The following is a 225,479-nucleotide window of genomic DNA, read 5'->3' on the forward strand; positions in this document are numbered from 1 at the left end:
GGGACGCGACCTCGCTCACGGTCACCGGCCGGCGGGGCCCGGTGCGGGTGGAGGTCGCTGACGTGGTGGTGGCCAAGGTCGTGCCGGCCGTCGGCCCCCGCTGGCGCGTCGCGTCCTTCCTCCGGCGGGCCGGGGTCGCCGTGCTCGACCTGGACGCCCTGGTGCGCGTGCTGGGGTCCGGGGACGACCCGGGGAGCGCGGCTGCGGCGTTCGAGGGGCTCGTCGAGCAGCTGGCGTCCGGTGGCGTCCCCGTCGTCGTCCTCGCGCGAGGGCTTCCCGGCGGGGTGGAGGAGGCCCGGGCGGAGCTCGCCAGGATCGGCCTGGGCGGGCTCGCTCCCTCCCTGCTGCACGCCGACCACCCCGCGGCCCTTGATCGGGTCCACGACGAGATCGAGCGGCGACTGGGGCGCACGGTGGGGCGGGGGACGGTGCACTACACGAGCGACCGGGCGGCCGCCGTGGAGGCGGCACGGGCCTCCGGTTGGCAGGGCCGCATCCTCACGCCGCCGTGAGGGCGCGGACTCACGCCCTGCCTCCCGATACGGAGATCTTCAGATGTATCAGGTTTTCCCTAGATCAGTGGATACATCTGCATCGACCAGGTCAGAGGACGCGCGGCTCCTCGCCGCTCTCGGAGGTCATCGCCTTGCCCGCGGCGGACCAGGCGCGCATGCCGCCCGTGACGTTCGCGACGTCGAAGCCCTGCTGCACCAGCCACTGGACCGTCCGCTCGGACCGGCCACCGCTGCGGCAGATGACGGGCAGGGTCTCGTCGGCGGCCGGCACCTCGTCCAGGCGGGCCGGGATGTCGCCCATGGGGATGTGGATCGCGCCCGGGGCGTGGCCGGCCGCCCACTCGTCGGGCTCACGGACGTCGAGCACGAGGGCGTCGTCGGGCAGGTCGGTCACGGAGGTGGCGGGGAGCTCGTCCATGCCGCTCATCCTGCCACTGTGTCCTGGGCCCGGCGACCGGCCACCGCCGAGAAATGTCTTGCGTCAGGTGACTTGCATACGATGCAAGTAAATGCCTAGGGTGGAGCCATGAGCCGACCGACCCCCGAGCACGCCACCGCCACCCTCCAGCAGCTGCAGGACGACCGCGAGCGCCTGGAGTCCCTGACCCAGACGCCCTGGTGGGCGCCCGTCGCACTGGGCCTGGTCGTCGGGCTCTGGGTCGGGTCCGCCCCGGTCACCGACCGCACGACGGGCTACCTGCTGGCCCTCGTCGCGGCCCTCCTCGTCGCCTCCCTGGTGCGGACGCGGACCGGGATCAGGCTGCGCCGCTCCGGCGCCCGGCAGTGGTCGCTCGCGATCCTGTGGCTGCTCGCGACGCTGGTCCTCTACTCGGTTGCGCTGGCCCTGGGGTCGCTGGGCGAGGCGGCCTGGGCCATGGTGCCGGCGCTGGCGGCGGCCGGGCTCACCTCCCTCACGGTGCGGGTGTCGGACCGGTGGGCGCGAGAGGCCCGAGGGGCGTGAGCTCGCCGGAGCCGCTCTTCGACGAGCTGATCCACTTCCCGGCGCGGCTGCGGATCTGCGGGCTGCTGCGGTCCGCGGACGCGCTCGCTTTCCGGACGCTCGAGGACGCCCTGGAGCTGCCGGCGCCGCAGGTCTCCCGGCACCTCAAGGCGTTGGTGGAGGCGGGCTACGTCACGGTGAGCAAGACACCGTCCGCCGAGCGGACGGACGCCCGACGGGTGGCCTGGGTGCAGATCACCCCGGCCGGGAGGAGGGCGCTGGATCAGCACATGGCCGCCCTCGCCCTCCTCGCCCAGGGGCAGGACGTCTCCCGGCCGGGGTGAGCGAGCGGCCGGACCCGTGCGGGAGGGCGGCTAGAGTGGGCCGAGGACCGAGTTGGTTTGTTCTCCGGCGCTGAGCCGGAGGGGGAGAAGAGACACCACTGATGAGCACCACTCCTGCGCGCCCCGGCGCGCCCGGCAACCGCCTGCCCGCGCGCCCACGGGACAGGCGGCCCGCGCTGGCCCTGCTGGCCCTGCTCCTCGTCCTTCTCGGGGCGCTGGGCAGCGCGCTGCTGGTCTACCGGACCGCCGACCGGACCGAGGTCCTCGTGGCCGGGAGCACCATCCGCCAGGGCCAGTCGGTGACGGCGGACGACTTCGACGTCATCGAGGTCGCCTACGAGGAGGGCACACAGCTGGTGCCCTCCAGCTCGCTGCCCCAGTTCGTCGGCTCCAACTCCGTCACCCACATCCCGGCCGGGTCGATCGTGTCGCCCCAGATGTTCACCCCCACCGTCCTGGCCCCCGAGGGCTCGCAGCTGGTCGGCGTCGTCGTGCCGACGGTGGGCCGGCCCGCGGACGGCTTCGAGGTCAACGACATCGTGCGGGTCTACCGCACGAGCGGGCCGGGCAGCAGCACCGACGACCCCGGGACCGAGGAGGTCGTCGCCGCGGCCAAGATCGTCGCCGCCACCCCCGTCTCGGAGACCCGCGACACCCTGCACGTGACCCTGCTTCTCCCCGAGGCCTCCGCCGCCGACGTCATCACCGCCAGCGCCACCGGCACCGCCGCCCTGGCGATCCTGCCGCCGGACACCGCGCCGGTGGTCGACTGGCGCACGGAGTGAGCCGCCGATGGCCCTGATCACCTTCTTCAGCGCCAAGGGCGCCCCCGGCGTGACCAGCACCTCCATGCTCGTCGCCGCCCTGTGGCCCCGGCAGACCCTGCTCGTCGACGCCGACGGCAGCGGCGGCGACCTGCTCATGCGGCTCCCCGACGAGCAGGGGGTCGCCCTCACCCAGCACCCCGGCCTGCTCACCCTCCTGCCCCTGGCCCGCCACGGGCTCGCGCCCGGCGTGGTGCTCGACCACAGCCAGGTCGTCCACGGCGGCCAGCGCGTCCTCGTCGGCCTGGAGTCCGCGGAGCAGTCCGAGGCCGCGGGCGCCCTCTGGCCCACCCTCGCCCGGGCCTTCCGCGAGCTGCCGGACGCCGACGTCATGGTCGACGCCGGTCAGCTCACCCCCGGGCCGGGCAGTTCGCGCTCGCGCAGCGCAGCGACCTCGTCGTCGGGATCGTCCGCCCCACCCCCGCCAGCGTCATGCACATGCGCGACCGGCTGACGGTGCTCACCCAGACCTTCGCCGCGCTGGGGGAGGACGCCCCGCAGGTCGGCCTGGTGACCCTGGGGGACGTCCAGGAGCAGCAGGAGGCGGCGGCCGCCGTCGAGACCGCCCGCGGGGAGCTCCGCGGCGTGCTCGACCTGGGGCAGGTCGCCCTGGACCCCCGCGCCGAGCGGATGTTCCACGGCGAGCCGGTCCGCCGACCCGAGACGACCATGCTCGTGCGCTCGGGCCGCAGCCTCGTCGAGCGCCTGGTCGCCGCGGTCGGTCCCGTGCGCAGCGCGCCGGCGGACGGCATACCCGGCAGCGCGGAGCGCCCCGCCGCCGACACCCCCGACGCGACAGCCGTCCCCGCCCCCGATGCGACGCCGACCACCACCGCCGACGCGACACCCGGCACCGCCACCGACCCCGCCGCCGACGCGGCACCCGCCGCGGACGTCGCCGGGACGGACGCGCAGGAGACCCGCGCTGAGCGCCGCAGCGCCCGCAGGAAGTGGAGGATCGGCCGATGAGCCTGCCCACGCCGAGCATCATGCGCGCCGGCTCCGCCGAGGAGCTGGCCGCGCTCAACACCCTCGTTCGCACGCTGCGGGCGCAGGTCGCCGACCGGCTCAACCAGCAGCGCCGCCGGGACGAGGTCTCCGGCCGCCCGCCGATGACCAGCGAGGACGAGCGGCACTTCGCCCGCTCCCTCATCGTCCAGGTGCTCGAGGACCACGCCACCCTCCAGATCAGCGAGGGCAAGGTCCCGCCCACGGCGCAGGAGGAGGAGCAGATCGCCGGGGCGATCCACGCGGCCCTCTTCGGCGTCGGGCGGCTCCAGCCGCTGCTGGAGGACCGCGACGTCGAGAACATCGACATCAACGGTCACGACCGTGTCTTCGTCGGGTATGCCGACGGCCGGGAGGAGATGGCGCCGCCGGTCGCCGACAGCGACGAGGAGCTCATCGAGCTCATCCAGATCCTCGCCGCCAACGTCGGGCTGACCTCACGCCCTTTCGACTCCGCCAACCCCCAGCTCGACCTGCGGCTGCCCGACGGCTCCCGCCTGTCGGCCGTCATGGGTGTCTGCCAGCGGCCCAGCCTGTCGATCCGGCGCTCGCGCCTGGGGCAGGTGAGCCTGGAGGACCTGCACGCCACGGGCACCTTCTCCGAGGACGTCATGCACTTCCTCAAGGCCGCCGTCGCGGCCCGCAAGAACATCATGATCGCCGGGGCGACCAACTCCGGGAAGACGACGATGCTGCGGGCCCTCGCCGCCCAGATCCCGCCGCACGAGCGCCTCGTCACCGTCGAGCGCGCGCTGGAGCTGGGGCTGGACAAGTTCGAGGACCAGCACCCCAACGTCGTCGCGTTCGAGGAGCGGCTGCCCAACTCCGAGGGCATGGGCGCGGTGACGATGGCCGAACTCGTGCGCCGCTCGCTGCGCATGAACCCCTCCCGGGTCATCGTCGGCGAGGTGCTGGGTGACGAGATCGTCACGATGCTCAACGCGATGAGCCAGGGCAACGACGGCTCGCTGTCCACGATCCACGCCAACTCCTCGATGGAGGTCTTCAACCGGATCGCGACCTACGCGCTGCAGGCGGCCGAGAACCTCCCGGTCGAGGCGACCCACATGCTCATCTCCGGGTCGATCAACTTCGTCGTCTTCATGCGCAAGCGCAACGACCACGCCACCGGGGGAGGGATGGCCCGCGGGGTCGAGTCCATCCGCGAGGTCACCGGCATCGACGGCCGGGTGCTCTCCTCCGAGGTCTTCGCCGCCGGCCCCGACGGCATCGCCCGGGCCAAGGCGCCGATCGAGTGCATCGACGACCTCGTGCCCTACGGCTACACGCCGACGCCCTTCGCCCGGTGGGACTGATGGGCTCGCTCTACGCGCTGCTCCTGCCCGTGCTCACCGGGGCCGTCGTGGGCCTGGGGATCTTCGTCGCGGTGCTGGCCGTCGTCGGGCTGCCCGAGCGGGACGCCGCCACCCCCCGCCGCTTCGCCGACGTCACCCTCAAGGGCGCCAGCGGCCGGCTGGGGCTCGGGGTCGGGGTGGCGCTGGTCACCATCCTGCTCACCCAGTGGGTGGTCGCGGGGATCGGGCTGGGGCTGCTCGCCGCCTTCTGGGACCAGCTGACCGGCGACGCCCGCGCCGAGACCGTCGGGATCGCGCAGCTGGAGGCGCTGGCGACGTGGACCGAGTCGCTGCGGGACACCATCGCCGGGGCCGTCGGCCTGGAGCAGGCGATCCCGGCGACCGCCGCGAACGCCGGGCCCTCGATCCGCTCCTCCCTCAACCTCCTGGTCGACCGGCTGCGCATCCGCGAGCCGCTCCCCGAGGCGCTGCTGCACTTCGCCGACGACCTGGACGACCCGTCGGCCGACGTCATCTGCTCGGCGCTCGTCCTCAACGCGCGGCTGCGCGGCCCCGGCCTGCGGGACGTGCTCGGTGCGCTGGCGCAGTCGACCCGCGAGGAGCTGGACATGCGCCGCCGGATCGCGGCCAGCCGCCGCTCCATCCGCCGCTCGGTCAAGCTCATCACCATCATCGTCCTCGCCGTCATGGGCGGCCTGGCGGTCTTCAACGACCGCTACGTCGAGCCCTACACCAGCTGGGAGGGCCAGCTGGTCCTCGTCGTCGTGGGGCTGCTCTTCGCCGCCGGTCTGCTGTGGATGCGCAAGCTGTCCCAGCCGCAGAAGCTCAGCCGCTTCCTCGTCGTCGACCGCAGCGCCCGGCGGCGCGACATGGACGCGATGCTCGAGGACGTCCGTGACGCCGGGCCGACCCGGGGGTCGGGCCGGTGAGCCCGCTGCTGTGGCCCATGCTGGCCGGCGGCCTCGTGGGGCTGGGTCTCTACCTGTTCGTCCGGGCGTGGATGCGGCCCCGGCCCGGGGTGGCGACGGTCGTGGCGCGCATCGACGCCGGGTCCCGCTCGATGCAGACCCACACGCTGAGCGAGTTCGACACCTCCTTCGCCGAGATGAGCGCGAGGGGCCGCTCGGTCATGACCGCCCTGGCCGACCGGCTCGAGGTCGTGGCGGCCCGCCGCGGCTGGGAGATGCGGCGGCACCGGGCCGACCTGACGATCCTCAACCGGTCCGTCGGGGCGATGCTCGCCACCAAGATCGCCAGCGGCCTCATCATGCTGCTGGCCGCGCCCCTGGTCTGGGGGGCGCTGCGGCTCGGCGGTCTCGAGGTCGGCCCGAGCGTCCCGCTCGCCCTCGGCCTGCTCCTGGCGCTCGGCGGCTTCTTCCTGCCCGACCTGTCGCTGCGCAGCGAGGCCGACAAGCGACGCCGGGAGTTCCGCCGCACCGTCGGCATCTTCCTCGACCTCGTGGCGATGAACCTCGCCGGCGGCCGCGGCCTGCCCGAGGCGCTCCTCGCCGCGAGCTCGGTGAGCGACCACTGGTCGGTCGTCCGGATCCGGCAGACCCTGGCCAACGCCCGCCTCTTCGGCACCACCCCGTGGGAGGCCCTGGGGCGGCTGGGCAAGGACATCGGCCTGGAGGAGCTGGAGAGTCTGTCCGGGGCGCTGCTGCTCGCCGCCGACGACGGCGCCAAGATCCGCGCCTCGCTCACCGCCCGCGCGACGACGATGCGCCGCAAGGAGCTCTCGGAGGCCGAGGGCGACGAGGGGGAGCGCTCGCAGTCGATGCTCGTGGCCCAGATGCTGCTCGTGGTGAGCTTCCTCGTCTACCTCGCCTACCCCGCGCTCATGGCCCTCATGAGCGAGCAGGCGATGTGAGCGGGGCCGCCGACCGGGCCGCGGATGATTGGCCCGCCGGGCGATCCTGTGGCAGCATCGATCCTCGGTCGGTCACGGGAGGGAATCCGTGCCGGCGTCTGACACCCGAGGGGATGAACTCATGAAGTCGATGAAGTGGTACCTGTTCCGCGTCCAGTCCGAACTGCTGGCCCGTAAGGACCGGGGTGCCTCCGCGCTGGAGTGGGCCCTCATCGCCGCCGTCGTCGTCGCGGCGGCCGCGCTCATCGGCGCCGCCGTGTGGAACGTCATCGACACCCGCGCGGCCGAGGTCACCCGCTGCGGCGGGGTGGGCCCGGGCGGCACCTGCTGATGACCCGCCGCACCCCCCGGGGTGCAGGCGGGCACCGCGCCCGGCGCCGGGTCGTGGGCCGTGGGGTCGTCGGACGCGGGGTGGGACGGGAGCGCGGCAGCGCCGCGCTCGAGCTGGCCATCGTGGCCCCCGCCCTGCTGGCCCTCATCTTCTTCAGCCTGCAGGCGGCCTTCTTCTTCTACGGCCGGACCGCCGCCACCCACGCCGCCCGCGAGGGCGTCTCCCAGCTGCGGCTGGCCGAGGACGCCGGGCAGTATGCCGACCTGCAGGGTCCGGCGCTGCAGCGCACCGAGCGCTTCGCGGCCAGCGTCGGCGGGGCCGGCCTGGTCGAGCCGCAGGCCACCAGCACCTACGAGGAGCAGGGCGACGGCACCGCCCGGGTCAGCGTCACCGTCACCGGCCGGGTCATCACCCTCGTCCCCGGGCTGCGGCTCACCGCCTCGGCCGACGCCTCGGGCACCGTCGAACGGTTCCTGGAGCCCGAGCTCTCGCCCTGACACCCCCCACCGCACCAGACCGCGTCACCCCCGCCCACGTCATACCCCGCCCCGTCCGGAGAGGAGCACCCGGTGATCCGCCCCAGCACCCTGCGCCGTCGGCTGCGCGCGCGCTGCGGCGAGCGCGGGTCGGTCGCGCTGGAGTTCGCGTTCGCGGCGCCGATCGTGCTGCTCATGCTGGCGCTGGCGTGGACCTACGGGCGGGTCGCCTGGGCCAACGGCCACCTCGAGGCCGGGGCACGCGACGCCGCCCGGGTCGCCACCCAGGCGCGCTCCCTGGACGACGCCCGGGTCCGGGCGATGGCCGTGCTGCGGGAGAACACCGACCCGGTCGACGGCTGCGCCGAGAGCGCCGCGCTGACCATCTCCGGCCGGTTCGAGCCGGGGGGCACGCTCACCGTCCGGGCCACCTGCACCTACTCCCTGTCCGACATCGGGCTGCCCGGGGCCGCCGGGTCGCTGAGCCCGAGCTCGACCTTCTCCTCGGTCATCGACCTGCGCCGGGCGGTGACCCCGTGACGGGCGTCGACCGGCTCGTGCGCGCTCTCCGGTCCGGCGGGGACCGCGGCTCGATCATGCCGATGATCCCCGTCATGGCGCTCTCCCTGCTGCTCATCGCCGGGCTGGTCATCGACGCCTCGCGGCAGCTCAACGCCCGCAGCCAGGCGGTCGCCTACGCCGAGGAGGCCGCCCGTGCGGGGGCGCAGGCGGTCGAGCCCGCCCTGCCGGTCGCGCTGGACCGGGCCGAAGCCACCACCCTGGTCGGTGAGTACTGCGACCGCGTCCTCAGCCAGCCCCGCGTGCGCTCCTGCGCGATCACCGGCTTCGAGCCCGCCCCGACCGGCCCGCCCCGCCCCCTCGTGGTCGTGGTGCGGGTCGAGACCCAGATCCCCGCGACCCTGCTGGGGATGGTGGGCGTCCGCACCCTGTCCGCTGCCGGCGAGGGCCGCGCAGAACCCGTCGAAGGAGACCTCCTTGCGCCCGACCCCGTCGCGCCGCCCGAGCAGCCCTGAGCCGGTGGTGAGCAGCCTGTCCGGCGCCGGACCGGTCCGGCACCGCCTGCTGACCCGGGCCGGTGCCCTGCTGGTCCCCACGCTGCTGCTCGCCGCCTGCGGCGGCGGGTCCGCGGCCTCGGACGACCCGGTCTCCGGTCCGGTGGCTCTGCCGTCCCAGACGGCGACCCCCACCCCGAGCGCCCCCGCGGCGAGCGAGGACGCCGCCGAGGAGTCGTCGGCCGACGAGGGGGCCGCGGAGGAGTCGTCCGCCGCCACCGGGGCGTCCGAGGACGAGCCGGAGGTGTGGGCGACCTTCACCGAGGAGCCCGGCCGGCTGCCCCCGCGCGACGCGGAGGAGGCGTTCGCCGACGACCCGCGCGTGGCCGCCGTCCGCACCTTCAACGAGGAGTTCGCCCGGGCCGCGACCGCCGGTGACCCGCAGCGTCCGGAGTTCGTGGCGCTCGTCGCCCCGGAGGGGTATGACGCTCTCCTGGACTACCTCGGGGAGGAGTTCGGCAAGCGTTACCCCGGCCCGCTGCCCTTCACCCTCCTGGACGTCGCCGACGGGCCGGAGGACGGCACCGCCTCGGTGCAGGGCTGCATCGTCTCCTCGGGCTTCGCGCTGGGGACCGAGGGCGTGACGGGGCAGACCGTCACCCCGATCGAGTACGCTCTCGTGACGGACCCGGCCACGGAGGGGTGGCTCGTCGAGGCCATCTGGGCCGGGGCCTACGACTGCTCGACGGTGACCGTGGAGGCACGGGCATGGTGACGCGACCTGGGGAGGACCCGACGATGACCACGACCGCACGCTCCCGCCGCCGGTCGGCCGCGGTGCTGGCCGCCGCCGGGCTGTCGCTGGCGACCGCGCTGCCGGCCCAGGCCGGTCTCAACGACCCGCCCGTGCGGCCCGGGGAGGGCATCACCTGGGGCACCGGGGGCGCGGTCAAGGTGAAGACCATGCAGACCGGCGGCGGGAGCGCGTGCTCCTTCATCGCCTCGCCGAACTCGATCGGGGGCGTGTGCGTGCGGGCCAACGCCTTCAGCGGCGTCACCATCGAGGAGATCCTCGGCGGTGACCCCCTGCCCGAGTGCTGGGACGAGCGCCTCAGCGACGAGGAGCTCAAGGACATCAACCTCGTCCACGGCGAGGGCACGGCGTGGTACTGGCACCGGTGCCTGCGCGGCATCGACCCCGAGACCTTCGAGATCGGCCCCGACGGCCTCCACTTCGAGGTCGGTATCTGGCCCTTCGCCGACGGCGACCCCGAGCTGACCTTCCTCACGCCCAACCAGCAGGCCTTCGTCGAGCGCTTCGTCCACCGCGGCAACGTCCCCGCCCCGGTGCTCGTGGCCTCCCCCTCGCCGGTCCCGTGGGTCAACGACGACGTGGCGTTCTTCAACTACGGCGACGACGAGGTGTCCGTCAGCCTCGCGGCGCCCGGGGTGGAGATGCGGGGCCGGATCACCGAGATCATGGTCTACCCCGAGGGTCCCGACGGGCCCGCGATCACCTGCCCCGGGTCCGGGGTGCAGGTCGACGCCGACGACACCCCCCGGAGCGTGCCCGACGCCTGCTGGCACGCCTACGAGCAGTCGAGCCTGGCGCTGGAGGACGACCACTTCGAGGCGGAGATCTACGCCAAGTGGCAGATCGACGTGCGCATCGGCGGCACCTGGCAGCCGTTCCACGAGTTCTCCAAGGGCGCTCCCGCCATGGTGCAGGTCAACGAGGTCCAGGCGCTGGTCCGGCCCTGAGCCGGGCGGCCGCCGACGAGGGGGAGAGGAACCACCCATGAGCACCGCAGCACCGCAGCGTCCCCGTCCGGGCGGCGGCACCGCATACCGTCCCCGCACGGCGGCCGACCACCTCCCCCGGCCGGCAGGTGAGGAGCGTTCGGTCGGCCAGGGCCTGCTCTGGCTGCTGGGCACGCTCCTGCTCCTCGTGGGGGTGCCCGCCGCCCTCCTCCGCTTCGTCGGCAACCCGCTGCCGAGCTCGGCACCCAGCGCCGATTGGCTGACCGCATCGATCACCTCCGAGGCGCTCATCAACCTGGTGGCGGTCCTGGTGTGGATCGTCTGGGCGCACTTCGTCGTGTGCCTCGTCGCGGAGTGGCGCGCCGCCCGGGCGGGGCGTCTGCCCTCGCTCGTGCCCGGCGGCCTGGGGTCTCAGCTGCTCGCCCGCCGTCTCGTCGCCGGCATCCTGCTGCTCGCCGGCAGCGCCACCCTGACCGGCCAGGCGCCCGGCCAGACGGGCGCGCCCGTCGCCGCCGTGGTGAGCACCGCGACGGCCGGCGACCACGCCGGCACCGGTGTTGCGACCCCCGGCGACAGGGGGGCGGGTCTCGAGCGGGCCGGCCTCGCCACCGGCGGGCTGGTGCAGGACGCCGCCGAGGGAGCCGTGAGCGCCCGGTCCGAGGCCACGGTGACCAAGTTCTACGAGGTCAAGCCGCCCCAGGGCCGCCACTACGACACCCTGTGGGACATCGCGGACCGCGCGCTGGGCGACCCCTTCCGCTACAAGGAGATCTTCGCGCTCAACCAGGACCGGGTGCAGCCCGACGGGCGCCGGCTCGTGGACGCCGACCTGATCCAGCCCGGCTGGCAGCTCGTCATGCCGGCCGACGCCTCCGGCCCGGACATCACGAGCGTCCGGGCCCACGTGCCCGTCGCGGCCACGCCGCAGGACACCGCGGGTCAGGGTATGCAGCAGGCCGCCGAGCGCACCGCCGACGTCGCCACCGAGGCGGGGTCGGCCGGGGGCGCGACCGCGGGGGTGCTCGGTGCGGGTGCCTCCACCGCCACCGGTGCCACCGACGCGACCGTCACCGACGGCGCCGACGCTCCCCAGGTCGAGGCCGGGACCGGCGCGGCGGAGCAGGTCGACCTGGGCGAGCTCACGCTCGGCGGCGGCATGGTGCTCGCCGGTCTGGCGCTGGCGCTGTCCAGCCGCCGTGGGCCCTACGGCGACCCGTCGGTCCAGGAGCACGCGCTGCGCCTCGCGGGGACCCCGGGCCGGGCCGCCCTGCTCGACCTCTCGCTGCGGCTGCTCGCGGAGGGGCGGTCCTCCCAGCACCTGCCGCTGCCCGACCCGTCGGCCATCTACGTCAACGACGAGCAGGTCATCGTCCACCTTGCCGGGGCCGACCACGGCCCGCCGCCCGCGCCGTGGCAGTCCGCCGAGGAGGGACGGGTCTGGGTGCTGCGCGCGGCCGACGTGGCCGGTCTCACCTCGACCGCCTCCGCGCCGTGGCCGGGCCTGGTCAACGTGGCCGTCTCCCACGGCTTCGACCTGCTCGTCGACCTGGAGTTCGCACCCGGCCTCGTGAGCATCGGCGGGGACCTCGACGTCGCACGCGAGGTGGCGCTGTCGACGGTGGTCGACCTGGTCACCCACCCCTGGTCGGACGGGGTGAAGGTCACCCTGGTCGGCTTCGCCGGCCAGGAGGCGCTCGCCGACCTCGCCCCCGGTCGGGTCCGGCACGTGCGTACGATCGAGGAGGCTCTCGACGCGGCCCAGCAGGACGCCGAGGGGCACGCCCAGCTCCTGCGCGGCCTCGGGGTCGACGGCGTGCTGGCGGGACGGGCCCAGGGGTCCGGCCGCGACCTGCAGCCCCACGTCGTCGTCCTCTCCGGCAGCCCCACCCCCGAGCAGGCCCAGCGCCTGACCCGCCTGCTCGCCGGCGGCCGCAACGGGCTCGCCGCGCTGTGCGTCGGGCAGACCCTCGCCGCCCGCTGGCGCTTCGCGGTCGACGGCCACGGCGGGCTCGACCTCGGGGTCCTCGGGCTGTCCGGCACCGCCCGCCGGCTCCGGCACGACGACCTGGCCACGGTCGCGGGCTGGGTGCGGCAGGCGACCGCGGACTCCGTGGCGGCCACCGAGCTCGCCTCCGTCCTCGACCCGGCCGGGGCCGTCGGGACGCTGCCCGCGGAGGGGAGCGAGCACGTGCGCGCCGCCGGGGCCATGCTCGGCCGGGACCGCGCGCTGGTCCACGTCGGGCTCCTGGGCCCCGTCCTCGTCCAGGCCCCCGGGCACCTCAACCCCGCCCGGGAGGAGCTGCTCACCGAGCTGGTCACCGTCGTGGCGCTGCACCCGGAGGGCGTGCACGACTCCGTGCTGCGCGTCTCGCTGTGGCCCCGCGGGGTTGAGGACGACGTGGTCGCCTCGACCCTGGCCGCCGCGGTCCAGTGGCTGGGCACCGCCGAGGACGGCACCCCGCTGCTGGCCCAGGACGGGACGGGTCGCTGGCGGCTGCACCCCGCCGTCCACGTCGACTGGTTGGAGCTGACGGCGCTCGCCCGTCGCGGGGACGACCCCCACGGGGTGAGCGAGCTGCTCGCGCTGGCCCGCGGCGAGGCCTTCTCGGGCCTCCCCGCCCAGCGCTACCGCTGGCTCGCCTTCCACCAGGCCGCCCGCGACGCCCGGGTGGTCATCACCGCGACCGCGCGGCGAGCCGCCGCCGCCCACGCCTCCGCCGGGGACCCCGCGCGGGCCGAGGGCACGCTGCGCTCCGGGCTGACGCTCGTCCCGCGCTCGCAGGCGCTGTGGCGCGACCTGCTCCGGCTCACCGGCGGCCGGGACCCTGGCAGCGTCGGTGCGGTGGTGGCCGAGCTGCAGCAGGCCGTGCGCCCCGACGGGTTCGAGCCCGAGACGCTCGCGCTCGTCCAGCACCTCGCCCCCGACGCCCGCGAGCTCGGATGAGCGGGTGCGGCTGCTGATCACGGCGGTCGCGCGCACCGCCCCGGGAGCCGCGGCCGCACCCCAGGACCTCGTCGTCGACACCGAGGACGACGCGACCGTCGGCGACCTCGCCGCCGCCCTGGGCCGCCGGCTCGACACGACGACACCGTCGAGGGCGCAGCTCCGCCTCGTGGGCAGCGTCCCGGCGGGGCCTGGCGGCAACGGCGCCACGGCGTCCCCCGGCGCACCTGGCGCACCTGGAGCCGCCGCCCCGGCCGACCCCCCCGCCGCGGCCCCCGACCTCTACCTGGGCGACGAGCGGCTGGACCCGGCCCAGCCGCTCGTCGCCAGCCCGGTGCGCCACGGCAGCCTGGTGGGGGTGGGCGGCCCCCTCGCCGACCTGCTCGCCGAGCCCGTCGGTCTGGTCGAGGTCCGCGTGTCCTCCGGCCCCGGCGCCGGCCTCGTCACCCGGCTGGGCGTCGGCGACCACGTGGTCGGGACCGACCCCCAGGCCTCGGTGGCGCTCCCGCCCGTCGGGCTGCCGGGGTCCTGCCTCCTGCTGCGGGTGCGGCCCGACGGCCGGGTCGAGCTGCACCCGGAGGAGGAGCTGCTCGGCGTCCGGCAGCAGCCCGTCTGGCGGCACCGGCCCCTGCCCGGCCCGATCGTCCTGGACGCCGAGGGGGAGCTCCAGCAGCGCCGCGTGGGGGAGAGCACCTACGCCGAGCTGCCGCCCGGCACGCGGACCGCCAGCCCGGAGGAGCCCGCGCCGCTGCTGCACCTGGACCGGGAGGAGCTCGTGCCCGGCTCGGTCTGGGAGCCGGGGCAGGCCCTCGTCGTGGGGCCCTGCCTGCTCGAGCTGACCGTCCCGAGCCCCCCGGACGCGTCCCTGTCGCCCAGCCCCCAGGGGGCCACCCTGGACTACAACCGGCCGCCCCGGCTGCTGCCGGCGGCCCGGGAGACCGACTTCACCCTGCCCCGGGAGCCCCAGCGGTCGACCGGCCAGCAGATCCCCTGGCCGATGATCTTCCTGCCCGCCGTGGCTGGGCTGGCGATGTACGCCATCACCCAGCGGCCGACCGTCCTCATCTTCATCGCCCTCACCCCCCTCATGGCGCTGACGAACTGGATGATGATGCGCTCCAACGAGGGTCGCCGCTACCGGGCGGACTTCGCCGAGTGGACCCGCCGCACCCGGAAGGTGCAGCAGGCGGCCCTGGAGGGGCTGCGGGACGAGCGGGCCGCCCGGCGGCGTGACTTCGCGGACCCCGGCGAGATCCTCATGACCGCCATCGGTCCCCGGTCGCGGCTCTGGGAGCGTCGCCGCCACGACCCCGACTGGCTGATGGCCCGGTTCGGCACCGCGGACCAGGCCTCCGGGGTCACGGTCAAGACCTCCCTCCGGGAGGACCACGAGGGCGACCTGGTGTGGACCGTCCCCGACGTCCCCGTCACCGTCGACCTGGCCGCCGCCGGGGTCACCGGGGTCGCCGGCCCGACCCGCCGCGCCACCGCCCGCTGGGTCGTGGCCCAGCTCGCCGTCCTCCACTCGCCGGTCGACCTGCGGATGACCCTGCTCACCTCCCCCGAGGGGGAGGCCGACTGGCACTGGGCCCGGTGGCTGCCGCACCTGCGCTCGGACGAGGGGGACGCCGAGCTGGCGCAGGTCGGGGTCGACGAGGAGTCCACCGCCGCCCGGATCGCCGAGCTGGTCGGCATCCTCGAGGCCCGCACCCAGGCCCTGGCCAACCGCTCCTTCGCCGGGTCGGGCGACGCCTTCCCGCCGCTGCTCGTCGTGCTCGACGGGTCCCGCCGGCTGCGGCTGCTGCCGGGCATGGTCGCCCTGCTCCAGCAGGGCCCGGGGGTCGGCATCACCTTCCTGTGCCTCGACGACGACGAGCGGCTGCTCCCGGAGGAGTGCCGCGCCGTGGTCCAGGCCTCCGAGCCGCTGATGACGGTCCGCCAGACCCAGCAGAGCGTCATCGAGGGCGTGCGGCCCGACCTGGTCGGCCCGGCGTGGGCCGAGCGGGTCGCCCGGGCCGTCGCCCCGGTCCGGGACGTCTCGGCCCCCGACGCGCAGGCCTCCGTGCCGGGCTCCAGCCGGCTCCTCGACGTCCTTCGCCTCGACCCGCCCACCCCCGCCGCCGTCCAGCAGCGCTGGGAGCAGGTGGGGCGCACCACCCAGGCCGTCATCGGCGAGGGCGCCGACGGACCGTTCGCCGTCGACCTGGTCCGCGACGGCCCTCACGGTCTGGTCGCCGGCACCACCGGCTCCGGCAAGTCCGAGCTGCTCCAGACGATCATCGCCTCCCTCGCGGTGCACAACCGCCCCGACGAGATGACCTTCGTCCTGGTCGACTACAAGGGCGGGGCCGCCTTCAAGGACTGCAACCGGCTGCCCCATACCGTGGGCATGGTGACCGACCTGGACGGCCACCTCACGGGGCGGGCCCTGGAGTCGCTGGGCGCCGAGCTGCGCCGGCGGGAGCACCAGCTGGCGGCCGCCGACGCCAAGGACATCGAGGACTACCTCGCGGCCAGGTCCCCGGACGACGAGCCCATGCCGCGCCTGCTCATCGTCATCGACGAGTTCGCCGCCCTCGTCGCCGAGCTCCCCGACTTCGTCACCGGGCTGGTCGACATCGCCCGACGCGGCCGCTCCCTCGGCGTCCACCTCATCCTGGCCACCCAGCGGCCGGCCGGCGTGGTCAGCGCGGAGATCAAGTCCAACACCAACCTGCGGATCGCCCTGCGGGTCACCGACGGCAACGACTCCCAGGACGTCATCGAGTCCCAGGAGGCCGCCCGGATCGCCAAGTCGGCCCCCGGCCGGGCCTACGCGCGCCTGGGGCACAGCAGCCTGGCCCTCTTCCAGTCCTCCCGGGTCGGCGGGCGTCCCCGCGGGGAGGGACGCACCGCGCAGGTGGGGCTGCGGGGTATGCCGTTCGCCGAGCTGGGGGTCGCCCCCCCGCGCGCCGAGGCCGGCGAGGAGGACGCCACCGTGCCGACGGACCTGGCCAGCCTGGTGCTGGCCTGCCGCGGGGCGAGCGAGGCCACCGGGGTGGTCGCCCCGCCCAGCCCGTGGCTGCCGCCGCTGCCGGAGGTCCTCACCCTGGACCAGCTCCTGGAGCAGTTCCCCGACGCCCGCCCCGACGCCGAGTCGCTGCGGCTGCCGCTGGGCCTGGTCGACGTGCCCGCCCAGCAGCGGCGCGACGTCGCCTCCTTCGACCTGGCCACCGGCTCGCACCTGGCCGTCATCGGCGGTGCCCGTTCCGGGCGCTCGACCGTCCTGCGCGAGCTCGCCGGGGCGGTGGCCAGGGACGTCTCCCCGGCCGACGTGCACGTCTACGGCATCGACTGCGGCAACAACGCCCTGCTGCCGCTGGTGGCGCTGCCGCACGTCGGGGCGGTCGTCTCCCGCGATCAGACGGACCGCATGGACCGGTTGCTCAGCCGGTTGCGCAGCCTGGTCAGCGCCCGCCAGGCCGCCCTGGCCGAGGCCGGCTTCGCCGACGTGACCGAGCAGCGGGCGGCGGTGCCGCCCGAGGACCGGCTGCCCTACGTGCTGGTGCTCCTCGACCGGTGGGAGGGGTTCTTCCAGGTCTACGACGCGCTCGACGGCGGCCGGTTGGTGCAGGCCTTCCACCAGCTGCTCCAGGAGGGCGGCGCCGTGGGGGTCCGGGTCGTCGCGACCGGCGACCGCACGCTCACGGTCGGGCGGCTGGGCACGCTGCTGGACGACAAGCTCATGCTGAGGATGACCGACCCCGACGACTTCACCATCATCGGGATGCACCGCAAGAAGGTGCCGGAGTCGATGGTGGAGGGGCGCGGCTTCCGGGCCGACGGGCTGCGCGAGACCCAGGTCGCGCTCCTGGCCGAGGACCCCGCCGGCACCGCCCAGGTGCGGGCGCTGCAGGAGCTCGCCCGGGCCGCCCAGGAGCGCCATGCCGACCTGCCCCGCACGCAGCGACCCTTCCACGTCGACGTGCTGCCCGTGCGGGTCGACGCCGCGACCGCGGCCGCCATGGCCGAGCGCGAGCGGGCCGAGGGGGTGCTCGTGCCGGAGACCTCGCTGCCGGTGGCGGTCGGGGGCGACACGCTGGGGGTGCGCCACCTCGACGCGCTCCAGCACGGCCCCGGGCTGCTCATCACCGGCGGGCGGCGCACAGGCCGCTCGACGGTGCTGCGCCAGCTCGCCGTCGAGGCCCTCGCCAGGGGCTGGCAGGTCGGTGTGGTCACCCCCCGCACCAGCCCGCTGCGCGACCTCGCCGGCACGGCCGGTGTGCACGGCCCGTGGGACCTCGCCAGCGACCAGGCCGCGACCACGGCCGCGCTCGCCGAGCTGGTCTCCGGGGAGGACCCGCTGCTCGTCGTGGTCGACGACCTCGAGCTGGTCGGCGCCGACGGTTGGCTCGCCGACGCGCTGGTCAAGGCCCTGGACGGGATGCGGGACCGGCCGAAGATGCTCGTCGGTGCGGGCACCCCCGGTGACCTGCAGTCGCACTACCGGGGGCCGGCCTCGGTGCTCAAGAAGTCGGGCAGCGGGGTGCTCCTCAGCCCCCAGAGCAGCCAGGAGTCCGACCTCTTCGGGACCAGGCTGCCGCGCTCCGTCTTCGGCCAGAGCCTGCCCCCGGGGGCCGGCTACCTCGTCTCGGGCGGCCAGCCCGAGCGGGTGCAGGTGATCTGGCCCGACTGACCGGCGCCGGAGAGGCAGCAAGGTGCCAGACGGCACGATGGCCCGATGTTGCCTGCCCACCGGTGGACAGGGGCGCCGGCGCGTGCCTAGGGTGGTCCGCAGATCGCACCGCCGAGGGTGATGTGGGGGGTGCGGTCCACCATCGATCAACCCTCGGAAAGGACACAATCATGGCTGGTGCCGTCGGAGGAGAGCTCAGCACTCTCAACACGCTCTACACGACCCTGGGCAACGCTGCCACAGACATCACCCGCATCGCGGGTGACATCGACAGCTCGCTCGAGAACACCATCTGGACCGGCGCTAACTCGGAGAAGTTCCGCGGCCAGTGGTCGGACTTCAAGCCCACCCTGACCCCGCGTCTGGTCGAGGCCCTGGAGGACGCCAAGCGCGACATCCAGATCCAGCACAACCAGCTCGCCGAGGCGACCGGCGAGCCCGACCGGATCTGATCCACCCCCACCGCCGGGCCGGGTCGCGCACCAGCGCGACCCGGCCTGCGGCATCACCCCTCGAGGCGGGAGCCCCATGACCGTCCGCATCGACCCCGACGGTGTGCTCGCGATGTCCGCGGCCACCCTCGTGGCCTCCGGGACGGCCACCGGGGTCGGAGAGGACCTCCAGGCGGCCCTCGACCGGGTCGACCACCTGGTGCCCGGTGCCCCGTCCGCCCGCCGCCGGGTCGCCGGCGCCGCGGCTGACCTGGCGGCCGCGGCCGGGGCGGCCCGCGAGCACGCGCTGCGCTACGTCGACGACGTCCGTCCGCTGCGCGAGCTCCTCACCGCCGGCTACTGGCTCCCCGACCCCGGCAACCTCGGGTGGTCCGGGGACCGGACCCTGGGGGAGAACGTCGACCGGATCCTGCGCTCCGACGAGTTCGGGGCCGGGGTGCTGGGCACGGGGGAGGCGCTGCTCGAGCGCTACCGCAACTGGCAGGTGCACATGCCCCGCACCGGGCCGGCCGCGACCCGCGCCCTCGGCGAGATCAGCGCCCTCGTGGAGCTGGCGGACCGGGTGGAGGTCCGTGGGGGCGAGGTGGTCGGCGGTCAGCGCTGGGTGACCCGCAACGGGCTGCTCGTCCCCGCCTCCTGGGCCGAGAGCGTCGACCGCCGGGCGGTGGTCGACGCGGTGACGCCCCGGATCCTCCAGCTCTCGGACGACGCGGTCCACCCGGTGGGGCGCCAGCTCGTGCCTGACCCCACCGTCGGCCGACCGCCGGCCTGGGCGCGGCACACCGGTCGGGGCCTGGTCGTCGTCGGGACCGCGCTCTCGCTCTACGACGCCGGCGCCTCGCAGTGGGAGCACGACCAGCGCTACCACCCGGAGTACTCCACCGGCCAGCGGGTGGCCTCCACCGGGTGGAACGTCGCCACGGAGGGCGGGGGAGCGGTCGCCGGCGGGATCGCGGGCGCCAAGGTGGGGGCGGCCTTCGGCGCGACCATCGGGTCCGTCGTCCCGGGCCTGGGCACGGGCGTGGGCGCGGTGGTCGGAGGGGTTCTCGGGGGCGCGATCGGTGGGTTCGTCGGCAGCAAGGCGGGCAAGGCCGTCGGCCGTGGCCTGCGGGAGGGCGCCGAGCGGGTCTGGAGCTCCCTCTTCGGCTGACCGCCGGATGCCAGACTGGGACCCACCATGACCCGTGATGTGACCCTCAGCGACCTCGACCTCACCCTGCCCGTCCCGGACGGGTGGGAGGTCGGCACGGTGCCGGCGGGCGATGGCTCTGTCGTGGTGATCGCGCCGGAGCCGTGGGGCCCCGAGCGCGGCTTCCGTCCCAACCTCACCGTCACCGCCGTGGAGAGCGCGCCGCCGCTGACGCCGCACCGGGCGGGGACCGAGGCGCTGGCCCTGGTCCTCACCGACGCGGACACGCACGTCGCGGCCTACGACGTGTGGCCCTCCGGCCGGCGGCTGACCCGGCTGTCCTGGGTGGGGGGCGAGCAGCTGGTCGTCGTCTCGTGGGTGCTGGCGCGTCGCGCCCGGGTGGTGACGATGACGGCCACGGTCGACGTGGAGCGCTGGAGCAGCACCCGGGAGCTGATGGAGGCGGTGGTCCGCGAGGTGCGCTGGGCCGACGAGCCGGCCGAGGAGCTCCCCTACGAGCGTCGGTGGCGGCGCGCCCGCCTCGGCCCGGGCCCGGCCGAGCCCCGCCGGGACCACGACCTGGTCGAGCTCGGTGAGAACCTCGAGGACCTCTCCGGCGTCCTCGGCGAGCAGCGCTTCCGTCCCGGCGGCGTCACCCTCGACCGGGAGCCCGCGGTGGCCTTCCTCACCGGTGACGGGCAGGGCCTCCCCCTGACCGCCGAGCTGGCCGACGTCGGGCTGGCCACGGCCGAGGGGCCCACCGAGGCGGGGCGGCGGCTGCGGACGATCGTCCGGGAGGCCGACCGGGTCCTGCAGGTGGAGGCCGCCGTCGGCCTGCTGCCCCTGTCGTTCACCCTCTACCGGCGGGGCGGGGACAGCGTGGTCGTGTGCACCGACGGGGTCTCCCAGTGGGTGGGCACCGACCCGCACGGGCGGGTCCTGCAGCAGGTGCCGACCCGCGTCCACGTCATGGACCTGTCCACCGTCGGTGCGCTCGGGACGCTCGCCTCCTGGCTGGGGGCCGGGCCGGCGTGGTCGCTCGCCGTCGACGACCGGGTGCCCCGCGAGCTGCTGACCGGCCGGGTGCAGGACCCGCGCACGCGTGCACCCGGGAGCGCGAGTCCGCAGCTGCAGCAGGTGTGGTCCCGGATCGGGGCGCTGTGGACGCTGCGCGCGCACGACGTGCCCACGGGGGCATCGGCCGGGACGGCCGTGGTGGATGCCGCCGACCGGGGGGTCTACCAGCTGGGCGCGGCCGAGGAGGACGGCACGCTCGCGCTGCACGCCATGCCCGCTGCCGCACTGCTCGACGAGCTGGTGCGGCTGGTCGTCGACCCGGCGCGGACGTGGTCCGGTCCGCCGGAGGAGGAGGCGTCATGAGCACGGAGATGTCGGGTATGGAGCTGGCCGCCGCCGCTGTGACCGCCCTGGTCCTGGTCGGGTTCGTCGTGGGAGGCGTGCTCGCCTACACCGGCACCTGGGCACCGCTGCGCCGGGCCATGACCGGTGACCCGGAGGGCCACCGGATGGCGGGGTCGCTGTGGCTCGGGCTGCTCGGCCTGCCGGCGGCGGCGCTGGTGCTCACCGACCCCGCGGCGGACGGCGGGCTGAGCGGCCTGCACGTGGCCGCCCTGGGGGTCATGGCCCTGCTCCTGCTCGCGCTCGTCGCGCTCGCTCTTAACCGGCCCGCGGCCCTCACGAGGGCCCTGACCCCCCGGTGGCTCCTGCGCGAGCGGGAGCAGCGCTTCGGGTCGCTGCGCAAGGACGGACGCCCGCAACTCGGGTGAGGCCACCGCGGCGGGGAGCCGGGGAGGTCTCGCCGGGGCTCAGCCCGCCGACTGTCCCGTTCCAGCCGATCCGCCGCCTGCTCCCGCCGGGCTCAGCCCGCCGCCTGCTCCCGCTCCAGCCGGTCCGCCTCGTCCTCCAGCTCGGTGGCGCGGGTGTCGCAGCGCGCGGCATACCCCTCCACGTCCCCGGCGAGCTCGCGCAGCGAGGTCCGGACGCCCTGGACGAGCGTGTAGAAATCGTCGGCCGCCTGGCCCCACCACACCCCGTCGCTGGTGTGCGGGTAGTGGGTGAGCACGCCGTGCGTGTCGTCGTCGAGCTGCGGCGCCTTCGTGCGCAGGGTGCGGGCGGCGTCGCGCAGGTCCTCGGCCTGGGCGCGCAGCCGGGCGGGGTCGGTCATGGCCCCAGTCTGGCAGCCCCCACGCGGTCCGCCCACCCGGCTCGCCCTCTCTGCGCGCCTCTCACGATCAGGCTAGAGAGCCGCATACAGTCCCAGCGTGGACCCGATCAGGAACCCCTACGCCCCCGGCGCCGGCCAGCGCCCGCCCGAGCTCGCTGGCCGCGACGAGCAGCTCGACCGCTTCTCGGTGGTGCTCGAGCGCATCCAGCGCGGCCGTCCGGAGCGCTCGATGATCCTCACCGGGCTGCGCGGTGTGGGCAAGACGGTGCTGCTCAACGCCCTTCGCTCGACGGCCGTGCGGTCCCGGTGGGGGACGGGGAAGTACGAGGCGCGACCCGAGCAGGGCATGCGCCGCCCGATGGCCGCCGCCCTGCACGTCGCGGTGCGCGAGCTGGGGCACCCGCAGGGCAGCGAGGTGGACCACGTGCTGGGGGTCATCAAGGCCTTCGCCCAGAAGGACCAGCCGGACGCCAAGCTCCGCGACCGGTGGAACCCCGGCATCGACGCGCCGGCCGTCACCGGCCGGGCCGACTCCGGCGACATCGAGATCGACCTCGTCGAGCTCTTCTCCGACGTCGGGGGGCTGGCGGCCGACGTCGGCAAGGGCGTGGCCGTCTTCGTCGACGAGATGCAGGACCTGCAACCGCAGGACGTCTCCGCCATCTGCGCCGCCTGTCACGAGCTGTCGCAGACCGCGCTGCCGCTCATCGTCGTCGGCGCCGGCCTGCCGCACCTGCCGGCGGTGCTGTCGGCGAGCAAGTCCTACTCCGAGCGCCTCTTCCGCTACAGCCGCATCGACCGTCTCTCCCGGGAGGAGGCCGCCCGCGCCCTCCAGCTGCCGGCCGAGGACGAGGACGCCGAGTGGGCCGACGACGCCCTGGCGGCCATGTATGCCGCGACCGGCGGCTACCCCTACTTCATCCAGGCCTACGGCAAGGAGGTCTGGGACCTGGCGCCCGCCTCCCCGATCACCGCCGAGGACGTCGCGGTGGGGTCACCCGCGGCGGAGAACGAGCTGGCCGTGGGCTTCTTCGGCTCCCGCTACGAGCGGGCCACGCCGGGGGAGCGGGAGTACCTCCGCGCCATGGCCGACCTCGCCGCCCAGCGGCTGGAGGCCGGCGAGGAGCTGGACGAGGTGGAGTCGGTGGCCACCGCCGACATCGCCACCCACCTGGGCCGCAAGCCCCAGTCGCTGTCCCCGGCCCGCGACGCCCTGCTCAAGAAGGGGCTGATCTACTCCGGCGAGCGCGGCCGGATCGCCTTCACCGTGCCGCACTTCGGGAGGTACCTTCGCTCGCAGGCGTGAGCGGTGCCGCGGGCCGGGGGTGATGCTCCCGGCGCGGATCGAGATGGCCATGTCCCGAGGGGTGAAGGCCCATGCGGCCGTCATGACCGCGGTGGAGGCCAGGGCCTGGGCGTGGTCGTCGCAGGTGGCGACCTCAGGTGAGGTCTTGGCGGTCGAGCCGGGTGAGTGAGCGGAGTCGACGTCGTAGATCAGCACTGCATACTGCAAGATTGGGTCTCCTCGGTGCTGCGGGGGATGTGTCGCACGGCGCCCGGCCCGGGGGACATGTCCGCCCAGGCCTCGGGGTCGCCGTGGATGAGCAGCATGAACTTCGCCATCACAAGTCCGCCATGGTCCGTCGTCAGCTCAGCTCAGCTCGGCGATGCGGCGTCGCAGGTAGGCGCGCACGGCCTCGGTGCGGGCCACCTCGTGCGCGGCCCGGTAGGCCTCGTGAGCAGCCGCCCGGTCCCCGGCCCGGCGCAACAGGTCAGCGCGGATCGCAGGCACCTCCGGGACGTCGTGCAGGCCGTGGTGGTCCACCGCCTCCTCGAGGGCGACCAGGCCGGAGTGGGGGACGTCGCGCATGCCGACGGCCACGGCGCGGTTCATGGCCACGACGGGTGAGGCGGTGGCGTCCAGAAGCAGGTCGTACCAGGCGACGATCCCTGCCTGCGGTCGGTAGACGCCGACGAACCCGTCCGTGGAGTCCGGTGCCTCGCGTGCCAGGCGCAGCGACTCCATACCCGCGGCCAGCAACGCTGTGTCCCAGCGGGTACGGTCCTGCTCGTCCAGCGGCACCAGGGTGCCGTCGGGCGTCGTCCTGGTCGGCCGGCGGGCGTGCTGGAGCAGGACCAGGGCCCGCAGGGCGTGCGCCTCCCCGTGCCCTGGGAGTAGCCACGTGACCAGCTGCGCCAAGGTGAGCGCCTCCTCGGCCAGCTCGTCGCGCAGTCCGGTGCCGTCGGTCACGGAGTATCCCTCGGTGAAGAGCAGGTAGATGACGGCGAGCACCGCGGCGACCCGGTCCTGCACCTGGTCCGCCGGGGGGACGGTCATGGCCAGCCCCTGCTGCACGATCTGCTTGCGCACCCGCCGGAGCCGCTGGCTCATGGTGGGCTCGCTGACCAGCATGAGGTGCGCCACGTCCCGGGTGGACAGGCCGCACACGCTCCGCAGCGTCAGCGCCACCCGGTCACGCATGCTCAGATCGGGGTGGCAGCACGTGAACAGCAGTCGCAGCCGGTCGTCGGCGTACCCCCCACCGGCGTCGAACGTGGGAGCAGTGTCCTCGGTCATGGCCGTCCACGCCTGCAGCGCCCTGGACTCGATGCTCCGCCGGCGCAGCAGGTCCAGGGCGCGTCGCCGGGCCACCGACGTCAGCCAGGCGGCGGGGTTGTCCGGGACCCCGTCGCGAGGCCACGTCAGCAGCGCCCGCTCGGTCGCGTCCTGCGCGCAGTCCTCTGCCAGGTCCCAGTCACCGGTCGTGCGCAGCAGGCTGGCGACGATGACCGACCACTGCGCCTGGACCGCCGCCTCGAGCGAGGACTCCGGGCGCGCGCTCACCGCGTGCCCTCTACTCCCCGTCGAAGGGCCACATCGCCCGGATCTCGATGACGCCGGCGTGGGCCATCGCGTGCCCCGAGGCGACGTCGACGGCCTCCTGCATCGAGGCGCACTCCAGGACGTCGAACCCGGCCACCACCTCGCTGGCCTCGGTGAACGGCCCCTGGGTCACCAGCATCTCGCCCCCTCGCACCCGCACCGTCATGGCCTCGGCGGCCGGGCGCAGCCGGTCTCCTATGACGTACTTGCCGGCATCATTCACTTCCTGCCACCACCGGCCCACGTCGGGCGCACCGTCGCGGTCGGCCTGCGTGGGCGGCGCAGGGGAGTCGTCGACGTCTTGGCAGACGAGCATCAAGTACTTCATAGAGAGCACCTTCTCCTGTCGTAGGTCGACCCGCCGGCCGGAATGGGCGGGTCCGACAGGTCGACGAACGGCCCGTCACCGATCCGACAACCTCACCCCGGGCACTCGAGGAGCAGGAGCACGTCGGCGTCCGCGCCGCCGTCGGCGGGATCGAACCACGGAGCTGCGTGGTCGTCGGCGCGCTCCCGGTTGATGTCACGCACCATCTCGTTGAGGCTGGCCACGTGTCGGTCATCCGGTCGGGCTCTCTTCGACGTCACAAGGCTCTGGTTGCGATGTGCCCGGGTAAGGACAGGCATGACTCTAACGACTGGTCGACCGATGGCGTCCCGACCCTACTGGCGGGCAGGACGTCGCGGCGGAAGGGGCTATGTCGATGCGCTGGACTCTCGTCGAGGGCCCGCGCCGAGGGTCGTTAGAGGTCCAGCAGCAGCGCGAGGGTCTCTCGGACCTCGCCGAGTACTACAGGGCCGACATTTCCGATGCGGTGCTGAATACGCGTGGTGGCCACAGATCGCACGTGCTGGCACTGCGCCGAGGAACGCTCTGCAAGACGGTTGCCGTGATCTGGGTCGATGACCACTTCGGTGCTGCTGGCCCGGATGGTGCGGGTCAGCGGCACTACCTGCACGACGTTCGGTCCACCCACCAGCACCCGTGCGGCAGTGACGACGACCGCGAGACGATGTAGCCCCGCCTCGCTACCGGCCGGAGTGCCGAGATCGAGCTCGACGACGTCACCCGGCGTCAGCATCGAGCCAGGCCGTCTCATCCTCTGTGAGCTCTTCGGACAGGTCGTGGCCCATGCCGTCTTGGCGCAGCGCTCGCAGAGCGCTGCTCACCAACTCATCGATCGTCTCGTGGCGCTCGGCCGCCAAGCGGGTGACCCGGGCGTGGGTGTCCCGGCTGATGCGTATCGTCGTCGTCTCGGCCATACGGCGACGTTACGCCGCGTAGATGATTCCGTCTACACGGCGGCTCGCCGGCCAGCGGCGATCACGACGCCATCGAGCAGAAGCGCCCGGATCGCGGCGGTTTGACGCGCCCTCCTGGCCACCCCGCGCCCACGCGTTTCGGGCTCCGGCCTGAGTTTGGACAGGTAGTGCGTCCTCGCAGGGCCTCGGGCTGCTGACCTGCGGTGTTGTGTTTCGGGTGGTGGTGTTTCACGCACTAATCGGATGCGTCTAGCCTCCTGGTGTGGCGTTCATCAGGCGGGTGCCGACCAAGTCGGGGGCGACGGCCGTGCAGATCGCCGAGTACGCCCAGGGGCGGCAGCGGATCGTCAAGCACCTTGGGTCTGCGCACACCGAGGCCGAGCTTGGGGTGCTGCTGGCCCGGGCCCGGGAGCTACTCGAGAACCCTGCGCAGGGCACTCTGGAGCTGGACGTGGAACCAGCGCCGGTGGCGGCGTCGCTGGTGCGACCGGCTCCTGAACCGGCGCTGTTCGACACGCCCGCCCCAGCGTCGCCGAAGGTCCGGGATGCTTCTGGCCGGGTGGTCGGCACGGACAGCCGGGTGCTCTTCGAGGCTCTGACCGCGGTGTACGCCCAGCTGGGGTTCGACGTGGTCGGTGATGAGGTGTTCGCCGATCTGGTGATCGCCCGGGTGGTGGAGCCGACCTCGCTGCTGGATGTCGCGCGGGTGCTGGGCGACCTGGGCCAAGAAGCGGCGAGCTACAAGACGATGGGGCGCACCCTGGCCCGCGCGCAGGAACGCGGGTACCGCGACCTGGTCGCCGGGGCCTGCTTCGAGCACGCGGTCAGCACCGGGGACGTCTCGCTGATCATGTACGACGTCACGACCCTGTACTTCGAGGCCGAGAAGGAGGACGACCTGCGCAAGGTCGGCTACTCCAAGGAACGCAGGGTGGACCCACAGATCGTGGTCGGCCTGCTGGTCGACCGGGGTGGGTTCCCGCTGGAGATCGGCTGCTTCGAGGGAGACAAGGCAGAAACGGCCACGATCGTGCCGATCGTCAAGGCCTTCCAGGCCCGGCACTCCGTGGCCGACATGGTCGTCGTCGCCGACGCCGGGATGCTCTCTGCGGACAACCTCAAAGAACTGGACGCGGCCAACCTGCGGTTCATCGTCGGCTCGAGGATGACCAAGGCACCGATCGACCTGGCCTCCCACTTCCGCTGGCACGGCGATGCGTTCACCGATGGCCAGGTCATCGACACCATCACCCCGCGGGTGTCCACCACGCGCGCTCGGGCCGTTAACGACGTCAAGAAGCGGGCCGAGCCGGTGTGGGACCCCGCCGAGCACGAGGTCTCCTGGCGGGCCGTGTGGGCCTACTCGGCCAAACGGGCTGCCCGGGATACGAAGACCCTGACCCTCCAGGAGAACAAGGCCAAAGCCGTCGTCGCCGGCGAGAAAGCCGCCCGCACCCCGCGGTTCGTGAAGAAGGGCCAGGGCGCCCCCAGGCTGGACGAGGCGGCCCTGGCCAGGGCCCGCCGCCTGGTCGGTCTGAAGGGCTATGTCACCAACATCCCGGCCAGCATCATGCCCGCCCGCGAGGTCATCTCCTCCTACCACGACCTCTGGCAGGTCGAGACCTCCTTCCGGATGTCCAAGACAGACCTTCGCGCCCGCCCACTGTTCGCCAGAAAACGCGACGCGATCGAGGCCCACCTGACCATCGTCTTCACCGCCCTGGCCATCTCACGCGAGATCCAGAACCGAACCGGCCTGGCCATCCGCAACGTGATCCGCCAGCTCCGGCCGCTGCGCTCGGCCACCATCGCGATCAACGCCAGCCGGCAGACCTTCCCGCCCCAGATCCCCGCCGACAAGCAGGCCCTCCTCGACGCCCTCCATCACCGGTGAGGTCACGCACTAACGAAATGACCAAACTCAGGCGGCGGTTTGACGCGCCCTCCTGGCCACCCCGCGCCCACGCGTTTCGGGCTCCGGCGCCCTAGCTGTCTAGCCCACGCCCGAGCATCTGCTCAAAGGCGATCGCGGAGACAAGGGCCGTACCACTCGGCTCATTCGTCTGAGGCGTCAGGAGGGTTTACGCACGGTCTGGCTAAAGGCCGCGACAAACAGCGAGGAGAGGGCCCATCCCAGGGCGATGACTACCCACTGGACAACCAGGACGGCTCCGACTGCCTCGAAGCGACTGGCCTCGCCGAAGTCGATGATGGGCAGGAATACATCCGTGGCGTAGATGAGCGGTTGTGCGTCGCGTGATGTCGGAGGCTTTGGCGTGAGCTCTTGGGATCGCAGCGATACCAGCAGGGTGAATGCCGCCACGACAAGGGCGCCCCATATGAATGATCGTTCCGGGCGGTACCCGTGGCCGATTAGCAGTCGCAGGGACCACCGTCCAAACTTGCGAGGTCCCCGTGGCATGCGCGCCAGTCGGTCATCTTCCTGGGCCATGTTGACTCGTCTGGCCAGCGCGTCCTGTCCGGACGACGCATAGACCCTAGACAGGGTGCGCCAGATCGCAGGATCGTAGGACGCGGTTCCACGCAACCACCTCTCACGCAATGCGACAGAGCTCTCAGGCTCGTCGTTGAGTTGCTGGAAGGTGAATCCACGCAGGTCCAGGGGATGCGCCGAGGACCAGCTCCCCAGCCCGTCCTCACCTCCGCCGAGGTCGTCATCTAGACCAGTGACGTGCGTCTGGAACAGCCGAATTGCCCCCACGTGCGTCCGGTGCAGAGAAAGGACGCCATGCACTGTGGCGCCATCCATGATCAGTGACTCGCCCTGGGCGGACCAAAGGTGGGCATCGCTCACGTGCACTGAGCCAGCGATATCGGCCCCCACAAGGCGGGTAGTGCCAGCGAGCGTGGCACCGGCAAGCAACACGTCTCCACGGACGCGCGAGCCGTCGAGGGTGACAGCGTCGCCCAAGCTGTTGTCGATCTTGGTGCCGGACAGGTCCACCACACGGCCGACTGAAATGTCTGAGAGCAGCATCTCGCCCTGCACTGTGGCGCCACGGATATCCAACTGCCCTCCGACGCTGAGCCCCGTTGCGTCCAACGCGGGGCGTAGAGCACCCTTGAGGGATTCCGGTCCCGAGAGGCGCGCTCGGTCCAGCAGCACGGTCGCTCCCACGGTGGCCTGTGCCAGCCGGAGAAGCCCGCGAAAAGTCACGTCCGAAAGAGACAGGTTGCATCCGATCTTCGCCCCGTAGAGGGAGACGACGGGGTTGTCTTGCCATGTCGTCGCCGTCGCGTCATTCAGGATTAGGTCGTCACCGATCTCGCACCCGATGAGGGAGATCGGCCCCTCGAACACCGAGCGGTCCAGGCACAGGGAGCCCTCGACCTTGAGGGCGTTCGCCCACAGTCCAGGCATGTGGCAATCGACAACATCCAAAGCTGGGATGGTCGTACGTCCAAACCGCGGGACCTGCTCGAAGTCACACTCGCGCAGATCCAACGCAGTCTCGATCCGTCGAAAACTGAGATCGAGAGTTCCTACAACTCGTGCCGCCTTCAGATGAAGAGCCACTATGCGACCCAGCCCGCCGTCAGGGCTAAGTAGGTGGTCGAGAAATTCCGCCGACACGATCCGGTCAGCTAACGGAAGATCCGCCAGATCCACCCAAGAGTGGCCGGCGGCAACCTCCGCCGTTATCTGCTCCTCTGCCGCTGTCATCTCGCCGCCCCTCGGTGGTCCGCCGCTCGCCGGTACACCAATGATGCCCGTACCAGGACGTGGGCGACAGTCCTCCCGACTTTCGCTGGCACAGTACGGCGGCTTCCGGGCGATTCCCAGGGGGGTAACACCAACCTGCCCATCCACCTAGTCGCACCCCATCCACATCGCGTAGACTGAAAGGGGCTCTTCTAACTTCAGCGTGGTGCTGGGTGTTCACGCCGCTGGAGTCGACGTGTAGGCCATGATGCGGCATCGGTAGTTGTCGTGGTTGCGGTACCCCCGTCCGGCTCGCTTGAACGATTTCGCGTTGAGGTTCGCCGCTTCGGTACGGGCGTTCGTGATCCGGGTCCGGCAGAACGTGAGCAGCTCGCGCCGCCAGGCGCACAGCGTCTTGTACAGCCGGACCGGCTCCGGCAGTCGAGTGGCCCGCACGGCCTTGGTCAGCGCGGACCAGTGCCGGTGGAAGGAGTCGGTGTCGGTGGCGGTGAGCAGCTGGCGCACGTGTTCCTTGATGCCCCAGGCGACCGCGAGTTCGACATCGGCCTCGAGCACCTCTCCCAGCCGCTCGCGCTGTCGGGTGGTGAGGCGGTCGCCGGCGGCCAGCAGCAGCAGTCGGTAGCGCCAGGGCTTGTCGATCGCTCGCCCGCGCCGGCCCCAGGCCTCCCAGGCGCGGCGGCGACGCACGGTGGTGACCATCTCGTTCGCCAGGCGGACCACGTGCCAGTGATCCACGCTGATCCGTGCCCACGGCAGGACCGTGCGGATTGCGGCCCGGAACTCGGCCGACATGTCGATCGCGACGTACTCGATGCGGCGGCGCCACCACCGCGGCCGGGCCAGCAGCCAGGCCTTGACCGCCTTGCCGCGGGGACCGTCGACGACGTCGAGGATGGCGCCGGTGTCCAGGTCGGTCAGCATCACCGACCACGGCTCGACCCTGCGGACCGACCCGTCCTCCTCGCGGACGTACCGGACCCGGCGGAACCGGTGTTCATCGACACCGAGGCGGCGCACCAGGCGGCGCGGGTCCGGCCCGGCCAGGTCGACCGTGCCGGTGAGCAGGTTCATCACGGTGGGCCAGGACAGGTCGTGCTCGGTCGCCACCGCCGAGACGGCCCGCGGTTCGGCCCGCAGCTGGGCGATCACCCGTGCAGCCAACCTGGTGGTCAGCCTGGCCCGGGCCGGGAGCTGGTCGGTGACCTCGGTGAACGTGCGCCGGCGACACATCTCCTCGGTGCAGACGTAGCGGCGTTTGCGGACCCGCGCCAGCACTGGTTCTCCGCCGCACTGGACATCCTTGACGGTCTGCACCGGCCGGGCCTGCACCCGGGACGAGACCACCCCGCACTCTGGACAGGCGCCCTCGTCGGCGACCGTCTCGACGAGCACCTCACGACCGTCCGGACCGCGCACCGCTGACAGCACGCGGTAGCCGGGCAGGTTGAACAAGATCGACGCCGCATCAGCGTCATGCGTAGGCTTGAACAAGCTCGTGGTCCTCCCACCTGGATGCCTTGACAACACCCATGCTGGCGCAGGGCCACGAGCCCTCACATCAGAGCCCCACCACGCTCAACCTCGAAGAGCCCTGAAAGGTCCGACCCGCGGCGATCGTTAGCCTCGATCTTTCACCGGGTGCCGCTGGCGGAGGGTGACGGCGTCACGGTCCCAGTCGGGTGTTGCGGCGACCCTGTAGGGCCACTGTCGACGCCCACCGGCAGCGCGACGAGGCACTGACCCCAACGACGCCACGCCGCCCGACTTCGCGTCCGCTCGCGGCTACTAGACACTGGACGCAGGGTCGGTGTCTGGCAAGACTCGATGCAGGTGCTCGGCGGGGCGCTCTCTTTGGGGCTGCCCACACCCTCGCTGCTATGGGGGTGTGGCTCACTTTCGGTCTGCTGCCCGTCGGGCACTGCTGACGAGGCGTGGCTCAAGAAGGGACTGCCCTGCTCGTAGTAGCACTGCCCACCTCGCCGTCCACATCGGTACGAGCGTCAGGTTGGGATGAAGAACATGGGACAGGTCATCATCGGGGTTGACCCCCACAAACTGTCGGCAACCGTCGAGGTTGTCGACCAGAACGAGCAGTTGCTCGGCGCGGGCCGGTTCAGCACCGACCAGACTGGGTACGCGGCGATGCGCCTCTACGCGAGGTCGTGGCCCGAGCGCCTCTGGGCGGTGGAGGGCGCCAACGGTGCTGGCCATCCACTGGCGCAACGGTTGCTCGAGGCCGGCGAGAACGTCGTGGATGTACCGGCCAAGCTCGCCGCACGGGTCCGGCTCTTTGACACCGAGCAAAACCGTAAGACGGACGCCTTGGATGCGCACTCCATCGCGATCGTCGCGGGGGTCCGCACTCAAGGGTTGCGGGTGTTGAAGGTCGACGGCGAACTGGAGGCACTGCGGATGCTGGCCGACCGGCGCGAGGCACTCACCCGCAGGCGCGTTGCCAGCGTCAACCGGCTGCAGGCGCTGCTGGCCGAGCTGCTTCCCGGACAGGCCAAGAAGGACATCACCACAGGCACAGGCTAAACAGCTGCTGGCCTCGGTGCGTCCACGGGACATCGCCGGCAAGACCTGTCGCCGCATCGCGGCCGAGGAGTTGGCCGAGCTGGTAGCTGTTGAGGCCAAGGTCAGGAAGGCCACCGCCGAGCTCAAGACCTTGGTCTTGGCCCGGGACTCTCACCTGATGGACCTGCACGGCGTCGGGCCCGTGGTAGCCGCGCGGATCCTGGCCGATGTCGGGGACATCGCCCGCTTCGCCGACCGGCGTCAGTTCGCGTCCTGGACCGGCACCGCACCCCTAGATGCCTCCTCCGGAGAACAGAACCGCCACCGCCTCTCCCGGGCCGGGAACCGTCGGATGAACCATATGATCCACATCGGCGCGGTCACCCATCTCCGCCTGGACACCGACGGCCGGGCTTACTACCGGCGCAAGCGAGCCGAGGGCAAGAAGCCGATGGAAGCACTGCGCTGCCTCAAGCGCCGCATCTCTGATGCCATCTACCGTCAGTTGGTCGCCGACGCCCAAGGCGTGGGCAACGAACACCTCGAGGCGGGTCCGGGAGGGCACCGCGGGGCGTCTTTGCTATCCAGCGCGGCCGGCTCACACCCGCACACCGGCACTTCGGATCAGCCACTTCCCGGACCCGCACCCACGACGCTACCGCTCATCGCGACCCCTGCCCAGCCCCGTCCGGGACCGGCTCCTCAGCACCCGCGCCGACGTGCCGGAGCCGTCAAGATGCAGCGCCCCACCGGACGAACGACCTTGACGGCGACAAACGTCGACGCACACTCCAAAGAGCCGATCCCGACCCCTTGACAACAGAAGGGAGCCGGAATGACGCGGGCGGGCAGCTCTGGATCGCGCCTATGTCCTTCGGAACGTTGCATCGAACGGAGAGGGGCCGAACGTAGGCGCTCTTAGCGTTCAGTGGGGTAGGCTGCGTCAAGATGATTCCCGACTAAGGTGACCACAATGAGCATGCTTGAACAGCACCAAAAACAATTGGTTAGAGAGCGCGAAAAACGGATCCGCTTGATCAAGGATGCTCAGTCCATTGCTCGCCGACTTAGTGAGCAGCGCCCAAGGGTTAGCCGAGCGAGTAGTGAAGCGGCGCGACGAACACAGGAGCTACAGGTCGCGCGGCTCGAGAAAGACCTGGTTCGGGCCCAGGGGAAAGTCGCCGAACAAGACCGGGTGGTCGCCAACCTGCAGAAGAAGGTTGACCGTGAAGAGGCCTCCGCTGTTCAAGCGAGACGGCGTGCTGAATTGAGGGCCGCCCAGGAGCGAACTCGGCAAGACCGGCGGGTTACGCGCGAGTTGGAGGCGCTCTCTGAATCGACCGACAACTTAGTCTCGCGAGTCAGTGACCTCGAGTCCGTCGCACTCAGATCGCTAGCAACCGCGGTTGCCACCGACCCTGTCCCTCGCGACGTGGACGTCTTCCTCTCATACGCTAGCCCCGACAAGGCTGTCGCTAGTCGACTTCGCGACGAACTTAAGGCGCGCGGTCTAGACGTTTGGATGGCCGACGAAAAAATCACCCTTGGCTCGTCACAGACGATCGCTATCGACGAAGGCATCGGGCGGGCGCGCGTGGGTCTCTGTTTCGTAACACCGGCCTACATTGAGCCTAATCGGTTTTGGACAAAGCACGAACTTGCAGCTCTGATCAACGGTCGCAAACGCGTCATTCCGGTGCTTGCCGGACTTTCATTCTCCGAGATGCAGGACTTTAGCGCTCTACTTGGAGACCGCAGCGGACTGAGCACCGCAGATCATGGCCTCGATGAGATCGCCGATCTTCTGGCTCGGTCCATGCGGGGAGACGATCAGGATGACTGACCGTGAGGTGGATTCAAGGGTCTCAGGAATACAGCTTCCTCTACCCTTACTCGACCCACCGGTGTCAATATCGGGAGTCCCCACGCGGTTGCTAGCGCCGGTCATCGAACCAGTGCCAGGCGGGACCACCGTTTGGCACTACACCGACGCCGCTGGCGCGATTGGGATGATGACCGAGGGCAGGGTGCGTGCAACCTCGGTCCTGTGTCTTAACGACGAGGCCGAGTTCCACTACGGCGAAAGGCTCGTGCATGAATTGATCGAAGGTATCCTAGGGAGCGGGCAGTTGGAGCCCTACCAGGAGGCCCATCTAGTGGAGGTTGAAAGCAGCCTCAAGAGTGTTCTCGACCGATACCCCCTGTTCATCTTCTGCGCATCTGAAGCGGAGGACTCTTTGGGACAATGGCGTGGATACAGCGCAGACCCCGGATACTCGCTTGGCTTCAGCGTCCAAGATCTGGTTGTGCTGGACAGGCACAGCCCGCCTCGGTCCCTCGACCCGCTGCCGCATCTGGCTCCCCGGTGGGGGCGAGTGCTATACGAGAAAAACGCGCAGCATCAGCTGCTGCTTCGCGGCTTGAGTTACTGTGCAGCAGCGGCGTCAAGGGATGATTCTAACGGTTCACCCGCTACCTCGGAACCTCCGGTCCCTCCCACGAATGCTTCAGGAGCGGAGGATGTCTACGGTGGTTATCGTCCTGAGAACGCGGCAGCAACTCTCATGTCACTCTTGGTTTTTTGCAAGCACCCGTCTTTCGCGGATGAGCAGGAAGTCCGGCTTGTGGCAACGTCGCCACCAGATAGTCGCGCCGTAGAATTTCGACAGTCACGATTCGGCGTAACCCCTTTCGTTTCTCTCGGAGTCCCGCCGCCAGAGGCTGAGGGCAGAGTCTGGACTGCGCCGCTATGCGACCCCTACCTTCCAGACCACGTAATGATCGGACCTACCCCACATCGGGAACCAGCTTTTCACGGAGCCAGCCAACTCCTTCGACGCGCGGGATTGGACTTCGACCCTACGCATAGCGCATCTCCCTTCCGGTAGTTGTCGTCAATCCCAGATCGACGCCACGTTGAATGTGAGCAATTCTCGCCACGCTCTTTGACGTCCACCGCCGCGTCATTCTGGGCGAATTGACGCGACCCCCGCGGTGCCGGTGCACTCCAGCGCGGCCAGATTGCGCAGCGGGGCGATCGTGCAGGTCGACCGCGATCGCGAAGACCGCGATCAAGGCGCGACCGGGGCCGAGGTCCCCGACGGGTAGGCGGTATGCCACCGCTGAGGTCCCCCGGCCACCACAGCCCGGAAGTTCTCCTCCCGCACCTCAGTTCTGCGAGTTCGACTCCGCCGGGTCGACCGGGGACTGCCGCTGGCCGCTGTCGCTGACCGAGCCGGGGCCCGTGTCTGCGTGGGAGTCCGACCCGAAGCCCGCGTCGGACCCGGTGCTGTCGGAGACGCTGGGCGACACCGGCCCCTGGGACACCCCGGTGCTGCCGTCGTCGACGCCACCGTCGCTGTCGGTCGCGTCATCGACCGGACTGGCGTTGCCGCCCCTTCTCGCCCCACGTCTTGCGCGGGCCGTAGGGGGCACTCAGCGACACCGTCCCCTCGACGGGGTCGATCTGGATAAGCGCGTTGGCCTCCAGGAGGGACTCGGCACGGTTCTGCGACTCGGCCTTCTCGTTGCGGTCGCTGATCATCATCCGGGCCTTCGCCGTCCCCGGGAGGTCCAATCCGATCCTCGACCGGTGACGAATGCCTGGGGAAGCCCCACCGACGGTGGGGATCGCCCGACCCGGCCGGTGCGCGTGCAGCGTCCCCCCGGGTCCCGACAGAAGGACTACCCGATGCACATCTCCCGCACACTCCTGGCCCTCCCCGCCGCCGGTGCCGCCGTGATGCTCCTGGCCGGTGCGCCCGCGGTCGCCGCGACGGGTTCGGCGATGGCCGACCTGCAGCCCGTCCCGCTCAACGACGCCCCGGGCACCGGGTCGGCCATGTTCGAGGTGGACGGCACCATGGTCGACCTCACCCTGGCCTACCAGGGGCTCCTCGCGGACGCGCCCCACGCGGCGCACGTCCACTTCGGGGCGGATGCACGGCACGCGTGCCCCACCGCCGAGGACGACGCCGACGGCGACGGCTTCCTCAGCACCAGCGACGGTGGGCCTGCCTACGGCGGTATCGCCATCTCGCTGACCACCGAGGGCGACACCAGCGCGGACTCCGGCCTGGCCATCGACCGCTTCGGCGTCGGGGACGACGTGAGCTACGCCCGCGGCGGCATCGAGGTCGACCAGGCCACGGCCGACGCCATCCTGGCGGGTGAGGCCGTCGTCGTCGTGCACGGCGTGGACCACAACGGCAACGGTGAGTATGACGAGGGTGACCGCGGTCCCTCCGACCTGGACCCCTCGCTCCCGGGTGAGGCCACCGACCCCGCCCTGTGCGGTGTGGTCCAGGCCTCGCAGATGAGCGGCGTGCCCAGCGGGGGCGTCGACACCGGTGAGGCGGCCCCGGGCAGCCAGAACCTGCTGCTGGCTGCCGGAGGCGGCGTCGCCCTCGTCGGTGGCGCGCTGGTCCTCGCCCGTCGCCGCACCGCGGCCGGCTGAGCCGGGCCTGCTGATGACCGAGGACGTCGGGCGGACGGCGACGGGGACGGGGACCTCCGGTCCCGCCGCCCGACGTCCCGGTCCGGCCCTCCGCACGGCCGCCGCGCTCGCCCTCCTGCTCGGTGGCGGGACGGCAGTGGCCGTGGGCTGGTCCGCCCAGGGGGGGACACCCACCCCACCCGCCCTCTCCGTCCCCGCGGCGGGGGAGGGCACGACGGCGGAGCCGACACCGGGTCCGGTGACCGGCCCTGCTGCCACCTCCGGCCCGCCACCGCCCACGCCGTCCTCGGCCGAGACCGGTGCCGCCTCGGCTGCGCCCGAGGCGACGTCGGCCGAGCCCACCGAGCAAGCGGTCCCGGTCGCGCTCCCGGTCTCGGTGTCCATCCCCGCCATCGGGGTCACGTCCGACCTGCTCCATCTCGGGCTGAACCCGGACGGCACCCTGCAGGTGCCCGAGGGCCCCGACTTCGACACCGCCGCCTGGTACGACGGCTCACCACGACCCGGTGAGACCGGTCCGGCGGTGATCGAGGGGCACGTCAGCAGCATCGGGCGGGGTCCGTCGATCTTCTTCGACCTGGCGCGTCTGCAGGTCGGCGACACGGTCGAGGTCACCCGCGAGGACGGCTCCGTCGCCACCTTCGAGGTGTACGACCTCCGACAGTTCCCCAAGGACGACTTCCCCACGGTCGAGGTCTACGGCAACACGGCGGGACCCGAGCTGCGGCTCATCACCTGCGGCGGCACGATCGCCGAGAGCACGGGCCGCTTCGCCGACAACGTCATCGTCTTCGCCCGCGAGGTCTGATGCCGACCCCGTCCCAGGGCCCGACCATGCGGGTGCTCGGGGTGGGGCTGCCTGCGGTCCTGCTGCTGGCGGGGATCCTCGTCGTCGCCCTCCTGGCGGGGGGAGGCGCGCCGCAGGCACCCCTCCCGGGGCTGCCGGACGCGGGTGCTGTGACGGGCTGGGGCGGTCCGCTCGTCGACCTGGTCGTCCGCGGCCTGGCCGTGCTGACGATCGGGCAGCTCACCTACGCCGCCCTGCTCTCCCCGACGGGCACGGGCACCGCGACGGCCCGGGCGCTGCGGGGCGCCACCTGGTCCACCTGCGCCTGGCTGGTCGCCGAGCTGACCGCCCTGGTGCTCACCGTCAGCTCCGTCCACGGCGTGCCGGTCACGGGTCTGTCGCCGCAGGCGGTCCTCCTCCTGCCCACCCAGCTCCCCGCCGGCCGGTCCGCGGCCTGGGTCGTCGGGCTGCTGACCCTGGTGGTCGCCGGCAGCGCCCGATCGGTGCGCGCAGGAGCCCGGGAGGGTCGGGGCCGGACCCGCACGGGGGCGGTCGCGCTGCTGCTGGTCGCGCTCGCCGCCGCCGTCCTGCCGGGCGTGCTCGCCGGTCATCCCGCGGCCGCGGACGACCACCTCCCTGCGGTGGTCGCGCTGTCGTCCACGTCGTGACCGCGAGCCTGTGGGTCGGGGGCCTGGTCGGTCTGCTCCTGCACGGCCGGCACCGTCCGGACACCGTGGCGGCCGTCCGCCGGTTCAGCGCCCTGGCGCTGGCCTGCGTCGTCCTGCTGCTGACCTCGGGCATGGTGTCCGCGCTGCTGGTGGCCGGCCCGCCCGCGGCGTCGTGGGCCGGCGAGGGGTGGGTCCGGCTGCTCCTGCTCAAGACGGTCCTGCTCGGGCTCCTGACGGCCGTCGGATGGTGGCACCGTCGACGCACCATGCCGGCCCTGGCCGACGGTGCGCCGCGTGCCTTCGTCCGCCTCGGCGTGGCGGAGGTCGTCCTCATGGGCCTGACGGTCACCCTGTCCGTGGCCCTGGCCGCGTCTCCCGCGCCCACCGCGGGGGCCACCGAGGACATGAGCGGCCACGACCACGGGGAGCTGTCCGTCGCCATCCTCGTCGACGAGGACCGGTTCCACGTGGCCGGCACGGTGCGGCCGGGCCAGGCGGTGACGGTGCACAACCCCAGCACGTCGGCCGCCACCATCAGCGCGGTGGACGGCAGCTTCGACGTCGACGTGCGGCCCCGGACCATCCTCACCTTCGTGGCTCCCGCCGAGCCGGGCGACTACGACTTCGTGAGCCGGGCCGGGGGCTCCGCCGACGGTCGCTCGCCCGACACCCTCCGCGTCCGCGCCGGCCCCTGACCCCGCGGTGCGCAGGTCGGGTCACCTCGTGCCCACCGACTACGCTGAGGTCGTGGCGATGCCAGGGCCACCTCGAGTGAATCCCCCGGGAGGCGATGTGCGGTCCGCCGAGCAGCCGACCGCGCCCGTCCTGGGTCGGCTGCTGGCCCTGGTCGCGACCGGGGACCAGGACGCCCTCGCCGAGGTCTACGACCTCGTGGCCCCGCGCGTCTTCGGGCTGGCCCTCCGCATCGTGCGGGACCGCGCCCTCGCCGAGGAGGTCACCCAGGACGTCTTCGTCCAGGTATGGCGCCAGGCCGGGGAGGTCGACCCGCAGCGGGGGTCCCCGCTCGGCTGGCTGATGACGCTGACCCACCGCCGGGCCGTCGACCGGGTCCGCTCCGAGCAGGCGCAATCCGATCGCCTCCGCCGCTACGAACTCCAGCAGACGACACCGGAGTACGACTCCACGGCGGAGGAGGCGCTGGGACGGGTCGAGGCGGAGCGCCTCCAGCAGGCGCTCGAGCTGATCGGAGAGCCTCACCGGACCACGGTCGAGCTGGCCTACTTCGGCGGGCTCACCCACCGTGAGGTGGCCGGGCGGCTCGGCATACCCCTCGGCACGGCGAAGACCCGGATCAGGGACGGTCTGCACAAGCTGAGGGTCCAGATGGTAGGAGGTGAGCAGGGATGAACGAGCGGGATCTGCACGACCTCGCGGCGGCCTACGCCGTGGACGCCGTCGACGACGAGGAGCGGGAGGCCTTCGCCGCGCACCTGCCCTCGTGCGAGTCGTGCCGGCAGGAGGTGGCCCAGCTCACCGACGCGGCAGCAACCCTGTCCGAGGGTCTCGAGGTGCCGCCGCCGCCGGAGCTGCGGGACCGCGTCCTGGGAGCGGTCGCCGCGGAGGCGGCCGGGCCGCGCCGAGCCTCCGGCGACCCGGATCCCGACGGTGCCCCCCGCGGGGACGTCGTGCCACTGACCCGCGACCGGAGGCACCGGCGGGCCGAGGGCGGGCACCGTCGCGGCTGGTGGGCCGCCGCCGCAGCCGCCGTGGTCGTGGGGGTCGGGGGGTGGGGCGTGTCCCAGACCCTCACGCCCGATCCCCTCGACCAGGTGGTCAGCGCCGACGACGCCCAGGAGTACGAGTCCGAGGAGACCCCGGGCCTGGCGGTCGTCACCTCCAAGGCGGCCGACCGGGCCGTCCTGCGGCTGCCCGAGGACCTGGAGCTGCCGCCCTCGGGCTCGGTCCTGCAGGCCTGGTTCATCGACAACGAGGGACAGGCCCGCTCGGCGGGCGTCCTCGACGCCGAGGCGGCGCAGGAGCGCTCCGTGCTGCTGGACGGCTCCCCTTCCGGCGCGGCCGTGGTGGGCCTCACGGTCGAGCCGGACGGTGGCTCGGCGCAGCCCACCACCGACCCCGTCGGCGTCGTCCCGCTGGGGTAGGAGCCCGGTCCCGCTACCCCGACCTCACCCGGGCGGGCCGCAGGTGAGCCGGAGGTCCATCACGTCGTAGGGGCCGGCCGAGGCGTTCGTCCCCTCCGGCGCCTGCGCCACGGCCTCCTCCGGCACGACGTTGCGCATCACCATCCGCACCGTCCCCCGGCCGAGGGTGAGGTCGACCTGCCAGCCCCAGGTGTCCGCATACGTCGCACCGAGCCGGACGGTGTCCCCCTCCAGGGAGCCCGAGAGGTGCATGGGCCCGGGCTGCTGGTGCCACCCGTCCAGCCAGGTGGCCCGCACCGTGCCGTCCTCCTCCGGCGACCCCACGAGGAGCACGCCCTCCTGCGGGCCGTCCTGCGGGTGGGTCCAGGTGTAGGTCGCGAGGAGGGCGTGGCCGCCGGCGTGGACCTCGACGCGGCCGCTCGCCGGGCCGGCCGCGAAGGCGTCGGTGGGCATCATCCGGAAGCTCCCGTCGCCCCCGAGGGCCTGCGAGCTCGTCGACACGGTCAGGTCGGGCCAGGGTGTGGTCATGGCTCATCATCGCCCGTCCGCCTAGGGTGGGCCGGGTGATCCGGTTCGAGAGCGTCACCAAGCGCTACCCCGACGGCACGGTCGCCGTGGACGCCCTGACCCTCGACATCCCCCGGGGTGGCATCACGGTGCTCGTCGGCCCGTCCGGCTGCGGCAAGACGACCACGCTGCGGATGATCAACCGGATGGTTGAGCCCACGGAGGGCCGGATCACCCTGGACGACGAGGACATCACGGCCCGCCCGGCCGCCCAGCTGCGCCGCTCGATCGGTTACGTCATCCAGCACGCCGGGCTCTTCCCGCACCGGACCGTCCTGGCCAACGTCATGACGGTCCCGCGGCTGCTCGGCTGGGACCGGGCCCGGGCCCGCAGCGCCGCGCTCGAGGCGATCGAGAAGGTCGGCCTCACGGCCGACCAGGCACGCCGCTACCCCGCCCAGCTGTCCGGCGGGCAGCAGCAGCGGGTCGGGGTCGCCCGGGCGCTGGCCAGCGGGCCGGACGTGGTGCTCATGGACGAGCCCTTCAGTGCCGTCGACCCCCTCGTGCGTGCCGACCTGCAGCAGGAGGTGCGCCGCCTCCAGCGCGACCTGGGCATCACGGTGGTCCTGGTCACCCACGACATCGACGAGGCGCTCACCCTGGGCGACACCGTGGCCGTCATGCGCCAGGGCGGGCACCTCGCGCAGTTCGCGAGCCCGGCGGACCTGCTCGCCGAGCCCGCCGACGACTTCGTGGCCAGCTTCGTGGGCAAGGACCGCGGCTACCGCGCCCTCGGCTTCGCGGACGTCGCCGTCGAGCCGCGCCGCGAGGCGACCGTCCGGATCGGGGAGCAGATCCCGGCCGGGTCCGGCTGGGTGCTGGTCGCGGACGACTCCGGTATGCCGCTCGGCTGGGTCGACGCGCACTCCTGGGGCGGCCCCGCCCGCGAGGACCGGCTGCACCGGGTCGGTGCGCTGGCCGCGCCGGGGGAGAGCGCCCGGGCGCTGCTCGACGCTGCCCTGTCCTCGCCCAGCGGTCGCGGGGTGGTCGTCGCGGACGGGAGGGTGGTCGGGACGGTGACCGCCCAGGACGTGCTCGCAGCGCTCGGGGACCGCCCGTGATCCTCGGGGTCGCCTGGTCCACGCTCGGCGAGCTGACCCTGCGCCACCTCTACCTCGCCGGGCTGCCGCTGCTCGTCGGTCTGCTGCTCAGCCTCCCCCTCGGATGGCTGGCCACCCGGGTCCGCTGGCTGGGGCCGCCGATCATCGCCGGCACCGGGCTGATGTACACCATCCCCTCCCTGGCCCTCTTCATCCTCCTGCCCCTCGTGCTGGGCACCCGGGTGCTGTCGGACGTCAACGTGCTCGTGGCCATGACCATCTACACCGTCGCCCTGCTCACCCGCAGCGTGGCCGACGGGCTCGGCTCGGTGCCCGGCCCGGTCCGGCAGGCCGCGACCGCGATGGGCTACGGCGAGCTGCGCCGCGTCGGCGCCGTCGACCTCCCCCTCGCGATCCCCGTCATCGCGGCCGGCCTGCGCGTCGCGGCCGTCAGCAACGTCTCGATCGTCTCGATCGCGGCCCTCATCGGGGTCAGCCAGCTCGGGCAGCTCTTCACCGACGGCTTCAACCGCAACGCGATGGGGCCGATCCTGGTCGGCATCCTCGCCTGCGTGGTGCTGGCCGTGGCCCTCGACGCGGCGATCGCCCTGGTGGCGCGGGTGCTCACCCCCTGGCTGAGCAGGAGGACCCCGGCGTGAACACCCTCGCCCTGACCTGGGAGTGGCTCACCGACCCCGCGAACTGGCAGGGCTCGGGCGGGATCCCGGCCCAGGCGCTGGAGCACCTGCGGCTGTCCTTCGTCGCCCTCCTGGTCGCCGCCGCGATCGCCGTGCCCGCCGGGCTGTGGGTGGGGCACACCGGCCGGTTCCGGTGGCTGGCGATCAACCTGGCGGGCGGCTTCCGCGCGATCCCGAGCCTGGGCGTGCTCTTCGTCGCCTTCCTGCTCCTGCTCCCGCGGCTGCGCGGCGACCTCGCCTTCGAGCTGCCCGCCCTCATCGTGCTCGTGCTCCTGGCCGTGCCGCCGATCCTCTCCGGCACCTACGCGGGCGTGGAGGCCACCGACGCGGCCGCCCGCGACGCCGCCCGGGGCGTGGGTATGACAGGCGGCCAGGTGCTCCGTCAGGTCGAGATCCCCGGGGCGCTCCCGCTCATCATGTCCGGCCTGCGCTCGGCCATGCTGCAGATCATCGGCACCGCCACGATCGCCGCCGTGGCGGGCCTCGGCGGGCTGGGCCGCTTCCTCATCGACGGTCAGGCCAGCCGGCAGTTCGAGCAGATGGCCGGCGGCGCGATCGCCGTCGCGCTCCTGGCGCTGCTCGTGGACCAGGCGCTCGCGCTCGTGCAGCGGCTCGTGGTCTCCCCGGGTCTGGCCCACGCGGCGGCGGCCCGCTGAGGGCCGTCGACGCGCGCCGGGTCGCGCCCGGCGCGCGCACGTGGCACCGTTGACCTGCACCACCACCCACCTGAGGAGACGCATGCGCCATACCCCAGCCCTCGTGCTCGCCCTGACCGCCACGCTCGCCCTCGGCGCCTGCGGTGGCGGCGGCGACCCCCTGGATACCGACGCCGGGTCCCCGACCCAGGACGAGGGCTCGGCCACCGACGGTGGCGGCGAGGGTGGCGAGGTGATCGTGGGCTCGGCCAACTTCCCGGAGAACGTCCTGCTGGCCGAGATCTACGCGGCCGCCCTGTCGGACGCCGGGGTGGACGTGACGACCCGGCTCAACATCGGCAGCCGGGAGGCCTACATGGCCGGCCTGGAGGACGGCTCCATCGACCTCATCCCGGAGTACACCGGCGGCCTGGCCACCTACCTCAACCCCGAGATCACCGTGACCTCCTCGGAGGAGGTGCTCGCGGAGGCCCAGGACAACCTGCCGGAGGGTCTGCAGCTGCTCGAGATCAGCGAGGCTGAGGACAAGGACAGCCTCGTGGTCACCCGCGAGACCGCGGACGAGCTGGGGCTCGCCTCGATCGCCGACCTGGAGCCGCACGCGGGTGAGCTCGTGCTGGGCGGCCCGCCGGAGTTCGAGAGCCGACCGAACGGCGTCGACGGGCTGCAGGAGACCTACGGGCTGGAGTTCAGCTCGTTCCGGTCGCTGGCGGCGGGCTCCAACCTCACGGTGCAGGCGCTCATCAACGGCCAGGTGGACGTGGCGAACATCTTCAGCACCGACCCCGCGATCGGGGAGAACGACTTCGTGGTGCTGGAGGACCCCGAGTCGCTCTTCGCGGCGCAGAACATCGTGCCGCTCATCAGCACCGACGTCGTCAACGGGACGGTGGAGGAGGCGCTGAACGCGGTGTCGGCGGCGCTCACCACCGACAACCTCACGGCGATGATGGTCGAGGTCGTCAGCGAGGGTCAGGACCCGGCGGACGTCGCCCGGGCCTTCGTGGACGAGATGTGAGACGGCGGGGCACCGCATACCTGATGCCCGGGTAGCGGATTCCTCACCCCTGCGCGCGGGGGTCGGCGACGTGGGTCACGAACAGGGGCCACCCCGTCCGGCCGTCGGCGATCCGGACCAGGTAGGGCCGGTCGACCACGAGCTCCACCGGAGGCTCCGAGGGCGCCGAGCCGGCCATGCCCATCTCGGTCACCGCCGCGGCGAGGGTGCCGTCCTCGTCGACGACGAGGACCCCCTGCTGGACGACCTGGCTGATCTTCAGCGGGCTGTCGGTGATCCGGCCGAACCCGCCCTGGAGAGCAGAGGGGGCCCGCTCCGCCAGGAACGGGAGCACGTCCAGGGTCGACCGGGCCTCGACGGTCGGCATCCGGAGCAGGAGGTCGGTGGGCTCCTCGGTGTCCAGGCCGTCGAGGATCTCCCGGAGCACCGGCGCGGCCAGGTCCGTGGGTGCGCCGCCCTCGGGCGGCAGGACCACGTCGGCGGCCAGCCGTCCGCCGGCGTAGGGCAGGCGGACGGCCTGCCAGCCGTCCAGCTCCGCGTAGGCGAGGGACTGCGGCCCCCCGGTGCTCATCATGTCCACCTCCACCTCCTCGCCGGAGCCCAGCGTGAAGGGGTGCGGCTGGGTCAGCTCCGCGGCGAACGGCTGCTCCCAGCGGGCGGCGAGCACGATGGCGTCCTGGAGCACGAGCAGCAGGTCCGGGCCCGGGGTGATGGCCGACCGCGGGACCAGGCCGCCCGTCTGCTCCTCCACCCACAGGTCGAGGACCTGCTGGGCGCCGTCGTCGGCCAGGTCGGTGGTCTGGGCCGGTGCGCCGTAGGACCTCGCGAGGACGTCGACGAAGGGTGGCTCCACGGTGATCGAGTCGTCGAGCAGCAGCCGGCTCGCCCGGTGCACCACCGGGGTGTCGGGCAGCTCGTCCTCCTGCACGACGGCGGGGTCGCCGCCCAGGTCGTCGAGCGCACCGGTCAGCGCGTTCATCCCGTCGGTGCGGGCCTGTCCCGAGGCGCCGACCAGCGCCTCGAGCTCGGCCAGGGTCGGACCCTCGGCCCCCTCCGCGGCCATCGAGAGCGTCACCTGCAGGCTCGCCGGGGAGGTCACGGTCGTCCCGTCGCCGGCCCCGGCCAGCAGGTCGAGTGCCAGGGCGTCGGCGGCGGCGACGAGGTCCGGCAGCGCCTCCGCCTCGGCGGGGTCCACGACCGTCCGTGCCTGCCCCCCGCCCAGCACCGTCACCTGCACGGAGGTCCCGCCGCAGCCGGCCAGCACCAGGGACAGGCCCACCCCGAGGCTCACGCCCCACGTCCGTACGCTCCGTCGCATGGCCGCAGGCTACGCCCGGGCGGGCGCCTCCGCCGTGACGCGCAGCGGGCGGATCCGATGTGCCGGTCGCTAGGGTCGCTCCATGGAGACACCGCGGCCCGACGCCTCGACGACCAAGGGCGCGGGGCGCGGTCCGTCCGTCCTCTGGCTGCGCCGCGACCTGCGCACCGGCGACCACCCCGCGCTGGCGGCCGCCGCCGAGGCCGCGGCGGGGGCGGACGCGGGGGTCGTCGCGCTCTTCGTCCTCGACCCGGCGCTGTGGAGCGGTGCCGGCCCGGTCCGGCGCGCGTGGCTCTCCGCCAGCCTGCAGGCGCTCGACGCCGACCTCGACGGGCGGCTCGTCGTCCGGGTGGGGAGTCCTGAGGAGGTCGTCCCGGCGGTCGTCCGCGAGGTCGGAGCCGGCAGCGTGCACCTCACCCGCGAGACCACCGGGTATGGCGTGCGCCGCGACCGGCGCGTCCGCGCCGCCCTCGAGGGGGATCACTCCACGGCCGGGTCAGGCAGGAGCGACGGGGGGAAGGGCCCGGGCCGGCCCGACGACCCGACGGTGGCCTGGGTGGAGACCGGCACGCCCTACGCCGTCGACCCCGGGACGATCCGCACCCAGGAGGGATCTCCCTACAAGGTCTTCACCCCCTTCTCCCGCGCCTGGCGCGAGCACGGCTGGCCGGCACCCGCCCCGCGGCCCGAGCGGCTCGACCTGGTGGAGCTCGGCCGGGACGAGGACGCCGACCGGCTGCTGTCCGAGGCGCTCGCCGGGCCCAACCTGCCCGCCCTGCCGCGGGCGGGGGAGGACGCCGCGCTGGCGCGCTGGCGGGAGTTCCTCGACGGTGGCATGACGTCCTACCGGCGCGACCGCGACCGGCCGGCGGCCGACGGGACGAGCCGGCTGTCGCCATACCTGAAGATCGGCGCCCTGCACCCGCGGACCCTGCTGGCCGACCTCGCCCGGAGGCGGGGGGAGGGAGCGCAGACCTACGTCACCGAGCTGGCCTGGCGGGAGTTCTACGCCGACGTGCTGCACGCGCAGCCGGCCACCGCCTGGCAGGACCTGCGGCCCGCGCTGTCGGGGATGCGCTACGACGAGCCGGAGGACGCGATCGAGGCGTGGAAGCAGGGGAGGACCGGCTATCCCGTCGTCGACGCGGGGATGCGGCAGCTGCTGGGGATGGGCTGGATGCACAACCGGGTCCGGATGATCACCGCGAGCTTCCTCACCAAGGACCTGCACGTCTGGTGGCCGGTCGGCGCCCGGTGGTTCCTGGACCGGCTCGTCGACGGTGACCTCGCGTCCAACAACCACGGGTGGCAGTGGGTGGCGGGGACGGGCACCGATGCGGCGCCCTACTTCCGCGTCTTCAACCCGGTGAGCCAGGGCGAGAAGTTCGACCCCGACGGCGACTACGTGCGCCGCTGGGTCCCCGAGCTGCGGCACCTCCCGGGTGCGGCGGTCCACCGGCCCTGGGACCACGACGAGGGCTACGCGCACGACTACCCGCGGCGGATCGTCGACCACGCCGAGGAGCGGCGCGAGGCGTTGGCGAGGTATGAGGAGGTCAAGGGATGACCGAGCCGGAGACCCTGGCCGGGCGGACGTTCGTCGACCGCACGCTGCGGGGGTCGCGCTTCGTGGGGTGCGACCTGAGCGGGGTGGTGGTGCGGGGGAGCGAGATCGCCGGGATGGAGCTCGACTCGCCGTGGCTGCTGGAGGGGGGCAGCCGGCTGCTCGTCAACGGCGTCGACGTCGTGCCGCTGGTGGACGCCGAGCTCGACCGACGCTTCCCCGGTCGGGAGCTGCGCCACGCCGGGGACCCGGACGGGCTGCGCGCAGCCTGGAGCGCGCTGCAGCGGACCTGGGGCCGGACGCTGGCCAGGGTCGAGGCGATGCCGGTCGGCACCGTGGACGTCTCGGTCGACGGGGAGTGGTCCTTCGCGCAGACCCTGCGGCACCTGGTGCTGGCCACCGACACCTGGCTGGGCCGGGCGGTGCTGCGGCAGGCGGACCCGTTCCACCCGCTGGGCCTGGCCGACAGCAGCGGCTCGAGCGCGTTCGAGGAGGCCGACCTCTCCCGGTCGGACCCGACCTACGCCGAGGTCCTCGCCGCGCGGGCCGACCGGCAGCGGCTGGTGCGCGACGTCCTCGACGGGGTGACGCCGGAGGTGCTGGCGGAGGGGCGGGCCAACCCGCACGCCCCCGAGCACCCGGAGACGGTCCTGTCCTGCCTGCGGACGATCCTGGAGGAGGAGTGGGAGCACCACCGCTACGCCGTCCGTGACCTGGACGCCCTCGCCGCCGCTGGTGCGGAGCCTGACGGGGACGGGTGACGCGGGCAGGACGACCTCGGCCTGGCCGGGGCGCCATGGCGCCAAGGCCTGGCCGGGGCGCCACGGCGCCACGGGTCAGTCCATCGCCTCGATCCCCAGCTCGGCCAGTTCGGCCATCCGTGCCCGCAGGTGGCGCACCACCTCGGGCGAGGGCGGCGGGGCGTCGAGGACCTCCTCGAGCACGCGCAGCGGCTCGGTCGTGCGGTAGGACCGGGTCGGGTTGCCGGGGAACTTCTTGTCGGTGACGTTGGGGTCGTCCTCGAGAGGCCCGAGCGGCTCCACCCGGTAGACCCGCGGCCGTCCCTCGCCGTGCGCCATCTCCGCCGCCAGCGGCGCCCCGTGCTCGGAGGCGGTGAGGTAGAGATGGTTGGCCCGACGCCGCGAGCCGTAGTTGGAGCGTCGACCGGGCGTCAGCAGGTCTCCGGGGCGCAGGTCCGCCCGCGTCCCGTGGAAGAACGGCCCGGGGTCGTCCACCACCCGGGGCGACGGGGGCGGGTCGCGCAGCAGGCGGTCGAGCCGGGCCAGCAGCTCGTCGACGCGCCCACCGCCACCCGGCGCCCGCGGGTAGCGGCCCAGCACCTCGAGCACCTCCGGCGGCATCCTGCGGGCCGCCCCGTCGAGCAGGTACTCCGCCACCACGGCGTCCTCGCCGGTCGCCAGCTCGGCGGCCCGCGCCGCGTGCGCGGCGGCCCCCAGGATGTGCCCCAGCTGGGTCGCCCGCGGCAGCGGGTGGAGGTATGCGGAGGCGCTGGCGTGGGCGGCCGAGCTCGCGGCATACCGGGCCGCCTCGGTGGGTGCCTCGCGCGCGGCCCGGTGAGCGTGCGTCGCCGCCTCCCGCTGGAGGCGCGAGCGGGGCGCGCCACCGGCGAAGGCTCGCGCCGCGTCGAGGGCAGCCGCCGGGCGGCCGTCCTGCGGGCAGGCGCGGGCGAAGATCCCCTGGACGGGTTCGGCGCAGCTGACGGCATACCCGGTCACCGCGCGCAGCTCCTCGACGGTGAGCGGGATCTCGGAGGACGGCATGCCCATGCTCCCGAGTGTCGCAGCCCGGACCGCTCCCGTCGATGGCGTCGTCTGCGGCTGTCTTGCTCCCTGGTGAGACAGGGGAAGACAGCCGCATCGACGAGACGTCCTGGGGGGATCAGACGTGCTGAGGGTGCCCCGTCCTCCGGCTCGGGCCGCGGGGGACGTCCCCGCCCGGTGCGGGGGTGCGCGGGCCGCCGGGGGCCGCGGACGCCCGCCTGCGCAGCAGCCGCATCGCGTTGGCGATGACGACGAGCACGGACGCCTCGTGCACGAGCATCCCGACCGACATCGTGACCCCGCCGAGGAGGACGCCCAGCATGAGGACGGCCACGGTGGCCAGGGCGATGGCGATGTTCTGCCGCATGGTGGTGACCGTGCGCCTGGCCAGCGAGAGCGCCTCGGGGAGCTTGAGCAGGTCGTCCTTCATCAGGGCGATGTCCGCGGTCTCGATCGCGACGCCCGTGCCGGCCGCGCCCATGGCCACGCCGATGTCCGCGGTGGCCAGGGCCGGGGCGTCGTTCACGCCGTCACCGACCATGGCGACGGTGTACCCCTGCGCCCGGAGCGCCTCGACGGCCTCGAGCTTGTCCTCGGGCAGGAGCCCGGCGCGGACCTCGTCGATGCCGACCGCGTCCCCGACCGCCCGGGCCACCGGCTCGACGTCCCCGGTGAGCATGACGACCTTGCGGACCCCCGCGGCGTGCAGCCGCCGCACCATCTCGGGAGCGTCCGGGCGGATCTCGTCGGCGACCGCGACCACGCCGACGGCGTGCCCGTCGCAGGCCACGACCATGGGGGTGCGGCCCCTCCGGGCGAGGTCGGCGACGACCCGGGCGGCCTGACCGTCCTCCTCGCTGCCGACCACCTGCTCGGCCCGCAGCAGGGCCAGGTTGCCGACGGCGACACGGTGACCGTCGAGATGGGCGACGATGCCCTGCCCGGGCACCGGCTCGGTGCGCGTCGGCAGACCCGGCGTGCCCAGACCCCGCGCGGCGGCGGCCTCCAGGACGGGCCGGGCGAGCGGGTGCTCGGAGCCGGCCTCGGCCCGAGCGGCATACCGGAGCACCTCGTCCTCGTCCACCGACCCCGGTCCACCGGCGGCGTCGAGCACGACGACGTCGGTGACGCGCGGGCGCCCCTGCGTCAGGGTGCCGGTCTTGTCCAGCGCCACGGCGTCGATGCGGGCCGAGGTCTCCAGGAACTCGCCACCCTTGACCAGAATGCCGTCCTTGGCACCGCGGCCGATGCCGGCGACGACCGAGACGGGGATGGAGATCACCAGGGCGCCGGGGCAGGCGATGACCAGCAGCGTCAGGGCCAGGACGACGTCCCGGGTGAGCAGGCCGAGGCCGACCGCGAGCACGATGATCGCGGGGGTGTACCAGGCCGAGAACCGGTCCATGAACTTCTGGGTCCTCGCCCTCGCGTCCTGCGCCTCCTCGACCCGGTGGATGATCCGGGCCAGCGTCGTGTCCGCACCGACCCCCGTGGCCCTCACCTGCAGGAAGCCGCCGGTGGAGACGGTGCCGGCGAAGACCCGGTCGCCGGCCGTCTTCTCGACCGGGATGGACTCCCCGGTGATCGACGCCTCGTCCAGCGCCCCGGTCCCACCCGTCACGACGCCGTCGACCGGCACCTTGGCGCCGTTCTTGACCAGGACGGTCTCCTCCAGGCCCACCCGGGCGGCCGGGACCTCGACCTGCTCCCCGTCGCGCAGGACGACGGCGACGTCCGGGGCCACGGCGACCAGCTCGGCGAGGGCCGAGCGGGTCCGGCTCAGCGTGGCGTCCTCGAGGGCGTGGCCGACGGTGAAGAGGAAGGTCACGGCGGCCGCCTCCCAGTACTCCCCGATGACCACCGCCCCGACGGCCGCGACGGACACGAGCAGGTCGATGCCGATCACGCGGGCGGTGAGGGCGCTGAGGGCCTTGCGCACCACGGGGGCGCCGGCGACGACCGCCGCGGCCACCATGAGCAGGTCGCCCCAGGTCTCGCTCCCGGCGAGACGGCTGCCGGCGAGGGAGGCGAGGATGAGCAGGCCGGAGGCGGCCGGGACGGCCCAGCGGCCGCGCAGCGCGAGCCACGAGGGGGTGGGGTTCACGTGAGTCCTTTCCAGGAGGGGTCGGAGGTTGCAGGCGGAGGCTCGGGGGGCGGGTGAGGGCCGGGTATGCGGCCCGCGGCCTGCCGGTGGCCTCAGAAGGCGGCGGGGTCGCCCGGTAGCCGGCCTTGGCCACGGCGGCGACCAGGTCGTCGGCGGTGACCCGCGCGGGGTCGTGCACGACCTCGACCCGGGCCGAGGCGAAGTGCACCGTCACCGACTCGACCCCTGCGAGGCGGCCGACCTGCTTCTCGATCTTGGCCACGCAGCTGGGGCAGGAGAAGCCCTCGGCCCAGGATCGTGGTGGTGGTGCTGGCGGTGGTGCTCATGGAGATGTCCTTCCGTCGGTCCGAGCCCTGTGTGGGCCGGTGTTCTTCGACCGTACGGATCAGTCGCCCGCCGTTCCTTGACGCAGATCAAGTCCCCCGGGCGCCCCGGCTCCCCGGTGGTGGCTCGACGCACGCCTGTGCCGCCTCGCCTCATACCCCCGCCCCCGTCCCACGGACCTGTGCACCTCAACAGCACGTGTGCACGGGGTATAGCCGGTGCACAGGTCGTTCCGGGTGCACAGGTCTGGGTGACGCGGTCAGCCCTGTGGAAAAACGTCAGGAACGCGCGTCCGGTCACAGGGGCAAGCCGAGCCCCTGTGGAAAAGCGTCAGGAACGCGCGTCCGGTCACAGGGGCAAGCCGAGCCCCTGTGGAAAAACGTCAGGAACGCGCGTCCGGTCGGGGAGGGGTCAGCGGGTGCGCAGGGTGACCAGGTGGCCGACGACGGAGGGGACCCATCCGGTCTCGCGTCGCATCCAGCGCACGGCCACCAGGTTGTGCGGGACGACGACGAAGTCGCCGGCGGCCACGGCGAGGTCGGTCCCGAAGGAGTCGGTGACGACCTCCCAGGCCAGGTCGGTCGTGCGGGCCAGGTGCTCCCCGATCCCGACGCCGTAGCGCTCCACGATGGCGTCGTGACCCGAGCCGCCCTTCTGGGTCCAGCGCGCCAGGGCCCGGTCGAGCCCGCCGCCGATCGAGGCCAGGTCGTCCACGTCGACGTCCTCGGCGGCCAGGGCCTCGAGCGCGGTGTCGATCCGCGCCCGTTCCTCCTCGCCGATGCGCCGCGACTCGGGCGCGAGCGGCATGGCGGGGCTGTTGTCACGGAGGTGCTCGGGCTCGGGCGGCGGCGGACCCGGCGCGTCGTCCCGGTCACGGCGGAAGCGGTCGAGGAGACCCATGGGGGTCAGCGTAGCGATCCTGGCCGCTCAGCGGTCGGGTCGGGACAGGCGGCTCCTGCTGCCCCGCCGCCGCCAGCGCCACTCCTGCAGCTGGCGGAAGACCCAGGCGGTGGCCACGTCACGACCGGTGGCGACGTACTCGACCGCCGAGTCGTGGAAGAGCGTGGACTGCAGGACCGCGAGGTCGTCCTCGCGGCCGAGCAGCAGCAGGGCGTCACCCTCCTGCAGTGGGGTGCGCGGGGGCGGGGTGAAGGTGCGCCGGCCGAGGCGGACCAGGACGGCCGGGTAGACCGCGAGCCGCACCGACCGGTCGTCGGGGTCGCGCAGCAGGTCGCCGACCGTGAGCTTCTCGGTCTGCATGAAGCGCAGGGCTGCGGGCGCGTGGGTGTAGTCCAGGTCCACCTTCGTCGAGACCGGGGTCTCGTCACCGACGGCGGCCACGATCTCGTCCATGATCTGGCTGTCCCACTCGTCGTCCTCGTGCAGCACGTGGTCGATGAAGCTCCAGTAGTTGGGCGAGGTGATCCGGGCCACCGCCTCGCGGGCCAGCAGCTCGGTGGGGACGAAGACCGAGTCGGGGTCGAACGCCCGCAACGGGGCCTCGTTGACCGTCGAGTTCTGCCGCACGGCGATGAAGAGCTCGTCGTTCTCGATCCGGGCGTGGGCGGCGTTGGCCATGTTGACGATGTCCGACTCGGCCCCGGCGATGAAGCCGACCGCCCCGGAGACGTCCGGCCGGCCGTCCGCGGGGTCGACGAGCAGCACGTCCAGCCCGGCACTCTCGAGGTCGCGGACGACCTCGAAGCCGAACGAGCCGTCGGCGCAGACGACCCAGTGGCCGTCGGTGAGGTGCTCGAGCCGGTCCGGCAGCTCCGAGCCGCGAGGGCTCATCAGCCAGGAGGCCAGCCGGAAGCCGGAGGGGCGGCGCAGGGCCATGACGAGGTAGGCGCCGTAGCGGTCGAAGGGGTTGATGACGACGTCGGCGGCGAAGTCGTGCATCTGCTGGGCCTTCTCCCGGTCGCTGCACCGGGCGATGACCATGAGCTCGGGCCGCAGCAGGTTGACCGACATGACCACCGACAGGTTCGTCTCGTCGTCGTCGGTGAGGGCCAGGACCGCCTCGCACATGTCGTGCCCCAGGCCCGCGAGGCCGAGCACGCGCGGGTCGCGCCCGCTGGCGGCATACCCGGGGTGGTCGCTGCTGTAGCCGCCCAGCGCCAGCTGCTGGATCCTGGTCTGGTCGACGTCGAGGACGACGAAGTCCCGGCCCTGGTCCTCCAGCGAGCGGCACACCGCCTCCCCGGCCTGGCCGTAGCCGACCACGAGCACGAACGGGCTCTGCAGCCGGCGCACGCGACGGCTGAAGCGCTGCAGCGCGATCGACTGCCGGAAGGTGTGGTCGCTGGCCAGGCCCAGCAGCGCCGCCAGGCTGTAGGACCAGGCGATGACGGAGGCGTAGATGGTCAGGGTCACCCAGATCCGCTGGGCGTAGCTGAAGGCGTGCGGCACCTCGCCGTAGCCGATGGTGAGACCGGTGTAGGAGATGACGTAGAAGCTGTCGAAGACCGACAGCCGCTCGGGGTTCTCGACGCTCCCGGGCATGAGCGAGAGGCCGAAGGTCATCGCCGCGAAGACGGAGACGACCACCACCAGGGGCGTGCGCATCCGCCGCAGGACGAGGAAGGCGGCGTCGGTGGTCGGGGGCTCGGCGGGCACCTCCACCCGGATCCGGCGCAGGGAGTCGGGCCGGATGCGCGCCGGCTTTCCCCTGCGCAGCAGCTGGAGGAGGTTCGCCATCGGGGTATGCCGTCAGCCGGGTCGGGTCGTCAGCTCACCGGTGTCAGCGGCGCCGGTAGGAGACGGTCTCGACCACGAGCAGGACGATGGAGACGATGTTGGCCAGGAGCGCCCCCGCGGCGATCGAGACGACGCTGGCCATGTGCTCGCCCGTCAGGCCCGCGGGGTCGATGTGCCGGGCCCAGATCCACACCAGGGCGGCGATGATGAGCTGGATCGTCGCCACCAGGCTGGTCGCGAGGTGGACCGCGCCGATCTGGGTGCGGTCGCCGAACTTGAGGATGGTCGCGATGATGTTGACGACGACCGCGGCGTAGAGCTCGTAGACGTTGTGCAGCCGGGGGTTGTCGATGTCGCCGAGCACGTAGCCGAAGTTCAGGGTGGCCGCGAGCAGCACGAAGAAGCCGAAGACGACCTTTTCCAGGTTCACAGGACCGACCATAACGCCGCGGGTCTGTCAGGGCGGCTTTCTACGATGCGCAGCATGGATCTGCGTGAGGCGGCCGGGATGGCCCAGGAGCTGATGGCGGAGCACGGGCTGCGGGGGTGGTCGTTCCGCTTCGACCGCGCGCGGGTGCGCGCGGGGGCCTGCCACCACCACACCCGCACGATCACCCTCAGCCCGTGGATCACGGCCGCGCACGACCGGGGGCAGGTCCGCGAGACGGTGCTGCACGAGATCGCCCACGCCCTGGTGGGGCCCCGCCACGCCCACGACGCGGTCTGGCGGGCGCGGGCGCGGTCCATCGGCGCGAGCGGGGAGCGGTGCTACGCCGGGGGTGAGGCGCCCGTCGTGCCCGGCCGCTGGCAGGGCCGGTGCTCCGGCGGGCACGTGGTGCACCGGCACCGCAGGCCGACCAGGGTGCTGCTGTGCACCCGCTGCCCGGGGCGGGGGACCCTGTCGCGGGTGCTGCGGTGGACCCACGACGGCAGGGCCGTCGCCGAGGCCGAGCTGGGTCAGGGGGTGGTGCGGGTGCTCGCCGGGCTGCGCCGGCAGGAGCGGGCGTCGTGACCAAAGCGTGACCATTCCTCGGGGTGTGGCGCAGGTCACGATGTCCTAGGGTGCTGAACGAGGAGTGTGGCCGATGCGCCGACCCAGGACCTGTGGTCGGTGACGCCCGCTCCGTGACGGAAGGAGCCAATGGTGGCGAACTCACGGTGGCGGCGCCTCGCGCCGCCGGCGATGGCAGCGGCGGCGGCCCTGACCCTGAGCGGGTGCCTGCAGAACCCTGACGCCGGGAGCGGACAGGGCGGTTTCGGAGCGGACGCGCAGCCGGAGGAGGGTGACGGTGTCGTCACGATCCTCGGGGCGTTCGGCGGCGGGGAGGAGGAGCTGTTCCTCGAGTCCCTGGCCGACTTCGAGGCCGAGTCCGGCATCGACATCCAGTACACCTCCGACCAGGACTTCACCACGACCGTCCTGCTGCGCGTGAACTCCGGCGACGCCCCGGACATCGGGCTCTTCCCTCAGCCCGGTGGCGTGATGCAGCTCGCGGCCGAGGGTGACGTCGTGCCGATCGACCAGTACCTCGACTACGACGCCCTCAACTCCAGCCTGGTCCCCGGCTTCCTGGACTCGGCCCGCTACCAGGGCCGGGTCTACGCCGCCCCCATGCGCATGGCCGTGAAGTCGATCGTCTGGTACCCGAAGGCGGCCTATGAGGAGGGCGGCTGGAACACCGAGCCGGCCACCATGGACGAGCTGGCCCAGGTGGCCCAGCAGATCAAGGACGACACCGGAGCCACCCCGTGGTGCATCGGCTGGGAGTCGGCCCAGGCCACCGGCTGGGTCGGCACGGACTGGATCGAGGAGTTCATGCTCCGCCTGCACGGCCCGGACGTCTACGACGACTGGATCTACGGCCGGATGGCCTTCGACGACCCGCGGGTGGTCGAGGCGTTCGAGGCGTACGACGAGTTCGTCGACTCCGACCTGGTGCTGGGTGGCGACACCGGCATCCTGACCACCGGTTTCGACGAGGCCATGGCGCCCGCCTTCGACGAGGACCCCGCCTGCTACCTCATGCGCCAGGGTAACTTCGCCACCTCCTTCTTCCCCGCGGACGTGCAGGAGAACCTCGACGAGGAGATCGGCATCTTCGTCTTCCCGCCGATCGAGGGCGGCTACGAGGGTCAGCCCATCCTCGGTGGTGGCGACCTGGCGGCGGCCTTCTCCTACGACGACGACACGATCGCCGTGATGGAGTTCCTCACCTCCGACCAGTTCGGCGGGCCGTGGGCCGAGGGCGGTGGGTGGCTCTCGCCGCACTCCACCTTCGACACCAGCCTCTACGTGGACGACCTCACCCGGCAGATCGCCGACATGGCCTACAACGCCGACGTCTTCCGCTACGACGGCTCCGACGTCATGCCCAAGGAGGTCGGCTCCGACTCCTTCTGGAAGGGGATGGTCGAGTTCCAGGACGGTGCGAAGACCGCGGAGCAGGTGACGCAGGAGATGTGGGCGAGCTGGCCCGAGGACCTCAAGCAGACGGGTGACGAAGCAGCCGAGACCGAGGGTCGCTGACATGACTGCCTCCCACTCCACCCCACCCGTGGGGCAGGACGTCCCGCAGGACGACGAACGCGTCGAGGGCCAGGGGCCGCAGGCCACCGTCCCCAGCGACCAGGGCCTGCAGCCGGTCAAGCTGCTCGTCGGTGTCCTGGGCGTCGCCGTCACGCTGTGGCTGATGCTCAACCTGTTCCTGGCCTTCGCCTACTACCCGAACTGGTTCTTCGATTCCAAGATCCTCATGGGGGTCCTGGGGCTGGTGGTCGGCGTCGGTGGCGCGGCCATCCTGTTCTGGTTCATCAACCAGGCCGTCGAGGCGCTGCCCCGCAGGCTGGAGCACGGGCTCATCCCCTACGCCTTCCTGATCCCGGGCTTCTCCCTCATCGGGCTGATGCTGCTCTACCCGACCTTCCAGACGATCCACTACAGCTTCGCCAACCGGAGCAGCACCGAGTACCGCGACCCGCCCTGGGCCAACTACACCGAGCTCTTCGGCAGCTCGGCGTTCTGGTCGGCGGTCATCAACAACGTGCTCTGGATCGCGATCGTGCCGGCCATCACGGTGGCCCTCGGTGTGGTCGTGGCCGTCCTGGCGGACAAGCTGTCCGCCCAGAGCGAGAAGTGGGCCAAGAGCTTCATCTTCCTGCCGATGGCGATCAGCTTCGTGGCCGCCTCGGCGATCTGGCTGACCTCGGTCTACGCCTACCAGGCCCCGGGCCGGCCGCAGACGGGTGCGCTCAACGCGATCGTGCAGCAGTTCGGCGGGCAGCCGCAGAACTGGCTGGCGATCGAGACCGGGCGGCTCAACAGCATCCTGCTCATGGTCATCCTCATCTGGCTGCAGACCGGCTTCGCCATGGTGCTGCTGTCCTCGGCCATCAAGGGTGTCCCGGAGGACACCATCGAGGCGGCCCGGATCGACGGGGCGACCGAGATGCAGATCTTCTGGAAAGTGGTCCTGCCCCAGATCCGCGGGACCATCATCACGGTGTTCATCACCGTCCTCATCCTGGTGATGAAGGTCTTCGACATCGTCTACGTCCTCACCAACGGGCGCAACAACACCGATGTCATCGCGAACATGTTCTTCAACGAGCTGTTCGCGCGGGCCGAGGCCGGACGGGCCACCGCCCTGGTGGTCGTGCTCCTGGTCGCGGTCATCCCGATCCTCATCTACCAGGTCAAGCAGTTCCGCGAGCAGGAGGCCATGCGATGAGCGCCACGACGGCGGACGACCGCCCCACCACGGACGTCTCGCGCAAGCCGAGGACTGCCGGCCGGCTCAAGGACGGGCGGCAGCGCAGCCCCTTCTCGATGGTGGTCATGCTCCTGCTGGCCGTGCTCTGGAGCCTGCCCACCCTGGGTCTGCTCATCACCAGCTTCCGGACCCGCGACGCGGCCGCCACCTCCGGGTGGTGGGAGGCGTTCTGGAAGGGCGGCTGGACCACCAGCAACTACCGGCAGGTCTTCGAGCAGGCCGACCTGGGCAACGCCTTCCTCAACGGGATCATGGTCGCGGTGCCGGCCACGATCATCCCCATCATGTTCGCGGCGTTCGCGGCCTACGCCTTCACGTTCATGGACTTCCGGGGCAAGGACGTGCTCTTCATCACCATCGTCGCGGTGATGGTCGTGCCGATCCAGGTGGCCTTCCAGCCGCTGCTCAACCTGCTCGGCCCCAACGGCCTGGGCATCTCCGGGCAGTACCTCGCGGTGTGGTTGCTGCACACGGGCTTCGGTATGCCGCTGTGCATCTACGTCCTGCGTAACTACATGGCCTCGCTGCCCTTCAGCGTGGTCGAGTCGGCGCGCATCGACGGCTGCTCGAACTTCCAGATCTTCTGGAAGCTCATCGCCCCGATGGCCATGCCGGCCATCGCGGCGTTCGCGACCCTGCAGTTCCTGTGGGTGTGGAACGACCTGCTCATCGCCAAGCTGTTCCTGTCCAACGACAACACCACGGTGATCGTCAAGCTGCAGCAGCTGCTGGGCACGCAGGGTCAGGGCGCCGAGCTGCTCACCGCGGGCGCCTTCATCTCGATCATCCTGCCGATGATCGTCTTCTTCGTGCTCCAGAACTTCCTGGTGCGCGGGATGACCAGCGGCGCGGTCAAGGGCTGACCCGACCGCACGCTCGCTCGACCTGGACCGGCCCGGTCCGCACGCTCCCCGTGCGGACCGGGCCGGTCCGGCATACCGGGCGGGGCGCCCCCGTCCTCGGCAGGTGCGCTCCGACCTGCCGGGAGGCCGTGGTCTGTGGTGGGATGGGGTCGTGACCACCCCGTCCCGGCGGCGGCTCCCCTGGCCCGCCGCACTCCCCGACGCGGCACGGGGTCGCATCGAGGCGATCCTGGACGACCTGCCCGAGCACCGGCGCACCACCTTCGCGCTGCGTGTCGACCGGTGGTGGGCCGACCTCGTCGAGGGCCTCGAGCCCTACCCCGACCCGGCCGCCGTGGCGGCCAGGGTCCTGGAGCTGGCCGCGGCCGCATACCGGGACCGCGAGGACGAGCTGCACCTGCTGGACGAGCGGCGCTCGCTGATGCCCGACTGGTTCCAGCGGCCCGAGATGATCGGCTACGCCGCCTACGCGGACCGGCTGGCGCCCGACGGTGCGGGCCTGCAGGGAGTCACCCGGCGGGTGCCGCACCTGCGGGAGCTCGGCGTCGGCTACCTCCACCTCATGCCCCTGCTGCAGCCCCGGCCGGCACCGCACGACGGCGGGTATGCCGTGGCCGACTACCGGTCCGTGCACTCCGACCTCGGCACCATGGACGAGCTGCGCGAGCTCGCCCGGGCCCTGCGGGGGGAGGGGATCAGCCTGTGCCTTGACCTCGTGCTCAACCACGTGGCCCGGGAGCACGCGTGGGCGCAGGCCGCCCGGGCCGGCGACGAGCGCTACCGCCGCTACTTCCACGTCTACCCCGACCGGACCGAGCCCGACCGGTTCGAGCGCACGCTGCCGGAGGTCTTCCCCGACTTCGCGCCGGGCAACTTCACCTGGGACGACGAGCTGGACGGCTGGGTCTGGACGACCTTCAACAGCTACCAGTGGGACCTCGCCTGGGACAACCCCGACGTCTTCTGCGAGCTCGCGGACGTGGTGCTCTTCCTGGCCAACCAGGGCGTGGAGGTGCTGCGCCTGGACGCGATCGCCTTCCTGTGGAAGCGGATGGGCACCAGCTGCCAGAACCAGCCGGAGGTCCACCAGCTCACCCAGGCGCTGCGCGCCGTGTCGAAGATCGCCGCGCCGGCCGTGATCTTCAAGGCCGAGGCGATCGTCGGGCCGAACGAGGTCGTGGACTACCTGGGCCGTGGTCGGCACCGGGGCAAGGTGTCCGACCTCGCGTACCACAACAGCCTCATGGTGCAGGTGTGGTCGATGCTCGCGACCCGGGACAGCCGGCTGGCCACGCAGGCGCTGGGGCGATTCCCGCCGCCGCCGCCATCGTCCGCCTGGGTGACCTACCTGCGCTGCCACGACGACATCGGCTGGGCCATCGACGACGGCGACGCCCGGCGGGTGATGATCGACGGGCCGGCGCACCGGTCCTTCCTGTCGCGCTACTACTCCGGCGAGTTCGAGGGGTCACCCGCGCGCGGGCTGATCTTCCAGCACAACCCGGCGACCGGCGACGCCCGCATCTCCGGCTCCGCGGCCAGCCTGGCCGGTCTCGAGCGGGCGCTGGAGCAGCAGGAGGAGGCGGTGAACCTCGAGGAGCAGGAGGAGGCGGGCCGCGCGGTCGACGACGCGGTGGCCCGCCTGCTGCTGGGGTACGCCGTGGTCTTCGGCTTCGGCGGGGTCCCCGTGATCTGGTCCGGGGACGAGGTGGCCGCGCTCAACGACCGGGGCTGGGACGCCGTGCCGGAGCACGCCGAGGACAACCGCTGGGTGCACCGCCCGCGGCTGGAGGACAGCCGGGTCCGGGAGGCGGAGGAGGACCCGACGTCGCCGGTCGGACGCGTCCTCGCCGGGATGCGGCACCTGGCCCGGGTGCGCGCGTCGCTGCCGCACCTGCACGCGGGGGTCGACGCCGAGCTGGTGGCGGCGCCCGACCCCGGGATCTTCGCGGTGCTGCGGCGGCACGCGCTGGGCCCCATGCTCGGCCTCTACAACATCACCGAGACGCCCCGGGCGGTGCCGGGCTGGTGGATCCGCGAGCAGGGCATGCCTGCGGAGGCCACGGTCGACGCCCTCAACGGCTACCCGCCCAACCGCACCGACGACGGCTCCGTCTGGCTGTCGACCTACCAGCCGGTCTGGCTCGTCCAGCGCTGAGCCCGGTTGCGGTCGGGGCCGCCGTGGCCCACCGTCCTCCTCGCCGGGGTCCACGGTCCTGGACGCGACCGACCGGCGGCCGCGCACTCACGGATGCGCGACCACCGGTCGGGGTGACCGGCGCAGCGCGCCGGTCGGGTGACCGGGTCAGGGGGTCCCGGTCGTCCAGGGGGTGAGGGGCCGGGTCAGCGGCCGAAGAGCTTGGCGAAGAAGCCGCCCTCCGCAGGCTGAGAGCCCACCTCGGCGCTCTCGTGGCCGCTGCACCACTGGCCGGCGGGCACGCCGCGGCGGACCTGGTCGACGTGCTGGCCGCACCCGGCCCAGGTCGTCTTGCCGCAGGTGCGACAGGTGGTGGCTCGGCACATGATGGATCTCCTCCGCGTGGGGAACGTTTCGTCCAATATACCCAGGGGGGTATGCAGGGTGCAAGTTCGCGCGCTCCCGTGCGGCCGTCGCATCCGCTGTCCCCGCCGCGCCACCGCCTCCCCACCGTCCCCTCACGGCTCCCCACCGTCCCCTCACCGTATGGACAAGGAAGACCGACATGGACCAGGTCGAGAGCGTTGTCTATCCGCATCGTCGTGGTCCATGCGGCCGGGCTGCCGGCCCGGCTGGTCAGCCGCTGCGCCGTCGGACGAGGTCCATGGCGCGGACCTGGTCGAGAGCGGCGAGGTGGGGGAGAGGGTCGAGGCGCTGCCGCTCCACCACGTCGGTCAAGGTGGTGCGCACGACGGCCCGCAGCTCCTCGGGGTCCCACGGCTTGGCCAGGTAGTGGTCCAGGCCGCCGAGGTTGACCGCGCGGATCGTGTCCTGGTGGTCGGCCTGGCCGGTGACGAGCACGGTGGCCACGTGTGCCGTCTCCGGCCGGGAGGCCAGCTCGACGAGGAAGTCGACGCCGGACGTCCCCGGGAGCCGGTGATCGGCAAGGACCACGGCCAGCACGTCACCGTCCCTCGCGATCTCCTCCAGCACCTCCCGGGCGTCGGGCACGTCCTGGGCCGGCTCGACGCGGACCGTCGCGGCCAGCGGCTCCAGGTCGCGCTCCAGCGCCTCCCGGACGTCCGGCTCGTCCTCGAGCACCAGCACGGCGAGCTTCATCGGTCCTCCTGCGGGTCGGTGGGTTCCGCGCCGAGGAGAGGCCCGGGGTGGACCGGGAGCTCGACGCTGAAGACGGTGCGTCCGGGAACGGTGTCGAGCGACATCCGCCCGCCGTGACGGGCCACGATGCTGCTGGCGATCCCCAGCCCGAGGCCGAGGCCGTAGCGGACCACGCCGTGCTTGGTCGTGAAGCGCGGGGTGAAGATCTGCCCGCGCAGCTCATCCGGCACCCCCGGGCCGTCGTCCTCGACCCGGACGCGGACCGCCGTGGTCGGTCCGGGCTCCTGCGGTCCGGCTCCCCGCGCCGGCACGCGGGAGCCGCAAACGGTCCGAGCGCCCTCAACCGGCGCCGGAGCGGGCGAGCCGTCAACGGTCCGAGCGCCTTCGACCGGCGCCGGAGCGCGGGAGCCGTCAGGGGTCCGGACGCCCTCGACCCGCACCGTGACGTGGCCCTGCCGATGGTCGCCACCGCCCCCGCTCTCCCGGCGCCCCGGCTCGCTGCCCCCGCTCTCCCGGCTCCCCGGCTCGCCCTCCGCCGCCAGCGCGTCGGCGGCGTTGGAGAGCAGGTTGGTCCACACCTGGGTGAGCAGGCCGGGGCCGCTGGGCACGAGGGGCAGCCCGGGCTCGATCTCCACCTCGACCGTCAGCCCCCGCAGCCGGTGCTCGAGCAGACGGAGCGCGTCCTGCACCGTGGCGCCCACGTCGGTGGGCTCGGTCAGCCGGTCCTCCGGGGTCCCGGGCCGGGCGTGGGTGCGCAGCGTCGACACGAGGGTCGCGATGTGGTGCCCGGCGACCCGGACCCCGCGCAGGGTGCTGCCGATCGCGGCGGCGGCCTCGACGCGCGCCAGGGCCTGCGGGGGTCCCTGCAGCAGCCGCCGGGCCTCCGCGGGGGTGCGGACCCCGGCGGCGACGAGCCGGCGGACGGTGGCCGGGTCGCGGACCACCTCGGCCAGCCCTCGACGGAGCGCCCGCTCCTCGCGCGCCGGGAGGTGGTCCCGCTCCTCGGCGGTGACCAGGGCCTGCAGCTCGGGCGAGCGCTCGCCGTCCGGCCCGAGCAGCCGGCGCAGGTCCGCCGACAGGTGGTCCACCCCCCGGGTCACGGTCGCGGCGGGGTTGTTGAGCTCGTGGGCGATCCCGGCGGTGAGCTCACCCAGCGTGGCCAGCCGCGCCTGCTCCACCAGCCCGGCCCGCGCCGCCCGGAGCTCCTCGTTGGCCTCGCGCAGCTGGCTGCTGAGCAGGGCGTTCTGCAGGTGCAGCTCCTCCGAGCGACGCAGCCGTCGCGTGAGTGCGCGCACCGACAGGGCCATGAGCATCGTCCCGACCCGCGGGTCGAGCGTGAGCGCGCGGTCGAGCTGCTCCAGGGTGAGGGAGACGAGCTCGCAGTCCGTCGTGGTGCGGGCGGTGACGGCGCTGTCCTGCATCTCGGTCAGGGCCATCAGCCCGACGAGCGGCCCGGTCGAGGCGTGGTGCAGGACGACCTCACCCGCTCCGGACCGCACCGTCAGCGCCACCCGCCCCCGCAGGACGAGGAAGACCTGGGTGAGCCGCTCGTCGGGGCCGGCGATCCGGACCCCGGCCCGGACGTAGACGCGCGGCCGGGGTCCCAGGACCGACTCCAGCGCCTCGAGCAGCTCGGCCGCCGCGGTCCGCGGGTCGGTCCCCAGGTGTCGCAGGAGGGCGCTGTCACCGCGCTGCCCCGGGGCCGGCCGACCGAAGAGGTGGGCGGCGCGGTGGACCTGGGCCTCGGCATACCGGGCCAGGTTGCCGGCCGTCCACGGGGCGGCGACCACCCCGTCGACCCGGCCCGCGTCGACGCTCGCGGACATGTCCGAGAGCGAGGAGCGGGTGGTCACCAGGAGGAACCTGGCCCGGGCGAGCGCCGGCACCCGGTCCAACGCCCGCACCACCTCGTCGACGTCGACGGAGTTCGCCCCCGCGTCGTCCACGAGCACGACCAGCGGCACCCACGCGTCAGCAGGAGGCGACCAGGTGGCGAGCTCCGCAGCCGTGGGCACCCGGTGCACCGGGCCGCCGACCCCCGCGAGCTCCTCCGCGGCCAGCGCCGCCAGCTCCCCCCGCCCCACGACGACCGTGACGGTCACCCCGGGGCCCGGACCGTCGGACGACACGGTCACAACCCGACCAGCGCCCAGTAGCGGGGCAGCACGAGCGCGGTGAGGAACAGGCCGGTGAGCCCGACCACCATGCCCGCCACGGCCATCTGCGGGGTCGTGATGGTGCCGGTGGCGTAGGCGATGGCGTTCGGCGGGGTGGAGACGGGCAGGAACATGCCCAGCCCGCACGAGACCGCCACCACGAGGGCCACGACGGCCAGGTCCAGGCCGAGCGTGCCGGCGAGGGCCAGGGCGATGGGCACGAGCAGGTTGGCCGTCGCCGAGTTGGAGATCACCGCGCTCAGGGCCACCCCGACGCCCGCGAGCGCCAGGAGCAGCACCACGCCGGGCAGCTGCGACCAGTCCACCAGCGAGATCAGCCACGCGTCGAGACCGCTGGCCCCCACGCCGTGCCCCAGCGCGATGCCGCCCGCGACCAGCCACAGCACGGGCCACTGCAGCGCGCGCAGGTCGTCCCCGGTCATGACGGTGGTGGCCAGGAGCACGACCACCGGCAGGAAACCCACCGTGGTGGACGGTATGCCGTGCAGCGCCTCGGTCAGCCACAGCAGCACCGTGGCCCCGGCCGTGACGTAGAAGACGACGGCCGCCGGGCTCCGGGAGAAGCGCGCCTCCAGCTGCAGGTCCAGCGGGGTCCGGGCCGGCACGTAGCGCCAGCTGAGGAAGGCCCAGCCGAGCAGCAGCAGGAACAGGACCAGCGGCACCGTCGCCGCCATCCAGCCGACGAAGGAGATGCTCTCGCCCTGCGCGGCCAGGGCCCCCAGTGCGATCGCGTTGGGAGGTGAGCCCACCGGGGTGCCCATCCCGCCGACGTTGGCCGCGATCGGGATGGCGAGGGCGAAACCGGTGCGCGCGGCCACGCTCGGCAGGCCCGCGAGCACCGGCAGGAGGACGGCGAACATCGTCGCGGTCGTCGCCGTGTTGGACATGAACATCGACAGTGCCGCGGTCATGAGGATGAGCGCCAGCATCGCCCGGCGGGCGTCCCCGCGGAACGGGGTGAGGAACAACGCCGCCAGGTTCTTGTCCAGGGCGTACTTCGCGGCCCCGTCGGCGATGAGGAAACCGCCCAGGAAGAGGATGATCACCGGGTCGGCCAGCGCGGCCCAGAACTCCCGGGAGGTCGCCGGCGGCTCGCCCAGCGGCACGAGGGCCTGCTCGGTGAGCATGAGCACCTCGAGGAAGATGATGAGCACCGCGGTCGCCACCAGCGGGATCGCCTCGGTGACGAAGAGCACGATGGCCATGAGGAAGATGGCCAGCATCCGCTCCCCGGGCTCCTCCAGCCCCGGCACGTCCAGCACCAGCGGCAGCAGGAAGGCCAGCACGGCCACGAGCCCCCCGACCAGGCGGGTGCGCGAGCGGGCGGGCATGTGCCCAGGCTATCGCCGCCCCCATCGTGCTCCCGGCGGGCATAGAGTGCGCCTCATCACCTCGGTGGAAGGACGTGCTCGTGCGCAAGATCGGACTGCTCCCCCGCATCGGGATCGCCATCGTCCTGGGCATCGTCCTCGGGCTCGTCCTGCCGGACGCGGTGACGCGGGTCTTCGTCACCTTCAACGGGCTGTTCGGCAACTTCCTGGGGTTCATCATCCCGCTGCTCATCCTGGGCCTCATCACCCCGGCGATCTCCGAGCTGGGACGTGGCGCGGGCAAGTGGCTCGCGATCACGGCCGGGGTCGCCTACACCTCGACGGTGACGGCCGGCCTGCTCGCCTTCGCGGTGTCGATGGCCCTCTTCCCGCTCATGCTGGAGGAGGGGTCCTTCAGCGAGGTCGCCAACCCGGAGGAGGGGCTGCTCACCTCATACTTCACCGTCGAGATGCCCCCGGCCTTCGGCGTGATGACCGCCCTGATCCTGGCCTTCGTCATCGGCATCACGCTGACGATCATCGAGGGGGAGACCCTGGAGCGGGGCTTCGTGGAGTTCCGCGCCATCATCGAGAAGGTCATCGCGGGCGTCATCATCCCCCTGCTGCCGCTCTACATCTTCGGCATCTTCCTCAACATGACCGCCGCCGGGCAGGTGTGGGAGGTCATCACCACCTTCATCGGCGTCATCCTCGTCGTCTTCGCGCTGACGGTCGTGCTGCTGCTCCTGCAGTTCACCCTCGCGGGCCTGGTCGCCGGACGCAATCCCGTCCGGTCCCTGCTCACGATGCTGCCCGCCTACGCCACGGCGCTCGGCACGAGCTCCTCGGCCGCCACGATCCCCGTCACCCTGCGGCAGGCGATCGCGATGGGGGTGCGGCGGCCGGTCGCGTCCTTCGTCATCCCGCTGTGCGCGACCATCCACCTGGCCGGCTCGACCACGAAGATCGTCTCCTTCTCGCTGGCCGTCATGCTGCTCGCCGGGATCGAGATCAACGTCGCGGTCTTCGTCGGCTTCATCTTCATGCTCGGCATCACGATGGTCGCCGCGCCCGGGGTGCCCGGCGGCGCGATCGTCACCGCGGCCGGGCTGCTGTCCTCGATGCTCGGCTTCACCGAGCCGCAGGTGGGCCTGATGATCGCCACCTACATCGCCATCGACTCCTTCGGGACGGCGACCAACGTCACCGGTGACGGTGCGATCGCGCTGCTCATCGACAAGCTCGCCGGCAGCGAGCTCGACGACGCCGAGCTCGTCGAGGACGAGGAGGGTCGCCTGGTCCGGGTCGAGGTCGACGAGGAGGGGCACGTCGTGGAGGAGGAGATCACCGGTATGGCGCACCCGGGCGACCCGGACGGGTGGACGACCCCGAGGCCCTGAGCACGGCATACCCCTGCTGGCTAGGCTGTGCCCATGCAGCTCCTGGACCTCGTCGCCGCGCTCAACGCCGAGCTGGCGGACACCGTCTCGCACCCGAGCGGGCTGAGCGTCACCGGGGTGAGCCACCAGGCCGACTGGATCCGACCCGGCCAGGCGTTCGTCGCGATCCGCGGTGCCCGCTTCGACGGGCACGGCTTCATCGGGGACGCGATCGAGCGGGGCGCCGTCGCCGTCATCGGGGAGGGGCTGCCGGAGCACACGACGTGCAACGTGCCCTACCTGCTGGTCCCTGACGCCCGGGCGGCGCTCGCCGATGCCGCGACCGAGATCCTGGGTCGCCCCAGCGACGGCCTCACCGTGATCGGCGTGACCGGGACCGACGGCAAGACGACGACCTCCTGCCTGGCGCTGCACCTGCTGCGCGAGAGCGGGCACGCGACGGGCCTGCTGTCGACCATCGGCTACGAGCTGCCCGACGGGGTGCTGCGTCAACCCCCGACCCACTTCACCACCCCGGAGGCCCCCCAGGTCCAGCAGATCCTGCGCGACATGGTGGCCCACGAGGCCACGCACGCGGTCGTGGAGTCCTCCAGCCACGCGCTGGCGATGGACCGGGTGCGCGGCGTGGACTACGACGTGGCGGTGTGGACCAATCTCACCGGCGAGCACCTCGACTTCCACGGCACGATGGAGCAGTACTTCGCGGACAAGGCCAAGCTCGTCCGGCGCGCCCGCCACGCCGTGCTCAACGTCGACGACCAGCCGTGGGTCGAGCAGCTCCTGGCGATCGCGCGCGAGACGGGCGCGGCGGTGAGCACCTACTCCGCCGAGGGCTCGGACGCCGACTGGCGGGCCACCGACGTGCAGGAGGGCGCGGAGGCGATCACCTTCACCGTGCACACGCCGGAGGGCACCGCCGAGGCGCGGCTGCCGATGATCGGGCGCTTCAACGTGGCGAACGCCCTCGCGGCGATGGCCGGGGTGGCGGCGACCGGGGTCGCGCTGCCCGACCTCGTGGCGGCGCTCGGGACCTTCCGCGGGGTCGCCGGGCGGATGGAGATGGTGGAACGTCGCGAGGGGGAGCCCCGGGTCATCGTGGACTTCGCCCACACCGCGCCCAGCCTGGAGAAGGCCCTCGACACCGTGCGGGTCACGACGCAGGGTGAGCTGTGGGTCGTGATCGGCTCGGCCGGCGGCCCGCGCGACCCCTCCAAGCGCGCGCCCCTGGGCCGGGTCGCGACGACGAGGGCAGACCACGCCGTCTTCACCGAGGAGGACCACCGCACCACGCCGCTGCAGGACATCCTGGAGGAGATGGAGCGCGGTGCCCGCGAGGCCGGCCGCTCCAACTTCGTCTCCATCGGGGACCGCACCGAGGCCATCCGGTATGCCGTCCGCTCGGCCGCCCCGGCCGACACGGTCGTGCTGGCGGGCAAGGGCCCCGAGGCGACGATGGAGCGCGGCACCCAGCTCCTCCCCTGGGAGGAGATCGAGGAGGCGCGCCGCGCCCTCGCCGCACGTCGCGGGGAGGCCTGAGGGCGGCGCCGACCGTCCCGCTGCATGCTGGGCCCCACCGTTGCGGGGGCCGGCGGCCCACGTCGGTGCATGGACAGGAAACCTGCGCACGGACAAGGTTCTCGACCTGGTCCGTGCGGATCTTCCTTGTCTGTCCGGATGACCTCCGCCGGCACAGGGAAGGGCTGGAAGGGCGTCGGTAGGAGGGTGACGCCGACCTGCCCGGTCGTCGTTCGGCCGGGGCGGGCCTACGCCTCGCCGGCGTCGTCCCGCGCCACGGGGTCCACGGTGCCGGCGCGCGCGCCGTCACCCGGCCCCTCACCGTGAGCGGGACCGGCCTGCGTGATCTCCGGTCGGCGCAGGGCACGCCAGACGAGGAAGACGCCCAGGAGAACGAGCGGGATCGTGAGCCACTGGCCCATGGACAGCCCGGTCGCGTCCACCAGCCACGTCAGCTGGGCGTCCGGCTCGCGGAAGAACTCCACGACGAAGCGGCCGAGCCCCGTCCCGATCGCGAAGACGCCGGCCAGCAGACCGGGGCGCCACCGGGCGCGCGTGCGCCAGAACAGGTAGGTCACGACGACCAGGACCGTCAGGCCCTCGAGCCCGGCCTGGTAGAGCTGGCTCGGGTGCCGCGGCTCCGGTCCCGCGCCGGGGAAGACCATGGCCCACGGCACGTCCCCGGGCCGTCCCCACAGCTCGCCGTTGATGAAGTTGGCCAGCCGACCGAGCGTCATACCGATCGGCACCACGGTCGCGACGTAGTCGGTGACGCGCAGCACGTCGAGCTTCTCCCGCCAGGCCACCCACCCGACGGCGAGGAGGACGCCGATGAGGCCGCCGTGGAAGCTCATCCCGCCCTCCCACACCTTGAGCACGTCCAGCGAGGTCCACAGCTCGGGGTTGTAGAAGGTGGCGTACCCCAGCCGTCCGCCCGCGATGATGCCGATCGTCACCGCGAAGATGAGGGTGTCGACCTGGTCGCGGGTCAGAGGGCTCCCCGGGCGCTGCGACATCCGCGCGAGCAGCCAGTAGCCCAGGAGGATCCCGAACAGGTAGGCCAAGGCGTAGAACCGCAGCGTGAACGGACCGATCGAGATGCCCTCGACGAGCCCCAGGTCCTCCCAGCGCAGCACGTCGTCGCTCGCGCCGGACGCGCGCAGGGCGAGGTCGGTCAGGCCGGTCGCGCGCAGGGCGAGGTCGGTCAGGCCGGTCGCGCCCAGGTCGAGGTCGGTCAGGCCGGTCGCGCCCAGGGCGAGGTCGGTCAGGGGAGTGGTCAGGAGGGGCACGATGGGCACCACTCGAGTATAACCGCCCCGCCCCTACCCGACCGACCGCCTGGTGTGGTTGCCCTTGACCCCACCGGCCGCGCCGTGTGGTTGCCCTGGGTGTGACCGGCCGCGCCGTGTGGTTGCCCTGGGTCCGACCGGCCGCGCCGTGTGGTTGCACATCCACGCCGATCAGGCTCGCCCTGGCGCCGGTAAGGTCCCGAGTCAGTCCGCCGCCCGTGGCGTAGTGAAACCACATCGCGCGGTCGGTGGGCGTGAGGGCAACCAGACGAGGCGGTCGGTGGGGTCGGGGGCGACCAGACAAAGCGGCCGGTGGGGTCGGGAGCAACCAGACGAGGCGGCCGGTGGGGTCGGGGGCAACCAGACGAGGCGGCCGGTGGGGTCAGCCCTCGCCGAACGCGGCCAGCACCTCCGCGCGGGTCACGTCCTCCAGCGAGGCGTGGACCCACCGGGGCTGACGGTCCTTGTCGACGAGCTGGGCGCGAACGCCCTCGGCGAAGTCCGGGTGCACGGCGAGGTGGCTGCCCACCACCAGGTCCTGCTCGAGCACCTGCTCGACGGTGAGGCCCGCCGCCCGGCGCAGCGCCTCGAGCGTCACCGCGACCGAGTGCGGCGACCGGGCCGCGATGGCCTCGGCCGCCTCGGCGGCGGCGGGCTCCGTGCGGGACCGCAGGCGCGCGAGGATCGTGGGGGCGTCGTCCCCGGCGAAGCACGCGTCGATCCAGGCACGTTCATCCAGGAGCTCCGAGGGAGCCGAGAGGTCGTCGGCACCGGGGCTCCTGCTCCCCTCGGCTCTTCCTGCCGCCGCCCCGGCAGTCTCCTCCCACGCAGCCGCGGCCAGCCCCTCGGCCTCCATAGCCGGGTCCTCGCGCAGGGCGCGGAGGACCGCCGCCTTCGCCCCGGAGGGCACGACCGCGTCCGCCAGACCCAGCAGGACGGCGTCGGCGCCCGACAGTGACGCCCCGGTGAGCGCGGCATACGTGCCCAGCTCGCCGGGGGCCCGGGAGAGCAGATAGGTGCCGCCGACGTCGGGGAACAGCCCGATGATGGTCTCGGGCATCGCCAGCCGGGTGCGTTCGGTCACCAGCCGGACCGACCCGTGGGACGACAGCCCGACCCCGCCGCCCATGACGATCCCGTCCATCCAGGCCACGTAGGGCTTGGGGTAGGCCGCGACGAGGGCGTTGACCGCGTACTCCGTGCGCCAGAAGCCCGACGCCTCCTCCGGCCGACCGGCCAGCACCGACTCCCGGACGGCCCGCACGTCGCCCCCGGCGCACAGGCCACGGTCGCCGGCCCCGTCGATGACGACGGCCGCGACCGACACGTCCCCGGCCCAGGCGTGGAGGCGGTCATGCAGGGAGCCGATCATCGGTCCGTCGATCGCGTTGATCGCCCGCGGACGGTTCAGGCGCACGCGACCGAGGGGCCCGTCCACGGCATACAGGACCTCCTCGCCGTGGCCCGGCGCAGGTGCCCAGGACAGCTGATCCACGTCCTCGCTCATGGCACGACACTCTCTCAGGCGCACGTAGACTCTCCGCCCATGGGTAAGGCATCACGCAAGAAGCGGCAGAGCACGGCCGGTCAGCCGCAGACCCGGGCGGCCCGCGCGCCGTTCGTCGCCCGGCCGTTCGAGGGGCTCGCCGACGAGACCGACTGGGTGGCGATGCGGGAGATCCTCCCGGCCGCCACGGCGACGGTGACGGTGACCGTGCCGGAGGGCACCCAGGTCGCCGGGGTCGACGTGCCCGCCGGGGAGCGCGAGGTCACCCTCGTCACCGTGCTGCCGGCCGCGATGCCGGCCGTCCACCGCGACACCGGCGAGGTGCTGGTCGCCCTGCAGTCCCGCACCTCCAGCGGCGACGCCTCCCGCGACGTGGCCCAGTCGATCCTGACCGCCCTGGTCAGCGAGCCCGGCAGCTCCGTCAACTCCGTGCGCCCCGCGACCGCCGACACCCCCCGCCTGCAGGACCTGCTGGCCGAGGGGCAGCGGCTCGAGGTCGCGGTCCACCAGGACTTCGGCTTCTGGATCTCCGGGGACGCGACCCAGGAGCAGCAGGCCGCGCTGGAGCAGATGAACGACACGGCCGTGCCGATGGAGCGGGTCGAGGGCGCGCCGTCGGCGTACTGGTGCCACATGAGCGGCCGGTCCTACGTCCGCTGGATCCTGGGCGAGGACGAGGACACCGCGGTGGACGCGCTGGCCCGCCTCGCGGCGCAGGGCCAGCACACCTTCGGCGAGGGCACCGAGATGCTCGGCGCCTTCCGGGCGTGCGGCCTGGTCGTGCCCGTGATCGAGGTCCCCGTCGACACCGCGGCGGCTGACCACGCGCCTGCGCTGGCCGAGCTGCAGGCGCGCTACGAGAAGGCGCTGGCCTCCCAGGAGGAGCTGACCCCCGAGGAGCGCCGGGCCCGCAACGGTCTGGTCTCCCGCCAGGTCACCCTGCGCTGATCCCCTCCTCGTCGCCCGGCGGGTGTCCCCGGCCGCCCCTGAGGCAACCGGACGCGCGTTCCTGACGGTTTTCCACAGGTATGGCGTGGCCCACCTGTGGACATCTGTCACGAACGCGCGTCCGGTCTGTCAGGAACGCGCGTCCGGTCGGGGGTGGGGGGGGCGTGTCGGGGGGTGGCCCTACGATCGGCCTACGAGTCGGTGCGGACGCGGCGGCCGGTGCCGCCGTGGCGGAGGAGGTCGGGATGAGTGCGGAGCCGGGCCCGGTGGGCGAGCGGGACGGGCTGGACCCGATCGTGGTCGACGACGGCCCGCACGGGCGGGGGGCGCCTCCCGAGGTCGTCGCGGTGATCCCCGCCAAGGACGAGGAGGCCCGGATCGGGGCCACGATCGCCGCGCTGGAGCAGGTGGGGTCGATCGGGTGGGTGGTGGTCGTCGACGACGGGTCCACCGACCAGACCGCCGCCGTGGCGGAGTGGACCGGCGGGGTGGAGGTGGTCCGCCACGCCCGCAACCGGGGCAAGGCCGCCGCGATGACCTCCGGAGCGCGGCGGGCGGCCGAGCTGGCCCCCGGGGCGCCCGTGCTCTTCGTCGACGCCGACCTCGAGGGCTCGGCGGCGAACCTCGGGCCGCTCGTCGGCCCGGTCCTGTCCGGCGTGGCCGACATGACCATCGCGGTGCTGCCCGCGCAGCTGCGGCGCGGCGGCGGGATGGGTCTCGTGGTGCGCACCGCGCGGGAGGGGATCCGCCGGCTCACCGGGTGGCGGCCGACCCAGCCGCTGTCCGGGCAGCGCTGCCTGAGCCGGGCCGTGCTCGACGCCGCCCTGCCGCTGGCCCCGGGCTGGGGGGTCGAGGTCGGGCTCACGGTCGACGTGCTCCGCGCGGGGGGCCGGGTGCTCGAGGTGCCCTGCGAGCTGCACCACCGCGTCACCGGCCGCGACCTGGCCTCCCAGGTGCACCGTGCCCGCCAGCTGGCCGACGTCACCCGCGCGCTGGCGGACCGGTCGACGACGGCGGAACGGGCCCGGGCGACCGCCTCGGGGTATGCCGACCAGCTCAGGAGCCGTTCGCGGAGCTCCCTGGCGAGGGCGAGGGCGAGGGTGACGGCGGGGGTGCGGGCACGGCGCGACCGAGGACGCTCACGCCCGTCATGAGCAGCATCGTCAGGGTGAGCGCGACGGCGGCGATGCCGGAGTCGTTGAGCACCCAGGCGAGCGCCATGGCCACGAGCGATGCCAGGACGACGGCCGACATCCCGGGCACGGACCACAGGGGTGCCGACCACGCCGGGCGACGCAGGGCCACCACCGCGACCCCGACGAGGGCGATCACCGCCAGCCAGCTGAGGGGGTAGTCGACGAGGATCGAGAGACTCTGCGCCAGCTTGCGGGCCACGATGCCGGTCGCCTCCCCGTCGAGGACGGCCTGCACGAAGTCGCCCAGGTGGGTGCGCGCCGAGGGGCCGCGCAGCCAGTCGAGCACCATGGCGACGGCGCCGACGAGCCCGCCGAGAAGGATCACGCCGAGCAGCCGCAGCGCGGTCCAGCCCAGTCCCAGGGCGGTGAGGGTGAGCAGTCCGGTCGCCACCACCAGCGCGGGGACCCCGCCGAAGTCGGCGCCCGCCCCCGGGGCCGCGGTGATGAGCATGGCCCCCAGGCCCAGCGCCGCCACCGCCACGACGGCGGGCCGGCGCGGACTTACCCGGGCGAGCACGGCGGCCACGAGGACCAGGACCGCCCCGAGCAGCGCCCCGAACCCGACGTTCCCCTGCCCGTAGAACCGCCCCGCCGTCAGAGGCTGCAGCCCCAGCACGGACACCAGCCCCAGGCGTGCCGACCAGATCGCGTCCACGCCGAGCACCACCGCCGACAGCGCCGCCACGACGGTCGGGGGCCCGAGCACGTCACGCCGCCACGGACCGGCCCACGCCACGGCGGTCACCAGCGCCGCGCCGAGCAGCGTCACGGCCAGCCCTGCCACCCAGGGCTGACCCGCCCGCCACCACGGGACCAGCCCCGCCAGGAAGGCCGCGACCGGTGCTGCCAGCAGGGCGGTCCCCGCCAGGGCAACGCCCGGTATGCCGTGCCGCACCGCTCGTCGCCGCAGCAGCACGGCGGCGCCGAGCGCGGCGAGGTGGACGAGGACGAGCGTGCCGAGCAGGTAGGGGGCCTGCCACTTGGCCACCGTCACGGCCCGGGCGAGGTCCTGGACCCCCGCGACGTGGTCACCGGCCTCCGGGAGGACGGTGACCTGCTCCCCGGCGAGGGCGTCGGACGGGCCGGCCCCGCCCGGCTCCCGGTAGGCCCCGCCCAGGTCCCGCCCCGCCTCGTCCGGGGTCACGCCGGCCAGCGCCAGGAGGGTGGGGCTGAGGTCGGTCAGCTGGACCAGGCCGCGCTGCCGCGTCGTGCCCGAGCTCAGCCATCCGCCCGCCCCGTCCGGAACCTGCCCCGGGGAGAGGACGAGCACCTGGGCCTCGAGACGGAAGCCGGTCTGCCCCATCCCGGCCACCACGACGGCCGTGCCGTCGGGCACCTCCTCCAGCAGCGCGGTCAGGGCGGCGTCCACGGCCGGGAGCTGGTCCGAACGATCGCCCGGCAGCACCACCGGTCCGCTGACGAGGTGGATCCGGCAGGCCGACGAGCCGTCACCCAGCACCTCCTCGGGGGTGGCGGCCACGCTCCCGTCCGGTCGTGCCGCGCCGAGCGCCGCCTCGGCACCGTGGGCCGCGACGCACGTCCCCGCCGCCTCGGCCACCTCCGCGAGGGTGCCGAGCCGCGAGCCGAGGGCCCCGCCCTCGGCCTGCTCACGCCATACCCGCCAGGCCTCGTCCGCGACCCCCCGGTCGTCGACCAGGTCCGCCAGCGGCGTCTCCCGCCCCCCGGTCGCCGCGCACTCGTCGAGGTCGGTGCCCGCGCGCTCACCGGCACCCAGGGTCAGCCAGGCGTCGGCGGCGCACGTCATCTCCCGCAGCCCCCGCGGCACCAGCGCCGCCGCCCCGCCGTCCCGCGCCATCCGCGCCAGGGTCGGCGTCCGCTCCTCGTCCACGAGGTCCCAGGTGAGTCCGGGGACCCCGACGAGCACGACCTGGCGGTCCCCGTCGGCGACCTCGCCGGCCCCGGGGACCGGCGCCCCCGACATCGTCCCGGCCGACGGGGCGACCCCCGCCCACGCGGCGAGCCCCGCCAGGGCCCACGCGAGCAGGACGGCCAGGACCACCGCCCGGACCCAGCCGCCACCGCCACCGGCGTCGGCACCGGCACCGGGCACGCCACGGGGCGCGGCGCCAGGGCCGCCACCGGGTCGCTCGGCTACCTGCATACCCCACCTCCTGGTCGGCATCGTCGCACGTCACCCCGGGCGGGGACCGGAGCCGACCTCAGTCGTCGCGGCCGGTGCGGGCGGCGTCGAGCGCCTGGCGCTCCTCGGGGGTGAGCACGATCTCGGAGTCCCCGCCGACGACGCCCTTGGCGTAGGTCCGGCTCTCGCCGCGGGCGTGGATCGAGCTGAGCACCATGCCGTCGCCCGTGTCGTCGACGATCGCGGCGGAGAAGCTCATCCGGCCGCCCATGTCGCCGAAGGCGTCGTACCGCACGACCGCCACGTGCCGCAGCGCCTGCGCGAGGTCGGACCGGACGCCGGCCACGTCCGCCTCCAGGGCGTCCAGCCGCGCGCCCTGCGGCGAGGTCGGCGCCCCGGCGGCCACCAGCTGACGCAGGCGACGGTCGACGACCCGCAGCCGCTGCCAGGCGGCGAGCGCCAGCAGCAGCGCGAGGACGGCGACGCCACCGGCGATCCAGGGAAGCAGCTCGGGGTCCACGACCCGAGCGTATGCCGTCCCCCTCCCCCACCCGCCGCGGCGTCCCGCGCGTCCGCGACGCCGGGATAGCGTGGGGGCATGCCGAAACGCGTGGCCGTGATCGTCAACCCGACGAAGTTCGAGGACCTGGACGAGGTCCGTCGTCGGGCCACGAGGGCCTGCACCCGGCACGGCTGGGAGGAGCCGCTGTGGATCGAGACCACGGCGGAGGACACCGGTGCGGGCCAGGCGCGGCAGGCCGCCGCGGCGAGTGTCGACCTCGTGTGCCCCCTCGGCGGTGACGGGACCGTCCGCGCAGTGGCGGCCGAGATGGTGGGGACCGGCATCCCCGTCGGGCTGCTCCCCGGTGGCACCGGCAACCTGCTGGCCCGCAACCTCGAGCTGCCCATCGACTCCCTGGACCGTGCCTTCGAGGTGGCGCTCACCGGGCGCGACGCCGCGATCGACACCTGCGTGGTGGAGTTCGTGCGGCCGACGACCGGCCAGCTCCAGGGGCGTCTGGAGGACGACGAGGACCCCGCGAAGGTGGTCGACTTCTCCGACGCGGTCGACGACCGGGGCTCGGAGGAGGTCCGTGAGCGGCACCGGTTCCTCGTCATGGCGGGGCTGGGCTTCGACGCCGAGGTCATGGCTGCCGCCCCCGAGCGGCTCAAGGCCAGGGTGGGGTGGGTGGCCTACGTCGTGGCGGGCCTGCAGCACCTCAAGGGGCCGCAGTTCACCGTCGACTTCCGCACCGACGGCCACGGTCTGAGGCGGCGGCGGGTCCGCAGCGTGATGATCGGCAACGTCGGCAAGCTGCAGGGGGGTATGGAGCTGCTGCCCGACGCCGAGGCCGACGACGGCGAGCTCGACGCGGTGCTCCTGTCGCCCGACGGGATCGTGGGGTGGATGGCGACCTTCGGCCAGCTGGTGACCCGGCAGCGGGTGGGGCACTCGCGGGTCGAGTACGTCCAGGCCCGGGAGATCCAGGTGCTCTCGGACAAGCCGGTGGAGGTCGAGCTCGACGGCGACCCCCTCGGCACCGTCATCGCGCTCCGGGTGCACGTCGAGCCCGGCAGCCTGCTGGTGCGCCTGCCCCAGCCGCGTCGGGGGCGGGAGCGTCCGCACGTGCTGTCGGCCATCAGCGCCCAGCTCGAGGGTGCCGGTGCCCGCCCCGTCGACTGGCCGCGCATCAACCGCTGACCGTGCCGCAGCCCCGTTAGGCTGACGCCATGCTCGATCTCCGCGACCTCCGTGACGACCCCGACCGCGTCCGCCAGAGCCAGGTGGCTCGCGGGGAAGACCCGTCGGCGGTGGACGCGGTCCTGTCCGCGGACGAGCGCCACCGCAGCGCCCTGTCGGCCTTCGAGTCGGCCCGGGCGGAGCAGAAGACCTTCGGCAAGCGGGTCGCGCAGGCCCAGGGCGAGGAGAAGCAGGCGCTGCTCGCGGAGGTGAAGGACCTCAGCACCCGGGTCAAGCAGCTGGAGGCCGAGGCCGCCGCCGCGGCGCAGGAGCGCGACACCGCCATGCGCCGGATCGGCAACGTGATCGTCGACGGGGTCCCCGTCGGGGGCGAGGACGACTTCGTCGTGCTGGAGGAGGTCGGCACGCCCCGGGACTTCGCCGCCGAGGGCTTCGAGCCCAAGGACCACCTGGAGCTCGGGGAGGCGCTCGGGGCGATCGACATGGCTCGGGGCGCGAAGGTCTCGGGCGCCCGCTTCTACTTCCTCACCGGCGTCGGGGCGCTCCTGGACCACGCGCTCATGGCCCTGGCCCGGGAGATCACCGTCGAGGAGGGCTTCGTCCCCGTCGTGCCGCCGACGCTCGTGCGGCCCGAGACGATGGCCGGCGCCGGCTTCCTGGACGCGCACGCCGACGAGGTCTACCGCCTCGAGGCGGACGACCTCTTCCTCACCGGCACCTCCGAGGTCGCGCTCGCCGGCCTCCACGCCGAGGAGATCCTCGACCTGTCGGGCGGGCCGCTGCGGTATGCCGCGACCTCCACCTGCTACCGCCGCGAGGCCGGGTCCTACGGCAAGGACACCAAGGGCATCTTCCGGGTGCACCAGTTCCAGAAGACCGAGATGTTCGTCTACTGCCGGGTCGAGGACGCCGAGGCCGAGCACGCCAACCTGCTGCGGGTGGAGCGCCGCATCCTGGACGCCCTCGAGCTGCCCTACCGGGTGATCGACGTCGCCGCCGGCGACCTCGGTGGCCCGGCCGCCCGCAAGTACGACTGCGAGGCGTGGGTCCCCACCCAGGGCCGCTACCGCGAGCTGACCTCGACCTCCAACTGCACGACCTTCCAGGCGCGCCGGCTGGGGGTGCGCGAGCGCGACCCGCACGGCTCCGGCACCCGCGTCGTCGCCACCCTCAACGGCACGGCCGTCACGAACACCCGCCCGATCGTCGCGCTGCTGGAGAACCACCAGCAGGCCGACGGGTCGGTCCACGTGCCCGCGGCGCTGCGGCCCTTCCTCGGCGGTCGGGAGCGACTCACCCGCTGAGGGGCGGCTCCGTCGCGGGAGGGACGCGGTGGTCGCGCCCGGCCCGATCTCCGTCCTGCGGCGGAGGGTGCCTGTGGGTGCGCCCGCCTAGGCTGGTGCGTCATGGAGGTGCTGGAGCGCTGGTTCGGCGCGGACGAGGGCTGGGAGCGGGTCGCCACCGCCGACCAGCGTCGTCGTGACGTGCAGTGGGCCGTGGTGGCCTTCGTCATCGCCGCGATCGGCGTGGAGCTGATCCGGGCGGCCGGGGGGATGGAGGAGGAGCAGCTCGGGGTCGGCTGGCAGTATGCCGCGGTCCTCAGCGGGAGCCTGCTCGTCGCCTTCCGCCGGGTCGCCCCGGTCACGGTCATGCTGCTGGCCGCCGCCCACTTCGTCGTGGCGGGGCAGCTGATGCCGGTGACGATGTCCTCCCTCCCGATGCAGCTGCTGGCCTTCTTCCTCTTCTTCTCCGGCATCGCCTGGGCCCAGGACCGGCGCGCGGTGGCCTACGCGACCCTCGCGGTCCTGCTCGTCATGGCGCTGTGGCTGGCCTGGTGGTTCGCCCTCGGCTCGGGCCTGGACACGATCCGCGAGTCGTTGGGGGAGGACGTCCTGGCGCGCACGGGGCCGGTGGGGCCGGTGACCGCCCTGCTGCTCTACGTCGTGCTGAGCAACCTCATCTACTTCGGCTTCGCCATCGGCCTGGGGCTCGTGGCCTGGCGGGGTGCGCTGCAGCGGCACCGGGCCGACGACCTCCTGCTCACCACCCAGGAGCAGGGGGGCCGCCTGCGCGACCAGGCCGTCGTCGCCGAACGGCTCCGGATCGCCCGGGAGCTGCACGACGTCGTCGCCCACCACGTGTCGGTCATGGGCGTCCAGGCGGCAGCCGCGCGCCGCGTGCTCGACCGCGACCCGGACGCGGCGCGGGCCTCGCTCGGGGCGATCGAGCAGTCCTCGCGGGACGCGGTGGGCCAGATGCGGGACCTGCTCGGGACGCTGCGCAGCGAGGACCTGGAGGAGCCGCAGGCGCGGGGGGAGGTCGGCGGCCCGGCAGGATCCGGCGAGCCGGCCGTGCTCCCGGGCCCGGCGGCCGGCGGCGGCCCGACCGACCGGGCGCCCCAGCCGACGCTCGCGGCGCTGACCGGCCTGGTGGAGCAGGCGACGACTCCGATGTGCACGGTGGACCTGGACGTCGTCGAGTCGACGGCCGGGGCCGCGGGGCGCGTGCCGACGCCCGTGCAGCTGTCCGCCTACCGGGTGGTGCAGGAGGCGCTGGCCAACGTGCGGCGGCACTCCACGGCCCGGCACGCCCGGGTCACCGTCCGGATCGACGAGGGAACCGGTCGGATCGAGCTCGAGGTCGTGGACGACGGCCACCCCCGCTGGGGCACGTCCGGCACGGGGCTGGGGCTGCGGGGGATGCGCGAGCGCGCCCAGCACCTCGGCGGCGCCGTCGAGGCGGGACCGCGTGCGGGGGTCGACGGCTACCGCGTGCGCGCCTGGTTCCCGCTCGAGGGTCGTGCCCGCCGGGAGGACCCTGTCACCGGGGTCGCCGTGCCGGACCCGGCGGTGAGCGCGTGATGGTCCGGCTGCTCCTGGTCGACGACCAGCCGCTGCTGCTGCAGGGCTTCTCCATGATCCTGTCGACCGAGCCGGACCTGCAGGTCGTGGGCCAGGTGGGAGATGGTCAGCAGGCGCTGGACGCCATCGAGCCGCTGCGCCCCGACGTGGTGCTCATGGACGTGCAGATGCCCGTGCTCGACGGCATCGAAGCGACCCGCCGCATCGTGGCCGACCACCCCGACGTCAAGGTCGTCATCCTGACGACCTTCGACCACGACGACTACATCTTCGACGCCCTCGAGGCCGGGGCCAGCGGCTTCCTGCTCATGAACGCCGACCCCGACGACCTCGTCGACGCCGTCCGGGCCGCCGCCGACGGCCACGCCCTGCTCTCGCCCGAGGTGACGATCCGGGTCCTGCGCCGGATGGCGCGCGGCGACGGCGCGGGGGACCGGCCGGGGGGCGGGACCACCGGTGAGGAGGACGGCATACCTCTGCCCCAGCTCACCGGGCGCGAGCGGGAGGTGCTGGCGCTGATGGCCCGCGGGCTGTCCAACGCCGAGATCGCCGCCGAGGCGTTCGTCGGCGAGGCGACCGTCAAGACGCACGTCTCGAACGTCCTGGCCAAGCTCGGGGTCCGCGACCGGGTCCAGGCCGTCATCGCCGCCTACGACTCCGGGCTGGTGCTCCCGGAGGGCCGCCACGGCCGCTGAGCCGTGAGGCTCTCCCTCCTGCGGGGGAGGGCGCAATCACCTGGTCGGCCGATGCGGGCCGGCTCGCCCCCCGTCTAGCGTGGCACCCACGACACCGAGGAGGAATCGTGCTCGAGCTGCAGCAGCTGACCCGCAGGTACGGCGACCACGTCGCCGTCGACGCCGCCAGCTTCACCGTCCCGCAGGGACAGATGGTCGGGTTCGTCGGCGGCAACGGCGCCGGCAAGACCACGACCATGCGGATGATCATGGGCGTCCTGGCCCCCACCTCCGGGGAGGTGCTCTGGGACGGCGAGCCCCTGACCCGGGCCGACCGCAGCCGGTTCGGCTACATGCCGGAGGAGCGGGGTCTCTACCCCAAGCAGCAGGTGCTGGACCAGCTGACCTATCTGGGGCAGCTGCACGGGATGTCCCGTGCGGCCGCCCGCGACCGGTCCGCCGACCTGCTGACCCGCTTCGGCCTCGGTGAGCGCTTCAGGAGCAAGCTCGAGGAGCTCTCGCTCGGCAACCAGCAGCGCGCCCAGATCATCGCCTCGGTCCTGGGCGACCCCAAGATGCTCGTGCTCGACGAGCCGTTCAGCGGGCTGGACCCCGCGGCGGTCGACCAGATGAGCGAGCTCCTGCGCGAGCACACCGTCCGCGGGGTGCCCGTCCTCTTCAGCTCCCACCAGCTGGACCTGGTGGACCGGCTCTGCGACGCGATCGTCGTCCTCCACGAGGGCAAGGTCGTGGCGCGCGGCACCTCCGAGCAGCTGCGCGCGAACGCCCCGCTGCGCTACCGCCTCACCATGGGGCAGGACACCGGGTGGGTGCGGAACGTCCCGGGGATCACCGTCGTGGACCTCGACGGCCCCAGCGTGCTGTTCGAGCCCGAGGACGAGCAGCTGGCCGAGCGGCTGCTCACCGACGCCGTCGCCCGAGGAGGGGTCCGGGAGTTCAGCCGGATGCGTCCCACCCTGTCCGAGATCTACCGAGAGGTGGCCGTCGCATGAGCACTCTCACCGACCGTTCCGCAGGCACGTCGACCGGCGGGGCCGAGCGCACCGCCGGACCCGGCCCCTCCCGCCCCGAGCAGCGCACCACCCGTCGCGCCGCCTGGGCACTCGTCGCCGGCCGCGAGATCACCGTCAAGCTGCGCGACCGCAACTTCCTCATCGGCACGGCCCTCACGCTGGTCCTGCTGGTGGGCGCGATGCTGCTCCCGCAGCTGTTCACCGGGGGGAGCTCCAGCTATGAGGTCGCCGTGACCGACGGGGACGGCGCGGCCGTCGTCGAGCAGGCGCAGGGTCTCCTCCAGCTCGAGGAGCCGGAGGGCACCGTGACGGCGACGACCGTCCCGGACCGGGGCGCCGCCGAGGCGCAGGTGCGCGACGGGGACGTCGACGCGGCCCTCGTCCAGGGCGAGGCCGGGTGGGAGATGGTCACCGACGGGGAGCCCTCGTCGGGGCTCACCAGCCTGCTGACCGACACCGTGCGGAGCTCGGCGATGGCCGAGAACGCCGCGGCGGCCGGCACCACCGTCGAGGAGCTCACGGCCGGCACGACCCTCACGCCGGTGGACCTGTCCGAGGCCGAGGGGGGTATGCCGTCGTTCGTCAAGTTCATCCTCGGCTTCGTCTTCGCCTTCCTCTTCTACATGACCTCGATCATGTTCGGCTACCAGATCGCCAACAGCGTCGTGGAGGAGAAGGCCAACCGGATCGTCGAGATCCTGGCCGCGAAGATCCCGGTGCGCCAGCTGCTCCTGGGCAAGGTCCTGGGCAATACCGCGATCGCCTTCGGGCAGATCGCGCTCATCGCCGCCGTCTCGCTCGTCGGGCTGACCTTCATCGACCTCGACGTCGCGCTGCCGGGTCTGGCGCAGGCCATCGGCTGGTACGTCCCCTTCTTCGTCCTGGGCTTCCTGGCCCTCGCCTGCGTCTGGGCCGCCTCGGGCGCCCTGGCCTCGCGCACGGAGGACGTGCAGTCCACGTCCATGCCGCTGACGATGCTGCTTGTCATCCTCTTCATCGCCTCGATCAACGTGGAGGGGCAGGTGCGGGAGATCCTGTCCTTCGTGCCGCTGGCCTCGACCTTCCTCATGCCGATGCGCATCATCGAGGGCGGGACCGAGCTGTGGGAGCCGATCCTGGCGCTCGTGCTGGTGCTGGCCTTCTGCGCGCTGACGATCTGGCTGGGTGCCCGGCTCTACGAGCGGGCGCTGCTGCACACCTCCGGCAGCCTGACCTGGCGCAAGGCCATGACCCTGCGGGCCGACTGACCGGGTGCGGGGCGTCCGGCCGGGCGCCGCGTGGCGGCGCGCCGGGCGCCGCGTGGCGGAACGCTCGCCCTTCCCCGGTGCTATCGGCCCCGGATCTCCCCGATGGACAACGAAGACGCGCATGGACAACGTCGAGAACCTCGTCCGTGCGCGTCCTCACTGTCCATGGCGCGGCGGCGCTGCGTGGACCCGGCGCCGCCGGCCCTCACGCGAGCTCGGCGAGCACCTCGTCCAGGGCCTCGGCCAGGCCGTCCTCGTCGACGGTGCCGGTGACGCGGTCGGCAGCGGCGACGACCTCGGCGGGGGCCTGGCCCATGGCGTAGCCCCGGGCGGCCCAGGTGAGCATCTCGATGTCGTTGCGCTGGTCGCCGACGGCGACGGTCCGGTGGGGCTCGACGCCGAGGTGGCGCCGCACCTGCTCCAGCGCGGAGGCCTTCGAGACGCCCTCGGGGGCCAGGTCGAGCCAGGCGCTGTAGCCGACGGCGTAGGACACGCCGTGCAGACCGATGCGCTCCACCAGCTCGGTGAACTCCTGGGAGGTCGAGCTCGGGTCGCGGAAGGTGACGCGCGTCGCCGGGTGGGCCAGCAGCTCCTCGTCCGGCACGACGATCTCCTCGCCCCACAGCTCCCCGGGCGGGAAGGGCGTGCTCACCTTGAAGCCCACCCCGATCTCCTCGACCGCGACCAGGACGTCCGGCAGCTCCTGGCGGACCAGGGCCACGGCGGGCGCCGGGTCGAACGTGACGACGTCGACCAGGCGGTAGCCCGTCCCGTTGGTCAGGTCGGTCCGCACCGTGACGGCCCCGTTGGAGCAGACCGCGGGGCGACCCTCGCGGGCCAGGCCGAGCTGTTCCACCACGGGGACGGTCGAGAGGACCGAGCGGCCGGTGGCGATGACGACGTGCACGTGCGGCAGCGCGTCGAGGGCGCGGACCCGGTCGAGCACCGCGGGTGCGAGGTGGCCGTCGTGGTGCAGGACCGTGCCGTCGACGTCGAGGGCCACGAGGAGGTCGCAGTCGCGCATCGGGTGGCGGACGGGGGACACGCGCTCGTCGAGGCTCACCCTCGCAGCCTAGTCGGCCCGCCCGGTGCGACAGACTGTCCCCGTGCCGACTCCGCACCTCATCACCTCCCCGGCCAACCCCCGCCTCAAGGCGCTCGCGGCCCTGCGGCGCCGACGCACCCGCGAGCAGGAGCGACGCACCCTGGTGGAGGGGTATGACGAGCTGGGCCTGGCCCTCGAGGCGGGGGTCGTGCCGCAGACGCTCTTCTACTGCCCGGAGCTCATGGGCGGGGCGGCCCGGGCCGACGACCTGGTCGCCCGGGTGGGGGCGCTGGGTGGTGAGCTCGTGCGGCTGTCGCGGCCGGCCTTCGAGAAAGCGGCCTACCGGGAGGGGCCGGACGGCGTCCTCGCGGTGGTGCCCACCGTCGACCGCCGGTGCGAGGACCTGACGGCCGGGCTCCCGGACGCCCCGCTGGTCCTGGTCTGCCAGGCGGTGGAGAAGCCCGGCAACCTCGGCGCGATGCTGCGCACCGCCGACGCGGCCGGGGTGGACGCCGTCGTCGCCGCTGACCCCGTCACCGACTGGGGCAACCCCAACACCGTGCGCGCCTCGAAGGGGACGGTCTTCTCGGTCCCGGTCGCCAGCGACCCCACCGCGGTGACGCTGGCGTGGCTGCGGGAGCGCGGCATACCCCTGGTCGCGGCGACCCCCGACACCGAGGTCACGCACACCGAGGTGGACTACCGCGGACCGGTCGCCATCGTCGTCGGCACGGAGAAGACCGGCCTGACCGCGGAGGTGCTGACGGCTGCGCAGCACCGGGTTCGGATCCCCATGGTGGGGCTGGCTAACTCGCTCAACGTGGCCACCAGCGCCGCCGTGATCGTCTACGAGGCCGTGCGCCAGCGAGCCGCCGATCCACGCCCCTGAGGGGGGTGTCAAGAGCGCCACGCCGGTGTGCCACGATGGCGGCATGCGTATCGACCACGTGAGCTATGCCGCCGGCCCCGAGGGTCTGCAGGCCACGGCCGGGCGCCTGGCCACGATGCTCGGCGTCACCCCCCGCGACGGCGGGGTGCACCCCCGTTTCGGCACGCGCAACGTCATCCTGCCCCTGGCGGACAACCGCTACGTCGAGGTGGTCGAGGCCCTCGACCACCCGGCCTCCGACAAGGCCCCGTTCGGCCAGGCGGTCAGGGCGCGGTCGGCCCGCGGGGGCGGGTGGATGGCCTGGGTGGTCGCGGTCGACGACCTTGGGCCGGTCGAGGAGCGGCTGGGGCGTTCGGCGGCGGACGGGCACCGCACCACCCCGGAGGGGCACGACCTGCAGTGGCGCCAGATCGGCGTCAAGAACGTCATCGACCACGGGCACCTGCCGTTCTTCGTGCAGTGGATCTCCGACGCGCAGGCCCACCCCTCCCGGCTGGAGGAGTCCCCGAGCCGGCTGACCGGTCTGACCGTCGGCGGCGACTTCGAGGCGGTGCGGGAGTGGCTGGGGCTCGCCGACGCGCCCAGGGGGTCCTTCGAGAGCCAGATCGAGTTCGGCTTCGTCGAGGACGACCCGTGCCCGTGCCTCTACGAGGTCTCCTTCGACACCCCGGACGGCCCGGTCACGGTCTGAGCGCCGGCGGGGTCGGGCCCCACGACAGCACGAGGCGACGTCGTCCGACGTCGCCTCGTCCGTGTCGCGGGCCGCTCAGCGCGTGCCGCGGCCGTACCCCTTGAGCCGCAGGCTGTTCAGCACCACGAGCACCGAGGACATCGCCATCGCGCCACCGGCGATGAGGGGGGTGAGCAGGCCGAGGGCGGCCAGGGGGATCGCCAGCGTGTTGTAGCCGAAGGCCCACACGAGGTTCTCCTGGATGACCCGCAGGGTCTTGCGGGACAGCCCGATCGCGTCCGCGACCGTCTGCACGTCGGGGCGCACGAGGACGATGTCGGCGGACTCGGCGGCCACGTCGGTGCCCGACCCCATCGCCATGCCGAGGTCGGCCTGCGCGAGCGCGGCGGCGTCGTTCACGCCGTCCCCGACCATCGCGACGACGCGACCGGCGTCCTGCAGGCGCCGGACCTCGGCGAACTTGTCCTGGGGCAGCACCCCGGCCGTGACGTTCTGCGGGTCGATCCCGACCTGCTGGGCCACGACGGTCGCCGTGTGCTCGTTGTCACCGGTCAGCAGGTATGGCGTCAGCCCGAGCTCCTTGAGACGCGCCACGGCGGCGGCGCTGCTCTCCCGGGGGGTGTCGGACACCGTGACGGCGGCGTGGGCGGTGCCCTGCCAGCCGACGAGGACGGTGGTGCCCGTCGCGGACGCGAGGGCCGCCCGGAGCTCCTCCGGCACCCGGTCGAAGAGGTCCGGCTTGCCCACGCTGACCTCGACGTCCTTGATGCGCGCCCGCACGCCACGGCCGGGAAGGTTGGTGAAGTCGGTGATGCCGGCCGGCTCGACGCCCCGTTCGCGCGCACCGTCGACGATGGCGCGGGCCACCGGGTGCTCGCTGCCGGCCTCGACGCTCGCCGCCGCCTTGAGCGCGGCGTCCGGGGCGAGGGCGCCGACGGTGAGGACGTCGGTGAGGATTGGCTCACCGGTGGTGAGGGTGCCGGTCTTGTCCAGCACGACGGTGTCGACGCGGCGGGTGGACTCCAGGATCTGGGGGCCCTTGATGAGGATCCCCATCTCGGCGCCGCGGCCCGTGCCGGTGAGCAGGGCGGTCGGCGTGGCCAGGCCCAGGGCGCACGGGCAGGCGATGATGAGGACCGCCACGGCCGGCATGAGGGAGCGCGCCACGTCGCCGCCGGTGACGAGCAGCCACACGACGAAGGTCACCAGCGCCAGCACGAGGACCACGGGCACGAAGACCGCGGAGATGCGGTCGGCGAGCCGCTGGATCGGGGCCTTGCCCGTCTGGGCCTGCTCCACGAGCTGGGTGATCCGCGCGAGCGTCGTCTCGGCGCCGACCCGTGTGGCGCGCACGACCAGGCGGCCGTGACCGTTGACGGTGGCGCCCACGACCTCGTCGTCGACCGCGGCCTCGACGGGCATCGACTCGCCCGTGACCATGGAGGCGTCGATGGTGGAGGCGCCGTCGACGACGACGCCGTCGGTGGCGAGCTTCTCCCCGGGGCGCACGACGAAGCGGTCGCCGACCTCGAGCTCCTCGATCGGCACGCGGTGCTCGGTCCAGGCGCCGCTGACGGTCTCGTGCCGGAGCACCGCCACGTCCTTGGCGCCCAGCTCCATCAGCGAGGTCAGCGCCGAGCGCCCCTGGGCCTTGGCCCGGGCCTCGATGTAGCGACCGATGAGGAGGAAGGCGATGACGACGGCCGCGACCTCGAAGTACATGTCGTGGCTGAAGCCGGTGAGCAGGGCCACGACCGACCAGCCCATCGCCGCGGTCGTGCCGACCGAGACGAGGGTGTCCATCGTGGAGGACAGGTGGCGCGCGTTGACCCAGGCCGCCCGGTGGAACGGCCAGGCCGCCCACAGGTAGACCGGGACCGTGAGGGCCAGCTGCAGCCAGTGGCCCGTCATCCCCAGCGCGTCCCGGACCGGCGGGACCATGTGCAGGACGAAGACGGCCAGGGCCAGGACCGCGGCCACGATCATCCGCAGCCGCAGGGAATCGTGCCCGACGACGTCGTGGGTCATGACCGGGCCGCGGGCCCGGTCCTCCTCCAGGGGGGTGGCGCCATACCCCGTCCTCTCCACGGTGGCGACGATGTCGGCGACCGACAGGGCCGAGGGGAAGGTGATGCTCGCCTTCTCGGTCGCGAGGTTCACGCTGGCCTCGACGCCGTCGAGCTTGTTGAGCTTGCGCTCGATCCGGGCCGAGCTGGACGCGCACGTCATGCCGGTGATGGCGAGGTCGACGTGCTGGGTGTCGGTGCTGGTCTGCTGCTGGGTGGTGCTCATCGCTTCTTCCTCGACCCCCCGGCCGGGTGGGGACCCGGCCGGGGCGTCCGGTGGGAGGGGGTCAGACGGAGGCGGTGTAGCCCGCCTCCTCGACCGCGGCGCGCGCGGCGTCGAGGTCGAGCGGGCCGTCGGAGTCGACGAGGACGTCGGTGTCGCCGCCCTTGACGAGGTCCTCGACGCGCACCTCGAGGACGCCGGCGACCTCCTTGAGCTCCTCGGTCACCGAGGCGACGCAGTGGCCGCAGGTCATGCCGGTGACGACGATCTTGGTGGTCTGGACCTGTCCGGTCTCCTCCGCCCGCTCGACGGCGGCCGGGTCGGTGTGCTCGTGCTGGGTCATGCCTGCTCCTTCTGGGTGGGTCTGTCGTGCGACGGTATGTCGTGCGGCGCCGGGTCGGCGCCGGTCAGCTGCGCACCAGGCGCGCGATCGCGTCGGAGGCCTCGCGCACCTTGAGGTCCTTGGCCTCCTCGGACTGGGCCGCAGCCTCGACGACGCAGTGGCTGATGTGGTCCTCCAGCAGGCCGAGGCTGACGGCCTGGAGCGCCTTGGTCACGGCGCTCACCTGGGTGAGGACGTCGATGCAGTAGGTGTCCTCCTCGACCATACGGGCGATTCCCCGCACCTGTCCCTCGATGCGGCGCAGACGCTTGAGATAGTCGTCCTTGGAGCCCGTGTAACCCTGCGTAGCCATGCCGGACAACATACCCCCCCTGGGTATGTGGTCGCAACCGGGCGAGTGTGTGCTTCGCCACGTCGGGGTCGTTTTCGTGACCAGAACGTGACATTTGCCGGACGGCGTGTGTATGGTCTTTCTCGCCGCTCTTACCCGAGAGAGGTCCTCAACGCGCTCTACGCCGAGTCCTGCCGTGCGTCCGAGGTTGTCCCTATCACCACACCTCAGCAGGAGCGGGGGAACCACCGTCGGCACCTGGTCCCACAGGTGCCTCGGGGCGCTCGACCCTCACGGGTCGGAGGTTCTCCACCTCGAGCCCGACAGCTCACCTCGTAGGCGTTGGAGGAATTCTTGATGCAGCTCACCACCCCTGGTCGCCACCGGCGTCCCGGTCGCCTCAGTGCGGCCAGCACCTCCCTGACCCGTACCGCCGCCGTCGCGGCCGCCTCCTCCGGCCTCCTCGCCGGCACTGCCGTGAGTGCCGGGGCCCAGCCCGTGACCGAGGACGCCCCCGTGAAGGCCGTCGAGGCGCTCGTGCGTCTCGGTGAGACCGTCCAGGCGGACCGCACCCTCCTCGCCGACCGGCCGGCCAAGGCCGTCCCGGCCCCGGAGACCTCCCCGGCCGACTTCGGCACGAGCGGCTTCACCGCCTTCGCCGCCGTGGTGGACGTGGAGACCGAGACCGAGACCGAGGCTCCGGCCGAGGCCACCGCGGAGGCCGAGGCCACCGCGGAGGCCGAGACCGCCGGGTCTGCGGCCCAGACCCAGGCCCAGGCCGCGGTCGAGACCCGCACCCCGACCACCGCCAGCCGCACCGAGGAGCGCACCGCTCCCGTGCAGCAGCAGCGGGTCGCCACCCAGCCCGCGGTACAGCCGGCCCCCCAGCCGGCCCCGCAGCCGGTGGCCCCGTCCTACGGCGGTGCCGTGGGTATCGCCTCCGGCCTGATGGGCATCCCCTACGCCTGGGGCAGCTCCGACCCCGCCGTCGGCTTCGACTGCTCGGGCTTCACCAGCTACGTCTACGCCCAGCTCGGCATCTCGCTGCCGCACAAGGCGTCGCTGCAGCAGGCCGTTGTCACCCCGGTGAGCAACCCGCAGCCCGGTGACCTCGTGTTCTTCGGCAACCCCGCCTGGCACGTCGGCATCTACGCCGGCAACGGCATGATCTACCAGGCCACCAACCCCGGCTCGGTGTCCAACTACATGCCCATCTCCAGCATCTACGGCTCGGTCTCCGGCTACGGCCGCCCCTGACCGATCCGACGGATTCATCCGTCGACCACGAAGGGCCTCTCCCGCGCCGGCGGGAGGGGCCCTTCGTCACGCCACGAGCTCCCTGTCCCCACCGAGCGCGTGGTGTGGTTGCTCCTGTCCCCACCGAGCGCGTGGTGTGGTTGCTCCTGTCCCCACCGAGCGCGTGGTGTGGTTGCTCAGGGGGCGAACTCGCAGAAGCTCTCGTAGTGGTCCTGGGTGTAGTACCAGACCTCGGGCGAGCCACCCCCACCGCCGGTGACGATCCGACGGGCGCCGCGGTGGTCCAGCCCCGGCGTCTCCACGGTGTACTCCCGGTAGTAGCCGCGGGACTCGTCGGGAAGGTAGCCCTCGTAGTTGCCGAAGGTCGACCCGTCCTTGTCCGGGTAGTCGAAGGGCCCGCCCGACGCGACGTCGTCGGCGACCTCCTCCAGCTCCGGCGGAAGCACGTCGTCCCGGCAGGCGTCGATGTCGTCCCAGGCGCGCGTGTCCGTCCCCGTCGGCCCGTCCGCACCGGCCTCCTGGGTGGGGGAGGCGGCACCGGTGGGGGTGGGCAGGGCCACGCTGGGCGAGGCGGCACCGGTCGGGCTCGGCGAGGCGGCACCGGTCGAGGTGGGTGCTGTGTCGCCGAGGAGTCCTCCGCCGGCAGGTTCTGGGCGACCAACCAGAGCACGACGAGCGAGCAGAGGATCAGGAGGACGAGCGCCACCGGTCGGCTGAGTCTCATGACGACACCTCCCCGGGGGAGCCGATCCGCGCCTCGCCGAGGGCCAGGACCGTCAGCCCGTCGACGTCGTCGAGGATCTCCCCGAGCAGCCACCAGGCCCGGCCGTCGCTGGCCGCGAGCCGACCGGCGTCCTCCCACACCAGGGCCACCCGCTCCGAGCCCCAGATCTGCGGCAGGTCGCGCAGGGCGTCGACCATGGCGTCGAGGTTGGTCGCGGCGTTGCCCGGCAGCCGCAGCGCCCGGGCCAGCTCGGCCTGGGCCGGGCGCAGACCGGGGTCGGGCGGACTGGCCGCGCGGGCGACGGCATACCCGTGGTCGTGGAGGTGGGCCAGGACGGGGGTGAGCTGGTCGGCCGGGAGCAGGTGCATCAGTCGTCCAGGTGCGCGACGAGGGAGGCGGCCAGGCCCGTGTAGGTGGCCGGGGTGAGGGCGACGAGGCGCTCCTCCTCGGCGGCCGGCAGGCCCAGCCCGCGGACGAAGTCGACCAGCTCGGCCCGCCCGATCCGCCGACCGCGGGTGAGGTCCTTCAGCCGCTCGTAGGGGTTGCTCATCCCCTCCACGCCACGGGCGGCCAGCGCCCGCATCACCGACTGGACCGGCTCGCCGAGCACCTCCCAGTTGGCGTCGAGGTCGGCGGCCATCGCCTCCGGCACGGCGTCCAGCCCGGCCAGCCCCCGGCTGACGTTGTCCAGGGCCAGCAGGCTGTGGCCGAACGCCGTGCCGATGTTGCGCTGCATGGAGGAGTCGGTGAGGTCGCGCTGGAGGCGGCTGGTCACCAGGGTGGAGGCCAGCACGTCGAGCAGGGCGTTGGACACTTCGAGGTTGGCCTCGGCGTTCTCGAAGCGGATGGGGTTGACCTTGTGCGGCATCGTGGACGACCCGACGGTGCCCTGCCCCCGGACCTGGGCGAAGTAGCCCATCGAGATGTAGGTCCAGACGTCCGTCGCGAGGTTGTGCAGGACCCGGTTGAAGCGGGCGACGTCGGCGTAGAGCTCGGCCTGCCAGTCGTGGCTCTCGATCTGGGTGGTGAGAGGGTTCCACGTCAGACCGAGCTGCTCGACGAAGGTGCGGCTGACGTCCTGCCAGTCCACGTCGGGCAGCGCCACGACGTGCGCGCCGTAGGTCCCGGTCGCCCCGTTGAGCTTGCCCAGGTATGACGCGCGGCCGACCCGGTCCAGCTGGCGCCGGAGCCGGGCGGCGAGGACGGCCAGCTCCTTGCCCATCGTGGTCGGGGTGGCGGGCTGACCGTGGGTGTGCGCCAGCAGTGGCACCTCGGCCAGCTCGTGCGCCATCGTCGAGAGCTGGTCGACCAGGGCCCGCGCCCGGGGGAGCCACACCTGCTCGACGGCCCCCTGGACCATCAGGGCGTAGGAGGTGTTGTTGACGTCCTCGCTCGTGCAGGCGAAGTGGACGAGCTCGCCGAGAGTTCCTGCGCGCTGCGGTCCGACGACCTCGCTGAGGCGGCGGCGCAGGTAGTACTCGATCGCCTTGACGTCGTGGACCGTCTCGGCCTCGATCTGCCTCAGCTCCTCGATCGCGGCCGCGTCGAAGTCGGTGACGACCGCGCGCAGCTCCTGGGCCTCCTGCTCCGACAGGGTGTCGGCACCGGGCACGACGGCGGTGGTCGTGAGGTGGAGCAGCCACTCGACCTCGACGTGCAGGCGTGCCCGGTTGAGGGCGGCCTCCGACAGGTGGTCGAGCAACGGGGCGACGGCACTCCGGTACCGGCCGTCGAGGGCCCCCAGCGCGATGGTGGGGGAGAGGTCGGCGAGGGACGTGCGGGCGGCGGGGAGCGGCATACGCCTATCTTCGCGCACCGGCAGGGACCGGGACGGGGACGGTCCTGCCGGTCCCGTCAGCGGCGCTTCTTGACGTCGGGGTCCACGGCGTCGGCCTCGAGCAGCTCACCGGTGACGTGGTCACGCTCCTCACGGGCGACGCGGGTGGCGTCCTCGGCCTGCTCGTGCAGCTGGTCAGCCTGCTGCTGCGCCTCCCGGGCCTGCTGCTGCAGGTCGCGGGCACGCTCCTCGGCGGAGGCCGCGACCGCGGAGCCGCCCTGGGCGCGCTGTCGGATGACCTGGGCCTCGGCGCGCGCCGCCTCGAGCCGCTTGCGCCGCGCGATCAGCGCCCAGACGACGATCGCCGCGACGGCGACCACGACGATCAGGAGCAGCACCCACAGCCACAGCGAGTCATCCATACGGGCAAGGTAGCCGATCGTCCGCCCTCGCGCCGCCGGAAGCGAGGGTGGCGCCGAGGTCGACCGCGGTCCAGCCGGCGGCGGTGGCGGGACGGTGGGTGACCAGCACCACCACCCCGGTCCCCGGATCCCGTGAGGCCAGGAGACCCCCCATCGCCCGCTCGGCGGTGGCGTCGTCGAGATGGGCCGTGGGCTCGTCGAGGAGCACGACGGGCCGTCCGGAGACCAGGGCCCGGGCCATCGACAACCGGGCGCGCTCACCCCCGGACAGCCCGCCGAGGCGGGTGTCCAGTCCCTCCGGGAGGGTGGCGAACCAGCGGCCCAGGTCGACCGCGTCCAGGGCGGCGACGAGGTCCGCGTCGCGGGCGTGAGGGGCCGCGAGGGCCAGGTTGGCGCGCACCGTCCCGGCGAAGGCGTGCGGCTCGTCGTCCACGAGGGCGACCAGCGCGCGGACCTGCTGCAGGTCGAGGTCGAGGACGTCGGTGCCGTCGACCTCGTAGCGACCGACCGCCGGGTCCAGCGACCGGGCGAGGACCGCCAGGGCGGTGGACTTGCCGACGCCGTTGGGGCCGGTGAGCGCCACGCGGCTGCCCGGGGGGAGGTCCAGGTCGAGGGGGTGGAGGTCGAGGGGCTGGTCGACCCGGCGGGCGTCAAGGCCCTGGAGGTCGCCGGGTCTGTCGTCGCCATCGACGGCGGGCGGCGGGGCCGGCCAGTGCGCCCCCGTGCGGTCCAGGCGCAGGGAGGGCGTGCCCGGGCCGTGGCCTCCCACCTCAGGGGTCCGGTGGTCGGTGGGGGCGGTGCCCCGCCGGCCCGCCGTCAGCTGGACCGATGCTGCTGCCGCGACGGCGGGGGTGCGCCCCAGCACCTGCTCCAGGCGGTGACCGGCGGCGCGGGCGCGGGCGCGGGCGCCGGCGATGTCGGCCGCGCCGACCCAGGTGTCGGCCAGGGCCATCGGGATCAGGGCCACCATCGCCGCCACCGGCGCGGTGATCGCGTCGGCGGTCAGCGCGCGCCAGGTGAGGCCCACGACGGCGGCCACCGTGCCCGCGACGACCATCCACAGCAGGGCCAGCGCGGTGGCGCGGGCGGTGATGAGGCGCTGCTCCGCCCGACGCTGCGCCTGCTCGGCCTGCGCCACCGGTGCCAGGAGGTGGCTGCGGTCCGCCCGAAGCCCGGTGACGGCCTGGACAGCCAGCAGCCGGGACACCAGGGCGGTGGTGCGGTGCTGCACCTCGCCGCGACGGGCGACCGACTCGGCCTGGGCCACCTGCTCGGCGACGCGGTCGGCGGCGGCGACCACGGCGACGAGGGCCCCGCCGAGGATGAGGACCACCCCGGCCGACGGCACGTGCCAGGCGGCCAGGACGACCCCGACGGTGGTGGCGATCACCGCGGACCACGCCGGGACGACGACCCGGACCTGCTCGTCGACCACGTCGTCCAGGTCGCGGACGACCGCGGTGAGCACCTCCCCACGGCTGCGCCGCCCGAGCGCCGCGGGGGTGAGCGGGACGAGCCGGGCGAAGACCTCCGCCCGCCGGGCCGCCAGCTCGCCCAGGGCCGACTCGTGACTCACCAGCCGCTCGGCATACCGGAGCACCGGGCGGAAGATGCCGAACGCCCGCACCCCCACGATCGCGACCAGGAGGGTGAGGATGACCGGCATCGTCGAGGCCTGGACGATCAGCCAGCCCGAGGTGGCCGTCAGCGCCACCCCGCACCCGACCGAGGCCCCGCCCAGGAGGCAGGCCACCACCAGCCCGCGGCGCCCGGTCGGCAGCGGCAGCGGCTCGACCTGCCCGGGGACGTGCGCGCGCTCTCCGTGGGCGGATGGGTGCTCTTCCGGACCGGGCGGGCGCTCGCCGGAAATGCGGGGGTGCTCAGCCGGACCGGAGGCATCCACCCCATCGATGTGCACGGCTCTTGTGTCACATTCATCGCCCGGACGATGAATGTGGCACAAGAGTGCTGCACCACCATCCTCGGCCGCGGTGATCCGCCACACCTGGTCAGCCTGGCCGCGAGGTCGGGGTCGTGGGTGACGACGACCACGCGGCGCTCGCGGGCCAGGCCGGTGATGAGAGCGTGCAGCGCGGGGACGGCCTCGGCGGCGACGTTGGCCGTGGGCTCGTCGAGCAGGACCAGGGGAGCGGGTGACAGCAGGGCGCGGGCCAGGGCCAGGCGGGCGCGCTGTCCCGCCGACAGCCCGAAGCCGTCGTCCCCCAGCGGCGTCTTCAACCCGTCGCGCTCGGCGAGCTGATCCCAGAGCCCGACCTGGCGGAGCGCCGCGACGAGCTCGTCGTCACCGGGGTGGGTGCGGGAGGAGGGTCGGGGTGCGTCCACAGCCCCAGGTGCGTCGTCGGGCCCTCGGGCGTTGACGGCGCCAGCCGAGTCCACGGCCTCGCGTGAGTCCTCGCGGCCACCTTCCGCGCCCTCCTCGGCGGCCGCACCCCCGACCAGGAGCAGGTTGTCGCGGACGGTGCCGGGGAGGATGACCGGTCGCTGCCCGGCCAGGTGCGCGTCGGGAGCGCTGACCAGGCCGACGTCCGGCACGCGGAGGCCGGCGAGGAGCTCCAGCACGGTGGTCTTGCCCGCACCGCTCGGCCCGACGAGGGCGGTCAGACCGGGCCCGGCGGGGGCGTGCAGGGTGAGGTCGACGATCGTGCGCTCGCGGCCGGGGTGGGCGTAGCTGACGTGCTCCAGGGCCAGGCCCCTCCCGGGCCGCAGCCCACCAGCCCTCGCCACGTCCGCCGGCCCGCCCAGCACCCCGTCGGCGCCCAGCTCGGCGAGCACCGTCGCACCGTCGGCCGCGTTGTGGAACTCCTGGCCGACCCGCCGCACCGGCCAGTACGCCTCGGGTGCGAGCAGGATGGCCACCAGCCCGACCGTGAGGTCCATGGCGCCGTAGGCCAGGCGCAGGCCCACCGCGACCGCGACCATCGCCACCGAGATCGTGGCGAGCAGCTCCAGCGCCGCGGTGGACAGGAAGGCGGTCCGCAACGTCCGCATCGTCGCGCTGCGGTGGCGCTCCCCGACCGTGCGCACCACCTCCACCTGGGCGTCCGCCCGGCCGTAGGCGACCAGCGTCGGCAGGCCACGGACCACGTCGAGGAAGTGCCCGGCCAGCAGCGCCATCGCCCCCCAGCGCTGCTCGGTCTCGGCCTGCGTGTGCTGGCCGATGAGGGCCGCGAAGAGCGGCAGCAGCGGCAGCGTCAGCACCACGATGAGCGCGCTCCACGGGTCGATGACCAGCAGGGTGCCGACCGTCAGCGCCGGCACCACGGCCCCGGTCACCAGCGCCGGGAGGTAGCGCGAGACGTAGGCCTCCAGGGCCGAGACCCCCTCGGTCGCCCGCGCCACGGCGGCGTCGGTGCCCGGTCGGCGCCCCTCGGGCAGCGCGAGCCAGTGGCGTAGGGTCGCCAGCCGCACCACGGCGACGACCCGCAGCCCGGCCCAACGGGCCGCCTGCTCCGTCGCGGCGGCGAGGATCCCGCGCAGCCCCAGCGAGGCGACCAGCCACCCCAGGACGTCCGCGAAGGCGTCACCGGTCACGACGCGCCCCACCAGCACCCCCAGGAGGACCGCCTGGGTGATCGCCACCCCCCGGAGACGATCCCCAGCGCGGTCAGTAGGCCGACCGGTCCCCGGGTCGCGGGCAGGGCACGGAGCAGGGCCGGGTCGAAGGGACGCACGCGATCAGGAGTCGGCCGGCTCCCGCACGGCCGCCCGGGTCTCCTGCGTCACCGCGGCGTGGTGCACCCCCGTCGGTATGTGGTGCCCCGAGACCCGCCGGCGGAAGGTCCAGTAGGTGAAGACGGTGTAGAGCAGGACGACGGGCACGAAGATCACCGCGACCCAGGTCATGATCGTCAGCGTCAGCTCGGTCGAGGAGGCGTTGTCCTTGGTCAGCGACAGGCCGTCCGCGAGCGTGGTGGGCATGACGTCCGGGAAGAGCGCGGCGAACAGCGAGGAGGTCGCCAGGGCGATGGCGCCGAAGGTGCCGGCGAAGCCCCAGCCCTCCCGCCCGCGCCAGGTCAGGAGCAGGCCGCCGACGAGGGCGAGCGCGGCCAGGATCGCCAGCAGCCAGGACAGCGTGCTGCCGGTGCGGACGTGCAGGATGCCCAGCCACACCACGGCCAGCGCCGCGCTCACGACCCCGGTCCGCAGCGCCAGCGCCCGCGCGTCGTGGCGCAGCTGCCCGTCGGTCTTGAGGGAGACGAAGATCGCCCCGTGGGTGAGGAAGAGCGTGAGGGTGACCAGCCCGCCGAGCAGGGCGACGGGGTTGAGCAGGCTCCAGAAGCCGCCGACGTACTCCATCTGCGCGTCGATCGGCACGCCGGACACGATGTTGGAGAAGGCCACGCCCCACAGCAGGGCAGGCAGGAGGGACCCGAGCACGATCATCGCGTCCATTCGGGCCCGCCAGGCGCGGGAGTCGACCTTGCCGCGGTACTCCAGGCCGATGCCGCGGATGATCAGGCCCACGAGGATGAGCAGGAGCGGCAGGTAGAAGCCGGAGAAGAGGGTCGCGTACCAGTGCGGGAACGCGGCGAAGATCGCGCCGCCGGCGGTCAGCAGCCACACCTCGTTGCCGTCCCAGAAGGGGCCGATCGCCGAGAGCATCTGCCGCCTGCGGGTCTCGCCGGACCAGGGACCGCCGGCCGCGGGGAGAGCCTCGCGGGCGGCATACCCCTCCTCGTCACGCCCGAGCACCGGCAGCAGCATCCCCACGCCGTAGTCGAAGCCCTCGAGGCAGAAGTAGCCGATCCACAGCACCGCGATGAGGACGAACCAGATCGTCGTCAGTTCCATGTTCCACCAGATCCTTCGGGTATGCCGTCCGCGGCGGCTCAGTAGGTGAAGACGAGCTCGTCGTCGTCGGAGCGCTTCTTCGGGTCGTAGGAGGCGTCCTCGGGGACCATCTCGGCCCCGGCCCGGCCGTAGCGGAGCGAGAGCCCGACCATGGCGACCGCGAGCACGCCGTAGAGGAGGGTGTAGACGACCAGGGAGGTCGCGACCGAGCCGACGCCCACCCCGGGGGAGACCCCGGTCTGGGTGGTCATGAGGCCCATGACGACCCACGGCTGACGGCCCATCTCGGTGAAGATCCAGCCGAAGCTGTTGGCGAACAGCGGCAGGAAGAGCACGACCGCCGCCGCCCAGCCGGCCCAGGCCCGGCCCTCCATCCGGGTCTCGGAGTCCGGCTCCCCATCGCGCAACAGCCACAGCACGGCGAGCGCGACGGCCATGCCGGCGAAGCCCAGGCCCATCATCAGCCGGAAGCTCCAGTAGGTCACGGGGATGACCGGGCGGTAGTCGTCGACCTCGGTGAGGTCGCTGCCGGCGTAGGTCTGCTGGTAGCGCTCCTGGATGTGGTCGATGCCCTCGACCGCGCCCTCCAGGTCACCGGTGGCGAGGTAGGAGAGCAGCTTGGGGACGGTGAGCGCCCAGACCTCCTCGCGGCCGTCGAGCGTGCCGACGGTGATGATCGAGAAGGGTGCGCCGACGCCCTCGGGGACGTCCTCGTAGAGCCCCTCGGCCGCCGCCATCTTCATCGGCTGGACCTCGGTCATGATCTTGCCCTGGAGGTCGCCGGTGAGGATGACGCCGAGGGAGGCGACAAGCAGGGTCCAGGCGCCGAGCTTGGCGGCCTTGCGATACATCGGCTTGTCGGTCTGCGGGGTCCGGGTCCGCCACAGGTGCCACAGCGCGAAGGCGAGCACGAAGGCGCCGCCGGTCATGTAGGCCGCCGTCATGACGTGCGGGAAGGTGACCAGCTGGACCTTGTTGGTCAGCACGGCCACGAAGTCGGTGAGCTCGGCCCGGCCGGAGTCAGGGTTGACGCGGTAGCCGACCGGGTTCTGCATGAAGGAGTTGGCGGCCAGGATGAAGTAGGCCGAGAGCATGGTGCCGATGTGCACCAGCCAGATGCAGGCGGCGTGCAGCTTCTCCGGGATGCGGCCCCAGCCGAAGAGCCACAGCCCGAGGAAGGTCGACTCGAGGAAGAAGGCGAGCAGCGCCTCGATCGCCAGCGGAGCGCCGAAGATGTCGCCGACGAAGCGCGAGTAGTCCGACCAGTTCATCCCGAACTGGAACTCCTGGACGATGCCGGTGACCAGGCCGAGCGCGAAGTTGATGGTGAAGAGCTTGCCGTAGAACTTCGTCAGCCGGAGCCACTGCGGGTTGCGCGTGCGCATCCACGCGGTCTGCATCACCGCCACGAGCAGGCTCAGGCCGATCGTGATCGGCACGAAGAAGAAGTGGTAGACGGTCGTGATGCCGAACTGCCACCGGGCCAGGTCCACAACGTCCATCGCGTCTCCCGGGTGCTGTAGTACGTACTACTTTACGTAGAGAATCTACACCCGAAGGGGAGGTGGTCGGTGACGGCGGTCCGGGGCGGTTGCCCGGTCACCAGGTCACGAGGTCGCACGGTCACCAGCCGAGCGTGACGACCAGCGCCGGAGGCAGGGCCAGCACCACGCCCGAGGCCCCGACGAGCCCCGCCCGCACCCAGGTGGGGGCGGGGTCGGTGGCCAGCAGGCCCAGACGGGTGCGCACCTGGCCGTGCTGACCGTTGCCCGTCAGGGCGGGCTCGAGCAGACCGGTGCGGTCGGGCCCGGGGTCGACCGGCGGGGCGGGGGTCGCCATGGCGACGAGGGCCCGACCGAGGGCGGGGGCGCTGGAGCGGCGGACGGCGCCGCGGTCGGCCAGCAGCTCGGCCAGCAGGTGCACCTCGCGCATCGCGGTGGGGGCACGGACGGGGGCCGGCACGGCCTCGTGCAGCACGGTGAAGAGCTCGAGCAGCAGGTCGTGCCGGTGGTCGAGGTGCGTCTGCTCGTGGGCGAGGACCGCCCGCAGCTCCTCCTCGCCCAGCCGGTCGACGGCGGCGCGGGACAGGACGATCCGGTCGCGCCGGCCGGGCAGGCAGTAGGCCGTTGGGCTGGCGGAGGCGAGGACGGAGATCGGGTCGTGCCGCTGCACCGACCCCAGGCTGTCCAGGCGCTCACCCACCAGGTCGACCAGCTCCCGCTGGCGGGCCCGCCGACGACGCAGGTCCGACCCGACGCGGTGGCCCGACCACAGCACCCGCGCGAGCATGAGCAGGGAGAGGGTCCAGGCGGTGGCCAGCAGGACCGGGCGACGGTCGAGCTCGAGGGTGAGCGCGGCGACGGGTGCGGCCAGCAGAGCGAGCAGCACGCCGGAGATGCTCACGCTCTGCCACAGCAGGAGCCCGGCGGCGGGATCCCTCCGGAGCAGCTCCCAGCGGGAGAGGGCCCGCGGGGCGACGAGGGTGAGGAGCAGCGCCCCGGTGATGATCGCGGCGGTGACGACCGGCGCCGTCACGGGCTCAGGTGTGTCGGCGCTCGACCTCGGCGAGGGCGGCCTTGAGGTCGTCCAGCTCGGCGGGTGAGGCGTCGTCGAGGAAGTGGAGCATCGCCAGCTTGCGGTCGGCCTGGACGTTGTCCAGGGCCGAGCGCAGCGCGGTGGCGGCGAGCTCCTCGCGGGAGGCGTCGGCGGTGTAGCGCCAGGCGCGGCCGTCTCGGGTGCGGGAGGCCATGCCCTTCTTGGTCAGCCGGTCCAGCACCGTCATGACGGTGGTGTAGGCGAGCTCCTTGTCCTCCCGGTCGGGGAGGTGGTCCATGACGTCGCGGACCGACAGGTCAGGACCGTGGGTCCAGAGGGTGTCCATCACGGTGCGTTCGAGGTCGCCGAGGGAGGTGCTGCGCAGGGCCATGGCACCATTCTACTACGGACATGTCGTAGATCACACCGGAGGACCGGGCAGGGATTCCTCGGCAGCGGTACGGCGTCGCTCAGACCGGGTAGCCGTCCGGGTTGGCCTGCTGCCAGCGCCACGTGTCGGCGCACATGTCCTCCACCGAGCGGGTCGCCCGCCACCCCAGCTCGCGCTCGGCCAGCGTGGGGTCGGCGTAGGACGCGGCGACGTCACCGGGTCGGCGGTCGACGACCTCGTAGGGGACCGGGCGACCGCTGGCGCGCTCGAAGGCGTGCACCAGCTCGAGCACCGAGGTGCCGCGCCCGGTGCCGAGGTTCCACACCGACAGCGGACGGTCGTGGGCGCTGATCCGGTCCAGCGCGGCCAGGTGGCCGGCGGCGAGGTCCTCGACGTGGATGTAGTCGCGCACGCCCGTGCCGTCCGGGGTGTCGTAGTCGTCGCCGAAGACCGACAGCTTCTCCCGCCGGCCGACGGCGACCTGGGCCAGGTAGGGCATGAGGTTGTTGGGGACGTCGGAGGGGTCCTCGCCGATCCGGCCGCTGGGGTGCGAGCCGACGGGGTTGAAGTAGCGCAGCAGCGCGACCCGCAGCTCGGGGTGGGCGACGACGGCGTCCCGCAGGATCTGCTCGTTCATCACCTTGGTCCAGCCGTAGGGGTTGGTCGCCGACGTCGGCAGCTGCTCGGTCATCGGCACCGGGGCGTCCGCCCCGTACACGGTGGCGCTGGAGGAGAAGACCAGGTGCGGCACGGCATACCTGACCATGGTCTCGACCACCGCGAGCGTGGCGCCGAGGTTGTTGCGGTAGTAGGCGATCGGCCGCTCCACCGACTCGCCCACGGCCTTGTAGGCGGCGAAGTGGACGACCGCGTCGAACCGGCCTCGGTCCATCAGGTCGCCGAGGCGCTCGACGTCGCCGACGTCGAAGGACTCCAGGGGTATGTCGCGCCCCGCCAGCTCGCTCACCCGCGCCATGGCGCTCGGGCGGCTGTTGGAGAAGTCGTCGACGACGCTCACCTCGTGGCCGGCCCGGGCCAGCTGGACGACGGTGTGCGACCCGATGTAGCCGGCTCCGCCGGTGACGAGGACGCGCATACCCCGAGCCTAGCCGCGACCGACGCGCCGCCCGTCGTGAAGCTCGACGACCTGGTCGGCCCGGCTCATGAGCACCGGGTCGTGGGTGGCGACGACGGAGGCGATGTCGCGCTCGTGGGTCAGCGCGACGAGCAGGTCCATGATCGTCGCGGCGGTCTCGGAGTCCAGCTGCCCGGTGGGCTCGTCGGCGATGAGGATGTCGGGGTCACCAACCAGCGCCCGCGCGATGCCGACCCGCTGCTGCTGGCCGCCGGACAGCTCGTAGGGCCGCTGCTTGGCGTGCCGGGTCAGGCCGACCAGCTCCAGGACCCGCGCGACCCGCTCGGCGCGCTCGGCGACGGGGACCCGGCGCAGCCGCAGCGGCACCTCGACGTTCTCGGCCGCGGACAGCACCGGCACGAGGCCGAAGCTCTGGAAGACGTAGCCGATCCGCTCCCGCCGGACCGCCAGCACGTCCTTCTCGGGCAGCTCGGACAGCACCCGACCGTCGTCGAGCAGGACGCGCCCGCCGGTCGGCCGGTCCAGACCCCCGAGCAGGTTGAGCAGGGTGGTCTTGCCCGACCCGGACGGCCCCCGGACGACGGTCAGCTGCCCCGCGGGCACGTCGAGGCTCACCCCGGCCAGGGCGTGCACCTCGCCGGCGCCCGTGCCGAACGTGCGGTGCAGGGCCTCCGCCCGCAGGACGGCCGGGCGACCCCCGGGCGGCGGGTATGCGGTGCGCTCACCGGTCGTCGTGCTCATGAGTCTCCCTCGGTCGGCCCGGGCCGCGTCAGGTGGTGCTCGTCGTCGGGCCACACCTGCACGTGCGAGGGCTCCTTCTCCAGGCGGACCCGGTCGCGCAGGCCCAGCGTCTCGACGTGGGCCTTGGGCAGCTGGATCCGGCCGGCCCGGTCGATGACGGTGTACTCCTTGGCCACCCGGCGCTCGACGCCGTCCTCGTCGGTGACGACGTAGCGGAGCACCTCGGTGGAGGTCCGCCCGTCGCGGATGGCCACGGTGCGCCGGACGTGGTCGGACACGGTGGGGTCGTGGGTGACGACGAGCACGGTCGTGCCCAGCTCGGTGGCTGCCTGGCGCATCGCCTCCAGCACCTGCTCGGAGGCGGCGTCGTCCAGCTCGCCGGTGGGCTCGTCGGCCAGCAGGACGGCGGGGGAGTTGGCCAGGGCGGTGGCGATGGCGACCCGCTGCTGCTGCCCGCCGGACAGCTCGGCGGGGCGGCGGGACGCGACCTCGCCGATGCCGAGCAGCTCGAGCAGCTCGGCCACCCGCCGGGCGCGCTCGCGGCGGCCGCTGATGACCATGGGCAGGGCGATGTTCTCGGCGGCGGTGAGGAAGGGCAGGAGGTTGCGGGACGTCTGCTGCCAGACGAAGCCGACGGTGTGCCGCTGGTAGTCGACGCGCTGGGCGCGGCTCATCGTCAGCAGGTCGACGCCGGCGACGCGGGCACGACCACCGGTCGGGCGGTCCAGGCCGGACAGGATGCCCAGGAGCGTGGACTTGCCGGAGCCGGAGGCGCCGACGAGGGCCACGACGTCCCCGGGGTCGACGACGAGGTTGAGGCCCTGGAGGGCCTGCACCTCGACCCCCTCGGTGGAGTAGATGCGCACCAGGTCCTCGCACCAGATGTCCGGGCCCTGGTGCTCGCGCACCGCGGCGAGACCGGGCGACCGGTCGGTGGTGGTGTCGGACATGCTCAACGCTCCTCTCCCACGCGCAGCGCCTGCGCGAGGTTGGTGCGCCCGGCGAGCCAGGCGCTGACGACGACGGCGGCCGCGACCGTGAGGACGACGGCGCCGAGGACGGCGGTGATGGTCAGGGGGTCCAGCACGAGGGCGGGCTGGGTGACGCCGCCGGTGAGACCGGTGAGGTCCAGGCCCCGCAGCAGCACCCACGGCACGGCCAGACCGAGCAGCGTGCCGACGACGACGGACGTGAGCAGCAGGGGCGCCAGCTCCCAGGCGGTGAGCGCCCGGGACTGGCCGGGGGCCAGCCCGAGGGTCCGCAGCACCGCGAGCAGGCGGGCGCGGGCGCCCGCCCCCATGAGCTGGACCACCACGACCGCCAGCACGGTCAGCAGCCCGGAGACCACCGTCGCGCCGAGGAACATCCGCACCAGGCCCTCGGTCACCGGTGCGCCGCGGAAGCGGTCGAGGCGCTCCTGGACCGTGGTGACCACGCCGACCCCGTCCAACGCCTCGGTGACGCCAGAGACGACCTCGTCGAGGTCGGCCCCCTCCTCGTGTCCACGAGGACGATGCGCGCGGGCGGGGTGTCCGGGTGCGCGGCCGCCCACCGGTCGCGGCTGACGACGACGCCGGAGGGGACCTGGGCGCCGGGGAGCTGGTCGAGGTGGCCGGTCACCGACACGGTGCCGAGCCGGCCCAGGCTTACGCTCCCGGCGTCCGGGTCGACCGTGGTGCCGCCCAGCGTCACGACGGCCGGGGGGTCGCCCTCGGCGAAGACGTCGCGGGGCAGCGGTGTGACGGGCGCCTCCCGCTGCAGGTCCGCGAGCTCGGGCTCCACGAGCCAGACCCGCACCGACGTGCGCTGGCCGTCGACGACCAGGGCGCTGCTGGCGCTGCCGGTGGCCAGCCCGGTGACGTGCCGGACACCGTCCACGGCCAGGAGCTGCTCGCGCAGGCCGTCGGTGAGGGCGGGGCCGCTCACCCTGATCGGGGCGCCGTTGGACTCCCAGGCCGCGACCTCGGCCCCGCGGGTCACGGTGGACAGCAGGACGGCGCTGACCAGCGCGATGGTCGTCCCGAGGACGACCGCCAGCGCCGGGACGAGCCCCCCGCCGGGGTCGCGCAGGGCCCGGGCCGCGCCGAGGAAGGGGGTGAGGGTCGCCCGCCCCCGCAGGGCGCGGGTGAGCGCGGCCAGCGGGAGGGGGTAGACCCGCAGGGCCACGACGCAGGCCGCCAGCGCGAGCAGGACCGGGGTCGCCGCGGCCAGCAGGTCGATCCCGGAGTCGCTGTCGTCGCCGCCACGGGTGCCGCGGTCGAGCAGCCGCCAGGTCGACACGGCGGCCAGCGCGAGGACGGCGACCTCGAGCACCCAGCGCCACCGGCTGGTGCTGCGCCCGGACAGGTCGCTGCGGCCCTGCAGCAGCGAGGCGTCCTCGAGCGAGGCGGCCAGCGCGAGGGCAGGCACCACGGCCACGGCCCCGGTGACCAGCCACTGCCACCAGGGCGTCGGGCCCGGCAGCAGGAGGGTCGCGGCGAGGTGGCCGAGCAGGGCGGCGGGCACCCCGAGGGCCAGCCCCTCGACGGCCACGAGCCGCCGCAGCTGCTGCGGGGCGGCACCCCGGGCCAGGGTCAGGGCCAGCGCCGGTCGGCGGCGGTGGACCACCAGTCGCGCGCCGAGCCCCGCGACGGCCAGGGCGACACCCAGCGGTCCGGCCGCGACGACCGCGAGGAGGGAGGCGCTCGCCCGCTGCTGGGCGACGATGCGGGTCAGGGTGGAGCTCAGCTCGGTGGTGAAGACGGGGACCTGCGGCCCGGAGCTGTCGGGCACGGTGGTGGCGTCCGCGAGCTCGTGCTGCTGGGCCACGAAGCCGGTCAGCTGGCTGCGCAGCAGCTGCACCTGGTCGGTGCTGCCGGTGATGGCGTCGGGCACGACGGGATACCACAGGCGCATGCGCACCGACGCCGGCTGGCCCGTGCTGCCGCGGTTGTCCGGTGACAGGAAGGCGGTGGCGTAGGCCGTGTCACCCCGGTCGGGGTCGGGGATGACGCCCAGGGTCGCACCGTTGTCGACGTGCTGCCAGCGCGGGTCGTCGGGGTCCCGGGGCTCGTAGACCCCCGAGAGCACCATGGCGCCGGCCACCTCGTCACCCACCTCCAGCAGCAACCGGTCCGCGGCGTCCCGGGACAGCACGACGTCGACCTCGCCGGTCTCGATCCCGGACCCGGCGCCGGAGCCGGGCAGGTCGTCGCGCAGCCCCGCCTCCAGGGTCAGCTCGGGCCACTCGCCCTCGACGAGCTCGACGTGCTGCCGGAGGTCGGGATCCACGGCGCGGCTGTAGGTCACCTCGCGAAAACCGGTCTCCTCCGCGGGACGCGTGGCCACCTCCGGCTGCAGCCGGGCGATCATCTGCGGCTCGCCCAGGGCGCTGCGCAGCGGCTCCGGCTGCTCCGCGCGCACCCGCTCGCCCCCCTCGCGGAACGGCCGCCACGGGTCCTCGAGCTGGGCGTCGTACTCGTCCTGCTCCAGCCCGACGAGCTCGCCCGACCCGAGCACCGCGAGGGTGGGGAAGACCACCGACCGGCCCCACTGCCCGATGACGTCGCGCTGGATCGCGGACAGCCCGTCGACCTCCTGGACCAGCTGCCGGGACTGCACGTCGGTGAGACCGCGGGGCACGGCGGTGAGCAGGAGGGCGACCAGGCCGACCAGGAGCGCCAGCCCCACGGACATCCACGGGTCGGCGGCGAACTGGCGCCGCGCCATCCCGGCGGCGCTCGGACCCCCGGCGCGGCCCCGTGGCCTGCGGTGCTGACCGGTCACCGGATCTCCTCCCGGTAGCTGCGGTCCAGCGCCTGCCGCCGCACCCGCGCCGCCAGCACCAGGGTGAGCGCGAGCACCAGCACGCCACCGGCCCCCACGAGCACCAGCCAGGGGGTCGCCTCCAGCCGCAGACGGGTCGGAAGGCTGAGCCCACCCGGGCGGATGCTCGTGGACGCCAGCTCGGGGACCACGGCGGTGCCGACCAGCCAGCCCGCGAGCAGGCCGAAGGCGACCGCCGCCAGCACCACCCCGGCCAGCTCCAGGGCCCGCGAGCGGGCCTGGGCGGCGGGCGGCATACCCAGGGCCCGCAGCACGGCGACCTCGGGCCGGCGGGCCGACAGCAGGGTCGCGGCCACGGCCGCGATGCCGGTGAGGGCGAGCAGCACCGCCCCGGCCGAGGCGACCCAGAAGACGAGCCGGGCGGCGCTGGTGGCGTCGGTGACCGCCACCGCGCCCGGCCCGGTCGCCCCGCGGAGGTCCTCCCGGGTGGAAAGGGCGGCGACGGCGGCCTGCGGGTCGCCCGCCGGGGTGGCCCACACCTGGCTCGGCCAGGGCAGGGTGCGCTGGTCGGCGACGAGGGCCCGGGCGAGGACACGACTGTCGGCGAGCGCCCCCAGCTCGCCGGTCTGACCGGGCACGGCGGGGACCAGGGTGGTGAGCCGGGCCGGCACGAGGCCCCCGGCGTAGGCCAGCTCGAAGTCGTCCCCCGGGCGCAGGGCGGCGGCGTCGGCGGCGGCCGCGGTGAGAGCCACCGGGACGCGCGCGGTGGGGGTCGGGGCCGTCGGGGCGGCGTCGAGGGCCAGGCCGCGGTCCTCCACCCAGGTGAGGCCCGGGGCCACGACGAACTGCAGGCCCGTCTGACCCTGCAGGTCGGGAGCGCCGAGGGGCCCGCCCCGGGTCACCACCTCCAGGCGCCAGGTCGAGGACGAAGTGTCCAGGACGGGAGGTATGAAGGGCCGGTTCGACTCCTCCCCCTGGGACATGGACCAGGTCGTGCTGTCGCCGAAGACCTCCCAGACGATCCGGGCGTAGGGGTCCGCCACGGCCTCCGCCTCCGCGCGCGCCGGCGCCGCCTGCTCCGGCGTCGCGGCGTCGGTGCTCCCCCACGCGTCGCTGCCGTCCAGGAGGTCCCGACCGTCGGCGCGGACCGCCACGTCCAGGGCGAGGGTGACCCCCGGCCCGGCGCCGGAGACGTCGAGGACCACCGACTCCAGGGCCCACGACCGCTCCGGGTCCAGGGGTATGCCGAGCCCGCCGGTCGTGGTGCCGGGGGTGGCTGCAGCGCCGCTCAGGGTGTCCTCGTCGTAGGTGACCTCCGGGCCGGTGGTCGGCAGCGGCTGCGTCCGCAGCAGGTGGGTGAGGCCGCTGTCCGTGTCGCGCACGAGGACGCTCACCGTCACCTCACGCCCGGCACGGAGGGCGGCGACCTCCTGGTCGAGGGCGGCACGGGCCTCCTCCTCGGGCGTCGGGACCGAGTCGGGCGGCAGGCCCCCGGAGAGGTCGATGCCCAGCTCGTCGAGGCGCTCCCGCCGCTCCAGGAGCGACGGCGCCAGGGAGTCGAGACGGGAGAGCTGCCAGGCGTCCAGGTCGAGCTCCGCCTCGATCCGCACCTCCAGCTCGGCCGTGCCGGGGGGCACGGCGACCGACCCGTCCGGCAGCGGCGTCCCGTCGGGGTCGAGGAGCTGGTCGAGGCCGTCCGGGACGAGGGACTCGTCCGCCACCGCCGGTGTCACCGCGCGCAGGGCGCCCGAGCTCCCGAGGACGAGGGGCACCTGGAGGTCGCCCACCCGGGCGTTGGGCTCGAGCCAGACGAGGGCGGCCCCGGTGACCGAGGGGTCGGTGGTGACGTCGGGGGCGGCCGGGGGGACGACACCGGGGGTGTCCTGGACGAGAGGCCGGACGACGTCCGCCCGGACGGGGGCCCCGCGGGAGACGGCGCCGAGATCCTCGCGCAGCTGGGCGGAGGTGCCGGCGTAGAGGGCGGCCAGGGTGGTGGCCCCGACGGCGAGGACGGTGAGGACGACGGGCACGGCATACACCGACAGGTGGCGGCTGACCTGCGCGGAGGCCAGGTGGCCCGTGGCGGTGCGGGCGGGTCGGGTCGCGAGCTCCAGGGCGCGGGTGAGGGGGCCCAGCAGGGCCAGCGCGACGACGGCGGAGGCGGCCAGCAGCAGGGCGGGGGCGGCGCCGGCGACCAGGTCGGTGGCCAGGGCGCCGTCCGGGCGGGCCACGAGCGGTGAGCCCGCCCGGCGCAGCTGCCACCAGGACAGGGCGGCGGCCCCGAGGACGAGGACGACGGTCGCCAGGGCCGTGGCGGCCCGGGCGCGACCGGAGAGGTCGGCCCCGGAACGGCCGCCGGCGAGCCGCCGGGCCTGACCGACCGCCACCACCGCGAGCACGACGAGGATGCCGAGCAGCACCAGACCGGTCACCGCGAGCACGGACGTGCCCACGAGCTCGCCACCGGGGACGAGCTGCATACCGGCCCGGGCCAGCAGGCCGCCGAGGGTGGCGCCCACGACCGCGACCGCCGCCGACTCGACCAGACCGGTCGCCAGGACCTGACCTCGGCCTGCGCCGCGGGCCACCAGGAGCTGCACCTGCGGCTCCCGGGTCGAGGTGAGCAGGCGCGCGAGCTGCACCACGGCGAGGCCGGTGACCAGCACCAGGACCGAGAGCGGGATGACGCCGAGGGCGCGGGCGGTGGCCAGGTTGGTGGCGGCGGTCGCGGCGGTCGGGGCCAGGTCGCCGTCGACGGTGATGCCGCGCACGCTGACCCCCTGGACGTCCCGCAGGTCCTCCCGGAGCTCCTCCGCGCTGCTCGACAGACCGGCCAGGTCGTCGGGGGTGATGCTCGAGGGGTCGGGCTGCACGGGCCAGCGGACGAAGGGGTCGCCGACCTGGCGCACGAGGTCCTCGGCGACCACCAGCGGGCCGTGGTCGGCCTCCTGCTGCCCGCTGCGCACCAGGTCGTCGCCGAACCAGAAGGCCGCCTCCGGGTCCACGGGGGACCAGGTGGCCACGACCTCCACCGCCCGGTCGTCGACGGTGAGCACGTCACCGACGCCGACGCCCCAGGCGCTGGCGGCGCCGACGTGCAGGGCTCCCGGGGCCGCTGCGTCCTGCGGCACCTGCCCACCCTGCGGCCAGGCGCCCTCGACGACCGTGACCCGCCCGGCCAGCCCCTCGGCCCCTGCCTCCAGCTCGGGCGAACCGAGCAGGACGACGCGTCCGTCCAGCGGGGATCCTCCAGAGCTCACCGGCCGGGGCTCGCTCAGGACCAGCCGACCGACGGTCACGGGTGCGGGGGCGAAGGCGTCGAGGATGGCCTGCCGCGCCAGCCGGTCCTGGGTGGTCGGGTCGTCGACGGCGAGCCGGGTCTGCACCTGGACACCGGCCTCGGTGGGCTCCCCCTGGGTCTGGGCCCCCCGGGCCGCGGTGGTCGCCGCCGCCTGGGAGTAGCCGACCGTCCCGGCGATGATGGCCGTGGTGACGGCCACGAGGCAGAGCAGGGTCAGCAGCAGCCCCTGTGATGCGCGGGCGCGCGCAGCCACGATGCCCGCCCACGAGGTCATGCGCTCCAGCCTAGGCGAGCCCGCAGGTCAGGGACGGGACCGACTCCCGGTCGCGCGCGCGTGGCAGGTCGGTCAGCGGTGCTCGTTGCGCCGGTCCACGGCGCGCTGCAGCTGGCTCACGACCTTGGTCTCGGCCTCGTTGACCGCATCCTTGGTGTCGGTGAGGACGGAGGTGCCGATCATCCGGGGCAGGCCGTGGACGTTGACCTCCAGGGTGGTGGTCATGCTCGGCTTCTCCCGGTCCTTGATCCGGATCGCGATGTCGACCTGCGAGGGGTCGAAGCGGCCCAGCTGGGTGAAGAGCTGGGTGAGCGCGCGCTCCAGGAAACCGAGATCGTCCGTGGTGGTGCCGTCCTCGAGACGGATGCGCTCGACGAGGCGGGCTGTCTCAGTCATCGACCTGACCCCTTCCGGAGCCGGAGCCCTTCCGGCTGCTACAACCTATAGTAGTACGCCGTGCGTCCGGTTCTGCGCGGGGCCCCGCGCAGGTGCGCACCACCAGCGGGGCGGTGGGTCGCGGGTGCTTGTAGCGTGCTGACATGGCTGGCCACCTGAAGCGCTACCGGGAGATCGCCAGCGTCCTGGCGCGGCACGGGCTGCACGCCACGGCGGTGCAGGCCGGGCTGGGCCGGTGGCTCCCCCACCCGCCGGGCGGGGCGGGGCCCGACCCCGGCGCGGGTGGTGACCGGGACGTGCTTCCCGGGCTGCTCGTCGAGACCTTCGAGGAGCCGGCACCACCTTCATCAAGCTCGGCCAGCTGATCTCCACCCGCCCCGACGTCTTTCCCCCGGCCTACTGCCGCGCCTTCGCCCGGCTCACCGACTCCACCCAGCCGGTCCCGTTCGAGCGGCTGGCCACGGTGGTCCATGACGACTTCGGCGCCACGGTGGAGGAGCTCTACTCCTGGTTCGAGCCCGTCCCGGTCGCCACCGCCTCCATCGGCCAGGCCCATCGCGCCCGGCTGCACGACGGTCGCCCGGTCGTCGTCAAGATCCGCAAGCCGGGGGTGGTCGAGGAGGTCCACGACGACCTCGAGATCCTCAAGAACCTTGCCGGCCACCTGGCCCGCAACTCCCAGCTGCTGGCCGACATCGATCTGGTCGGGCTGGTGGACGAGTTCTCCCGCTCGCTGCGCTCCGAGCTCGACTACCTGACCGAGGCCAGGGCGTGCGAGGAGATCGGTGAGAACTTCCTGGGGGTGCCGGGTGTGTCCACATACCCTGGATCCACTGGGAGACCACCACATCCCGGGTGCTGACCATGGAGGAGCTGTCCGGGATCCGGATCGACGACGTCGCCGCCCTGGACGCGTCCGGGATCGACCGCCCGGACCTCGCCCACCGAGCGGTCGAGGTGCTGATCCGGATGGTGTTCGAGGACGGGGTCTTCCATGCCGACCCCCACGCCGGCAACCTTTTCGTCGAGGCAGACGGCACCATCGGCGTCATCGACTTCGGGATGGTCGGGCGGATCAGCCCGGAGATGCGCCGTCAGTTCGCCAGGGGTCGTGGCGCTGGTCCAGCAGGACACCGACGGGCTCCTACGCACCCTGCTCGACATCGCCCCTCCGCGGGGCCCCCTGGACCGGCGGCGGATGCGCAGCGAGGTCGCCCGGATCACCAGCTGGCTCGACGGGCGGGCCCTGGCCGACATCCACCTCGACCGGGTGGCCAATCAGATCTTCTCGGTGGTGCAGCACCACCGGCTCTCGCTGCCGCCCGAGGTCGTCCAGCTGTTCCGGATGCTCATCATCGTCGACGGGCTGGGCCTGCGGATCGACCCCGGCTTCGACATCACCACGGTGCTGCACCCGTATGCCCGTCAGCTCATCCAGCAGCAGCTGGGCCCCGCCCAGGTGGCCGGGCGCCTGCGGGACGCGACGGTGGCGGCGGCCCAGCTCGGCGTGGACCTGCCCACCTACGCCCGGCAGCTGCTCGACCGGATCGACGGCGGGGGCGTGGACGTGACGATCCGCACCGCCGAGCTGGAGCCGCTGGTGGGGCGGATGGAGCGCACCGGCGACCGGGTCGTCGCCGCGCTCGTGGTGGCGGCCATGATCACCGGTGGCACCAACGTGCTCGTGGCCTACAAGGACCGGCTGGGCCGGTATGCCGGTCCGCTGGTCGCCGGAGGCGGGGCCGCGCTCACCGTGGGGAGCGCCTACCTCGCGTGGACCGGTCGCCCTCGCCGGATCAGGCCCCGCTGAGCGGTCGTACGATGACGAGGTGACCGGCGCCCCGAACGGATCGCTCCCGTCCTGGAGCCGGGTGCTGGTCGTGGTCGCCCACCCCGACGACGAGTCCTTCGGGCTGGGCGCCGTGCTGGACTCCTTCACCCGCGCGGGTGCCGACGTGGACGTGCTCTGCCTGACCCGGGGAGAGGCGTCCACCCTGGGGGCCGCCCCCGACCTGGCCGCCGTCCGGGCGGAGGAGCTCGCCGCAGCCGGGCGGGCCCTGGGTGTCCGGTCGACCCGGCTGCACGACCTCCCCGACGGGGGGCTGGCCGCCACAAAGCCCGCGCGGCTGCAGGCCGTCGTGGCCGAGGCGGTGCAGGACGGCCGGCCCGAGGGCCTGCTCGTCTTCGACACCACCGGGATCTCGGGGCATCCCGACCACGTCGCGGCGACCACGGCGGCGGTGGCCACGGCCGAGGAGCTGGACCTGCCCGTGCTGGCCTGGACCCTCACCGGCGAGCTCGCCGGCACGCTGCTGGCGGAGACGGGGGTGCCGTTCGCCGGGTGCGGCAGCGCCGACCACTTCGAGGTGGAGGTCGACCGCACCGCGCAGCGCACAGCGATCGCCTGTCACGCCAGCCAGGCCGTGCCCGGCAGCGTGCTGTGGCGGCGGCTCGAGCTGCAGGGGTCGAGAGAGACTCTGCGCTACCTGCGGACGCGGTAGCGGACGCCGCGCCCGCGGTCGTCGGGGGAGCAGAGCGTCAGGAGGTCGTCGACGTCCCGTCGGCCCCGGTCCCCGCGAGGGCGAAGCGGTCCAGGTCGCGTCGCCACATCCAGGCGATGGGACGGTTCATGGTGTGGTGCAGCAGCCACAGGGCCACCTTGTGCCTGAGCCGGACGGGGTGGGTGCCCCACCGGAAGAAGTCCCTGGCTAGGGCTCGGCCGAGCTTCGGCCTCGCTAGGGCTGGAGCTCCTGCACAGCGCTGAGGATGACGATGTGGTCGGGGGCGAGCCATGATCCGGCCGCCTCGTGGATGGCCTCGACGGTGGCGCGGTCGGCGACCACCACCTCGACGTAGAGGCGGGGCTCGGTCCCGCCTACCCCCACGCTGAGGAACCTGAGGTCCGTCCGTGCAGCCACGGCGTCCTGCGCCGCCCGCAGAGCCTCGTCGGAGGGCACGTCCCGCGCCTCGAGGCACAGCGGCCCGGTGTAGACGTCACGGATCGCGGCCCGCGAGGCGTCCAGGTCGGCGTCCTCGGCGAGCAGCACGTTCATCACCCCTCCGTCGGAGACCCAGGACGCCGCATACCCGGGCAGGTCCTCGCGCACCAGGGCCAGCAGCGCCTGCTCCTCATCCATCCCGGCCGGTCCACGGGTGCGGTCGGCCTGGTCGACGTCGGGCACATCGGCCGTCGGGTCCTCGCAGAGTGCGGTGAAGGCCGTCCCGAGCCGATCGGTGGTGTCGTACCCGGGGGGAGGATCTGGGCTCAGTGGCACGGTCAGGGTGAACCTCCCCTGTTCGCCGACCTCGGGGTCGTAATGACCGATGGCGTACAGGGTGGTGTCCGTCCAGGTGATCCCGTTCTCCCGTCGGACGTCGTGATCCGCCCAGGAGAACGGCCCCTCCAGCTCCGGCCCGGAACAGTCCGGTGGGTAGATCGCTGCCTGCGGGCCGAAGCAGAGGACCACCGGGTCCCCCTCCGACCGTTGGTAGGGGCTGGCCGCCAGGACGACCTCCTTCGAGAGGTCCACGACGTCGGACTCGCCGGCCGAGGGTGGCGTCGGCGTGCCGGAGGCGTTGGGTGCCGACCCGGTCACGGCCGGACCGTCAGCGACGGGCTCGGTCTGGCTCCCGCACGAGGCGACGAGCAGCGCCGAGGCGGTCGCGACGAGAACGGCAGCGATCCTCATCGGTGGATCATCGCAGCACTCGTGCTGCCGTGGTGGGAGACGGCTTCACATGATGTGCTGTAGAGATGCTCAGCCTGGAGGACATCTTCCCGCCGTTCGCGCTTCGGATCACGTGCGGCCCCGTCGAGTTGCGCGTTCTGCGCGACGACGACCTTCCTGAGCTCGTCGAGTTGGTGCGTCGTGGCATCGAGGCGCCCGATCTGCCCATGCCCTTCCTCCAGGACTGGCACACACGGCCATTCGCGCCTGGGTCGCCCGACGGTTTCCCGACCACCTCGCTGGCGTGGTGGTGGAGCCAGAGGGCGACGTTCGGGGCTGATGACTGGCGGCTGGCGCTGACGGTGCACCGCGACGACGAGCTCGTCGGCATGCAGGACCTGCACGCGAAGGACTTCGCCCAGACGCGACACGTCGACACCGGCTCCTGGCTCGGGCTGGCTCACCAGGGACGAGGAACCGGCACGCTGATGCGGCAGATGGTGGTCGGATTCGCGTTCGACGAGCTGGGCGCGCTGGACTGCGGATCGGGGTACATCGTCGGCAACCACGCCTCGGCGGCCGTGAGCCGTAAGACGGGATACGTCGAGAACGGCCGCCGCCGCATCGTGCAACACACGGCAGAAGGCAAGGCCGGTGTCGACGAGCAACGCGTGCTCGTCACGCCGGCCACCTACGTCCGACCGGCTGATCGCCTCGTCGTCGAGGGGGCTGAGGCGCTGCGGCGATTCCTGGGCATCGAACAGTGAGCCATGGGGCCGCGCCCACGACACAGTCCGTGGTGATGGGCCTGCCGCTGCTCCTCCCGTCGCTCCTGAGTAGCGTCGTGACCCATGAGCACAGGGCCCGAGCTGAGAGACCTGTGGGACTTCGACGACCCGGCAGGCAGCGAGGAGCGTTTCCGGGTGGCGGCCGGGGCGGCCAAGGATGCCGTGCAGCGCGAGCTGGCGCTCACGCAGGTGGCTCGCGCCCTCGGACTGCAGGATCGGTTCTCCGAGGGTCACGAGGTGCTCGACGCGCTGGCCTGCGACGATGTCGAGGTCAAGGCGCGCCATGAGCCGGAGCGGGGCCGGCTGCTGCGCTTCGCTGGTGACGAGGAGGCGGCGCTGTCGCACTTCCAGGCCGCCGCCGACCGGGCCCAGGACGCAGGGCTGGAGGAGCTGCACGTCGACGCGCTCCATATGCGGGCGCTCGTGCTGCCGCGGGAGAAGCGGCTCGCGGCCACCGAGGAGGCGCTTGCCTTGGCCCGTTCCGTCACTGACCCCAGGACCCGCGGTTGGGAGGCCTCCTTGCTCAACAATCTCGGGATGATTCATGCCGACGAGGGGATTTCGAGCAGGCGCTGGGGGTCTTCCGGGACGCCCTCGCGGCCCGCGAACGCACCGGTGACCAAGGAGCGACGAGGGTGGCGCGGTGGATGGTGGCGTGGGCGCTGCGCAACGTGGGTCGCTCCGACAAGGCCAGGCGTATGCAGCGCGCGCTCAAGGCCGAGCTCGAGGCGGTGGGGCAGCGTGACGCCTACGTCGAGGACGAGCTGCGGCTGCTGGAGCGGGAGGCGTCGGTGTCTGAGGGCGACGAGAGGGCGTAGCCCGACGGGCGCTGGGGATGTGGCGGCAGGACAGGATGTTCTGTGATGCGGCGGGCGCACCCGAGGTTGGGGCTCAGTGGCCTTCGCCGAGTCGGCCTGTGAGTAGGTCGTGGCGTGCGGCGGAGGACCAGTTAAGGCCGACGACGTCCACCTGCTTGCCGAGGCGTGCGTACTTGGTCCTGACGGCGTCGAGGGCGGCGACGGTGGAGGCGTCCCAGATGTGGGAGTCGGTGAGGTCGATGACCACCTTGGGCGGGTCGCCGGCGTAGTCGAACTGGTAGACGAGGTCGTTGCTGGTGGCGAAGAACAGCTCGCCTGAGACCTTGTAGGTGCGCACGTCGGGTTGGCCGTCACCGTCGACGTCGGTCTCGCTGACCTTGTCGACCGAGGCGAAGTGGGCCACCCGGCGGGCGAAGAGGATGATCGCGGCGTTGACGCCGACGATGACGCCGTAGGCCAGGTTGTGGGTGAGGACGGTGACGATGACCGTCAGGAGCATGACGATGTTCTCGCTGTGCGGCATCCGCCGCAGCGTGGCCGGGTGGATGCTGTGCCAGTCGAACGTGGCGACCGAGACCATGACCATGACCGCGACCAGGGCGGCCATCGGGATTATCCCGACGGCCGGTTCGGCGCCCAGGACGAGGGCGAGCAGGAAGATTCCGGCGAGGAAGGTGGAGATGCGGGTGCGGGCGCCGGAGACCTTGACGTTGATCATGGTCTGGCCGATCATCGCGCAGCCGCCCATGCCGCCGAAGAAGCCCGAGGCCAGGTTCGCAACCCCCTTGACCCCAGGACTCCCGGGTCTTGTTGGAGTGGGTGTCGGTGATGCCGTCGACGAGTTTGGCGGTCATCAGCGACTCCAGGAGCCCGACGAGGGCCATGGCCAGGGCGTAAGGGCCGATGATCTGGAGCGTCTCCAAGGTCAGCGGCACGTTGGGGATGAGCAGTTCCGGCAGGGAGGTGGGCAGCTCGCCCTGGTCAGAGACGTCCGGCAGGTCCCATCCGGCCGCCCAGACCAGGGTCGTGATCACGACGATCGCCACCAGGGGCGCCGGGACCATCGTGGTCAGGCGCGGCAGCCCGATCATGATGACCAGGCCGAGCCCGACCATCGGGTAGACCAGCCACGGCACGCCGAGCAGGTAGGGCAGCTGGGCCATGAAGATGAGGATGGCAAGGGCGTTGACGAAGCCGACCATGACCATCCGCGGGATGAACCGCATGAGCTTGGCCACCCCCAACAGCGCCAGGACGATCTGCAGGACGCCAGCCAGGATGACGGTGGCCAGGAAGTAGTCCAGCCCGTACTCCCGCGCGACCGGCGCGATGACCAAGGCGACCGCGCCGGTGGCGGCCGAGATCATCGCCGGGCGACCGCCCACGACGGCGATGGTGACAGCCATGATGAAGCTGGCGAACAGTCCCAGGCGGGGGTCGACCCCGGCGATGATGGAGAACGAGATCGCCTCGGGGATGAGGGCTAGCGCCACGACCAGACCGGCGAGGACCTCGGTGCGCAGCCGCCTCGGGTTGCGGAACGCGGCCCGGGTCGAGGTCTCCCGCTCGCCGGCCTCGGGCACCACCGGAATGCGGGGTTCCGTCGGAACGGTGGTGGTGGGCTCGGTCATGGGACCCCTCAGCAACAGGAAGGGCAACGTCTGGAACTACTGGGTGGCGGCACCGCCGAAAGGGTGGTGTCTGAGCACGACCGACCGGGTCTGCGGACACAGGAAAGCGACGGCGGCCTGCCGTCGCTGCACCGACCAACTCTATCGCAGCGTCAGAGTCACTCTCCTGGTCGCAGCGGCCGCCCCCGGAGCACTACTGTCAGAACCCGGTCCTCACCGAGGTCGGGTCCACCTGACCGAGCCTCGCGGCAAGGCTGTGCCATCAACCGCTCCTCGCTCACGCGACCCTCCTCACACCGGCTCGACCGACTGACCTGGGCTCAGTGACTCAACGCTGGGAGGGCCCGCAAGGTTGGCAAGCTGAGGGATGCACGCTCTCCACCCCGCCCGTCGGCACGATGACCCGCGCGACCAGCGGCACAGGCGGATGTCGGCAGGGCTCTCTCATCCGCTACCCTGCCAGGCCGAGGAAAGCCATCAGGGCGCGTTCGACCTCCACGAGACTTTCGGGCGCCAGGCGGCCAACGTGCGTACCGACGTTCTGGCGGCGAACTGTGGTGACCTTGTCGATCATGACCTGGCTGTCGTGCTGCAGACCGGTGAGATCATCGGCGGCGACGCGTACGCGAAGCAGAGGGGCATCGACCAGCGTCGTCGTCAGGGGCGCCACGGTCACGGAGGCAGTGCCCTCGAAGAGGTCGTCCTGCACGATCAGTGCGGGCCTTGGCCTGGAGGCGTAGACACCCCCGGCGACGGTCCACAGCTCACCGCGTCTCACTCCTCGTCCCAGGGGGCGGTGACGGCTTCGACGAACTCCTGGTCATCGGACTGCTCGTCCGCCCTCGCGACCAGGGCCGACTGACGTTCGGCCTCCTGTGCAAAGCGCTCGCTACGCACGTCCGGCACCCAGATCTGCACGGGTCGAAGGCCGCGTGCGCGCATCCTGCGCCGGTACTCGCTGACTCGATGCTTCACCGTCATGCCTACCACGTTACATGTAACGAGGGTGCAGCGGAGGGAGGCTACTCTCCCAACAACGCCCGAAGACTGGGACGCACGGTCGTGTGCGCCACCACGGGCGCCATGTCCAGCTCCCGGGCTGTCCCAGAAATCGTTCCCGGGCGCATGCGCGATCACCCGATGCTGTTTTGGCCTGGCCGTTCCGCCCGAACTCCGTCCTACAAAGGGGCGCACCCGCGCTGAGCCAGGCACCGCCGCGTTGCAGGGTGGTGCTCATGTGGACGCCCTGGCCGCTGAGCCGCGAGAGTGGGCCCGGCATGAGCAGAGTTGGCCAGAGGGAACGCCCAACGCTCAGGGAAGGATCGGTAGGAGACGCAGCCGGTCCGAGTGCGGCAACGTTGGACGAGCAGCCGGGGTGCTGGATGGGGCTGTAGACCCCGCCGTCAGCTGTCGACCGGCACTGCGAGCGAGGTATGCCGCCAGATGAGACCGTCGCGGAGCACGAACGAGCCGACGACCCGCACCGTGTCACCGGCGACGTCTTGAACGACGTCGTAAAGAAGCGTGTCCTCCGTGCGGCATACCTCGGAGGCCATGATGACTCGCCGTGGCGGTGTGACGGCCTCGGTGAAAAGTTCCAAGATGGCACCACCCGTGACTGCGCCCCCTTCGTGGAGGATAACCCCCTCGGGGTGATAGCGGCTCGCGAGTCCAGCAGCGTCGCCGCGTTCGAGCAGAGCAACTTGCTCAGCCAGGAGCGTTCCTGTGTTCATGGCCATGACGATGAGCCTAGGGGCACGACTGGAAGTCCGGCTGCGATGGCACGTCATGCGGGCGGGTGCCTCGGCGGTGACCGCCTTGCCTCTCGCGGCATGACCGGACGTTTGACACCTGTGCCGCCCGTGGAGAATCAGCGCATGCTGATCGCTCCGATCCCGTCCGCACTGGAACACGAGGCAGTACGACTCTGGCGTGATTGCGGACTGGTCCGCCCGTGGAACGATCCCGACGCAGACCTTGCGCGTGCGCTCGACGGACCGTCTTCCACGGTTCTTGGGGCGGTGGCTGACGAGCAGCTTCTCGGCACGGTCATGGTCGGGCATGATGGGCATCGCGGCTGGGTGTACTACCTGGCTGTCCAGCCGGACCATCGCGGGAACGGGCTTGGGCGTGAGCTGATGAGCGCTGCTGAGTCATGGCTGCGCGAGCAGGGCGTTCCCAAGCTCCAGCTCATGGTCCGTGCAGACAACAGCGCTGTGATCGAGTTCTACAAGCGGCTTGGCTATGTCGACCAGCAGGTCGCAGTCTTAGGTCGCTTCTTCGACGAGGAGCTACAGGAACTCCGTGATCAGAAGTCGTCCGAGCGGCTTCGCTAGGCTCACGCGGTCTGGAACGACCCGGTAGCAAGGCGCGGCCAGCGGCATGTGCGTGTGGTTGCTCGCTACTCAGGTTGGCGGCCCGCCTTGGTCGTTTTCCCTCAGATCCTCGAGGGTATCGAGCCGCCCACTTCCTCAGTCGTCTATTAGAGAAATTGCGTTCTTGCCAGTGATTGTCCAGGTTTGACCCGGGCACCACTGCTCGGTCAACGTGGCGTAGGCTTGCCCATCCTTCGTGCGCAACTGCAAGTCTCCGTGGGAGCAGTCGGGGTTCTGGTAACGAAACAGACCGCCGTCAGATGTGACAGAGGATTGGGCCCTCTACCCGCACGGAGAGCGGGTCACCCGGACCACGGTACTCACCTGCGGGGTCAGCGTCACCGGTCAGCGGGCGCGGGGCCCCGCTACCAGGCTCGGACCTGGTCGAGCCACCCGGCCTAAGCTAAGAAGCAGGACAGCAGTTCGGGCGCTGGCTCGATTGCACACGCCCATTCGAGTCTCCCCTTCCGGGTACGACACGTTGGGATCAGCGCCTGCTGCCAGCGAGGGCCTTCTGCATGTGAGCAGCCCGGTCCACCTTCTCGCCATGAGCGCAGTTCAGCAGACGCCGGCGGGGGTGATACCTCACGTCTTGCCATGGGTGAAGGAACTGCCGTCACATGCGGCAGCCCGTCACTCCATTCGGACGGACGTCGAGGCGCTCACCGGCTCAGTTGACGTGGGCGACCAGCAGTGTGCTAGGGCAAACTCACCATCGGTCTGGGGAGGCAGCAGCACTTCTACTGACCTGACCTGGACGAGGCGCTCCAGCTGTCTGCAGATCAGGGGGGTCCTGGCCGGGGCGCACTCGACGACCAGGTGGACCAGTGTCACGCCGGCGGCCGGGTCGCAGGTGGCGCAGAGGGAGAGGGTGTACACCGCCCGGCTCGTCAGGAGAACCGTGATGCGGCTCAGGACCTCGCTGCCTGAACCGGCGACCATTACGCGAAGCGTGGTCGGGCTCATGTCGTTCTCTTCGGGTGAGACTGCATCGGCAGGGGCTGGTCGATCGATGACCCGAATGGTGTCGGCCGCGTGATGGGTCGAGTTCATCGGGGTTGCACCGGCTCGTGGGGCTGGACGCGGACGGCGGCAGTGTCTGCCGTCGAGGCATCAACCGCGGCGGCGTTGACTGCTCGGCCGGTTGCGAGCAGCACGAGGGCAAGCGCCCCGGTGAGCAGCATGTGTCCGAGGCCGGAGACGCCGGCGATAGCGGAGTGGTCGGCGTGCGAGGCCCCGATCACCTGCAGTGTTCCCTTGTAGGCCAGCATGCCGACGGTCAGGACGAGGCCGGCGTTGAGCAGGTGGGCGCCCCACCGCAGGTGCTTGTCCGCGCGGAGGCCGGGCAGCGCGGCCGCCAGTGCGAGCAGCAGGAGCATGAGCAGGGTGCCCAGGATGAGCGCGTGGGTGTGGACGACGGCCAACTGGGTACGACCGGTGAAGTCGTAGGCCTTGGTCACCTCGCGGTAGGTCAGGCCTCCGAGGAGCCCGAGGACCGTCCAGGTGACGGCGGAGCGGAACAGGTAACGAAGCATGTCCTCGACGGTACGGAGCACCAGGTGCCGTTCGCGCGCCGCCGCCATCAATCCTTCGGTTGAGTCCTGCGTCCTTAAACAGAGCGGGCGCGCTGCCACATGGTCGTCGTCAGGGGGATCTGGGGGCAGGAGCTCAACTCCTTCGCGCGCGCGGCCCCGACACGGGGGGTCACCTCGCCCTTTGGCCGCGACGCCAGCACACGGTCCGATCTATTCCAGGACGCGGAGTAGGTGGACGAGGCGTCCTCCGCGTGCGGGTGAGGCGCTCATGGACGCCGCGGCGTCCTGCTGCTCAGTCGAGCAGGCCGGCCCCGCGCGCGGCTGCGACCGCGGCGGTGCGGTTGTCGACGCCCAGCTTGCCGAAGACGTGGTTGAGGTGCGTCTTGACCGTGGCCTCGCTGACGACGAGCCGGCGGGCGAGATCCCTGTTGGACAGCCCGTGCGCGACCAGGCCGAGGACCTCGAGCTCACGGGCCGACAGCTCGGTGCGACGCACCCGCATGGCGGCCACGACCCGGCTGGTCAGGTGTGGGCCCAGCACGGTCTCACCGCGGGCGGCGGACTGGATCGCGGCGACGATGTCGGCCGGGGCCGCGTCCTTGAGCAGGTACCCCGCCGCGCCGGCCTCCACGGCTCGCACCAGGTCGGAGTCGTGGTCGTAGGTCGTCAGGATCAGGACGGCCGTGTCCACCGCCCGGGTCACCTGGACCCCGTCCGGCCCGTCCCCCAGGCGCAGGTCGCACAGGACCACGTCAGGTGTCAGCTCCGCGGCCAGGCGCACCGCCTCCGTCCCGTCGGCGGCCTCGCCGACCACGAGCAGACCGGGTTGCACCGACAGCAGTGCTGTCAGTCCGGCGCGCACGACCGGGTGGTCGTCCACGACGAGCACCGACACAGGGGTATGCCGTTGCGCGCCGGTGTCCGGGCCGCTCACCGCCACCCTCCCCCCGCGCTGCGCGGCAGGTGCGCGCTCAGCGCGGTGCCGCGCCCTGGCTCGGACTCGACGTCCAGCCCACCACCAAGCTCCAGGAGCCGTTCCCGGGAGGCCCGCAGCCCGTACCCCCCACCCGCCGGGCTGCCCTGCGCAGCGCCCAGCGTCGCGACGTCGAACCCGCGCCCGTCGTCCACGACGTCCAGGCGCACCGAGTCCTCGGCCTCTGCCAGCGTGAGCACGACCGAGGTTGCCCGTGCGTGCTGCCGGACGTTGGCCAGGGCGGACTGGGCCGTGCGCAGCAGGGCGACCTCTATCCCCGGTGGGAGCGAGGTGACCTCCCCCTCGACCCGGACCTCGGTCCGCACACCGCTCTCCTGCTCCAAGCGGGCGCTGATGCGACCGAGGGCGTCGACGAGCCCGGACTCCAGCGGGGTCGGGGCGAGGGCCCCGACGACACGGCGGGCCTCCTGCAGGTGCTCGGCCGCGCTGGCCTCGATCTGTCCCAGGAGGCGGGTCCTGGCCGCCGGCTCCCCGGTGGCGGCACCGGCCCGGGCGAGCAGGAGGATGGAGGAGAACCCCTGGGCGAGGGTGTCGTGGATGTCGCGCGAGAGCCGTGTCCGTTCGGACAGAACCCCTGCGGCGTGCTGGGTCTGGGCCAGCTCGGCGTGCAGCTCCTCGGCCTCCGCCTGCGCAGCGACGAGGGAGGTCACGAGCTGCTCGCGCTGCTGGCTGTCACGCACGATGACCTGCAGGCCACGGGAGAGCGCCACCGCGAAGACTCCGCCGATGACCGGCCCGAGGACCGCGGCGGTCGACCAGCCCTCGGCGTGACCGCCGCGACCGACGACCACCGCCAGGACCAGCACCGACACGACGACCGCGTGGACCAGCGGCAGCAGGTGGCCGGCGAGCAACCACAGGGAGAAGGCGACCCACACCATCTCCGGGGACGCGACTACCGTGAGCAGCCACACGCCCACCAGCCCCAGGAGCCACCACCCGCCGACGGGCAGTCCCCGCCCGGGGCGGCCCCGCCCGTCCGCGAGGTCGCGACCGGACGCGGCACGCCGCGCGCCCACGGCATACCAGGCGAGGAAGAGGGCGGTGCTTCCCAGGAGCGGACCGGCGGCGTCGCCGGCCCCCAGCCCGCGGCCGACACCGACCACGACCAGGACCGCGAGCAGCAGGTGCTGCACACCCGCCAGGCGACGGATCATCACGCGGGTTCGGCTCACGCCCTCATCGTGTCAGGGCTGCCTGGGGACTGTCCTCCGGCACCGCGGACGCGGCGGGGGAAGGGTCGGCGACGGGTGCGGTGCCGGGCTCGCCCGGCCACCAGAACCGGTCGCCGAGCAGCACGATCACCGCCGGGACGAGCAGGGTGCGGACCAGCATCGTGTCCAGGACGACCCCGAGGCCGACGATCAGCCCGAGCTGACCGAGGGTGATGAGCGGAAGCACGCCCAGCGCCGCGAAGACACCGGCCAGGACGATTCCCGCGCTGGTGATCACCGCACCGGTGGTGCTCACGCCGCGGACCACGGCGCCGCGGGTTCCGACGTGCGGCACCTCGGTACGGATCCGGTGCGCGAGGAAGATCGTGAAGTCGATGCCCAGCGCTACCAGGAAGAGGAAGGCCAGCAGCGGCACCGGCGTGTCCAGCGCCTCCCACCCGAACACGGTGAGCCCCAGCCAGGCACCGGCACCGATGGTGGCCAGCGTGCTGAGGACGTTGACGGCGAGCAGCACGACCGGCGCGACGACCGAGCGCAGCAGGAACGCCAGGACGACCGCGACGACCGCCAGCACCAGCGGCACGACCAGCAGCAGGTCCTCCAGCGCCCCGTCACGGGCGTCGAGCTCGGCGGCAGGGGCACCACCCACGAGCGCCTCCGCGGCCGCGACGCCGTGCGCCGCCTCGCGCACACCCTGCACCAGCACGCGCTCGGCCTGCGAGCCCGGTGAGGCATCCCCGGTGACCACGAGGGTGGCGATCTCACCGGCGGACGTCGACCCGGTGCCTGCGGGGCGGACCGACGCCACTCCGGGCACCGCCGTCACCGCAGCCGCGACCTCCTGGAGCTCCTCCGGCGTCGTCACGACGGTCATTGGGGCGCCGCTGCCGGCGGGGAAGTGCTCCGCGAGCACCTCCAACGCGGCACCGGACTCCGACGCGACCCGGAAGCGCTCGGTCTGGCTCAGACCGACCTGGGTCCCGACCAGGCCGGTCGTCATCACCGCAAGGAGGGCGGTCCCGCCTGCCAGCACCTGCCAGGGCCGGCGGACGACAAGGCCGGCCACCGCACCCCACGGGTCACGGCCCGGCTCACGGACGGTTGTGTCACCCTCCTGGACCGGGCGTGGCACGAACGGCCAGAAGGCGCCCCGGCCCACGACGGCCAGCGCCGCCGGCAGCACCAGGACGGCGAAGGCGAGGGCGACGAGCAGCCCGACGGCCGCGGCGACGCCGATGCCCCGGGTGCCCGGGATCACCGCGAGCGTCAGGGTGGCCAGAGCCAGCACGACCGAGACGTTGCTCGCCAGGATCGCCGGGAGCGTGGCGCGCCAGGCGCTGACGAGCGCCTGGCGGTGGTCGCCATACCTGGCCAACTCCTCTCGGTAACGGGAGATGAGCAGCAGCGCGTAGTTGGCGCCGGCGCCGAAGACCAGCACGCTGATGATGCCGGAGTCGAAGTTGAGCGCAAGCCGCTCACCGGCCGCCTGGGTCAGGACGCCGGCGACCTGGTCGGCGACTCCGACCACGGTCAGCGGGACCAGCCACAAGATCGGCGAACGGTAGGTCAGCAGCAGCAGCAGACCGACCACGCCGACCGTCACCAGCAGCAGACGCAGGTTCGCACCGTCGAAGGAGGCGGCGAGGTCCGCGCCGAAGGCGGGGCCCCCGGTGGTCTGGACGGACAGACCTTGCGGCAGCTCGGCGGCGACCGTGCCCCGGACCTCGCCGACGACCTCGCGCATCGCGCCGGTGTCCGTGCTGGCAACCCTCACAGGTACCCGCAGGAGGGCTGCGCCACCATCCTCAGCCGGGACCGGACCCGTGACTGCGTGTCCGGCAGCCGCCGGCAACGCGGCGCCCAGGCCGGCGAGCTGGCCGAGGTCGGCGTCACTCAGGACGGCGCCGTCCTGGCGGGTGAGCACCACGACGAGCTGCTGGACGTCCTGCCCGGGCAGCTCCGAGAGCAGGTCGTCGACCTGGGCCGACTCCGAGCCCGGCGGCGGCGACCCGTGGTCGTTGAGAACCTCAGCACCCCGCAGCGCGCCCACGAGACCGACCGAGACGAGGACAGCGAGCAGGAGCGTGACCCAGGCGCCACGGCGCCCGGTGAGCAGGTGCGGCAGCGCCGGGAAGAATGTGCGGGTGACCATGCTTCGACGCTAGGCCGGGCTCGGGGTCCGTCTCGCCCTACCAGCATCCATCCTTCGGTTGATCCAGCCGCGACCTCATCGAATACGGGCCCGACGGTGGGGTGTAGCCGGCCGAAGAGCGGTAGTCACGACCAAGGTTCAGCGTGCACCGTCAACCACTCAACAGCCGTCAGGTCAGAAGACGACCTCAGGGTCAAAACGCCATCCTGGCATCCCAGAGCCATCGTTCATGGTCACGAAGTCGGTGGTCCAAGGGGCGGGATGCGGCAGAAGCGTGCGATCTGCGCCCTGCCCTCCGGTGGGTGCGCGAACCGGGGTTGCTCTTGAGGGTGGCCGGGCCGCCCGGGCGTCTCGGCTGTCAGAGCTGGGTACCGATCAGCGCGCCGATAACATAGGTGATCGTCATCGCGAGCGCGCCGCCGGCGACGTTGCGTAGGGCGGCTCGCTGCTTCGGAGCGCGGCCCAACTGGGCGGAGGTCACGCCGGTGATGAGGAGCGCCACGATGACGGCCGTGGCGGTGATCGGGATCGCGGCCTCCCTCGGCGACAGGAGGATGGCGGCCAACGGGATGAGTGCCCCTGCGAGGAAGGCGAGCATGGATGCCAGCCCCGCATGCCAGGGATTGCTCAGCTCGTCGGGGTCGATGCCCCGCCTGAATCGGGCATGGGCTCGTGTCGCGTCGGCACCGGTGAGCTGTTGCGACACCTGGCAGGCGACATTGGGCTCGACCCCCTCCTGTGCAATCACGCCAGCCAGTTTGTGTAGTTCGCCGGTGGGGTCGGCGTTGAGCTGGGCCTGCTGACGGACCAGCACGGCGCGCTGCGCGTCACGCTGGCTGGAGACGGAGACGTACTCGCCGACCGCCATCGACAGGGCGCCGGCGGCGACTCCCGCGACACCTGCCGCGAAGAGCGCCCCATCGCTGACCGCGGCCCCGGCCACGCCGACGACGATGCCTGCGGTGGAGATGATGCCGTCGTTGGCGCCCATCACACCGGCGCGCAGCGCGTTCAACCGCGTGTTGAGGCCTTCACCAGGGTCGGGCGCGGGTACCGGTCCTGTGCACTCGTGGCTGGGAGCGGCATCCAGTCGACGGCCGTCGTCCAGTGAGAGGGACATGGTCTGGTCGGGTGCCATGGGGGCGGCTATGGACGAAGTCTCGTGGGTCATGCCTGGAGTCAACCAACGAAGCCGATCGAGGACCTTGACGTGCGTCAAGGCGCTGGTGCCCGTCAGCCCCGTAGCTTCAACTCATCGGCACCCCGCCGCAGCACTCGAGAAGGAGTCACCATGAGCATCCTCACCCTCCGGACAGCCGCCCGCGCCCTGACCGTCGCGTTGATCCAGCCCGCCTCGGCCCACTGCGACACCGAGGACGGTCCGGCCGTCCAAGACGGCCGCAGGGCACTGGAGACCGGCAACCCCAACTACGCCCTCAAGTGGGTCCACTCCGCAGGCGAGGAGGAAGTGCGTGCCGCGTTCGACGCCGCCCAGGCGGCCCGCGGCGGTCAGGACGCCGCCCAGGCCGCGCGCGCATTCCTGGCAACGCTCGTTCGCGTCCACCGGGCCGGTGAGGGGGCCGGGTTCGACGGCATCCAGCCGACCGGTACCGAGCTGCCGCCCGAGGTCGTGGCAGCGGACGCCGCGCTGGACGCGGGGACGATCGAACCGCTGCGTGGGCTCATCCCCGACGATCGCTGGGGCGAGCTGGAGAAGCGTTTCACGCTGGCGCTGGCCAAGAAGCGGTTCGAGGTCGACGACCTGGACGCCGCGAGGGACTACGTCGCGGCGTACGTGCAGTTCTTCAAGTACGCCGAGGGTGAGGACGAGCACCGCCACCAGGGCGGCCATCACGGCTCACACGAGCACGCCGTCCACCAACACTGATGGCAGCTCTCCCGGCATGGTTCACCCGGGTCCAGTCGGACTCGATGGTCCCGGGTCTGCGTCATGGGCAGCTGGTCCTGACGATCGCGCCCCGACGTAAGCACAGCTTCCGCCGCGGCGCGATCGTTGCGGTCGACTCCCGAGAGATCGGGCAACGAATCGTGAAGCGGATCATCGGCCTCCCCGGCGAGCGCGTTCGCCTCGACGGCAGCCATGTCTGGGTCAACAACCACCTTTTGGACGAGCCGTACGCCTCGGCTGCAACCCACCGGGCAACCTTCAGTGTGCCGGCCGGGCACTACCTCCTGCTCGGCGACAACCGCGACGCCTCCACCGACTCCCGCAGCTGGAGGCAGCCGTATGTGTCGCGATCGGAGATCACGGGCATCCTCATCTCTTCCCGCCCGCGCCAACGGCGAAACGGTGCCGATCCGCCGGGTGAGTCACCCTAAAGGCGGCAGTACCGGATGGTGAACGGCCGTGCTTCCCGAGTCGCAGAACCGCTGTGGGCTCCCGGGCAGCGGGCTCGGAATGCCGGCAGTTCTTGACGGACGAAGTTGGCGCACAAAGGATTGGGCCGAGAGCGCCCGCAGGAGTGTTTCCCTCACGACAGCCAGGCCGAATTATGTCCCGGCGGGATACGCGCTGCGTTACCGCGTCGTTGACGGGATGAACTTGGCATGGCGGGAGTGGTCGCAGTCGAGCTTGCGCTCATGTGTGCGGGGGCGTGCTGCGCTGGTCGCGCAGGAAATGCCCCGGCGTCATCCCGGTGACCGCGCGGAAGTCGTGGGTGAAGTGGGCCTGGTCGCTGTAGCCGAGCTCGGCCGCCACGTCGGCCAGAGTGGTGTTCCCGGACTTGAGCGCCTGTACCGCGTCGTGCAGGCGCCGGCGCTTGACCAGCCACTTGGGGGTCAGCCCCACCCGCTGCTCCACCAGACGCTGGAGGCTGCGCTCGGTGAGGCCGAACTCGCGGGCCACGTGCTCGACCCGAGTCACGTCGGGGTTGTGACGGAGCCAGGTGACGATCTGGTTGATTAGTAGTCCCTGCTCGTCCACCGGTAGGTAGGCCGTGAGCCACCGCTCCACCACTGCGATCGCCGCTGCGTGGGCGGCCGGATCGCGCGGGGAGGCCGCCATCGCGGCCCGCACGTCGGGCACCAGACTGCTGGGAACGCCGTCGACCCCGGTCAGGTCGACCCACCTGTCGGTGAGCTCGGCGACGGACCGCCCGAGCAACAGACGTCCGGCGGCCGGTTCAAGCATGGTGCCGACGGCCCAGCCCTCACCATCGAGCGTCACGCTGGAACTGCCCCGCGCCACGCCGTACAGCCTGGCGTAGCTGTCGCTGACGACGACAAGGCAGACGGGGTGCTGCAGGGTGCTCTGCGTGGAGGGCTCAGCTAGCGACCACACCGGGATCCAGTAACGAGCGACCAGGTCGGCGAGATGCTCGCTCGGGGCGTAGCGGTGTATGGGTGGTGAGGGCCGGCTGACTCCCGTCAGGTGTGCCCGATCGACCGGGTCGACCGGTCGCGGGATCTCGGGCGCAGGCATGTGTCGGATTATCACAAGCGGCGGAGACGTCTGTCCTGTCACGGTTGTCCTATGACCCAGACGACATCGGCCACCACGCCGGATCAGCACGCCCCGACTTTCGTTGACCGGGCCGCCCGGTTCACCAGGATTCTCGCCGCCGCAGCCGAGGCCTGGGACGCCCTGACACCGTGCGCGGGGTGGAGCGTCCGAGACGTCGTCGCTCACGTGATCGACACGCAGCGCGACTTCCTGACCGGTCAGGGCCTGGACGCCGGACCTGTAACTGACCTCGCCGACCCCGCCGCCGCGTGGAACGCCCACCTCGACCACGTGGTGGGCCGTGCTGGGAAAGGACCGTGTCGCGGAGAGGGAGTACGACGGCTACTTCGGCCGCACCACCATCCGCGCCACGATGGCGGACTTCTACGGCTGGGACCTGGTCGTGCACGGTTCTGACGTGGCTCGAGCCACTGGGCAGCAATGGTCGATCAGCGATGACGAGGCACAGGCACTACACACCACGGCCGACGGCTGGGGCGAAGCCCTGTACTCCGAGGGCATATGCGCCGCACCTGTCGAGGTCGCCCGAGATGCCTCTGCAACCGACCGACTCCTCGCTCGGCTTGGCCGCGACCCGCACTGGCAACCCGCCTGAGCAGATGCATCGCCACGGCCTGCCCAGTGCCCGGCAATCGGTGCCGGCAATCGCTCGAGCCGGTCTCACTGATTGTGCTAACAAGCGCTCCGGCCTACGAAACGGCACGCGGCAGTACAGGGTGTTTTGGACTGGGCTCTCAGGTCAGGAGGATGGAGCGGACAGTTTGTGGATGAAGTAGCACGAGGCCCCATCTGATTGGGCGAGGTTGTCGCCAGTGGAGATATATCGGGGATTTCCTTCTTCGTCGAGCGACAGCCTGACTGTTCCCCCACCCCTGAGCCGCGCGTTCGCCTCCTGCAGCATGTCTTGGACGGTCATCGCGTCGTCCTCTGTCAGGTCGGGCGACCGCCCGTCCAGGGACTCGACGCTGGCGACCGTGTCGGCTGAGACCGTGATATCGAACGTACCCAGGAAGGCGCGTTCACCGCACAGGCTGGTGACCTGGAAGTTGTAGTCGGCTGGCGCTGTCCAATCGACCACCTCGTTGACACCAGCGAGCGTTGGCAGGTGCCAGCGGGCGGGCCCAAGCGAGCATGCAGCCGTACTGGAGGCCTCGCCGCCATTCAGGCAGGCCGCGTCGACCAGGTCCTTGCCGAGAGCGTCCGCCGGGAGCTCCACATCGAGGTACTCCACGTCGTTTGCCGGGCAGTCCGCGCCACCCGGAAAGTGATCGACCGGGGTGCTGATGACGACCCGCTCCTCTTCCACCAGGACCGTCGGTTCCAGTACCTCCCCCGTCACGCCGTTGGCGCAGCCAAGCCGGGTGACGCCCAGGTGAACGGTCGCACCCCTAGGGGTCGGTTCAGGTGCCGCCATCACCTGCCAGGTCGCGGCGTCTTGGGGGATCTCGGTCTTGGTTGTAGGGCTGCCCACCGTGCTTTCGAGATTGCCACAGCTCGTCAGACCCAAACCGATGACGGCGGCGACGACCGTCCCTAGGACAGGCCACCGGAGTCCGCTTCGCCCAGCCACGCTGCTACGGCTCACAGTTTCCTCCACTGGTCGAGTGAGCCTCCGACGACGAAGGCAGCCCGATGGTTCCCTATGCCAAATGCGGCATGATCGGACGAGCGTAGCCGTCCTCAGCCCGGCATGATCGGACGAGCGTAGCCGTCCTCAGCCCGGCATGATCGGACGAGCGTAGCCGTCCTCAGCCCGGCATGATCGGACGAGCGTAGCCGTCCTCAGCCCGGCATGATCGGACGAGCGTAGCCGTCCTCAGCGCGGCTACGTGTTTCATTGACGTCAGGATCAGGCCCGGCCAGGCTCGGTCCTAGGTGACCGGGGTTGCCGCTCTCAGCCTGGATCCGCCGAGCGGGTTTCGTGAGGAGGTCGCGCGTCGCTGAAGACGATTTTTGGAGCGGGTCGGGGTTCTGGGCGTGGGAGGTCCGCCGGTCTGCCCGGCTTTTCCACTTGTGGTCGTTCCTCGAAGGGTCAGGGGGCTGGGTCAGGAGGGGGCGTAGGCGGCGTCGTGGAGGCCAAGCCAGGGGTGCTGCCAGGGCCAGTTCGTGGGCAGGTGCAGGTGGAGTCGTCGGGCCCGGTTGGCGATCCGGGCGGGGATCTTGATCAGCTCGTCGCGGATCGTGGCGGGTCGGGCCCAGGCGTGCCGGGTCGAGGCCAGGACGCCGGCGGCGCGGGTCAGGTTGTAGGCGATCGCGGCCAGCACCGTCCACGCACCGTTGGCCGAGAACGATCCGGAAGGGACGTGAGCCAGCGGCCCTGATTTCAGGTCGGCGATGACCTGCTCGACGATCGCGTGGTCACGGTGCGAGGCCTCCGCGGCCAGCATGGACAGGGGTGAGTCGGTGAACACGGCGTGGTGGCGGTAGGTCGCGAACAGCTCGTCCTGCCCGGCCTTGGTCGCCTTGGGGTTCAGGCGTCTGACGCGGCGCACGATGAGCCGGGCGGTGACGTGCTCGGCCTTCTTCCGGGACGTGAACGCTGTGTACTCGACCTCGGTGACCTGGGCGTCGGAGACCCACCGGTCCTCGGCCTGGTCCCAGATCGCGTTCGGGTACTTGATGGACACCCAGTCGTCCTCGGGGATCCGGGAGATCGCGGCGGTCACGGCCGGGTCCATCCGGGCGGTCAGGGAGAACCGGGCCCCGGCCCGGCGGGTCGCGGCGACGACGTCGTGGTTGTAGTAGGCCGAGTCCGCGCGGACGGTCAGAGTGCCGGTGGCACCGGCCCGGCGGGCGGTGGCCAGCGCGTCGGCGATCAGCCGGGCCGCGCCGTGCGCCGAGGCGGCGTTGCCCTTGCGCAGCCTCGTGGCTGCGAGCACCGGTGCCGCGGTCGGGGTGGACAGGGTCGCGACCTGCACGTTCAGGCCCTTGACACCGGTGTAGCCGTACCCGACCCCTTCCTTGGCGTACCCGTGGGTCGCGCGGATCGTGTCGTCGACATCCAGGTAGGCGACCTGATCGGCGCCGGCCAGCAGGCCCGGGACGATACCGGCCAGGTTGGCCAGGACACGGGAGCCGACGGCGTCCAGCTGGCGGACGTGGCCGAAGGTGTAGCCGCGCAGGTGGGTGCCCAGCGTGGTCGGCGCCCGGAGTCCGGTGAAGACCCGGTCCATCCCACCGTGGCGCACCACGTCCATGTCCTCGATGCTGTCCGCGCCGGCGACCATGCCCGCGACCAGCGAACTGACCTTGAGGTCGGCGTTGGCGCCGGCCGAGCCGGGCACGCTGACGTGCCCGGCCACCAGATCCTCCAGCCCGGCCTCCTCGGCCAAGCCCATCACCGGGACCAGGCCGGCCGTGCCGATCAGGTTCGGGTCATCGAACACGGCGGAGATGTTGTGGCAGACTCGCATTATCGGGTGCTCCTGTTTTCTGGTCGATCGAACTGTCGCAAGTCCAATCGTCCCAGGTCACAGGGGCATTCGTGTGTTACGACCCGGCTTGGTCACCCAATACATCGGCGGATCGAGGCTCAGTGCGGCTGCCCACGCCGTTGGTGTGAGGCTCACATTTGGCCTGCGCTGCCCCGGTCACCGCCAGGGCCGGGAGAGGCTCAAGAGGGGTATGCCCAGCCGAACGTAGCGGTGCCCTCCCAGCTCGACACCACCTGTTGGCACGAGCAAGGGAGCAAGGGCATGGATGAGCAGATCGGCCAGGTCGTGATCGGGGTGGACCCGCACAAGCGCAGCGTCACGATCGAGGTGATGACCGCTGATGAGAGCATCGTCGGCGGCGGGCGGTTCGCCACCGACGCAGAGGGGTACGCCCGCCTGCTGGACTACGCCCGGTCCTGGCCGCAGCGGGTGTGGGCGGTCGAGGGCTGCGCCGGGATCGGCAAGCACGTCGCCGACCGCCTCGTCGCCGACGGTGAGATGGTGGTCGACGTGCCGGCGAAGATGTCGGCACGGGTGCGGGTCTTCGCCACCGGGCAGGGTCGCAAGACCGACGCCACCGACGCCCATTCCATCGCCCTGGTCGGGGTGCGGATGGCCGGGCTGCGCCCGGTCCTCGCCGACGAGCAGGCCGAGCTGCTGCGGATGTGCGTGGACCGGCGCGCCTCGCTGGGCCGCGAGCACACCCGCAAGGTCTGCCAGCTGCACAGACTCCTGCTCGAGCTCATCCCTGGCGGGGCCAAGCGGTCGCTGTCGGCGGCGCAGGCCAAGGAACTGCTGAAGACGGTCCGCCCGACCACGACGGTGGGCAAGGTCCGCAAAGCTCACGCCGCCGAACTCGTGGCCGACCTGGCCACGATCTACGCGCGCAGCAAGGCCGCGGACAAGGAACTGAAGGCGCTGGTGAAGACGACCGGCACCACCTTGCTCGACCTGCACGGCATCGGTCCCTCCGGCGCCGCCAGGCTGCTCGCCGAGGTCGGTGACGTCACCCGCTTCCCCGACCGCAACCACTTCGCCTCCTGGAACGGCACCGCCCCGATCGACGCCTCCTCCGGGGACCACACCCGCCACCGGCTCTCCCGCAAGGGCAACCGAGCGATCAACCGGGTGCTGCACATCATGGCCGTCGTCCAGCTGCGCAACGCCACCGAGGGCCGGGTCTACTACGACCTCAAGAAAGCCGCCGGGAAGACCTCCATGGAAGCGATGCGCTGCCTCAAACGCCGCCTGTCCGACCTGGTCTACAAGGCGCTGCTCGACGACCTCGCCGAGCACGCGACGACGGGCCCGGGAGGGCACTCGGGTGACGACTCTGACTCCAGCGCGACCGGCTCACAACCCGCTGCCGGCTCTTCGGACAAGCCACTTCCCGGACCCGCCACCACCAAGCCTAGAACCACCCTCCCAGCAGCGTCTTGACACAGAGGGGTGCCAGATCAGGACGTCAGCCGTTCCAGCCAGGGGTGTGTCGGAGAGGTTAGTGCGATGGCGTCGTGGAGCCACGTGCGCTGGGCGGGCCCCAGGTGCGCGATGGTGGCGTGGAGGTCGTGCTCGTCCTTGGGGCGAGGTGATCGGGACTTGTAGAGGAGTTGCACCTCGGGCGCGAGGTAGGGGATGCCCGAGGGCGACACCCGACGCGTGTCCGCAAGGCTCATGCGAATCCGCGGGTCTCGGCGAGACACCCAGTGGCTGCCGTCGGAATCGTCGATCATGAACTGCACCCGCCACGGGCCTTCGGCGTTTTCACGGCACCAGATGTCGTGCACGCTGGTCGGCAAAGTCTCGCCGGGTCGCCAGCGGCGCAGCGTTCCAGGTGGGTCGGCTGCGAAGATCTGCCAGTCGTGCAGGCGTTCCTGGATCAGCTGCTGGTCTGCACGCAGGACGAGAACGTCGATGTCGGCGTGTCTGCGGGTCTGTCGACCCACGAACAGGTCGATGGCCCAACCGCCCGCCACCAGCCAGGGGCGATCCGCTCCTCCCAGCAATACTTTGACACCTGCCGGGGACAGGGGCGACCAGGGTCCAGTCACCACTGGTTCGACTCCCATGAAGACAGCCTGGCACGGCGCCCTCATCGTCAGGAATGCAGCAAGACTGTACGTTCGAGATGCTGGTCGTCCTAGGGTTGCGGTCATGCCTCGCGTCGTCTTCATGTGTGGCCCCGCCGGGTCCGGAAAGTCGACCGTTGCCCGCCGGCTTGAGGCTGGCGGCATGGTCCGGCTCTCATACGACCAGGAAGCTTGGAATCGAGGACTACTGGTGATGCCGTTGCCGCAGGCCACGCACGAGGAGATCGAGAGGCACCTTCGCCGACGTCTGATCCAGCTCCTCGAGCATGGCCGCGACGTCGTTCTGGACTTTTCAGTTTGGTCGCGCGCTATGCGCGACGACTGGCGTCGCCTTGTGGCTGAGTACGGCATCACTGCGGAGACCATCTACATGACGACCGACAGGGAGACCTGTCTGGAGCGCCTACGAACGAGAGCACAAGACCACGGGGACGACTTCATCCTGGACCCTGACATCGCGGCCCACTATTTCGTCCACTTCCAGCCGCCCACGGACGACGAAGGCCCGCTGACCGTTCATTGCTGAGCCCAACCGCAGCGGGGTGTCCGGCCCTCGCGCGATGCGGCATGACAGGACGTCTAGCCGAGTTGCGATGGGGGTGATGCAGACGGCGCTGGGCATCGCAAACGGGGAAGGGTGATGACGCTGTGCGCGAGGCAACAACTCCGGATCGGGAGACCTTGGTGGTTCGGTCGGCGGGGCGGCTGGCCACCGCGACCACCCCTGGACGGCAGTGCGGGAGGATTGCCCCGTATACCGGTGTGTCCGTGCGCGCGTCTTCGTGCCGCGCCCTTCGTTTGGACGAAAGTTGAAGCCAGGGAAGCAAGGAGATGTGATGGAACTCGTTACGCGGGTCGATGTCGGGGACCCGAGACGGACCCGGGTGGATGCCAAGTGCCTGCTCTCCATCGAGTTGGATGATGGTGAGCGCGTTCCGCTGCTCACCGATCGAGGATGGGGGTCAACCGCGTCGTGGACCGAAACCAGCATGGAGGAGATGGAGACCGACGCCCTGACGGTTGTCGGGCCTGACGCCCCCTTCGATGACCACACCGAGGAGGAGATGGCCCGCGGCTACTGGAAGATGTTGGAGCGTGAAGCACGGGACCGGAACGTGGCCATCACCGCAGAAGAACTCGCCGAACTTCCGCACCATGTCGAGTTCACGGAGGAAGTCTTCACCCGAGTAGAGGGAGTGAACGGGGCCTGACTGGGTGAGCAGCTCAACCTAGCCCAAGGTCAGGATCCCGGCAGGTATCCCGACCCCCGCATGTCGACCTGTCGGTAGTCCGCCACACCGGTCACACCCGCTATCACCCTGCGGCGCGAGCGTGCGTCCACGCTGCACGCGGCAGACATCCCAGGTTCTGGTTCTGTCAAGCGGCCTTGTTGAGGTGCTGCTGCCAGGCAGTGTTCTCGTCGTAGAAGGTCCGGTAGCGCAGGCAGCCGTGGAGGATGCCGACCCAGCGGTTGGCCAGCTGGCGTAGAGCGGCTTGGTGCCCGACGCCTCGTCTGCGGAGGGCCTGATAGTAGGCGCGGGCACCGGCGGAGCCGCGCATGGAGCAAAAGGCCCACTGCTGCAGGGCATCGCCGAGGCGCCGGTTGCGGGCGTACCGGGCCAGGACCACGCGTCTGGTCCCTGACGCTCTCGTGATCGGGGCGGTGCCGGCGTAGGCCTTGCGGCCTTTGGCGTCGGCGTAGCGGTGGGGGTCGTCGCCGAACTCGCCGAGGATCCGGGCACCGAGGATCACACCCAGGCCGGGCAGGCTGGTGTAGATGTCAGCGTCCCGGTGCCGGCCAAAATGCTCGGCCACCACCTGCCCGAGGGCCTCGACCTGGGCGTTCAGCACGGTGATGAGCGCGACCTCTGAGGTCACGATCGCCGCGTAGGCGTCCTGTATGGGGTCCGGCTGCCGCAGCTCCGGGGTAGTCAGGATCTGCCGGATCTTCTCCGAGCGAGCGGTGACGTCGCGCCGGTTCGCCGCGGTCAGCGCACGCACGATCTTGGCCCTAGACAGCCTCGAGGCGCTGTCCGGGTCGGGTGCCTGGGCCAACAAGACGAGTGTGTCCGGCTCGTCCAGGTCCTCGAACGCGGACAGAGCCGCGGGGAAGAAGTCCCGCAGTGCGGCGCGAAGGCGCAGCACGTGGCGGGTCCGGTCCCAGATCATCGACTGGTGCGCTCGGGCGGTGACCTTGACCGCCTCTCCGGTGGCGCTGTCGCCGGCGACCGGGCGGTGGTGGGCCCGGTCCAGGCGGACGATCTCGGCCAGCAGGTGGGCATCCGCGGTGTCCGACTTCGCCCCGGAGGTGGAGTGCCGCTCCCGGTACCGGGCGACCGACTTGGGGTTCAGCCCGTACACGGTGTATCCCGCCGCGACCAGGGCACCGACCCAGGGGCCCCGGTCCGTCTCGATGCCGACCAGCACCTGCGCGGCCGCCTCGGCCGGGTCTAGGTCCGCCCACTCCTCGGGGGCATGCTCGGCGACCAAGGCATGCAGCCGGGTGATTCCGCCCAGCCCCTCGGGCAGGCGTCTTCGCGCGAGGATCCGACCCTGGCCGTCGACGAGCTCGACGTCGTGGTGGTCCTCGGCCCAGTCATCACCTATGAACAACATCGCTAATGCCCTCCTTCGCCTCGTTGCGATCCTTGCTCAGCAGCGTGGAGGAGGACTCCCGGCGATCTAATGGTCAAGTGCTCACCCGAATGATCTGGGGGCACGTCATCCCAGCAGCGGTCACGCCTCCTCACGACCGGCGGGCGCACGGTCTGCCGCAAGACCTCAACGATCAGATTCGGAGAGTGCTGACCCGCCGGCCGCTACCGGAACCGAGCCTGCCAGAGGATCGGTACAACCCATTAGATTCGCACGCCGAGACGGCTGGCTGGGAAGTCCTCCATCGTGTGGTGGGGCCGTCTGGGCACGCGTAGTCTGGGTTGCTCTGTCGGGCGCGCTCCGGGCGCTAGCCCCGGTCTTTCATGAGGTCGGGCTGGTTGGCTCGGCGCGAGCGTGATGGTCATCGCCTTTCGGATTCGGCGCGTGGACGTGGGGTAGCGCCGGCTGGCGCTGCCGGGCTGCGGTTCTCCGGGTTCCTGGTCGTGAGCGGACGGGGCGGTCAGGGGTGTCGGGGGATGGCGGCGATGTTCGCGAAGACCGCGACGATCGCTGCCGCCCAGGGCCAGGACCTCGGGATCCGCAGCCGTCGGCGACGGGCGGCGTGGGTGAGCCGGGCGGGGACGTGCAGGAACCGGTAGCGCAGCGCCTTGGGCTCGCACGCGGCCAGGGGTTTGGCCTCACCGGTCAGGGCCAGCAGACGGGTCCAGGCGATGAGGTCGGCGGCGATGCCGGTCAGCAGCAGCCAGGTCTGGTTGATGCCGAACTCTCGTGAGGGAAAGCGTCCCAGGCCGGAATCCTTCGCGTGCCGGATGCGGTCCTCCACGCGGGCATGGGCGCGGTGGCGGGCCTCCAGGAACGCCAGCTGCCCGACGGCAGTGTTGGTGACGAACGCCTGGTAACGCCACCCGTCGGCCTCCTCGAACAGGGACAGCTGCGCACCGGGGTGGGGCCGCTCACGGCGCACGATGACCCGCATCCCCTCGGGCCACGTCGCGAGCAGGTCCGCGTCGATGAGGCCGGTCAGCTCGGCGACGTGCCCGCCTTCGCGCACACCACCGTCGGCGTCCACCGCCGGGGTCCAGGTCTGCTTGGGCACCAGGACGATCGCGCCGCGGACCTGCTCGGTGAGCGCGAACCCGACGGAGTACTCCACCCGGCGGCCGCGGACCTTGCCCTGGGCGGTGAGCCAGTCCAGCAGGTCGTGCGAGGCACCGGCCCCGTCGGAGCGGACCAGCAGGTCCTTGCGGTGGGTGCCGGGGACCTGGGCGATCGCCGCAGCCAGGACCTCGATGTGATCGACGGCCGTGTTCGACCCGGCACGACCGGTGCGCAGCTTCGCAGCCAGAAACTCACTCGTGTTGTCGCACCACACGCCCAGGGGGTGGAACCCGAAGGTCCGCTTGAAGGTCGGCGCCGCCTGTTCCTTCTCGCTGTGCGCGATCACGATCGTGGCATCCACATCGAGCACGACGACCTGTCCCAGGTCGCTCCCGGCGACCTTGCTGGCCGGCAACCCACCGGGGATCAGGGACCAAACGCGGCGCCGGACCCTGGCCCTCGCGGCGGCGATCTTCCTGGCCCGGGCCGGTGTGACCTCGTCCAGAGCACGCCACACCGTCGGTGGTGAGGCGACCGGCCCGAGCACGCCGCCCTGGTGGCGCAGCACGTCAATGTCGGCGATCGCCTCCCCGCCGTCGGCGAGCATCACCGCCACGTCGCTCAGCACCTGGCCGCGGTCGTGGACCGGCACGAACGAACGGCGGGCCATCGCCGCGGACAGCTCCCCGGTCAGGCCGGTGCGCTCGGCCAGCAGGCGCAGCCCCACACTGCCCGCGTGGGCCACCACGCCGACACCATCAGCAGAGACGGACAACCCCGACGACCACGACGTACGCTTCACTTACCGAGTGCTTCCTGCTGGGCGACCTGGGACCTTAGACAAGTCCAAGTCTTCCCTGATCAGGGAGCACTTCGGTGCTTCTACACGCCGATCACACCACCACCCCGTGAACGATCCGGGCTAGTGTGCATGTGACGGGCCCGGCCGGCTGTGATTCATCCAACTAGAGGGGTTGCGTGTCTGCCTTGAACCCACGGGCCGTAGATCTGATTCAGGGACTGCTCATCGCGTTGGCTGCCGTGCTCTTCGGTGTTGCTCTCATCCTGGGGGACATCACGCTGCCCCAGAGCGTGGTTGGGGGCAGCTTCCTTATCCTCGCCGGCCTCTGCTGGGCAATCGCGGTCTTCCTTCGAGGGCGGCAGACCCCGCATTCCAGCGTGACTCGCTGACTGGCTTGCAGCGTGAGGCTGCCTGCCCACCCAGTCCAAAGGGGCCGACCGGCGGCGCTAATGGGTGTGCAGCCTAGCGACGTCCCACGCTCCATGCGGCATGAGCGGACGGGTGCTCAGGCACCGGCCTCAACGCGATTTGCTCCAGTTGTCTGCCGTCATGAGCCAGGGCTGCTACATCCTTGGGCCCTCGCCCGGCCCATCCGACGACACATCGACCGTGCCACGGAACGGCAATGTGTCGCTCATCGACAACGAGGCGAACGACCTCTGCGCTGACCCGGACCATGCAGTAATTGATCCACCTTCCACGGCCAGGCCACAACTTCCTCGCGCCGCTGTCCAGGACGCCACCAGCGCCTTCTGTCCTCACGATCCGCGGTTGGGCATCGGGGCGCGGGCTCGGCCCCGAAGGCAGCACTGCAGGTCGGTCGTCAAGAGCGTCGTCATCCAGTGGTCCACCGCCACCTCCCAGCATCGTCCACTCGCTTCCGCGCCGAGCGAGGACGTAGGTCTCCTCGACGTTGCACCCCACACTTCTGCGAGCAAACATCGTGACCGCGATGTCATCGGAGACATCCACGGCCATGGGAACGTAGCGCCGGCGCCGGCTCAATCTCGTCGCCGGCGTGAGCTCACGCGACGCGATGAGTCGACGGCTCTCGCCTACCGCGTCGTACGCCATGCGGCCAACCTACGTTTACCAGTACAACAGCTTCAGGACCGTCGGCCCGGACGGCAGAAGAGTGTGTCGCGCTCGAAGCGCTTTCGCTAGGCGAGATGCCGGTTGATAGCTCTTAGCATGTAGTCGTGCGGATCGAGCCAGAGCCTGTGATTTCCACCGACACGGTGGTGTTGCGGCCGTGGTGCGCGGGTGATGTTGAAGCGTTGACCGCGATCTACAGTGATCCGCTGTCGGCCCAGTTCATCGAAGTCCCTCAACCGTACGACGCGGCGCAGGCGACCGAGTTCGTGCGACGAGCCGCTCGGTCACGCGCTGCAGGGACCGCGTTCCATTATGCGGTGACCGTGCCCGGGGCCGACACGGTTGTGGGGTCTGCATACCTGCACGACCTCGCCTCAAGCGAGGTCGCGACCCACGTGTCGTACTTGATCCGCCCTGATCGTCGGGGACGAGGATTGGCAACCGCCGCGCTGGTCGGGCTCACTGAGGCTGCTCTGGCAGCCGGCTTCCTGCAGGTCTTTGCGCGGATCGAGCAGGGTAATCGCGCCTCGGAGGCGGTTGCCGCCAAGGCGGGCTTCAGGGTTCTCTGGTCCAACGACGAGGAAACCTGCTGGCACAAGATTGCGCAGAACGCCTCGAAGTAGAGCGGTCCAATTCTCTGACCGTACGTCGTGCGGATCGCGGCATGAGCGCGCACAACTGATGCGCACGTCGCCCGCGGGCGTTCTCTTGATCGTGGCGCAGGCTACGTGCGTCCTTCAGCTTCCTGGGGAACCATTGCAGGCTCTTCACAATCCAGGGTGTAGTTGGGGTCTGAAGCCGCCGGCTTCCAGGAGAGCTCTGGCGATGTAGTGGGTGATGTTGCGGAACCCGAGGGCCAGTCCGCGCAGGTGCTCGAGCCGTCCATTTACGGCTTCGGTAGGGCCGTTGCTGGTGCGGGGCCGGTCGAAGTAGGCCAGAACGTCGCTGGCTCGTCGGGCCAGGGTGCGGCCGAGCTTGCGCAGCTCGACCAGCGGCCCCGGGACGCCCTCGGTCAGGGCGTCGATCACGGACCTCATCTCGGTCCGGCCGCCGGCGCGGTCGGGGTCGCGGTAGGCGTGGATCATCCGCTGGTAGATGCCCCAGGTCACCTCGACCTGCACGTGCTCATCGCCGGCGAAGAGCCTGTCGAGACGCTCGTGCTGACGGTCGGTGAGCAGGTCGGCGCCGGTGTGCAGAGTCCGACGGGCGGAGTAGAGGGGGTCGCCCTTGCGGCCGCGGTGCCCGTGCAGCTCCTGCTGCACGCGACGGCGGCACTCATCGAGGGCGTCACCGGCCAACCGGATGACGTGAAATGGATCCATGACCGTCACAGCCTCGGGCAGCTCCTCGGTGGTGGCGGTTTTGAAGCCGGCGAACCCATCCATGGCCACGGCCTCGATCCCGTCGCGCCAGGCCTGGTCCCGCTGCTCGAGCCAGTCCTTGAACGCTGCCTTGGACCTCCCCTCGACGACGTCCAGCAGGCGGGAGGGGCCGGTGCCGTCGCGGACCGGGGTGAGGTCGATGATCACGGTGACGTACTTGTCACCACGCCGAGTGTGCCGCCAGACGTGCTCATCCACGCCTAAGACACGGACGCCATCCAGCCGGGTCGGGTCGGCGATGAGCAGCCGCTGTCCTTCGGCCAGGACCGCGTCGTTGGCGGTGTTCCACGACACCGCCAGGCCCTCGGCGACCCGGGACATCGACAGGTGGCCGACCACGATCGCGACCAGGCCCCACCGCAGCCCGGCGCGGGAGATCTTCGCCCGTGGCTCGGCCGCGGCCGTGGTGTCCTGACGCCACACGTGGCTGCACTCGGTGCACCGGTAGCGTCGGATGGTGAGCAACAGTGTGGTGGGACGCCACCCGAACGGCTCGTGCGCCAGCTGTCGGGTCACGGTGTCCCGCGGAACGCCATGGCAGCCGCACCGCTTGCACCAGTCGTCCGGCTCGAGGACCCGGCAGGCCAGCACCGCACGGTCAGGCTTGAGCAGCTGGCCGGTGACCACCAGACCCAGGTCGTCCAGGCCGGCGAAGGTAGTCAGGTCGGGGCGCGTGAAGGTAGCGTCGGACATGTCGAGGTCTTTCGGATGGGCGGCGTAGGAACCTCCATCATCGGAAGACCTCGACGTCTACCCCGTGACCGACGCGCCAGCGCCCTCTACACCCTCAACTGTGAAGAGCCCCATTGCAGCCGGATGGGCGTCTGAGTTCGCGAACCCCCACAGCGATAGGAGGGGAGCTGCGTGACGACGAACGTGCGCGTTCCTTGCGTCCTGGGTGTTGCTGGCATCCTCATCTTCGTGGTCGGGTGCGACGCCCCGCAGTCCGCGAACATCTCCGACCCGGTAGTGCAGACCGTCGCGGACGAGAACGTCCCGACGGCCACCGGTAGCCCTGCGGGTGACTTCACAGTCCAGAAAGTCTCTCCTGGCGAGTCCTGGGACAAGGCAGTGCAACCGCTGATCGTGAGGGTCAGCAATCAGTCTTTCGACGACCCGGACGTGAATCTGAGCGCGACTCTTGACGGTGTGGCCCTGTTCGATGAGGTATTCGCGGTCGAGGGTCAGCACGCGGTCACCTTGTTCGGCGTCGACGTGGAACCGGGGTCGCACACGCTTACCGTGGTCTCCGACAGCGGAACTGTAGTCGAGCAGGCCTTCGACCTGCCGGCAGGCGAGCAGCGATGGCTCGTGGTCGACTACTGGTACTTCGACCCTGACACTGAGGGAGAGTCCTGGGGAGGGGAGCAAGAACCTGGCCCCTCGTTCACCGTATCCGTGTCTGACAAGCCGGTCTACATTTCCTGACGGTGCTGGCGGCCCGCCTGGTGACGAGATGCAGAGGAGACGGCACGGCGCCGTCCAGGCAAACCGTGCACCATCAAAGTTCTTCTGCAGGAACCGAAGTTCGTCAACTTGGTGCGCCTCGCGGCATGGTCGGACGCTACGCGTTCACAGCGGCATGGTCGGACGCTACGCGTTCACAGCGGCAGACATCCCAGGTTCTGGTTCTGTCAAGCGGCCTTGTTGAGGTGCTGCTGCCAGGCAGTGTTCTCGTCGTAGAAGGTCCGGTAGCGCAGGCAGCCGTGGAGGATGCCGACCCAGCGGTTGGCCAGCTGGCGTAGAGCGGCTTGGTGCCCGACGCCTCGTCTGCGGAGGGCCTGATAGTAGGCGCGGGCACCGGCGGAGCCGCGCATGGAGCAAAAGGCCCACTGCTGCAGGGCATCGCCGAGGCGCCGGTTGCGGGCGTACCGGGCCAGGACCACGCGTCTGGTCCCTGACGCTCTCGTGATCGGGGCGGTGCCGGCGTAGGCCTTGCGGCCTTTGGCGTCGGCGTAGCGGTGGGGGTCGTCGCCGAACTCGCCGAGGATCCGGGCACCGAGGATCACACCCAGGCCGGGCAGGCTGGTGTAGATGTCAGCGTCCCGGTGCCGGCCAAAATGCTCGGCCACCACCTGCCCGAGGGCCTCGACCTGGGCGTTCAGCACGGTGATGAGCGCGACCTCTGAGGTCACGATCGCCGCGTAGGCGTCCTGTATGGGGTCCGGCTGCCGCAGCTCCGGGGTAGTCAGGATCTGCCGGATCTTCTCCGAGCGAGCGGTGACGTCGCGCCGGTTCGCCGCGGTCAGCGCACGCACGATCTTGGCCCTAGACAGCCTCGAGGCGCTGTCCGGGTCGGGTGCCTGGGCCAACAAGACGAGTGTGTCCGGCTCGTCCAGGTCCTCGAACGCGGACAGAGCCGCGGGGAAGAAGTCCCGCAGTGCGGCGCGAAGGCGCAGCACGTGGCGGGTCCGGTCCCAGATCATCGACTGGTGCGCTCGGGCGGTGACCTTGACCGCCTCTCCGGTGGCGCTGTCGCCGGCGACCGGGCGGTGGTGGGCCCGGTCCAGGCGGACGATCTCGGCCAGCAGGTGGGCATCCGCGGTGTCCGACTTCGCCCCGGAGGTGGAGTGCCGCTCCCGGTACCGGGCGACCGACTTGGGGTTCAGCCCGTACACGGTGTATCCCGCCGCGACCAGGGCACCGACCCAGGGGCCCCGGTCCGTCTCGATGCCGACCAGCACCTGCGCGGCCGCCTCGGCCGGGTCTAGGTCCGCCCACTCCTCGGGGGCATGCTCGGCGACCAAGGCATGCAGCCGGGTGATTCCGCCCAGCCCCTCGGGCAGGCGTCTTCGCGCGAGGATCCGACCCTGGCCGTCGACGAGCTCGACGTCGTGGTGGTCCTCGGCCCAGTCATCACCTATGAACAACATCGCTAATGCGGCTCTTCACAGTTGAGGGTGTAGAGGGCGCTGGCGCGTCGGTCACGGGGTAGACGTCGAGGTCTTCCGATGATGGAGGTTCCTACGCCGCCCATCCGAAAGACCTCGACATGTCCGACGCTACCTTCACGCGCCCCGACCTGACTACCTTCGCCGGCCTGGACGACCTGGGTCTGGTGGTCACCGGCCAGCTGCTCAAGCCTGACCGTGCGGTGCTGGCCTGCCGGGTCCTCGAGCCGGACGACTGGTGCAAGCGGTGCGGCTGCCATGGCGTTCCGCGGGACACCGTGACCCGACAGCTGGCGCACGAGCCGTTCGGGTGGCGTCCCACCACACTGTTGCTCACCATCCGACGCTACCGGTGCACCGAGTGCAGCCACGTGTGGCGTCAGGACACCACGGCCGCGGCCGAGCCACGGGCGAAGATCTCCCGCGCCGGGCTGCGGTGGGGCCTGGTCGCGATCGTGGTCGGCCACCTGTCGATGTCCCGGGTCGCCGAGGGCCTGGCGGTGTCGTGGAACACCGCCAACGACGCGGTCCTGGCCGAAGGACAGCGGCTGCTCATCGCCGACCCGACCCGGCTGGATGGCGTCCGTGTCTTAGGCGTGGATGAGCACGTCTGGCGGCACACTCGGCGTGGTGACAAGTACGTCACCGTGATCATCGACCTCACCCCGGTCCGCGACGGCACCGGCCCCTCCCGCCTGCTGGACGTCGTCGAGGGGAGGTCCAAGGCAGCGTTCAAGGACTGGCTCGCGCAGCGGGACCAGGCCTGGCGCGACGGGATCGAGGCCGTGGCCATGGATGGGTTCGCCGGCTTCAAAACCGCCACCACCGAGGAGCTGCCCGAGGCTGTGACGGTCATGGATCCATTTCACGTCATCCGGTTGGCCGGTGACGCCCTCGATGAGTGCCGCCGTCGCGTGCAGCAGGAGCTGCACGGGCACCGCGGCCGCAAGGGCGACCCCCTCTACTCCGCCCGTCGGACTCTGCACACCGGCGCCGACCTGCTCACCGACCGTCAGCACGAGCGTCTCGACAGGCTCTTCGCCGGCGATGAGCACGTGCAGGTCGAGGTGACCTGGGGCATCTACCAGCGGATGATCCACGCCTACCGCGACCCCGACCGCGCCGGCGGCCGGACCGAGATGAGGTCCGTGATCGACGCCCTGACCGAGGGCGTCCCGGGGCCGCTGGTCGAGCTGCGCAAGCTCGGCCGCACCCTGGCCCGACGAGCCAGCGACGTTCTGGCCTACTTCGACCGGCCCCGCACCAGCAACGGCCCTACCGAAGCCGTAAATGGACGGCTCGAGCACCTGCGCGGACTGGCCCTCGGGTTCCGCAACATCACCCACTACATCGCCAGAGCTCTCCTGGAAGCCGGCGGCTTCAGACCCCAACTACACCCTGGATTGTGAAGAGCCGCTAATGCCCTCCTTCGCCTCGTTGCGATCCTTGCTCAGCAGCGTGGAGGAGGACTCCCGGCGATCTAATGGTCAAGTGCTCACCCGAATGATCTGGGGGCACGTCATCCCAGCAGCGGTCACGCCTCCTCACGACCGGCGGGCGCACGGTCTGCCGCAAGACCTCAACGATCAGATTCGGAGAGTGCTGACCCGCCGGCCGCTACCGGAACCGAGCCTGCCAGAGGATCGGTACAACCCATTAGATGCGGACGATCAGTCCGGGGGGAGCGGCGCCATCACGCGATAGGGCTCGTTCCTTGTGGCGCGTGTGCCCAGCAGTTCGACCGCGACAGCTTAACCGCTATGCGCTCAACAAAGTATATACGTGGCCGTGACATACCCGCTCCCATACTCACACAGCCGTTCCTTTCTGCTGGACGGAAAGGGGGTCTGCGGCCGCAGAGCTGCGAAGCTTCAGACGGGGCGTCGTGAATCATACGCTGCGGCCCCAAACCCGTATCCCATGCCCGCGCCCAGGACTCCACCGATCGGAGCACCGAGTATGCCGCCGATCAGGACGCCGGCTGCAGCACCCAGGATCAGCCCTACAAACCGCAGCCACCTACGTGTTAGGGCTCGGTCAACGCTCACCACACGCTCCTCGTAGGTCGTGGACTCAAAGTCCGTGCTCTTCACGACGACACTTACCCAGAGTGGCACTATGAAGAAGAGCCCGGCGGTATACGCTGCCAGGCATACCGCGACGACCTCGTAATGCGGCCCTCCACCACTGAAGTTCGCCCAGAAGGCGCCGACTGCTCCTGCAAGTGCAACGGAGGCGGCGAGCCCCAGAAGGAGGAGTCTTAGGCGGAGGAACGGTTGGTGTCTGTGGTGATACTTGGCGAGCCTGTCGGTTGAGCTGCCGCCTGTGGGAACAACGATTGGAAACTCGCCCTTAAAAACCTTCGCCGCGAGGGCGTTGCGGGCGGAAATGTCGAAGGCGAGCTGCATAGCCGTCCCGGTGGTCAGAACAGCGCTGATCAGGAGGAGCAGCCCTCCGAGCGGTCCGAGAAGGGTCCAGTCGCTCGGGGTCATGTCCTCGAGACGAACGCCGACATAGCCCACCAGTACTCCCAGCGCCATCGGAAAGATGGTCGAGAGCCCCAAGGCCAGCACGATTCCCACAGTGCTCTCGGTGGGTGCGAGGCGGCGTCCAACAAGCTGGGCCACGGCGTGCCGGTGCAGGTCCTGCACGATCCGGTGGCGCCCTGGCGGCAGCGTGTCATCCTCGACCTCCAGGATCTGCCGCCATAGGGCCTCGTCGCGCCGAAGCCGGGCACCGCGACTGGCAGCTGGCCCAGCTGCAGCCACGGTCGCGAGCGTGGCCACCCCGGTGAGCACGGCAGCTAGCGCGTCCCAACTGATTTCCATAGGACACCTTCTATCACCCGCGATTCCGATGGGTACGCCCCGTCTGGCCGGAACGGACAAGACATGGGACTGCTGCACCGATAGGTGACACTGACTGACAACCTAGTCTGGTCCCGCGTCCGCGGTGCGGCTACGTGTTTCATTGACGGCAGGATCGGGCCCGGCCAGGCTCGGTTCTAGGTGACCGGGACGGTCGTTCTCTTTGCGGCTGCCCACGCCCTTGGCGTGAGGCTCGCAATTGGCGTGCGTCGTCCCGGTCACCGCCAGGGCTGCGAGAGGCTCAAGAGGGGTATGCCCAGCCGTACGTAGCGGTGCCCTCCCAGCTCGACACCACCAGGGTTGGCACGAGCAAGGGAGCAGAGCATGGACGAGCAGGAGTCACCGCGGGTCGTGATCGGGATGGACCCGCACAAGCGCAGCGTCACGATCGAGGTCATGACCGCCGACGAGAGCATCGTCGGCGGGGGCCGGTTTCCCACCGACGCCGACGGGTACGGACGGCTGCTGGCCTACGCCCGCCAATGGCACCAGCGGATCTGGGCGGTCGAGGGCTGCGCCGGGATCGGCAAGCACGTCGCGGACCGGCTGGTCGCCGACGGTGAGGACGTCGTGGACGTGCCGGCGAAGATGTCGGCGCGGGTGCGGATCTTCACCACCGGGCACGGGCGTAAGACCGACGTCACCGACGCCCACTCCATCGCCCTGGTCGGGGTACGCATGTCCGGGCTGCGCCCGGTCATCAACGACGAGCAGCTGGAGGTGCTGCGGATGTGCGTGGACCGGCGCCGGTCCCTGGGCGAGGAGCACACCCGCAAGGTCTGCCAGCTGCACAAGCTCCTGCTCGAACTCATCCCCGGCGGGGCCAAGACGTTCCTGTCCGCGGCCCAGGCCAAGGAGCTGCTCAAGAAGGTCCGCCCCACCACGGCGGCCGGTAAGGTCCGCAAGGCCCACGCCCTGGAGCTGACAGCTGACCTGGCCACGATCTACGCCCGCACCAAGGCTGCCGACAAGGAGCTCAAGGCCCTCGTCGCCGAGACGGGGTCCTCGTTGATGGACCTGCACGGCATCGGACCCTCCGGCGCCGCGCGGCTGCTGGTGGAGGTCGGCGACATCACCCGCTTCCCCGACCGCAACCACTTCGCGTCCTGGACCGGTACCGCCCCGATCGACGCCTCCTCCGGCGAGCACGTCCGTCACCGCCTCTCCCGGGGCGGGAACCGTCAGACCTGAGTTTGGACAGGTAGTGCGTCCTCGCAGGGCCTCGGGCTGCTGACCTGCGGTGTTGTGTTTCGGGTGGTGGTGTTTCACGCACTAATCGGATGCGTCTAGCCTCCTGGTGTGGCGTTCATCAGGCGGGTGCCGACCAAGTCGGGGGCGACGGCCGTGCAGATCGCCGAGTACGCCCAGGGGCGGCAGCGGATCGTCAAGCACCTTGGGTCTGCGCACACCGAGGCCGAGCTTGGGGTGCTGCTGGCCCGGGCCCGGGAGCTACTCGAGAACCCTGCGCAGGGCACTCTGGAGCTGGACGTGGAACCAGCGCCGGTGGCGGCGTCGCTGGTGCGACCGGCTCCTGAACCGGCGCTGTTCGACACGCCCGCCCCAGCGTCGCCGAAGGTCCGGGATGCTTCTGGCCGGGTGGTCGGCACGGACAGCCGGGTGCTCTTCGAGGCTCTGACCGCGGTGTACGCCCAGCTGGGGTTCGACGTGGTCGGTGATGAGGTGTTCGCCGATCTGGTGATCGCCCGGGTGGTGGAGCCGACCTCGCTGCTGGATGTCGCGCGGGTGCTGGGCGACCTGGGCCAAGAAGCGGCGAGCTACAAGACGATGGGGCGCACCCTGGCCCGCGCGCAGGAACGCGGGTACCGCGACCTGGTCGCCGGGGCCTGCTTCGAGCACGCGGTCAGCACCGGGGACGTCTCGCTGATCATGTACGACGTCACGACCCTGTACTTCGAGGCCGAGAAGGAGGACGACCTGCGCAAGGTCGGCTACTCCAAGGAACGCAGGGTGGACCCACAGATCGTGGTCGGCCTGCTGGTCGACCGGGGTGGGTTCCCGCTGGAGATCGGCTGCTTCGAGGGAGACAAGGCAGAAACGGCCACGATCGTGCCGATCGTCAAGGCCTTCCAGGCCCGGCACTCCGTGGCCGACATGGTCGTCGTCGCCGACGCCGGGATGCTCTCTGCGGACAACCTCAAAGAACTGGACGCGGCCAACCTGCGGTTCATCGTCGGCTCGAGGATGACCAAGGCACCGATCGACCTGGCCTCCCACTTCCGCTGGCACGGCGATGCGTTCACCGATGGCCAGGTCATCGACACCATCACCCCGCGGGTGTCCACCACGCGCGCTCGGGCCGTTAACGACGTCAAGAAGCGGGCCGAGCCGGTGTGGGACCCCGCCGAGCACGAGGTCTCCTGGCGGGCCGTGTGGGCCTACTCGGCCAAACGGGCTGCCCGGGATACGAAGACCCTGACCCTCCAGGAGAACAAGGCCAAAGCCGTCGTCGCCGGCGAGAAAGCCGCCCGCACCCCGCGGTTCGTGAAGAAGGGCCAGGGCGCCCCCAGGCTGGACGAGGCGGCCCTGGCCAGGGCCCGCCGCCTGGTCGGTCTGAAGGGCTATGTCACCAACATCCCGGCCAGCATCATGCCCGCCCGCGAGGTCATCTCCTCCTACCACGACCTCTGGCAGGTCGAGACCTCCTTCCGGATGTCCAAGACAGACCTTCGCGCCCGCCCACTGTTCGCCAGAAAACGCGACGCGATCGAGGCCCACCTGACCATCGTCTTCACCGCCCTGGCCATCTCACGCGAGATCCAGAACCGAACCGGCCTGGCCATCCGCAACGTGATCCGCCAGCTCCGGCCGCTGCGCTCGGCCACCATCGCGATCAACGCCAGCCGGCAGACCTTCCCGCCCCAGATCCCCGCCGACAAGCAGGCCCTCCTCGACGCCCTCCATCACCGGTGAGGTCACGCACTAACGAAATGACCAAACTCAGGTCAGATCAACCGGGTGCTGCACGTCATGGCCATCGTTCAGCTGCGCACCAGGACCACCGAGGGCCGCGCCTACTACGACCGGAAGAAAGCCGGCGGCAAGACGTCCATGGAAGCGCTGCGCTGCCTGAAACGGCGCCTGTCCGACCTGGTGTACAAGCAGATGCTCAACGACCTTGCCGGGCACACAGCGACGGGCCCGGGAGGGCACCTGGGTGACGACTCTGACTCCAGCGCGACCGGCTCACAACCCGACACCGGCTCTTCGGACAAGCCACTTCCCGGACCCGCCACCACCGAGCCTAGAACGACACTCCCGACGGCGTCTTGACATAGAGGGGTGCCAGTTGCGGATCGTTGTTGGACGCCTGGCCTCCGCCCCTACAGCTGCCCCTGATACCAGGCCTGAACGGCGGCGCCACCATCGTGATAGAGCAGCTCGTTGCCACGGTGCGCCGCCTCTGACAGCGATCGAGTCACCTGCTGGAGCTCTGCAACATCGAAGAAGTTCCGCACGTAATACGGCTCCTTGGACTTGCGACGGTGCAGTCCGTCCGCAACCGGCAATGCGTGCAGGAGATCGTTCCGGTCGTCCCGGGCCGATTCGAGCTGGGCGATGAATGGGTCAAGCCCTGGCACCGAGCCCCGCTTCCCGAGGGGCTGCAACCGGTTGATCAGCGCGCCAAGCGGATCGCTATACATGGCGGCTGAGTCCACGTTGCCGAATACACGTGCGAGGTCGAAGCAGATGCCGGCGACCCGCGACGCGGCGTAGGTGGCCCGGCCCAACTCTAGGAGCCACTGCTCGTGCTCGGGGTGCTGGGAATTGCCTGGGTGCTTAGGCCCTGTCGAGTGTGCGGAGTTGGTCATGGGCCGAATCTGCACTATCTGATCCTGGCGCCTGGGTGTTGCCTGGCCAAGGAGCGACGCTCGCGACCACGGCGGCATGAGCGAGCTCGAGAAGAGGGCTTCGAAGGCGGCCCGCAAGATCCGCTCTAGAGGCGTGGCGGCTACCCCGCGCCCCTACATGCCATCCAAACCGATGGCGCTTCGAACCTGAAACCGGAGAGAGTCGTCTGCTCGCAATTGCTGCAGCCCGCTCTCTCGTACAGGTCAGCTGAGTATATAAGGAGGCCCTAGATGTCGTGTCGCGCGCCCTTGACTCGCGGATGGGGAAAACGCCGAGAAATTCACCCACGCTTTCTTTAAGCAGGCGATCATACTTCGCCTCCAGTTCGGCCCCGGCTACGCTTGCGCTAAGGCTGACTGTCGACCCATCCTCCACAGTAGTCAACGACTGCGCCTGATCTTGGAGTTCACCTCTTACATCCTGCAAGCGCTTCTTCCGGAGTATGTTTCCTTTGACTCCTGCGTCCTTGAAGAGATTCCCTTAACGCTGATAGAGCCGCAGTCTCAAGTGCCGCGGCATCTTGTCCGAGGTGCTCCGATTGCACCGCGCTCATGTGGCTGATGACATCCGGCAAGTAGAACACATTCTCGACTTCATGCACCGATAGGTGCCGAACGCCGTCCGGTGTGGTCTCGCGACGGAAGTCTTTATCGACCACGCCCATGGCCTCCAGCCAGTGCAGCTCCCCGGAGTCCCGCAATCCCCCACGGCACGCAGGACAGATGTGCAACTACCGACGGCCACGACGTTCTTCCCTGGCAGGAACGCTTCGTAGAGCAACTGATCAATGCCGCCTGATACTCCTTCGTGAAAAAGGATCGTACGCGCCCCCCTAGCACCGCGCGGCGCAGATGCTCTGGCAGTTCTCCAGTGGCGGGCACTACCTCCAACGCCCAAGCCTGGGGTTCCTTGTCAGCCCACTGGCACTCCGACACGACGTACGTGGATCCAGTGGCACCCAGCTCTTGAGCCAAGTCCAGGTCATGGGTGAAGATGACGAAAGAGTCCTTCGGGCGGACTTGCGTTAGCGCGACAATTAGCGGGGCGGAGATGGACCGATGGAGATGTCTTTCCGGTTCATCGATCAACTGAATCGAACCATCATCTGAGACGAGGACGTCAGCGAGCAAAAGAAGTGCTGATTTTTCACCATCGGACATCTCGGCCGCAGGGTACGACTGTCCTTTATGGTTAGTGCAGATCAGTTCCGAGTTCGCGCCAATCTCTATCTGCGCATTAAGGGCCGCACTTCTCAAGAGCTTATTCAGAAGCTGCAGCGGGCCGTCGGTTCGCAAACCTTCTGTCGTCTCACCAGCGCGGACCCGGTCAGCTATTTCGGCGTTGCGCGAGTTCTGTCGATCGATCAAATCCACGATGATTGCGGGAGCGCGATATTGATCGCCATGGTCGCGCCATCGAGAGTCCACGCTCGCATCCCAGGAGTCGAAGCTTCGCTCATACTGCACACGTTGAGCTGCAGAGATATCGGGGTAGAAGAGCTTAGCCAGATTCGACGATGGGGACGAATATCCGATTAATTTTTCTGCCCGGAGAGTCTGTTTGCGATTGAGGCACTTAGAGCTGACTTACCGGATCCATTTGGTCCCACTATCGTAGTGGTGTGCCCGGAGGAAAGGTCCAGGTCAATGCTGTCGCCCCCAATTAGTGGAACAGTATAAGTCCTCTCCACCAGATCTTCCCTCCCGTAGTATCGGCCCACCGCAGTGCCTCCGCGGTCCTGTGTGGGGGCCACGGTAGCGCAGATGAGGGTTGTGACGGTGCACCCCTTATAGGCCGGTGCAGCCAGTTGAGAAACCTGAACTCTGCTCGACTACGGCGACCACTCGCGCGGGCACCTGGGCGACGTCGCGGTTAACGCGCACAAGCATCCGGACATCGGCGGATCCGGTCTGTCACGACCGCCTGTAAACTAGCGTGAGACTCCCCGCTCCAGGTGGATCACGCCCTGCAGGAGGATTGGTCTGGGGCAGCGCGCGAGGCGACGGCGTGATGGCGTCCTTAGAGTCTTCTTGGCCCGACCCGTCTCCGAGTGCCACGCCGCGCCCCATACCGGTGAAGGAGATGGTCCGGCTGGGATCGATGCAGGGAAGGCACTCCTCACGTGGGCTGCCCGGCCGGTGTCAGGATCGGATCGGTAGCGGGTGTCAGAGCGCCCCGGGCCCTGTGGAAAAGCGTCAGGAACGCGCGTCCGGTCTGTCAGGAACGCGCGTCCGGTCGGGAGGGGTGAGGGGGGAGGGGGGAGGGGGTGGGGAGGGAGCGGGAGCGACCGCGGAGCTCGGCGACGACCTCGCCGGTCGCCGCACGGCGCACTGTGACGTCGGTGAGGCCGGAGCGACCGTAGGTGAGCCGCTCGCGGGCGGAGGCCTCGAGGACCTCGCCGAGGCGGACGGGGGAGATGAAGGTGATGTCACCGCCGGCGGCGACGGTGGGTCGGCCGGTCGCGTTGCAGGCCAGGGCGAAGGTCGAGTCGGCGAGGGTGAAGAGGTAGCCGCCGTGGGCGATGCCGTGGCCGTTGACCATCGTCTCGGTGACGGTCATCCGGGTCCGCGCGTGTCCCAGGGGCCCGTCCACGGACGTGTCGACCCCCAGGTCGAGCACCTCGATGCCCAGGGCTGCGGAGGCCCGGTCCTCCTCCCACATGCGCCGCACGTGGGCCAGGCCCGGCTCCGGCGTCGCGCTCACAGGCCCTCGCTGGGTCGGTAGCGGCCGCCCGGGTAGAGGTGGTCGAGCTCCTCGAGCTGTCGGCGCACCGTGTCGGCGCCGATCTCCGCGAGCCAGTCGAACGGCCCCTGCGGGTAGTTGGTGCCCAGTCGCATCGCGGTGTCCACGTCCTCCGCGCTCGCCTCGCCACGGTGCACGAGGTCGACGCCCTCGTTGACGAGCATCGCCAGGGTGCGGGCGACCGGGTCGGTGGCCAGCGGGCCACCCACGAGCCGGCCGGCGAGCTCCTCGTCCGGACGGGCGTCGGTCGGGACGTTCGGGTCCTCGCCGTCGTAGGTGAAGACCCCCCGGCCGGTCTTGCGCCCCAGCCGGCCGGACCGCACGAGGTCGCGCTGCCAGTCGGTGGGCTCGTAGCGGGGGTCCTCCTGGGTCTGGTGCCACACCGACTCCCCGACGGCGAGGTTGACGTCCTGGCCGATGAGGTCGGTCAGCTCGAAGGGGCCCATCCGGAAGCCGGCCCCGCGCAGGGCCAGGTCGACCGTCGCCGGGTCGGCGATGCCCTCGGCGACCATCCGCTGCGCCTCGCCGTAGAACGGCCGGGCCACCCGGTTGACGATGAAGCCGGGCGTCGAGGTGCAGCGCACCGGCGTCTTGCCCCAGCTGCGCATCAGCGCGGTCACGTCGTCGAGGACGGCGGGGTCGGAGGCGCTCCCGGCGATCACCTCCACCAGCCGCATCACCGGCACGGGGTTGAAGAAGTGCAGACCCACCACGCGGCCGGGCCGTGCCATCGCCGGCGAGTGGCCGCCGTGGGAGGCGGCGTCGTGACCGGTGGTGGCGTCCCCGGTGATCGCGTCGATGTCGATCGAGGAGGTGTTGGTCGCCAGCACCGTGGTGGCGGGCTGGCCCGCCTCGAGCTGGCGGAAGATCGCGCGCTTGACGTCGGCGTGCTCGACCACGGCCTCGATCACCAGCCCGACCGGGGGCACGGTGGTCATGTCGGCGGTCGTGTGCGGGGTGACCCGACCCACGGCCGCGTCGGCCTCCTCGCGCCCGAGCCGGCCCCTGGCGACCAGCCGGTCCAGCGCGGCGGCGATCCGGGAGACCGCCTCGTCGGCGGCCCCCGCCCGGCTGTCCACCAGGGTGACGGGGTGCCCGGCCCCGGCAGCCACCTGGGCGATGCCCGACCCCATGGTGCCCGCACCGATCACGGCCACGGCGAGCGCCGACGCCCCGGAGGGCGCGGGGGGGAGCGGTCGTCCTGCGGCGGGGTCATGGCCCAACTCTGGCACGGGCACCGGCGGCGGCCCCAAACCCGTGGACACGGCATACCCCGGCCTGGGAGCCTGCGGGGGTGGGGCACGTCGAGCTGAGCCAGGTCTCCTTCGTCCTGCCGGACGGGCGTCCCCTCCTGGACGAGGTGAGCTTCCGCGTCGGTGACGGCGCGGTGGTGGCGCTGGTCGGCCCCAACGGCACGGGCAAGACCACCCTGCTGCGGATCGTCGCCGGCGAGCTCGACCCGCACGGCGGCTCGGTCGTCAGCACCGGCGGGCTGGGGGTCATGCCGCAGTTCGTGGGATCGGTGCGGGACGGCTCGAGCGTCCGCGACCTGCTCGTCTCGGTGGCCCCCGAGCGGGTCCGGGCGGCGGCCCGCACGCTGGACGACACCGAGCTGGCGATCATGGAGGTCGACGACGAGCCCGCGCAGTTGGCCTACGCGCAGGCGCTCGCCGACTGGGCCGACGCCGGCGGCTACGAGCAGGAGGTCCGGTGGGACGAGGTGACCACCGCCGCCCTGGGTATGCCGTTCGAGCGCGCCCAGTGGCGGGCGGTCACCACCCTGTCCGGCGGGGAGCAGAAGCGCCTCGTCCTCGAGGCGCTGCTGCGCGGGCCCGAGGAGGTGCTGCTCCTGGACGAGCCGGACAACTACCTCGACGTGCCCGCCAAGCGTTGGCTCGAGGAGCAGCTCCGGTCCACCCCCAAGACGGTGCTGCTGGTCAGCCACGACCGGGAGCTCCTCAGCCAGGCCGCGACCCGGATCGTCACCCTGGAGCCGGGGGCCGCCGGCGCGGCCGCCTGGACGCACCCGGGGTCGTTCGCCACCTGGCACCAGGCCCGGGAGGAGCGCAACGCCCGGCTCGAGGAGGCGTTGCGGCGGTGGGAGGAGGAGCACGCCAAGCTGCGGGCGCTCATGCTCCTCTACAAGAACAAGGCCGCCTACAACGCCGACATGGCCGCGCGCTACCAGGCTGCGCGGACCCGGCTGCGGCGCTTCGAGGAGGCCGGGCCGCCGGAGAAGGTCGCCCGGGAGCAGCACGTCACCATGCGGCTGACCGGCGGCCGCACCGCCAAACGCGCCGTCGTCTGCGAGCAGCTGCACCTGCTCAGCCCCGGCGGGGACGGGGAGGCGCTGATGCGGCCGTTCGACCTCGAGGTCTGGTACGGCGAGCGGGTCGCCGTCCTGGGCTCCAACGGCTCCGGCAAGTCCCACCTGCTGCGGCTCCTCGCGGCCGGCGGCTCGGGCCCCGGGCCCGAGCACCTGCCGGTGGGGGAGACGGCGCCGGCGGCGGTGCCGCATACCGGGACCGCCCGGCTGGGCTCACGGGTGCGCCCCGGGTGGTTCGCCCAGACCCACGAGGGCCACGGGCTGCACGGCCGGACGTTGCTGGAGATCCTGCACCGCGGGGACGATCACCGACGGGGCCGCACCCGCGACGAGGCCTCCCGGGTGCTGGACCGCTACGAGCTGGCCCGGCAGGCGGAGCAGACCTTCGACACGCTCTCCGGCGGGCAGCAGGCGCGCTTCCAGATCCTGCTGCTCGAGCTGTCCGGCGCGACGCTGCTGCTGCTGGACGAGCCGACCGACAACCTCGACCTGGACTCGGCCGAGGCCCTGGAGGAGGGGCTGCGCGCCTTCGACGGGACGGTCGTGGCGGTGACGCACGACCGGTGGTTCGCCCGCGGCTTCGACCGTTTCCTCGTGCTCGGCGCGGAGGGGGAGGTCTACGAGGCGGACGAGCCGGTCTGGGACGAGCGGCGGGTGCGGCGCAGGCACTGAGGCGCCCGGCGCGCGGCCGGTCCGGACCTGGCCGAGGATGGGCCGGTGCAGACCTTCCTCCCCGTCCCCGACTTCGAGGCCAGTGCGCGGCTGCTGGACCAGGCCCGGCTCGGCAAGCAGCGCGTGGAGACGCTGCAGGTGCTGCGGGCCCTGGAGCTGGAGGACTACGGCTGGGTGTCGCACCCGGTGACGCGGATGTGGCGGGGGCGGACCCCGGCCCTGGTGGCCTACGGGCTGGCCACGGTCCGGGTGTGGACGGCGACCGGCCGCGCGGACACCACCGGCCCGCAGATCGCCGAGTTCGCGCCGGAGATGGAGGGTATGTCGCAGCGCGACCTCGCCGCCGCGGGTCTGCTCCCGGGCTGGCTGGGGGAGGAGGCCCTGCACCGCTCGCACCGCTCCAACCTGCTCGCCAAGGACCCCGACTTCTACCGGCCGCTGTTCGACGAGCTGTTCGGGACCGAGCCGGACGACCTGCCCTACCTGTGGCCCGAGCCGGACGACCTCCCGGCCAGGCCCGCCCCGGACGGGGTGCGGGCCTGGGTCGTCAGGCCGCAGGACGACGAGGAGCTCGGGGTGTGCCTGGAGCTCGGGGTGGTCGGGCTCGGCGACCAGTCCGGGGTCGACGTGGACGCCGAGGGCCTGACGCCGGCCGAGCTGACGGCGCTCGCCCGGGCGCGGACGGGTCGGCGACCGGCCAAGGCGCTGCGCCAGCTGTCGGCCTTCCTCGACGAGGTGCGGATCGGGGACCCGGTGGCGGTGCCGGTCGAGCAGGGCACCGGGCTGCTGCTGGGTGAGGTGACGGGCGACTACGCCCACGCCGGGAGAGGCGTCCTGCCCCACCGCCGGGCGATGCGCTGGGCCGGGGTCGTGCCCCGGGGGGCGGCGCGTCCGCCCGCGACCCTCCAGGACCCCCGGGCTCTCTTCCGGGTCGTGCTGGACCCGGAGGCCGCCGTCTCGCACCTCGGATGAGGCGAGGCCCGAGGGGTCGCTCAGGCCTCCGGTGCGGTCAGCTTGGCCACCATGGTCCGCAGGCCCTCCCGGGCGGACTGCTCGGCCGCGCGGACCCGCGCCAGCATCTCCTCGGCGGCGGCGAGCGCCTCGACCGCGCGCCGCTCGGCCGCCCGGCAGGCCGCCACGCCCTGCTCACGCTCGCGCTCCTCGGCCGCCCGCTCGTCGTGGAAGCCCTGGACCTCGGCCGCGGCCAGCTCCACCGCCCGGTCCAGCAGGAAGCGGTAGGAGACGCGCACCTTCTTCTCCGTCGTCTTGCGGGTGAGGGCGTCGACCTCCTCCGCCACCGACTGCCGCATGAAGATGAGCGGGTCGGAGACGTAGCCGGCCCTCGCCGCCTCCTCCTCGGCCCGCCCCAGCTGCTCCCGGGCCTGAGTCAGCTCGCGCTCCGCGTCCCGCACCGCCGACGCGGCCGCCTCCAGGTGCGGGGCGAAGCGGGTCTCCAGCCCGTAGACGAGCTGGTCCTGGTCCGCGCCGCCGCCCGCCTGCGGCGAGGCTCCGCCCGCTCCGGCCTGCTCAGTCATCCGTCCACACCTCATACCTCCGTCCCATCCCCTCCACCCTCTCATCCGGCGCGGACCACCCCGCGACGCCGGGCGGTCCTCCCGGGGCGACCCGTCGTTAGGCTGGTCGGCATGACGGACACCGCCACGACGACGTCGCACCCCCTGCTCGAGCAGCACCGCGAGACCCTGGAGGCCGCGGCCCGGGCGCTGCGCGAGCGCAGCTACTACAGCCGCTACCCCGAGTCGCCCAGCCCCCGCGTCTACGGCGAGGGCTCGGCCGAGCGCGGCCAGGCCGCCCACGAGCAGTCCCTCAACAGCGACTTCTCGGCGCTCGCCGACCAGCCCTCGACCGGGGCGGTCGTCGGCTCCGAGGTGAGCCCCTACGGCCCGCGGCTGGGCGTGCGCTACCCGCAGCTCGACGTCCCCGCCGCGGTCCTGGCGGCCCGGGCGGCGATCCCCGCCTGGCGCGACGCCGGCCCCGAGGTCCGGGCCGCCGTGTGCACCGAGATCGTCGAGCGCATCAACGCCCGCTGCCACGAGATGGCGCACGCCGTCATGCACACCTCGGGCCAGCCCTTCGTGATGTCCTTCCAGGCCGGCGGGCCGCACGCCCAGGACCGCGCCCTGGAGGCGATCGTGGCGGCCCTGGAGGAGCAGCGCCGCATCCCGGCCTCCGTCACCTGGGAGAAGCCCGCCAAGGGTGAGCCGATCCGGATGCAGAAGGACTACCGTCCCGTGCCCCGCGGCCTCGCGCTCGTCATCGGCTGCAACACCTTCCCGACGTGGAACGCCTACCCCGGCATCTTCGCCAGCCTCGCCACCGGCAACCCGGTCATCGTCAAGCCGCACCCGCGGGCGGTGCTGCCGCTGGCGGTCACCGTGGCCGTGGCCCGCGAGGTGCTGGCCGAGGCCGGCTTCGACAAGGCGCTCGTGCAGCTCGCGCCCGAGGACGACGGCGGCACCCTCGCCAAGGACCTCGCGCTGGACCCGGCCGTCAAGATCATCGACTACACCGGCGGCCCCGGCTTCGGCCGCTGGCTGGAGACCGAGGCCGCGGCCCAGGGCAAGCTCGTCTACACCGAGAAGGCCGGGCTCAACAGCGTCGTCGTGGACTCCACCGACGACCTGAGGGGGATGCTCGGCAACCTCGCGTTCTCGTTCTCCCTCTACTCCGGCCAGATGTGCACCGCCCCGCAGAACGTCTACGTCCCGCAGACGGGGGTCGACACCGACGAGGGGCACCTGAGCGCCGACGAGTTCGCCGGCCGGCTGGGCGAGGCGATCACCCGCTTCACCGCCGACGACGCCCGGGCCGTGGAGATCCTCGGCGCCACGGTCAACGACGACGTGCGCGGCCGCGCCACCGACGTGCCCGCCCTGGCCGCGCGGCTGGGCGGAGAGGTGGTCCTGGACTCCCGCGCCGTGACCCACCCCACCTATCCCGACGCCGTCGTCCGCACCCCCGCGCTCGTCGCCACCGACGCCGGCAACGAGGTCGCCTACACCCAGGAGTGCTTCGGCCCGGTCGCCTTCGTCGTCCGCACCGCGGACACGGCGGAGTCGCTGCGCCGCTTCGCCGAGACGGTGCGGGAGCACGGCGGCATGACCGCGGCCGTCTACTCCACCTCCGAGGAGGTCCTCGACGCCGCCCGCGACGCGGCCGTGGAGGCCGGGGTCGCCCTGTCCGAGAACCTCACCGGCCAGGTCTTCGTCAACCAGACCGCCGCCTTCAGCGACCTGCACGGCACCGGCGCCAACCCCGCGGCCAACGCCGCCTACGCCGACGCGGCCTTCGTCGCCAACCGGTTCCGGGTCATCACCAGCCGTCGCCACGTCTGATGGTGCAGGACGGGGCGTCCGGTATGCCGTCCCCCGCCGGGGACGGTCCCGTCGCCCCCGGCGTCGGGCCGGGCGTGCGCGAGGTCGCCCCCGGGGTCGTGGCGCTGACCGGGCTGGCCGCCCTGCCGGAGGAGGAGGACAGGGCCAGGGTCGTGGTGAGCACCCTGGCCCGGGACGTCTTCGCGGAGGGCGCCCACCGCGTCGAGGCCGAGATCGACCCGCACGACGTGCACGTCCGCCGGGTGCTCCAGCGGGCCGGCCTGCGGCCCGAGGGGACCGGTCGGGGTCGCGGCGCGGTGGACGGCATACCCCAGGACCTGCTGCGCCTCGCGCGGCTGCGGGACGACCCGGCCCCGGGGGAGCCGGGTGCCTTCCTGGCGATGCTCAACGCGACCCTGCCGCGCAAGCGGGTCATCGTGCAGGGCATCGTCCGCGACGGCCAGGGGCGCATCCTGCTGTGCGAGCTGACCTACAAGGCTGACTGGGACCTGCCCGGCGGGGTCGCCGAGCCGGCCGAGTCCCCGGTCACCAGCCTGGAGCGGGAGCTCGTCGAGGAGCTCGGCGTCGAGCTGGGCGTGGGGGACCTGGTGGCCGTCGACTGGCTCCCGCCCTACCGGCAGTGGGAGGACGCCGTCCTGCTCGTCTTCGACGTCGGCACCCACCCCGACCTGGACGGGCGCATGACGCTGCAGCCCTCGGAGATCCAGGGGGTGCACTGGGTCCGTCCCCAGGACGCCGCCGGTTACGTCGCCCCCTACGTGGCGCGCCTGCTGTCCTCGTTGTCCGACCTGCCGCCGGGCGGCTGCCTCTTCCTCGAGGACGGCCTGCCCCGGGGGGCGTGAGGGCGAGGCGGGGCTGTCCGCCGGACCCTCTGCTGGAGTAGGGTGCCGGGCGTGTCGAAGCACAGCAGCCCGTCCACGGTGGGGTGGGGACAGCGCGCCCTGCTGGCCCTGCTCGCGCTCGTGGTCCTCGCCGCCGGGGTGGGGGCCTGGCGGCTGCTCACGGACGCGGGTGCCGGGGTCGAGCAGGCCCGGCCCACGGCCTCCGGCGCCGGGGGTGACGAGGCGTCGGCGACGGGGGAGGACGCCCGCGCAACGGGGGGCGTCGCCGTCGTTGCCGGCGACGACGGCGACGCGACGGGCGAACCGACGCAGCAGCCGGTCCTGGCCGGTGACCCGGCCTGCGGGCTGGTGACCGTGTGGGCCGCCCCCGCCCTCCTGCCGGCGGTCGAGGCGGCCGCCACCCGCGTCGGGGACGACTGCCTGGAGTATGCGGTCGTGGCCCGGGGCTCCGGTGCGGCTCAGTCCGAGCTGCGCGCCGGCACGGCCCCCGACGTCTGGGTGCCCGACTCGCTCGCCTGGCCGGCCCTGGTGGCGGCGGAGGGGGTGCAGCTCGAGGTCGGCCCGATGCTCGCCTCCAGCCCCGTCCTGCTCACCGGCGTGCCGGAGGCGGTCGAGGGGCTGGCCGGGCTCGGGATCGACGAGGGGTCGACGTGGGCCGACCTCCTGGGGCAGTACCAGCAGCTCGCCGCCGCCGGCCCGGACGCCCCCGTCGCGCTGCGGGTCGGCGACCCGCGCGTCGACCCCGCCTCCATGGCCCTGCTCGCCAGCACCTCGGCCCAGCTCGGCGGGTGGACGTCCGGCGAAGGACCGGGGCGGCGGCTGCTGGTGACCCTGGCCCAGACCGCGGTCCAGGGAGACCCGTTGTCGGCCGTGCGGGCCGACCCGCGCAGCCTGGTCCCCGCCACCGAGCAGCAGATCGGCACGGCCGTCGAGCAGGGAGCCCCGCTGCAGGGCCTGGCCCTCGCCGGCGGGTCCGGCGTGGTCCGGATGCCCTTCGTCCGGCTGGGTGACCCGGGTGAGCTGGCTGACGCGGTCGACGCGCTGGAGCGCGAGCTGACCGGCGACCAGGCCGCCCAGGACCTCGCCGAGCTGCACCTGCGGGCCGGGGCGGACGGCCCGGCCCCGGGCGTGCGGGGTGTCCCGGAGGACCTGACCACCGACCAGGCCGAGGCCGACCCGCAGGAGACCCTGGCGCTGGCCCGGACCTGGACGGTCGTCGCCCCGCAGTCCCGCATCCTGGCGCTCATCGACGTCTCCGGCTCCATGGCGGCCGAAGCCGGGGACGGCCAGACCCGGATCGACCTGACGCGGGCCGCGACGCAGACCGCGCTGTCGGTCATCCCGCAGCAGACCGCGATCGGGTTGTGGTGGTTCGCGACCTCCCTGGACGGGGACACCGACCACGTCGAGGCGGTGCCGATGCGCGCCCTCAACCAGGAGGTGCGCAGCGGGGTCACCCAGCAGGAGGCGCTCCTCGCCGAGACCGAGGACCTCACCGTCGACTCGCTCCGGGGCGACACCGGCCTCAACGACTCGCTGTGGGCCGCCTACCAGCACATGCAGGCCGAGGGGGACGCCTCCTCGATCAGCTCGGTGCTGCTGCTGACCGACGGGATCAACGACGACTCCACGGGCGGGTTGTCCGACGACGAGGTCGTCGAGCTGCTCTCCCAGGCGCGGGAGAGCGGTGACCGGCCGGTGACCGTCGTGCTCATCGGGATGGGGCCCGACGTCGACGAGGAGGCGCTGGCCCGGCTCGCGTCCGCGGCCGGCGGCGAGTCCTTCGTGCTGAGCGACCCGCGCGAGCTCCCGCAGGTCTTCGTCGACGTCGTCGCCCGCCGCGCCGCCGGCTGACGGGGGGCTCTGCCAGGATGCGGTCATGACGACCGAACGCGCCCCGATCGAGCTGACGACCGTCCCCATGGAGCGGCTCCGGGTGGCCGTGCGCCTTGCCGGGGAGCCGGACCGGCCGGTGCTCGTGCTCCTGCACGGCAACGTCTCGTCCTCCGCCTTCTTCGAGCACCTCATGCGCGACCTGGCCGACGACTTCCGTCTGGTCGCCCCGGACTTCCGGGGCTACGGCGACTCCGAGCGGCGGGCCATCGACGCGACCCGGGGGGTGGCCGACCTGTCCGACGACGTCGCCGCCCTCCTGGACGCGCTGGAGGTCGAGGGACCCGTCGACGTGCTGGGCTGGTCGGCGGGGGGCAACGTGGCGATGCAGCTGGCGCTCGACCACCCGCATCGCGTCCGCCGCCTCGTGCTGGAGGCTCCCGGGAGCCCCTTCGGCTTCGGCGGCACCACCGGGCCGGACGGTCGCCCCGTCGCCGACGACTTCGCGGGCAGCGGCGGCGGGACGGCCAACCCGCAGTTCTGCCAGGCCCTGGCCACCGGGGACCGCAGTGACGAGCCCACCAGCCCCCGGGCCACGCTCAAGGCGTTCTACGTCCGGCCGGGCTTCACCTTCGACGCGGCGGACGAGGAGGCCTACGTCGAGGCCATGCTCACGACCTCCGTCGGGGACGACATCTACCCCGGCGACCTGACGCAGAGCCCGCACTGGCCCGGTGTCGCCCCCGGCCGGACGGGCATGAACAACGCCCTGTCCCCGAAGTACCTCGACCAGGGGGCCTTCGGCGACCGCGACCCGGCCCCGGAGGTGCTGTGGATCCGGGGCGCGGAGGACCAGATCGTCTCCGACACCTCGATGTTCGACCTGGCGCAGCTGGGCAAGTTCGGCGCCGTGCCCGGTTACCCCGGCGAGGAGGTCTGCCCGACCCAGCCGATGGTCTCCCAGACCCGGGCCGTCCTGGAGCGGGCCGGGCGGTTCACCGAGGTCGTCTCCCCGGTGTCGGGCACAGCCCGCACCTGGAGCAGCGCGAGCGTTTCGCCGCGGACGTGCGGACCTTCCTGCAGCGGGACTGAGCAGGGCTCCCGAGGTCAGTCCAGCGGCGTCGCCAGGGCGGCCTCCAGCGCGATGGTCACCATGTCGCCGAAGGTCTGCTCGCGCTCCTGCGCGCTCGTCTCCTCACCGGTGACGATGTGGTCGGAGACCGTCATGATCCCCAGCGCCCGGCGGCCGTGCTGTGCGGCCAGGGTGTAGATCTCCGCGGCCTCCATCTCGACCGCGACGACGCCGTACTCCACGATCTTCTGGGTCAGCTCGGGGCGGGCGTGGTAGAAGCTGTCGGAGCTGAAGACCGTGCCGACGAGGTGGCGCGCGCCCGCCTGCTCCGCCGCTTCGACCGCGGCGCGGAGCAGCGCGAAGTCGGCCGTGGCGGGGTACTGGTAGCCCTGGAAGCGCAGCGCGTTCATCGAGCTGTCGGTCGCGGCCGCCTGCGCGATGACGACGTCGCGCACGGCCAGCCGCTCGGTGAGCGCCCCGCACGAGCCGACCCGGATCAGCTGCTGCACGTCATACTCGCGGATCAGCTCGTTGACGTAGATCGAGGCCGACGGCTGCCCCATACCCGTGCCCTGCACGGAGACCCGCTCGCCGCGGTAGGTGCCGGTGAAGCCGAGCATGCCGCGGACCTCGGAGTAGCACTCGGCGTCCTCGAGGAAGTGCTCGGCGATCCAGCGGGCCCGCAGGGGGTCGCCGGGCAGGAGGATCCGGGGGGCGATCTGGCCGGGCTGGGCGGCGATGTGGGTGCTCACGGACAGACAGGGTATGCGGTGCCGACCGACCGGGGCCTCCCCGCGTCGCTCCCGGCCCCGCCCTGCGTGGGGTTTACTTGCTGACCATGACCGCGGCGATCGGCACGAGCACCGGCCTGCGGACGCTCGTGGGGGACCGGTTGCGGCACGCCGACCCCGCCCTGCTGCGGGCGCTGGCCCTGCGCACCCGGCACGACGTCGTGCTCGACGCGCTGCGGGGGCGGTCGACCGTCGCCGCCGGGCTGTCCCTCGCGGCGGCGCTGGCCGGGATGGGCCGGTCCGGGGAGGAGCTCGCCGAGGCCGTCGGGATCTACGAGCAGGTGCTGGACGTCGAGGGCCCGCGGGCGCTGCCGTCCGTGGACCAGCGGCACCTGGTGCAGGCGGCCTTCCTGGCCGGCCGGCACGACCTGGTGGAGCGGGGGCTGGCCGAGCTGCCGCGACTGACCGACGCGGTCGTCTCCGGGTTGCGGGCCGACCTGGCGAACCCGGCCGTCGGCGGTGCGGGCGCGCTGCCCCACGCCCGGTGGGTCGAGCTCTTCGGGGAGCGCTTCGTGCGGCGGGGCCTGGCGGCGCCGCGGGTCGCGGCGGACGGTCCATGCCTCTTCGACGGGCTCGGGCTGGAGCCGGGCAGGACCGTCGACGGGCCGCTGGTGAGCGTCGTCGTGCCCGCCTACCGGCCCGACGAGGGGCTCCTCACCTCCGTGCGCTCGGTCCTGGCGCAGAGCCACACCCGTCTCGAGGTGCTGCTCGTCGACGACCGCTCGGGCGAGGAGTTCGACGAGCTGTTCGCCCGGGCCGAGGCGCTGGACCCGCGGGTGCGGCTCCTGCGGATGGAACGCAACGGCGGGTCCTACCTGGCCCGCAACGCCGCGCTCGAGCAGTCGGCCGGCGAGCTGGTGACGACCCAGGACGCCGACGACTGGAGCCACCCGGAGCGGCTGGCCGCGCAGGTGGCGGCGATGGAGGGGGCGCCGGGTGCCGTGGCGAGCCGGAGCGCGGCGATCCGGTGCCGGCCGGACCTGACCCGGCAGTGGTTCGGCTACAGCCCGGAGCGGATGAACGCGAGCTCGCTCATGGTCCGGCGCGAGGTGCTGGAGCGGCTCGGTGGCTTCGACCGCATCCGCAAGGGGGCGGACAGCGAGATGATCGAGCGGCTCCGCCTGCTGGGGGAGGGCGCGCTGGTCGACGTCGCGCTGCCGCTGGCGGTCACGAGGCTGGCCGACGGGTCGTTGTCGCGGGCCGACTTCAGCCTCGGGCGGCACAGCCCCGATCGGGTGCTCTTCCGAAGCGCCTTCCGGTGGTGGCACGCGCAGGTCGCTTCGCGGGAGGGGGCGGGTCCGGTGCCGGGGGTGGACGTGGTGCCGGGTGCCAGGCTGCCGGGGGTCGTGGTGCCGGGTGGCGAGGCCCCAGGTGTGGAGGCGCTGCGGGTGGAGCGGGACGGGCGTCGGCCCTTCCCGGTGCCGAGGTCGTTCCGGCGCGGGCTGCCCGGGGAGGAGGTGACGCGGACGGCATACCCCGTGGTGGTGCTCACCGACCTCTCTGCGCCGCTGCCCCATGTCGCGGCGGCGGCGGCGAGCGGCGGGCCCGGCACGGTGGCCGTGCTCGGGCGGGAGAGCTTCCTGCGCGGGGTCGAGGACGTGCCCGCGTGGCACCCGACGTGCCCGCGTGGCGCGGGGCGGGACGGCGTGGTCGACCTCGTCACCGACGCCGACCCGGTCCGGGCCGAGGTGCTCGTCGTGACCGACGCAGCCCTGCTGGCCCTCCCGGCGCTCCCGCTGCCCGCGGTGACGGCGGGCGAGGTGCTCGTCGTGGCGACGCTCCCCGGCGCGGGTGAGCCGCCCCGGGATCTGGAGGAGGCGGGCCGCACCGTCCGCGACTGGATCGGCGTCCCGCCGGTCTGGGTGGCCCGGGACGCCGCCGACCAGCAGGCCTGGGCCACCGACGGCTGGCACCTCCCCCTCATCCCCGACCTCCCCCTCCTTTCCGACCTCCCCCTCCTTTCCGACCGGACGCGCGTTCCTGCCACACCGGACGCGCGTTCCTGACGCTTTTCCACAGGTATGCCGTCCCCTGGCCTGTGGAAAACCGTCCAGAACGCGCGTCCGGTTGGGGGAGGGGGGTCAGCCGGTGGCGGGGGTGACCCGCAGGACCTCGTCGCGGCCGTCCCCGTTGGACGTCGTGACCCACAGGGCACCGTCCGGGGCGAGGGTGAGCGACCGAAGCCGGCCGTGGGTGCCGTCTAGCTCGCTCATCCGCTCGACACCCGTGACGCTCTCACCGTCGACCCGCAGGACGCTCACCCCCGACCCCTTCAGCTCGGCCACGGCCAGCGAGCCCTCCCAGTCGCCCCACTGCCCACCCTCGAGGAACGCGGCGCCGCTGGTGGCGTGCGTGGGCCGGCCGCTGCTCCAGACCGCCTCGACCGCGTCGGGGAACGCGTCCAGGTCGGTCATCGGGACGCCCTCGTCGTAGCCGGGGCCGGGGTCCCAGCCGTAGTTCGCCCCCGGGACGATCACGTTGACCTCGTCGTCGACGTCGGGGCCGTGCTCGACCGACCAGACCACGCCGACACCGGGCACGCCGTCCTCGACCCCGGGCTGCGCGGCGAGCCCCTGGACGTTGCGGTGCCCGGTCGTGAGCACCCGCGGGTCGGCACCCTCGACGAACGGTGCCTCGGGCAGCGGGTCGCCGTCGGCAGTCACCGCGAGGACCTTGCCGCCCAGCGAGATCAGGGACTGGGAGGTGTCGGCGTCGGCGGCGTCCCCGGTCCCCACGAGGAGCACCTGGCCGTCCTCCGACAGCAGCAGCCGGCAGCCGCTGTGCCGGCCGGTCGTGATCGGCAGACCCTCGACGACGACGTCCTCCACCTCCGCCGACGGGCCCGCGGTGTCGAGCCGCAGCCGCACGACGCGCACGTCCCGTGGCGCCCCACCGTTGCCCTGGCTGGCGTAGCAGGCGTAGATCCGCCCGTCCTCGGCGAAGGTGGGCGAGACCGCCAGCCCCATGAGCCCGCCCTCCCCCTGCGCGAAGAGGTCGTCCAGCGCCGGACCCACCTCCTGCGGCTCGCCGCCGGCCGGGACGACGAGCAGCCGCCCGCCGCGCTCACCCACGAGGGCGGCGCCGTCGGGCAGCAGCTGGACGTCCCACGGTATGTCGAGCCCGCTCGCCACTACCTCCACGTCCAGCTCGGGTATGCCGTCCGCCTGCGCCCCGGTCGTCGTGGCCACCCCGGACTCCTCGGGTCGCCCGGACTCCTCGGGCCCGGACTCCTCGGGCCCGGTCTCCTCAGGCGCTGTCCCGGGCAGCGCTCCTTCCGTCCCACCCGTCCCGTCCGTCCTGCCCGTCGTCGGGTCGCCGGACCCCGGGCCGTCACCCGTCCCCCCGGTGCACCCGGCGAGCAGCAGGGCTCCGGCCAGGACCAGGGCGGGCGCGGACCTCATACCCAGAGACTAGACACGTGGACGCCGCGTGTCGCCCCGCCCGCCGCTCCCCTCGGACCGGCCGGACGGCCCGCCCTCTCCCGCCTCAGCCGGGGGGCCGCGCGCTCCCCGGCAGCCGGGACCGGTCCGACGTCGCGAGCCGGGCCAGCAGCCGGAGCTGCAGGCGCCGCTCCCGGGCCAGGACCCGGCGCGACCCAGGATCCGCGACCGGGGTGAGCAGCCGCTTGCCGGCCGCGACCGCGGCCCGGTCGTGGACGCTGAGCTCCCGGGCCAGCTCGACCGCTCCGGCCACCGCGTCCTCGGCGACCCGCGTGACGAGGCCGAGACGGGCGGCCTCGGCCCCCGTCAGGGTCCGCGCGGTGAGCGTGAGCTCCTTGGCCACGTCGGCGGGCACGAGCTCCCGGAGGGTCGCCGCGCCCGACATGTCCGGCACCAGCCCCCACCGGGTTTCACGCACCGACCACTGCGCGTCCGGCGTGCTCACCCGGGCGTCGGCGCCGAGCGCCAGCTGCAGCCCTGCCCCCAGGCAGTGGCCGTGCACCGCGGCGACGACGGGGACGGGCAGGCGACGCCACCCCCAGCAGGCCTCCTGGAAGACGTTCGTCCCCCACCACGGGCGCGGGACGAAGCGGTGGGCGATCCCCACCGGCTGCGCGAGGGCCGACCCCAGGTCCAGCCCGGCGCAGAAGGCGTCCCCGGCCCCCGAGACGACGACCGCGCGCAGGCCGTCGACCCGGCGCAGCAGGCGGGCCGCCCCGACGAGGTCGTCGAGCATCCCCAGGGTGAGGGCGTTGAGCTTGTCCGGCCGCGCCAGCCGCACGTGGGCCAGCCCGTCCTCGACCCGGACGTCGAGGTGACCGGAGGGCGGGGATGAGGTGGTCCGGGTCGGCATACCCCCAGCCTGTCAGACCCGGCCCCACCGGACGGGAGGGCCCGTCAGACCCTCGTCCCAGGCTCCAGCCGGGCCCCGGCCTCGACCCTCGCGCCGCGGCCGACGACGCTGTCCTGGCCCACGAGGGCGATGGCCTCGTCGGTCAGGCGGGTGCCTGCGGGTGCCGCCCCGACCTGCGCCCCGCGCCCGATCCGGGCGCCCCGGTCGACGACGGCCGTCCGCACCTGCGCGCCCGCCTCGACCAGGACGTCCTCGAGCAGCACGCTGTCCTCGACCACGGCGCCGGCCTGGACCTCGACGCCTGGTCCCAGCACCGACCTGACCACCCGCCCACGCACGCGCGAGCCCGGCCCCAGCATGGCGTCGACGATCTCCGACCCCTCGCCGATCCACCCCGGCCGCCCCGCGATCGCCGGCCCGAGGACCGGCCGCCCCGGGTGGTCGAAGACGTCGACCCGACCCGCGAGCAGGTCCCGGTGGGCCTGCAGGTAGGCCTGCGGGCGGCCGACGTCCTTCCAGTAGCCGCTCATCGGCTCGGCGTAGACCCGGCCCCGCGCGACCAGCGCCGGCAGCAGGTGGTCGCCGAAGTCGCCGAGCCCGGTGTCGCCCGGCTCCTCGGCCTCGCTGTGCACCTCGCGGCGCAGCCGTTCGAGCTCGGTGAGCAGCCCCTCGGGGCGGTAGAGGAAGATCTCGGTCGCCACGGTGCCGATCTCGGGCTGGCCGTCCGGCTTGTAGTCGACCTTGCCGACCCGCCCGTCGGCGCTGTGGACCACCATCTGGTGCGCCGCCTCCTGCACGCCGACCTCGGCGGTCACGAGGGTCGCCTCGGCGCCTCGCTCCAGGTGCCGTGCGATGACCGGCTGCAGGTCGAGGCTGAAGATCGAGTCGGCCGACATGACGACGAGCACGTCGGGGGCGAAGACGCGGATGGCCTCCCGCATGCGGAACAGGCCGTCGGCGTTGCCGTGGCTGAACCCGGTCTCGTGGGCCGTTCCCGCACCCTCCTCCGGTGTGATCCGCCGGAAGCCGCCGCGCGTCCGGTCGAGGTCCCACGGCCGCCCGCCCGCCAGGTAGGTGTCGAGCGAGCTGGACTGGAACTGCACGGACACCCAGACGTCGGAGATCCCGGACGCGGCCAGGCAGGACAGGGGGAAGTCGATGAGGGAGTGGGTGGCCGCGAAGGGCAGCGCCGGCTTGGCGCGCTCGCGGGTGAGGACGTCCATCCGGCTGCCCTGGCCGCCGGCCTGGACGACGGCGAGGGTGCGAAGACCCGTGGGGAGGCTGGTCACCGTCCTACGGTAGGCGCTCCGCGCCCCGTGCGGGGCGCGACGTCACCGGTGCCGCCGCAGGGTGCTCTCGATCAGGTCCACCCCGCGGGCCACCCCGTCCTCGGCGCGCACCAGTGCGCCCACCTCCGCCGCCCGTCGCCGCACGCCCGCGTCCTCGGTCCGGCGCAGCGAGGCGGCGATGCGCCCGGTCGTGGCCCCGGCGACGGGCACCGGGTCCCCGGCCACGCCGATCTCCCGCACCCGGCGGCCGAAGAACGGCTGGTCGAGCACGAAGGGGACCACGACCTGCGGTATGCCGCTGCGCAGCACCGCGGCGGTGGTGCCCGCGCCACCGTGGTGGACGGCCGCCCTCGCGCGCGGCAGGAGGAGCTCGTGCGGCTCCCCGTCGACGAAGAGGACGCTGTCACCCCACCCCTGCTCCTCCAGCCCCGTCCCACGCAGGACGATCACGCGGTGGCCGAGGGACCGGGCGGCGGACACGGTGTGGCGCAGGGCGTCCCGGGTGGTCGCCGACCCCTGCGACCCGAAGCCGGCATAGACCGGCGCCGGCCCGGCGTCCAGGAAGGCCTCCGTCCTGGCGGACAGTCGCGTCCCCGCCGGCAACGTCGCGAACGGGTAGCCCGTGCAACGGATCTGGCGCCCCATGACCCGCCGCTCCGCGATGACCTGGGGCGAGTGGGCGAGGAACGTCGGGGTGGTGACCAGGTTGCGCACCGCCCGGAGCCGCTGGGCCCGGGACAGACCGGGTCCCAGGTGCTGCAGGGCGACGGTCGACAGCGACCGTCCGGGGCCCAGCGCGTGCCGGCCGGCGACGAGGTTCGTGAGCGAGCGCCCCTCCCGGACCGACAGCATGCTGGCGTCCCCCCAGGTCGAGGGGAAGGCCGGCACGAAGAGCGCCGTGACGTGCGGGCGGGGGTCGACCGCGGCCAGGACGGCGGCCCAGGAGATCGTGAGGGCGGTGCTGACGACGGCGTCGTAGCGCGGCCAGAGGCCCCTCACCGTGCGACCGACCTCGGGGGCGAGCTCGGCCGCCCACCGGCCCAGGCGGTCGAGCTGCCCGGGCAGGGTGGGCGGCATCCCCGGGGCGACCTGCTCGTTGTAGATCCGCAGCGCCTCGACCTCGACCTCCTCGACCGCGAAACCTGTCCCTCGGACGTCGTCCACGTAGTCCGAGCTCGCGGTCACCCCCACCTCGTGCCCCCGCGCCCGCAGGCCCGCTGCCAGGGCCAGGACCGGCTGGTAGTCGCCCCGGCTGCCGGCGGCAAGCATCGCGATCCGCATACCGTCAGTCTGCGCCTACGCTGGCGGGGTGAGCGAGCCAGTCCCCACGCCGTCCCCGTCCGAGTCCGCGCCGACCCCGCTCGTGCTGCTGCACGGGGTGGGTCAGGCCCCCATGGCGTGGGAGGACGTCGTGGTCCAGCTCTACGGGAGCCGGCAGCTGCTCACCCCGTGGGTGCCGGGGCTGCGGCCGACGGAGAAGCGGGTCGTGCCCCTGGCCGAGGCCGGGGCCGTCCTCGACCAGCAGCTGATGTTGGAGGGTCTGGAGCAGGTGGACCTGTGCGGGCTGTCCTACGGGGCGATGGTCGCGACCCGGCTCGCCGCCGACTTCCCCGGCCGGGTGCGCAGGCTGGTGCTCATCGCAGGTCAGGTGCGGCCGCCGCGGCTGCTCATGCGGGCCCAGCAGACCGCGCTGCGGATGGTGCCCGCGTCCCGGCTCGCCGACGCCGGCGTCTCCAAGGAGCGGCTGCTGGAGGTGCTCGGCGCCGCCCGCGACGCGGACCTCACCGACGCCCTCCCGCTCGTCGAGGCGGCGACGCTCGTGCTCGTCGGCGCCAAGGACAAGGGCAACCAGCCGGGGGCCGGGCGCCTGGCCGACGGCATACCGTCCGCGCGGCTGCGCGTCGTCCAGGGTGCGGGTCACGCCTCAACGAGGAGGCCCCGGGCGGCTGGTCGGTCTGCTGCGCGAGTTCCTCGACTGAGATCGGCCGCACGCGGTCAGCGGCGACCTTCGGGACCGCCCTCAGGCGGTGAGGGCCTGCGCGATCGGGGTGCCGCCCCGCCGTTGAAACGGATGGTGCGGCCGACGGTGTCCTGACGCTCCAGCACCTCGGACGGGGGCGACGACCCCGGCGACGTCCGCGCGCGAGACCTCCGTGGCCGCGTCCTGCGTGATCTCGATCTGGCCGGTGGCCTCGTCGCTCGTCAGGGCGCTGGGCCCGAGGACGGTCCAGTCCAGGCCCGTGCCGCGCAGGTGGTCGTCGGCCTCGGCCTTGGCGACCGCGTAGTGGTGGAAGGGGTTGTCCTGCGGCACGTCGTCGATCCCCGAGCCGACGTAGGACACCATGACGTAGCGGCGCACGCCGGCGGCCTCGGCGGCGTCCATGGTGCGGATCGCGGCGTCGCGGTCGACGGCGTAGGTCCGCTCCGGGCTCCCGCCACCGGCCCCGGCCGACCAGACGATCGCGTCGTGGTCCCGGACGAGGTCGGTCAGCGCCTCGACGTCCATGGACTCCACGTCGGCGACGACCGGCTCGGCCCCGACGGCGCGCACGTCGTCGGCCTGGTCAGGGTTACGGATGACGGAGTTGACCTCGTGGCCGCGCGCGACCAGCAGGGGTGCGGTGAGCAGTGCGACCTTGCCGTGGCCGCCGATCAGCAGGATGCGTGACATCTCCCCACCGTAGGCGGCGCCCCGTCCCCCCGCGCAACCGGACGCGCGTTCGTGACGGTTGTCCACAGGCCCCGGCGCGTCCTCGCGGGGCGGATCCGCGCGCCGGCGGGGCTGCCTCGGCTACCGTCGGAGGATGGGCGCCGGTGAGGACGACGAGGCCAGGGTCCTGGCCTACCTGGAGCAGCTGCCCCCGCAGGGTAGAGCCCGCCTCGACCAGGTGCGGGCCGCGGTGCACGCGGCGGTCCCCGACCTGGGGGAGAGGATCGCCTACGGCGTCCTGACGTTCACCGTGGGCGGGCGGACGGCCTTCCACCTCGGCGGGTATGCCGCCCACACCGGCCTCTACCCCGTCCCCGACGACGAGGCCCTGCGCGAGCGGGTGGCCCCGTGGGTCGCCGGGAAGGGAACCCTCCGCTTCCCCCACGACCGGGAGCTGCCGACGGACCTCGTCGAGGACGTGGCGCAGTGGTTCGCCGCCGAGGCGCGGCGGAGGGGCCCCCGCTGACCCAACCGGACGCGCGTTCCTGACGGTTCTCCACAGGCGGCTGCCCCGGACCCGCCCACTCCCTGCAACCGGACGCGCGTTCGTGACGGTTGTCCACAGGCGGCTGTCACGAACCCGCGTCCGGTCTGTCACGAACCCGCGTCCGGTCTGTCAGGAACGCGCGTCCGGTCTGTCACGAACGCGCGTCCGGTCTGTCAGGAACGCGCGTCCGGTGGGGGTGGGGGGGGGGTGGTAGCCGGTGGCCTCGATCCGGGCCAGCGACAGGACCGAGCGGGCCGGGCGGGGGGCGACGGGGCCGTCCTGGGCGGCAGCATACTCCTGCGTCGTCACGGGTATGACGTCACCCGCCTCCCGTCCGGCGTCGGCGAAGACGTCGGCGGCGATGGCGGCCCAGGACCGGGGCGCCCCGGCGCCGGTGATGTTGTAGGTGCCGAAGGGTGCGCCCGTCGAGAGCAGGTGCGCCGTCGCCTCGGCCAGCTCCGCCGTCGTGGTGAGCCGCCCGACCTGGTCGTCGACCACGCGGGGCGACACCCCGCGCTCGGCCAGCGAGCGCATCGTCGCCACGAAGTTCCGGCCCTCCCCGACGACCCACGAGGTGCGGATCAGGTAGTGGCGCGGCACCACCGACACCGCGAGGTCACCGGCCGCCTTGGACTGCCCGTAGACCCCCAGCGGCGCGAGCGGGCTCTCCTCGCCCGACTCCTCGTCGGCGCCGTCGAAGACGTAGTCGCTCGAGTAGTGCACGAGGGTGAGGCGGTGCTCCACCGCAGCCCGGGCCAGCGCCGCCACCCCGGTCGCGTTGACCGCCCAGGCCGCCCGACGACCCTCCGGGGTCTCGGCCGCGTCGACGGCCGTGTAGGCCGCGGCGTTGAGGACCACCCCCACCCCCGAGAAGTCGAACGCCGCGACCGCGGCCGGGTCGGACAGGTCGAGGTCGTCGGCGCCCAGCAGGGTCGCGTCCGGGAAGCGCCGCGCCAGCGCCCGCCCCAGCTGCCCGCCGGCCCCGAGCACCAGGGTCCGCCGCGGCCGCACGGGGACCACGTCGCCCAACCGCGGGTGCGCCCGGTCCTTGTCCGAGATCTCGGCCCGCTCCAGCGGGACCGGCCAGTCGATCGCGGCGCTCTCGTCGGCCAGGTTGAGCATCGTGTACTCCGCCTCGGGCGACCAGTGGTCGTTGACGAGGTAGGAGTAGACGACGTCGTCGACCAGCGTCTGGTAGCTGTTCCCGACCCCGCGCGGCACGAAGACCGCCGTCGACTCGTCGAGCTCCTGGGTGTGCACCGCCCCGAAGGTCGGGCCCTCCCGCAGGTCCACCCACGCGCCGAAGATCCGGCCGTGCACGACCGAGACGAACTTGTCCCACGGCTCGGCGTGGATGCCCCGGGTCACCCCGGCGGGGCCGTTGTGCGCCACCGAGTGCTGCACGGGCCCGAAGTCGGGCAGCCCGGCGGCGACCATCTTCGCCCGCTGCCAGTTCTCCTTGAACCACCCGCGGGCGTCCCCGTGCACCGGCAGCCTCACCACGAGCAGCCCGGGGACCGGTGACCCCGGTGACCGCCAACCCGTCAGCCCCGCCCGCCACCGGCGCTCACTGCCCCTTCGCGGCGTAGGCCGCCTCGATCTGCGCCTTCTTGGGCCGCCACCAGTCGCCGTGCTCGGCATACCACTCGATCGTGCGGGCCAGCCCCTCCTCGAAGGCGCCGTATGTCGGCTCCCACCCCAGCTCGGTCCGCAGCCGGGTCGAGTCGATCGCGTACCGCAGGTCGTGCCCCGGCCGGTCCGCCACCTGGTCGAAGTCGTCCGGGTCGTGCCCCAGCAGCTCCAGGATCAACCGGACCACCTGCAGGTTGGACCGCTCCCCGTCCGCGCCGATGAGGTAGGTCTGCCCGATCTCGCCCCGCTCCAGGATCGTCCACACGGCCGAGGAGTGGTCGTCGGCGTGGATCCAGTCGCGCACGTTGGCGCCGGAGCCGTAGAGCTTGACCCGCCCACCGTCCAGCAGGTTGGTGATCTGACGGGGGATGAACTTCTCCACGTGCTGCCACGGGCCGTAGTTGTTGGAGCAGTTGGACAGGGTCGCCGCGACCCCGAAGGAACGCACCCACGCCCGCACCAGGTGGTCGGCACCGGCCTTGGACGCCGAGTAGGGCGAGGAGGGCTGGTATGCCGTCGCCTCGGTGAACCGCTCCGGGTCGTCCAGCTCCAGGTCGCCGTAGACCTCGTCGGTGGAGATGTGGTGCAGGCGCACCCCGTGCCGCCGCACCGCCTCGAGGACCTCGAAGGTGCCCACGATGTTGGTCCGCACGAAGGGGGAGGGGTCGCGCAGCGAGTTGTCGTTGTGCGACTCGGCCGCGTAGTGCACCACGGCGTCCCCCTCCCCGGTCAGCCGGCCCACCAGCTCGTCCAGCAACCCGGCGTCGGTGATGTCCCCCACCACGAGCTCCACCCGGTCCGACGGCAACCCCTCCAGCGCCTCCGGGGAGGCGGCATACGTCAGCTTGTCCAGCACGGTGACGTGCACGTCGGTCCGCTCCACGAGGAAGTGCACGAAGTTGGAGCCGATGAACCCTGCTCCGCCGGTCACGAGTAGTCGGCGCATGGGGCCACCCTAGAGTGAGGTCATGCGCGGCATCATCCTGGCCGGGGGCACCGGCTCCCGCCTGCACCCGATCACCCTGGGCATCAGCAAGCAGCTCGTCCCGGTCTACGACAAGCCGATGATCTACTACCCGCTGAGCACCCTGATGCTCGCGGGCATCCAGGACGTGCTGGTCATCACCACCCCGGCGGACGCCCCGCAGTTCTCCCGCCTCCTGGGTGACGGATCGCAGTTCGGGGTCAACCTGACGTATGCCGAGCAGCCCTCGCCCGACGGCCTCGCCCAGGCCTTCGTCCTGGGGGAGGAGCACATCGGCTCCGACTCCAGCGCCCTGGTCCTGGGCGACAACATCTTCTACGGGCAGGGCCTGGGCACGCAGCTGCGGCACCACCAGGACCTCGACGGGGCGCTCATCTTCGGCTACCGGGTGGCCGACGCCCGGGCCTACGGCGTGGTCGAGATCGACGAGGCCGGCAAGGCGATCTCCCTGGAGGAGAAGCCGGAGCACCCCCGCAGCCCGTATGCCGTGCCGGGCCTCTACTTCTACGACAACGACGTGGTCGAGATGGCCAAGGGGCTGGCGCCCTCGGCCCGGGGGGAGCTGGAGATCACCGACCTCAACCGCCTCTACATGGAGGCCGGGAAGCTGGCCGTGCAGGTGCTCCCGCGCGGCACGGCCTGGCTCGACACCGGCACCTTCGACTCCCTCAACGACGCGTCCAACTTCGTCCGCACGCTCGAGTCGCGGCAGGAGACCAAGATCGGGGCGCCGGAGGAGGTGGCCTGGAGGATGGGCTTCCTCGACGACGCCGGGCTGGCCGCGCGGGCCGAGCCGCTGCGCAAGTCCGGGTACGGGGAGTACCTGCTGCGACTCCTCGAGGAGGGTCGCGGCTAGAGCCGGTCGGCCGTGGCGGCCTTGCGGAAGCTGTCCACGGTCTCCCACAGCAGGATGGCCAGCAGGACCGCGACGGTGGCTGACAGCGTGAGGCTCTCATTGACCCGCAGGTTCCCGTCCCCGATCCAGCTCAGAGGGAGGGTGTCCCAGGCGATGAGATCGTTGCGGGCGGCCAGCCAGACGACGGGTGCGGTGAAAAGCAGACCACCGAGCAGGTTGAGGCCCGCCGTGGGCCACGTCCAGCGTCCACGCGTCAGCACGGAGATGCTGGCCACGAGGCCCACCGCCATACCCGCGGCCATGACCCACCGCAGGGCGTAGGCGGAGTCGGTGAAGATCTGGCCCCACTCCAGCCCCTCGACGCGGCCGCCGATCCGACCAGGGAGGAGCAGCAGGGCGAGCAGGAAGGCGTTGGCCAGGACGGACCCGATCGCGTCGCCCCAGGAGACCTGGCGGCGCCGGGGCTCGGGCAGGTCCTCGGGGGTCCAGTCGGCGGACGTGCCGAGGGTGAGGGCCTCGAGCTCGTCGACGCCGGAGCCGGTGCGCTCGGCGATGACGAAGCCGATCGTGACCCAGAAGGCCACCTGCACGGCGGCCCAGAAGGCGCCGTTGAGGGCCCCGCCGAGGATCTCCAGGAGGGGCTGCCCGTCGAGGGCGCCCAGGATGAGGAGCAGGGTCGCCACGAGCGTCGGGACGACCCAGAGCAGGGTCTGCAGGGTGCGTAGCCAAGCGGGGTAGAGGCGGGGGCCGATGAGGGCCCGGCCCTCGCCGCGGTAGCTGTCGGCCAGCGCCACCGGGTGCCCCAGGTCGAGGAGGGTCTGGCGCTCCACCTGGGCGGGGTCCGAGCCCGGCGGGGCGGCGGCGACGGCGTCGTCGACGGTCGCCCGCAGCTCCCGGCCGATGTCGGCGCGCTGCCCCTCCGGCAGGTGCGCCGTGACGGCGTGGACGTAGCGGTCGGTCAGTGAGCTCATGACGTCCCCTCGGAGGTCAGCGTGGTGAGTGCGGTGTGGAGGCTGTGCCACTCGCGGGTCAGGGCGGTGAGGGCGGTGTGGCCGGTGTCGGTGAGCGTGTAGAACTTGCGCGGTCGGGTCTCGTCGGTGTTCCACTGGCTGGTGAGGAGCCCCTGCTTCTCGAGCCGCCGCAGCAGCGGGTAGAGCGTGTTGCCCTCCACCTCGACGCCGGCCTCGGCGAGGTGCTGCTGGAGGGCGTAGCCGTAGCGCGGGGCGTCCAGGCTGGCCAGGGCCGCGAGCACGACGGTGCCTCGGCGCAGCTCCTGGCTGAGCGTCGACAGGGCGTCGTCCTTCATTGCTCCCACACTAGTGTGTGACACACACTATTGTCGAGGGCGCCCCAGGCGCACGCCGTGCTTCCATGGGTCGGTGACCACCCCCTCACGTCGCCCCCCTGCAGACGTCGCGGCGCTGGCCGCGCTGTTCCTCGCCTCGGGCGCGCTGCATCTCATCCGGCCGCAGCTCTTCGAGCCCATCGTCCCGAGGGTCCTGCCCCGGCGACGGGATCTGGTCCTCTGGTCGGGGGTGGCCGAGCTGGCCTGTGGCGCCGGTCTTCTCGTTCCTTCCACCCGCGCCCTGGCAGGCACCGCGAGCGCCTGGCTCCTGGTCGGGGTCCTCCCGGCGAACGTCCAGATGTCCGTGTCGTTCGGCCGTCGTGCAGCCCGGACCGGACGCCCCGTCCATCGCCTCGCGTTCCTGGCCACGGTCGGCCGGTTGCCGATCCAGTGGCCCCTGATCCGGGTCGCCCTGCGCGCCCGTCAGGTGACGGTCGGGCGCCCCGTCGCCGTCCAGGCGCCGATGCCCCCGTCGAGGTGGTAGACGGAGGTGAAACCCTCGCCGAGCATGAGCTGGAGGGCCGCCGCGGAACGGTTGCCGCTGCGGCAGTAGACGGCGTAGGAGGCGTCCCGGTCCAGCTGCTCGAGAGCGGCGGGGAAGGCGGGTGAGGAGACGTCGAGGTTCTGCGCGCCCTCGAGGTGCCCGGTGGCGAACTCGGCGGCGGTGCGGACGTCCAGGACCACCGTGCCCGGCACGGTGACCGACGCGGCGAAGTCCTCGACACCGAGAGTGGCGCCGTTGGCCGGGAGTGCGGTCGCCTCGACGGCGGGCGCACCGAGCGTCACCCTGTCGGTGGTGTTCGATGCACCGCCCCCGCAGCCGGCGAGGACGAACGCCATCGCGGGGACGGTCACGAGGAGCCCTCGACGGCGGGCCATGGAGGTCTGCGGTGAGGAGTCGCGGATCATGCCCTCCAGAATACCCTAGGGGGTATGAGGTGCATCACCTGCCGCCGGCGTCCGGGGCGTGGCGAGGTTGAAGGCTCGTTGACGTGGCCGACCCCGTGCGCTTCGGTACTGTCGATACATGGTCGGCTCCTGCGAAAGGGTAGAACCGTGATCGTCGGTGTCCCCAAGGAAGTCAAGAACCACGAGTACCGCGTCGCCATCACGCCCATCGGCGTGCACGAGCTGGTCGAACGAGGCCACCAGGTCGTCATCGAGAAGGGGGCTGGAGCGGGCTCCCAGATTCCCGACGAGGAGTACGTGGGCGCCGGCGCCAAGATCGTGGCGGCACCGGAGCAGGCCTGGGGCACCGACGGCGGCGTCGACCTGGTGCTGAAGGTCAAGGAGCCCGTGCCGGAGGAGTACCCGCGGATGCGTGAGGGGCTCACTCTCTTCACCTACCTGCACCTTGCCGCGGACAAGCCGCTGACCGAGGAGCTCCTCCGACGCAAGGTCACGGCCATCGCCTACGAGACGGTGCAGCTGCCCTCGGGAGGACTGCCGCTGCTCTACCCCATGTCGGAGGTCGCGGGCTGCCTGGCGCCCCAGGTCGGCGCCCACGCCCTGATGACGGCGAACGGCGGTCGTGGGGTCCTGCTCGGCGGCGTGGGCGGCGTCGCCAACGCCAAGGTCGTCATCATCGGGGCCGGGGTGTCCGGGCAGAACGCCGCTAACATCGCCCTGGGCATGGGCGCCGACGTCACGCTGCTGGACACCGACCTCGACAAGCTGCGTATGTCGTTCTGACGCTACAACAACCGCATCCACGGTCTGGCCTCCTCGAAGCTGGCCATCGAGCAGCAGGTGATGGAGGCCGACTTGGTCATCGGGGCGGTGCTCATCCCCGGTGCTGCCGCGCCGAAGCTGGTCAGCAACGACCTCGTGTCGCGGATGAAGCTACGCTCGGTGCTGGTCGACATCGCCATCGATCAGGGTGGCTGCTTCGAGGACTCCCACGCCACGACCCACTCCGACCCCACCTACGAGGTCCACGACTCCGTCTTCTACTGCGTGGCCAACATGCCGGGTGCGGTGCCCAACACCTCCACCTATGCGCTCACGAACGCGACACTGCCCTACCTGACCGCGCTGGCTGACCAGGGCTGGGAGGCTGCCATGCGTGCCGACGCCAGCCTGGCCAAGGGGCTCAACACCCATGCCGGTCAGTTGACCAGCAGTCCGGTCGGCGAGGCCCTGGGCCTCGAGTCCGTCGCGCTGGACGCTGTAGGTTCGGCCGTTCTGTCGGGAGAAGCAGACGCCTGACCTGCGAACCGCATCTTTGTGCGACGCCTTAGATCTTGCGACCTTGTCGGAACCCTCGGCGGGTGGACCGGAGCGGGTTGGAAACAGGACGGGCTGCTAAGGGTCGTGACATCACGACTCCGCCGATGAGCGGTCGTTCGGATGGGCCTTGCCCTGTGTGCCAGTGTTGGCTTAGATCATCGTCATGGCTGCCGCCTCCTGCACCAGCGATCTGCTCATCACCGTCCCGCCCGAAACTGTGTGGGCGTTGGTATGTGACCCGGCCCACCACCACCTCTTTGACGCCACCGGCATGGTTGTAGGTCTCTCCTCAGACACACCAGAGGCCGTGGGCGACGTGTTCACTATGGACATGGTCTGGCGAAGCGGTGACAACGTCGAGCATTACCAGTCCGACAACCTCGTCACCACGTTCGTGCCCTTCCGCACGATCACCTGGGCCACCGCGCTTCCCGGCCAGCAGCCGTTGGGTTGGACCTGGACCTACAACCTGATCCCCGAGGGTCCGAACACCAGGGTGAGGCTCACCTACGACTGGGCCGAGGCACCGCCCGAGAACGTCGAGCGATTCGGCGCGCCGCTCACCGACGAACACGGGCTAGCGGCCTCGCTCAATCTGCTGGCACGTGCTTGCGAGAGCCGCTGACCCGCCGCCTGTCCTCTAGCTCCGCGGCCAGAACGTCGTCGTTCGCATGGTTGCTGTCGGCGCCGACGACAAGATGCTCCGTGCGGTCGTGCTGACAGTTCATCTCCTAACTGTTGCCACGCAACTCGGTATGGAGGAGACAGTCGACCACACTGAAGTCGCCCGCCTCGTGACCTGATGCCGTAAACACTGTCTGCGGTCAGTGAACACGTGTTACCGAGTCCGCGGGGAGCCCGAACCAGGGCACATTTGGGGGCTCTTCACAATCCAGGGTGTAGTTGGGGTCTGAAGCCGCCGGCTTCCAGGAGAGCTCTGGCGATGTAGTGGGTGATGTTGCGGAACCCGAGGGCCAGTCCGCGCAGGTGCTCGAGCCGTCCATTTACGGCTTCGGTAGGGCCGTTGCTGGTGCGGGGCCGGTCGAAGTAGGCCAGAACGTCGCTGGCTCGTCGGGCCAGGGTGCGGCCGAGCTTGCGCAGCTCGACCAGCGGCCCCGGGACGCCCTCGGTCAGGGCGTCGATCACGGACCTCATCTCGGTCCGGCCGCCGGCGCGGTCGGGGTCGCGGTAGGCGTGGATCATCCGCTGGTAGATGCCCCAGGTCACCTCGACCTGCACGTGCTCATCGCCGGCGAAGAGCCTGTCGAGACGCTCGTGCTGACGGTCGGTGAGCAGGTCGGCGCCGGTGTGCAGAGTCCGACGGGCGGAGTAGAGGGGGTCGCCCTTGCGGCCGCGGTGCCCGTGCAGCTCCTGCTGCACGCGACGGCGGCACTCATCGAGGGCGTCACCGGCCAACCGGATGACGTGAAATGGATCCATGACCGTCACAGCCTCGGGCAGCTCCTCGGTGGTGGCGGTTTTGAAGCCGGCGAACCCATCCATGGCCACGGCCTCGATCCCGTCGCGCCAGGCCTGGTCCCGCTGCGCGAGCCAGTCCTTGAACGCTGCCTTGGACCTCCCCTCGACGACGTCCAGCAGGCGGGAGGGGCCGGTGCCGTCGCGGACCGGGGTGAGGTCGATGATCACGGTGACGTACTTGTCACCACGCCGAGTGTGCCGCCAGACGTGCTCATCCACGCCTAAGACACGGACGCCATCCAGCCGGGTCGGGTCGGCGATGAGCAGCCGCTGTCCTTCGGCCAGGACCGCGTCGTTGGCGGTGTTCCACGACACCGCCAGGCCCTCGGCGACCCGGGACATCGACAGGTGGCCGACCACGATCGCGACCAGGCCCCACCGCAGCCCGGCGCGGGAGATCTTCGCCCGTGGCTCGGCCGCGGCCGTGGTGTCCTGACGCCACACGTGGCTGCACTCGGTGCACCGGTAGCGTCGGATGGTGAGCAACAGTGTGGTGGGACGCCACCCGAACGGCTCGTGCGCCAGCTGTCGGGTCACGGTGTCCCGCGGAACGCCATGGCAGCCGCACCGCTTGCACCAGTCGTCCGGCTCGAGGACCCGGCAGGCCAGCACCGCACGGTCAGGCTTGAGCAGCTGGCCGGTGACCACCAGACCCAGGTCGTCCAGGCCGGCGAAGGTAGTCAGGTCGGGGCGCGTGAAGGTAGCGTCGGACATGTCGAGGTCTTTCGGATGGGCGGCGTAGGAACCTCCATCATCGGAAGACCTCGACGTCTACCCCGTGACCGACGCGCCAGCGCCCTCTACACCCTCAACTGTGAAGAGCCCATTTGGGTCGCGCCGGCGGATAAGGCGCAGGCTTGCTATACCGCCTGCGATAGCGTCACCGGCATGGCTACATGGTTCGCCTACGAGTACTGCACCGACATCACCGCCACCCGCAAATTTTACGGAGAGCTGGTGGGGCTGACTCTAATCTGGGATGAGCCGGACGACATCGCTTTTCGGCACGGTTGCGTGCAGCTGTCGTTCCACCGTGTCGACACCCTTGGCCGGCCCCAAGGTTGGGCCTTTCAACCCGGTTGGAGCCACGGTCAACTGCCCGAGGCGCCCACGACCGAACAGGTCAGATCCATCTCCATTGCCCTCCCACCCGCCGCGTTCCAGTCCGCTGCAGCAAAGCTCCAGACCGCCGGCGTGCAGGCACTCAGAGCCGAACCATTCTGGGTCGGCTACTGGTCATTCGTCGTCCTGGACCCCGACGGGCAGACGGTGGAGCTCACCGACCCAGAGTCTCCCGCGACTGACCACCGCGCCGCGACTACGTGACGCCGAACGCACTGTCATGCCGCGGGTCGTACGGACCCTGGTACACGGGAAGGGAGACTTCTCCTATGAAGAACTCCTCCCGGATGACCGCCGCCGAGGTGGTGCAGATCGTCGCCTGGCTTCACGCCAACGGGGTGGTCTATCAGGTCAACGGCGGATGGGGTGTCGATGCGTTGGTCGGACGACAGACTCGCTCCCACCAAGATCTCGACGTGTTCATCGACGAAGATCACGAGGCCGAGTTCATGGCCTGGCTCACCTCCCGCGGCTATCGGGTCACCGAGGATTGGCGACCAGTCCGCGTGCAGCTATCGAGTCACTCAGGGCAAGTAGACGTCCATGCAATGCGCTTGGACCCGGCCGGCAACGGAGTCCAGCAAGGTCTGGACGGCGAGGTGTACCTCCACCCTTCTGAGCAGAGAGTTACCGGCCTAATCGACGGCCAAGCGGTCGTCGTGGCCAGTGCCGGGCGAGCCCGCGAGCTTCGAAGGGGCTATCCCATGCGTGCCGTAGACCTCCACGACCTTGCCGTACTTGACGAGCTGTAGGCATCCTGTTCTGCCGCCGGTCGCTCGTGCCGAGTAGCGCCTGCCCCTAACTCCACCGCAACTGGGAAGGGCCGGATTCGGTGGTGGAGGTCTCAGGTTGGGCGCGCGGCTGGGTTCGATTAGAAGGAATGCCATGACTGACCCAACGCCAAGGTGGACATCGGCACACCAACCTCCAGGCACGCCCCGCCTTGCCCGTGCCACGAAGCTCATGCCTCGTGCCCGTCTACATCCTCGCTCTTCGGTTGGGTTATCTTGAACCGCCTCTCCGCATTCGAAGTACATATGCGATCCTGGGTAGCTCCTCTTGCCAGCCAGCCGGGGGTGGCCACAAGAACATTGCGACTAGAAGAGGCAGCGGTAAAACCAAGACTAGCAGGCCCGCGCCCGTCAGCAGGCCAATAATAGCCACGGCAAGAAGTATCCAGAAGTAGATGAAGTTCCGAAACCAGATTTCCGTTCGTCGTCGCACTGTCCAGAATTCCCTTCTGCCCGTCGCGTTCTACTATAGACTTGCCCATCGGCCGCGACGCACTTGTTCAGTTGACGACGTCCACGGAACCGTACTGACGCCAGAGGTGATCTTGCGCGTCGAGGTCCTCGAACGCACCGGACCGAAGCTGGTCGATCAAGTACCACCCGGACCCTGATCCTCCTCCGCTTCTTGGTGGTGGCCGTCGAGCCCGTGCGGTTGAGCCCTGAGCCACTGCTGCTTGATCCATAAGGCAGGGAACGAGCGCATAGGACCCACGGGTGTAGTCAGATACCCGTTCACTTGGCCGCCGCTGCGAAGTTCAAACACCGCATCGCGGTAGGGATCGAGACGGGCGTCGTGCGGCCACGGCTCAGCGAAGAATCGGAAGCGGCGCGTCACGGTGCCAGTATGGCTCCACCGCCGTCGTGCGCTCCCTCGACATCCTGTTCTGCCGCATCTGGATCGTCACGCGAGCGCCGGTCTCAGCCGCGGCGGTAGCCCCAACGAGCCAGAAGTTCGTCGATCGCGTCGAGCTCGCCACGCTCATGCCAGGCTAGTCGCCGGGCCACCTTGGTCGCGGTCCACACCTGCCCCCGGTCTTGTGCGATGACGCTCCTTGGCATCGTTGTGATGGAGGAGCGGACATGGCGACTGGATTCGAGGAGCTCCGTCGACAGATGAGCATTTCGTGGCTTGGCCGGAAGGCCGAGCGAGGGAAGGTAGTAGCGCGACTCGGTGTCCGTGATGTGCCAAAGCATCTGCCGGATGGTGCGCCAGCGGGCATAGGACGGCAACTCCCGTGACGGATCGTCGTAGTCGAGCACCTCAGGGGGAAGGGAGGACAGGAACTGCACTGCGCGTTGGCGCTGGCTGGCAAGGATGGCGAGGGTGGCGTCAAGCTCCTCGTCGCGCAGCGGCTCCATGTCGCGCGCGAACGCTTGCTCGTCGCCCTGTACTGTTTCCACGACTTGGACGGAACCGTAGGCCAACATGAACGCCGAGATTGCGCGCTCGCGAGTTTCGCCTTGGACGCAACGACCCCATAGATCAAGATCGAACGACCAAGCGGCGGCCCCTTCGTCGAACGCCATCCCGGCCCTGGCCTCAAGGAACACGTCTCGGATCACGCCGTCACGCTACCGAGCCCTCCTGCCCTCACGCCAGGAACACCAGACGCACTCACATGCCGCTGGTCGGCCGCGCCGATTGTCAAGTGGCGCCGTTCCCCCTCAGCCAGGGAGGGCTGCGTCGAAGACCATCAGTGGTTCTGCCTCGGTGCCACCGAACGGCGTCCTTGCCCAGTCGCTCCACACGTTGAGCGTCACAAGGCCGGCGGCGAGCAGGTCGGCCTCGATCTGCGAGCGGTCGCGGAACTGCAAGGACTGCTCCACATCGAGGACATCGCCGGTCTCGACGAACTCGTTGTGGCAGTGCATGCGAACGACACCATCCTCGTCCGGCGGTTCGGTGGTAACGGATTCGCGGAGCAAACCAACGGGTGTGTCTCGCTCTCCCACCGGGTCGTTCCAACTCTTCCACGCGTGCGCTGCAGGGTTTCGTGCCTCGAACACCAGGCGCCCGTTGGGCGTGAGGGCACGAGCGATCGCTGCCAACGTGGTGTGCCAGTCGTCTCCGATGATGTGCATGACGACGTTCCCGCTCATGATTATGAGGTCGGTCGTGTGAGGCGTGAGTACGTCGCCGGTGCCCAGGACCCAGTGGACAGCCTCACCTCCGGGCCGGGTTGCTGCGCGTTCGAGCATCGCCGGCGCGGGGTCAATCCCCGTCACGGTGCGCCCAGCCCTCGCCAGGGTCACCGTCAGCAGACCGGTGCCGCAGCCTAGATCAACGATGCGGTTCGCACCGAGGTGGTCTGCGAACCCTCGGAAGAAGTCGTGGTCGGGGCCGTCGGGGTTGTCGACGTCATACAGCACGGCCAGGCGCGGATCGTCGTAGCTCAAGCTGTACCTCTCAGGTGGGAGAGGCGCCAGTGTGCGCGACGATCCCGACGTGCGGCAACCTCAATCTTTATCACTCATCTGCCGCTGCCCGAGTAGGTCAGTTTCCCCCGAATCGTTGCTGGGCTGCCTGTCGGGTGATGTTCAGAGCGGCGCCGATGATGGTCCAGGAGTCACCTGCGGCGCGGGCGGCCTGGACGGCTTCGCGCAGGTCCTCCTCGGCGGCGCTCAGGTTGGCGTGGGCGGTCTGGATGCGGCGGAAGTGGACGGCGTCGCGGGCGGGGTTCGTGCCCGGGTCCAGCTCGTCCAGGCCGGTCTCCTCGGGGCGGGTCCTTGTGCTCATGTGCTGCTTCACCTCATCTCAGGTAGTCGTAGAACTTCGGTCGTAGTCGGCGTGGATGATGCGGACCGGTGTTTGAGCGGGCAGAGCGACCAGTTCCAGCAGCCGGCCGTGACGGTCAGGGCCGATCACCAGGAGGCGGTCCTCACCCAGGTACTCGTACTCGACCAGGCGCATGGCGTTCCTCCAAGCGTGCTGGATGTCCGCGTCCTCGACCTCGTGCTTGCGAGCCGACGGCGTGACCTCCACCCGTCAAGTGCTCTTGACGACGCCGGGGCGTCAAGCTGTCCTTGACGGCGGGTGACGCGGTGGCGGCACGATGGTTCATGACCACAACCCAGCCCTCCGCTGCCCTCGTCCCCGTGAGCGTCAGCGACCCCGCAGATGCTGCGCTGCGCCAGGCCGTCGCAGCCCACCTGGCCCGCTACACCGGCCAGACCCGTACCCACACCGAGTCCGACCTGCGTGCCTTCCTGAACTGGTGCCGCGAACGCGGACTGGACCCGTTGACCGCCCACCGGGTGCACGTCGAGCTGTACGTGCGGTGGATGCAGGAGACCCGCCGGTACAAACCGTCCACGATCTCCCGGAGGCTGTCCGTCGTGATCGGGTTCTACCGCACGGCCGTCATCGACGGTGTCCTCACCGCCTCCCCAGCCGACCACGTCCGCCGCCCCCATGTTCCACCCGAATCACCCACCTTGGGCCTGTCGCACCTGCAGTTCGAAGCGATGCTGCAGGCGGGTCGGGCCAGCGTCAACATCAACGACTTCGCCCTCGTCACCATGCTCGGGCTGCTCGGCCTGCGCATCTTCGAGGCCTGCGGCGCGAACATCCAGGACCTGCGCGAGGAGCACGGCCACCGGGTCCTGAAGGTCCGCGGCAAGGGCGGCAAGGTCGTCCTGACACCCCTGCCCCCCGCCGTGCAGCGCGCCATCGAACGCGCCGTCGACCAACGCAAGGACGGGCCCATCCTGCGCAACCAGCAGGGAGGTCGGATGGACCGGCACGCCGCGACCCGTCGCCTGCACCACCTGGCCGACGACGCCGGCGTCAACTTGCCGCGGATGCACCCCCACATGCTCCGGCACACGTTCGTCACCACCATGCTCGATGCCGGCGTGGACCTGCGCGACGTCCAGATCGCGGCCCGCCACGCCGACCCCCGCACCACCATGCGCTACGACCGAGCGCGCAAGAACCTAGACCGTCACCCCAACTACATCCTTGCCGCCTACATGGCATCCGGCACCTGACCAAGCGCACGGATCTGCCGCTGGCCGCACCGTCGTGCTGGAGGGCATCTTCCTGATGCCGGGTTTTCGTTATACGATTTTGCCATGGCAGATGACGACCAGGTGACGGACGAGCAGATCCAGAAGTGGGCTGACGAGGCCGAGGCTGGCTATGACGTCGAGGAGCTCAAACGCCGCGGCCGGGGCCGTCCCGGGCGCGGGGCCGAACCAACGCAGGTAATCGCCGTGCGGCTCACGGCCGAGGAGATCGCGGCGCTCGACGCGTACGCCGCCCGGGAGCACCTGTCCCGCTCCGAGGCGATCCGACGTGCGCTGGCCGGCTACGCCGCGTGAAGGTCCACCGCAGCGCGCTCAAGCACGGGGTCGTTCCCGAGGACGCGGTCCAGGCTGCGGACCTGTCGTTGTGGGTCGAGCCGCTGGAGGAAGACGAGTGGCCCCACCGCGAGCTGCGGCTCGGCTTCGACACCCAGGCACGGTTGCTGGAGACGGTCGTGCTCGTCTTTCGCAGCGGCGAGGAGATGGTCATCCACGCGATGCCGGCCCGTCGTCAGTTCTGGGACCTTCTGCCCTAAACCGAACGCACTCCTTTGCCGCCCGTCGTGGGTCTAGCGATGCCGATGATGGGACGCTCCAGTTGCTCAGGACCGCGACCCTGATCGTCAGACGGGGGCGGTGAAGGTGACGGGTTTGCCAGCCGATTGGGCGTAGTCGATCTCCCTTCGCGTCGATTCTCCGACGTAGCCTCCGGGGTTGACGACCAGGACACGGTCGGCCAGGTCGATCTTGCGCAGGTGGAGATCGTCTAGGACGGCCTTCTGTTCGGGGGTGGGTGCCTGGTCGGTCTCACTGGGGGCGAGGACGATGACTCCCCTGCAGCTCATCTCCCAGCTCGCCGCTCGCCGCTCGCTCACGAATCTCGCGGACCCACAGATGCACACGATCTCGGGGCGAGTGGTCACGTGTTCGATCCTAGACACGCGCGCCTTTGCCGCGGGGCGCTCTCCATTCGAGCTCGATCGGAAGACGCTGTCTCTGGGTCGCTCAGGGGGGGGGCGATCACGGCTCTTCGAGCAGCGGCACCTCGAGGTCGTACGCCAGCACGATGGCTCTTGCCAGGTGGCGCTCCTGCTCGGGCGTGAGGAACCCCAGCGTCCTGCCCAGGAGGTCGGCGGGGATGGTCAGGACGTTGTCGATCGAGACAGCACTGTCGTGGTCCAGCCCGTTAGCACGGCCTACCGGTACTTCGCTGGACAACCCCTTGACAGTCGACGTGATGGGAGCCACGGTCACCTTGGTCATCACGGCGCGGGCAGTGTCACGGGTGAGCACCAGGACGGGGCGCGTCTTGTCCAGCCTCGCCAGGCAGATCTCGCGCAAGGTCAGTCGTCCAGTGTCGCGTGGGCCACGGACCAGGCGACGAGCTCGTCGAGGTCATCGGCCGTGCCCTTCTTCTTCAGGGTCTGGACGTCCTGCTGCGCGGCCTGCACGCGCATCTCGCGCTCCAGGGCCGCGGCCACCAGCGCGGCTCGGCTGGCAGCCTTGCCACTGGCGACGCTCCGGTCCAGAAAGCGAACCATCTCGTCAGGGAGCCGTACCGCGATCTGTGTCGTCACGCCGTGAGCATACCAGCGGGCATCCCATAATGGGATGCACCCCTTTGCCGCGACGCGCGTGTCCCCAGTGACTGTCAGGCGCGGGCGCGCGCGTAGTTCAGGCTCTCCTCGATGACGGACAGGACACCAGCCAGCTCGGCGGTGACACCTGGCTGATCCCCTCGACGACGCCCTCGAGGGCAAAGACGTCGGCGACCAGCTGGCCCCCAATGGCTGGCGGTTCCTGCTGGTCGACCTGTCGGTGTGGTCCGTCGTCGGACGTGGTTGGCCGAGCGCTGGGTGTAGGTTCTCGGCCGATCTGTCGGGGGAGCAGGTGCGTGACCTGCGGACCGACATGTTGATGAGACGCCGGCGGTCTCGCTAACTTGTCGGAAGCCTCAGCCGATGACCTCCGAGCGGGGGCTGGGACGGTCACGTGGTGCTGATGGTCGTGACAGCACTCTCACGCCGAGAGTCGGACGCTTGCCCGCTGCCCCCCGCCTCCTGACGGGACCAACGCTGGTGGGCGGCCGCTGTTACTCACACATCACTGCGACTGGCCTCCTTGGCGTTGGGAGGGCTCAACATGCAGGCGACTGTGTGGTGCATCGGCGCCTAAGCAGTCCGTCGTCGCTTCTAGACACAGTCCCTTGGCCAAGCTGTGCGCCCAGTTTGGCGCCTTGACGGTCGCCGCGGAGCTCACTGCGGGGTCGCACGCGCCACTTCGAAGCAAGATGCCCGAGGACCAGGGCCCTTAGTCGAGCCCAAGAGAAGCGAGGGCGCTGATAGTAGACGTATTTTGCAGAGTGAACCTCGATGCTGCGACGAAGCGTCGTCTGGACCGACTCAGGTGGCTATTGCAGAAACTCCACTGACGCGGAGTACTTGTTTGTGGAGGACGCAGACGTAGATTTTGGCGAGCTCGCTCACATTATTCCAGCGGCCGCCAGGGGGCCACGCGGTGCCGGCCATGTGGACATGTCCCCGACACACCGGGCCCATCACATGAACACAAAGCGCGCGCCGGCGGGTCCGCTGGGAGGTCAAGCAGCCACACATGTTCGACCTCCCACCTGCCTGTCGCGCAACCGTTTCCCCATGCCGGTGAGGCAACATCATCATGTGACGCGTAGCGAGAACCAGGCGCAGTTCTACTGGCAGTCCAGTGCCGCAGGCTTGCTACTCGGCACCGCCCTTGGCGGGCTGACCGGAATCGGAGTCGCGCTGCACATGGGCACTGGGTCGTCCGCGGAGTACACGTCCGCGTCCCTGCTGCTCGCCTTGCCACTGCTTGGGGTCTTGGTGGGCGCGGTCTGTGGTGGCGCAGCGGGAGTGGCGGGCTCGATGTACACCTCCCAGTGGGGTCGGCTCCCGCATTTCCTCCTCAGTGCATCCGTGGCGCTGATAACTGCTATGGCTCTAGGGGCCTTATTCACGGCGTTCTCGCGCACAGGTTGGGCCTACTCGGCGGCGATCGCCCTACCGGCATCCGTCGTCCTCGGTGTAGCCCTCCCGAGGGCAGCCGAACGGCTCCGTCGACCACCCTCGACCCAGTCCTATGAGCTGGAGTAGCGTCTCGGGCGAGCATCCGGGACGTCCCGCCGGTCGTCGGTGTCGCGATCCAGCAAGCCCAGCTGTGAACCGCTCCGGCATGTCCGGGGACGCCGAACCTCGGGCAGGGGTGGAGTCATGTCTGGGATCAAGGGGTATCCCGCTGAGCTGAAGGAGCGGGCGGTTCGCATGGTCGCCGAGGCCGTGGAGGGCGGTGAGACCGAGTGGGGAGCGATGCGGCGGATCGCCGAGCTGCTTGGTGTCGGCTCGGCCGAGACCGTGCGCAAGTGGGTACGTCAGGAGCAGGTCGACGCCGGCGCCCGGCCCGGCGTCACGACCGAGGAGGCGGCTGAAGTCAAGCGGCTGAGAAGGGAGAACGCCGAGCTGCGCCCCGCGAACGCGATCCTGAAGGGCGCCTCGGCTTTCTTGGCGGCCGAGCTCGACCGGCCTTCGAGGTGGTCGTGGACTGCATCCGCGAGCACGCCGACCACCGTGACCCTGATGGCCTGCGCTGGGGCCTCGAGCCGATCTGCGCCGTGCTCAGTAAGCACTACCAGGGCGAGGGCGTCCCTCCCGTCGAGTTCGCCATCAACCGAAACCCGGATCCGGAGGCTGCCGGAAAATTTTTGAGGGCCAGCCAGACCCTGTGGGCGCGGTAGACGCCGTAGTTGGCAGCGTGCACCCGGCGGACTTGGCTAAGCAGGTACTCATCGCGCCGGGCTCGCGCGGACAGGCAGTCGTTGCTGCGACGGCAATGGGGATGATGGGTGCGAGCTTCTCTGGAACTCCGACCATCGCCCACCATGAAGATGCGACCGAAGTCGCCTACATCTTCTCTCCCGATCATCGAGCCATCGTTGCGGTCCAGGAAGAGGAATCTATTCAGACGCGAGGAGCATTCTCCTCGCCCGACGGCGATGACTCTCCACTACCGACTACGTTCCATCAATCAGGCGCAGCCGACTACGCAGTCGCAACTACAGCAGAAAGCCGGGAGCTGCGTTAGTAGTTGGCGATGTCTCCCTCGCACAGACAGACATACCGTTCGCAGACTCATCGTGGACAGCCACCCAAGGCTCCAAAGGAACAACCCTGGTAACCCTGCAATGGGAGGCAGCCCCAGGCGTCAATCAATACGAAGTTCACTGGCTCTTCACAATCCAGGGTGTAGTTGGGGTCTGAAGCCGCCGGCTTCCAGGAGAGCTCTGGCGATGTAGTGGGTGATGTTGCGGAACCCGAGGGCCAGTCCGCGCAGGTGCTCGAGCCGTCCATTTACGGCTTCGGTAGGGCCGTTGCTGGTGCGGGGCCGGTCGAAGTAGGCCAGAACGTCGCTGGCTCGTCGGGCCAGGGTGCGGCCGAGCTTGCGCAGCTCGACCAGCGGCCCCGGGACGCCCTCGGTCAGGGCGTCGATCACGGACCTCATCTCGGTCCGGCCGCCGGCGCGGTCGGGGTCGCGGTAGGCGTGGATCATCCGCTGGTAGATGCCCCAGGTCACCTCGACCTGCACGTGCTCATCGCCGGCGAAGAGCCTGTCGAGACGCTCGTGCTGACGGTCGGTGAGCAGGTCGGCGCCGGTGTGCAGAGTCCGACGGGCGGAGTAGAGGGGGTCGCCCTTGCGGCCGCGGTGCCCGTGCAGCTCCTGCTGCACGCGACGGCGGCACTCATCGAGGGCGTCACCGGCCAACCGGATGACGTGAAATGGATCCATGACCGTCACAGCCTCGGGCAGCTCCTCGGTGGTGGCGGTTTTGAAGCCGGCGAACCCATCCATGGCCACGGCCTCGATCCCGTCGCGCCAGGCCTGGTCCCGCTGCGCGAGCCAGTCCTTGAACGCTGCCTTGGACCTCCCCTCGACGACGTCCAGCAGGCGGGAGGGGCCGGTGCCGTCGCGGACCGGGGTGAGGTCGATGATCACGGTGACGTACTTGTCACCACGCCGAGTGTGCCGCCAGACGTGCTCATCCACGCCTAAGACACGGACGCCATCCAGCCGGGTCGGGTCGGCGATGAGCAGCCGCTGTCCTTCGGCCAGGACCGCGTCGTTGGCGGTGTTCCACGACACCGCCAGGCCCTCGGCGACCCGGGACATCGACAGGTGGCCGACCACGATCGCGACCAGGCCCCACCGCAGCCCGGCGCGGGAGATCTTCGCCCGTGGCTCGGCCGCGGCCGTGGTGTCCTGACGCCACACGTGGCTGCACTCGGTGCACCGGTAGCGTCGGATGGTGAGCAACAGTGTGGTGGGACGCCACCCGAACGGCTCGTGCGCCAGCTGTCGGGTCACGGTGTCCCGCGGAACGCCATGGCAGCCGCACCGCTTGCACCAGTCGTCCGGCTCGAGGACCCGGCAGGCCAGCACCGCACGGTCAGGCTTGAGCAGCTGGCCGGTGACCACCAGACCCAGGTCGTCCAGGCCGGCGAAGGTAGTCAGGTCGGGGCGCGTGAAGGTAGCGTCGGACATGTCGAGGTCTTTCGGATGGGCGGCGTAGGAACCTCCATCATCGGAAGACCTCGACGTCTACCCCGTGACCGACGCGCCAGCGCCCTCTACACCCTCAACTGTGAAGAGCCAGTTCACTTCAACGGAGAAATACGCACCACACCCTATCCTTTCATAGCGTTGCAGAACCTCGCTCCGGGTGTCTCCACCGAGGTCATCGTCAACGGTACCGGAACCTTCCCGCCGGGAGAAGAGATCCCTGAATGGGCAGACGCGGATGACCCGTATGGATACTCTTGGGTGTTCGAAGTCAAGACACCTGGCGACTTCTCTACAGCCGGTGTTGACTCCTGGCTGGCCGAGCGTCAGTTCGAGGCAACAGCCGCGCAATACACAAGGAGTATAGCACGTTTTCGTGCCTTCATTCCTACTAAGTACATCGACGGCGGAACTGGGTGCACCTACTTGCCGCCTAAATATCACTTCAATGGAAACAATAGAGGCTATTCCCTGGCCGAGTCTGCATCATATAAGACGAATTCCCAAGGTTCCTATGCCTGGGAGTCAAAAACCTTCACCCCTTACGTGAACACCGGCACTACAATTGTTTTCAACGAGTCCAACACCGAGGTGACCCGCAAGAAAGCGACGACGACGAAGATGTCTTCTCGACTCCTGTCCAGAGCAACACCTATGTCGGGATGCGACTTATTCAAGACGCCAGTGACCCCTTCTGCTCTATTGGTGCAGTAGGCGCGAACGCGACGGTTACACTTACACGCACAGGCAGTTACACAGTGTCTGGCATTCATAAGCAGTTTCCGCACATCGAGTTGAACATACAGCGCCACTATAACGGCACGAAGAACATGACAGCTGCCTATAGGCGCAACGGCGCCTCTCCCAGATGCCTCTTTCAGCCTGCCTGCGCCAACGCTCCCATTTCTGTGAGCGGATCGTACTGACGCGCGCTCGTTGTTCTGGCTACCAGCCACCGCTTCGTGTACGGGGCGAGGGCTGCCGGGACTAGACAGTCCCGGCGGAACCCCACAGCTGCGGCTGAGGTCGACCCCGTCTGGTGGATATCCCGACGGGTGGCGCGCTTCGACGGCTACACCAAGCCGCTCGAACCGTCGTTGTAAGACCGGCGGCCCAGGCGGCCCGCCGCTCCGCGCTGAAGGCTCAGCAGGCCGCGCGGCGGCAGATCGGCGCCCTGCTCATCAACGCCCCCGCCAGGATCCGCGACAGCCACCGAGACCTGCCACCGGCCAGGCTGCCGGCCGCCCTGATGGGCTGCCGACCGGCGCAGGTCGCCGACGCCGACCACGCGGACACCTTCTACTCCCTGCGGACCCTGGCCCGCATCCACCGCGACCTGACCACCGAGATCGACGAGCAGACCGCACGGATCGGCACCCGCTTGGCAGCAGCGAACCCGGGACTGCTCGCGATCAAGGGCGTGGGCCCCGTGATCGGCGCCCAGTTGCTGCTGACCGCTGGCGACAACCTCGAGCGGCTGCGCTCCGGCGCCTCCTTCGCCGCCCTCTGCGGGACCGCACCGTTCCCGGTTAGCTCCGGAGGCACCGACCGCCACCGCCTCTCCCGCGCGGCGGGGACCGGGCGGCGAGCAGCGCCCTGCACCTGATCGTGAACAACCGCATGTCCAACGACGCCCGCACCAGGGCCTAACGCGACACCCACCTGGCCCAGAACTGGACGAACAAGGACGTCTACCGCTCCCTCAAGCGCGCCGTCGCCCGCGAGGTCTACCAGGCCCTCGTCGGCCGCTGCACGGTCCCGGACTACAGCGACCTACGCCCCGCCCGGCACACCAAGAACCTCACCCTCACCGCAGCCACCACCGACCTGCACGTCTGCCCACCGCCACCTCCCAGATCGAACGCGGCACACGACGCGACGACCAACTCGCCCAGACCTACCGCGAATGGCTAAACGCCGCTTGACACCAGTAGGAGCATCTTCGCCGCAGAGCGCGCATCACCGCGCGTATCGCCCCGGACGTTGCCTTAGGATCGCGCCATGGCTGCGGTAATCGAGGTCGTGACCGACATCGCCGCCGTACCCGTCGTCGTCTTTGACCTAGAGCTCGACGTGGACATTCACGCGGCATCCCTGCCGGGCAGCAGGGAAAGCGCCAGCACCAGCAGTGGCCGACGCACTCTGCAGCTCGGCGACGAAGTCACCTTCCACGCCCGCCACTTCGGCGTGCCGTGGCGCATGAGCAGCCGCATCACCTCCTACGACCGCCCACACCGCTTCGTCGATGAGCAGATCCGCGGCCCCTTCAGGACCCTGCACCACGAGCACCTATTCACAGCCCTCGGCACCGACGGCACCCGCATGACCGACCGCATGTACATCAGCGCACCGGGCGTACCGCTGGGTGCAGCGCTGACGCACCTGCTGCTAGCCCCCTACCTGGACCGCCTGCTGCGACAACGTGCGGCCCACATCAAGCACACCGCAGAGACCACCGGTCAGCACGACTAGACGGGTCGGGGCGCACTCTCATGGCTCCCTTCTGTGTCAAGCGGGGTCTTGAGAGGGGTTCTATCCTTGGCGGTGGCGGGTCCGGGAAGTGACTGATCCGAAGTGTCGGTGTGGGGCTGTGAGCCGGCCGCGCTGGATGACAGTGACGCGCCCCGGTGTCCTCCCGGGCCCGTCCCCGAAGCGGTGATGATGTCGTTGAGCATGGTCCGGTAGACGATGTCGGACAGGCGCCGTTTCAGGCAGCGCATCGCCGCGTTGGGCGTCTTGCCGGCGTTGACCTTCCGGTCGTAGTACGCCCGCCCCTGGGTCGTCCTGGTGCGCAGCTGAACCGTGGCCATGATGTGCAGCACCTGATTGATGTGCCGGTTCCCACCGCGGGACAGTCGCTGGCGCACGTTGTCGCCGGAGGAGGCGTCCACCGGCGCGGTCCCGGTCCAGGACGCGAAGTGGGCCTTGGTGGGGAACCGGGTGATGTCACCGATCTCGACCAGCAGCCGAGCAGCACCGGAGGGACCGATGCCGTGCAGCCCGAGCAGGCTGGTGCCGGTCGCGGCCACGAGCTCGCTGAGCTCCTTGTTGGCTTCCTTCTTACGGCGATAGGTCTTCTCCAGATCGGCCACCATCTCCAGCGCCACCCGCTTGCGGGTCTTGCCCACGACGTCACGCGGTCGGACGCCGGTCAGGATCTTGCGGGCCTGGGCCGCGGACAGGTTCTTCTTGGCCCCACCAGGCACGATCTCCAGCAGCAGCGCGTGCAGCTGGCACACCACCCGGGTGTGGTCCTCACCGATCCGGCGGCGCCGGTCGACCAGCAGGCGCAGCACCTCCAGCTGCTCGTCGTGGACGACGCTGCGCAGCCCGGCCATCCGCACCCCGACCAGGGCGATGGAGTGGGCGTCGGTGTCATCGGTCTTGCGGCCCTGCCCGGTGGCGAAGATCCGCATCCGCGCGGACAGCTTCGCCGGCACGTCCACCACCTGCTCGGCCAGCGGCAGCAACCGGGCCACGACGTGCCGCCCGATCCCCTCGCAACCCTCGATCGCCCACGTCCGCTGAGGCCAACGCCGGGCGTACTCCAGCATCGCGATGAACCCCGCCTCATCCGTGGTGAACCGGCCATGGCCGACGACCTGCTCGGTCGGGGTCATCACCTCGATCGTCACCGTGCGCTTGTGCGGGTCCATCCCGATCACGACCGGACCCGGTTCCTGCTCGCCCATGAGCTGTTCCTTCCTGACGACCTCGACATGTTGGGTCGGTCAGGAGGGCACCGCTACTACCAGCAGAGCATTCCCTTCTTCAGCCTCTCCCGACCATGCGGTGGCCGGGGCAGCGCAAGCCAAAAGAGAGTCACACCACCAGGATGGACAGCCGCGAACGAGCGACCACCCCGACCACCTGGACCGAGCCTGGCCGGGCACCGATCCTGAGGTCAATAGAACTAGTAGCCGCGCCGCGGGCGTTGCGAGCCGACCTGACCTCCACGAAATCACCCGGGCTGTGGGCGGCGCCGGAAAAGGTCGTTGAACCTGAAGGCGGGTCGTTCTTCGCCTGGGCTGGCCCATTTCTCCAGCTCGGGCAGGGGCTGGTGGTAGAAGGTGTGGCTGATCCACGTCTCGAGGACATCGTCTCGGCTGGCGGGGCGGTCTTGTCGTGGTCTGAGGCACCGCAGCTGTTCACGGATGGGCAACATCCACCTGACGGGGTCCGCATCGCGGAGTAGGTGACCCTCCTCGATCAACCACTGCTCGACCCATTCAGGGTGGGGCTTGATCCCGAGGTCGGCGACGGCCAATGCCATAAGGCGGCTGGTCTCGGTGCTGCTCAGCGAGCGTGGTGCTCGGGATGTCTCGAGCCCTTCTCGTGAGGGTTCGGGGCCGGGCAGTCAAGGTGGCTGCCACTGCAGTGGGCCGGTGTCGGGGCAGCCGGCCAGCTCGTGCACCCACACGGCGGTGGACCGGACGAGCTGGAGGGTCGCGGCGTCGGCTTCGGCTGGTGCCCGGACCGTGTGGAGGTAGGGGTGCAGGGTGAGGCTGCCGCCGGTATAGGTCTGCCACGTCAGCGCTGCCACGGTCAGGGGGTCCAGGCTGAAGGGGAGGTCGTGAGCCTGATCTGCCCGGGCCAGTTCCACGGCTTGCAGGAGGCGGCCTCGGTCGGCGGCGGCCCATCTCCTGCGGGAGTAGTCGATCGGTGGAGGATCGCGCTCCAGGGTGGTCGCCAGGTCCTCCAGGGCCTGCCGGAACGCATCCCATTCCCCGTTCCGGCGTAGCCGGGTGATCAGGGCGGTGGGCACGGGGGCAAGGCGGGCGGGCAGGCCCAGGTCCAGGGCGATCAGGGACCAGGGGCGGGTGCTGCCGACCTTGGCCAGCAGCATCGACGTGGCCGCGCGGGCGGGCAGGTCATCGTCGCTGATCCACGGGGTGAGGGCGCCGGGCCAGATGAGCTGCGGGACCTGGTTGAGGGCGACCTGTCCCGGCAGCGCGGTGAAGTAGAACTTTGCAGGGATGCCGTCGAAGTGTTGTGGGTAGCGCGGCATGGACGACGCGGTGCGGAACGTCAGCTGCGCTGTGGGGGACAGGTGGGCCTCCAGGGAGCGCAGGCGGATGGCGCCGAGCAGCCGGTTATGGCGACGTCGGCGCAGTTTGTGGCCGGTGATGATCGGAGTATGCGGCCCCTGGGGGTCGAGCAGCCCGCGGTCCTCGGCCATCGCGGCGGCCCGGTGCGCGTCGTCCTGGTCGAGCACGGCGAACGCAGTCCTGAGCGCGGCCAGCAATTTCCCAGGGGTGCGGGGGTCGGCGTTCAGCAGGCTCGTCAGCCCGACCCGCTCATCGACCAGTTCCAGGACGGCGTCGAAGTACTCCTCGACGGTGGTTTCGAAGCCGGCGGCGGTGACGGCGTCGACGGGGTAGCAGGCAGAACTGCGCGCGGCGGCCTGCAGGCGGATCATCAGTGCGATCTGCTCCGGCGTGGCCGGGGCGGCCTGCGGGGTGCGCAGGTCGGTCCCGCACCGCTGCCGGGTGGTGCGCGGCCGAGTCCCGGTGGCGGTGACCTGCGGGCAGACGCATGGCTCGGTGGTCACCGACATCCACGACGGGGTGGAGAAGGGCCGGTGGCGGCAGTCGGGACAGCGGTCAAGGAGGAACACCTCATGGGTGGTGCAGATCCCCGGCAGACGCGTCTGCCACGCACGCGGCCAGGCGCCGGTCTGCGCCAGGCAGGCCGGGCAGTACCCGAACGTCGGCGCCGGGACGCGGCCGGTGGCATACGAGGTCAGGTACCGGTCCAGCTCCTTCTCCAGCATCACCGCCCCGGAGGTGGGGGAGCGCATGCCCACGGAGAGCGGGGTGGGGCCGAGCTGGCTGGTGAGCAGGTCGGCGTGCGGCTCCACGGCTGCCTGGACCCGCCTGGTCGAGGACGACCTGCTCGGCACGCCCAGCGCTGACAGGGCCGCGTGGACGGACATCCCGTAGCGGTGGGCGACCCGCCAGATCCACGACAGGACGTGCTCGTCCTCCACTGGTGGCACGGCGATCGGCCACCGGGTGATGTCGTACCCACCGGGGACCTCCCGCAGCCCGGGCGGGGCAGCGCGTGGGCGGTCAGGCCGTGCCGGTGAGGTGCTGGGCTGCATTGTCGACCAGGGCCGTCTCGAGAATGTCCCCGGTGATGGTCTCGGCCCCGGTGGCGATGGCCAGGTGGGCGGCTCGGTCGATGAGGTTGGTCAGCGAGGCGATCCGGCCCTGGGTGCGTCGGTGCAGCTCCTTGGCGTGGGTCAGGAGCATGCCGGGCTGGGCGTCGGCGAGGATGAGGTGCTTCTCCAGGGTGGTCAGCAGGTCGCTCCAAGCGCGGGCGCCGGCGTCGCCCTCGATGCTGAAGGGGGCCACCGGGCACCTGGTCGCCCGGCGGCTCATCTGGGCGTAGACGGCCTGCTCACCCGCCAGGCCCTCGTCGAAGAAGCGTTTGGCAGCCAGGTTCACCCCGACGTACACGAACGTGACTGGCAGCGCGTTGGCCAGGCTCTTGAGGTGGTTGGAGACCTCGATGCCGTTGCTGTGCCGGAAGTCCACGAAGTGCAGATCGTCGATGATGATCAGCTTGGTCTGACAGGACATCACCACATCGACGGCGAACTCGGTCAGCTGGCTGCGGGTCGAGCGGGTCGGACGGCGTACCGGGCCATGGTTATCCTTCTGCGGGTGGCCGTAGAACTCCAGGATCTGCTGGTTGATGCCCTTGAGCGTCGCGCCCGCGTTCAGCGGGATGAACGCCACCGGCAACCGCTGTGAGCCATCGGCCGTGTACGGGCCGTAACGGCGGTACTCGCGGCGGTGAACCTGACGTGCGTACCTGGTCGCGATAGTGGTCTTGCCCAGGCCAGGCTCGGCATCGATCACCGCCGAGCCGCGCAGCTTGTCCCCATCGCGGCGGGCCGAGGCCATCACCTGGTCCAGGATCTCGAAAGCGCGGGTGAGCTGCTGGGTCTTGATCGTCGGCGGGTTCGCGTTCCATACCCGCCGCGCCTCGTCGTAGTCGGCCCGGGCGTCCTCATCCAGCGCTGCCATCTGTGCCCGGGACAGCACCTCGAACCTCGGGCGCGGAGCGGCGTTGACGAACGCGTCCCACCCGGCCTTGCGCGCCAGCTGGTACCCGACCGTGTCGTAGTCGGCCAACCACGCCGCCCACGCGTTCGTCATTCGTCGAACACCTCCAACCCGTCGGCGTCCGGAAACTGCTCGTAGTACCGGACGAAGACGTCGTCCACGTCGTCAACGACCTCCTGAGGTTGCCGTTTCGACCGCTCGGCCAGCAGGTCGATCACGCCCGGCAGCGACGCCACCTGCGCCGCCTCACCAGATGGGCTGCCTTCGGCCCCCGGCGTCGTGTGGGCACGGACGGAGGCGAGCCTGAGGGCAAGCGACTTGTCCCGCCGGGTGGTGACCTCCTGCTTCGACCACGCGCCCAGCAGGTCCTGGACCGCGGTCAGCGGGTCGACGTGCCGGCCGGTGCGCAGTGCGAGCTTCTTGGTGTACTCCGCGGCGTCCTTGGAGAACGGCTGGTCCAGCCCGGGCGCGTGCTCCCACTCCAGGGGCGAGAAGGCCTTGGTGTCGGGGTCTTGGAACCAGACGCGGCGCACGTCGTGGGCGTCGACGAAGATTGGCCACTTGCCCGCGTGGGCACCGCCGTAGGGCGACTTGCGGTTGCGGTGGGCGTTCAGCGCGGGCCCGTCGTAGCGGCGGCCGTCGACCTCGACGCCGTAGTGCTGGACCGTGCGCCAGGCCAGGTCCAGGAACAGGAACGGCAAGTCCGGGTGGGAGGGCACCATCAGCCCGCCGGTCTTGGCCAGCCCGACCTCGAACATCTCCGCCGGCGACATCGCCATGCCGGGGATCTCGGGCACGCACAGGCCCTCGTGCTTGGTGTGGTGGTAGACCTGCCCGACCCACTCGCGGATGATCTGCTCGAGCTCGGCCACGTACAAGAACGCCTGGTCCTCGATGTCGGCGCCGCGGTGGAACACATCGGGTCCCTTGTAGGCCGGCAGGTGCTGCAGCAGCCCCTGGTTCAGGGTGCGGAAGAACCGCTCGACCGTCGGCTTGTCCGTCGGCTTGTACGGGATCGCCGGCTGCACCGTGATGCCCAACCGGGCACAGGCGGCGATCACATGATCGGAGAGGTAGGTCTTGCCGTGATCGACCACGATCGCCTCCGGCAGGACCGCCGGCAGCCCGGCCACCCGCTCCTGGGACACCCCGTCCGGTTCCTCGGTCCCGACCAGCAGATTGGCCGGGACGCCGTGGAAAGGCCACCACCCGTCATCGGCCCCCGTCGGTTGCGGCGTCACGCACTGGTACAGCACGTTCGCCACGTCCGCCGACTTCGTCGACACCGGCGACAGCCGCAGACCCAGCAGGCACCGGGTGAACAAATCCTGGGCGATCGTCAGCTCCACCGGCACCCACCGCAACGTCACCGGCTCCATCGCGAAGACGTCCAACGGGGTCGTGTCCAGCACTACGTATTCACCCGGACGGGTCGCCCGCAACCGCCCGTACGGTCCACCGGGACGGTTCGCCACCGACCGGCGAGCCTTCCCGGACCCGAACGCGTGCCGCCCCTTCGACAGCTCACCCAGGCGCCGGTAGGCCGTGGTCCGCGGCGGGCAGACGACCACTCCCGGACCATGCTCCTCCTCGACCCGTCGCTGGACGCGGTCGATCACGACGTTCATCGTCGGGGTTGAGGAGGAGACGTAATCCCGCAGCACCGCCAAGCAGGCGGCGTCCCAGCGAGGATCAACCGTGGTAGATCGTTGTTGCAGGACGCGGCTGTTCACCAGCCCGGCAGGCCCCGCCGCGCGGTATCCCTGCAACCATCGCTCCAGAGTGCGCACCGACGTGCCTTCGGCCTGCGCGACTTCGGGGAATCGCTCCTGCATCGGTCGCCCGTCGTCAGACAGCAGCGTCAGCACCACCTGGACCCGGTGTTCCACCTTGGCTCGTTGCGCCGGCGTCAGTGCAGCCAGGACGACGTTGACCGGTTCGGCCTGGGGTTCGCCGGCCTGGGGTTCGCCGACCACCTGCGCTGCCGAAACCATGGCACCGAGGGCCACGGCGCGGAATCGCGTGCCGCGCTTGATCGTGGCCTGCTTCGGCCCCATTTCCTCGATCAGCCAGATGTCGCCTTCGAACCAGATGTGTGCCCCGGGCCTCAGTTCGACCACAGTCATCAGTTGCTCCCCGCTTCCATCAACGCAGCAGCGGACAGTGGAGTGGAGAGGTCCACGCTGCGTCGGCCCGACCACGTCTGGCCGAGTTTCGTCATCGTTGTCCCTGCTCCGGTCATGCGCAGCTCCGGCAGCGCCCAGCGTCGAGCGACGGCCAGGGCACGGATGTTGGCCAGCACAACGGGATCACCACCGGTCCACACCTCAAACTTCCAGTCTCGGGCACGGCAGAGTCGAGAGGTCCAGTCGAAGACAGCCGCCACCTCGGGCAGGTCGGCGAACACGGCCGGCTTGACGTCGACGAGGCAGATCCCACCGTCCCGCGTAGTGAGCAGCAGGTCAGGTGCATGACGCCGCACCTTGTCGCCGTCACGGCCCGCGAACCACAACGGTTGTGCCGCGACCCAGGTGACATCCGGGTCGAAGTCCGCCAGCCACAGGCGATCCAGCTCCAGCCGACTCTCGTAAGGGACATGGCCACGGGTCGTGGCGGACCAGAACAACCCCGAGTAGTGACGCTGCCCGGCACGAGACAAGGTGCGTCGCACCGGCAGCGCGCGAGCCAATCTCGCGGGGTCGACCTTCCGGAGCGCCGTCACGACTTCCTGGCCGTCGGCATCGACATACCGGACCTCGGTGCTCAGCAGCTGCTCCGCTGTCACGAGACTCAGCGTGACACTCCGCCACTTAACTGGGACGACCGACACGCGTCCGCCAGTTAAGTGGGACTCCGACATCTCAGATGGGATCCGACACTGGGCAACGCTGCCAAGCTGGAAGCGAGCGGGGAACAAACGGCGTGAGCGCAAGGTTGAGCCTGGTGAACTCAACTTGCATGAGCGCTGGTTTGACAATGACTGGCGCACTCCGCAGAGTTGAGTGCAGCCGTGTCAACCGCGTCGCCGCCCGCCCGGGTGAGGCGCACCTCATACCGAAGGAGAAAACCCGCATGGGACGTGCAGTCGGCATCGACCTCGGCACCACCAACTCGGCGGTCGCCGTCCTCACCGGCGGCGAGCCGGAGATCATCGCGAACGCCGAGGGCGGTCGCACCACCCCGTCCGTCGTCAGCTTCGCCAAGAACGGCGAGGTGCTCGTCGGTGAGGTCGCCAAGCGGCAGGCCGTCACCAACGTCGACCGGACCATCCGCTCCGTCAAGCGCCACATGGGCACCGACTGGAGCACCACGATCGACGACAAGAAGTACACCCCCAGGAGATCAGCGCCCGCACGCTGATGAAGCTCAAGCGCGACGCCGAGTCCTACCTGGGTGAGCCCGTCACCGACGCGGTCATCACCGTGCCGGCCTACTTCGACGACGCCGAGCGTCAGGCGACCAAGGACGCCGGTGAGATCGCCGGCCTCAATGTCCTGCGCATCGTGAACGAGCCCACCGCCGCGGCGCTCGCCTACGGTCTGGACAAGGGCAAGGAGGACGAGCTCATCCTCGTCTTCGACCTCGGTGGAGGCACCTTCGACGTCTCCCTGCTCGAGGTCGGCAAGGACGCCGAGGACGGCTTCGCGACCATCCAGGTCCGCGCCACCCACGGTGACAACAAGCTCGGTGGTGACGACTGGGACCAGCGCATCATCGACCACCTGGTCACCACGGTGAAGAACCAGTCGGGCGTCGACCTGGCCAAGGACAAGATCGCCCTGCAGCGACTCAAGGACGCCGCCGAGCAGGCCAAGAAGGAGCTCTCGTCCTCGAGCAGCACCAACATCAACCTGCAGTACCTGTCGATGGGTGAGAACGGCCCGATCCACCTGGACGAGACCCTCTCCCGCGCGCAGTTCGAGCAGATGACCTCCGACCTGCTGGACCGGACCAAGGCGCCGTTCGACCAGGTCATCAAGGACGCCGGCATCTCCGTGTCCGAGATCGACCACGTCGTCCTCGTCGGCGGCTCCACCCGCATGCCGGCCGTCGTCGAGCTCATCAAGAAGATGACCGGCGGCAAGGAGCCCAACAAGGGCGTCAACCCGGACGAGGTCGTCGCCGTCGGCGCCGCCCTGCAGGCCGGTGTCCTCAAGGGTGACCGCAAGGACGTCCTGCTCATCGACGTCACCCCGCTGAGCCTGGGCATCGAGACCCAGGGCGGCATCATGACCACCCTCATCGAGCGCAACACGGCGATCCCGACCAAGCGCTCGGAGGTCTTCACCACGGCCAGCGACAACCAGCCGTCGGTGGGCATCCAGGTCTACCAGGGTGAGCGTCAGATCGCCGCGCACAACAAGCTGCTGGGCAACTTCGAGCTCACCGGCATCGCCCCGGCCCCCCGTGGCGTGCCGCAGATCGAGGTCACCTTCGACATCGACGCCAACGGCATCGTGCACGTCTCCGCCAAGGACCGTGGCACGGGCAAGGAGCAGTCGATGACGATCTCCGGCGGCTCGGCGCTGCCGAAGGACGAGATCGAGCGGATGATCAAGGACGCCGAGGCGCACGCCGAGGAGGACAAGGCGCGCAAGGAGGAGACCGAGCTCCGCAACACCGCCGAGCAGCTGGTCTACTCGACCGAGAAGTTCCTCGCCGACTCCGGTGACAAGGTCCCGGCCGACGCGCGGGGCCCGGTCGACACCGCGCTGACCGACCTCAAGGACGCGCTGAAGGCCGACAGCGGCGCGTCGCTGGACGACATCAAGGCCAAGATGGAGACCCTCTCCACCGAGTCCCAGAAGATGGGGTCGGCCCTGTATGCCGCGCAGCAGGCCGAGGGTGCGGGCGCCGGCGCCGGCTTCCAGGACGCGACCGGGGCGGCCGACGTCGACCCGAACGCGGCCGGGGGCGGCTCCGACCAGGACGGTGACGTGGTCGATGCCGAGGTCGTCGACGACGAGGACACCAAGTGACCGACGCCGACCGGACCGCGACCGGTGGCCCCTCCGAGGAGGAGGCCACCGGCCGCGGACCGGTGATCCGCGACAAGCGGCGCATCGACCCCGAGACCGGTCAGCCGCGGCAGCGGGAGCAGCCGCCCTCGGCCGGGGCCGAAGGTGCCCCGGCTGAGGCTGCCGTCAACACGTCCGTCGAGAGCGACGGGGGCCAGGTGCCCGGGGGCGGGAGCGGTGACGGCGACAGTCACCCCGACACGCTCCTGGCCGCCGAGCGGCTCGAGGAGATGCGCCGGATGCAGGCCGAGTTCGTCAACTTCCGCAACCGCACCCAGCGGGAGCGGGAGACCGACCGGACCCGAGCCACCGGTGCCGTCGTTGAAGCCATGCTGCCGCTGCTGGACGACATCCACTCCGCGCGCGAGCACGGAGAGCTCGAGGAGGGCACTCCCCTGGCGGCGATGGCCGAGAAGCTGGAGCAGATCCTCGCCCGCTTCGGCGTCGAGCGCACGGGCAACGTCGGCGACGTCTTCGACCCGAACGTCCACGAGGCGCTCATGCACCTGCCGGCCGACAGCCCGGGTGTCGAGCTCCCCGAGGGCGCCACGGAGATGACGGTCGTGCAGGTCGTGCAGCCGGGCTTCACCGTGGCCGGCCAGGTCGTCCGCGCCGCCCGAGTGGCGGTCGCCGACCCGAGCTGAGCGGCATACCCTCCCACCGGGCGCGTGGCGCGGCGGATTCGCAGCCACCCACGCCGCGCGCCCCGGTGGGGGACAATCAACCTTCAAGGAGGTGAGCACGCAATGGTCAACCAGGACTGGTTCGAGAAGGACTTCTACGCGATCCTCGGCGTCAGCAAGGACGTGGACGCCAAGGAGCTGAAGAAGGTCTACCGCAAGCTGGCGCGCCAGCACCACCCGGACTCCAACCCGGGTGACAAGGCGGCCGAGCAGCGGTTCAAGGATGTCGGCGAGGCCTACGCGGTGCTCTCCGACCCCGAGCAGCGCAAGCAGTATGACGCCGTCCGCGCCATGGGCGGCGGGGCCCGCTTCACCGCGGGGGCCGGTGGTGCCGGTGGCGCAGGCGGCTTCGAGGACGTCTTCGCCCAGATGTTCGGTGCCGGGGGCGGGGCGCAGAACGTGCGCTTCTCGACCGGGGGCCAGGGCGGCATCGATCTCGAGGACCTGCTCGGCGCGTTCGCCGGTGGGGGCGGTTTCCAGCCCGGCGGTGGGCAGGGCGGTTTCCCCGGTGGGGCGCAGGGCTTCCCCGGCGGCGGTCGGCGGGCGCCGATGAAGGGCCAGGACGTGGAGGCCACCACCTCCATCGACTTCCGCGCCGCCGCGCACGGTGAGACCGTCACCCTGAGCAAGCCCGACGGCGGCACGATCACCACCCGGATCCCGGCCGGTGTGAAGGACGGCCAGAAGATCCGGCTCCGGGGCAAGGGGATGCCCGCGCCCGTCCAGGGTGGTGAACACGGGGACATGTACCTCACGGTGACGGTCCGTCCGCACCCCGTCTTCGGCCGGGACGGCAACCACCTCACCGTGGACCTGCCGGTCACCTTCGCCGAGGCGGCGCTCGGTGCCACCGTCCAGGTCCCGACCCTCGACGGGTCCACCGTGCGCGTCAAGGTCGCGCCAGGCACGCCCTCCGGGCGGGTCCTGCGTGTCAAGGGCCGGGGCATCCAGGGCAAGAGCGGCGCCGGGGACCTGCTGGCCAAGGTGCAGGTCGTCGTGCCGCAGCGGCTCAGCGACAAGGCCCGCGAGGCCGTCGAGGTGCTGCAGGCCGAGGCCGACGGGGTCGACCCGCGGGCCCACCTCCTGCAGCGAGCGAGGGCGTGATGAGCGATGGTCGACCGTGACACTCCCGTCTACGTGATCTCGGTCGCGGCCGAGCTCGCCGGGATGCACGCCCAGACCCTGAGGCAGTACGACCGCCTCGGCCTGGTCGTGCCCTCCCGCACCCGCGGCGGTGGCCGCCGCTACTCCGCGCGAGACATCGACCGCCTGCGCGAGGTGCAGCGGCTCTCCGCCGAGGGCGTGGGGCTGGCCGGGATCCGCCGCACGCTCGACCTGGAGAACGAGGTCGAGGAGCTGCGCTCGCGCGTGGCCCGGCTCACCGCCGAGAACCACGCGCTGCGTGAGGCCGTCGGCCGGCTGCCCCGGGTCTTTGCGGCCGGCCGCCACGGTGAGGTGGTGGCGCTGCGCGCCGGCACCCGCCCGCGGGCGACCTCGCCGGGCACCTCGCTGACGCTCTGGCGGCCGCAGGGCTGGCCCTTCGAGGACTGAGGCGACGCCGGCAGCGAGCAGCGGGCCTTGTGCACCTCATCGGCAGGTGCACAAGGGCCCTTCTGGTCCGGGCAGACCCACGGGTCAGCCGACCGGTCCGCTCACTTGACCTCCTTGCGGACCACCCGCCAGAAGCCGACCGTGAGGGGGAGCAGGATCCACAGGGCACCGGTGGTGCCCACCTGGGCCCACTGCTCGCCGGTGAGGGCCTGGCTGCCCAGGAGCGGAGCCTGGGCGGTGGCCAGGTCGAACCAGGCGGCGTGCTCCCGCAGCCACGCCGTGGTCATGAAGACCAGCGGGGACAGGGTGGGCACGAGCACGTAGGCGACGATGCCGAGGGGGACGCTCAGGAAGAGAGCGCCGAAGGCAACTCCGGTCAGGACGCCCAGGGCCTGGATCACCACGAGGTGTCCGAGCAGCGTCCAGCCGAGGGACAGGTCGATCTCACCGCCGACGGCCGCGCGGGAGGCGACATGGGCGAGGCCGGCGACGAGGATGGACAACGCCAGCACCGCCATACCGAGCAGGACGACGGCCACCGTCTTGGCGACCATGACCCGGACCCGCCGGGGCTCCTGGGTGAAGGTGATGAGTGCGGTGCGTTGGCTCCATTCGTTGGCCGCCGTCAGGATGCCCAGGACCGGGAGGAGGATGGCCTGGGGGATGTTGGCGGCGACCAGGAGGCTGAGCATCCCGCTCCCGGTGTCCCGGCCGAGCCAGAGGGGGACGGCCATCGCGACCACGGTGAGGGCGAGGATGGCAAGGAGCACCCAGCGCCCGCTCCGGGTGTCGACGAGCTTGCGCAGCTCGGTGCCGAGCAGGCGGCCGAAGGACGCGCCTCCGACCCTCTCGATCGCGGGGTGGGCTGCTCGGTCGGTGGAAGGGCTCGGGACTCGGACTCGATCTGTCGTGGTGGTCATGGGGGTCCTCCTGGACGTGAGTGGTCGGGTGGGCGGGGCTGGTGCCGACTCCGTCGACGGGTGGCCGACGGCCGCGGCTGACCTCAGGTGACTCATGCCGCCGCGCCCTCGGTGACGTCCTCACGGGCATCGTCGGCGGTGAGCTGGATGAACATGTCCTCCAGCGCGCCGCCGGGGCTGGTGCGCAGCTCGGTGACGAGCAGCTGCTCGGCGAGGGCCAGCCGCGCGACCTGCTCCGCGGTGGCGTTGGTGACCAGCTCGGCCGACCGTGGCGTGACCTCGAAGCCGGCCCGTCGCAGTGCCTGTCCCACCGTGGTCAGGTCCGGGGACCCGACGACGGTGCCGGTGCTGCGGAGCAGCTCCTCCTTGGTGCCCTGGGCGACGATCCGACCGCGGCCGATCAGCACCAGGTCTTGGGCGATCTGCTCGACCTCGTGCAGCAGGTGCGAGCTGAGGAGCACGGTGCCGCCGTCGGCGGCGTAGTCGCGCAGCAGTCCGCGCATCCAGCGGATACCGGCCGGGTCCAGCCCGTTGGCGGGCTCGTCGAGGATGAGGACCTGGGGGTCGCCGACCAGCGCACCTGCCAGGCCCAGGCGCTGCCGCATACCCAGGGAGTAGTTGCCGACGCGGCGGCCGGCCTCGCGTCGGCTCAGGCCGACCCGCTCGAGCGAGGCGTCCACCGCGGACCGCGGCATCCCCGCCATGGCCGCGGCCAGGGCCAGGGTCTCCCGACCGGTACGACCGGCGTGCTGGGCGGTGGCGTCGAGCATGACCCCGACATGGCGGGTCGGGGTGGGCAGGGAGCGGTAGGGGCGGCCGAGGACCCGGGCCGTCCCCGCGGTCGGGGAGGTCAGGCCGACCATCATCCGCATCGCGGTGGACTTGCCGGCCCCGTTGGGTCCGAGGAAGCCGGTGACCCGCCCGGGTCGGGCGGTGAAGGTGATGTCGTCGACGGCCGTGAAGGAGCCGTAGCGCTTGGTGAGGTTCTCGATCGTGATCATGGCCTCAGCCTCACGCCCACCGAGCCGGCCCTACATCGGCCGCCGGTCGGCACCGAGGGGGTCGATGGTCGGCGGCAGGGGCTGCGGACGGCATACCGAAGGAGGGGGTGCACGCGACGATGGGTGGTGGGTCCCGTCGGACCTGGCACCTACCCTTGCGGTATGTCGAACCCTACGGGCCGGGTGTCCACCCTTGCGCCCCCGGCGCCGCTGGGGGTGTCGGGTGGCGCGGCGCGACCGTTCGAGCGCCTGCCGCTGTGGAGCAACGGCTGGCGCCTCTTCGTGGCCTGGCTCGCCGGGATGCTCCTCTTCCTGGCCTACACCGCCCCGGTCGTCATGATGTCCGACGGGCCCGGGGAGACACCGGCCACAGGGCGGGTCGTCGCCCTGCTCCTGCTCGACCTTGCGGTCGGCCACGTGATCCTGGTGCTGGCCGCCTTCCGCCGCCGCGCGCCGGTGTGGATCGGGGTCGTCACGGTGGTGCTGTCGGCGGTCTCTCTCATGGGCGCGCCTGCGGCGCTGCTCGTGGCCTTCTCGCTGGCCACCCGCCGGCGGCTGGCGCCGATCGTCTGGCTCGGTGTCCTCAACCTGGCCGCCGGGATGTTCCACGAGAACACCATCGCCCGCGTCACCGTGCCCCAGGAGTTCGGGCAGAGCCTCACCGGCCGGGGATGGCTCCTCGACAACCTGGTCTACGCGGCCTTCATGATCCTGATGTACGGCGTCATCGTGCTCGTCGGGTGGAACATCGGCTCACGCCGCGAGCTGGTCGCCAGCTGGCGGCGGCAGGCGGAGACCTCCCTCAGCGAGCAGGCCGCCAGGGTCGCCCAGGCCCAGCTGGCGGAACGTGCACGGATCGCCCGGGAGATGCACGACGTGCTTGCGCACCGGCTCTCCCTCGTGGCGATGCACGCCGGGGTGCTGGCGCACCGACCCGACCTGTCCGAGACGGAGCGGGCCGAGGCCGCCGAGGTCGTGCGCGTCGGTGCGCACCAGGCGCTGGACGAGCTGCGCGAGGTCCTCGGTCTGCTGCGGGAGGACGGAGAGGGGGTCCGGGGCTCCCGGGTCGAGGCGCCCCAGCCGGGGCTGAGCGACATACCCCTCCTCGTCGCCGAGGTGACCAGCAGCGGTCAGGAGGTCCGTCTCCTGGCCGAGGAGGACCTGTGGCCCCGGTTGGTGACGCTGCCGGCGAGCGCCGGCCGGCACGCCTACCGGGTGGTCCAGGAGGCACTCACCAATGCGCGCAAGCACGCCGGCGGGAGACCGGTGACGGTGCAGATCGACGGCGGGGAGGCCGACGGGCTGCGCATCGAGGTGACCAACCCCACGGCTGCGGTGGGGGAGGGGACGTTGCGGTCCGGCGGTCGCGGTCTGACCGGGATGGCTGAACGGGTGGAGCTCGCGGGCGGGCGGTTCTCGGCTGGTGCCGAGGCGGGCCGTTTCGTGGTGCGCGCGTCGCTGCCCTGGCCGGACGGTGGGAGGAGGACGCGGTGAGCGAGGGTATGGCGCGACCCAGGGTCGTGCTCGTGGACGACGACGCCCTGGTGCGGGCCGGGCTGCGGATGATGCTCGGCGGACCGGACGGGGTCGACGTGGTGGCCGAGGGGGACGACGGCGACCGGGTCGTCGAGCTGGTCGGTCGGCACCGGCCCGACGTGGTGCTCATGGACATCCGGATGGCTCGGGTGGACGGGCTGGAGGCGACCCGTGAGCTGCTCCGGACCTATCCCGGGACCAAGGTGCTGATCCTGACGACCTTCGACGCGGACGCCTACGTCCTGGAGGCACTGCGGGCGGGGGCGCGCGGGTTCGTGCTCAAGGACACGCCTCCACCCCGGCTGGTCGCGGCCGTGCACGAGGTGGCCGGGGGCGACCATGCGCTGTCACCGTCGGTCGCGGCGCTGCTTGTGCGCCAGGTGGCCGATGGGGCGGGAGGGTCTGACGGCTCGCCCCGGGACGAGCGGGCCGCGCGTGCCCGGGACGCGCTGGCCCGGCTCACCGACCGTGAGGTCGAGGTGGCCCGGGCCGTCGCCGGCGGAGGCTCGAACGCCGACATCTCGCGCGAGCTCTACCTCAGCGTCCCCACCGTGAAGGCGCACGTCTCGAGCATCCTGGCCAAGCTCGGCCTCACCAACCGGGTGCAGGTGGCGCTGCTCGTCCACGACGCGGAGAGCTGACGCCTGCCGGTTGGGCCGGACCCCGGACCGGTGATCGACTCAGCCCGGTGGACGCGACGGCGGCCCGGCGCGGACCACCCGCCCGCCGTCGTCCCCGGCGCCCGGACCGACCTCGACCACGTGGTCGGCGGTGGCCACCGCGGCCGGGTCGTGCTCGGCGAGGACGACCGTGTGGCCGCCATCGACGAGGGTGTGCAGCTGGGCCAGCAGGCGGTGCACGTCGGCCGGGTGCAGGCCGGACGTGGGCTCGTCCATGACGTAGAGCGTGGGGGCCCGGCGCTCCTTCTGCAGCTCGGTGGCCAGCTTGATCCGCTGCGCCTCTCCGCCGGAGAGCTCGGTGGCCGGCTGACCCAGCGTGAGGTAGCCCAGGCCCAGCGCCTCCAGGGCGGACAGCGCCCGACGCGCCGGGGCGAGGCCTGCCAGCACGACCCGGGCCTCGGTCACGGTGAGCCGCAACAGGTCCGCCACGGTGAGCAGCCGCCCGTCCGGTGCCTCCCACCGCACCTGCAGCGTCTCGGGGCCGAAGCGGTCGCCGGCGCAGTCGGGGCAGGCGGAGTAGGTGCCGGGCAGGAAGAGGAGCTCCACCGCCACGGCACCCTCCCCCTGGCAGGTCGCGCACCGTCCCGCCGCGGTGTTGAAGCTGAACCGGCTCGCCGTGAAGCCACGCGCCCGGGCCTCCGGGCTCGCGGCGAAGGCCTTGCGCACGTGGTCCCACAGCCCCGTGTAGGTCGCCAGGGTCGAACGTGGGGACCGTCCGATCGGCTTCTGGGTGATCCGCACCACCCGACCGGGTATGCCGTGGCCGCGGGCCTTCGCCCGCGCGGCGGGTGAAGGTCCCTCGCCGTCCCCGGCCGTCCCGACCCCGCCCGGCCGCGCCGGATCGACGCCGTCGTCGGTCGCGTCCGCCTCGTCCTCCAGCTCCGGCTCGTCCTCGACCCGTGCCAGCTCCGCGCCGACCACGTCGTGGACCGCGTCCAGCAGGCTCGTCTTGCCCGAGCCGGAGATGCCGGTGACCACCGTCAGGGCGCCCAGGGGCAGGTCGACGTCCACCCCGCGGACGGTGTGCCGGGACAGACCGGTCAGCGTGAGGACCCCGGTGCCGGCGCGGGGTGCCGAGCCGCGGATCTCCTCCGGGTGCACGGGCCGGTGGAGGTACTGCGCGGTGACCGACCCCTCGACGGCGGCCAGCCCCGGCAGCGGTCCGGACCAGAGCACCCGCCCACCCCCGGTGCCGGCGCCCGGGCCGACGTCGACGACCCAGTCGCAGCGCTGCACCACGGCCATATCGTGCTCGACGACGAGCACGGTGTTGCCGGCGCCGACGAGGTCGCGCAGCAGACGCACCAGGCGGTCGGTGTCCCGGGGGTGCAGGCCGGCCGAGGGCTCGTCGAGCACGTAGACGACGCCGAACAGGCCTGAGCGCAGCGCCGTCGCCAGACGGAGCCGCTGGAGCTCCCCGGAGGAGACGGTCGACGTCGGTCGTCCGAGCGCCAGGTGCCCGAGCCCGAGCTCGACCAGCAGCCGCAGCCGCCCGCAGAGGTCGTCGAGCAGGACCCGCTCGGCCTGGGCCCGCGCCTCGAGCCCCACCTGCTGTCCCGCCAGGAAGGTGAGGCGCCGCTCCAGGGGACCGAGGAGCGCGGACACCGGCAGCACGGCCACCTCGTCGATCGCCAGGCCCGACCAGGTGACGGCCAGCGCCTCGGGCCGCAGCCGGCGCCCGTCGCACACCTCGCACGGCCGGGACTCCACGTGACGTAGGGCCCGGCGCCGCTGGCTGGGTGACCGCGTCTCCGCCAGGGTCCGCAGCACGTACCGGGAGGCGGAGGAGAAGGTGCCCTGGTAGGGCCGCTGGATCCGTTCCGGGTCCCGCGTCGGGACGACGGTGACCACCGGCTGCTCGTCGGTGAAGAGGATCCAGTCCCTCGTCCGCGCCGGCAGGTCCTGCCACGGTGCGTCGACGTCGTGCCCCAGCGTGGCGACGATGTCGCGGTAGTTCTTGCCCAGCCACGCCCCGGGCCACGCGGCGACGGCGCCCTCGGCGATCGAGAGGGTCGGGTCCGGCACCATCGAGGCCTCGGTCGGGACGTGCTGCGTCCCGAGCCCGCCGCACGCCGGGCACGCGCCGAGGGCCGTGTTGACCGAGAAGTGGTCGGAGTCCATCGGCTGCGCACCGGCCGGGTAGTCCCCGCACCGCGACCACAGCATCCGCAGCGTGCTCCCGGCGGTCGTGACGGTGCCGACCGAGGAGCGGGACGACATACCCCCCGCCCGGCCCTGCTCGAGCGCCACCGTCGGGGGCAGGCCGGTGACGTCACGCACCTGCGGGTCGACGGCCGCGTGGATGAGCCGGCGGGCGAACGGCGCGACCGAGTCCAGGTACCGGCGTTGCGCCTCGCCGTGGATCGTGCCGAACGCCAGGCTGGACTTGCCCGAGCCCGACACCCCGGTGACGGCGACGAGAGCGCCCCGTGGCAGGTCGACGTCGACGTCGCGCAGGTTGTGCAGGCGCGCCCCGCGGACGCCGATCGAGCCGGTCACCCCTGCGGCAGGCGGGCCCGGACGATGGCCGCGGCGGCGTGCTCGTGGACGCGGTGGGTGGGGCTGATCTCGACGTCGACGAACCCGGCGTCGCTGAGTGCGGACCGGAAGTCGCTCTCCGTGAGCGCCCCCGCGATGCACCCGGTCCAAGCCTCCATGTCGGCCCGGGTCGCGGCGTCCATCCCTGCGTCGGCCACCACGTCGGAGACGGCAAACCGGCCTCCGGGGCGCAGCACCCGGGCCGCCTCCCGGAGGACGACCGACTTGTCGGCGGCCAGGTTGATCGCGCAGTTGGAGATGACGACGTCGACCGAGTCGTCCGGCAGCGGGACGTCCTCGAGGTAGCCCTGCACGAACTCGACGTTGTCGACCCCGGCCGCGGCCGCGTTGCGGCGGGCCAGCTCCAGCATCTCCTCGGTCATGTCCAGGCCGATGACGCGCCCGCCGGGGGAGACCCGGCGCGCGGAGATGAGCACGTCCCCGCCGGCTCCCGACCCGAGGTCGAGCACGACCTCGCCCGGGTGGAGGTCGGCGACGGCGGTCGGGACGCCGCAACCCAGCGAGGCCGCCACCGCGTCCTCGGCGCCGGCGACCTCCTCCCCGTAGAGGCTGCGGCCGAAGACCTGGGTGCCGGTCCGGTCCGTCGTCAGCTCGACCGGCACCGCACCACCCCCGCAGCAGCCGGTGGCTCCCTGCGCGGCCGCGGCGTACCGCTGCCGGACCTGCTCACGGATCTCGTCCTGGGTCTGGCTCACGATGTCGATGCTACGCCGCCCTCCCGGTCCTCGGGCCGGACCAGCAGCCGGGTCAGGCGCGGACCGGCGTCGATCGTGACCACGTCGGAGCCGGCCTCCACGTCGTGCTCGGCGAAGGCGTCCAGGACGGCCATGACCACGGCGTGCGTGGCCTCCTTGGTCTCCAGCTGACGGGCTCCGGACCAGAAGCGCAGCTCCAGCTGGACGGTGGCGGTCCCGATCGAGGTGAGGAAGGCTTCCGGGCCGGGGTCGTCCAGGACCTGCGGCAGGGCCCGCATCGCGTCCACCGCCACCCTCGCGGCCCGGTCCAGGTCCGCGGTGTCGGCGACGTCGACGAGCACCGAGCTGCGGACGTGCTCGAAGCCGGTCTGGACGGTGACGACCTCCGAGTGGAGGGTGCCGTTCGGCACGAGCACGAGCCGGCCGTCGAAGGTCCGCACCGACGTGCTGGTCAGACCCATGTGGACGACCGTGCCGCGGTGCTCGCCCACGGAGATCTGGTCACCGACGCGGAACTTGTCACGGGTGAGGATGACGATGCCGGCGAACATATTGCCCAGCACCGTCTGGAAGGCGATGCCGGCGGCGATGGAGACGACCCCGATCCCGCCCAGCAGGTTGACCGGACGGATGCTCGGGAAGGTCACGGTGACCGCGGCCCCGACCGCCAGCGCCGTGACCAGCCAGGACACGAGGCGGCCGAAGACCCGGGCCGAGCTCTCGCTGCGCCCCCGCCAGGACAGGGTGCGGGTCACCAGCGCCCGCACGAGCTGCGCCAGGAGGATCCCGACGACGAGGACGGTCAGGCCCAGGCCGACCCCCACCAGGGTGACCGGCGGCAGCTCCAGACCCTCGAGCGCGTCGCTCATCCCTCCCCCACCTCCCCGACCGGCCCGACCTGTGCGCGGGCGGCGGCCAGCCACCGGCGCAGCCCGGGCCGGTGGTCGGGCAGGGCGACCGTGAGCAGGTCCTCGAGCATCGCCACGACGCGCCGGGGGACCTGCAGGGTGTCCTTGCCGTAGTGCAGCGGCTCGGCGAGGGCCAGGTCGACCAGCTGCTCCACGCGCTGCGGCCGGTGGACCAGGCGCACGGTGCCCTCCCGGGTCACCAGCGCGGGCAGCTCGGCACGGAGCACGACCATGCGGAGGATGCGGTGCAGCTCGTCGAGGACCTGGATCGCGGTGGTCGGGTCGTTGATGCCGGGGGACAGCGCGCGCTCGGCGATGTCGACGAGCTTGCGCACCCCGAAGGACGGGTCCTGGTGGAAGAAGCGGTCCTTCTCCACGACGACCATGCCGCGCAGCGGCTTCAGGTCGTCCTCGTCCACCTCCTCGGCCCCGGCCCTGGGCCATACCCTCACCGCCGGTGCCCCCTCGGGCACGAAGTCACCCACCTGCAGCAGGATCTCGACGACCACGTCCCGCTCGGCCGCCCAGGAGACCAGCCGCCGGTGGTCCACCTCGACCACCGCACCGTGCTCGACGGCCTCCAGCGTCTGGGCGGTGAGATCCGGCCCTGGCTCCCAGCTGCTCAGTCCCAGCCGGGACCCGGGCGTGTCCGGGTGGGGGAGGTAGCGGTCCACGACGTCCACCGTCGCGTCACCGAGGTGGGAGACGATCGAGGAGACCTGGATCGAGTTGGTGATGTGGTGGATGAAGGCCAGGAACATCCCGACGCTGGCCAGCACCAGCAGGAAGCCCAGCGTGACCGACACCTGGGGCACGAACGACCCGCCCTCACCGGACTCACCCTGCACCGAGCGGAGCACGGTGAGCGCGTAGGTGAAGCTCGCCGCGAAGATCCCGAGGGTGACCTGGGTGACGCGGCTGGAGAGGAAGTCGCCCAGGACGCGGGGGCTGTACTGGCTGCTGGCCAGCTGGATGACGACCATGGTGATGGAGAAGACCAGGCCGGTCACCGAGATCATCGCCCCGGCGATGTTCCCGAGCATGTCGCGGGCCCCGCTCGCGCCGCCGGGGAAGAAGTAGGGCAGCTCGTCGTCCAGGCCCCGGTCCAGCTCCGGCATGAAGATCCCCGCCAGGGTGGCCAGGACGATGATGACCGTGGGCAGGACCCAGAAGGGGCGCCACAGCCGGTCCCACCGGCTGATCGAGCGGGTCTGGGGCAGCGCGCCGAGCTCGTCCTGGTCCTCGGGCTCGCTCATGGGCCCCATCCTGGCGCAGACGGGCGGCGCCGGTCGGATGGGGTGGAGCCGGGAATAAGTGACGCTTCACCTTGATTGACGTCAGCATGAGGATCGGCATCGTCGTCAGCAGCACCCGCCCCACCCGCATCGGCCCGAGGGTGGCCGCCTGGGTCGCCGAGCACGCCCCGGAGGGCGTCGAGGCCGAGATCGTGGACCTGGCGGAGCTGGACCTGCCGTTCCTGTCCGACCTCAACCACCCGAAGCTGGCCGACTACACCGAGCCCAGCACGATCGCCTGGTCGGAGACGGTCCAGCGCTACGACGCGCTCATCGTCGCCGTCCCGGAGTACAACGCCAGCTACCCCGCGCCGCTGAAGAACGCCATCGACAGCATCTACGTCGAGTGGGACGGCAAGCCGATCGGGGTCGTGGGCTACGGCTGGGGCGGCGCGGCCCGTGCCGTCACCGCCCTCGTGCCGGTGCTCGCGCACGTCAAGGCCGTCCCGGTCGTCGGCCCGGGCCTGTCCTTCACGACCCACCTCACCCCGGAGGGCGAGATGCTCGACGCGGCCCCGGCCGGTGAGCTGGTCGAGCTCTACGCCGCCCTCGAGGCCATGGTGCCCGCCACCGTCTGACCCGCCCCCCGTTAGGTTGAGCGGTATGCAGCAGCTCGCCACCCAAGGCTCCCTGGTCGTCGCGGCGACCCCCCAGCAGGTCTACGACGTCGTCAGCGACATCATGAGGACCGGGGAGTGGTCACCCGTGTGCCGCCGGGCCGAGTGGGTCGACCCGGAGCGCACCGGCGAGGGCGCGCAGTTCCTCGGTCACAACGACGACGGCACCAAGGAGTGGACCACCACGTCAACGGTCGTCAGCGCACGGCCGGGCGAGGAATTCGTCTGGGAGGTCGGGGACGGCTTCGTGCGGTGGGGCTACCTGATGGCCCCGGTCGAGGGCGGCACCCGGCTGACCCACACCTGGGAGGTCCTGCCCCCGCTCCACGGACACTTCGCCCGGAAGTACGGCGAGCAGGCGCAGGAGGTCCTGGCCCACCGCGCCGAGTCCGCGCACGCGAGCATCCCGCGCACCCTGGAGACCATCAAGGGGATCGTCGAGCGCGAGGCCTGAGGCCTGAGGCCGGCGCCCCGCGGGTGCCCGGTGCCCCGCCGGCCCGCCGTCGTCACGCCCCCAGGAACGCCCGGATCGCGGGCAGCTCGCGCCGCGCCTGCGCCAGCCCCGCCTCGTGGCTGGCGCGCAGCCGGGCGACCGACCGCTCGCCGTTGCCGACCGGCATCCGCTCCGGCACGAAGAGGTAGGCCGACCCCTCCGCTCGAGCTCGAGGAGCTCCCGGCGGGTGGCGTTGTAGCGCGCCGGGCGCTCCCGCAGGGCCTCCACCACTGTGGGCATGGAGCGCAGCCAGCGCCGGAGCACCAGGTCACCGCGCTGGGGGGTCTTGACGTAGCCCCGCTCCTGGGTGAGCACGACGAGGAACCTCTCGTAGCTGTCCGCCCGGGCGGCGTCCAGCGCGATCCCGCCGGCCGGTCCCAGCGCGCCGTCGACGTAGACCTGCCCGTCGATGGTCACCGGTGGCATGACCACCGGCATCGTCGAGGAGGCCCGGACCCGGACCATAAGGTCGCGCAGGGTGGGGACGTCCTCGCGGCCCCAGTGCACCTGCTCGCCGGTGGTGGCGTTGAACGCCCCGATCCGCAACCGCTGCCGGCCGGCGTGGAAGGTCTCCCAGTCGAAGGGGAGCGCCTGGCCGGGCAGGGAGGTCTCCTCGTAGATGTATTGCGCGTTGAACAGGCCCTGACCGCGGGCGAAGGTGCGCCAGTCGCCGAACCGGGGGTCCGCTGCGAAGTCGGTGAAGCTGTGCCGTGCCCGCCACGGGTCGCGCGAGAGGTAGTTGACGGCGTTGCTGGACCCGGCGGAGATCCCGCCCACCCAGTCCAGGTGCAGCCCGGCCTCCAGCAGCGCCACCACCAGCCCCGAGGTGTAGGAGGCCCGCATGCCCCCGCCCTCGAAGATGAGGGCGGTCCCGGTGACGGTCGGCTCCAGGGCCTCCGGGTGTTCCAGGGCCTCCGGGGTCACGGCACCCACAACTCCTCGAGCCGGGTGACCTCACCGCCCTCGACCGTCAGCCAGACGTTGAAGTACACGTCGCCGGCGGCCAGGGCCTCGCCCCACTCCGCGACCGTGAGCTCCTGCGTGTCGGCCGGGTCACCGGTGGGGTGGTGCAGGGCCGTGGCGTCGGCGTCCCAGGCCACCTCGCGCAACGCCGGGTTCTGGTCCCGGACGTAGTAGTCGTTGGGGACCTCGAGCGCGTCCAGGCCGTCCTCCTCCGCGGCCTGGTAGGCCTCTTCGCCGACGAACCAGCACATGAGGTTGAAGTCCAGGGTCCCGTCGTCGACCTCCTCGACCTGGCCGTACCACCGGCCGTCGGGAAGGTCCTCCGACCCGGGGGCGCACCCGGAACCCTCGGGGACGGCCGCGTCGGGGTTGGAGGTGGGGGCGACGGTCGCGTCGGTGCCCGCCCCGGTCGCGTTGACCGTCTCGGTCGCGGTGACCGTGGCGGTCGTCCCGGCGGGGCTCGTCGCGGTGAGCGCGACGGTCGGCTCGTCCTCCCCGTCCGGACCGGCGCACCCGGCGAGCAGCACCGCACCCAGGGCGAGGAGGGGGAGCGGGGGGCGGGAGCGGGGCCGGCGGGACGTCATACCTCGAGGAAACCACACCCGCCGACGGTGCTCCCACCGCGAGCGGGGCCCGGTGCCGGACCGGCGTCGGCGGGCGCGAGACTGGGGGTATGACGTCCCCCTCCCCCGTCGAGGTGCCCCAGCCCGTGCTCGACCTGGCCAGGTCCGCCCGACGGGTCTGCGTCCTCACCGGGGCCGGCATGTCCGCGGAGTCCGGCATCCCCACCTTCCGCGACGTCCAGGTCGGGCTGTGGGAGCGCTTCGACCCCATGGAGCTGGCCACGCCCACGGCGTGGGAGGACGACCCGGAGCAGGTGTGGGCGTGGTACGCGTGGCGGGCCACCCTGGTGCGGCGGTCGCAGCCCAACGCGGGTCACCTCGCCGTGGGGGAGTGGCAGCGGCGGCAGGGCGTGCGGCTCGACGTCGTCACGCAGAACGTCGACGACCTGCACGAACGGGGCGGTGCGCACGTCCTGGCCCACCTGCACGGTGACCTCTTCGCGCTCCGCTGCAGCCGGTGCGGGGCGTCCAGCGGGGCTGCCTACCCCGAGCTGGAGGAGCCGGTCGCGGCGCTGGAGCCGCCGCCCTGCGACCGGTGCGGCGAGCCGGTGCGCCCGGGGGTGGTCTGGTTCGGCGAGGCGCTGCCGCAGGAGGCCTTCCTCGCCGGGGTCGAGGCGGCCCAGGAGGCTGACCTCGTGCTGGTCGTGGGGACCTCCGGGCTGGTCCATCCCGCGGCCACCGTGCCGCACCTCGCCGGGGCCCGCGGCGTGCCGGTCGTCGAGGTCAACCCCCGCGAGACCGAGGTGACCGAGGCGGCCGACCACGTCTGGCGTACGACGGCGGCCACCGCGCTCCCGGCGCTGGTGGCACTCTTGGACACGTGAGCACGACCCCCCGCGCGGCGCCCGTTCCCGAGCCTCCGACCTGGGCCGACGTCCAGGCTGCGGCGGACCTCCTGGACGGCGTCGCCCACCGCACCCCCGTCGTGACCTCCCGGCGGCTGGACGAGCTGGCCGGGTGCCAGGTCTTCCTCAAGGCGGAGCACCTGCAGCGGGTGGGCGCCTTCAAGTTCCGCGGGGCCTACACCGCCCTGTCGCGGCTCGCCGGGACCCGGCGCGAGGCGGGCGTCGTCGCCTACTCCTCGGGCAACCACGCCCAGGCCGTCGCGCTCGCAGCCCGGGAGCTCGGCATACCCGCCACCATCGTCATGCCCCACGACGCCCCGGCGGCCAAGGTCGCCGCCACGCAGGGCTACGGCGCCGCCGTCGTCCGCTACGACCGCTACCGCGAGGACCGCGAGGAGATCGGCCGCCGGATCGCCCAGGAGTCCGGGGCCACGGTGGTGCCGCCCTACGACCACCCCGACGTCATCGCCGGCCAGGGCACGGCGGTCAAGGAGCTGCTCGAGGAGGTGCCGGACCTCGACGCGGTCGTCACCCCGCTCGGCGGGGGCGGGCTGCTCGCCGGCTCGCTGCTCTCGGTCGCGGCACTGGCGCCCGAGGCAGAGGTGTGGGGTGTCGAGCCGGAGGCCGGCGACGACGCCCGTCGGTCGATCGCCGCCGGCCAGATCGTCCGGATCGAGACGCCCCGGACCATCGCCGACGGGGCCCAGACGCTCGCCCTCGGCGAGCTCACCTTCCCGATCATCCGGGACCGGGTGACCGGGGTCGTCACCGCGTCGGACGACCAGCTGGTCGGGGCGATGCGGGTGATGGCCACCACGCTGAAGCAGGTCGTCGAGCCCACCGGGGTGCTCGGGCTGGCCGCCGTGCTCGCCGGCGCCGTCCCGTGCACGCCGGGCGGGCGCGTGGGGGTCGTGCTCAGCGGCGGCAACGTCGACCTGGAGCGGTTCGCCACCCTCGTGGCCCGGCAGGAGGGGTTCGCATGACCCAGCAGGTCCGCTCCCGGCAGGTGCCGCCCCCAGGTGGGTCGCAGGAGCCTCGCCTCGGTGTCTTCATGCTCACCGCCCTGGTGGTGGGCTCGATGGTGGGGGCGGGGATCTTCTCGATCCCCCAGAACATGGCGGCCGGCCCCGCGGCGCCGGGGGCCCTGCTCATCGGTTGGCTCGTCACCGGGGTGGGCATGCTCGCGCTGGCGCTCACCTTCCAGTTCCTGGGCCGGTATGCCGAGGACCCCGAGGGCGGTCTGCACGGCTACGCCCGGGACGGCTTCGGGCCGCTGCCCGGGTTCCTGGCCGCCTGGGGCTACTGGATCAGCGCCTGGCTGGGCAACCTGGCCTACCTGGTGCTCATCTTCTCCACGGTCGGGCTTTTCTTCCCCGTCTTCGGGGACGGCACGAACTGGCCGGCGATCGCCGCGGGCTCCGTCCTGCTGTGGCTCTACACCTTCCTGCTGCTCCGCGGCGTGCGGGAGGCCGGCGGGGTCAACACGGTCGTCACGGCGGCCAAGCTCATCCCGCTGCTCATCTTCGTGGTGCTCGCCGCGGTCCACTTCGACCCGGCGGTCTTCACCGCCGACCTGTGGGGGCAGCAGGAGGGCTCGGGCCGGTCTTCGACCAGGTGCGGGCCATGATGCTCGTCACCGTCTGGGCCTTCCTCGGCATCGAGGGAGCGGCCGTCTACGCGCGGCGGGCGCGAAAGCCCGGTGACATGGGCAAGGCGACCGTCGGCGGCTTCCTGCTCGTCATCACCATGCTCATCGCGGTCAACCTGCTCTCCGCCGGCATCCTGACGCGGCCGGAGCTGGCCGAGCTGCAGGACCCCTCCCTCGCCGGGATCCTCGAGGCGGCGGTGGGCCGGTGGGGTGCGCTGCTCATCTCCGTCGGGCTGCTCGTGTCGGTCGGGGGCGCGTTCCTCGCCTGGCTGCTGCTGTGCGCGGAGATCCTCTCGGCCACCTCCAGGGCGGGCGCCATGCCCCGCGTCCTCGGCGACGAGCCGCGCCCCGGGGTGCCGCGGACCGCGATCCTGCTCACCACCGTCGTGCTGCAGGTCGCTCTCGTCTGGGCCCACTTCCGAGGGTCCTCTTACTACGACGTCATCCTCATGGCGGGCTCGACGATGCTGGTGCCCTACCTGCTCGCCGCGGCCTACGCACTGCGGCTCGCGCTCCGGGGGCGGGGCAACAGGGCGCTCGCGGTGTCCGCGACGCTCATCGCCACCGTCTACGCCGTCTGGCTCATCTACGCCGGCGGGCTGGAGTACCTGCTCATGACGGCCCTCTTCTACGTCGTCGGGCTGGCGGTCCACGCCTGGAGCCGCCGCGAGCAGGGCCGCCCCGTCTTCGCCGGCCCGGTCGAGTGGGGGCTGCTGGCCCTGCTCGTCGTCACCGCCGGGGTCGCGCTCCAGGGGATGACGTCCGGGTGGCTGTCGGTGTGAGCAGGGCGGCCGCCGCAGGGCCGTCGGCGGTATAACAGGTATAACAGTCTCGACAGGTATAACAGGTATAACGCCGACTGGCAGTGGAGTGACTCCTGCCAGGCCGGTGCGCCTGCACCACCCCGTCCGACCGCACGAGAGGAGTGCGCGTGCCGACCTCCAACCCCTTCCGCCCCAGCTTCGGCGTGAGCCCTCGCGTGCTCGCCGGTCGTGACGACGTGATCGAGGAGTTCGACGTCGGGCTCGACGAGGGCCCGGGCTCCCCCATGCGGTCGGTCCTGGTGAGCGGCGCGCGCGGGATCGGCAAGACGGTGCTCCTCGGCGAGCTGGAGGAACGGGCGCGGACCCGCGGCTGGCTGGTGCTGAGGCTGCCTGAGGGGCCGCGGCTGGTGCAGGAGCTCGAGGAGGCGATCCTGCCCTCGCTGCTCGCCGAGCGGGACCCGCAGGCGCTGCGACGGAGACTCACCGGAGGCGGGGTCGGCGGTCTGGGGTCGGTGTCGACGCAGGTCGCCGAGCGTTTCCCGGTGACGGAGTCGCTGACGGGGATGCTCTCCCGGCTGGCCGAGCTGGTCCAGGAGCACGGGTCCGGTCTCCTGCTGTCGCTGGACGAGGTGCAGGCCGCCCCGCCGGACGACCTCGCCCGGCTCGCCTCGGGCTACCAGCACCTCGTCCGTGACGACGCGGAGGTGGCGCTCGCGGCAGCCGGTCTGCCGACCGGCATCGACGCCCTGCTGGAGCAGCGGGGCACGACCTTCCTGCGGCGGGCCGAGCGGATCCACCTCGCCCCGCTCACCGACGAGCAGGTGGCCGCGGCGGCGGTGCAGACGGTGCGCGACGCGGGTCGGGTCATCAGCGAGGAGGCCACCGCGCGACTGGTCGAGCTGGTCCACGGCTACCCCTACCTGCTGCAGCTCGTCGGCTACCACGCGTGGCGGGCCGCAGGCGAGGACGGCGTCCTGACCGCCGCGGACGTGGAGGCCACGCTGCCCGTCGTGGAGGAGCGGATGAGCCGGCTGGTGCACGCCCCGGCCCTGCGCGGCGTCCCGGAGGGTCAGCTGGCCTACCTGCGCGCGATGGCGGTGGACGACGGCCCGTCGGCGACCGCGGACATCGCCTCCCGGCTGGGTGTCACCAAGGGCCACCAGAACGTCCAGCGCACCCGTCTCATCGAGCGCGAGCTCGTCGTCGCCACCGGGCACGGGCGCGTGGACTTCGCCCTGCCCTACCTGCGGGAGCACCTGCGCCGGCTCCCCCGGGGCTGACGCGACCGCCGCACGCTGACCGCATACCGGACCTGCTCGCCCGGCCGGATCCTGCGCGCCCGGCGCTGGCCCGCTCGCCCGGCGGCGCCGCGGTCCGACCGTCTTGCGACACTGGACGCGTGTCGACCACCGCCTCGTCCTCGCGGGTGACCATCCCCCGGGAGATCTGGATCCTCGTCGGGGCGGCCTTCGTCATCGCCCTGGGCTTCGGCATCGTCTCGCCCGTGCTGCCGGCGTACGCGCGCTCCTTCGACGTCGGGGTGGCCGCGGCCTCGGTCATCGTCTCCGCCTTCGCCTTCTTCCGCCTCGTCTTCGCCCCGGCCGGCGGCGCCCTGGTCGAGCGCCTGGGGGAGCGGCCCGTCTACCTCGCCGGGCTGCTCGTCGTGGCCGTCTCCTCCCTCGCCACGGCCTTCGCCCAGTCCTACTGGCAGCTGCTGCTCTTCCGCGGCCTCGGCGGGATCGGGTCGACGATGTTCACCATCTCGGCCATGGCGCTGCTGGTGCGGCTGGCCCCGCCCAGCGCCCGCGGGCGGGTCTCCTCGGCCTACGGGTCGGCCTTCCTCATCGGTGGCATGGCGGGGCCGCTGCTGGGCGGCCTCGTGGCGCAGTGGGGCCTGCGGGCCCCCTTCGTCGTGTATGCCGTGGCCCTGCTGGTCGCCGCCGCGGTGGTGGCCGTCGGGCTCGGTGGGGCGCGACTGCGCCCGCCGCCGGACGCCGCGTCCCGGCCGGCGCCGATGACCCTGGCGGAGGCCTGGCAGCACGGCGCCTACCGGGCGGTGCTGGTCTCGGGGGTCGCGAACGGGTGGAACAACTTCGGGGTGCGGATGGCGGTGCTCCCGCTCCTGGCTGCGGCGGTGCTGGACCAGCCCTGGGTGGCCGGGGTGGTGCTGGCAGTCGGTGCGGTCGGCACGGCCGTGACCCTGCAGTTCTCCGGCCGGATGGTCGACCGGGTGGGGCGGCGGCCGCTCGTCCTCACGGGGATGGGCGTCATGGCGGCCACGATGGGCACGATGGGGCTGGTCGTGCTCGACGGCCTCGGGACGCAGGCCGCGCTCGGGCTGCTGGTGCTCCTCTCCCTCCTCTCCGGCGTCGGCGCCGGGATGGTCAACCCCGCCCAGCAGGCGACGGTCGCCGACGTCGTCGGCAACGAACGCAGCGGCGGGCGCGTGCTCTCGACCTTCCAGATGGCGCAGGACGGTGGGGCCATCGTCGGCCCGATCCTCATCGGGCTGGTCGCCG

Annotated in this window: 208 protein-coding genes, 11 pseudogenes and 1 riboswitch (2 of these 220 only partly in view); of the genes and pseudogenes, 113 read left to right on the forward strand and 106 right to left on the reverse strand. The window is 71.8% G+C overall.

Features of this window, described 5'->3' with window-relative positions:
* Positions 1 to 512 carry the 3' portion of a hypothetical protein gene (locus tag E3Z34_RS17915; protein ID WP_194092425.1) on the forward strand. Its footprint begins 112 nt before the window's first position, so only the last 512 of its 624 coding nucleotides appear in the window; its start codon lies beyond the left edge, outside the window; it ends in the stop codon at positions 510 to 512.
* A gap of 91 nt (positions 513 to 603) precedes the next feature.
* Here E3Z34_RS17915 and E3Z34_RS00810 read toward each other — a convergent pair whose 3' ends face one another.
* The gene (locus E3Z34_RS00810; protein ID WP_134774658.1) at positions 604 to 933 is read right to left on the reverse strand and encodes a rhodanese-like domain-containing protein; all 330 of its coding nucleotides are present in this window, start codon (positions 931 to 933) and stop codon (positions 604 to 606) included.
* Between the two features lie 108 nt (positions 934 to 1,041).
* Between E3Z34_RS00810 and E3Z34_RS00815 the strand changes: the two genes are divergently transcribed.
* From E3Z34_RS00815 to E3Z34_RS17555, 20 genes are all read left to right on the forward strand, one after another.
* Positions 1,042 to 1,476, forward strand: a complete 435-nt coding sequence (locus E3Z34_RS00815; RefSeq protein ID WP_134772079.1) for a hypothetical protein — start codon at positions 1,042 to 1,044, stop codon at positions 1,474 to 1,476.
* A complete protein-coding gene (locus E3Z34_RS00820) occupies positions 1,473 to 1,799 on the forward strand; it encodes a transcriptional regulator (protein ID WP_134772080.1) in 327 nt (108 codons plus the stop codon). Before E3Z34_RS00815 ends, E3Z34_RS00820 begins: the two co-directional genes overlap by 4 nt.
* Before the next feature lie 101 nt (positions 1,800 to 1,900).
* The gene (locus E3Z34_RS17545; RefSeq protein WP_158288564.1) at positions 1,901 to 2,584 is read left to right on the forward strand and encodes a hypothetical protein; all 684 of its coding nucleotides are present in this window, start codon (positions 1,901 to 1,903) and stop codon (positions 2,582 to 2,584) included.
* A 7-nt stretch (positions 2,585 to 2,591) separates the two neighbouring features.
* Positions 2,592 to 3,077, forward strand: a complete 486-nt coding sequence (locus E3Z34_RS17550) for a hypothetical protein (protein WP_158288565.1) — start codon at positions 2,592 to 2,594, stop codon at positions 3,075 to 3,077.
* A complete protein-coding gene (locus tag E3Z34_RS00825) occupies positions 3,062 to 3,592 on the forward strand; it encodes a hypothetical protein (protein WP_134772081.1) in 531 nt (176 codons plus the stop codon). The genes E3Z34_RS17550 and E3Z34_RS00825 overlap by 16 nt, the downstream gene beginning before the upstream one ends.
* Complete coding sequence (locus E3Z34_RS00830) at positions 3,589 to 4,947, forward strand: TadA family conjugal transfer-associated ATPase (protein WP_194092426.1); 1,359 nt, start codon at positions 3,589 to 3,591, stop codon at positions 4,945 to 4,947. The genes E3Z34_RS00825 and E3Z34_RS00830 overlap by 4 nt, the downstream gene beginning before the upstream one ends.
* Entirely contained in the window at positions 4,947 to 5,876 is a 930-nt protein-coding gene (locus E3Z34_RS00835) for a type II secretion system F family protein (protein ID WP_134772082.1), read from the forward strand. The genes E3Z34_RS00830 and E3Z34_RS00835 overlap by 1 nt, the downstream gene beginning before the upstream one ends.
* Entirely contained in the window at positions 5,873 to 6,817 is a 945-nt protein-coding gene (locus tag E3Z34_RS00840; RefSeq protein WP_238695279.1) for a type II secretion system F family protein, read from the forward strand. The genes E3Z34_RS00835 and E3Z34_RS00840 overlap by 4 nt, the downstream gene beginning before the upstream one ends.
* Positions 6,818 to 6,938: 121 nt before the next feature.
* A complete protein-coding gene (locus E3Z34_RS00845) occupies positions 6,939 to 7,148 on the forward strand; it encodes a hypothetical protein (protein WP_134772083.1) in 210 nt (69 codons plus the stop codon).
* Positions 7,148 to 7,645: a TadE family protein gene (locus E3Z34_RS00850; protein WP_134772084.1), complete on the forward strand. Its 498-nt coding sequence runs from the start codon at positions 7,148 to 7,150 to the stop codon at positions 7,643 to 7,645. The genes E3Z34_RS00845 and E3Z34_RS00850 overlap by 1 nt, the downstream gene beginning before the upstream one ends.
* A gap of 72 nt (positions 7,646 to 7,717) precedes the next feature.
* On the forward strand, positions 7,718 to 8,164 hold the full coding sequence (locus E3Z34_RS00855; RefSeq protein ID WP_134772085.1) for a TadE/TadG family type IV pilus assembly protein: 447 nt from the start codon (positions 7,718 to 7,720) through the stop codon (positions 8,162 to 8,164).
* Positions 8,161 to 8,658: a Tad domain-containing protein gene (locus tag E3Z34_RS00860; protein WP_134772086.1), complete on the forward strand. Its 498-nt coding sequence runs from the start codon at positions 8,161 to 8,163 to the stop codon at positions 8,656 to 8,658. The genes E3Z34_RS00855 and E3Z34_RS00860 overlap by 4 nt, the downstream gene beginning before the upstream one ends.
* On the forward strand, positions 8,621 to 9,412 hold the full coding sequence (locus E3Z34_RS00865; protein ID WP_134772087.1) for a hypothetical protein: 792 nt from the start codon (positions 8,621 to 8,623) through the stop codon (positions 9,410 to 9,412). The genes E3Z34_RS00860 and E3Z34_RS00865 overlap by 38 nt, the downstream gene beginning before the upstream one ends.
* 23 nt (positions 9,413 to 9,435) lie before the next feature.
* Entirely contained in the window at positions 9,436 to 10,398 is a 963-nt protein-coding gene (locus E3Z34_RS00870; RefSeq protein WP_134772088.1) for a hypothetical protein, read from the forward strand.
* Between the two features lie 37 nt (positions 10,399 to 10,435).
* Positions 10,436 to 13,342 carry a LysM peptidoglycan-binding domain-containing protein gene (locus E3Z34_RS00875; RefSeq protein WP_134772089.1) on the forward strand — a complete coding sequence of 969 codons (2,907 nt, stop codon included), beginning with the start codon at positions 10,436 to 10,438 and terminating at the stop codon, positions 13,340 to 13,342.
* 4 nt (positions 13,343 to 13,346) lie between these two features.
* Complete coding sequence (locus E3Z34_RS19330; protein ID WP_134772090.1) at positions 13,347 to 18,017, forward strand: FtsK/SpoIIIE domain-containing protein; 4,671 nt, start codon at positions 13,347 to 13,349, stop codon at positions 18,015 to 18,017.
* Between the two features lie 170 nt (positions 18,018 to 18,187).
* A complete protein-coding gene (locus E3Z34_RS00885; protein WP_134772091.1) occupies positions 18,188 to 18,469 on the forward strand; it encodes a WXG100 family type VII secretion target in 282 nt (93 codons plus the stop codon).
* Positions 18,470 to 18,545: 76 nt separating this feature from the next.
* Complete coding sequence (locus E3Z34_RS00890; protein WP_134772092.1) at positions 18,546 to 19,619, forward strand: hypothetical protein; 1,074 nt, start codon at positions 18,546 to 18,548, stop codon at positions 19,617 to 19,619.
* A gap of 27 nt (positions 19,620 to 19,646) precedes the next feature.
* Positions 19,647 to 20,978 (forward strand): hypothetical protein, encoded by a 1,332-nt coding sequence (locus tag E3Z34_RS00895; RefSeq protein WP_134772093.1) that lies wholly within the window; start codon positions 19,647 to 19,649, stop codon positions 20,976 to 20,978.
* Positions 20,975 to 21,385 carry a hypothetical protein gene (locus tag E3Z34_RS17555; protein ID WP_158288566.1) on the forward strand — a complete coding sequence of 137 codons (411 nt, stop codon included), beginning with the start codon at positions 20,975 to 20,977 and terminating at the stop codon, positions 21,383 to 21,385. Before E3Z34_RS00895 ends, E3Z34_RS17555 begins: the two co-directional genes overlap by 4 nt.
* Positions 21,386 to 21,477: 92 nt before the next feature.
* On the opposite strand, the gene E3Z34_RS00900 is transcribed toward E3Z34_RS17555, so the two are convergent.
* Entirely contained in the window at positions 21,478 to 21,783 is a 306-nt protein-coding gene (locus tag E3Z34_RS00900; RefSeq protein WP_134772094.1) for a hypothetical protein, read from the reverse strand.
* Positions 21,784 to 21,880: 97 nt separating this feature from the next.
* Here E3Z34_RS00900 and E3Z34_RS00905 point away from each other — a divergent pair, with 97 nt between their 5' ends.
* A complete protein-coding gene (locus E3Z34_RS00905; RefSeq protein WP_134772095.1) occupies positions 21,881 to 23,089 on the forward strand; it encodes an ATP-binding protein in 1,209 nt (402 codons plus the stop codon).
* A 345-nt stretch (positions 23,090 to 23,434) separates the two neighbouring features.
* On the opposite strand, the gene E3Z34_RS00910 is transcribed toward E3Z34_RS00905, so the two are convergent.
* The 4 genes from E3Z34_RS00910 to E3Z34_RS00925 form a co-directional block, all read right to left on the reverse strand.
* Positions 23,435 to 24,628 (reverse strand): RNA polymerase sigma factor, encoded by a 1,194-nt coding sequence (locus E3Z34_RS00910; RefSeq protein WP_202976993.1) that lies wholly within the window; start codon positions 24,626 to 24,628, stop codon positions 23,435 to 23,437.
* Between the two features lie 10 nt (positions 24,629 to 24,638).
* Complete coding sequence (locus tag E3Z34_RS18060; RefSeq protein ID WP_134772096.1) at positions 24,639 to 24,995, reverse strand: YciI family protein; 357 nt, start codon at positions 24,993 to 24,995, stop codon at positions 24,639 to 24,641.
* A gap of 415 nt (positions 24,996 to 25,410) precedes the next feature.
* Entirely contained in the window at positions 25,411 to 25,749 is a 339-nt protein-coding gene (locus E3Z34_RS00920) for a type II toxin-antitoxin system PemK/MazF family toxin (protein WP_134772097.1), read from the reverse strand.
* Positions 25,733 to 25,930 carry a hypothetical protein gene (locus E3Z34_RS00925; RefSeq protein WP_134772098.1) on the reverse strand — a complete coding sequence of 66 codons (198 nt, stop codon included), beginning with the start codon at positions 25,928 to 25,930 and terminating at the stop codon, positions 25,733 to 25,735. The genes E3Z34_RS00920 and E3Z34_RS00925 overlap by 17 nt, the downstream gene beginning before the upstream one ends.
* Positions 25,931 to 26,192: 262 nt before the next feature.
* Between E3Z34_RS00925 and E3Z34_RS00930 the strand changes: the two genes are divergently transcribed.
* Complete coding sequence (locus tag E3Z34_RS00930; RefSeq protein WP_134772099.1) at positions 26,193 to 27,824, forward strand: IS1634 family transposase; 1,632 nt, start codon at positions 26,193 to 26,195, stop codon at positions 27,822 to 27,824.
* A gap of 177 nt (positions 27,825 to 28,001) precedes the next feature.
* On the opposite strand, the gene E3Z34_RS00935 is transcribed toward E3Z34_RS00930, so the two are convergent.
* Both E3Z34_RS00935 and E3Z34_RS00940 read right to left on the reverse strand, forming a co-directional pair.
* On the reverse strand, positions 28,002 to 29,615 hold the full coding sequence (locus E3Z34_RS00935; protein ID WP_134772100.1) for a hypothetical protein: 1,614 nt from the start codon (positions 29,613 to 29,615) through the stop codon (positions 28,002 to 28,004).
* Positions 29,616 to 29,831: 216 nt separating this feature from the next.
* On the reverse strand, positions 29,832 to 31,106 hold the full coding sequence (locus tag E3Z34_RS00940) for an ISL3 family transposase (RefSeq protein WP_134772101.1): 1,275 nt from the start codon (positions 31,104 to 31,106) through the stop codon (positions 29,832 to 29,834).
* A gap of 528 nt (positions 31,107 to 31,634) precedes the next feature.
* Here E3Z34_RS00940 and E3Z34_RS20405 point away from each other — a divergent pair.
* The 3 genes and pseudogenes from E3Z34_RS20405 (at position 31,635) to E3Z34_RS20025 (ending at position 35,020) form a co-directional block, all read left to right on the forward strand.
* A pseudogene (locus E3Z34_RS20405) lies at positions 31,635 to 32,949 on the forward strand (IS110 family RNA-guided transposase).
* A 156-nt stretch (positions 32,950 to 33,105) separates the two neighbouring features.
* Entirely contained in the window at positions 33,106 to 33,975 is an 870-nt protein-coding gene (locus E3Z34_RS00950; RefSeq protein WP_134772102.1) for a toll/interleukin-1 receptor domain-containing protein, read from the forward strand.
* A 169-nt stretch (positions 33,976 to 34,144) separates the two neighbouring features.
* Complete coding sequence (locus E3Z34_RS20025; RefSeq protein ID WP_420819002.1) at positions 34,145 to 35,020, forward strand: DUF2971 domain-containing protein; 876 nt, start codon at positions 34,145 to 34,147, stop codon at positions 35,018 to 35,020.
* A 482-nt stretch (positions 35,021 to 35,502) separates the two neighbouring features.
* Here the strand turns inward: E3Z34_RS20025 and E3Z34_RS17560 are convergent, their stop codons facing one another.
* Positions 35,503 to 35,679: a hypothetical protein gene (locus E3Z34_RS17560; RefSeq protein ID WP_158288568.1), complete on the reverse strand. Its 177-nt coding sequence runs from the start codon at positions 35,677 to 35,679 to the stop codon at positions 35,503 to 35,505.
* 144 nt (positions 35,680 to 35,823) lie between these two features.
* Here E3Z34_RS17560 and E3Z34_RS00960 point away from each other — a divergent pair, with 144 nt between their 5' ends.
* The 6 genes from E3Z34_RS00960 (at position 35,824) to E3Z34_RS00980 (ending at position 40,163) form a co-directional block, all read left to right on the forward strand.
* Entirely contained in the window at positions 35,824 to 36,588 is a 765-nt protein-coding gene (locus tag E3Z34_RS00960) for a CHRD domain-containing protein (protein WP_202976994.1), read from the forward strand.
* A gap of 13 nt (positions 36,589 to 36,601) precedes the next feature.
* Positions 36,602 to 37,396, forward strand: a complete 795-nt coding sequence (locus E3Z34_RS00965; protein ID WP_134772104.1) for a class F sortase — start codon at positions 36,602 to 36,604, stop codon at positions 37,394 to 37,396.
* The gene (locus E3Z34_RS17565; protein WP_158288569.1) at positions 37,396 to 38,043 is read left to right on the forward strand and encodes a hypothetical protein; all 648 of its coding nucleotides are present in this window, start codon (positions 37,396 to 37,398) and stop codon (positions 38,041 to 38,043) included. The genes E3Z34_RS00965 and E3Z34_RS17565 overlap by 1 nt, the downstream gene beginning before the upstream one ends.
* Positions 38,040 to 38,738 (forward strand): CopD family protein, encoded by a 699-nt coding sequence (locus tag E3Z34_RS17570; protein WP_158288570.1) that lies wholly within the window; start codon positions 38,040 to 38,042, stop codon positions 38,736 to 38,738. Before E3Z34_RS17565 ends, E3Z34_RS17570 begins: the two co-directional genes overlap by 4 nt.
* 97 nt (positions 38,739 to 38,835) lie before the next feature.
* The gene (gene sigK, locus E3Z34_RS00975) at positions 38,836 to 39,411 is read left to right on the forward strand and encodes an ECF RNA polymerase sigma factor SigK (RefSeq protein WP_238695280.1); all 576 of its coding nucleotides are present in this window, start codon (positions 38,836 to 38,838) and stop codon (positions 39,409 to 39,411) included.
* A complete protein-coding gene (locus tag E3Z34_RS00980; protein WP_134772106.1) occupies positions 39,408 to 40,163 on the forward strand; it encodes an anti-sigma factor in 756 nt (251 codons plus the stop codon). The genes sigK and E3Z34_RS00980 overlap by 4 nt, the downstream gene beginning before the upstream one ends.
* 24 nt (positions 40,164 to 40,187) lie before the next feature.
* On the opposite strand, the gene E3Z34_RS00985 is transcribed toward E3Z34_RS00980, so the two are convergent.
* On the reverse strand, positions 40,188 to 40,691 hold the full coding sequence (locus tag E3Z34_RS00985; protein WP_134772107.1) for a hypothetical protein: 504 nt from the start codon (positions 40,689 to 40,691) through the stop codon (positions 40,188 to 40,190).
* A 35-nt stretch (positions 40,692 to 40,726) separates the two neighbouring features.
* Between E3Z34_RS00985 and E3Z34_RS00990 the strand changes: the two genes are divergently transcribed.
* The 4 genes from E3Z34_RS00990 (at position 40,727) to E3Z34_RS01005 (ending at position 44,142) form a co-directional block, all read left to right on the forward strand.
* Positions 40,727 to 41,791: an ABC transporter ATP-binding protein gene (locus tag E3Z34_RS00990; protein WP_134772108.1), complete on the forward strand. Its 1,065-nt coding sequence runs from the start codon at positions 40,727 to 40,729 to the stop codon at positions 41,789 to 41,791.
* Entirely contained in the window at positions 41,788 to 42,429 is a 642-nt protein-coding gene (locus E3Z34_RS00995; protein ID WP_134772109.1) for an ABC transporter permease, read from the forward strand. Before E3Z34_RS00990 ends, E3Z34_RS00995 begins: the two co-directional genes overlap by 4 nt.
* A complete protein-coding gene (locus E3Z34_RS01000) occupies positions 42,426 to 43,124 on the forward strand; it encodes an ABC transporter permease (protein WP_134772110.1) in 699 nt (232 codons plus the stop codon). The genes E3Z34_RS00995 and E3Z34_RS01000 overlap by 4 nt, the downstream gene beginning before the upstream one ends.
* 82 nt (positions 43,125 to 43,206) lie before the next feature.
* Positions 43,207 to 44,142, forward strand: coding sequence for an ABC transporter substrate-binding protein (locus tag E3Z34_RS01005; protein ID WP_134772111.1), 936 nt, complete (start codon positions 43,207 to 43,209; stop codon positions 44,140 to 44,142).
* A gap of 43 nt (positions 44,143 to 44,185) precedes the next feature.
* Here the strand turns inward: E3Z34_RS01005 and E3Z34_RS01010 are convergent, their stop codons facing one another.
* Positions 44,186 to 45,460, reverse strand: coding sequence for a serpin family protein (locus E3Z34_RS01010; protein WP_134772112.1), 1,275 nt, complete (start codon positions 45,458 to 45,460; stop codon positions 44,186 to 44,188).
* 82 nt (positions 45,461 to 45,542) lie between these two features.
* On the opposite strand from E3Z34_RS01010, the gene E3Z34_RS01015 reads away from it, so the two are divergent.
* A complete protein-coding gene (locus E3Z34_RS01015; RefSeq protein WP_134772113.1) occupies positions 45,543 to 47,027 on the forward strand; it encodes a cryptochrome/photolyase family protein in 1,485 nt (494 codons plus the stop codon).
* Complete coding sequence (locus E3Z34_RS01020; RefSeq protein WP_134772114.1) at positions 47,024 to 47,785, forward strand: DinB family protein; 762 nt, start codon at positions 47,024 to 47,026, stop codon at positions 47,783 to 47,785. The genes E3Z34_RS01015 and E3Z34_RS01020 overlap by 4 nt, the downstream gene beginning before the upstream one ends.
* A gap of 75 nt (positions 47,786 to 47,860) precedes the next feature.
* Here the strand turns inward: E3Z34_RS01020 and arr are convergent, their stop codons facing one another.
* The 7 genes and pseudogenes from arr to E3Z34_RS01050 form a co-directional block, all read right to left on the reverse strand.
* Complete coding sequence (arr, locus tag E3Z34_RS20030) at positions 47,861 to 48,292, reverse strand: NAD(+)--rifampin ADP-ribosyltransferase (RefSeq protein ID WP_420819003.1); 432 nt, start codon at positions 48,290 to 48,292, stop codon at positions 47,861 to 47,863.
* Between the two features lie 180 nt (positions 48,293 to 48,472).
* Positions 48,473 to 48,811: pseudogene (locus tag E3Z34_RS20035) on the reverse strand (putative immunity protein); the annotation flags it as partial.
* 112 nt (positions 48,812 to 48,923) lie between these two features.
* Entirely contained in the window at positions 48,924 to 50,909 is a 1,986-nt protein-coding gene (locus E3Z34_RS01030) for a heavy metal translocating P-type ATPase (RefSeq protein WP_134772115.1), read from the reverse strand.
* A 106-nt stretch (positions 50,910 to 51,015) separates the two neighbouring features.
* Positions 51,016 to 51,235: pseudogene (locus E3Z34_RS01035) on the reverse strand (heavy-metal-associated domain-containing protein); the annotation flags it as partial.
* A 409-nt stretch (positions 51,236 to 51,644) separates the two neighbouring features.
* Complete coding sequence (locus tag E3Z34_RS01040; RefSeq protein ID WP_134772116.1) at positions 51,645 to 52,133, reverse strand: DUF3806 domain-containing protein; 489 nt, start codon at positions 52,131 to 52,133, stop codon at positions 51,645 to 51,647.
* A gap of 27 nt (positions 52,134 to 52,160) precedes the next feature.
* Positions 52,161 to 53,930, reverse strand: a complete 1,770-nt coding sequence (locus tag E3Z34_RS01045) for an NAD-binding protein (RefSeq protein WP_134772117.1) — start codon at positions 53,928 to 53,930, stop codon at positions 52,161 to 52,163.
* Positions 53,931 to 53,973: 43 nt separating this feature from the next.
* Positions 53,974 to 54,360 carry a DUF6394 family protein gene (locus E3Z34_RS01050; RefSeq protein WP_134772118.1) on the reverse strand — a complete coding sequence of 129 codons (387 nt, stop codon included), beginning with the start codon at positions 54,358 to 54,360 and terminating at the stop codon, positions 53,974 to 53,976.
* A 54-nt stretch (positions 54,361 to 54,414) separates the two neighbouring features.
* On the opposite strand from E3Z34_RS01050, the gene E3Z34_RS01055 reads away from it, so the two are divergent.
* The 5 genes from E3Z34_RS01055 to E3Z34_RS01075 all read left to right on the forward strand — a co-directional run bounded on the left by E3Z34_RS01055 (position 54,415) and on the right by E3Z34_RS01075 (position 60,721).
* Positions 54,415 to 54,942 (forward strand): SprT-like domain-containing protein, encoded by a 528-nt coding sequence (locus E3Z34_RS01055; protein WP_134772119.1) that lies wholly within the window; start codon positions 54,415 to 54,417, stop codon positions 54,940 to 54,942.
* Between the two features lie 129 nt (positions 54,943 to 55,071).
* On the forward strand, positions 55,072 to 56,457 hold the full coding sequence (locus tag E3Z34_RS01060; RefSeq protein WP_134772120.1) for an ABC transporter substrate-binding protein: 1,386 nt from the start codon (positions 55,072 to 55,074) through the stop codon (positions 56,455 to 56,457).
* Between the two features lies 1 nt (position 56,458).
* Entirely contained in the window at positions 56,459 to 57,658 is a 1,200-nt protein-coding gene (locus tag E3Z34_RS01065; RefSeq protein WP_134772121.1) for a carbohydrate ABC transporter permease, read from the forward strand.
* Positions 57,655 to 58,563 carry a carbohydrate ABC transporter permease gene (locus E3Z34_RS01070; protein ID WP_134772122.1) on the forward strand — a complete coding sequence of 303 codons (909 nt, stop codon included), beginning with the start codon at positions 57,655 to 57,657 and terminating at the stop codon, positions 58,561 to 58,563. The genes E3Z34_RS01065 and E3Z34_RS01070 overlap by 4 nt, the downstream gene beginning before the upstream one ends.
* Positions 58,564 to 58,714: 151 nt before the next feature.
* Positions 58,715 to 60,721: an alpha-amylase family protein gene (locus E3Z34_RS01075; RefSeq protein WP_238695281.1), complete on the forward strand. Its 2,007-nt coding sequence runs from the start codon at positions 58,715 to 58,717 to the stop codon at positions 60,719 to 60,721.
* 185 nt (positions 60,722 to 60,906) lie between these two features.
* Here the strand turns inward: E3Z34_RS01075 and E3Z34_RS01080 are convergent, their stop codons facing one another.
* From E3Z34_RS01080 to E3Z34_RS01095, 4 genes are all read right to left on the reverse strand, one after another.
* Positions 60,907 to 61,086 carry a hypothetical protein gene (locus E3Z34_RS01080; protein ID WP_134772123.1) on the reverse strand — a complete coding sequence of 60 codons (180 nt, stop codon included), beginning with the start codon at positions 61,084 to 61,086 and terminating at the stop codon, positions 60,907 to 60,909.
* 250 nt (positions 61,087 to 61,336) lie between these two features.
* Positions 61,337 to 61,819, reverse strand: a complete 483-nt coding sequence (locus E3Z34_RS01085; protein ID WP_134772124.1) for a response regulator — start codon at positions 61,817 to 61,819, stop codon at positions 61,337 to 61,339.
* Complete coding sequence (locus tag E3Z34_RS01090) at positions 61,816 to 63,921, reverse strand: ATP-binding protein (RefSeq protein ID WP_134772125.1); 2,106 nt, start codon at positions 63,919 to 63,921, stop codon at positions 61,816 to 61,818. The genes E3Z34_RS01085 and E3Z34_RS01090 overlap by 4 nt, the downstream gene beginning before the upstream one ends.
* Before the next feature lie 29 nt (positions 63,922 to 63,950).
* The gene (locus tag E3Z34_RS01095) at positions 63,951 to 65,327 is read right to left on the reverse strand and encodes an SLC13 family permease (RefSeq protein ID WP_134772126.1); all 1,377 of its coding nucleotides are present in this window, start codon (positions 65,325 to 65,327) and stop codon (positions 63,951 to 63,953) included.
* A gap of 80 nt (positions 65,328 to 65,407) precedes the next feature.
* On the opposite strand from E3Z34_RS01095, the gene E3Z34_RS01100 reads away from it, so the two are divergent.
* Together E3Z34_RS01100 and E3Z34_RS01105 are read left to right on the forward strand one after the other, a co-directional pair.
* Entirely contained in the window at positions 65,408 to 66,706 is a 1,299-nt protein-coding gene (locus tag E3Z34_RS01100) for a dicarboxylate/amino acid:cation symporter (protein WP_238695282.1), read from the forward strand.
* 33 nt (positions 66,707 to 66,739) lie between these two features.
* Positions 66,740 to 68,242 carry a UDP-N-acetylmuramoyl-L-alanyl-D-glutamate--2,6-diaminopimelate ligase gene (locus tag E3Z34_RS01105; protein ID WP_134772128.1) on the forward strand — a complete coding sequence of 501 codons (1,503 nt, stop codon included), beginning with the start codon at positions 66,740 to 66,742 and terminating at the stop codon, positions 68,240 to 68,242.
* Positions 68,243 to 68,469: 227 nt separating this feature from the next.
* On the opposite strand, the gene lgt is transcribed toward E3Z34_RS01105, so the two are convergent.
* Positions 68,470 to 69,519 (reverse strand): prolipoprotein diacylglyceryl transferase, encoded by a 1,050-nt coding sequence (gene lgt, locus E3Z34_RS01110; RefSeq protein WP_238695283.1) that lies wholly within the window; start codon positions 69,517 to 69,519, stop codon positions 68,470 to 68,472.
* Positions 69,520 to 69,892: 373 nt separating this feature from the next.
* Positions 69,893 to 71,017 carry an enoyl-CoA hydratase/isomerase family protein gene (locus E3Z34_RS01115; protein ID WP_134772129.1) on the reverse strand — a complete coding sequence of 375 codons (1,125 nt, stop codon included), beginning with the start codon at positions 71,015 to 71,017 and terminating at the stop codon, positions 69,893 to 69,895.
* Between the two features lie 39 nt (positions 71,018 to 71,056).
* Between E3Z34_RS01115 and E3Z34_RS01120 the strand changes: the two genes are divergently transcribed.
* Together E3Z34_RS01120 and E3Z34_RS01125 are read left to right on the forward strand one after the other, a co-directional pair.
* Positions 71,057 to 71,965, forward strand: a complete 909-nt coding sequence (locus E3Z34_RS01120) for a DUF5926 family protein (RefSeq protein ID WP_134772130.1) — start codon at positions 71,057 to 71,059, stop codon at positions 71,963 to 71,965.
* 245 nt (positions 71,966 to 72,210) lie between these two features.
* Positions 72,211 to 73,119 (forward strand): glycosyltransferase family 2 protein, encoded by a 909-nt coding sequence (locus tag E3Z34_RS01125; protein WP_134772131.1) that lies wholly within the window; start codon positions 72,211 to 72,213, stop codon positions 73,117 to 73,119.
* On the opposite strand, the gene E3Z34_RS01130 is transcribed toward E3Z34_RS01125, so the two are convergent.
* Complete coding sequence (locus E3Z34_RS01130; RefSeq protein WP_134772132.1) at positions 73,022 to 75,283, reverse strand: hypothetical protein; 2,262 nt, start codon at positions 75,281 to 75,283, stop codon at positions 73,022 to 73,024. The genes E3Z34_RS01125 and E3Z34_RS01130 overlap by 98 nt on opposite strands.
* Positions 75,284 to 75,341: 58 nt before the next feature.
* Positions 75,342 to 75,782 (reverse strand): DUF4446 family protein, encoded by a 441-nt coding sequence (locus E3Z34_RS01135; protein ID WP_238695284.1) that lies wholly within the window; start codon positions 75,780 to 75,782, stop codon positions 75,342 to 75,344.
* 78 nt (positions 75,783 to 75,860) lie between these two features.
* Here E3Z34_RS01135 and E3Z34_RS01140 point away from each other — a divergent pair, with 78 nt between their 5' ends.
* From E3Z34_RS01140 to E3Z34_RS01165, 6 genes are all read left to right on the forward strand, one after another.
* The gene (locus tag E3Z34_RS01140; protein ID WP_134772133.1) at positions 75,861 to 76,964 is read left to right on the forward strand and encodes a diacylglycerol/lipid kinase family protein; all 1,104 of its coding nucleotides are present in this window, start codon (positions 75,861 to 75,863) and stop codon (positions 76,962 to 76,964) included.
* A gap of 29 nt (positions 76,965 to 76,993) precedes the next feature.
* Complete coding sequence (serS, locus tag E3Z34_RS01145) at positions 76,994 to 78,268, forward strand: serine--tRNA ligase (protein ID WP_134772134.1); 1,275 nt, start codon at positions 76,994 to 76,996, stop codon at positions 78,266 to 78,268.
* 102 nt (positions 78,269 to 78,370) lie between these two features.
* Positions 78,371 to 79,825 (forward strand): sensor histidine kinase, encoded by a 1,455-nt coding sequence (locus E3Z34_RS01150; protein WP_134772135.1) that lies wholly within the window; start codon positions 78,371 to 78,373, stop codon positions 79,823 to 79,825.
* Positions 79,825 to 80,520, forward strand: a complete 696-nt coding sequence (locus E3Z34_RS01155; RefSeq protein ID WP_134774667.1) for a response regulator — start codon at positions 79,825 to 79,827, stop codon at positions 80,518 to 80,520. Before E3Z34_RS01150 ends, E3Z34_RS01155 begins: the two co-directional genes overlap by 1 nt.
* A 107-nt stretch (positions 80,521 to 80,627) precedes the next feature.
* Complete coding sequence (locus E3Z34_RS01160) at positions 80,628 to 81,512, forward strand: ABC transporter ATP-binding protein (protein WP_134772136.1); 885 nt, start codon at positions 80,628 to 80,630, stop codon at positions 81,510 to 81,512.
* The gene (locus E3Z34_RS01165) at positions 81,509 to 82,780 is read left to right on the forward strand and encodes an ABC transporter permease (protein ID WP_134772137.1); all 1,272 of its coding nucleotides are present in this window, start codon (positions 81,509 to 81,511) and stop codon (positions 82,778 to 82,780) included. Before E3Z34_RS01160 ends, E3Z34_RS01165 begins: the two co-directional genes overlap by 4 nt.
* A 205-nt stretch (positions 82,781 to 82,985) precedes the next feature.
* Here the strand turns inward: E3Z34_RS01165 and E3Z34_RS01170 are convergent, their stop codons facing one another.
* Positions 82,986 to 83,804 carry an HAD family hydrolase gene (locus tag E3Z34_RS01170; protein WP_134774668.1) on the reverse strand — a complete coding sequence of 273 codons (819 nt, stop codon included), beginning with the start codon at positions 83,802 to 83,804 and terminating at the stop codon, positions 82,986 to 82,988.
* 82 nt (positions 83,805 to 83,886) lie between these two features.
* Here E3Z34_RS01170 and E3Z34_RS01175 point away from each other — a divergent pair, with 82 nt between their 5' ends.
* Both E3Z34_RS01175 and E3Z34_RS01180 read left to right on the forward strand, forming a co-directional pair.
* Positions 83,887 to 84,714 carry a TrmH family RNA methyltransferase gene (locus E3Z34_RS01175; RefSeq protein ID WP_134772138.1) on the forward strand — a complete coding sequence of 276 codons (828 nt, stop codon included), beginning with the start codon at positions 83,887 to 83,889 and terminating at the stop codon, positions 84,712 to 84,714.
* A 43-nt stretch (positions 84,715 to 84,757) separates the two neighbouring features.
* A complete protein-coding gene (locus E3Z34_RS01180) occupies positions 84,758 to 85,405 on the forward strand; it encodes a VOC family protein (RefSeq protein ID WP_134772139.1) in 648 nt (215 codons plus the stop codon).
* Between the two features lie 75 nt (positions 85,406 to 85,480).
* Here E3Z34_RS01180 and E3Z34_RS01185 read toward each other — a convergent pair whose 3' ends face one another.
* The 3 genes from E3Z34_RS01185 to E3Z34_RS01195 all read right to left on the reverse strand — a co-directional run bounded on the left by E3Z34_RS01185 (position 85,481) and on the right by E3Z34_RS01195 (position 88,389).
* Entirely contained in the window at positions 85,481 to 87,697 is a 2,217-nt protein-coding gene (locus tag E3Z34_RS01185) for a heavy metal translocating P-type ATPase (RefSeq protein WP_134772140.1), read from the reverse strand.
* Between the two features lie 61 nt (positions 87,698 to 87,758).
* Entirely contained in the window at positions 87,759 to 87,947 is a 189-nt protein-coding gene (locus E3Z34_RS01190) for a heavy-metal-associated domain-containing protein (protein ID WP_238695540.1), read from the reverse strand.
* A 154-nt stretch (positions 87,948 to 88,101) separates the two neighbouring features.
* The gene (locus tag E3Z34_RS01195; protein WP_134772142.1) at positions 88,102 to 88,389 is read right to left on the reverse strand and encodes a metal-sensitive transcriptional regulator; all 288 of its coding nucleotides are present in this window, start codon (positions 88,387 to 88,389) and stop codon (positions 88,102 to 88,104) included.
* 187 nt (positions 88,390 to 88,576) lie between these two features.
* Positions 88,577 to 88,725: riboswitch (cyclic di-AMP (ydaO/yuaA leader) on the forward strand.
* On the opposite strand from E3Z34_RS01195, the gene E3Z34_RS18065 reads away from it, so the two are divergent.
* Positions 88,726 to 89,625, forward strand: coding sequence for a C40 family peptidase (locus E3Z34_RS18065; protein WP_202976995.1), 900 nt, complete (start codon positions 88,726 to 88,728; stop codon positions 89,623 to 89,625).
* Positions 89,626 to 89,801: 176 nt separating this feature from the next.
* On the opposite strand, the gene E3Z34_RS01205 is transcribed toward E3Z34_RS18065, so the two are convergent.
* From E3Z34_RS01205 to E3Z34_RS01285, 17 genes are all read right to left on the reverse strand, one after another.
* The gene (locus E3Z34_RS01205) at positions 89,802 to 90,185 is read right to left on the reverse strand and encodes a guanyl-specific ribonuclease (RefSeq protein WP_202976996.1); all 384 of its coding nucleotides are present in this window, start codon (positions 90,183 to 90,185) and stop codon (positions 89,802 to 89,804) included.
* A 160-nt stretch (positions 90,186 to 90,345) separates the two neighbouring features.
* Positions 90,346 to 90,717, reverse strand: a complete 372-nt coding sequence (locus E3Z34_RS01210; protein ID WP_134772144.1) for a barstar family protein — start codon at positions 90,715 to 90,717, stop codon at positions 90,346 to 90,348.
* The gene (gene purB, locus E3Z34_RS01215; protein WP_134772145.1) at positions 90,717 to 92,147 is read right to left on the reverse strand and encodes an adenylosuccinate lyase; all 1,431 of its coding nucleotides are present in this window, start codon (positions 92,145 to 92,147) and stop codon (positions 90,717 to 90,719) included. Before purB ends, E3Z34_RS01210 begins: the two co-directional genes overlap by 1 nt.
* A 56-nt stretch (positions 92,148 to 92,203) precedes the next feature.
* Positions 92,204 to 92,548: a hypothetical protein gene (locus tag E3Z34_RS01220; RefSeq protein ID WP_134772146.1), complete on the reverse strand. Its 345-nt coding sequence runs from the start codon at positions 92,546 to 92,548 to the stop codon at positions 92,204 to 92,206.
* Complete coding sequence (gene cydC / locus E3Z34_RS01225; RefSeq protein ID WP_238695285.1) at positions 92,541 to 94,262, reverse strand: thiol reductant ABC exporter subunit CydC; 1,722 nt, start codon at positions 94,260 to 94,262, stop codon at positions 92,541 to 92,543. The genes E3Z34_RS01220 and cydC overlap by 8 nt, the downstream gene beginning before the upstream one ends.
* Positions 94,253 to 96,148, reverse strand: a complete 1,896-nt coding sequence (locus tag E3Z34_RS01230; protein WP_134772147.1) for an ABC transporter ATP-binding protein/permease — start codon at positions 96,146 to 96,148, stop codon at positions 94,253 to 94,255. Before E3Z34_RS01230 ends, cydC begins: the two co-directional genes overlap by 10 nt.
* A 96-nt stretch (positions 96,149 to 96,244) precedes the next feature.
* Complete coding sequence (gene cydB / locus E3Z34_RS01235; protein WP_134772148.1) at positions 96,245 to 97,360, reverse strand: cytochrome d ubiquinol oxidase subunit II; 1,116 nt, start codon at positions 97,358 to 97,360, stop codon at positions 96,245 to 96,247.
* Between the two features lie 38 nt (positions 97,361 to 97,398).
* The gene (locus E3Z34_RS01240) at positions 97,399 to 98,862 is read right to left on the reverse strand and encodes a cytochrome ubiquinol oxidase subunit I (protein WP_134772149.1); all 1,464 of its coding nucleotides are present in this window, start codon (positions 98,860 to 98,862) and stop codon (positions 97,399 to 97,401) included.
* A 121-nt stretch (positions 98,863 to 98,983) separates the two neighbouring features.
* On the reverse strand, positions 98,984 to 99,895 hold the full coding sequence (locus tag E3Z34_RS01245; protein ID WP_134772150.1) for a M56 family metallopeptidase: 912 nt from the start codon (positions 99,893 to 99,895) through the stop codon (positions 98,984 to 98,986).
* A 4-nt stretch (positions 99,896 to 99,899) separates the two neighbouring features.
* The gene (locus E3Z34_RS01250) at positions 99,900 to 100,286 is read right to left on the reverse strand and encodes a BlaI/MecI/CopY family transcriptional regulator (protein WP_134772151.1); all 387 of its coding nucleotides are present in this window, start codon (positions 100,284 to 100,286) and stop codon (positions 99,900 to 99,902) included.
* Between the two features lie 79 nt (positions 100,287 to 100,365).
* Positions 100,366 to 101,382 carry a UDP-glucose 4-epimerase GalE gene (gene galE, locus E3Z34_RS01255; RefSeq protein ID WP_134772152.1) on the reverse strand — a complete coding sequence of 339 codons (1,017 nt, stop codon included), beginning with the start codon at positions 101,380 to 101,382 and terminating at the stop codon, positions 100,366 to 100,368.
* A 9-nt stretch (positions 101,383 to 101,391) separates the two neighbouring features.
* Entirely contained in the window at positions 101,392 to 102,123 is a 732-nt protein-coding gene (locus tag E3Z34_RS01260; protein ID WP_134772153.1) for an ABC transporter ATP-binding protein, read from the reverse strand.
* Entirely contained in the window at positions 102,120 to 103,073 is a 954-nt protein-coding gene (locus tag E3Z34_RS01265) for an ABC transporter ATP-binding protein (protein WP_134772154.1), read from the reverse strand. The genes E3Z34_RS01260 and E3Z34_RS01265 overlap by 4 nt, the downstream gene beginning before the upstream one ends.
* 2 nt (positions 103,074 to 103,075) lie before the next feature.
* Positions 103,076 to 103,558: an FtsX-like permease family protein gene (locus E3Z34_RS01270; RefSeq protein ID WP_134772155.1), complete on the reverse strand. Its 483-nt coding sequence runs from the start codon at positions 103,556 to 103,558 to the stop codon at positions 103,076 to 103,078.
* Positions 103,507 to 105,888 (reverse strand): ABC transporter permease family protein, encoded by a 2,382-nt coding sequence (locus tag E3Z34_RS01275; RefSeq protein WP_134772156.1) that lies wholly within the window; start codon positions 105,886 to 105,888, stop codon positions 103,507 to 103,509. The genes E3Z34_RS01270 and E3Z34_RS01275 overlap by 52 nt, the downstream gene beginning before the upstream one ends.
* Positions 105,885 to 109,463: an FtsX-like permease family protein gene (locus E3Z34_RS01280; RefSeq protein WP_134772157.1), complete on the reverse strand. Its 3,579-nt coding sequence runs from the start codon at positions 109,461 to 109,463 to the stop codon at positions 105,885 to 105,887. The genes E3Z34_RS01275 and E3Z34_RS01280 overlap by 4 nt, the downstream gene beginning before the upstream one ends.
* Before the next feature lie 72 nt (positions 109,464 to 109,535).
* Positions 109,536 to 109,859, reverse strand: coding sequence for a hypothetical protein (locus E3Z34_RS01285; protein ID WP_134772158.1), 324 nt, complete (start codon positions 109,857 to 109,859; stop codon positions 109,536 to 109,538).
* Between the two features lie 143 nt (positions 109,860 to 110,002).
* Here E3Z34_RS01285 and E3Z34_RS18420 point away from each other — a divergent pair, with 143 nt between their 5' ends.
* From E3Z34_RS18420 to E3Z34_RS01295, 5 genes and pseudogenes are all read left to right on the forward strand, one after another.
* Entirely contained in the window at positions 110,003 to 110,224 is a 222-nt protein-coding gene (locus tag E3Z34_RS18420; protein ID WP_238695286.1) for a hypothetical protein, read from the forward strand.
* Positions 110,225 to 110,322: 98 nt separating this feature from the next.
* A complete protein-coding gene (locus tag E3Z34_RS18425) occupies positions 110,323 to 110,721 on the forward strand; it encodes an AarF/ABC1/UbiB kinase family protein (RefSeq protein WP_275106670.1) in 399 nt (132 codons plus the stop codon).
* A gap of 2 nt (positions 110,722 to 110,723) precedes the next feature.
* A pseudogene (locus E3Z34_RS19335) lies at positions 110,724 to 110,906 on the forward strand (AarF/UbiB family protein); the annotation flags it as partial.
* 64 nt (positions 110,907 to 110,970) lie between these two features.
* Entirely contained in the window at positions 110,971 to 111,669 is a 699-nt protein-coding gene (locus E3Z34_RS18430) for an AarF/ABC1/UbiB kinase family protein (RefSeq protein ID WP_238695287.1), read from the forward strand.
* Between the two features lie 19 nt (positions 111,670 to 111,688).
* On the forward strand, positions 111,689 to 112,360 hold the full coding sequence (locus E3Z34_RS01295; protein ID WP_238695288.1) for a PIG-L deacetylase family protein: 672 nt from the start codon (positions 111,689 to 111,691) through the stop codon (positions 112,358 to 112,360).
* Positions 112,361 to 112,594: 234 nt separating this feature from the next.
* Here E3Z34_RS01295 and E3Z34_RS01300 read toward each other — a convergent pair whose 3' ends face one another.
* Entirely contained in the window at positions 112,595 to 113,548 is a 954-nt protein-coding gene (locus tag E3Z34_RS01300) for a hypothetical protein (RefSeq protein WP_134772160.1), read from the reverse strand.
* Between the two features lie 65 nt (positions 113,549 to 113,613).
* Between E3Z34_RS01300 and E3Z34_RS01305 the strand changes: the two genes are divergently transcribed.
* Together E3Z34_RS01305 and E3Z34_RS01310 are read left to right on the forward strand one after the other, a co-directional pair.
* Complete coding sequence (locus tag E3Z34_RS01305; RefSeq protein ID WP_134772161.1) at positions 113,614 to 114,294, forward strand: GNAT family N-acetyltransferase; 681 nt, start codon at positions 113,614 to 113,616, stop codon at positions 114,292 to 114,294.
* 656 nt (positions 114,295 to 114,950) lie between these two features.
* Positions 114,951 to 115,133, forward strand: coding sequence for a hypothetical protein (locus tag E3Z34_RS01310; protein ID WP_134772162.1), 183 nt, complete (start codon positions 114,951 to 114,953; stop codon positions 115,131 to 115,133).
* Positions 115,134 to 115,206: 73 nt separating this feature from the next.
* Here the strand turns inward: E3Z34_RS01310 and E3Z34_RS01315 are convergent.
* The 4 genes and pseudogenes from E3Z34_RS01315 to E3Z34_RS17575 form a co-directional block, all read right to left on the reverse strand.
* Positions 115,207 to 116,764 (reverse strand): annotated as a pseudogene (locus tag E3Z34_RS01315) (SulP family inorganic anion transporter).
* A gap of 451 nt (positions 116,765 to 117,215) precedes the next feature.
* Positions 117,216 to 117,542: a type II toxin-antitoxin system PemK/MazF family toxin gene (locus E3Z34_RS01320; protein WP_134772163.1), complete on the reverse strand. Its 327-nt coding sequence runs from the start codon at positions 117,540 to 117,542 to the stop codon at positions 117,216 to 117,218.
* On the reverse strand, positions 117,539 to 117,745 hold the full coding sequence (locus E3Z34_RS01325) for an antitoxin MazE-like protein (protein WP_134772164.1): 207 nt from the start codon (positions 117,743 to 117,745) through the stop codon (positions 117,539 to 117,541). The genes E3Z34_RS01320 and E3Z34_RS01325 overlap by 4 nt, the downstream gene beginning before the upstream one ends.
* Positions 117,746 to 118,167: 422 nt before the next feature.
* Positions 118,168 to 118,365 carry a hypothetical protein gene (locus E3Z34_RS17575; protein ID WP_158288571.1) on the reverse strand — a complete coding sequence of 66 codons (198 nt, stop codon included), beginning with the start codon at positions 118,363 to 118,365 and terminating at the stop codon, positions 118,168 to 118,170.
* A gap of 276 nt (positions 118,366 to 118,641) precedes the next feature.
* On the opposite strand from E3Z34_RS17575, the gene E3Z34_RS01335 reads away from it, so the two are divergent.
* Positions 118,642 to 119,100 carry a GNAT family acetyltransferase gene (locus tag E3Z34_RS01335; protein ID WP_134772166.1) on the forward strand — a complete coding sequence of 153 codons (459 nt, stop codon included), beginning with the start codon at positions 118,642 to 118,644 and terminating at the stop codon, positions 119,098 to 119,100.
* A 672-nt stretch (positions 119,101 to 119,772) separates the two neighbouring features.
* On the opposite strand, the gene E3Z34_RS01340 is transcribed toward E3Z34_RS01335, so the two are convergent.
* From E3Z34_RS01340 to E3Z34_RS01365, 6 genes are all read right to left on the reverse strand, one after another.
* Positions 119,773 to 120,192, reverse strand: coding sequence for an ACT domain-containing protein (locus E3Z34_RS01340; protein WP_134772167.1), 420 nt, complete (start codon positions 120,190 to 120,192; stop codon positions 119,773 to 119,775).
* The gene (locus E3Z34_RS01345) at positions 120,189 to 120,674 is read right to left on the reverse strand and encodes a DUF2871 family protein (RefSeq protein ID WP_134772168.1); all 486 of its coding nucleotides are present in this window, start codon (positions 120,672 to 120,674) and stop codon (positions 120,189 to 120,191) included. The genes E3Z34_RS01340 and E3Z34_RS01345 overlap by 4 nt, the downstream gene beginning before the upstream one ends.
* A gap of 292 nt (positions 120,675 to 120,966) precedes the next feature.
* A complete protein-coding gene (locus E3Z34_RS01350; protein WP_134772169.1) occupies positions 120,967 to 121,608 on the reverse strand; it encodes a response regulator in 642 nt (213 codons plus the stop codon).
* Positions 121,605 to 122,843, reverse strand: coding sequence for a sensor histidine kinase (locus E3Z34_RS01355; protein WP_238695289.1), 1,239 nt, complete (start codon positions 122,841 to 122,843; stop codon positions 121,605 to 121,607). Before E3Z34_RS01355 ends, E3Z34_RS01350 begins: the two co-directional genes overlap by 4 nt.
* Before the next feature lie 4 nt (positions 122,844 to 122,847).
* Positions 122,848 to 124,995 carry an MMPL family transporter gene (locus tag E3Z34_RS01360; protein WP_134772170.1) on the reverse strand — a complete coding sequence of 716 codons (2,148 nt, stop codon included), beginning with the start codon at positions 124,993 to 124,995 and terminating at the stop codon, positions 122,848 to 122,850.
* Positions 124,996 to 125,353: 358 nt separating this feature from the next.
* The gene (locus E3Z34_RS01365; protein WP_238695290.1) at positions 125,354 to 126,133 is read right to left on the reverse strand and encodes a VIT1/CCC1 transporter family protein; all 780 of its coding nucleotides are present in this window, start codon (positions 126,131 to 126,133) and stop codon (positions 125,354 to 125,356) included.
* 153 nt (positions 126,134 to 126,286) lie between these two features.
* On the opposite strand from E3Z34_RS01365, the gene E3Z34_RS01370 reads away from it, so the two are divergent.
* Together E3Z34_RS01370 and lepB are read left to right on the forward strand one after the other, a co-directional pair.
* Positions 126,287 to 126,883: a DUF6448 family protein gene (locus E3Z34_RS01370; RefSeq protein ID WP_134772171.1), complete on the forward strand. Its 597-nt coding sequence runs from the start codon at positions 126,287 to 126,289 to the stop codon at positions 126,881 to 126,883.
* Positions 126,884 to 126,927: 44 nt separating this feature from the next.
* On the forward strand, positions 126,928 to 127,335 hold the full coding sequence (gene lepB, locus E3Z34_RS01375; protein WP_158288572.1) for a signal peptidase I: 408 nt from the start codon (positions 126,928 to 126,930) through the stop codon (positions 127,333 to 127,335).
* Positions 127,336 to 127,594: 259 nt separating this feature from the next.
* Here the strand turns inward: lepB and E3Z34_RS01380 are convergent, their stop codons facing one another.
* Positions 127,595 to 128,437: a helix-turn-helix domain-containing protein gene (locus tag E3Z34_RS01380; protein WP_134772173.1), complete on the reverse strand. Its 843-nt coding sequence runs from the start codon at positions 128,435 to 128,437 to the stop codon at positions 127,595 to 127,597.
* Positions 128,438 to 128,488: 51 nt separating this feature from the next.
* On the opposite strand from E3Z34_RS01380, the gene E3Z34_RS20040 reads away from it, so the two are divergent.
* Together E3Z34_RS20040 and E3Z34_RS17800 are read left to right on the forward strand one after the other, a co-directional pair.
* On the forward strand, positions 128,489 to 128,875 hold the full coding sequence (locus E3Z34_RS20040; protein ID WP_134772174.1) for a maleylpyruvate isomerase N-terminal domain-containing protein: 387 nt from the start codon (positions 128,489 to 128,491) through the stop codon (positions 128,873 to 128,875).
* Positions 128,760 to 129,074, forward strand: a complete 315-nt coding sequence (locus tag E3Z34_RS17800; protein WP_170212972.1) for a DinB family protein — start codon at positions 128,760 to 128,762, stop codon at positions 129,072 to 129,074. Before E3Z34_RS20040 ends, E3Z34_RS17800 begins: the two co-directional genes overlap by 116 nt.
* A gap of 144 nt (positions 129,075 to 129,218) precedes the next feature.
* Here E3Z34_RS17800 and E3Z34_RS01390 read toward each other — a convergent pair whose 3' ends face one another.
* Both E3Z34_RS01390 and E3Z34_RS01395 read right to left on the reverse strand, forming a co-directional pair.
* The gene (locus E3Z34_RS01390; RefSeq protein ID WP_134772175.1) at positions 129,219 to 129,986 is read right to left on the reverse strand and encodes a hypothetical protein; all 768 of its coding nucleotides are present in this window, start codon (positions 129,984 to 129,986) and stop codon (positions 129,219 to 129,221) included.
* Between the two features lie 538 nt (positions 129,987 to 130,524).
* On the reverse strand, positions 130,525 to 131,892 hold the full coding sequence (locus E3Z34_RS01395; RefSeq protein ID WP_134772176.1) for an IS1380 family transposase: 1,368 nt from the start codon (positions 131,890 to 131,892) through the stop codon (positions 130,525 to 130,527).
* Between the two features lie 282 nt (positions 131,893 to 132,174).
* Between E3Z34_RS01395 and E3Z34_RS01400 the strand changes: the two genes are divergently transcribed.
* Entirely contained in the window at positions 132,175 to 133,353 is a 1,179-nt protein-coding gene (locus tag E3Z34_RS01400; RefSeq protein WP_134772177.1) for an IS110 family RNA-guided transposase, read from the forward strand.
* A 17-nt stretch (positions 133,354 to 133,370) separates the two neighbouring features.
* Here the strand turns inward: E3Z34_RS01400 and E3Z34_RS01405 are convergent, their stop codons facing one another.
* Positions 133,371 to 133,982: a nucleotidyltransferase domain-containing protein gene (locus E3Z34_RS01405; protein ID WP_202976997.1), complete on the reverse strand. Its 612-nt coding sequence runs from the start codon at positions 133,980 to 133,982 to the stop codon at positions 133,371 to 133,373.
* An 85-nt stretch (positions 133,983 to 134,067) separates the two neighbouring features.
* Between E3Z34_RS01405 and E3Z34_RS01410 the strand changes: the two genes are divergently transcribed.
* Positions 134,068 to 134,529, forward strand: a complete 462-nt coding sequence (locus E3Z34_RS01410) for a P-loop nucleotide/nucleoside kinase family protein (protein WP_134772178.1) — start codon at positions 134,068 to 134,070, stop codon at positions 134,527 to 134,529.
* Positions 134,530 to 134,839: 310 nt separating this feature from the next.
* A complete protein-coding gene (locus E3Z34_RS01415) occupies positions 134,840 to 135,214 on the forward strand; it encodes a hypothetical protein (protein WP_134772179.1) in 375 nt (124 codons plus the stop codon).
* Between the two features lie 166 nt (positions 135,215 to 135,380).
* Here E3Z34_RS01415 and E3Z34_RS01420 read toward each other — a convergent pair whose 3' ends face one another.
* Together E3Z34_RS01420 and E3Z34_RS01425 are read right to left on the reverse strand one after the other, a co-directional pair.
* On the reverse strand, positions 135,381 to 136,619 hold the full coding sequence (locus tag E3Z34_RS01420) for an IS110 family RNA-guided transposase (RefSeq protein ID WP_134772180.1): 1,239 nt from the start codon (positions 136,617 to 136,619) through the stop codon (positions 135,381 to 135,383).
* 499 nt (positions 136,620 to 137,118) lie between these two features.
* Positions 137,119 to 138,519, reverse strand: coding sequence for an IS1380 family transposase (locus E3Z34_RS01425; RefSeq protein ID WP_134772181.1), 1,401 nt, complete (start codon positions 138,517 to 138,519; stop codon positions 137,119 to 137,121).
* 1,199 nt (positions 138,520 to 139,718) lie between these two features.
* Between E3Z34_RS01425 and E3Z34_RS01430 the strand changes: the two genes are divergently transcribed.
* Positions 139,719 to 140,237: a GNAT family N-acetyltransferase gene (locus tag E3Z34_RS01430; RefSeq protein WP_134772182.1), complete on the forward strand. Its 519-nt coding sequence runs from the start codon at positions 139,719 to 139,721 to the stop codon at positions 140,235 to 140,237.
* Between the two features lie 144 nt (positions 140,238 to 140,381).
* Here E3Z34_RS01430 and E3Z34_RS01435 read toward each other — a convergent pair whose 3' ends face one another.
* Complete coding sequence (locus tag E3Z34_RS01435; RefSeq protein ID WP_134772183.1) at positions 140,382 to 141,689, reverse strand: ISL3 family transposase; 1,308 nt, start codon at positions 141,687 to 141,689, stop codon at positions 140,382 to 140,384.
* Positions 141,690 to 141,860: 171 nt separating this feature from the next.
* On the opposite strand from E3Z34_RS01435, the gene E3Z34_RS01440 reads away from it, so the two are divergent.
* Positions 141,861 to 142,424, forward strand: coding sequence for a hypothetical protein (locus E3Z34_RS01440; RefSeq protein WP_114929746.1), 564 nt, complete (start codon positions 141,861 to 141,863; stop codon positions 142,422 to 142,424).
* A gap of 206 nt (positions 142,425 to 142,630) precedes the next feature.
* Here E3Z34_RS01440 and E3Z34_RS01445 read toward each other — a convergent pair whose 3' ends face one another.
* The gene (locus E3Z34_RS01445; protein WP_134772180.1) at positions 142,631 to 143,869 is read right to left on the reverse strand and encodes an IS110 family RNA-guided transposase; all 1,239 of its coding nucleotides are present in this window, start codon (positions 143,867 to 143,869) and stop codon (positions 142,631 to 142,633) included.
* A 119-nt stretch (positions 143,870 to 143,988) separates the two neighbouring features.
* Between E3Z34_RS01445 and E3Z34_RS01450 the strand changes: the two genes are divergently transcribed.
* Positions 143,989 to 145,296 (forward strand): ISL3 family transposase, encoded by a 1,308-nt coding sequence (locus E3Z34_RS01450; RefSeq protein WP_134772184.1) that lies wholly within the window; start codon positions 143,989 to 143,991, stop codon positions 145,294 to 145,296.
* A gap of 462 nt (positions 145,297 to 145,758) precedes the next feature.
* Here E3Z34_RS01450 and E3Z34_RS01455 read toward each other — a convergent pair whose 3' ends face one another.
* Complete coding sequence (locus tag E3Z34_RS01455; protein WP_134772185.1) at positions 145,759 to 146,685, reverse strand: hypothetical protein; 927 nt, start codon at positions 146,683 to 146,685, stop codon at positions 145,759 to 145,761.
* A 393-nt stretch (positions 146,686 to 147,078) separates the two neighbouring features.
* Here E3Z34_RS01455 and E3Z34_RS01460 point away from each other — a divergent pair, with 393 nt between their 5' ends.
* From E3Z34_RS01460 to E3Z34_RS01470, 3 genes are all read left to right on the forward strand, one after another.
* Entirely contained in the window at positions 147,079 to 147,945 is an 867-nt protein-coding gene (locus tag E3Z34_RS01460; RefSeq protein ID WP_238695291.1) for an IS110 family RNA-guided transposase, read from the forward strand.
* Between the two features lie 108 nt (positions 147,946 to 148,053).
* Positions 148,054 to 149,685: an IS1634 family transposase gene (locus E3Z34_RS01465; protein WP_134772099.1), complete on the forward strand. Its 1,632-nt coding sequence runs from the start codon at positions 148,054 to 148,056 to the stop codon at positions 149,683 to 149,685.
* 57 nt (positions 149,686 to 149,742) lie between these two features.
* Entirely contained in the window at positions 149,743 to 150,045 is a 303-nt protein-coding gene (locus tag E3Z34_RS01470; protein ID WP_194092428.1) for a hypothetical protein, read from the forward strand.
* Between the two features lie 50 nt (positions 150,046 to 150,095).
* Here the strand turns inward: E3Z34_RS01470 and E3Z34_RS01475 are convergent, their stop codons facing one another.
* From E3Z34_RS01475 to E3Z34_RS01495, 5 genes are all read right to left on the reverse strand, one after another.
* Entirely contained in the window at positions 150,096 to 150,584 is a 489-nt protein-coding gene (locus E3Z34_RS01475) for a hypothetical protein (RefSeq protein ID WP_134772186.1), read from the reverse strand.
* A gap of 687 nt (positions 150,585 to 151,271) precedes the next feature.
* Positions 151,272 to 152,090 (reverse strand): AAA family ATPase, encoded by an 819-nt coding sequence (locus E3Z34_RS20045; RefSeq protein ID WP_420818966.1) that lies wholly within the window; start codon positions 152,088 to 152,090, stop codon positions 151,272 to 151,274.
* A 68-nt stretch (positions 152,091 to 152,158) separates the two neighbouring features.
* Entirely contained in the window at positions 152,159 to 152,377 is a 219-nt protein-coding gene (locus E3Z34_RS20050; protein ID WP_420818967.1) for an ATP-binding cassette domain-containing protein, read from the reverse strand.
* A 464-nt stretch (positions 152,378 to 152,841) separates the two neighbouring features.
* Positions 152,842 to 153,327: a hydroxyphenylacetyl-CoA thioesterase PaaI gene (gene paaI, locus E3Z34_RS01490; RefSeq protein WP_238695292.1), complete on the reverse strand. Its 486-nt coding sequence runs from the start codon at positions 153,325 to 153,327 to the stop codon at positions 152,842 to 152,844.
* Positions 153,324 to 154,499 (reverse strand): 3-hydroxyacyl-CoA dehydrogenase NAD-binding domain-containing protein, encoded by a 1,176-nt coding sequence (locus E3Z34_RS01495; protein WP_134772187.1) that lies wholly within the window; start codon positions 154,497 to 154,499, stop codon positions 153,324 to 153,326. The genes paaI and E3Z34_RS01495 overlap by 4 nt, the downstream gene beginning before the upstream one ends.
* 161 nt (positions 154,500 to 154,660) lie before the next feature.
* Between E3Z34_RS01495 and E3Z34_RS01500 the strand changes: the two genes are divergently transcribed.
* Both E3Z34_RS01500 and E3Z34_RS18435 read left to right on the forward strand, forming a co-directional pair.
* The gene (locus tag E3Z34_RS01500; protein WP_134772188.1) at positions 154,661 to 156,364 is read left to right on the forward strand and encodes an ABC-F family ATP-binding cassette domain-containing protein; all 1,704 of its coding nucleotides are present in this window, start codon (positions 154,661 to 154,663) and stop codon (positions 156,362 to 156,364) included.
* A gap of 45 nt (positions 156,365 to 156,409) precedes the next feature.
* Positions 156,410 to 157,336 (forward strand): MSMEG_6728 family protein, encoded by a 927-nt coding sequence (locus E3Z34_RS18435; protein WP_134772189.1) that lies wholly within the window; start codon positions 156,410 to 156,412, stop codon positions 157,334 to 157,336.
* Between the two features lie 20 nt (positions 157,337 to 157,356).
* On the opposite strand, the gene E3Z34_RS01510 is transcribed toward E3Z34_RS18435, so the two are convergent.
* The gene (locus tag E3Z34_RS01510) at positions 157,357 to 157,899 is read right to left on the reverse strand and encodes a hypothetical protein (RefSeq protein ID WP_134772190.1); all 543 of its coding nucleotides are present in this window, start codon (positions 157,897 to 157,899) and stop codon (positions 157,357 to 157,359) included.
* Between the two features lie 111 nt (positions 157,900 to 158,010).
* Between E3Z34_RS01510 and paaN the strand changes: the two genes are divergently transcribed.
* The 4 genes and pseudogenes from paaN to E3Z34_RS18445 form a co-directional block, all read left to right on the forward strand.
* Complete coding sequence (paaN, locus tag E3Z34_RS01515) at positions 158,011 to 159,720, forward strand: phenylacetic acid degradation protein PaaN (protein ID WP_134772191.1); 1,710 nt, start codon at positions 158,011 to 158,013, stop codon at positions 159,718 to 159,720.
* Complete coding sequence (locus tag E3Z34_RS18440) at positions 159,720 to 160,562, forward strand: NUDIX hydrolase (RefSeq protein ID WP_238695293.1); 843 nt, start codon at positions 159,720 to 159,722, stop codon at positions 160,560 to 160,562. Before paaN ends, E3Z34_RS18440 begins: the two co-directional genes overlap by 1 nt.
* Positions 160,563 to 160,613: 51 nt before the next feature.
* Entirely contained in the window at positions 160,614 to 162,416 is a 1,803-nt protein-coding gene (locus E3Z34_RS01525; protein WP_158288575.1) for a VWA domain-containing protein, read from the forward strand.
* 172 nt (positions 162,417 to 162,588) lie between these two features.
* Positions 162,589 to 162,960 (forward strand): annotated as a pseudogene (locus E3Z34_RS18445) (alpha/beta fold hydrolase); the annotation flags it as partial.
* A 542-nt stretch (positions 162,961 to 163,502) separates the two neighbouring features.
* Here the strand turns inward: E3Z34_RS18445 and deoD are convergent.
* A complete protein-coding gene (gene deoD, locus E3Z34_RS01535; protein ID WP_134772193.1) occupies positions 163,503 to 164,219 on the reverse strand; it encodes a purine-nucleoside phosphorylase in 717 nt (238 codons plus the stop codon).
* Positions 164,220 to 164,305: 86 nt separating this feature from the next.
* On the opposite strand from deoD, the gene E3Z34_RS01540 reads away from it, so the two are divergent.
* Positions 164,306 to 166,264, forward strand: coding sequence for a glycosyltransferase family A protein (locus tag E3Z34_RS01540; RefSeq protein WP_134772194.1), 1,959 nt, complete (start codon positions 164,306 to 164,308; stop codon positions 166,262 to 166,264).
* 75 nt (positions 166,265 to 166,339) lie between these two features.
* Here the strand turns inward: E3Z34_RS01540 and E3Z34_RS01545 are convergent, their stop codons facing one another.
* The 4 genes from E3Z34_RS01545 to E3Z34_RS01560 form a co-directional block, all read right to left on the reverse strand.
* Positions 166,340 to 167,659 (reverse strand): PQQ-dependent sugar dehydrogenase, encoded by a 1,320-nt coding sequence (locus E3Z34_RS01545; RefSeq protein WP_134772195.1) that lies wholly within the window; start codon positions 167,657 to 167,659, stop codon positions 166,340 to 166,342.
* Between the two features lie 85 nt (positions 167,660 to 167,744).
* Entirely contained in the window at positions 167,745 to 168,551 is an 807-nt protein-coding gene (locus E3Z34_RS01550; protein WP_134772196.1) for a crotonase/enoyl-CoA hydratase family protein, read from the reverse strand.
* A gap of 44 nt (positions 168,552 to 168,595) precedes the next feature.
* Positions 168,596 to 169,840 (reverse strand): glucose-1-phosphate adenylyltransferase family protein, encoded by a 1,245-nt coding sequence (locus E3Z34_RS01555; RefSeq protein WP_202976998.1) that lies wholly within the window; start codon positions 169,838 to 169,840, stop codon positions 168,596 to 168,598.
* 42 nt (positions 169,841 to 169,882) lie between these two features.
* Positions 169,883 to 171,121, reverse strand: coding sequence for a glycosyltransferase (locus tag E3Z34_RS01560; RefSeq protein WP_134772197.1), 1,239 nt, complete (start codon positions 171,119 to 171,121; stop codon positions 169,883 to 169,885).
* Positions 171,122 to 171,149: 28 nt separating this feature from the next.
* Between E3Z34_RS01560 and E3Z34_RS01565 the strand changes: the two genes are divergently transcribed.
* Positions 171,150 to 171,935, forward strand: coding sequence for an alpha/beta fold hydrolase (locus E3Z34_RS01565; RefSeq protein ID WP_134772198.1), 786 nt, complete (start codon positions 171,150 to 171,152; stop codon positions 171,933 to 171,935).
* Here the strand turns inward: E3Z34_RS01565 and E3Z34_RS01570 are convergent.
* Positions 171,861 to 172,511: an SDR family oxidoreductase gene (locus E3Z34_RS01570; protein WP_134772199.1), complete on the reverse strand. Its 651-nt coding sequence runs from the start codon at positions 172,509 to 172,511 to the stop codon at positions 171,861 to 171,863. The two genes, E3Z34_RS01565 and E3Z34_RS01570, sit on opposite strands and share 75 nt — an antisense overlap.
* Positions 172,512 to 172,644: 133 nt before the next feature.
* Between E3Z34_RS01570 and E3Z34_RS01575 the strand changes: the two genes are divergently transcribed.
* On the forward strand, positions 172,645 to 173,016 hold the full coding sequence (locus E3Z34_RS01575; RefSeq protein ID WP_134772200.1) for an iron chaperone: 372 nt from the start codon (positions 172,645 to 172,647) through the stop codon (positions 173,014 to 173,016).
* A 150-nt stretch (positions 173,017 to 173,166) separates the two neighbouring features.
* On the opposite strand, the gene E3Z34_RS01580 is transcribed toward E3Z34_RS01575, so the two are convergent.
* On the reverse strand, positions 173,167 to 174,537 hold the full coding sequence (locus E3Z34_RS01580; protein WP_238695294.1) for a sugar nucleotide-binding protein: 1,371 nt from the start codon (positions 174,535 to 174,537) through the stop codon (positions 173,167 to 173,169).
* A gap of 67 nt (positions 174,538 to 174,604) precedes the next feature.
* Complete coding sequence (gene rfbB, locus E3Z34_RS01585) at positions 174,605 to 175,615, reverse strand: dTDP-glucose 4,6-dehydratase (protein WP_134772202.1); 1,011 nt, start codon at positions 175,613 to 175,615, stop codon at positions 174,605 to 174,607.
* Positions 175,616 to 175,637: 22 nt separating this feature from the next.
* Here rfbB and rfbA point away from each other — a divergent pair, with 22 nt between their 5' ends.
* Entirely contained in the window at positions 175,638 to 176,510 is an 873-nt protein-coding gene (gene rfbA / locus E3Z34_RS01590; protein WP_134772203.1) for a glucose-1-phosphate thymidylyltransferase RfbA, read from the forward strand.
* On the opposite strand, the gene E3Z34_RS01595 is transcribed toward rfbA, so the two are convergent.
* Together E3Z34_RS01595 and E3Z34_RS01600 are read right to left on the reverse strand one after the other, a co-directional pair.
* Positions 176,507 to 177,481, reverse strand: coding sequence for a hypothetical protein (locus E3Z34_RS01595; RefSeq protein ID WP_134772204.1), 975 nt, complete (start codon positions 177,479 to 177,481; stop codon positions 176,507 to 176,509). The genes rfbA and E3Z34_RS01595 overlap by 4 nt on opposite strands.
* Positions 177,478 to 177,816: a PadR family transcriptional regulator gene (locus E3Z34_RS01600; RefSeq protein WP_134772205.1), complete on the reverse strand. Its 339-nt coding sequence runs from the start codon at positions 177,814 to 177,816 to the stop codon at positions 177,478 to 177,480. The genes E3Z34_RS01595 and E3Z34_RS01600 overlap by 4 nt, the downstream gene beginning before the upstream one ends.
* Positions 177,817 to 177,889: 73 nt before the next feature.
* Between E3Z34_RS01600 and E3Z34_RS01605 the strand changes: the two genes are divergently transcribed.
* A complete protein-coding gene (locus tag E3Z34_RS01605) occupies positions 177,890 to 178,339 on the forward strand; it encodes a DoxX family protein (RefSeq protein ID WP_134772206.1) in 450 nt (149 codons plus the stop codon).
* Here E3Z34_RS01605 and E3Z34_RS01610 read toward each other — a convergent pair.
* Complete coding sequence (locus tag E3Z34_RS01610; protein ID WP_238695295.1) at positions 178,279 to 178,764, reverse strand: rhodanese-like domain-containing protein; 486 nt, start codon at positions 178,762 to 178,764, stop codon at positions 178,279 to 178,281. The genes E3Z34_RS01605 and E3Z34_RS01610 overlap by 61 nt on opposite strands.
* 147 nt (positions 178,765 to 178,911) lie before the next feature.
* Here E3Z34_RS01610 and ald point away from each other — a divergent pair.
* Positions 178,912 to 180,063, forward strand: a pseudogene (ald, locus tag E3Z34_RS01615) (alanine dehydrogenase).
* A 184-nt stretch (positions 180,064 to 180,247) separates the two neighbouring features.
* Positions 180,248 to 180,709: an SRPBCC domain-containing protein gene (locus tag E3Z34_RS01620; RefSeq protein ID WP_134772207.1), complete on the forward strand. Its 462-nt coding sequence runs from the start codon at positions 180,248 to 180,250 to the stop codon at positions 180,707 to 180,709.
* Between the two features lie 260 nt (positions 180,710 to 180,969).
* On the opposite strand, the gene E3Z34_RS01625 is transcribed toward E3Z34_RS01620, so the two are convergent.
* A complete protein-coding gene (locus E3Z34_RS01625) occupies positions 180,970 to 182,277 on the reverse strand; it encodes an ISL3 family transposase (RefSeq protein WP_134772184.1) in 1,308 nt (435 codons plus the stop codon).
* 174 nt (positions 182,278 to 182,451) lie between these two features.
* Here E3Z34_RS01625 and E3Z34_RS01630 point away from each other — a divergent pair, with 174 nt between their 5' ends.
* Both E3Z34_RS01630 and E3Z34_RS01635 read left to right on the forward strand, forming a co-directional pair.
* Positions 182,452 to 182,889, forward strand: a complete 438-nt coding sequence (locus tag E3Z34_RS01630; protein ID WP_134772208.1) for a VOC family protein — start codon at positions 182,452 to 182,454, stop codon at positions 182,887 to 182,889.
* Between the two features lie 65 nt (positions 182,890 to 182,954).
* Positions 182,955 to 183,437: a nucleotidyltransferase domain-containing protein gene (locus E3Z34_RS01635; protein WP_029202545.1), complete on the forward strand. Its 483-nt coding sequence runs from the start codon at positions 182,955 to 182,957 to the stop codon at positions 183,435 to 183,437.
* A 957-nt stretch (positions 183,438 to 184,394) separates the two neighbouring features.
* Here the strand turns inward: E3Z34_RS01635 and E3Z34_RS01640 are convergent.
* From E3Z34_RS01640 to E3Z34_RS01655, 4 genes are all read right to left on the reverse strand, one after another.
* A complete protein-coding gene (locus E3Z34_RS01640) occupies positions 184,395 to 185,039 on the reverse strand; it encodes a hypothetical protein (protein ID WP_158288576.1) in 645 nt (214 codons plus the stop codon).
* A 102-nt stretch (positions 185,040 to 185,141) separates the two neighbouring features.
* The gene (locus E3Z34_RS01645) at positions 185,142 to 185,846 is read right to left on the reverse strand and encodes a class I SAM-dependent methyltransferase (RefSeq protein ID WP_158288577.1); all 705 of its coding nucleotides are present in this window, start codon (positions 185,844 to 185,846) and stop codon (positions 185,142 to 185,144) included.
* 124 nt (positions 185,847 to 185,970) lie between these two features.
* A complete protein-coding gene (locus E3Z34_RS01650) occupies positions 185,971 to 186,213 on the reverse strand; it encodes a hypothetical protein (RefSeq protein WP_134772210.1) in 243 nt (80 codons plus the stop codon).
* An 18-nt stretch (positions 186,214 to 186,231) separates the two neighbouring features.
* Positions 186,232 to 186,459 carry a BrnT family toxin gene (locus E3Z34_RS01655; RefSeq protein ID WP_202976999.1) on the reverse strand — a complete coding sequence of 76 codons (228 nt, stop codon included), beginning with the start codon at positions 186,457 to 186,459 and terminating at the stop codon, positions 186,232 to 186,234.
* 77 nt (positions 186,460 to 186,536) lie between these two features.
* Here E3Z34_RS01655 and E3Z34_RS01660 point away from each other — a divergent pair, with 77 nt between their 5' ends.
* The 3 genes from E3Z34_RS01660 (at position 186,537) to E3Z34_RS01670 (ending at position 188,038) form a co-directional block, all read left to right on the forward strand.
* Entirely contained in the window at positions 186,537 to 187,466 is a 930-nt protein-coding gene (locus E3Z34_RS01660; protein ID WP_134772211.1) for a tyrosine-type recombinase/integrase, read from the forward strand.
* 84 nt (positions 187,467 to 187,550) lie between these two features.
* Complete coding sequence (locus E3Z34_RS01665; RefSeq protein ID WP_122260808.1) at positions 187,551 to 187,799, forward strand: ribbon-helix-helix protein, CopG family; 249 nt, start codon at positions 187,551 to 187,553, stop codon at positions 187,797 to 187,799.
* Positions 187,796 to 188,038: a toxin gene (locus tag E3Z34_RS01670; protein WP_134772212.1), complete on the forward strand. Its 243-nt coding sequence runs from the start codon at positions 187,796 to 187,798 to the stop codon at positions 188,036 to 188,038. Before E3Z34_RS01665 ends, E3Z34_RS01670 begins: the two co-directional genes overlap by 4 nt.
* A gap of 87 nt (positions 188,039 to 188,125) precedes the next feature.
* Here E3Z34_RS01670 and E3Z34_RS01675 read toward each other — a convergent pair whose 3' ends face one another.
* The 3 genes from E3Z34_RS01675 to E3Z34_RS01685 all read right to left on the reverse strand — a co-directional run bounded on the left by E3Z34_RS01675 (position 188,126) and on the right by E3Z34_RS01685 (position 189,079).
* Entirely contained in the window at positions 188,126 to 188,425 is a 300-nt protein-coding gene (locus E3Z34_RS01675; protein ID WP_134772213.1) for a hypothetical protein, read from the reverse strand.
* 97 nt (positions 188,426 to 188,522) lie between these two features.
* A complete protein-coding gene (locus E3Z34_RS01680) occupies positions 188,523 to 188,765 on the reverse strand; it encodes a type II toxin-antitoxin system PemK/MazF family toxin (protein ID WP_275106671.1) in 243 nt (80 codons plus the stop codon).
* An 80-nt stretch (positions 188,766 to 188,845) separates the two neighbouring features.
* The gene (locus E3Z34_RS01685; RefSeq protein WP_134772214.1) at positions 188,846 to 189,079 is read right to left on the reverse strand and encodes a YlcI/YnfO family protein; all 234 of its coding nucleotides are present in this window, start codon (positions 189,077 to 189,079) and stop codon (positions 188,846 to 188,848) included.
* Positions 189,080 to 190,747: 1,668 nt separating this feature from the next.
* Here E3Z34_RS01685 and E3Z34_RS01690 point away from each other — a divergent pair.
* Positions 190,748 to 191,211 (forward strand): annotated as a pseudogene (locus E3Z34_RS01690) (transposase); the annotation flags it as partial.
* A 551-nt stretch (positions 191,212 to 191,762) separates the two neighbouring features.
* Here the strand turns inward: E3Z34_RS01690 and E3Z34_RS01695 are convergent.
* Positions 191,763 to 193,070 carry an ISL3 family transposase gene (locus E3Z34_RS01695; RefSeq protein WP_134772184.1) on the reverse strand — a complete coding sequence of 436 codons (1,308 nt, stop codon included), beginning with the start codon at positions 193,068 to 193,070 and terminating at the stop codon, positions 191,763 to 191,765.
* A 159-nt stretch (positions 193,071 to 193,229) separates the two neighbouring features.
* Here E3Z34_RS01695 and E3Z34_RS01700 point away from each other — a divergent pair, with 159 nt between their 5' ends.
* The 3 genes and pseudogenes from E3Z34_RS01700 (at position 193,230) to E3Z34_RS01710 (ending at position 195,560) form a co-directional block, all read left to right on the forward strand.
* Positions 193,230 to 193,802 (forward strand): hypothetical protein, encoded by a 573-nt coding sequence (locus E3Z34_RS01700; RefSeq protein ID WP_134772216.1) that lies wholly within the window; start codon positions 193,230 to 193,232, stop codon positions 193,800 to 193,802.
* A gap of 724 nt (positions 193,803 to 194,526) precedes the next feature.
* Positions 194,527 to 194,700, forward strand: a pseudogene (locus E3Z34_RS20055) (transposase); the annotation flags it as partial.
* Positions 194,701 to 195,110: 410 nt separating this feature from the next.
* Complete coding sequence (locus tag E3Z34_RS01710; protein ID WP_238695296.1) at positions 195,111 to 195,560, forward strand: SRPBCC family protein; 450 nt, start codon at positions 195,111 to 195,113, stop codon at positions 195,558 to 195,560.
* Here the strand turns inward: E3Z34_RS01710 and E3Z34_RS01715 are convergent.
* The 5 genes from E3Z34_RS01715 to E3Z34_RS01735 form a co-directional block, all read right to left on the reverse strand.
* Complete coding sequence (locus E3Z34_RS01715; RefSeq protein ID WP_134772219.1) at positions 195,557 to 196,780, reverse strand: IS110 family RNA-guided transposase; 1,224 nt, start codon at positions 196,778 to 196,780, stop codon at positions 195,557 to 195,559. The two genes, E3Z34_RS01710 and E3Z34_RS01715, sit on opposite strands and share 4 nt — an antisense overlap.
* A gap of 665 nt (positions 196,781 to 197,445) precedes the next feature.
* Positions 197,446 to 199,191 carry a TniQ family protein gene (locus E3Z34_RS01720; RefSeq protein WP_134772220.1) on the reverse strand — a complete coding sequence of 582 codons (1,746 nt, stop codon included), beginning with the start codon at positions 199,189 to 199,191 and terminating at the stop codon, positions 197,446 to 197,448.
* Positions 199,160 to 200,254 (reverse strand): AAA family ATPase, encoded by a 1,095-nt coding sequence (locus E3Z34_RS01725; RefSeq protein WP_134772221.1) that lies wholly within the window; start codon positions 200,252 to 200,254, stop codon positions 199,160 to 199,162. Before E3Z34_RS01725 ends, E3Z34_RS01720 begins: the two co-directional genes overlap by 32 nt.
* Entirely contained in the window at positions 200,251 to 202,287 is a 2,037-nt protein-coding gene (locus tag E3Z34_RS01730; RefSeq protein WP_134772222.1) for a Mu transposase C-terminal domain-containing protein, read from the reverse strand. The genes E3Z34_RS01725 and E3Z34_RS01730 overlap by 4 nt, the downstream gene beginning before the upstream one ends.
* Positions 202,287 to 202,946 (reverse strand): TnsA-like heteromeric transposase endonuclease subunit, encoded by a 660-nt coding sequence (locus E3Z34_RS01735; RefSeq protein WP_134772223.1) that lies wholly within the window; start codon positions 202,944 to 202,946, stop codon positions 202,287 to 202,289. The genes E3Z34_RS01730 and E3Z34_RS01735 overlap by 1 nt, the downstream gene beginning before the upstream one ends.
* 287 nt (positions 202,947 to 203,233) lie before the next feature.
* Between E3Z34_RS01735 and dnaK the strand changes: the two are divergent.
* From dnaK to E3Z34_RS01755, 4 genes and pseudogenes are all read left to right on the forward strand, one after another.
* A pseudogene (dnaK, locus tag E3Z34_RS01740) lies at positions 203,234 to 205,140 on the forward strand (molecular chaperone DnaK).
* Positions 205,137 to 205,823: a nucleotide exchange factor GrpE gene (locus E3Z34_RS18450; RefSeq protein WP_134772224.1), complete on the forward strand. Its 687-nt coding sequence runs from the start codon at positions 205,137 to 205,139 to the stop codon at positions 205,821 to 205,823. Before dnaK ends, E3Z34_RS18450 begins: the two are co-directional and overlap by 4 nt.
* 102 nt (positions 205,824 to 205,925) lie before the next feature.
* On the forward strand, positions 205,926 to 206,966 hold the full coding sequence (locus E3Z34_RS01750; RefSeq protein WP_134772225.1) for a DnaJ C-terminal domain-containing protein: 1,041 nt from the start codon (positions 205,926 to 205,928) through the stop codon (positions 206,964 to 206,966).
* A gap of 6 nt (positions 206,967 to 206,972) precedes the next feature.
* Positions 206,973 to 207,413, forward strand: a complete 441-nt coding sequence (locus E3Z34_RS01755) for a heat shock protein transcriptional repressor HspR (protein ID WP_134772226.1) — start codon at positions 206,973 to 206,975, stop codon at positions 207,411 to 207,413.
* Between the two features lie 101 nt (positions 207,414 to 207,514).
* Here the strand turns inward: E3Z34_RS01755 and E3Z34_RS01760 are convergent, their stop codons facing one another.
* Together E3Z34_RS01760 and E3Z34_RS01765 are read right to left on the reverse strand one after the other, a co-directional pair.
* A complete protein-coding gene (locus E3Z34_RS01760; protein WP_134772227.1) occupies positions 207,515 to 208,333 on the reverse strand; it encodes an ABC transporter permease in 819 nt (272 codons plus the stop codon).
* Positions 208,334 to 208,425: 92 nt separating this feature from the next.
* Entirely contained in the window at positions 208,426 to 209,334 is a 909-nt protein-coding gene (locus E3Z34_RS01765) for an ABC transporter ATP-binding protein (RefSeq protein ID WP_134772228.1), read from the reverse strand.
* A 162-nt stretch (positions 209,335 to 209,496) separates the two neighbouring features.
* Between E3Z34_RS01765 and E3Z34_RS01770 the strand changes: the two genes are divergently transcribed.
* Together E3Z34_RS01770 and E3Z34_RS01775 are read left to right on the forward strand one after the other, a co-directional pair.
* Positions 209,497 to 210,828: a histidine kinase gene (locus E3Z34_RS01770; RefSeq protein WP_134772229.1), complete on the forward strand. Its 1,332-nt coding sequence runs from the start codon at positions 209,497 to 209,499 to the stop codon at positions 210,826 to 210,828.
* 8 nt (positions 210,829 to 210,836) lie between these two features.
* Positions 210,837 to 211,511, forward strand: coding sequence for a response regulator transcription factor (locus E3Z34_RS01775; protein ID WP_134772230.1), 675 nt, complete (start codon positions 210,837 to 210,839; stop codon positions 211,509 to 211,511).
* 39 nt (positions 211,512 to 211,550) lie between these two features.
* Here the strand turns inward: E3Z34_RS01775 and E3Z34_RS19340 are convergent, their stop codons facing one another.
* The 4 genes from E3Z34_RS19340 to E3Z34_RS01795 are packed head-to-tail and all read right to left on the reverse strand — an operon-like array spanning position 211,551 to position 216,968.
* On the reverse strand, positions 211,551 to 214,049 hold the full coding sequence (locus tag E3Z34_RS19340) for an AAA family ATPase (protein WP_134772231.1): 2,499 nt from the start codon (positions 214,047 to 214,049) through the stop codon (positions 211,551 to 211,553).
* The gene (arsM, locus tag E3Z34_RS01785; RefSeq protein ID WP_202977000.1) at positions 214,046 to 214,804 is read right to left on the reverse strand and encodes an arsenite methyltransferase; all 759 of its coding nucleotides are present in this window, start codon (positions 214,802 to 214,804) and stop codon (positions 214,046 to 214,048) included. Before arsM ends, E3Z34_RS19340 begins: the two co-directional genes overlap by 4 nt.
* On the reverse strand, positions 214,801 to 215,673 hold the full coding sequence (locus E3Z34_RS01790; RefSeq protein ID WP_134772233.1) for a mechanosensitive ion channel family protein: 873 nt from the start codon (positions 215,671 to 215,673) through the stop codon (positions 214,801 to 214,803). Before E3Z34_RS01790 ends, arsM begins: the two co-directional genes overlap by 4 nt.
* Complete coding sequence (locus tag E3Z34_RS01795) at positions 215,670 to 216,968, reverse strand: DUF2254 domain-containing protein (protein ID WP_158288578.1); 1,299 nt, start codon at positions 216,966 to 216,968, stop codon at positions 215,670 to 215,672. The genes E3Z34_RS01790 and E3Z34_RS01795 overlap by 4 nt, the downstream gene beginning before the upstream one ends.
* Positions 216,969 to 217,054: 86 nt before the next feature.
* On the opposite strand from E3Z34_RS01795, the gene E3Z34_RS01800 reads away from it, so the two are divergent.
* The gene (locus E3Z34_RS01800; protein ID WP_238695297.1) at positions 217,055 to 217,585 is read left to right on the forward strand and encodes an NADPH-dependent FMN reductase; all 531 of its coding nucleotides are present in this window, start codon (positions 217,055 to 217,057) and stop codon (positions 217,583 to 217,585) included.
* Positions 217,586 to 217,688: 103 nt separating this feature from the next.
* Positions 217,689 to 218,078 (forward strand): SRPBCC family protein, encoded by a 390-nt coding sequence (locus E3Z34_RS01805; RefSeq protein WP_238695433.1) that lies wholly within the window; start codon positions 217,689 to 217,691, stop codon positions 218,076 to 218,078.
* A 52-nt stretch (positions 218,079 to 218,130) separates the two neighbouring features.
* Here E3Z34_RS01805 and E3Z34_RS01810 read toward each other — a convergent pair.
* A pseudogene (locus tag E3Z34_RS01810) lies at positions 218,131 to 218,960 on the reverse strand (patatin-like phospholipase family protein).
* A gap of 77 nt (positions 218,961 to 219,037) precedes the next feature.
* Positions 219,038 to 219,664 carry a hypothetical protein gene (locus E3Z34_RS01815; protein ID WP_134772236.1) on the reverse strand — a complete coding sequence of 209 codons (627 nt, stop codon included), beginning with the start codon at positions 219,662 to 219,664 and terminating at the stop codon, positions 219,038 to 219,040.
* Positions 219,665 to 219,753: 89 nt separating this feature from the next.
* Between E3Z34_RS01815 and E3Z34_RS01820 the strand changes: the two genes are divergently transcribed.
* The 6 genes from E3Z34_RS01820 to E3Z34_RS01840 form a co-directional block, all read left to right on the forward strand.
* Positions 219,754 to 220,527, forward strand: coding sequence for an SIR2 family NAD-dependent protein deacylase (locus tag E3Z34_RS01820; protein ID WP_134772237.1), 774 nt, complete (start codon positions 219,754 to 219,756; stop codon positions 220,525 to 220,527).
* On the forward strand, positions 220,524 to 221,531 hold the full coding sequence (locus tag E3Z34_RS01825) for a threo-3-hydroxy-L-aspartate ammonia-lyase (RefSeq protein ID WP_134772238.1): 1,008 nt from the start codon (positions 220,524 to 220,526) through the stop codon (positions 221,529 to 221,531). The genes E3Z34_RS01820 and E3Z34_RS01825 overlap by 4 nt, the downstream gene beginning before the upstream one ends.
* Complete coding sequence (locus E3Z34_RS19345) at positions 221,528 to 222,175, forward strand: amino acid permease (RefSeq protein ID WP_202977001.1); 648 nt, start codon at positions 221,528 to 221,530, stop codon at positions 222,173 to 222,175. Before E3Z34_RS01825 ends, E3Z34_RS19345 begins: the two co-directional genes overlap by 4 nt.
* Positions 222,172 to 222,978, forward strand: a complete 807-nt coding sequence (locus E3Z34_RS19350; RefSeq protein ID WP_202977002.1) for an amino acid permease — start codon at positions 222,172 to 222,174, stop codon at positions 222,976 to 222,978. The genes E3Z34_RS19345 and E3Z34_RS19350 overlap by 4 nt, the downstream gene beginning before the upstream one ends.
* 149 nt (positions 222,979 to 223,127) lie before the next feature.
* Positions 223,128 to 224,240 carry an ATP-binding protein gene (locus tag E3Z34_RS01835; RefSeq protein ID WP_134772239.1) on the forward strand — a complete coding sequence of 371 codons (1,113 nt, stop codon included), beginning with the start codon at positions 223,128 to 223,130 and terminating at the stop codon, positions 224,238 to 224,240.
* A 119-nt stretch (positions 224,241 to 224,359) separates the two neighbouring features.
* Positions 224,360 to 225,479: the 5' portion of an MFS transporter gene (locus tag E3Z34_RS01840; protein ID WP_134772240.1), read on the forward strand. The gene runs 113 nt beyond the window's last position; only the first 1,120 of its 1,233 coding nucleotides appear in the window; its start codon is at positions 224,360 to 224,362; its stop codon lies beyond the right edge, outside the window.

This window comes from Ornithinimicrobium flavum, assembly GCF_004526345.1.
GTDB lineage: Bacteria > Actinomycetota > Actinomycetes > Actinomycetales > Dermatophilaceae > Ornithinicoccus > Ornithinicoccus flavus.

Excerpts from the sequence above, each read along its gene's own strand:
- E3Z34_RS01195 (WP_134772142.1), bottom strand. The coding sequence starts at position 88,389 with ATGGCTACGCAGGGTTACACGGGCTCCAAGGACGACTATCTCAAGCGT.
- E3Z34_RS01470 (WP_194092428.1), top strand. The coding sequence starts at position 149,743 with ATGGCCATCGTTCAGCTGCGCACCAGGACCACCGAGGGCCGCGCCTAC.
- E3Z34_RS01365 (WP_238695290.1), bottom strand. The coding sequence starts at position 126,133 with ATGGCACCCGACCAGACCATGTCCCTCTCACTGGACGACGGCCGTCGA.
- E3Z34_RS01285 (WP_134772158.1), bottom strand. The coding sequence starts at position 109,859 with ATGACTGAGACAGCCCGCCTCGTCGAGCGCATCCGTCTCGAGGACGGC.
- E3Z34_RS01660 (WP_134772211.1), top strand. The coding sequence starts at position 186,537 with ATGACCACAACCCAGCCCTCCGCTGCCCTCGTCCCCGTGAGCGTCAGC.
- E3Z34_RS01770 (WP_134772229.1), top strand. The coding sequence starts at position 209,497 with ATGTCGAACCCTACGGGCCGGGTGTCCACCCTTGCGCCCCCGGCGCCG.
- E3Z34_RS00885 (WP_134772091.1), top strand. The coding sequence starts at position 18,188 with ATGGCTGGTGCCGTCGGAGGAGAGCTCAGCACTCTCAACACGCTCTAC.
- E3Z34_RS00810 (WP_134774658.1), bottom strand. The coding sequence starts at position 933 with ATGGACGAGCTCCCCGCCACCTCCGTGACCGACCTGCCCGACGACGCC.
- E3Z34_RS01065 (WP_134772121.1), top strand. The coding sequence starts at position 56,459 with ATGACTGCCTCCCACTCCACCCCACCCGTGGGGCAGGACGTCCCGCAG.
- E3Z34_RS01150 (WP_134772135.1), top strand. The coding sequence starts at position 78,371 with ATGGAGGTGCTGGAGCGCTGGTTCGGCGCGGACGAGGGCTGGGAGCGG.
- E3Z34_RS01325 (WP_134772164.1), bottom strand. The coding sequence starts at position 117,745 with ATGACGGTGAAGCATCGAGTCAGCGAGTACCGGCGCAGGATGCGCGCA.
- E3Z34_RS00850 (WP_134772084.1), top strand. The coding sequence starts at position 7,148 with ATGACCCGCCGCACCCCCCGGGGTGCAGGCGGGCACCGCGCCCGGCGC.
- E3Z34_RS01305 (WP_134772161.1), top strand. The coding sequence starts at position 113,614 with ATGCTCAGCCTGGAGGACATCTTCCCGCCGTTCGCGCTTCGGATCACG.
- E3Z34_RS01795 (WP_158288578.1), bottom strand. The coding sequence starts at position 216,968 with ATGAGCGAGCCCGAGGACCAGGACGAGCTCGGCGCGCTGCCCCAGACC.
- paaN (WP_134772191.1), top strand. The coding sequence starts at position 158,011 with ATGACGGACACCGCCACGACGACGTCGCACCCCCTGCTCGAGCAGCAC.
- E3Z34_RS01115 (WP_134772129.1), bottom strand. The coding sequence starts at position 71,017 with ATGAGCGAGGACGTGGATCAGCTGTCCTGGGCACCTGCGCCGGGCCAC.
- E3Z34_RS01045 (WP_134772117.1), bottom strand. The coding sequence starts at position 53,930 with ATGGCGAACCTCCTCCAGCTGCTGCGCAGGGGAAAGCCGGCGCGCATC.
- E3Z34_RS01015 (WP_134772113.1), top strand. The coding sequence starts at position 45,543 with ATGGAGACACCGCGGCCCGACGCCTCGACGACCAAGGGCGCGGGGCGC.
- E3Z34_RS19345 (WP_202977001.1), top strand. The coding sequence starts at position 221,528 with ATGACCCAGCAGGTCCGCTCCCGGCAGGTGCCGCCCCCAGGTGGGTCG.
- E3Z34_RS17565 (WP_158288569.1), top strand. The coding sequence starts at position 37,396 with ATGCCGACCCCGTCCCAGGGCCCGACCATGCGGGTGCTCGGGGTGGGG.
- E3Z34_RS01400 (WP_134772177.1), top strand. The coding sequence starts at position 132,175 with ATGGATGAGCAGATCGGCCAGGTCGTGATCGGGGTGGACCCGCACAAG.
- E3Z34_RS01765 (WP_134772228.1), bottom strand. The coding sequence starts at position 209,334 with ATGATCACGATCGAGAACCTCACCAAGCGCTACGGCTCCTTCACGGCC.
- E3Z34_RS00960 (WP_202976994.1), top strand. The coding sequence starts at position 35,824 with ATGCACATCTCCCGCACACTCCTGGCCCTCCCCGCCGCCGGTGCCGCC.
- E3Z34_RS18440 (WP_238695293.1), top strand. The coding sequence starts at position 159,720 with ATGGTGCAGGACGGGGCGTCCGGTATGCCGTCCCCCGCCGGGGACGGT.
- E3Z34_RS01680 (WP_275106671.1), bottom strand. The coding sequence starts at position 188,765 with ATGACCAAGGTGACCGTGGCTCCCATCACGTCGACTGTCAAGGGGTTG.
- E3Z34_RS01360 (WP_134772170.1), bottom strand. The coding sequence starts at position 124,995 with ATGGTCACCCGCACATTCTTCCCGGCGCTGCCGCACCTGCTCACCGGG.
- E3Z34_RS01435 (WP_134772183.1), bottom strand. The coding sequence starts at position 141,689 with ATGTCCGACGCTACCTTCACGCGCCCCGACCTGACTACCTTCGCCGGC.
- E3Z34_RS01600 (WP_134772205.1), bottom strand. The coding sequence starts at position 177,816 with ATGAAGGACGACGCCCTGTCGACGCTCAGCCAGGAGCTGCGCCGAGGC.
- E3Z34_RS01380 (WP_134772173.1), bottom strand. The coding sequence starts at position 128,437 with ATGCCTGCGCCCGAGATCCCGCGACCGGTCGACCCGGTCGATCGGGCA.
- E3Z34_RS01495 (WP_134772187.1), bottom strand. The coding sequence starts at position 154,499 with ATGGGGTCGGGCATCGCCCAGGTGGCTGCCGGGGCCGGGCACCCCGTC.
- E3Z34_RS01280 (WP_134772157.1), bottom strand. The coding sequence starts at position 109,463 with ATGACCTCGTGGGCGGGCATCGTGGCTGCGCGCGCCCGCGCATCACAG.
- E3Z34_RS00920 (WP_134772097.1), bottom strand. The coding sequence starts at position 25,749 with ATGCTGACGCCGGGTGACGTCGTCGAGCTCGATCTCGGCACTCCGGCC.
- E3Z34_RS01180 (WP_134772139.1), top strand. The coding sequence starts at position 84,758 with ATGCGTATCGACCACGTGAGCTATGCCGCCGGCCCCGAGGGTCTGCAG.
- E3Z34_RS01070 (WP_134772122.1), top strand. The coding sequence starts at position 57,655 with ATGAGCGCCACGACGGCGGACGACCGCCCCACCACGGACGTCTCGCGC.
- E3Z34_RS01095 (WP_134772126.1), bottom strand. The coding sequence starts at position 65,327 with ATGCCCGCCCGCTCGCGCACCCGCCTGGTCGGGGGGCTCGTGGCCGTG.
- E3Z34_RS01790 (WP_134772233.1), bottom strand. The coding sequence starts at position 215,673 with ATGAGCGACGCGCTCGAGGGTCTGGAGCTGCCGCCGGTCACCCTGGTG.
- E3Z34_RS00845 (WP_134772083.1), top strand. The coding sequence starts at position 6,939 with ATGAAGTCGATGAAGTGGTACCTGTTCCGCGTCCAGTCCGAACTGCTG.
- E3Z34_RS00965 (WP_134772104.1), top strand. The coding sequence starts at position 36,602 with ATGACCGAGGACGTCGGGCGGACGGCGACGGGGACGGGGACCTCCGGT.
- E3Z34_RS01610 (WP_238695295.1), bottom strand. The coding sequence starts at position 178,764 with ATGATCCGCGACTCCTCACCGCAGACCTCCATGGCCCGCCGTCGAGGG.
- E3Z34_RS01060 (WP_134772120.1), top strand. The coding sequence starts at position 55,072 with ATGGTGGCGAACTCACGGTGGCGGCGCCTCGCGCCGCCGGCGATGGCA.
- E3Z34_RS01540 (WP_134772194.1), top strand. The coding sequence starts at position 164,306 with ATGACCGCGGCGATCGGCACGAGCACCGGCCTGCGGACGCTCGTGGGG.
- E3Z34_RS01625 (WP_134772184.1), bottom strand. The coding sequence starts at position 182,277 with ATGTCCGACGCTACCTTCACGCGCCCCGACCTGACTACCTTCGCCGGC.
- E3Z34_RS01190 (WP_238695540.1), bottom strand. The coding sequence starts at position 87,947 with ATGACCTGCGGCCACTGCGTCGCCTCGGTGACCGAGGAGCTCAAGGAG.
- E3Z34_RS01220 (WP_134772146.1), bottom strand. The coding sequence starts at position 92,548 with ATGGATGACTCGCTGTGGCTGTGGGTGCTGCTCCTGATCGTCGTGGTC.
- E3Z34_RS01125 (WP_134772131.1), top strand. The coding sequence starts at position 72,211 with ATGAGTGCGGAGCCGGGCCCGGTGGGCGAGCGGGACGGGCTGGACCCG.
- E3Z34_RS01725 (WP_134772221.1), bottom strand. The coding sequence starts at position 200,254 with ATGACGAACGCGTGGGCGGCGTGGTTGGCCGACTACGACACGGTCGGG.
- E3Z34_RS01410 (WP_134772178.1), top strand. The coding sequence starts at position 134,068 with ATGCCTCGCGTCGTCTTCATGTGTGGCCCCGCCGGGTCCGGAAAGTCG.
- E3Z34_RS01345 (WP_134772168.1), bottom strand. The coding sequence starts at position 120,674 with ATGCTTCGTTACCTGTTCCGCTCCGCCGTCACCTGGACGGTCCTCGGG.
- E3Z34_RS01815 (WP_134772236.1), bottom strand. The coding sequence starts at position 219,664 with ATGACGTCCCGCCGGCCCCGCTCCCGCCCCCCGCTCCCCCTCCTCGCC.
- E3Z34_RS00985 (WP_134772107.1), bottom strand. The coding sequence starts at position 40,691 with ATGACCACACCCTGGCCCGACCTGACCGTGTCGACGAGCTCGCAGGCC.
- E3Z34_RS01570 (WP_134772199.1), bottom strand. The coding sequence starts at position 172,511 with ATGTCACGCATCCTGCTGATCGGCGGCCACGGCAAGGTCGCACTGCTC.
- E3Z34_RS17555 (WP_158288566.1), top strand. The coding sequence starts at position 20,975 with ATGAGCACGGAGATGTCGGGTATGGAGCTGGCCGCCGCCGCTGTGACC.
- E3Z34_RS01005 (WP_134772111.1), top strand. The coding sequence starts at position 43,207 with ATGCGCCATACCCCAGCCCTCGTGCTCGCCCTGACCGCCACGCTCGCC.
- purB (WP_134772145.1), bottom strand. The coding sequence starts at position 92,147 with ATGCCGCTCCCCGCCGCCCGCACGTCCCTCGCCGACCTCTCCCCCACC.
- E3Z34_RS20025 (WP_420819002.1), top strand. The coding sequence starts at position 34,145 with ATGACCGAGGGCAGGGTGCGTGCAACCTCGGTCCTGTGTCTTAACGAC.
- E3Z34_RS01630 (WP_134772208.1), top strand. The coding sequence starts at position 182,452 with ATGGCTACATGGTTCGCCTACGAGTACTGCACCGACATCACCGCCACC.
- E3Z34_RS01010 (WP_134772112.1), bottom strand. The coding sequence starts at position 45,460 with ATGCGACGGAGCGTACGGACGTGGGGCGTGAGCCTCGGGGTGGGCCTG.
- E3Z34_RS17550 (WP_158288565.1), top strand. The coding sequence starts at position 2,592 with ATGGCCCTGATCACCTTCTTCAGCGCCAAGGGCGCCCCCGGCGTGACC.
- rfbA (WP_134772203.1), top strand. The coding sequence starts at position 175,638 with ATGCGCGGCATCATCCTGGCCGGGGGCACCGGCTCCCGCCTGCACCCG.
- E3Z34_RS01665 (WP_122260808.1), top strand. The coding sequence starts at position 187,551 with ATGGCAGATGACGACCAGGTGACGGACGAGCAGATCCAGAAGTGGGCT.
- E3Z34_RS01755 (WP_134772226.1), top strand. The coding sequence starts at position 206,973 with ATGGTCGACCGTGACACTCCCGTCTACGTGATCTCGGTCGCGGCCGAG.
- E3Z34_RS01085 (WP_134772124.1), bottom strand. The coding sequence starts at position 61,819 with ATGAAGCTCGCCGTGCTGGTGCTCGAGGACGAGCCGGACGTCCGGGAG.
- E3Z34_RS01510 (WP_134772190.1), bottom strand. The coding sequence starts at position 157,899 with ATGACTGAGCAGGCCGGAGCGGGCGGAGCCTCGCCGCAGGCGGGCGGC.
- serS (WP_134772134.1), top strand. The coding sequence starts at position 76,994 with ATGCTCGATCTCCGCGACCTCCGTGACGACCCCGACCGCGTCCGCCAG.
- E3Z34_RS00870 (WP_134772088.1), top strand. The coding sequence starts at position 9,436 with ATGACCACGACCGCACGCTCCCGCCGCCGGTCGGCCGCGGTGCTGGCC.
- E3Z34_RS01210 (WP_134772144.1), bottom strand. The coding sequence starts at position 90,717 with ATGCACCTGCTCCCGGCCGACCAGCTCACCCCCGTCCTGGCCCACCTC.
- E3Z34_RS01170 (WP_134774668.1), bottom strand. The coding sequence starts at position 83,804 with ATGCGCGACTGCGACCTCCTCGTGGCCCTCGACGTCGACGGCACGGTC.
- E3Z34_RS01415 (WP_134772179.1), top strand. The coding sequence starts at position 134,840 with ATGGAACTCGTTACGCGGGTCGATGTCGGGGACCCGAGACGGACCCGG.
- E3Z34_RS01820 (WP_134772237.1), top strand. The coding sequence starts at position 219,754 with ATGACGTCCCCCTCCCCCGTCGAGGTGCCCCAGCCCGTGCTCGACCTG.
- E3Z34_RS00980 (WP_134772106.1), top strand. The coding sequence starts at position 39,408 with ATGAACGAGCGGGATCTGCACGACCTCGCGGCGGCCTACGCCGTGGAC.
- E3Z34_RS01695 (WP_134772184.1), bottom strand. The coding sequence starts at position 193,070 with ATGTCCGACGCTACCTTCACGCGCCCCGACCTGACTACCTTCGCCGGC.
- E3Z34_RS01635 (WP_029202545.1), top strand. The coding sequence starts at position 182,955 with ATGAAGAACTCCTCCCGGATGACCGCCGCCGAGGTGGTGCAGATCGTC.
- rfbB (WP_134772202.1), bottom strand. The coding sequence starts at position 175,615 with ATGCGCCGACTACTCGTGACCGGCGGAGCAGGGTTCATCGGCTCCAAC.
- E3Z34_RS01155 (WP_134774667.1), top strand. The coding sequence starts at position 79,825 with ATGGTCCGGCTGCTCCTGGTCGACGACCAGCCGCTGCTGCTGCAGGGC.
- E3Z34_RS01545 (WP_134772195.1), bottom strand. The coding sequence starts at position 167,659 with ATGAGGTCCGCGCCCGCCCTGGTCCTGGCCGGAGCCCTGCTGCTCGCC.
- E3Z34_RS00935 (WP_134772100.1), bottom strand. The coding sequence starts at position 29,615 with ATGACAGCGGCAGAGGAGCAGATAACGGCGGAGGTTGCCGCCGGCCAC.
- E3Z34_RS00950 (WP_134772102.1), top strand. The coding sequence starts at position 33,106 with ATGAGCATGCTTGAACAGCACCAAAAACAATTGGTTAGAGAGCGCGAA.
- E3Z34_RS01560 (WP_134772197.1), bottom strand. The coding sequence starts at position 171,121 with ATGCGGATCGCGATGCTTGCCGCCGGCAGCCGGGGCGACTACCAGCCG.
- E3Z34_RS00835 (WP_134772082.1), top strand. The coding sequence starts at position 4,947 with ATGGGCTCGCTCTACGCGCTGCTCCTGCCCGTGCTCACCGGGGCCGTC.
- E3Z34_RS20040 (WP_134772174.1), top strand. The coding sequence starts at position 128,489 with ATGACCCAGACGACATCGGCCACCACGCCGGATCAGCACGCCCCGACT.
- E3Z34_RS01250 (WP_134772151.1), bottom strand. The coding sequence starts at position 100,286 with ATGGCCCTGCGCAGCACCTCCCTCGGCGACCTCGAACGCACCGTGATG.
- lepB (WP_158288572.1), top strand. The coding sequence starts at position 126,928 with ATGGTCCCGGGTCTGCGTCATGGGCAGCTGGTCCTGACGATCGCGCCC.
- E3Z34_RS01340 (WP_134772167.1), bottom strand. The coding sequence starts at position 120,192 with ATGAACTCGACCCATCACGCGGCCGACACCATTCGGGTCATCGATCGA.
- E3Z34_RS01595 (WP_134772204.1), bottom strand. The coding sequence starts at position 177,481 with ATGAGCTCACTGACCGACCGCTACGTCCACGCCGTCACGGCGCACCTG.
- E3Z34_RS01420 (WP_134772180.1), bottom strand. The coding sequence starts at position 136,619 with ATGTTGTTCATAGGTGATGACTGGGCCGAGGACCACCACGACGTCGAG.
- E3Z34_RS01260 (WP_134772153.1), bottom strand. The coding sequence starts at position 102,123 with ATGAGCACGACGACCGGTGAGCGCACCGCATACCCGCCGCCCGGGGGT.
- E3Z34_RS00825 (WP_134772081.1), top strand. The coding sequence starts at position 3,062 with ATGCGCGACCGGCTGACGGTGCTCACCCAGACCTTCGCCGCGCTGGGG.
- E3Z34_RS00830 (WP_194092426.1), top strand. The coding sequence starts at position 3,589 with ATGAGCCTGCCCACGCCGAGCATCATGCGCGCCGGCTCCGCCGAGGAG.
- E3Z34_RS01720 (WP_134772220.1), bottom strand. The coding sequence starts at position 199,191 with ATGCAGCCCAGCACCTCACCGGCACGGCCTGACCGCCCACGCGCTGCC.
- E3Z34_RS01550 (WP_134772196.1), bottom strand. The coding sequence starts at position 168,551 with ATGCCGACCCGGACCACCTCATCCCCGCCCTCCGGTCACCTCGACGTC.
- E3Z34_RS17545 (WP_158288564.1), top strand. The coding sequence starts at position 1,901 with ATGAGCACCACTCCTGCGCGCCCCGGCGCGCCCGGCAACCGCCTGCCC.
- E3Z34_RS01800 (WP_238695297.1), top strand. The coding sequence starts at position 217,055 with ATGAGGATCGGCATCGTCGTCAGCAGCACCCGCCCCACCCGCATCGGC.
- E3Z34_RS01575 (WP_134772200.1), top strand. The coding sequence starts at position 172,645 with ATGGGCGCCGGTGAGGACGACGAGGCCAGGGTCCTGGCCTACCTGGAG.
- E3Z34_RS18060 (WP_134772096.1), bottom strand. The coding sequence starts at position 24,995 with ATGAAGTACTTGATGCTCGTCTGCCAAGACGTCGACGACTCCCCTGCG.
- E3Z34_RS01620 (WP_134772207.1), top strand. The coding sequence starts at position 180,248 with ATGGCTGCCGCCTCCTGCACCAGCGATCTGCTCATCACCGTCCCGCCC.
- E3Z34_RS01395 (WP_134772176.1), bottom strand. The coding sequence starts at position 131,892 with ATGCGAGTCTGCCACAACATCTCCGCCGTGTTCGATGACCCGAACCTG.
- E3Z34_RS01185 (WP_134772140.1), bottom strand. The coding sequence starts at position 87,697 with ATGAGCACCACCCAGCAGCAGACCAGCACCGACACCCAGCACGTCGAC.
- E3Z34_RS01300 (WP_134772160.1), bottom strand. The coding sequence starts at position 113,548 with ATGAGGATCGCTGCCGTTCTCGTCGCGACCGCCTCGGCGCTGCTCGTC.
- E3Z34_RS01730 (WP_134772222.1), bottom strand. The coding sequence starts at position 202,287 with ATGACTGTGGTCGAACTGAGGCCCGGGGCACACATCTGGTTCGAAGGC.
- E3Z34_RS01040 (WP_134772116.1), bottom strand. The coding sequence starts at position 52,133 with ATGGGTCTCCTCGACCGCTTCCGCCGTGACCGGGACGACGCGCCGGGT.
- E3Z34_RS01080 (WP_134772123.1), bottom strand. The coding sequence starts at position 61,086 with ATGTGCCGAGCCACCACCTGTCGCACCTGCGGCAAGACGACCTGGGCC.
- E3Z34_RS01130 (WP_134772132.1), bottom strand. The coding sequence starts at position 75,283 with ATGCAGGTAGCCGAGCGACCCGGTGGCGGCCCTGGCGCCGCGCCCCGT.
- E3Z34_RS01450 (WP_134772184.1), top strand. The coding sequence starts at position 143,989 with ATGTCCGACGCTACCTTCACGCGCCCCGACCTGACTACCTTCGCCGGC.
- E3Z34_RS01055 (WP_134772119.1), top strand. The coding sequence starts at position 54,415 with ATGGATCTGCGTGAGGCGGCCGGGATGGCCCAGGAGCTGATGGCGGAG.
- E3Z34_RS18420 (WP_238695286.1), top strand. The coding sequence starts at position 110,003 with ATGGCTGGCCACCTGAAGCGCTACCGGGAGATCGCCAGCGTCCTGGCG.
- E3Z34_RS00900 (WP_134772094.1), bottom strand. The coding sequence starts at position 21,783 with ATGACCGACCCCGCCCGGCTGCGCGCCCAGGCCGAGGACCTGCGCGAC.
- E3Z34_RS01265 (WP_134772154.1), bottom strand. The coding sequence starts at position 103,073 with ATGTCCGACACCACCACCGACCGGTCGCCCGGTCTCGCCGCGGTGCGC.
- E3Z34_RS00925 (WP_134772098.1), bottom strand. The coding sequence starts at position 25,930 with ATGGCCGAGACGACGACGATACGCATCAGCCGGGACACCCACGCCCGG.
- E3Z34_RS01650 (WP_134772210.1), bottom strand. The coding sequence starts at position 186,213 with ATGAGCACAAGGACCCGCCCCGAGGAGACCGGCCTGGACGAGCTGGAC.
- E3Z34_RS01715 (WP_134772219.1), bottom strand. The coding sequence starts at position 196,780 with ATGGGCGAGCAGGAACCGGGTCCGGTCGTGATCGGGATGGACCCGCAC.
- E3Z34_RS18065 (WP_202976995.1), top strand. The coding sequence starts at position 88,726 with ATGCAGCTCACCACCCCTGGTCGCCACCGGCGTCCCGGTCGCCTCAGT.
- E3Z34_RS17560 (WP_158288568.1), bottom strand. The coding sequence starts at position 35,679 with ATGATGATCAGCGACCGCAACGAGAAGGCCGAGTCGCAGAACCGTGCC.
- E3Z34_RS01775 (WP_134772230.1), top strand. The coding sequence starts at position 210,837 with ATGGCGCGACCCAGGGTCGTGCTCGTGGACGACGACGCCCTGGTGCGG.
- cydB (WP_134772148.1), bottom strand. The coding sequence starts at position 97,360 with ATGGAACTGACGACGATCTGGTTCGTCCTCATCGCGGTGCTGTGGATC.
- E3Z34_RS01750 (WP_134772225.1), top strand. The coding sequence starts at position 205,926 with ATGGTCAACCAGGACTGGTTCGAGAAGGACTTCTACGCGATCCTCGGC.
- E3Z34_RS00890 (WP_134772092.1), top strand. The coding sequence starts at position 18,546 with ATGACCGTCCGCATCGACCCCGACGGTGTGCTCGCGATGTCCGCGGCC.
- E3Z34_RS01460 (WP_238695291.1), top strand. The coding sequence starts at position 147,079 with ATGGACGAGCAGGAGTCACCGCGGGTCGTGATCGGGATGGACCCGCAC.
- E3Z34_RS01805 (WP_238695433.1), top strand. The coding sequence starts at position 217,689 with ATGAGGACCGGGGAGTGGTCACCCGTGTGCCGCCGGGCCGAGTGGGTC.
- E3Z34_RS01335 (WP_134772166.1), top strand. The coding sequence starts at position 118,642 with ATGCTGATCGCTCCGATCCCGTCCGCACTGGAACACGAGGCAGTACGA.
- E3Z34_RS01405 (WP_202976997.1), bottom strand. The coding sequence starts at position 133,982 with ATGGGAGTCGAACCAGTGGTGACTGGACCCTGGTCGCCCCTGTCCCCG.
- E3Z34_RS00815 (WP_134772079.1), top strand. The coding sequence starts at position 1,042 with ATGAGCCGACCGACCCCCGAGCACGCCACCGCCACCCTCCAGCAGCTG.
- E3Z34_RS01105 (WP_134772128.1), top strand. The coding sequence starts at position 66,740 with ATGCAGCTCCTGGACCTCGTCGCCGCGCTCAACGCCGAGCTGGCGGAC.
- E3Z34_RS00895 (WP_134772093.1), top strand. The coding sequence starts at position 19,647 with ATGACCCGTGATGTGACCCTCAGCGACCTCGACCTCACCCTGCCCGTC.
- E3Z34_RS01760 (WP_134772227.1), bottom strand. The coding sequence starts at position 208,333 with ATGACCACCACGACAGATCGAGTCCGAGTCCCGAGCCCTTCCACCGAC.
- E3Z34_RS01120 (WP_134772130.1), top strand. The coding sequence starts at position 71,057 with ATGGGTAAGGCATCACGCAAGAAGCGGCAGAGCACGGCCGGTCAGCCG.
- galE (WP_134772152.1), bottom strand. The coding sequence starts at position 101,382 with ATGCGCGTCCTCGTCACCGGCGGAGCCGGCTACATCGGGTCGCACACC.
- E3Z34_RS01020 (WP_134772114.1), top strand. The coding sequence starts at position 47,024 with ATGACCGAGCCGGAGACCCTGGCCGGGCGGACGTTCGTCGACCGCACG.
- E3Z34_RS01165 (WP_134772137.1), top strand. The coding sequence starts at position 81,509 with ATGAGCACTCTCACCGACCGTTCCGCAGGCACGTCGACCGGCGGGGCC.
- E3Z34_RS01370 (WP_134772171.1), top strand. The coding sequence starts at position 126,287 with ATGAGCATCCTCACCCTCCGGACAGCCGCCCGCGCCCTGACCGTCGCG.
- E3Z34_RS01445 (WP_134772180.1), bottom strand. The coding sequence starts at position 143,869 with ATGTTGTTCATAGGTGATGACTGGGCCGAGGACCACCACGACGTCGAG.
- E3Z34_RS01475 (WP_134772186.1), bottom strand. The coding sequence starts at position 150,584 with ATGACCAACTCCGCACACTCGACAGGGCCTAAGCACCCAGGCAATTCC.
- E3Z34_RS00875 (WP_134772089.1), top strand. The coding sequence starts at position 10,436 with ATGAGCACCGCAGCACCGCAGCGTCCCCGTCCGGGCGGCGGCACCGCA.
- E3Z34_RS19350 (WP_202977002.1), top strand. The coding sequence starts at position 222,172 with ATGATGCTCGTCACCGTCTGGGCCTTCCTCGGCATCGAGGGAGCGGCC.
- E3Z34_RS01140 (WP_134772133.1), top strand. The coding sequence starts at position 75,861 with ATGCCGAAACGCGTGGCCGTGATCGTCAACCCGACGAAGTTCGAGGAC.
- E3Z34_RS01240 (WP_134772149.1), bottom strand. The coding sequence starts at position 98,862 with ATGGACGTTGTGGACCTGGCCCGGTGGCAGTTCGGCATCACGACCGTC.